Genomic DNA, 211645 nt, shown 5'->3' with positions numbered 1-211645 from the left:
GGGGTGGAGCAGCCCGGTAGCTCGTCAGGCTCATAACCTGAAGGCCGCAGGTTCAAATCCTGCCCCCGCAACCAAAATCAAAGCACGATTAGTCAAGCCCCAAGGCAATCGCCGAGGTGCTTTGTGCGTTCGACGTCTCGCGTCTCGGTCGCGTCGTCATTAAGACAAAATTAACGTTTATGAATCGCCTCTTAAAATACCCGAGGGATAGCGGGAACCGCTCCCTTCCACGGCGCGTTCCCCGGGGGTACCGAGGCAATATGATGCATGACAAATCCAACAGTGATTCGAAGCCGGCCGCCCCGACTGCGCGCCAGATCCGCAGCAGTGGATTGAGCGAGTGGGATCATGCGGCGATGACCAGGGCCGTGTGGTCGCTCGCCGATTGTCCGGTCCTGAAGCTGTTTGCCGACACCACGCCGGTTGAACTTCGCCTGATTCACTGAGTGGATAGCCAGCTGTCTATCCCGTCTGCGGCGCGGGCGCCCGATGCGAAACAGGCGCTCAGCAAATAGCCGCCGGTCGGCGCTTCCCAGTCGATCATTTCTCCCGCGACGAACAGGCCGGGCGCACTCTTCACCATGAATTTCTCGTCGAGTTCGGACCAAGCGACCCCGCCGGCCGTCGAAATCGCCTCCGCGAGCGGACGAGGCCGAAGAACCGGCAGCGGGAGACGCTTGATGAGGCGGCTGATCGCCTCCGGCGTTTCACGCGCAATGTCCGGGGCGATTTCGCGCAACAGCGCCGCCTTCACGCCGTCCAAAGCCGCGCCCTTTCGCAACCGGTTGCTGAAGCTCGCTTTCGGCGGCTGGCGTGCGAGGTCGTTCTGGAGGCGGTCGAGCGTCCGGTCCGGTTGGAGATCTATCGTCAGAGGCTCGGGGCTCCCTTTCTCCAGCGCGTCGCGGACGGCGGCGGAATGTCCGTAGACGAGGCTGCCCTCGACGCCATGGGTTGAAACAACGAATTCGCCGCGGCTTGTTCCGCCCTCCGAAGAGAGCTCGACCGATTTGAGCGGCGCCCCGGCATATCGCGCGCGAAAGGAGGCGCTCCAGTCCACATCGAATCCGCAATTGGCCGGATGGATGGGACGGATTACGACGCCGCGCATGGCCAGCCAGGGCACCCAGGCGGCGTCGGATCCGAGCCGCGGCCAGCTTGCGCCGCCGAGCGCCAGCAGGGTGGCGGCTGGCAAGAGGGATATTTCTCCCTTCGGCGACGCGATGCGCAGCCGATCTCCGTCGAAGCCTGCCCAGCGATGCCGGGTTCTTATGTCGACGCCAAGACCGGCAAGCCGCCCAAGCCAGGCGCGAAGAAGCGGGGAGGCTTTCATGGCGTTGGGGAAAACCCGGCCCGAGGTTCCCACGAAGGTTTCCGCGCCCAGAGCATCGGCCCAGCGGCGCAAGGCTTCGGGCGGAAAGGCGTCGAGCGCGGCGCGCAGGCGTTTTGCCGCGGCGCCGTAGCGGTCGACGAAACGTTCATAGGCCTCCGCATGGGTGAGATTGAGGCCCGATTTACCGGCGAGCAGGAATTTCCGGGCAACCGTGGGCATCGCCTCGTATACCGTGACGGCATGACCCAGTTCCGCCAGCTTTTCCGCCGCCATCAACCCTGCCGGCCCGCCGCCGATGATCGCAATCGTCTTGTCCATGGCCTGTCATGGCCAAGCGAAGATCGTGTGGCAAGCGCTTATTTCGACAAGCGCCGGCGATTGGCCTGGACGACGCGCAGGTAGCGCGAGACCGAGCGGGCCTGGGTCTTCTCGATGGACTGACCCTGGGCGAGCGCAAAGGCGTTCTCGATGGTCAGGAGCGATGCGAGCTTCATCTTCTCGGCGATCATCAACTGCGCCTCGGCGGCGGCCTTCTGGCCGCCGGCGCCCAGCGTCATCAGCCGGAGGCCGATCACCAGGTTCGATTCGTAAGCCAGTTGCATCATGTTGAGGCCGAGCGCGACGGGAGGAATGAACATGGTGGTCCTTTCGGCGCGGATCGCGCGTGTCGTCAACGTCTCAACATCGGTCGGGTTCCGTATCAGGCCACCGTTTCGCCGCCGTCGGCGACCAGGATCTGGCCGGTCATATAGGACGAGCGATGCGAGACCAGAAACAGGATCGGTTCGGCGATTTCCTCGACCGACGCCCAGCGTCCCATCGGCACGCGGCGGGCGATATAGGCCTCGATCGCCTCGCGGCCTCCGACCTGGCGGATGAAGGGGTCGTTGAACGGCGTGTCGACCCAACCCGGGCAGAGCGCATTCACCCGCACGCCATGTCTGGCGTAATCGCCGGCCATCTGCCGGGTCATGGCGATCACTGCATGTTTGGTGGTGCAATAGGCGATCATCTCTCGGTCGTAGAGAATGCCCGAACTCGAGGCGGTGTTGAGGATCACGCCCCGTCCCGCCGCCTTCATGAACGGCATCACGGCGCGGGCGGCGATGAAATGCGCCCGGACATTGAGATCCCAGGAGCGGTCGAATCCGTCGAGGCTCACCTGTTCGAGATCGCCCTCGACCTGTGCGCCGGCGTGATTGTGGAGGATATCGATGCGGCCGCGCCGGGCGTGGAGATCGGTGATCGCGGCGGCGAGGCCCGCATCGTCGGTGACGTCGACGGTGACCGCTTCGGCCTCGCCGCCCGCATCCTTGATCAGTCTCACTGTGTCCTCGGCGCCCGTCCTGTCGCGGTCGAAGACGGCGACATAGGCGCCTTCGCGGGCCATGATCTCGGCGCCCGCGCGGCCGATGCCGGAGCCCGCGCCGGTGACGATGGCCGTCTGGTCTCTGAGGATCATGTCAGTCTCCTTCGGCGGCCCGGGGCTTCCTGTCGCGCATCAGCGCGCGGGCCAGGCCGATCAGCATGAGCGAGGCGACCAGCACGGATGTGGCGATCGCGTTGATTTCAGGGGTGACGCCGCGACGGATCGAGGCGAAGACATAGATCGGCAGCGTCGTCTTCGAGCCCGCGACGAAAAAGGCGATGATGAAATCGTCAAAGGAAAAGGTGAAGGCCAGCAAGAAGCCCGCCACGATCGACGGCGTGATCTGCGGCAGCACGATCAGCCGGAATGTCGTGAGCGGCGTGGCGTTGAGATCGCTTGAGGCTTCGACGATGTCGCGGCCGAGAGAGGCGACGCGGGCCTTGACGATCATCGTCACCAGCGCCAGCGAAAACAGGCCATGCGCGGCGATGATCGAGCCGTAGCCGAGGCCGAGTTTCGGCGGCGTCTCGCCCGGCCAGAGGCCGGCGAGAACGGGATTGACCGCCCCGAACACCGCCACCAGCGCCACCAGCGTGGCGATGCCGATCACCACGCCGGGCACGACGATGGCGGCCGCGAACAGCGCGTCGAACACCAGCCGGCTGCGTTTGCCCAGCCGCTCCATGCCGAGCGCCGCCATCGTTCCGAACACGGCGGCGAGGCCGGCGGAGACGAAGGCGATCAGCAGCGAATTCTGCAGCGCCTCGATCAGAAAGCGGTTGGAAAAGGCCTTGCCGTACCAGGCCAGCGAAAAGCCGGTGAATTCCGAGGCGCTGCGGCCTGCATTGAAGGAAAACAGCACCACCAGCGCGATCGGCGCATAGAGAAAGAGATAGACGGCTGTCACAAGCGCCCGCATCAGATCAGGTCCACCTGTTTGGTTCCGGCGATGCGGAAAGCGAGCCGCATCGACACGGTCAGCACGATCACCACCACCGCCACCAGCGTCAGCGCGATCGCCGAGCCGAACGGCCAGTTGCGCGATTGCAGGAAGAGATCGACCAGCGCATTGCCGATGAAGAACACCTTGCCGCCGCCAAGCAACTGCGGGATCAGATATTCGCCGAGAAGAAGAATGGTGACGAGCGCGACCCCGGTCATGACTCCGGGGAGGGAAAGCGGCAGCGTCACCTGAAAGAAGGTCGCGATCGGCCTGGCGCCGAGATCGGACGAAGCCTCCAGCAGACGCCGGTCGAGCTTTTCCAGGCTGACATAAATCGGCATGATCATCAGCGGCAGATAGCCGTAGACGATGCCGACGATGACGGCGAAGGGCGTGTTGATCAGCCGGAGATCTTCGATGCCGATCATGCCGAGAAGATTGGGCATGCCGCGCGAGCCGAGAATATACATCCAGGCATAGGTGCGCACGAGCAGGCTGGTCCAGAAGGGCGCAACGATCAGCGACACCAACAGCAGCCGGTAGCGCCGGTCGGCCTTGACCGCGAGGAAATAGGCGACGGGATAGCCGACGATCAGGCAGACGAAGGCGCCGGCGGGCGCCAGCATCATCGTGTTGAAGAAAGCCGTGGCGCGGCTCGGCAGATTGGCGAATTGAGCCAAGGTGAAGGCGGCCTGATAGCCGCCTTCGGGCGCGCGTTCGCCGAAAGCGAAGACGATGATGGCGATGAAGGGCAGCACGAGAAACACCAGCATCCAGAGCGCCGCCGGGGCCATCAGCCCCGCCGTCGTCAGCGCCTGTTTTCTCTCGGCCGTCATCGCCATGGTCTCGAGATTCCCGTCAGGCCGACTTGAAGCGCGCCATGACTTCGGCGCGGCCCGGATCGGTGAGCGTCACGGCGGCGCCGAATTCGAGCGGCGTCAGCGAGGCTTCGTCGGGATAGACGATCAGGTTGGAGGTGACGTCCTTGGGCAGGAGCGCCATGACGCGGGAATCGGTGGTCGGCGCGCCGTTGAAGATGTGCTCCTTCACCGCCACGTCGGGCGTCATCAGGTAGTCGAGCAGCGCATAGGCGGCCGGCTTGTTGGGCGCATCCTTGGGGATGGCGTAGAAGTCGCACCAGATCTCGCCGCCATCCTTGCCGAGCACGAATTTGATCTCGGGCACATCGCGGTTGAGCTGGGCCCCGTCATTGGTCCAGCACATGGTCATCCAGGCGTCTGTGGCGCGCATCGAGGGCTGGTAGTCGGAATTGATCGCGAAGAGATGCGGCTTGACCTTGATCAGCAACTCTTCCGCCTTGGCGAGCTCATCGGCGGCGATCGAGTTGAAGCCGTAGCCGAGCGCCACAAGCGCGCTGCCGATCGTGGTCAGTTGATAGTCATGCACCATCACCCGGCCGTCCGCCTCGCTTTGGGCAAGATCGAAGAAGTCCTTCCACGAGGTGACAGGGCTCTTGATCTTGGCGGAGTTGAAGGCGATGCCGGTCGTGCCCCAGTTCTTCGGCACGGCGTAGGTCTTGCCGTCGATCGCGCCCTCATGGGTGAAACGCTGGTTTTCGGTCGAAGGCGAGAAATTCGGCAGCTTGGCGAGGTCGAGCTGGTCGATGAGGCCGAGCTTCTGATAGGTCGAGATGGTGTAGTTGGTCGGCACGAACAGATCCCAGCCCGAGGCGCCGGCCTGCAGCTTGGCGAGCATTTCTTCGTTCGAGCCGAAGACATTGACTTCGACGGCGACGCCGGTCTTTGCGGTGAAGGCCTCGAACGTGGCGGGGTCGTGGTAATTCGGCCAGGTCGCGATCGACATCTGCGTGCCGAGATCGCCGGCGGCGTAGGCGGGCGAGCCGAACAGTCCGGTCTGGCGACCCACCACGGCTGCGGCCAGGCCGAGGCCGGTGACCTGGAGGAAATGGCGGCGGCTCACCGAGCCGCGCTTGTAACGCATCAGTTCGTCGGCGAAACGGTCCTGCGTCAAAGGCTTGTCATTGGTCGTCATCACACTGTTCCCTTTGTTGTCGGTTATGCTGCGTCATGCGAAAAGACATGCGGGGCGGCGGGCGAGATCGTCAGCTCCACCCGCGCGCCCGGCTCGAAGAGGCTGGCCGCGCCGCTCTGCAGAGTGCGATCGGCATAAACCAGGAGATCGCCGAGGCCGGCGACGGCCACCGAATACTCCACCGACGAGCCGAGAAAGATCCGGTGCGTCACCTCGCCGATCAGCCCTGTCGACGCCGAAGTCGAAGGCTGAAGCGCGATGGCTTCGGGACGGATGGCGACGACGGCCTTGCCGGAGCCGAGGCCGGGGCGGGTGAGCGGCAGAACGAGGCCGTTGCCGAAGCGGGCGGCGGCTGCGCCGCCCCGGGTTTCGATGACGGCGTCGAGCCGGTTGGTCTTGCCGACGAAATCGGCCACGAACAGGCTGGCGGGATTGTCGTAGATGTCCTGGGGGCTCGCGAGTTGCACAATGCGGCCTGTATTCATCACGCAAACCTGGTCGCTCATCGACAGCGCCTCTTCCTGGTCATGGGTCACCAGCAGGAAGGTGATGCCGAGCTCGCGATGCAGGTTCTGGAGCTCCAGCTGCATGGCGATGCGCAGCTTCTTGTCGAGGGCGGCGAGCGGTTCGTCGAGCAGCAGCACGCGCGGACGGTTGACGATGGCGCGAGCGAGCGCGACGCGCTGCTGCTGGCCGCCCGACAATTCGTGAATGCGGCGTTTGGCGTAAGCGCCGAGATGGACCATGTCGAGCGCCTCGGCGGCGCGGCGGCGGATCTCCCGGTCGTCGAGGCGCGGGCGGATCTGCCTGAGGCCGTAGGCGACATTGGTCTCGACGTCGAAATGCGGAAACAGCGCGTAGTGCTGAAAGACCATGTTGACCGGACGGCGATAGGCCGGCACGCCGCGCATCGACTGGCCGGCGATCAGCAGATCGCCGTCGCTCGGCTGTTCGAAGCCGCCGATCATGCGCAGGCAGGTGGTCTTGCCGCAGCCGGACGGGCCGAGCAGCGCGATGAAGGCGCCGCGCTTCAGCTGGAGATTTATGCCGGAAACCGCCGTCACCTCGCCGTAACGCTTGGCGACGCCGCGGAATTCCACATCGAATTCGGCTGGTTGGTCCACTGTTCTGTTCCCCTGGGGTCGCGGCGATTGCCTCGCCATCTATTCCCCTGATGCTGAAAGACTATGCGGATACCGCTTTTGGGGTATATACCCCGAAAGAGGTATTTTTCTAAGAATTTATCAATCGGGGGAGTATGGTTACAGGGAGAGGTCAGGCATGAGCGTCAATTTCGGGTCGCTGTTTCTGGCGGCGTCGGCGCTATGGGAGGCCGGGGAGGCCGAGGACGGGGACGTCGGCCGCGGGCTCGCCGAGATGCTCGGAGCCCTCGCGCCTTACGATCACTGCGTGGTTTTCGCCTATCGCGGCGATGCCCGGCCCATCGATCTCTATTCGAGCTTCACGAAGCAGGATTACCACGTCTTCGTGACGTTGTATCAGCAAGGACCCTATCTGCTCGATCCATTCTACCGCGCCGCGACGCTGCCGCGCCCGGGCGTCTGGCGGATGCGCGAGCTCGCGCCGGACCGTTTCTTTGCCAGCGAATATTACCGCACCTATTATGTCGAGACGCGCCTCGCCGAAGAAATCGGCTTCTTCATTCCGGTGGAAGGAGGGGTCACAGTGGTGCTGTCGTTGATGCGGGCTCAGGCGACCGGACCGTTTCGCGCCGCCGACATCGATCTCCTCCGGAAGGCGGAGCCGCTGGTCGCCGCGATGATCCGCAGCGCCTTTCGCGATCTTGCCCGACGTTTCGCACAGTCGAAGGCGTCGCCGCAGCCGGCCGAGACGTCCGGGATCCGACAGCCGCTGACCGAGCGCGAAAAGGCGATCATCGAACTGGTGCTGCAGGGACATTCCTCGGAATCGATCGGCCTCACGCTCGGCATCGCGACCGGAACCGTCAAGGTTCACCGGCGCAACATCTACCGCAAGCTCGGCATCGCCTCGCAGACGCAGCTGATGTCGCACTATCTCGAAAATCTGAAAACCAAAGGGTGAAATCTGAAACGGCCTTTCGTCGATTTCTCCGTCTCGGAGAAAATCTCTGTTAAGGCCTCGGGTCTAGTCTGGCGAAAAAATAATACTTTGCAGGCAGCCGTGATGACCGCCACCAAGGCGCATTTCCTGAACAAGGAAGAGTCTTTCATGTATGATCGGGAACACCGGTTCCCGATGGAAGAAACGATGAACGCCGCCCGGCTCGAATATACCGAGAAGGGCGTCATGCACATGGCGGCGCGGCGCTGCGATCTGATCATGATCGGGCCGAGCGGCGCCGTGCTGGCGTTGAACACGCGTTTCAGCCTTCCCGACCAATTCTATCTGGATGTTCCCGACGCCAAGATCGCCCGGGTCGGCTGCCTGACGATGCGCATTTACGCCAACGACACCGTGCAGGTGCGTTTCCTGTCGATGATGCCGCCAAAGGATATCGACCGCATCTTCGTCTACAGCACGCATCCCAAACATCGCAACAAGCTGCTCGATCTCCGGGCCTGAGGATTATTCATGGCGGCTCATCCGGTCATTCTCGTCGCGCCGGTCTTTTCGACGCTCGCCAATCTGGGCTTCCAGCTGCGCCGGACCGTCTTCGTGCTCGAGCAGAAAGTGCCGGCGGAGGAAGAAGTCGACGCCGACGATCTCACCGCCATCCATATGGTGGCGCTGCTGGAGGGCGAAGTCGCCGGCGTGCTTCGGATCGTGCGTCGTCCGGAGCATCTGAAAATCGGTCGCGTGGCCGTGGACACGGCGTTCCGCGGCCGCGGCATAGCCGGGGCGATGATGAGGCGGGTGCTGGGGGATTATGCCGACGAAGCCGGCGGACGGTTCTTCCTGACCGCCCAGACCGACAAGGTCGGGCTCTACGAACGCTTCGGCTTCAAGGTGTTCGGGCAGGAATTCATCGATGCGGGCATTCCGCATCTCGCCATGAAAACCTATTGAGGAAAGCCGCCCGGCGGGCGGGCGGCTTCCGAACCATTACTTTTCGATGTCGACGTGCTGAGTCTCCTCGCCCATGAACAGGGCGATCAGCGTCAGGCCCGCCATGACGGTGAGGTAGACGCCCACCCAGAACGGGCTGCCCTGGCCGTAGCTCCAGAGCGCCACCGCAATGAAGGGGGCGACGGCCGCGCCGAGGATCGAGGAGACGTTGTAGGCGATGCCCGAACCGGTATAGCGCACATTGGCCGGGAAGAGCTCCGGCAGCAGCGCGCCCATCGGGCCGAAGGTCATGCCCATCAGGCTGAAGCCGATCACCAGCCAGGCGAGAACGCCGACATTGCCGAGCGCCAACAGCGGAACCCAGCTCAGGCCGAACACGGCGATGCCCAGCGTCACCGCGATCAGCATCTTGCGGCGTCCGAACCTTTCCGCCCAGGGACCGGACAGGAAGGTAAAGATGCCGAAGAACACCACGCCGAAGATCAGCATCATCACGAAGCTGCGATAGTCGTAGCCGAGGCCGGGCACCGCGGCGTCGACGGGCTTGCTGCCGAAGCTCAGCGAGAAGGCCGTCATCAGGTAGAACAGCACGTAGGTCGCCAGCATATAGAAGGTGCCGAGCACGATCTGCTTGCCGTGCGTCTGGAAGGCGGCGGCGAGCGGCAGCTTGCGCACCTGGCCGGTCTTGACCGTCTTGGCGAAGGCGCTGCTTTCGACGAGGTTGAGGCGTACCCAGAGACCGACGATCACCATCACCGCCGAGGCGAGGAAGGGAATGCGCCAACCCCAGCTCAAGAAGGCCTCGGACGGCATGGACGGATCGGCCGACGGCAGAAGCGCGGCAATGAGCAGGAACAGGCCGTTGGCGAGAATGAAGCCGATCGGCGCGCCCAGCTGCGGGAAGGTGCCGAAGACGGCGCGCTTGCCCTTCGGCGCATTCTCTGTCGCCACCAGGGCTGCGCCCGACCACTCGCCCCCGAGCGCGAAGCCCTGCGCCATGCGCAGCACCACGAGCAACAATGTCGCGAGCCAGCCGACCGACGGATAGGTCGGCAGCGCGCCGATCAGGAAGGTCGCGACCCCCATGGTCAGGAGCGCCCCGACCAGCGTCGCCTTGCGGCCGCGCCTGTCGCCGAGATGGCCGAAGAAGATCGCGCCGAGCGGTCGGGCCACCATGGCCGCGCCGAACACGGCGAAGGAGGCGAGAAGCGCCGTTGTCGGATCGCCCTTCGGAAAGAAAAGATGCGGAAACACCAGCACGGCGGCGGTGGCGTAGACATAGAAATCATAGAATTCGATCGTGGTGCCGATCAGGCTCGCCAGGATCACGCGCGCGCGGCTGTTGGCCGGGGCGCCCGCCGCGGCGGAGTCGAGAGAGGACATGTTTTACTACTCCGGTTCTTCTTGTTTTGCGGTTGGCCTACACGAATGAGACTGCGATAAAAAGTCGGAAATGGCTGAAAGCGTTCGGTTTGACGGGGTATTGTCGACGGTTTCGTCACAAAAGCTCGACTTGGTTCCGTTTCGCTGCCATAGAGTGTCGGGGAGGCAGGGGGCTGCCGCCAAGTAAACATTTACTAAAAATCGTTTGCCTTGGCAGGTTTCGACGCCTAGCATCGGGGGGAATATCGGACTTACGCTCATGGTGACTATCAAGGAAATCGCAAAGGCCGTCGGCGTGTCCTCGGCGACCGTGTCGAGGGTGCTCAATTACGATCCAGCCCTGTCGATCTCGGCCGCCAAGCGTCAGGCGATCATCGAAACGGCCGAGGCGCTCAACTACGCCACGCCGCGCAATCGCAACCGTCCGACGGCGCTTCCCGGCGCATTCGTCAATCACGCCGTCCCCTCGGCGGCGCTGTCGCGCCTGGCCATCGTGCATTTCCTCGAGCCGTCGGACGAGTTGGGCGATCCATATTACATCGGCGTCCGCCTCGGCATCGAGAACAAATGTCGGGAGTTCAAGACCGAGATCGTCAAGGTCTTCCATTCCGACGCGCTGCCCGATCCGGCGCTCCTGCAGAGCGTGGCGGGCGTCATCGTCATCGGCAAGCACTCCAAGAACGAGATCGACTGGCTGTCGAGCCATTGCAGGCATCTGGTCTTCGCTGATTTCGATCCGCGCAGCAGCCGCATCGACAGCGTGTTCAGCGATGTCGGACTGGCGACCGAAACGGTCCTGAACGAACTCGTGTCGATGGGTTACAAGCGGATTGCCTTCATCGGCAGCTACGAGCATCTCGACGGCCAGACCCAGCCTTTCGGCGAGCGCCGGTGTCGCGCCTATATCGACTGGCAGAAGGAGCGCGGCGGCTTCGATCCCGAACTTCTGGCGCTCGGCCAGAACTGCAATTTCGGCCAGAATCTGCGGCTCGAAACCGGCTACATGCTGGCGCAGACCATTCTGAGCCTGTCCGATAAGCCCGACGTCATCCTCGCGGCCAACGACAATATGGCGATCGGCGCCTATCGCGCCATCCAGGAGGCGGGCCTGCGCATCCCCGACGACATCGCCGTCGTCTCCTTCAACGACATCCCCGTGGCGCAATTCCTGAACCCGCCGCTGTCGACCATGAAGATTCATGGCGAGCATATCGGCGAGACCGCCGTGGACCTCCTGATCGAGCGGCTCAACGGTCGCGACTACGCCAAGACCGTCACCATCGCCACCGAAATGATCTGGCGCGACAGCTGTCGGAAGCCGGATCATTCTGCACCTGCGTAAAATCCTTTCGCAACCGCAATAAATATTTACTAAAAATTTTCTTGCGTTCCCTGTTTTTTTGACGATACTTCGCGACAGGCAGGAGGGGCCTGCCGGCGTAACGCCATTTCCAGGGAGGATTTAATGGCTATTTCACCGATTATGAAACGTATTGCGACCGCTGCATTGGCGAGCGTCAGCGTGCTGACCGCGACCGCCGCCTTCGCCGGCGAAATCACCGTCTGGTGCTGGGATCCGAATTTCAACGTGGCGATCATGAAGGAAGCCGGCGCGCGCTACACCGCCAAGCATCCGGAAACCACCTTCAACATCGTCGACTTCGCCAAGGCCGACGTCGAGCAGAAGCTGCAGACTTCGCTGTCGTCGGGCGCAACCGACACGCTGCCCGACATCGTGCTGATCGAAGATTACGGCGCGCAGAAGTATCTGCAGTCCTTCCCGGGCTCCTTCGCCGCCCTGTCCGACAAGATCGACTATTCCGGCTTCGCGCCTTACAAGGTGCAGCTGATGACCATGGACGACAAGGTCTACGGCATGCCCTTCGATTCCGGCGTGACCGGCATGTACTACCGCAAGGATTACCTCGAACAGGCTGGTTTCAAGCCCGAGGACATGCAGAACATCACATGGGACCGCTTCATCGAAATCGGCAAGGAAGTCGAGGCCAAGACCGGCCACAAGATGATGGGCTTCGATCCGAACGACGCAGGCCTGACCCGCATCATGATGCAGTCCGCCGGCGAATGGTATTTCGACAATGACGGCAACCTGAACATCGAAAACAACGCCGCGCTGAAGGCCGCCTTGGAAACCCAGGGCAAGATCATGCAGGCCGGCATCTTCAAGCCGACCGCCGGCTGGAACGAGTGGCTCGCCTCCTTCACCTCCGGCGATGTCGCCGCCGTCGTGACCGGCGTCTGGATCACCGGCACCGTCAAGGCCCAGGCCGACCAGTCCGGCAAGTGGGGCGTCGCGGCGACGCCGAAGCTGTCGGTCGAAGGCGCAACCTCCGCCTCCAACCTCGGCGGCTCCAGCTGGTACGTGTTGGAAGCTTCCAAGGAAAAGGACGAGGCCATCGACTTCCTCAACGAAGTCTACGCCAAGGACACCGAGTTCTACCAGAAGATCCTCACCGAGCGCGGCGCGGTCGGCTCGCTGATGGCGGCGCGTGAAGGCGCGGCCTATGGTGCTGAAGATCCGTTCTTCGGCGGCGAAAAGGTCTGGCAGAAGTTCTCCGATTGGCTCGCCCAGATTCCGGCCGTCAATTACGGCATCTTCACCAACGAAGTCGATACGGCCGTCACCGCCAATCTCGGCTCGATGGGCAAGGGCGCCAAGGTCGAGGATGTGCTGAAGGCCATCCAGAGCCAGGCCGAAGGCCAGATCCAGTAATCATCGAAAGCGGACGGCGGCAGCGCCGTCCGTTCCTCCCCGGGGCGGCGGCGGCGACGCCGCGGCCTTGGCGGGCATCTCGACATCTGTCGACACTTCACACCAGACAGTGATGGACGATCATGGCCACTGCAAAACCCGGCGGATTGAAGCGATATTTCGACGTGAACGGCTGGCTGTTCGTGGCCCCCGCCCTTCTGTTGATCGGGACCTTCATGATCTTCCCGATCTTCCGGTCGCTCTGGCTCTCGCTCTATGCGGGCAAGGGCATGATGATGAAGTTCGCCGGCTTCGGCAACATCATGCGGCTCGCCAACGATCCCGTCTTCTTGAAGGCGCTCACCAATACGGTGACCTATTTCGTGATCCAGGTGCCGATCATGATCACGCTGGCGCTGATCCTGGCGGCCGCGCTCAATGATCCCAAGCTGAAATTCTCCGGCTTCTTCCGCACCGCCATCTTCCTGCCTTGCGTCTCGTCGCTGATCGCTTATTCCATCCTGTTCAAGAGCATGTTCGCGCTCGACGGTGTGGTGAATTCGGCGCTGATCGCCATCGGCGTCGTCGATACGCCGATTTCCTGGTTCACCGAACCTTTCTGGGCCAAGACACTGGTCATTCTCGCCATCACCTGGCGCTGGACCGGCTACAACATGATCTTCTATCTCGCGGCGCTGCAAAATATCGACAAGTCGATCTACGAGGCCGCCCGTATCGACGGCGTGCCGGCCTGGGCCCGCTTCGTCTATCTGACCGTGCCGATGCTGAAGCCGGTGATCCTGTTCACCACCGTCACCTCCACGATCGGGACGCTGCAACTGTTCGACGAAGTCTACAGCCTGAGCGCCGAAGGCAAGGGCGGACCGGCGGATTCGACGCTGACGCTGTCGCTCTACATCTACAACCTCACCTTCCGCTACATGCCGAGCTACGGCTATGCGGCGACCGTGTCCTATGTCATCGTGATCATGGTGGCGGTCCTGTCCTTCCTGCAATTCTACGCCGCGAGGGAACGCAAATGAACGCGCAACGCCTTGTCCGCCTGCTGCCGTCGATCCTGCAATATCTGTTTTTGAGCATCGCGGCGTTCCTGTCGGTGTTCCCGTTCATCTGGATGGGGATCAGCGCCACCAACACCAATGCGCATATCCTCGAAGGCAAGATGAGTTTCGGCAGCGCCTTCTTCGACAATGTCAATGCCTTCATGGCCGCCGTCGACCTGCCGCTGGTGCTGTGGAATTCCGCCAAGATCGCCATCATCGGCACGGCGGTGACCATGCTGGTGTCTTCGCTGGCGGGCTACGGCTTCGAAATGTTCAAGTCGAAATGGCGCGAGCGCATCTATGCGCTGATGCTCCTGACGCTGATGGTGCCCTTCGCCGCGATCATGATCCCGTTGTTCATGATGATGGCCAAGGCCAAGCTGATCGACACCCATATCGCCATCATCCTGCCCACCATCGCCTCGGCCTTCATCATTTTCTACTTCCGCCAGGCGACCAAGGCCTTTCCGACCGAGTTGCGCGACGCCGCCAAGGTCGACGGCCTCAAGGAATGGCAGATCTTCCTCTATATCTACATGCCGGTGATGCGCTCCACCTACGCCGCCGCCTTCGTCATCGTCTTCATGGCCAACTGGAACAACTACCTCTGGCCGCTGATCGTGCTGCAGTCGAACGACACCAAGACCATCACGCTGGTCGTGTCCTCGCTCGCCTCCAGCTACACCCCGCAATTCGGAACGGTGATGATCGGCACGATCATCGCCACGATCCCGACCATCTTCGTGTTTTTCGCCATGCAGCGCCAGTTCGTCCAGGGCATGCTTGGCTCGGTGAAATAGGATAAAACCATGCGTAGATACGAGACTTTCAACGGCGGCTGGACCTTCACCGCCGGCTTCGAGCCGGGTTGGGTGAACACCGCGCAGGCGGGCGAGACGGTTCGTCTGCCGCACACCGCCGTCGAGCTGCCCTACAACTATTTCGACGAAACCAGCTATCAGAAGGCCTTCACATATCAGAAGGTCATCGCCTGGGAACCGTCTTTCGAGGGCCGCGAAGTCTCGCTGGTGTTCGACGCCGCCATGGCCGATTCCGTCGTCTATCTGAACGGCCAGGAAATCATCGCGCACAAGGACGGCTATACGCCGTTCGAAGCCCGGCTGACGCCCTATCTCAAGCAGGGCGACAACCTGTTGACGGTCAAGATCGACGGGTCCGAAAACCCGGAGATTCCCCCTTTCGGCGGCATGATCGATTATCTCTGCTATGCCGGCATCTATCGCGACGTCTGGCTGAAGGTGACGAGCCCGGTCGCGATCAAAAACGTCAAGATCGAGACCCCGGACGCCTTGACCGAGATCAAGACGGTGACCGCGAAAATCCAGCTCGCCAACCATCAGGGTCTCGATGCGGCAGGTTCCGCCACCGTGACGATTTCCGACAAGGCCGGCGCGACGATCGCGACCGCCAAGGCTGCGCTTGCAGGCGCTGAAACCCTGGTCGAACTCTCGGGCGTCACAGGCGCCGAGATCTGGGACCTCGACACGCCCGTCCTCTACACGCTGACGGTGGACATCGAGACCGCCTCGGGCAAGGACGCCTATTCCAGCCGCTTCGGCTTCCGCACCGCCGAATATCGCGTCGACGGCTTCTTCCTGAACGGCCGCAACGTCAAGCTTCGCGGTCTGAACCGCCACCAGGCCTGGCCGCATCTCGGCTACGCCATGGGCCGCCGCGGCCAGGAAAAAGACGCCGACATCATGAAATTCGAGCTGCGCTGCAATGTCGTGCGCACCTCGCATTATCCGCAATCCAAGTGGTTCCTCGACCGCTGCGACGAAATCGGCCTGCTGGTGTTCGAGGAAATCCCGGGCTGGCAGCATATCGGCGGCAAGGCCTGGCAGCAGGAATCGATCGAGAATGTCCGTCGCATGATCGAGCGCGACTGGAACCATCCGTCGATCATCATCTGGGGCGTACGCATCAACGAATCCCAGGACAATCACGACTTCTATCTCGAGACCAACCGCCTCGCCCATGAACTCGACACGACCCGACAGACCGGCGGCGTGCGCTTCATCACCAATTCCGAACTGCTCGAAGACGTCTATACGCTGAACGACTTCATCCTCGGCCAGGAAGAAATGCCGGGCAACAATCGCGGCCGCGTCGTGCTGCGCGATCAGTCGGAAACCACGGGCATCACCCATAAAGTGCCCTATATGATCACCGAATATAACGGTCACATGTATCCGACCAAGCGTTTCGACCAGGAGCAGCGCCAGGCCGAACATGTCACCCGCCATCTTCTGGTGCTCGACGCCGCCGCCGGCGATCCGTCCATTTCCGGCTGCACCGGCTGGTGCATGTATGACTACAACACCCACAAGGACTTCGGCGCCGGCGACCGCATCTGCTATCACGGCGTGATGGACATGTATCGCGAACCGAAATTCGCGGCCTATGCCTATGCCTCGCAGGGCGGCCCCGAAACCGGCGCGGTGCTGATGCCGGTCACCTATTGGGCGCGCGGCGAGCGCAATATCGGCGGCGTGCTGCCGCTGATCATCCTGACCAATTGCGATTATGTGGAAATCCAGTTCGGCGAATTCGCGCCCAAGCGCATCCTTCCCGATCGCGACACCTATCCGCATCTGCCGCATCCGCCCGTCGTGGTCGACCTGCGCTCGGTGACCCCTGAGGAATTCGGCACCTGGGGCCGCATCTGGCGCGAAGGCGTGATCACCGGCTATGTCGACGGCAAGGCGGTGAAGACCGTGACGCTGCCGGCCGATCCGATGCCGGCCAGGTTCGAAATCGCCCCCGACGACACCGAACTTCGCGCCGGCGAAAAGGACACCGTCCGCGTGATCCTGCGCGCGCTCGATCAGAACGGCAATATCCTGCCCTTCTTCGACGATCCGGTCGAACTGTCGGTCGAAGGCGCCGGCCGTCTCGTCGGCCCGACGCTCGCCAGTTTCAAGGGCGGCGCGACCGGCCTCTATATCGAAGCCGGAGACGATGCCGGAACCATCACCCTGACCGCCCGCTGCCGTCCGTTCGGCGAGCAGACGGTCACCTTCACCGTAAGCTGAGGCTGAAACCATGGCAGATGTGTCGCTCACCCAGATCCGCAAGACCTTCGGATCGCTTGATGTGATCAAGGGCGTGGATCTGGACATCAGGTCCGGGGAATTCGTGGTCTTCGTCGGCCCGTCGGGCTGCGGCAAGTCCACGCTTCTGCGCATGATCGCTGGCCTCGAGGACATCACCTCGGGCAGCCTGAAGATCGGCGGCGTCGAAATGAACGACGTCGATCCTTCCAAGCGCGGCATCGCCATGGTGTTTCAGACCTATGCGCTCTATCCGCATATGACGGTGCGTGAAAACATGGGTTTCGCGCTCCGTTTCGCCGGCATGGCCAAGGACGAGATCGATCGTCGGGTCGCTGCGGCCGCCAAGATCCTCGAACTCGACGCCCTGATGGACCGCAAGCCCAAGGCGCTCTCGGGCGGCCAGCGCCAGCGCGTGGCGATCGGCCGCGCCATCGTGCGCAATCCGGATGTCTTCCTGTTCGACGAGCCCCTGTCCAACCTCGATGCAGAACTCCGCGTGCATATGCGCGTCGAGATCGCCCGCCTGCACAAGGAGCTCAACGCCACCATCATCTATGTCACGCATGACCAGGTCGAGGCGATGACGCTGGCCGACAAGATCGTCGTGCTGCGCGCGGGCAAGGTGGAGCAGGTGGGAGCGCCGCTCGCGCTCTATGACGATCCCGACAATGTCTTCGTCGCCGGTTTTATCGGCTCGCCGAAGATGAACTTCCTGGCGGCCCATGTGATCTCGGCTGACGGCGGCCGGATCACGGTGGGGCTCGACGACCAGCCGGAGACGCAGGTGACCCTGCCGATCGCCGCCGCGCTCAAGCAGGGCGACAAGGTCACGCTCGGCCTGCGTCCCGAACATTTCCTGAAAGCGGGCGACGGCGACGCGCAACTGACCGTCACCGTCGACGTCACCGAACATCTCGGACACACAAGTTATATTTACGCCCATCTCAGGCCGGGCGAGCAGATCATCATTGAGCATGAAGAGAGCCGTGACAGCCGGGCGGCGGACACGATGACGGTCGGCGTATCGGCAAGGCAAGCGTTTCTATTCGACAGCGCGGGCCAACGGCTGCGTTAATCTTGCCCGGTCTCCCCGACTGGGCTGGACCTTTGACGGCGATTGCACGCCGGCGGGTCTCGATCGGGAGGAGCACGATCATGACGGAAGACAGACTGAGCTGGGGCATCATCGGCCCCGGCACGATAGCGCGCACCTTCGCCGAAGGCGTCGCCCATTCGCGCACCGGCCGCATCGCGGCCATCGGCACGCGCAATCCCGACAAACCGGGCCTCAGCGAGGGATTCCCCGGCGCGCGCATCGTCTCGGGTTATCAGGCGCTGATCGACGATCCCGAGGTCGAGGCCGTCTATATCGCCACGCCGCATCCCTCCCATCCCGAATGGGCGATCAAGGCGATCCGCGCCGGCAAGCATGTGCTGGTCGAGAAACCCTTGGCGCTGACCGCCTTCGACGCCGACGCCGTCTATCACGAGGCGCGCAAGGCCGGCGTCTTCGCCGGCGAAGCCTATATGTATCGGCTGCATCCGCAGACGGCCAAGCTGATCGACCTCATCCGCTCCGGGGTGATCGGTCAGGTCAGGCTGATCAAGTCGAGCTTCGGCTTCGACATGGGCGGCGTTCGGCCAGACCATCGGCTGTTCTCGCAGGCCTCGGCCGGCGGCGGCATTCTCGATGTCGGCGGTTATCCCGTCTCGATGGCGCGACTGATCGCCGGCGCAGTGGAGGGCAGACCCTTCCTCGATCCGGTCAAGGTCACGGGCGCCGCCCGTCTCGGCGAAACCGGCGTCGACGAATGGGCCTCGGCCGTCTTGAAATTCCCCAACGACATCGTCGCCGAAGTCTCCTGCTCGATCATGGCCACTCAGGACAATGTCCTGCGCGTGATCGGCTCGGAGGGCCGGCTGGAGGTCGCCGATTTCTGGTTCGCCGCCGGCCACAAGGGCGGCGTCGGCAAAATAGAACTCTTCCGCAAGGACGGGTCGCATGAGACCATCGAATGCGCCGAAGAACGTTGGCTCTATTCCTTCGAGGCCGATGCGGCCGCAGACGCGATCCGCGCCGGCGAACGCGAATTCCCGGCGCCGGGCATGGGCTGGGCCGATTCGCTCGGCAATCTCCGCGCCATGGACGCCTGGCGCGCCTCGGTGGGGCTCAAATACGAGCTGGAGACGCCGGCGGTCAGGACCAGGAACATCGCGGGCGATGTCGTGAAGGCGGGCCACAAGGTACCCCGGCGCGCCATTCCCGGCCTCGCCAAACAGGCGTCGACGGTGGCGCTGGGCTTCGAGTTCTTTCCGGATTTCGCTTCGGCCTCGCTGACGCTCGACGGCTTCTATGAGGCGGGCGGCAATCTTTTCGACACCGCCTATATCTACGGCAATGGCGCGACCGAAGCTGTTTTCGGCGACTGGCATACGAGCCGGGGCGTCGACCGCGAGGAGATCGTGCTGATCGGCAAGGGCGTGCATTCGCCGCTCTGCTATCCCGACCAGATCGGCAAGCAACTGACCGCGTCGCTCGATCGACTCAAGACGGACTATGTCGACGTCTATTTCATGCATCGCGACAATCCGGATGTGCCGGTGGATGAATTCGTCGACGCCATGGATGCGGAAGCCAGCGCAGGCCGGATCCGCGGCATTTTCGGCGGCTCCAACTGGACGCGCGAGCGCATGGATGCGGCGATCGCTTATGCGGAGAAGAGCGGCAAGCGCGCGCCTGCCGCACTGTCGAACAATTTTTCCCTGGCCGAAATGATCGATCCGATCTGGGCAGGCTGTGTCGCCGCCTCGAATGACGAGTGGAAAGAGTGGCTCGTGAAGACGCAGACGCCGAATTTCGCCTGGTCGAGCCAGGGGCGCGGCTTCTTCACCGATCGCGCCGGCCGCGACAGGTTCGATGACGAGGAAATTGTCCGCTGCTGGTATTCGGAGCGCAATTTCAGTCGTCGCGACCGCGCCTACGAGCTTGCCGCCAAGAAAGGCCGCAGTCCGATCCACATCGCGCTCGCCTATGTCCTGGCCCAGCCTTTCCCGGTCATTCCGCTGATCGGGCCGCGCACGCTCAGTGAGTTGGAAGACAGCCTCTCGGCGCTGGACATCGCGCTGACGCCGGACGAGGTGCGCTGGCTGGAGGCGTAAGGGCGGGCAGGATCAGGCCGGCCCCGCCGTCTCAGGCCGGCCCAGCCGGCCTGTCCAGACCCGACCATTTCACCACCAGCCGCGCCAATGCCGGTCCGGTGACCAGAATGAACAGGAAGCGGGCGAGCTGCATGGCCATGACGAAGGACACGTCGACATCGCTCGAAGCGGAGATGATCGCCACGGTGTCGGCGCCGCCGGGGCTGGTGGCGAGATAGGCCGTCAGAGGATCGACGCCGGCGACCTGCACCAGCACATAGGCGAAACCGCCGCAGATCAGGATCAGCGCCAGGATCGCGGCGATGACGCGCGGCAGCGCCTTCAGCGCATAGACGAGAATCGCGCGGGTGAACCGCCCGCCGATGCCCCAGCCGACGACCGCATAGCTTCCCGCGAGCAGCCACGGCGGCAATTCGATCCGCATCAGCCCGATATCCTGCAGAAGCGCGCCGAGGGCCATCGGAACCAGCATCATCCCGGCCGGGATCTTCGTGACGGCGACGATGACGGCGGAGACCGCGATCAGCACCGCGGTCTGGCCGAGCGGCAGCCAGTCGATCGGCGGAAACCAGACGACCGATTGCGCCGCCCCCGTTTCGCCGATGAACATCCTGGACACCAATGCCGCGGCCAGCGCCACGCAGAGAACGCGCATATATTGCATGATGGCGACGAGCCGCATGTCGGCGCCGAAGCTTTCCGACATGATGGTCATGGCCGAGGCCGCGCCTGGCACAGAACCCCAGATGGCGGTGGAGCCCGGCAGCACCTGCATGCGGGCCAGCATCCAGCCGAAGCCGACGGAAACGGCGATCACCGACACGACGCCGCACAGGAAGATCGGCCAGGCGCGACCGATCTCGATCAGCAGCTCCAGAGGGATGGCCTTGGCCATCAGGCAGCCGATCACGCCCTGTGCGAAAAACGTCGCCTGGTTCGGCACGGACACAGCGCGTCCGGCTGCGGCCAGAATGATTGCGGCGATCATCGGGCCCAACAGCAACGCCGCCGGCAGATGGAAGATTTCAAGTCCGACCACCAGCGCCGAAGAAATCAGAAGGAGAAGCAGCCAGCCCCGCATCACGTTCGGTTTGGACAAAGGCGGCATGTCGATTCCTTCTATAGGACGACGGATCACGGATAGTAATTCGTCGGCTAATTTCTGCGCTATGCGCCTGGCTCAGTCGTCCGCTTTGTCCAAAGACAGCCGTCCGCTGGTGAGATCCACGAGCATTCGGATGAGCGCGTCCGCCTGATCGGCGGGCAATAGGCACCGAACACACACGCCCTCGGCGCCGAATTCCTCCGACAGGACGGTTGCGCCCTCTATGCGCTCCAGCCGCGATTTTATCAATCCGTGATCTGAAAAGACGAGGCGCAGCCCGGTTTCCACCTGCGGCGTGAGCCGGATTTTCTCCGCCGTTCGCAGGCACTCCGCCGCCGAGCCGCCATAGGCCCGCATCAATCCGCCTGAGCCGAGCAGCACGCCGCCGAAGAAGCGCGTCACCACAACCGCCACGCCATCGATGTCCTGCCCGTCGATCGCCTGCAGGATCGGCTTCCCAGCCGTGCCCGAGGGTTCGCCGTCGTCACTGAAGCGATAGATCTGGCCGATGCGATAGGCCCAGCAATTGTGATGGGCCGCCGCGTCGCTCTCGGCTGCGATAAACGCCTTGGCCGCCGCCTCATCGGTGACGGGCGCGGCGGCGATGATGAAGCGGCTCTTCTTGATCTCGACGGCGTGGCGCGCTACGGTCGTGATGGTCTGCATGGCGGATCCCGGGGTCAGTCTCGCCCAGTCATAGAAACAACCGCCGCCGCTGCCAAAGGAAAAAGCGCATTGCGCTGCGGTCGGGTGCATGAGGGGAAGCAGAGTAGGAAATGGCGGACAGAGAGGGATTCGAACCCTCGGTACGCTTTCACGTACACACGCGTTCCAGGCGTGCGCCTTCAACCGCTCGGCCACCTGTCCTTCACCCCGGGGGGCGTCGCGAAGCGCTTGATATGGACCGGTTTTGTCCGGCGCGTCGTTCGGGCGCGATCTATACCGATGCTGTGGCGATAATCAACCCTTCATGACAGAATTTTGATGCGGAAAATGAAGGCGATGGCCCGGCGGCATTGAAAGTCGGGGGGCGCACCGCTACTTCTTGGGCTTGACGCGTACAGCGTCTCCAGAGAGATGGCCCGGGCGCGCCGCGGCCTCGTGCAGAAAGGACCGGGTGGCGGCATGCTGCTGGTGTTGCGATTCGTCAGTATGGTGTTGCTCGCCTGCGCGGTGTTCGCGGGCGTCGTCGACGCCATCCAGTCGGTCGCGGCCAATGGCGTGGTGATCACATCGCTCGGCAACGCCCTGTTCGGGCTTTATCCCGATGTGGTGCTGGAAGCCGAGCTTTATGTGCAGTCGCACATGTCCGATTTTATCTGGGACGACGTGATCGCCTGGATTTTGACCCAGCCCGCCTTCGTGGTGCTTCTCTGCCTGTCGCTGATTCTCTATCTCGCCGCCTATCGCAGCCCCGTCGCGGCGGCGAAACTGCCGGCCCGCCGCCGGTTCGGCTGATCGGCGCGCCGAGACGTGGCGACTGCCGGCGCTGGCGCCGCTTTCGATGTTTCGAACAAGGAAAGGATAGACCATGTTCCTGATCGACATGTTCAACAAGAAGACCGTGATGCCCGATGCCGCGCACGCCCTGCCGGGGCGCGAAACGGAGTTGCCGACGGCCGAGACGCATTTCGTCAATGGGCGGCCGCTCAAAGGCCCCTATCCGGAAGGGACCGAACAGATCCTGCTGGGCCTCGGCTGCTTCTGGGGCGCCGAACGCCTGTTCTGGAAGACGCCGGGCGTTCATGTGACCGCGGTCGGCTATTCCGGCGGCTTCACCCGCAATCCGACTTATCAGGAAACCACGACCGGGCTGACCGGTCATACGGAAGTGGTGCTGGTGGTCTATGATCCCAGGATCGTGACGCTCGAAAGCCTGTTGAAACTGTTCTTCGAGGAGCATGACCCGACCCAGGGCATGCGTCAGGGCAACGACATCGGCACCACCTATCGCTCGGCGATCTATGTCTATACCGACGAACAGAAGCGGGTCGCCGAGGCGATGCGCGACGCCTATCAGGCCTCGCTCGACCGCGCCGGCCGCAAGACGCGCATCACCACCGAGATCATGGACGCCGGCCCCTTCTATTTCGCCGAAGACTATCACCAGCAATATCTCGCCAAGAATCCCGGCGGTTATTGTGGATTGAAGGGCACGGGCGTCGCCTGCATCGCCTAGCATAGATCCGTTCCTAAAGGGGCCACCCCACTGTTTTCGCTTATGAAAACAGTGGGGTGGCCCGATTTTTACCAACTGAAAAATTTTTGGTGAATTTTTCCCCTAGCCATGCAAGGATGCTCCGCGCTCGTCCTCGAGAGGGAAAGAGGCAGGGCCGTTAGTTGAGAGCCGTTAGAGGGGTCTCCGGCTAATTCCGCAAAACTGTGAGGCAACAGGGAAAGAACAATGAAAAAAATCCTTTTGACACTGATGGCGACGGCGTCGATGGCCGCATCCGCTTTCGCCGCCGATGTGAAGCCGGCAATCATCTACGATCTGGGCGGCAAGTTCGACAAGTCGTTCAACGAAGCCGCCTATAACGGCGCAGAAAAGTTCAAGGCCGACACCGGCATCGCCTATCGCGAATTCGAAATCGCCAACGACGCCCAGCGCGAACAGGCGCTGCGCAAGTTCGCCGGCGACGGCAACAACCCGATCGTCGTGGCCGGCTTCTCCTGGGCCGCAGCCCTCGAAAAGGTCGCGGGCGAATATCCCGACACCAAATTCGCCATCATCGACATGGTCGTGACGGGCAAGCCGAACGTGAAGTCGATCGTCTTCAAGGAACAGGAAGGCTCCTACCTCGTCGGCGTGCTCGCAGGCATGGCGGCGAAGTCCGGCAAGGTCGGCTTCGTCGGCGGCATGGACATTCCGCTGATCCACAAATTCGCCTGCGGCTATGTCGGCGGCGTGAAGTCGGTCAACAAGGACGCCGAAGTGTTCCAGGCCTATACCGGCTCTGATCCGAGCGCCTGGAACGACCCGGTCAAGGGCGGCGAAATCGCCAAGTCGCAGATCGCCCAGGGCGCTGACGTGGTCTACCACGCCGCCGGCGGAACCGGCGTCGGCGTTCTCCAAGCCGCCGCGGAAGCCGGCAAGCTCGGCATCGGCGTCGACTCCAACCAGAACGGCATGCAGCCGGGCAAGGTTCTCACCTCGATGCTGAAGCGCGTCGACGTCGCCGTCTACAATTCGTTCAACGACGTGAAGACCGACAAGTTCGTCGCCGACATTCAGAACCTCGGCCTCAAGGAAGACGGCGTCGGCGCCGCGATGGACGACAACAACAAGCCGCTCATCACCGCCGAAATGACCGCAGCCCTCGACAAGGCCAAGGCGGACATCATCTCGGGCGCCGTTCAGGTGCACGATTACATGTCCGACGAGAAGTGCCCCTATTGATCGGCTGAACGCATGAGAGACCCGTCCTGGCGTAAGCCAGGGCGGTTCTTTTTTTGGGAAGAAAACCCTGCGGATGAACGGGGCGAACAATCAATAATGGGGTGGCTTGGCGATGCCCGGCGCTTCGAGCGCGGCGTCCTCGAGCGCGCGGAACTGCTCGGTGAGCCGTTCCACGCGGAATTGAAGCTGGTCGATGATTTTCCACTGCCCGGCGATCTGTCCGGACAGATCCTCGATCATGCGGCTCTGATGCGCGATTGTTTCCTCGAGCAGCGTCACGCGGGCCGAAAGGTCTTCGTCGCTCATGGCGTTTTCTCCGTCGCTGGCTGGCGAAAGCCGCTGGACAGGCGTCCCAAACCTCAACACTATCCGTCCAGAAAGCCGCGCCCTGTTGGCCGGCCGTTCCGATATGGGCTGTCATGAGCGAACTTGCAATTGAACTCAAGGGCATCGACAAGAGTTTCGGCCCCGTCCACGCCAACAAGAACATCGACCTCAAGGTCCGCAAGGGCGCCATCCACGGCATCATCGGGGAAAACGGCGCCGGCAAATCCACATTGATGTCGATCCTCTACGGCTTCTACCAGGCCGACAAGGGCGAAATCCACATCGACGGCCAGAAGGCCCATATCAAGGATCCGAACGCGGCGATTTCCGCCGGCATCGGCATGGTCCACCAGCATTTCATGCTGGTGGAAAATTTCACCGTGCTCGAGAACATCATGCTCGGCGCCGAGGATTCGCCTATTCTCAACAAGGGCATCGCCAAGGCGCGCGCCGAGCTGAAGCGGCTCGAGCAGGAATATGAGATGGAGGTCGACCCCGACGCCACGATCGAGGAATTGCCGGTCGGCATCCAGCAGCGCGTCGAAATCCTCAAAGCCCTGTTCCGCGGCGCCGAAATCCTCATTCTCGACGAACCGACGGGCGTGTTGACGCCGGCCGAGGCCGATCACCTGTTCCGGATCCTCGCCCAGCTCAAGGAACAGGGAAAGACGATCCTGCTGATCACCCACAAACTGCGCGAGATCATGGCGATCACCGACGAAGTGTCGGTGATGCGGCGCGGCGAGATCGTCGCGACCCGCACGACCGCAGAGACGACGGTGGAGGAACTCGCAGAACTGATGGTCGGCCGCCGGGTTCTGCTGCGCGTGGAAAAAGGCGAGGCCAATCCCTCGGGCGTCAAGCTGTCGGTGCGCAATCTCACCGTCAGGGACAGCCGCGGCGTGACCATGGTCGACGACGTCTCCTTCGATGTGCGCGCCGGCGAAATCGTCGGCATCGCCGGGGTCGCCGGCAACGGCCAGTCGGAGCTCATGGAAGCCATCGCCGGCATGCGCCGCGCGCTGACCGGCAGGGTCGAACTCAACGGCAAGCCGGTCGACGTGACGGGCCATGGCGACCCGGCCGACCTGCGTCGCCGCGGTCTCGCGCATGTGTCGGAAGACCGCCATCACACCGGTCTGGTGCTGAAGTTCGAGGAGGCGGAAAACGCCATTCTCGGCTATCACAACGCGCCGCAATACACCAAGGGCTGGCTGCTCGATGTTGATGCGATCCGCAAGGACGCCGAGGCCAAGATTGCCCAATACGACATCCGTCCGCCCAATCCACGTCTCAAGACCGCCAATTTCTCGGGCGGCAACCAGCAGAAGATCGTGCTGGCGCGCGAGATGGAGCAGAATCCCGACGTGCTGGTCATCGGCCAGCCGACGCGCGGCGTCGATGTCGGCGCGATCGAATTCATCCATCGCCGCATCATCGAAATGCGCGACGCCGGCAAGGCCATCCTGCTGGTCTCGGTCGAACTCGACGAGATCCGCTCGCTGTCGGACCGCATACTGGTGATGTTCGCCGGCCGCGTCGTGGGCGAACGCAGCCCGGATGCGCCGGAAGGGGAAATCGGCCTGCTGATGGCGGGCGTGGAAGACAAGAAGGAGGCAGCCGAATGAGCGCGCCCTTTGCCAAGCTGCCGAATTGGGCCGAATATGGCCTGATCCCGCTGCTCAATCTCATCGCGGCCTTCCTGATTTCGGGCCTCGTCGTGCTGTTCGTCGGCGAAAATCCGCTGCGCGCCGCCGAACTGATGATCACCGGGGCCTTCGGCTCCGGCGAAGGTGTCGGCTACACGCTGTTTTACGCCACCAACTTCATCTTTGCGGGTCTCGCCGTGGCGGTCGCGGCCCATGCCGGCCTGTTCAATATCGGCGTCGAGGGCCAGGCCTATATCGGCGGCATCGGCGTGGCTGCCGCCTGCCTGATGTTCGATTCCACGCTTCCCTGGTATGTGGTGTTCCCGCTCGCCATCGTCGGCAGCATCGCCACCGGCGCGCTCTGGTCGCTGGTGCCGGCCTGGCTGCAGGCCTATCGCGGCAGCCACATCGTCATCACCACGATCATGTTCAACTATATGGCCAACAGCCTGATGCTGTGGATGCTGATCAACGTCTTCAAGCCCTTCGGCTCGATGGCGATCCAGTCGCGCACCTTCGAGGCCGGCGGGCAATTGCCGAAGCTCGATTGGCTGCTGGCGATCTTCGGCCTCGACAATCGCAATTCGCCGTTCAACCTCAGCTTCCTGCTGGCGCTTCTCGCCTGTTACCTGGTCTGGTTGCTGATCTGGCGCACGCGGCTCGGCTATGAAATGCGCACGCTCGGCCACAGCGCCGGCGCGGCGCGTTACGCCGGCATCTCCGAGAAGAAGATCATCATCGTCACCATGCTGATTTCGGGCGCGCTGGCCGGATTGCTCGCGATCAATTCGATCATGGGCGACCAGTTCCGCATTCAGCAGGAATTCGTCGCCGGCGCCGGCTTCGTCGGCATCGCCGTGGCGCTGATGGGCCGGTCGCATCCGGTCGGCATCATTCTCGCCTCGATCCTGTTCGGCATGCTCTATCAGGGCGGCGCCGAGATCGCCTTCGAGATGCCCAACATCTCGCGCGACATGATCGTCATCATCCAGGGTCTGGTCATCCTGTTCGCCGGCGCGCTGGAGCATCTGTTCCGCCCCGCCGTGACGATGACCTTCGCCCGCATGCGCCGCGGCGGCGCGCCCACCACCGAAGCTGCTGGAGGCTGATCATGGAAAATATCGATTGGTGGGTCTCTGTCCTCCAGGGCACGATCCGCATGTCCGTGCCGTTGATCCTGACCGCGCTTGCCGGCCTCTATGCCGAACGCTCCGGCGTCGTCGATATCGGCCTCGAAGGTAAGCTGCTGGCGGCCGCCTTCGCCGGCGCATCCGGCGCCGCGGTCACCGGCTCGGCCGTGCTCGGCATCGCTTCGGCCATCCTCTGCGCGGTGGCGTTTTCGGCCGTGCATGGCTACGCCTCGATCTCCCAGCGCGGCAATCAGGTCGTCTCGGGAACGGCGATCAACTTCGTCGCCATGGGCGCGACGGTGATCATCGGCCAGGCCTGGTTCAACATGGCAGGCCGCACGCCCTCGCTCTCGGGCGACGCAAAACTGCAGACGGTGCAATTGCCGCTCGCCGCCGAGATCGGTCAGATTCCGGTCATCGGCGTCTTCTACGAGCGCATCCTGTCAGGCCACCACCTGCTCACTTATTTCGCCTTCGCGATGATCCCGTTGACCTGGTGGATCCTCTATCGGACCCGCTTCGGCCTGCGCCTGCGCGCCGTGGGTGAAAATCCGGGCGCGGTGGATACGGCCGGCATCTCCGTGGCGCGACTGCGCTACATGGCGGTGCTGCTGGGCGGCGTCTTCGTCGGCCTCGCCGGCGCGTTTCTGTCGATGGCCGTCAGCGGCGGTTTCACCAAAGGCATGTCGGCCGGCAAGGGCTTCATCGCGCTCGCGGCGCTGGTCTTCGCCAACTGGAAGCCGAAGAACATCCTGCTCACCTGCCTGCTGTTCGGATTCCTGGAGTCGCTGTCCATCGCCATGCAGGGCCAGCCGGTGCCGTTGATCGGAGAGATCCCCGTGCAGCTCTGGACGGCGCTGCCCTATATCCTCACCGTCGTGCTGCTCGCGGGCTTCATCGGCAAGGCCATGCCGCCCAAGGCGGCCGGCGTCCCCTATGTGAAGGAGCGCTGAGATGTCGCTGAACCAGCTTTTCGAGGCGGCGAAAGACGCCATGGGCAAATGCTATGCGCCCTATTCCAAATTCCCCGTCGGCGCGGCGATCCGCGCCGAGGACGGCGTCATCTACAAGGGCGCCAATATAGAGAACCTCGCCTTTCCGCAGGGCTGGTGCGCCGAATGCACGGCGATCGGCGCCATGGTGATGGGCGGCGCCAAGAAGATCGTCGAGATCGCCGTGATCGCCGAGAAGATGGCGCTGTGCCCGCCCTGCGGCGGCTGCCGCCAGAAAATCGCCGAATTCGCCGACCGCGACACGCGCATCTATCTCTGTGACGAGACCGGCGTGAGGAAGACGATGACGATGGACGAGCTCCTCCCGTTCAGCTTCGACACCGACGTCATCGGCTGAAGGAGAACGCCCGCATGATCCCGCAGGAAGTGATCCGCGCCAAGCGGAATGGCGAGACGTTGCCGCCCGCCGTCATCTACGATTTCGTCAGCGCGCTTTCGCGCAACGAGATCTCGGAGGGACAGGTGGCGGCCTTCGCCATGGCCGTATGGTTCTCCGGCATGAGCGCCGAGGAGACCGTGGCGCTGACGCTGGCGATGCGGGATTCCGGCGACGTCATGACCTGGCCGGATCTCGAACGGCCGATCGGCGACAAGCATTCGACCGGCGGCGTCGGCGACAATGTCTCGCTGATGCTGGCGCCGATCGTGGCTGCCTGCGGGCTCGCCGTGCCGATGATCTCCGGGCGCGGCCTCGGCCATACCGGCGGCACGCTCGACAAGCTGGAATCGATTCCGGGCTACGACATTTTTCCGGACAAGGAGCGCTTTTCCGCGATCGTGCGGAATGTGGGCTGCGCCATCGTCGGCCAGACCGGTCAGATCGCGCCCGCTGACAAACGCCTCTACGCCATCCGTGACGTCACCGCCACGGTGGATTCCGTGCCGCTGATCACCGGCTCCATCCTATCAAAGAAGCTGGCGGCCGGCCTGCAATCCCTGGTCATGGACGTGAAGACCGGCAACGGCGCCTTCATGCAGAGCATGGAAGAAGCCGAAACGTTGGCGCGCTCGATCGTCGATGTCGCCAATGGCGCGGGCGTTAAGACCTCTGCGCTGATCACCGACATGAACGAGCCGCTCGCCGATTGCGCCGGCAACGCCGTCGAAGTCGCCCATGCCATGGAGTTTCTCGAAGGCGGCAAGTCCGGAACGCGCATCCATCAGGTCGTCATGGCGTTTGCGGCGGAAATGCTGGTCAATGCCGGCCTTGCGGGAGATCTCGTCGAGGCGGAACGGACGGCGGAAGCGGCCCTGTCCTCCGGTCGGGCGATGGAGGTCTTTGGCCGCATGGCGCATGCCCAGGGCGGGCCGATCGATTTCACCACGTCCTGGCGCGCCCGTCTGCCGAAAGCGCCGGTTGTCCGCCCGATTCCAGCCCCGAAATCCGGCTTCGTCGCCTTCTATCGCACCCGAGAGGTCGGCCTGGCGGTGATCGGGCTCGGCGGCGGGCGTCTGAGGCCTGAAGACGCCGTCGACCACCGCACCGGCTTTACGGATATCGCGCCGATTGGAAGAAAGATCATCGCCGGCGAGCCGCTCGCTGTTGTTCATGCCGCGGACGACGCGGCGGCGGCGAGGGGGGCTTCCGCCTTCCTCGATTGCGTGACGATCGCCGACGAGCCGGCTCCGGCTCGGACCGTCCTGATCAAGCGGATCAGTTGACCAGCCGCATTTCGCTATTGTCGGCGGAGTAGGAATCGAGCTTGCGCATGAAGCTCATGCCGATCAGCGGCGAGGCGAGCTTGCGGCCCCTCAGCACCAGCGCATCGACATTGCGCACCTGCACCGTGCCGATTTCAACCGAGCGCAGCTGGATGCGCGCCGCCTTGGCGGGACCGTTGGCGGTGTCGACCTGATAGCGGAAATTCAGTTCGTTGCCGCCATAACCGAGATTGCGGGCGTCTGCCTCGTTGATGGTGACGAAGGTCGCGCCGGTGTCGATCATTGCGTCCAGCGGCTTGCCGTTCAGCCGAAATCGACCCTCGAAATGACCTGAGTCGTTGGATTTCAGCACATAGCTGCGCGACGGAGCGGCGGACGCGCCGATCGGCGCGGTCTCGCCGTCCGAGCTGTGTTTCTTGGCCGGATCGACCATCGCCGGCACGTTGACGGCCACCACGATCACCGAGCACCAGATGAGGAGCGCGCGCCCGATCATAGAATTCTCCCATGCATACAGGAGAATGACGCTAGTGCGGATTTGCTAAGAGATATGTAAAAACAAAGGCGCCGAACGGCGCCTTCCAGGCTTTTTCGAGAAAAGCGTTAAATCCGATTTAAGAAACCCGGTCACTTCGTTCCGTACATGCGGTCGCCGGCGTCGCCGAGACCGGGAACGATATAGCCCTTCTCGTTGAGATGACTGTCGATCGAGGCGGTGTAGACCGGCACATCCGGATGGAAGGCGTGGAAGTTCTTGATGCCTTCCGGCGCCGCCAGCAGACACAGGAAACGGATATTGGTCGCGCCGCGCTCCTTGAGCTTGTCGATCGCGGCGATCGAGGAATTGCCGGTGGCGAGCATCGGGTCGACCACGATCACTAGCCGCTCGTTGATGTCTTCCGGCGACTTGAAGTAATATTCGACCGGCTTCAGCGTTTCATGGTCGCGATAGACGCCGATATGCGACACGCGGGCCGAGGGCACGAGGTCCAGCATGCCTTCGAGCAGGCCGTTGCCGGCGCGCAGGATCGAGGCGAAAACCAACTTCTTGCCTTCGAGGATCGGCGCGGTCATCGGCACGAGCGGCGTTTCGATCTCTTCATAGGTGATCTCGAGGTCGCGGGTGACTTCATAGCAGAGCAGGGTGGAGATCTCGCGCAGCAGGCGGCGGAAGCCGGCGGTCGAGGTTTCCTTCTTGCGCATGATCGTGAGCTTGTGCTGCACGAGCGGATGATTGATGACTGTCACGCCGTCCATGTCGGGATGCCTTTTCTTGTTCTTGTCTGCTGTCGACCGAGTTTTTCCACGATGGCGGCGGCCCCGCAAGCGCCCATTTCGCCTTTGCCTTGTCATCCCCATCAAAGAGGCGGAAATCAGGCGTTTCAGCCTGCAGGGGACCAGAATCCCGTCCCATGCGGGCCGGCTTCGACGCCGAGAATCTGCGCCACCGTCTCGCCGATATCGGCGAAGCTTCTGCGCACGCCGTGCGAGACGGGCCGCACCGAGGGGCCGAACATCAGCGCCGGGACCTGCTCGCGCGTATGATCCGCGCCGCGCCAGGTCGGATCGCAGCCGTGATCGGCAGTGAGGATGGCGACGTCGCCCTGCTTCATGCGCGCGGCGAAATCCGGCAGCCTGTCGTCGAAGGCCTCGAGCGCCGCCGCATAGCCGGCGACATCGCGGCGATGGCCGTAGAGCATGTCGAAATCGACGAAATTGGTGAAGACGAGATCGCCGTCTTCGGCTTTGTCCATCACGTCCAGCGAAGCGTCGAACAGCGCCATATTGCCGTTCGCCTTGGTCAGGGTCGACACGCCCTGATGGGCGAAGATGTCGCCGATCTTGCCGACCGCGTGAACCGAGCGGCCGGCCGCAGTCAGTCGATCGAGCAACGTCGCTTCCGGCGGCAGGACGGAGAAATCGCGTCGATTGCCGGTCCGCTCGAAGGTCTCGGCGCTGTCGCCGAGGAAGGGCCGGGCGATGACGCGGCCGATATTGAGCGGATCGAGAATGCCGCGCACGATTTCCGACAACGCCAGCAGACGGTCGAGCCTGAATGTCTGTTCATGGGCGGCGATCTGAAACACCGAATCCGAAGAGGTGTAGCAGATCGGCTTTCCCGTCCGCATATGCTCCTCGCCGAGACGCGCGATGATGTCGGTGCCCGAAGCGTGGCAATTGCCGAGAATGCCGGGCAGGTCCGCCGCCTGGCAGATCTGCGCGACGAGATCGGGCGAAAAGGCGTCGCCCTGGCTCGGGAAATAACCCCAGTCGAACATGACGGGCGCGCCGGCGATCTCCCAATGGCCCGAGGGCGTATCCTTGCCCTTCGACGTTTCCTGGGCGGCGGCGAAGGCGCCGAGCAGCCGCGGCGCATGGCGCATGCCGGCCGGCAACACGCCATTGGCGGCGACATAGGCGTGCAGGAGGCCGAGGCTGGTCATATGCGGAAGCATCAACGGGCCTTCGCGAAGTCCCGCGCGATCGGCTGCCCCCGCCGCGCAGAATTCGGCGATATGGCCGAGCGTATCCGCCCCGAGATCGCCATATCGTTCTGCGTCCGGCGCGTTTCCGATGCCGAAGGAGTCGAGCACGAAGAGAAAGACGCGGGCCATGCGGATCCTGTGCGGATGAGAATAGTCACGCGACAGTTAAGCGGCGCAGCCGCCCTTGGCAAGTCGACCGCCTGTCAGGAGCAGTCGCTGCAGGGAATTTCGTCGCCCAGGCGCTGCTTGAAGTAGAATTCGCGATGCAGGGTGATGCTCCTCGTCGATCGGTCGAAGGAACCCGCGCTGGTCATGTAAAGCAGGATCTCGTGCGGGGCAGACACTTCGGCCCGGATCAAAAAGCTCGATGGCGTCTTGAGATCGTCCGGCGCATCCACCTCGCTGCCTTTCACATAAGGCGCATCGCCGTCCTGGCTCCACGACCACAGAACGCGCGCGTTGCCAGCGCTGTCGACCGAGACGCCGCTGATCTTGAGCCCTACACCCTCGGCGCTGTCCGGCGCCAGCGTCGCCCGGACGGCATCCATCATGTCTGCGAGCGAAGCTTTACTCACCGAGTTTTGCCGCGCCACCGCATCTGCCACCGTGCTTGCCGCCTTCAGCGCTTTGGTCGAGGCGGTGTAGGCCGTCGTGATTTCGTAGGAGGAGAGATAAAGGGCGATCAGCACCGGCATCAGGAAGGCGAATTCGATGGCGCTGGCGCCGGACCGGTCGCCGACCATGTGGCGAAGATTCAGCGGGCGATGACGCAGGAGGTTTCGCAAGCGCTCATTCATAATCTTCGTTCTCGAAAACCGACGTGGCGACGATGAGGAACTGGGTGGGCCTGGCCTCGCCCGATGGCTTGAGATTGGCGACATAGGGGCGGACGAGATCGGTGATCACGCTCCAGCGATAATAGGCGCGCAACATGTTCTTGCTGTCGGCCCCGCCGGGAGAGAAAGCGAATTCGGTGGTGTCGAGATCCGAATAGGCCGCGCTGGAAATCTTGGGAACATCGAGCGGCATGTCAGAGTAAGATGCGAATTGCCGAACATCGATGTAGAGCTTTGCGGGTGTGGAGGCTTCGGCGTCGTCGCACATATGAAAGACGGCGATTTCATCGCAGAACGCCTGGCGGAATTCCGCTTCGGTCATGTCGGTCGATTTGCCCTGGCCGAATGTGATCTCGCCGGTGCGGATCCTGCGCGCCATCGTGTCGACGGCGTTGTTGACGAGCGTTTCACCCGCAAAGGCGGTGAACGTCTCGAAGATCGCAAACACCAGAATGGCGAACGGCAGGATGAGAATGGCGAATTCGATCGCTGCGGCGCCGTCCGAGGCGCGTCGAAATCCGCCAAAGACGCGCCGCGCCTTCTTCAGAAACCTGTCTCCCAGCATCGGAGCCCTTTGTCGTCGTCATGAACGTCGTGTTACGATAGGCGTTCCGACTTAAATCCGGGTTTTCCGGCCTCGCCAAATTTTAGCGATCTGTTTGAGAGATCCGAAAGGATCAGTTGATCCCGGCCCCGTTCAAAGCCTGATGCTGCTCGCAGGCCGGCGTGCAGGAATAGACGGTGCGCTCGGTCTGCCGGAACAGCCTCAGCGTATTGTCTTCGTCGATCGACACCAGGATCCGTTCGTCGAGCATGGCGTCGCCGGCGGCGTCGAGGAGCACGAGGTTGGTGGTGCCGAATGCCTTTCCGGTGAGCACGATCGTCTTGGCGTCCGCGACCGTCGCATCGGCGACCGCCGCATTGCCGACGATGACCTTGGCGACCGGGCGATCCAGCTTCAGGACCTTCGCATGATTGAGGAAGACCTGCATGAAAGCGTCCTCGGCATGCGCAGCCGACGCGCCCGAAACGACGGCGAGGCAAGATCCGAGCAAAGCGAAGAAGGTCGGCAAACGCATGGGCAGATCCGATCATGGAACGATTTGCAGAAATTATGCGGCGAAAGGGTAAATGGCCGCTTAACGGACGGCGGCGGGTCTCAACAAAAGCAGCCCGGCCCATCCACACAGCGATGCGCAATTATGCCGGAAATGATCGATCCTGAAGATGATCATGCGGGCAACCGTGTCTTTATACGTAATTGCTACGATTTCCGGCGTGGTGTTAACCAAACATCTAAAGCAGAAATCAAGAATATAGGCTTATCTTGCGCCTCCGTCGCCAAAGGGGCGACGGATTTCTGGCACAGTTATGGAGGGTTACTATGTCCCGTCTGCTCAACAAGTTCATGGCGGATGATTCCGGCGCCACCGCTATTGAATATGGCCTCATCGCCGCGCTCATTTCCGTCGCACTCATCACCGGCGCCACTGCGCTCGGAAACTCGCTGAACACCCAGTTCAACACGCTGTCGACCAAGTTGAACGTGACCTAACGGCAGGTCTGCCGGCCAAGGCATGTCGCTGTCGGTTCTTTGTGTCGTCCGCGCAAACCGTGCGCGGCGGCCGGATTAAAGAAAACGTAATCAAGCTGCTCTAGGGTCGCGACAGTTCGTTGGACGTCGGAAGGGAAGCGCATGACAAAGCTGATCGAGAGTTTCCTTACCGATAGGTCCGGCGCGACCGCGGTGGAATATGGCTTGATCGCCGCCATCATCAGCGTTGCGCTTCTGGGTGGTTTCGGCGCCTTCAGCAATCGGCTGAACGGCCAGTTCTACGGCATCAGCAACACGATTGAAAATGCCTGGGCGGGTCAATAACGCTCTTCTTTCACACGGAAAAGGAAAGACGCCATGCTGACAGCTGCGGTTCTAGTGATATTTCCGCTCTGCATGGCGATGGCAGCGACGAACGACTTTTTGTCGATGACCATTCCCAACCGTCTCTCGGTTATTCTGGTCGCATCCTTTCTTCTCATCGCGCCGTTTTCAGGGCTGTCGGTCGTCGATTTCGGATGGCATCTGCTGACGGGCCTCACCGTGTTTGTGGCCGGGTTTGCGCTGTTCGCACTCCGTGTCATGGGCGGGGGCGATGCAAAAATCCTGGCCGCCAGCGCGATCTGGTATGGCTGGACTGCCGCCGCCGTAAATTATTTCGCCTATGTCGGTCTGTTTGGCGGTGTTTTATCGATCGTCGTCCTGCTGCTGCGCGCCAACTCGAATTTAATTATCGCCTCGGGTCTGCCGGTGCCTGCCACGATGATGCAGGCCAACAAGGTCCCCTACGGCATCGCGATCGGCGCTGCAGCCTTCGCGACGTTCCCGCAGTCGCCGATGTTCCAGAGCATCGTTGGCATTTTTCCGGGTTGATCGCCGGGGCTGGCCCGATCACGAGTCCCTTCCTAACTTTCAGGCTGTTCTGTCGCCGTTTCCGCTTCTGGCGTTCGGCGAGACATGTGTGGTTCCTCGTTCTTCAGGCAGGTCGCGACCGCCGTGGTTGAGCCACGGATTTCGGCGCATGACGTGGTCTCCATGACCGGCTCGATCCGCCGGCTCTCTCTCTCGTTGCAATGTGTTAAATTCGCGCGCCGAGTCCCGTTTGTAAACGTCAAGACTGTTTCGCATTCGGACACAGGGCGGTCCTCCGTCGTCCCGCTCGGCGCCGGTGGCGTCCCAGCATAGCGCTTCCCGCCAAGAGAAGCCGATTGCAAAGCCGTGAAATCCAGTGGGTCAAACTATGGTATTTGCGAAAAACAGAAAGCTCGAATTTTACCGGGGCTTTTTTCAAATGATTCACCACAAGAAATAGCATGGCTCACGAAAGTATATTTTAACCTAGTCTGTTAAGGCGGTCGCAATCAGCTGACCGCTAGGGTGTGCTCATCCGATCGACGGAAACAGTTGACGGAAGTGCTGAAGTTCACCCCACAGGAGACAATGATGTCCTCGATTTTTTCTCGCTTCATGAATGACGAGTCTGGCGCCACCGCAATCGAATACGGCCTGATCGCCGCCCTGATCTCCGTCGCCCTCATCACCGGCGCGACCACGCTCGGCAACAAGCTGAACACCCAGTTCAACACGCTGTCGACCAAGCTGAACGTGACCTGATCCTTCCGATCACGTCGATCGCGATCCGAAGAGCCCGCCCCCTCAGGCGGGCTTTTCCATGGGGATTATTCCGCCGTCTTTTTGACGGCTCCTCAGCGGAAACCTTTCGTTTACCGTCTTCGTAACCTTTTCGTTAACTATAATTACACCAATTCCTGATCATTCTGCGGTTGGAAATTCATCCATTCGCAGGGACCTCGGAATGAAACCCGCCCGTTTGATCATTCTCACTGTCGCCGTCGTCGCGGCCGGCGCGGCCGCTTTCATGGCCATGAATTTGAGGCGCGGTGAGACTGTCGTCCAGATGCAGTCCGAAACCGTGATCCAGAAGGAGCCGGTCGTCGACGTGTTGGTCGCCTCGGCCAATCTGCCGATCGGCGCGCGGCTCAACGAAGAGTCGATGAAATGGGTCGGCTGGCCGCAAAACGGCGTCGTCGAAGGCTTCATCACCGTCGAAAAGCGGCCGGATGCGCTGAAGGAGCTCAACGGCGCCATCGTCCGCATGCCGATCTTCGAGGGTGAACCGATCAGGCCGGAAAAGATCGCAGATCCCGCGGGCGCCGTCATGTCGTCGCTGCTGCCCTCGGGCAAACGCGCCGTCGGCACGGAAATCTCGGTGTCGACCAGCGCCGGCGGCTTCATTCTGCCCAACGACCGCGTCGACGTGATCATGGTCAAGAAGTCCGACGAGGGCGCCTATGACACCGAGACCATCCTCAGCAACATCCGCGTCCTGGCCATCGACCAGGAAATCCAGGAAAAGGAAGAGGGCCAAAAGACGGTGGTCGGCACCACCGCCACCCTCGAGCTGACCCCGGACCAGGCCAAGGTCATCGCCGTGGCCCAACAGATGGCCGATCGACTGACGCTCGCCCTCCGCTCTGTCGCCGATGCGCAGGAGCCCGATTCCGTCGTCGCAAAACATCTTCTTTCGGGCGAGGCGGGCGAGGGCTCCGTCCAGGTGATCAAGTCGGGTGTGATCCAGAAGCTCAGCACCAGCCAAGTCCCTGAAAACGACAGCCATTGATCGGGAGCGGAACCGTGAGCGTCACAAACAAGAAAATCCTTCTGCCGATGACCGCCATGCTGAGCTTCTCGCTCGGCTTCGCAGGCATTCCCGGCGCCCCTTACCTGTCGATGCCGGACGCGCTCGCCGCGACGCAATCGATCTACAAGATTTCCCAGGTCGGACCCGGGGTGACCAAGAGCCTGAAGCTCGGCCTCAACAAGGCGATCGTCATCGATTTGCCTGTCGACGCGCATGACATTCTCGTGGCCGATCCCTCCATCGCGGACGCCGTCACCCGGACCTCCACCCGCCTTTACATGTTCGGCAAGACGGTCGGCCAGACCAATGTGTTCATTTTCGGCGCAGGCGGCGAGGAACTGGTGACGATCGATCTCGAGATCGAACGCGACATCTCCACATTGCAGACGCAGCTCAAGCGCTTCCTGCCCGATTCCGACATCCAGGTCGAAATCATCTCCGACAACATCGTTCTCTCCGGCACCGTGCGCACGCCTCAGGACGCCGCCCAGGCGGAACGTCTCGCGCAGATCTTCGTGACGGGCGGTGAAGCGACCACGCGCAACATTTCCGCCAGTTCGACCTCGGCGACCGGCGATTCCTCCGTCGCCCTGTTCAACGAATCGCGCCAGAAATCGCAGATCGTCAACATGTTGACCATCGAGGCCGAGGACCAGGTGACGTTGAAGGTCACGGTGGCCGAAGTCAGCCGCAGCGTCGTCAAGCAGTTGGGCTTCAACACCTCGATCTCCGGCGACAATGGCGGCATCAGCTTCCAGAACCCGACCAATCTCGGCGGCTCCATCAACTGGCGCGCGGCCGCGAGCGCCACGGGCTCCATCGGCGCCCTGGATCTTTCGACCTATGTCAACGCCATGGAGCAGGCCGGCGTCATGCGCACGCTCGCCGAGCCGAGCCTGACCGCGATCTCGGGCGAAGCGGCGAGATTCTATGTCGGCGGCGACTTCCGCATCGCCTCAAGCCAGGACATCGACGAAGACGGCGGCGTGTCGCGCGAATATTCGTCCGTCGAATACGGCATCCGCCTGAACTTCAAGCCGGTCGTTCTGTCGCCCGGCCGCATTTCGCTCAAGGTCGAAACCGAAGTGTCCGAACCGACTTTCGAGGGGGCGGCCTCCATGGCGACGCGCGAGAACGTTCCCGGCTTGACCTATCTCGGCATTCGCAAGCGCGAGGCGTCGACCACCGTGGAACTTCCGTCCGGCGGCTCCATCGTCATCGGCGGCCTGGTGCGCGACGAAGTCCGCCAGGCCATGTCCGGCAACCCGGCCCTCGCGCAGATCCCGATCCTGGGCACGCTGTTCCGCTCGCGCGATTTCCAGCGCAACGCCACCGAACTGGTCATCATCGCGACGCCCTATCTCGTGCGCCCCGTCGAGCGGTCCAAGCTGGCGCGCCCCGACGACAACCTCGTGCCGGAGGGCGATGTCGCCATGTATTTCCTCAATCGCGTCAACAAGGTCTACGGCCTGCGCGAAACCACCAAGACTCCCGGCCGCTACAACGGCGCCGTCGGCTACATCTACAAGTAAGGATTGCGAGCGATGACGACTTCTTCGACCAAGCGCCAGGTCCGCACCGGTTTCCGTCTTCGTCGCGGCGGCGGCGTCGCGCTTGCGCTCATCGCGGCGCTGGCGGCCTCGTCCTGCGCCTCCAAGCGGGATCTGCAGACGACGGGATCGATCCCCGACGACTACCGCACTCGCCATCCGATCATGCTCGCCGAGGTTCGCCACGATCTGGACGTTCCGGTGGGCGCCGGCGAGACGGGCCTCACAGCCGCCACCCGCGACCTGATCCGCGGCTTCGCCCAGGATTACACCACGACCTCCAAGAGCACGATGACCGTCGCAATTCCCGTGGGCGCGCCCAATTCGGCCGCCTCCCATCGGCTGAGCGGCGAGATCCGGCAGGCGCTGGCCAGCTATGGCGTCAAGCCGCAGCGCATCGTCACCTCGACCTACGCCTCGCCGTCCCCAGAGGCGTCTGCGCCGGTTCGCCTCAGTTTCGTGGCCGTCAAGGCGGTGACCGAAGGCTGCGGACAATGGCCGACGGACATGTTCGGCCGCACTTTGCGCGACAACGAGAATTGGGAGAACTTCGGCTGCGCGAGCCAGCAGAACCTCGCTGCGCAGATCTCCAACCCCACCGATCTGGTCGGCCCGCGCGGCATGAGCCCGATCGACGCCGAACGTCGCGCCACCGTGATCAACACCTATCGCGACGGGGAGTAAGCCGCATGCGCGATCTCCTTCCCGCCTCAACCGAAAGCCATATGTCATGAACGCTGTCGAATATGGAATTCTTCGCGACGAAGGGCCCGTGGTCGAAAACGAGATCAGGCCGGGCGATCTGGATCAATTGCGGCCGCTGCCGCGCATCTCGGTTCATGCTTTCTGCGAAACGGAAAACATGTACCGGTTGATGGAGAAGCTGGCCCAGGATCGACGTATGGCCAAAGTCAGCTTCCGCATCAATCAAGGCACCACGGAAGCCGCCGTCAACATGTTCAGCGGCGCCCCGACGCCCAATCTGATCCTGCTCGAAACCAGCGCCGAGCCGGGCGCGATGATGGATGAGTTGGCGCCCCTGGCCGATGTCTGCGATCCCACCACCAAAGTGGTGATCGTCGGCCGCTACAACGATATTCCTCTCTATCGCGATCTGATCCGCAACGGCATTTCCGAATATATGGTGTCGCCGATCTCGCTGGTCGACGTGATCGCAGCGATTTCCGCCATCTTCGTCGATCCCGACGCCGAGCCGCTCGGCCGCTCCATCGCCTTCATCGGCGCCAAGGGCGGCGTCGGCTCCTCGACGATCGCTCACAACATCGCCTGGGGCGTCTCCTCGCTGTTCTCGTCCGAAGTCATTCTCGCCGATCTCGATTTTCCGTTCGGGACGGCGAATATCGATTTCGACCAGGATCCGGCACAGGGCATCGCCGAAGCCGTCTATTCGCCCGAGCGCCTCGACGAAGTGTTTCTCGACCGTCTGCTGACCAAATGTTCGGAACATCTGTCGCTGCTCGCCGCGCCGTCCGTCCTGGATCGCGCCTATGATTTCGACCGCGCCGCCTTCCAGCCCGTGCTCGAGATTCTCCAGCGCGCCGCGCCGGTCAGCGTTCTCGACGTTCCGCATGCCTGGAGCGACTGGACGCGCACTCTGCTGGCCGATGTCGACGAGGTCGTGGTCACGGCCGCGCCCGACCTCGCCAATCTGCGCAACGCCAAGAACATGTTCGACCAGCTGCGCAAGTTGCGCCCCAACGACCGTCCGCCGCATCTCGTCCTCAACCAGGTCGGTCTGCCCAAGCGGCCGGAGATCGCCGTCGCGGATTTCTGCGAGCCGCTGGAAATCGAGCCGATCGCCGTCATTCCCTTCGACGCCTCCCTGTTCGGATCGGCGGCCAATTCGGGTCGGATGATCGGCGAAATGGACGGCAAATCTCCGGTGGCGGAAGTGATGTCGCAGATCGCCCATGTCGTGACCGGCCGCGTCAGCGTCAAGAAGGCCAAGAAGAGCGCGCTCGGGTCGATCCTCGGCAAGCTGACGGCAAAGAAGTAATCGAATAAGACACGGGAGCGGATGCGCCGATGTTTGGCAAACGTGGAAATGAAGGATTCGGCAAGGCAGGCGGAGCGGCCACGACTCCGCCTCCGGTAGCGGCCGCCTCGCCCCTACCGACCCAGGTCGCGCCGCCGCCGCTCGCGCCGTCGCATGTCCCCGTCCTTCAGGAGCCGCAGCGCGACGCGCAATCTGCCACGCGGATGGCTGCGCCCGCGCCGCGCCGCAAGGCCCAGCGTTCGGAAAGCTACTACGCCACCAAGAGCCAGGTGTTCTCGGCGCTGATCGACACGATCGATCTGTCCCAGCTCGCCAAGCTCGACGCCGAAAGCGCCCGCGAAGAAATTCGCGACATCGTCAACGACATCATCACCATCAAGAACTATGCGATGTCGATTTCCGAGCAGGAAGAACTGCTTGAGGATATCTGCAACGACGTTCTCGGTTACGGTCCGCTCGAACCGCTGCTGGCGCGCGACGACATCGCCGACATCATGGTCAACGGCGCCGGACAGACCTTCATCGAAGTCAACGGCAAGATTGAGGAAAGCGAAATCCGTTTCCGCGACAACGCCCAGCTTCTGTCGATCTGCCAGCGTATCGTCAGCCAGGTCGGTCGGCGCGTCGACGAATCCTCGCCGATCTGCGACGCGCGCCTGCCCGACGGTTCGCGCGTCAACGTCATCGCTCCGCCGCTCGCCATCGATGGCGCCGCGCTCACCATTCGTAAGTTCAAGAAGGACAAGCTCACCCTCGATCAGCTGGTCAAATTCGGCTCGATCACGCCGGAAGGCGCAGCGGTGCTGCAGATCATTGGCCGTGTTCGATGCAATGTGGTTGTGTCGGGTGGCACCGGTTCGGGCAAGACGACGCTGCTCAACTGCCTCACGCGCTACATCGACACCGACGAGCGCATCATCACCTGCGAGGACTCCGCTGAACTTCAACTGCAGCAGCCGCATGTGGTGCGGCTCGAAACCCGCCCGCCCAATATCGAAGGCGAAGGCGAGATCACCATGCGCGATCTGGTCAAGAACTGCCTCCGCATGCGTCCCGAACGCATCATCGTCGGCGAAGTGCGCGGACCGGAAGTCTTCGACCTCCTGCAGGCGATGAACACCGGTCACGACGGCTCCATGGGCACGATCCACGCCAACAGCCCGCGCGAATGCCTCAACCGCGTCGAGTCCATGATCGCCATGGGCGGCTTTACGCTGCCGGCCAAGACGGTGCGCGAAATCATCACCGGTTCGATCGACGTCATCGTCCAGGCCGCGCGCCTGCGCGACGGCTCCCGCCGCATCACCCACATCACCGAGGTGATCGGCATGGAAGGCGACGTCATCATCACCCAGGATCTGATCCGCTATGAAATCGAAGGCGAGGACGCCAACGGCAAGCTGATCGGCCGGCACAGGTCCACCGGCATCGGTCGACCGCATTTCTGGGATCGCGCCCGCTATTACGGCGAAGACAAGAGGCTGGCCGCGGCGCTCGACGCCATGGAGCAGACCAAAGGGTAAGTCGGAGACTGGGGAGCCTCGCGCTGTCCGGGTCTAGGGGAAACGGGAAAAGGCCATGTTCGGATTCGACCTGACGACGATTGCGATCATCGCACTGGCCGCGATTTCCGCGGCTGCGGTCGCTTATGGCGTCTTGTTCTCCCAGATCGAGAGCGACAAGAAAGCCAAGAGCCGTTTCGAAAAAATGGGCATGTCCGATGTCGACAAGACAAAGGTCAAGGCGTCCCGCGACCGGCTGGCGGAATTGTCCAAGCGGCGTAAATCCGTGCAGGATTCGCTCAAGGAACTGGAGAAGAAGCAGCAGGAGGCCAACAAGAAAAAGGCAGCCACGCTGAAATCGCGCATCGTGCAGGCGGGTCTGTCGTTCTCCGAAACCCAGTTCTATCTCGGCAGCGCCGTCCTGGGCGCCGCCGTCGCCGTTCTGCTGCTGTTTTCCGGGGCCTCGATCCTCATCATCGCCGGCGTCAGTTTCGTCGCCGCCGTCGGCCTGCCGCGGCTCTACGTCACCTTCATGTTCAAGCGCCGCATGAAGCGCTTCATCGAAGAATTGCCGAACGCGCTGGACGTCATGGTGCGCTCGATCAAGTCGGGCCTGCCCTTGAACGATGCGATCCGGCTGATCGCCTCGGAAGCCAAGGAGCCGGTGAAAACCGAGTTCCGCCGCGTGATCGAGGCCCAACAGATGGGGCTCAGCGTGCCCGAAGCGGTCGGGCGCATGTCGCAGACCGTGCCGCTGCAGGAGGTCAATTTCTTCGGCGTCGTCATCGCCATTCAGGCGCAGGCGGGCGGCAATCTGTCCGAAGCGCTCGGCAATCTCTCGCGCGTGCTGCGCGACCGCAAGAAGATGAAGGCCAAGGTGTCGGCCCTGTCGATGGAAGCCAAGGCGTCGGCCGTCATCATCGGCGCCTTGCCCTTCATCGTCGCCTTGCTCGTCTACCTGACCTCGCCTGACTATATGTTGATCCTGTTCACCGATCCGCGCGGCCATCTGATCATGGGCGTATCTGCGGTCTGGATGGCGATCGGCATTTTCGTGATGCGCAACATGACCAATTTCGAAATCTAGGACGGACGCGCCATGGATCTCGCCAAGACACTGACAAATCCGCAGGTCGTGTTCGCCGTTCTCGTCGGCATTGCCGTATTCGCGACCCTGTACAGCCTCGTCCTGCCTTATTTCGACAGCGGCGGCCTGCAGAAGCGCATGAAGGCGGTGACCACCGAGCGCGAGCAGATCCGCAGCCGCGAGCGCGCGCGCCTCAATGCCGAAGGCGCCATGCAGCGCAGCAGCCTGCGCCATCAGAACAACACCAATGTCCGCCAGATCGTCGAGCGGCTCAATCTGCGCGAAGCGCTGGTTGACGCAGGCACGGTCGACAAATTGAAGGCCGCCGGCTACCGGTCGCAAAACGCCCTCAATATTTTCTTGTTCGCGCGCTTCCTGCTTCCGTTCATTTTCATGATCGTGGCGGCGCTCTACGTGTTCGTTCTCGGCTATCTCGCCGACCAGACATTCATGGTCAGGCTGCTCACCGTATTCGCCCTCGGCTATTTCGGCTTCTATGCGCCGAACATCTTCATCTCCAACAAGATCAACAAGCGTCAGGCCTCCATCCGCAAGGCCTGGCCGGACGCGTTGGATCTGATGCTGATCTGCGTCGAATCCGGCGTGTCGATCGAAGCCGCGATCAAGCGCGTGTCAGAGGAAATGGCGATCAACTCACCCGAGTTGGCCGAGGAAATGGTGCTGACAAACGCCGAGCTTTCATTTCTCCAGGAGCGGCGCGCCGCCTACGAAAACCTGGCCAAGCGCACCCAGCTCGATTCCGTGCAGGCAGTGAGCCAGGCCCTGATCCAGGCTGAGCGCTATGGCACGCCCATCGCCCAGGCCTTGCGCGTGCTGGCGCAGGAAAGCCGGGATCAGCGCATGAACGAGGCGGAAAAGAAGGCGGCGGCGCTGCCGCCGAAACTGACGGTGCCGATGATCCTGTTTTTCCTGCCGGTGTTGATCGCCGTCATTCTCGGCCCCGCCGGCATTCAGGTGTCGGATAAATTCTGAACCGGCTTTCATTCGGTTGCGCCTGCGGCGCGCAAGACCTTACGACAGACGAACGCCGCCTCGAGGGGCGGCGTTCGTCTGTCGGTTGGTGTTTTTGGGCGGTCAATTGGTTCCGTCGTCGGCGCTCGCGAGCTTTTTCCAGCTGTTGTCCTGCGACAGCATGCCCTTGAGATACGCGACATTCGCCTCGGCCTGTTCGGCGGTCAGCTCCTGGCGGGCGATGTTCTCGGCTTCCTGGAAGCGGCCCTGAAGCCCGACGACGAGGGCGAGGTTCTGCCTGACGCGGCTGTCGGCGCCCGGCTGGGCCACGGCCGAGCGCAGATAGGTTTCCGCCGTGCGCAGGTCGCGGCTCAGGAGATAGGACATTCCGAGATTGGACAGCACCGAAGGCTCGTTCGGATGCAGGTCCAGCGCGCTGCGATAGGCGAGGCGGGCTTCTTCCGTGCGGCCCAGCTGGTCGAGGATCGCGCCTTTGGCGCTTTCGAGCTTCCAGTCGGGCCGGTCGGGCGTCTGGGCCCGGTTGATGGTCGTCAGCGCCGGCTCGAGCTGGCCGGCGGCGGCCTGCGCCTTGCCATAGGCGGCGAGCACGGCGCGATCGGTCGGGTTCTTGATCGCCACTTGCTGCATGACGGCGAGGGCCTGGCCGTTGCGTCCGCTCATGCGCAGAAGCGTCGCATAGTTCAAGCCGGCGTTGCGGTCGTTGGGATTTTTGGCGTAGGCGTCGCCGATCTTGCGCGAGGCGGCCTGCAGTTCGGGCTGCGTCATCGCCTCGACCGGCTTGTTCAGGCTGGGGATCGATCCCGTCGTCTCCCGGCTCGTCGTGGAGCAGGAGGTCATGAGCATGGTCAGGAAAAGCGCGGCGCCGACCGACGCCATTGTCTGGGACTGCATCCTATCGCCCTCTTGCCGACATCTGCGGCTTGGCTGGGAAAAATCCAGCGCCGCAACCTTCGCTCCAGCAATAGTCTGTTAACCCTAACAGAGTGTTAATTTGGCGAATCCACACCACCCGATTCCCGCAAGGACAGTGAATGGCCCCCTTTCAATTCATCGAGCGTCCCACACCGTTCAACACGAAGCTGGGCAAGACGCTGCCGATTTTCGCGGTGACGCCGGCCCATATCGATACGGGTCTCGTCGATCCGATCGCGCTCGATTGGGCGCGGAAGTCGGGCTACAAGGCAGAAGCCGGATCACTGCTGCTGGTGCCGACCGAAGACGGGCATCTCGGCGGCGCGCTGTTCGGCCTCGGCGCCTATCCCTCGGAATCGCCCTATCTCACCGGCAAGCTCCCACGCATTCTGCCCGCCGGCGAATGGCACATCGAGACGGCGCCCCTGACGGCGAACCGTTTGGCGCTGGGCTACGGTCTCGGGAGCTATCGTTTCGAGAAGTACAAGAGCGGCTCGTCCAATCCGCCGACGCTGCTCATCCCCTCCGACGCCGACGCCGCCCGCGTCAAGCGCCTGCTCGCCGGCGTTTTCCTGGCGCGCGACCTGATCAATACGCCGGCGAACGACATGGGCCCGGATGCCCTCGAAGCCGCGTTCCGAGCCCTGGCCGCGCATTATCATGCTGAAGTCCTGGTCGTGCGGGGCGAGGCGCTGCTGCAGGAGAATTTCCCGTTGATCCATGCCGTCGGCCGCGCCTCCGAACAGGCGCCGCGCCTTCTCAAGATGCGTTGGGGCAAGAAAGGCCATAAGCGGGTGACGCTGGTGGGCAAGGGCGTCACTTTCGACACCGGCGGCCTCGACATCAAGCCGTCCTCCTCGATGGCGCTGATGAAGAAGGATATGGGCGGCGCGGCCAATGTGCTGGGTCTCGCTCTCATGATCATGGACGCCAAGCTCAAGATCGATCTCACCGTGATCGTGCCGGTGGCGGAGAATTCGATCTCCGGCAACGCCTTTCGTCCGGGCGACATCTATCGCAGCCGCGCCGGCCTCACCGTGCAGATCGACAATACCGACGCGGAAGGCCGGCTCATTCTCGCCGACGCGCTGGCGCTGGCCGACGAGGACGAGCCGGATCTGCTAATCGACATGGCGACGCTGACCGGCGCCGCCCGCGTGGCGCTCGGCCCCGACGTTCCGCCCTACTTTACCGACGACGAAGAACTCGCCCATCAACTGATGGAGTCGAGTCTCGAGGTCGACGACCCGATCTGGCGGTTGCCGCTCTACAAGGGCTATGAGAAGGACGTGACCGCCAAGATCGCCGATCTGACCAATGCGCCGGCGGGCGGCATGGCGGGAGCGATCACCGCTGCATTGTTCCTCAAGCGCTTCGTCAAGAAAACCCGCAGTTGGGCGCATTTCGACATCTATGCCTGGACGCAGACCGAGCGCCCGCATTGCCCCGGCGGCGGCGAGGCGCAGGCGATCCGCGCCATCTTCGACATGCTCGACGGCAAGGGACGCGCCGATTAACCCTCGGCAAAGCCTGCGCTTGCGGGCGCGGCATGTTTGGTCAAGAATGAAACGGTTACGAAACAATCCCGCCGGAGGGGCGCGTGACCGTCGACTTATCCGCCTCGCAGGCGCTGGGACTTTGGCATACGGTGTCGGTGGATGCGGTGCGTTCGGGCGACGGCGATCTGTCGATGCGCCAGATGGCCATTCTGCTACATGTCTATCTGACCCCGCCGCCGCATACGGTGCGCGGGCTCGCCGCCACGCTCGGCGTCACCAAGCCGGTCGTAACCCGCGCGCTCGACACGATGGGTGCGATGGGCGTGATCGACCGCATCAGGGACGACAAGGACCGCCGCAATGTGCTGATCAAGCGTACGCTGGCAGGCGCGGTCTATCTGGAAAAATTCGGCGATGTCATCATCGCCAAGGCTCGTGATCTCACCTGACGGATCGATATATGGCGCTCGACAGACGTATCCACGCTTTCCGCCCTGATCTTGCCGAGGCGTCGCTCCAGGGACGCGTCGATGCGGCGCGCTTCACCAACGGAGCGCCCGCGCAGGTCCGTGTTCCCAGGATTGCTCTCAGGGCAAAGCCGGATGTCTTCTGCGGCCTCGACACCGAGCTGATACTGGGGGAGGGAGTCCGGGTGTTCGAAGTCGCCGACGGCTGGGCCTGGGTGAAATCGGATCTCGACGACTATGTCGGCTATCTGCCGCAGGCGGCGATCATCGACACGGCGCCTACGCCCACGCATTGGGTCACCGTTCCCCGCACCTTTCTCTATCCCGAGCCGGATATGAAGCGGCCGCCGGTCGAGGCGGTGTCGATGGGCAGCCGCATGACCGTGACAAGCGAGGCGGAGACGCGCGGGACCCGCTATCTGCTAACCACCGAAGGCGCGGTGATCGCCCGGCATCTCGCTCCGGTCGGCGCGACGATCTCCGACGACTATGTCGATGTCGCCGCCCGCTTTCTCGAAACACCCTATCTCTGGGGCGGACGCACCGGCTTCGGGCTGGATTGCTCCGGCCTCGTGCAGCTTTCGATGATGATGGCCGGCCGCGCCGCGCCGCGCGATTCCGACCAGCAGGCGGCGATGCCGGGCGAGGGGCTCAGGCGCTCCGAACTCACGCGCGGCGATCTCGTGTTCTGGAAAGGCCATGTGGGGATCATGGAGGATCGCGACATACTCCTGCACGCCAACGGTCATACGATGAGCGTGGCGCGTGAAAAGCTCGATGACGCCATCGGCAGGATCGCGTCCCTTTATGGCCAGCCGACCTGCTTCAAGCGACTGGACTGTAAATAGATTGTCTCTATGCCAAATTTTTTCGTCTTTATTTTGTGAACAATCCGTGCCTGCCGGAGGGGATACCCGAAACGGGGCGCCGGGGGCATATTGGCTTTCAGAACGGATCGCCGCTTGGGCGCTCCCGAAATTCAGGCCTCAGCGCCGGAAAGGATGCCATCATGCTCGACCAGATCAAGGGCCTTCACCACGTCACCTCCATGGCCGCCAGCGCCCCGGTCAACAATCACTTCTTCACCAAGACGCTCGGCCTGCGCCGCGTCAAGAAGACGGTGAATTTCGACTCGCCCGACGTCTATCACCTCTATTACGGCGACGAAGTCGGCACGCCCGGCACGGTCATGACCTATTTCCCCTTCCCCAATATCGGCCGTGGTCGTCCCGGCACGGGCGAAGTCGGGACCACGGTGTTCTCCGTGCCGAAGGGCGCGCTGGGCTACTGGGCCGACCGGCTGACCAGCCAGGGCGTCGATGGTCTGCAGGCCGAGGAAACCTTCGGCCAGAAGCGGCTGAACTTCGCCGGTCCCGATGGCGACGGCTTCGCGCTGGTGGAAGTGGACGGCGATGATCGCGCGCCCTGGACCGAGAACGGCGTCGACGCCGATCACGCCATCCACGGCTTCCATTCGGTGGCCATGCGTCTGCGCGATGAAGGCGCCACCGCCGAACTGTTGAAATATATGGGCTATCAGGAACTCGACCGGAAGGACGGCGTCGTCAGGCTCATCGTGCCCGGCGGCAACGAAGCCTCCACCGTCGATCTCGAAACCATGCCCAATATCAACAGAAGCCTGCAGGGCGCGGGCTCGGTCCATCACGTTGCTTTCGCGGTCGAAAACCGCGCCAAGCAGCTGGAAGTGCGCAAAGCGCTGATGGACACCGGCTATCACGTCACCCCCGTGATCGACCGCGATTACTTCTGGGCGATCTATTTCCGCACGCCGGGCGGCGTGCTGTTCGAAATCGCCACCAACGAACCGGGCTTCACCCGCGACGAGGACGTCGCCACGCTCGGCGCCGATCTGAAACTGCCGCAGCAGCACAAGCATCTGCGTCCGATTCTGGCCCAGCATCTCGAAAAGCTGGAGGATTGAACCATGGACTATCAACACAGGATCCGGGCCGGCGCGCCCGGATCGCCGATTGCGTTCGCCTTTCACGGCACGGGCGGTGATGAAAACCAGTTCTTCGATTTCGCCGGCGATCTCATGCCCGGGGCGACGATCGTGTCGCCGCGCGGCGATGTCTCGGAATATGGCGCCGCGCGCTTCTTCCGCCGCACGGGCGAGGGCGTCTACGACATGGCCGACCTGGCGCGCGCCACCGACAAGATGGCGGCCTTCGTCGAACGGCTGAAGCAGGAGCATCAGGCCTCCGCCGTCTACGGTTTCGGCTATTCGAACGGCGCCAATATCCTCGCCAATCTCCTGATCGAGAAAGGCGGCCTGTTCGAACGCGCAGGCCTTCTGCATCCGCTGATCCCGTTTGCGCCGAAGCCGCAGGCCGGGCTCAAGGGTGTGAAAACGCTGATCACCGCCGGCGAGCGCGATCCGATCTGCCCGGCGCCGCTGACCCAGCGGCTGCAGGCCTATCTGGAAAGCCAGGGTGCGGAGGCTTCGATCGTCTGGCATTCGGGCGGCCATGAACTCAGGCCGCAGGAAGTCGAGGCGCTGACCCGCTTCTTCGCCTGATCGGGTAGTTTCGAAAACAGCGATGAGACGGTCTCGCCATGCGGGGCCGTCTCTTTTCTTCCTGACGATTGCGCCTTATGGTCCGGCGCAAACCAAAGACAGGGAGAGAGACATGTTGCGTTTCGGTATTGTTTCCACGGCGCGGATCGGCCGCGAGCTGGTCGTGCCCGCCATTCAGGACGCGGAAAACTGCGTCGTCACCGCCGTCGCCAGCCGCAATCTCGACAGCGCCCGCGCCATGGCAGACCGTTTCGGCGCGCCGCACGCCTTCGGCTCCTATGAAGAGATGCTGGCCTCCGACGCGATCGACGCGGTCTATATCCCGCTGCCGACCTCCCAGCATGTCGAATGGACGATCAAGGCGGCGGACGCCGGCAAGCATGTGCTCTGCGAGAAGCCGATCGCGCTCAAAGCCGACGACATCGACCAGCTGATCGCCGCCCGCGACCGCAACAAGGTGCTGGTGTCGGAAGCCTATATGGTCACCTATTCGCCGGTCTGGCGGAAGGTGCGCGAACTCCTGGCCGAAGGCGCGATCGGCAAGCTGCGCTTCGTGCAGGGCGCCTTCACCTATTTCAACCGCGATCCCGGCAATATGCGCAATATCCCGGCGCTCGGCGGCGGCGGACTTCCCGATATCGGCGTCTATCCCACCATCACCACCCGTTTCTCGACCGGCAGGGAGCCCTTGCGCATCCAGGCGACGACCGAGCGCGATCCGGAATTCGGCACCGACATCTTCTCGTCGGTCAGGGCGGATTTCGGCGATTTCGAGCTGAGCTTCTACATCTCCACCCAGCTCGCCGCCCGCCAGATCATGGTTTTCCACGGCGACAAGGGCTTCATCGAAGTGAAGTCGCCCTTCAACGCCGATCGCTACGGCGCCGAAGAGATCGAACTCACCAACCAGAACCATTCGCAATCCCAGCATTTCCGCTATCAGGATTGCCGTCAGTACCGCTTGGAGGCCGAAGCTTTCGCCCGCGCGGCCATGGGCGGCGAGGCCGAGGTGGTGACGCTGGAAAATTCCAAGCTGAACCAGAAGGTCATAGACGCGATCTATCGCGCCTCGGAAAAGGACGGCTGGGAAACCGTCTGAGACGGCGGCTCAGCGTCCGAACACCAGGCGCGAATAACCGAACCAGGACAAGCCCATCGCCGCGAACGAGGCAATCGCCGCGGCGATGACGGGGTAGAGCCCGGGAAAACCGAGTAGAATCGCTGAATAGATGGCGTAGTTGGCGAGCGCGGAGACAAGGCCTACCCCGCCGTAACGCGCGCCTTCCGAAGCCAGAGACCGACCGCTCTTGCCGAAGGTCAGGCTGCGATTGAAGATCCAGGTCACGCACATGGCGAAGGCGATGGCGACGACGCGCGCCCAGAAGGGGCCGATCGGCGTCGCCCAGATCAACAGCGCCAGCATGCCGGCGTCGGAGACGAAGCCGAGGCCGCCGGCCACAGTGAAGAGAAACAGCCGTTTCACGCCGCTCTCTTGCGGGCGGTGCGCACAGGGGAGGGGGCCGGCTCGGCGGGAGCGTGGCGGCGGCGGGTTTCCGACAGCGCCGGCAGATCCATATAATGGATGCGCAGGAGTTCGGCGCGCGATCGGGCCAGACTGTCGAGGATCAAGCCGGCCGTGAACGTCATGCCCGACATGATCAGCAGCACCATCGAAAACACCCAGGTCGGCATGCGCGGCACGAGCCCGGTCTGGGCGTATTCGATCAGCACCGGCGTCATGAAGGTCAGCGACGCCGCGAGCAATGCCGAGGAAATCGCGAAATAGAAGGCGAAGGGTCGGACTTCCTTCATCAGCATGGCGAACATGAACAGGATCTTGCCGCCATCGCCGAAAGTCGAGAGCTTCGAGAACGAACCCTCGGGGCGGCGACCGTAATCGAGTTCGAGCTCGATCACCGGCAGTCTCAGCCTGGAGGCGTGCACCGACATTTCCGTCTCGATCTCGAAGCCGTTGGAGACGGCGGGGAAGCTCTTGGCGAAGCGGCGCGAGAATGCGCGATAGCCGGAGAAGATGTCGGTGAAATCCTTGCCGAACAGCGAGCGGTAGAGCGTGTTGAAGATCTTGTTGCCGAACGCGTGGCCCTGGCGGCCGGCGTCGCGGGTCACGTCGCGGCGCGTGCCGACCACCATGTCGGCGCGCTCTGTCACCAGCGTGGTGATGAGGTTTTCGGCGTCTTCGGGCGCATAAGTGCCGTCGCCATCGGCCATCAGGTAAATGTCGGCGTCGATATCGGCGAACATGCGGCGCACGACATTGCCCTTGCCCTGGCGGCGTTCGCGAAACACGGTCGCGCCGGCGAGCGCGGCCCTGAGCGCGGTGTCGTCACGGGAATTGTTGTCATAGACATAGATGCGAGCCGAAGGCAGCGCCTGGCGGAAACCGCGGACGACGTCGCCGATCGTCAGCGATTCATTGTAGCAGGGTATCAGGACTGCGATGTCGAGATCGTCGTTCATTCGTGCTCCTCGCCGGCGACCGGCGGTCGGGCTCCTCACTGGCTTTACTCTTTCTTGAGAAGGTTAAGCTTAGGTTTCGCTCCGATGGTCTTTCGCGCTCGGGCGGCGGGCATATGTCTGAAAACGGTAAAGAAGCGATGACTTTCCCTAACCTTCTGGAGAGCTTCCGGCCGGACGGCGAGCGCGCCGGCGCCGGCTGGCTCCTGCGTATCGTCCTTCTCTTTTCGGCCCTCGCCATCGCCGCGCAGATCGGCGCGCATCTGTCGACCTACAAGGATTTTATCGGTCCCGACCCAGACGACGTCATGCGGTTGGTGGAAGTGCGCGACTGGCTCGGCGGCCAAAGCTGGTTCGACCTGCATCAATATCGCATGGGCCCGCCCGGCGGCATGCTGATGCATTGGTCGCGCTTCGTCGATGCGCCGATCGGCGGCCTGATCCTGCTGTTCGGCCTGTTTGTGGGCCCCGACACGGCGGAGGCCGCCGCCGCCTTCGTCTGGCCGCTCGCGCTGATCCTGCCCTTGATGGCGGGCATCGGCCTCGGCGCCTATCGGCTCGGCGGCAAGCCGGCGGTGGTGATCGGGCTCGCTCTCGCATTCATGTTCCTCTTCACCATGATGCGCTTCCGGCCCGGCGGCCTCGATCATCACAATGTGCAACTGGCCGTGGTTGCGCTTTTGGCCGCCTGCCTTCTCGATCCCCAGGCGCGGGCGCGGTCTTTCGCGGCCGCCGGCGGCCTATCCGCCTTCGCGCTTGCGATCGGCGCCGAAACCACGCCGCTGATTGCGGTTGCGGCCATGGGCGTCGCCCTCGTCTGGGCCGTGCGCGGGCAGGATTATCGCCGCGCCGCGATCGCCTTCGGTTTAGCTTTTGCAGGCTTTGCGGCATTGTTCTTCTTCGCGACCACGCCGCACGCCTTGTGGGGCCGCGTCACTTGCGACACGCTGTCGATCGGATTTCTGTCGATCGCCCTGATCGGCGGCGCGGGTCTCGCTGCGGCGGCCGGTTTTGCGTCGCAACGCGGCCCGCTTTGGCGCTGGGGATCGCTCGCCCTTCTCGGCGCGCTGGCCGGCCTTGTGGCGCTCTTCGTCGCTCCGGAATGCCTCGGCAATCCCTTGTCGAGCCTCGATCCCATGGTGCAGGACCTCTGGCTCGGCAGCATTTCCGAGGCGCAGCCGATCGGCAAGCAGTTCGAAGTCAGTCCCGATGCGATCGGCGGCATTTACGGCGTCGGCCTCATCGCGCTCGGGGTCGCCCTGTTCCGGATTTGGCGTGGCGAGCAGGTTCTCGCCTATAGTCTGCTTGCCGGCCTGATCGCCATCTCATGGATCGTCAGCGCCATCCAGGTGCGCGGCATGATCTTCACCAATCTCCTGTCTGTTATGCCGCTTTCGGTGATCGTCGCCGATCTCCGCGCTCATTATCTCGCCCATCGCAATGAGCCCAAAGCCGCCATCGCCTTCATTCTCGCCGCCCTGGCGAGCGTGCCCTCGGTATGGGCCTTTTCCGGCGCGGCCGTGACGATCGCGGTCAACCGTGTGTCCGGCGCTTCGTCGGAGGAAAAAGAGGATGAGGATAAGCCCGCCTGCATCCGCAAGGACAGTCTAGCGGAAGTTTCTAAGCTGCCGCCTGGCCGCATTCTCACCGCCTTCAATGCCGGCCCGGCCATCCTCCGCTTCACGCCGCATGCCGTGCTGACCGGCAATTACCATCGCAACGCCAAGGGCTTGCTCGACGGGTTGAGAATGGCGACGTCGGATCCCGCCGTCGCCGCAGCGCTGATGGAGGCGGACAAGGTCGGCTATGTCCTGCTGTGCATGGACGATCCTCAGGTGGAAACGCTCAGGGAAAAGTTCCCCAACGGCTTCTGGGCGCGGCTCGCCCGCGGCGAAATCCCCGAATTCCTCGAACCGGTGGAAGCCTCGGGCGACCCGCGCATGAAGATCTTCCGCGTGATCCGCTAGCGTCTCACACCAGACCCACGAGGCTGCTCGCCGTCGTGCCCGTTGCCAGCACGCGCACGATCCGCGCCGGCAGGATCGAGCCGGCCGCAAGCGCTGCGAATGTAGCCACCGCGCCGGATTGCAGTTCGGCGGTCACCGCCCCGCTCGAACCCACATAGAGGGCTCGGGTCGTTTCCGGAAGCGCCGCCGCATCGTCGGGCGTCACCGGAAAAGCGTGAATGGCCGGGCCGTTGAGCGAAGCGACGGTGGTTTCAAAACGGTCTGTCATGTCGATGTCTCCTTCTGGTTCTGACGGACCATCATCGCATGGCGCTCGAGACAGGGGACGAAGCGGGGGAAAACGCCAGCGCGGGGCCGAGATGGAGGCCCGGTTCTGGAGTAGATCGCGGAAGCGCTGATATAGAGAGCCATGAGCTTCTTCGACAACGATTCGCCCGGCAACCTCGCCGAATATACGGTTTCCGAAATCTCGGGCTCCATCAAGCGCACGATGGAGACCGCATTCGAGCATGTGCGGGTGCGGGGCGAGATTTCAGGTTATCGCGGCCCGCATTCCTCCGGTCACGCCTATTTCGCGCTGAAGGACGATCGGTCCCGGCTCGAAGCCGTGATCTGGAAAGGCTCCTTCAGCCGGCTCAAGGTGCGGCCCGAAGAGGGCATGGAGGTGATCGCCACCGGCAAGATCACCACTTTCCCCGGTTCGTCGAAATATCAGATCGTCATCGAAAGCCTGGAGCCGGCCGGCGTCGGCGCGCTGATGGCGCTGCTCGAAGAGCGCAAGCGCAAATTCGCCGCCGAAGGCCTGTTCGATCCCTCGCGCAAGCAGCTGCTGCCCTATATGCCCCATGTCATCGGCGTGGTGACCTCGCCGACCGGCGCGGTCATTCGCGATATCCTGCACCGCATTTCCGATCGCTTTCCGCTGCATGTGATCGTCTGGCCTGTCCGGGTGCAAGGCGATGGCGCAGGCGCGGAAATCGCCGCCGCCATCGACGGCTTCAATGCGCTCGATCCCGGCGGTCCGATCGCCCGGCCGGATGTGCTGATCGTCGCCCGCGGCGGCGGCAGTCTCGAAGATCTCTGGTGCTTCAATGACGAGGCGGTAGTGCGCGCCGCCGCCAATTCCGCCATTCCGCTGATCTCCGCCGTCGGCCACGAGACCGACTGGACGCTGATCGACTACGCTTCCGACCAGCGCGCCCCGACGCCCACGGGCGCCGCCGAAATGGCCGTGCCTGTCAAAGCCGATCTCGAGGCGCAACTGGCCGGCCTCTCGGCGCGGCTAGCCTCGGCCATCAACCGGCAGATGGACAATCGCCGCCAGGGGCTGAGGGGGCTCGCCCGGGCGATGCCGTCGATCGACCAGCTGCTGGCTTTGCCGCGCCGTCGCTTCGACGAAGCGGCCTCCCGGCTCGATCGCGGCCTGGAGCTGACTGCGCTCAACAAGCGCCGCATGCTTGAGCGGGCCGCCTCGCATCTTCGTCCCGATATGCTCGCGGCGCGTTTTGCGGAACGGCGTCAGCGGCTTAGTGATCTCGGCCTGCGCGCCGAACGGGTGGTGGAGCGGCGCATCGACCAGCTCAAGGCCCGCATCGCCCGCGCAGACGCCGTCTTCTCCGGCCTGCCCGCCCGCCTTGCCAATGAGACGGCGCGCAGCCGCGACCGGCTCAACAATCTCGCCCGGCGCAGCGATGGCGCGCTCGACGTGCGCCTGAGGCGCGAACGCCAGGCGCTCGCCGCCCATGACCGTATTCTGCAATCGCTGTCCTACAAGAATGTGCTGAAGCGCGGCTATGCCGTGATCCGTGACGAGAATGGCCAGCCTTTGACCCGAGCGGAGCAGGTGGCTGCAGGTCATGCGCTCGCGATCCAGTTCGCCGATGGCAACATTGCCGCGACGGCCGGTGAGGGGGCTGAGCCGCCGACGCCAATTACACTCACGACTGCGCCGCAGCCGCGCAGGAAATCCGCCAAAGGCTCTCCCATCGATCAGGGGAGCCTGTTCTAGCCGTGGCGCGCAGCTTCCTCGTCGTGCTCGCCCATCCCCTGCCCGAAAGCTATGCGGCGTCCGTGGCGAAAACCGTGGTCGAAACGCTGCGCGACAGGGGGCATGTGGCCGATCTGCTCGATCTCTATCAGGAGGATTTCGACCCTCGGCTTTCGGCGGCCGAGCGGGGAGCCTATTTCGATGCGCCGTGTGACACCAGCGCCGTTGATCCGATCATTGCGCGGCTCAGGGCGGCCGATGGGCTGATCCTGGTGTTTCCGCAATGGTGGTTCAATTTCCCGGCCATTCTCAAGGGCTTCTTCGATCGGGTTTTCGCGCCGGGTGTCGCCTTCACCCATGATCTGGCGGGCGGGCGCATCAAGCCCGCGCTCGGCAATATCCGCCATCTCTACGCCTTCACCACCACGGGCTCGCCCTGGTGGATGGTGAAATTCTATATGGGCGATCCTGTGTGCCGGCTGCTGAAACGCGGCATAGCCGCCTTCTGCGCCAAGGACGTCGATTTCCGCATGCTGGCGCTGCACGACATGGATCGCGTCACTGAAGCCCAATTGACCGCGCATCTCGACCGCGTGCGGGCGCTGACGGCGCGGCTTTAGTCTCTGCACGCTTTCGGAAACTCGCCTGTCGGCCCAAAGAAAAGACCCGCGCGCGAGTATGCGGCGGGTCAAAACAGCTCTCGATAGATTTGTAAAACCGGTCCTTACGCCCATTCGCCCTTGCGGAACACCGGCGTACGGGTTCCATCGGCGGCGACGCCGTCGATGTCGACCTCGCCCGAGCCGATCATCCAGTCGATATGGATGAGGCTGGAATTGCCGCCCTGGGCCTTGATCTGATCCGAGGTGAGATCGGCGCCGCCGACGAAGCATTTGGAATAGCACTGGCCGAGCGCGATGTGGCAGGCGGCGTTTTCGTCGAACAGCGTGTTGTAGAACAGAAGGCCCGAGGCCGAGATCGGCGAGGAATGCGGCACCAGCGCCACTTCGCCGAGCCGGCTTGCGCCTTCGTCGGTTTCCAGCACCTTCTTCAGCACCGCTTCGCCCTTGGACGCCTTGGCCTCGACGATGCGGCCGCCTTCGAAGCGCACCTGGATGTCGTCGATCAGCGTGCCCTGATGCGAGAGCGGCTTGGTGGAGGAGGCCACGCCCTCGACGCGCAGCGCATGCGGCGTCGTGAAGACTTCCTCGGTGGGGATGTTGGGATTGCAGGTCACGCCGTTCTTGGCCATCGACGCGCCGCCATGCCATTCATGGCCGTCGGCAAGACCCACGGTGAGATCGGTGCCCGGCCCCTTGAAGTGCAGGGCGGAGAAGCGCATCTCGTTCAGCCAGGTGGAGCGACGATGCAGCGCCGCGTTATGCTCGCGCCAGGCGGCGACAGGGTCCTCGCGATCGACGCGCGAGGCGGCGAAAATGGCGTCGGCCAGCTTGCGCACCGCATCGTCTTCGCTGAGTTCCGGAAAGATCTGCCGCGCCCATGACGGGTTTGGATAGGAGACGATGTTCCAGTTGATGTCGAAATTGGAGATCTTCTCGAGCGCTGGCTTATAGGCGGTCGACATGGCCCGATTGGCGCGGGCAACTTTTGACGGATCTTGCTGAGACAGCAGCATCGGATTGTCGCCGGATACCGCGAGGCGCGCCGCGCCATTGGCGTAGGCCTTGGCCATGCCTTCATAGAGCCAGCTTGCCGCCCGATCGAAATTGTCGTCGGCCGCATATTCATAGCGCGCCAGCGTCGCGACCTCGTCATTGTAGAAGGTGGTCACCAGCCCGCCGCCGGCCTTATAGGCGTGTTTGGTGATCTCGCGCACCAGCGGCGCCGCCGCCATCGGCGCGGTCACGACGAGGTCCTGACCCTTTTGCAGGTCGAGGCCGATCTTGACCGCCACTTCGGCGAGTTTTTCCAGCTTGACGGGATCGATAGCGGACGCGCTCATGACAACTCCATGCCTTGCTTTTCTCTGGCCCCGTTATGTGGATGATTTGGGCGGCGATGTGAAGGCGGCGCGGCGAATTAACCCTGAGCAGGGTTTGCGGGGTCCGCAACGGCCCTCGCTCGCTCTATTCCGTTGCGCCCAGGTCTTCGACCGCCTATTTTCCGACCAGAAAAGACAAGGCGGAGAAGGACACTATGGCGAAGACCGGCGCGCTCACGGGAAAACGCGTTCTCCTGATCATCGCAGGCGGCATCGCCGCCTATAAGAGCCTCGATCTCATCCGCCGCCTGCGCGAACGCGGCGCCCGCGTCATCCCGGTCATGACCCGCGCCGCGACCGAATTCATCACCCCGCTCGCCGTTGGCGCGCTGGCGGCCGAAAAGGTGCATCTGGAGTTGTTCGATCGCGACGATGAAATCGATGTCGGCCATATCCGGCTGGCGCGCGATTGCGATCTCGTCGTCGTCGCCCCCGCCACGGCCGACCTGATCGGCAAGATGGCCAATGGTCTCGCCAATGATCTCGCCTCGACCATCCTGCTCGCCACCGAGCGTCCGGTGTTGATCGCGCCGGCGATGAACCCGACCATGTGGTCCAACCCCGCCGTCAGCCGCAACGCTTCGCAGCTTCTCATCGATGGCGCCCATTTCATCGGACCTGTCAGCGGTGAGATGGCGGAAAAGGGCGAGGCGGGCGTCGGCCGCATGGCCGAGCCGCTGGAGATCGTCGCCGAAATCGAAACGCTGCTAGATGATAGACCGAAGCCGCTCGCCGGCCGGCGCGCCATCGTCACCTCCGGGCCGACGCATGAGCCGATCGATCCGGTCCGCTACATCGCCAACCGTTCTTCCGGCGCCCAGGGTCATGCGATCGCCGCAGCGCTCGCCGGCGCCGGCGCGGATGTCACGCTGATCTCGGGACCGGTGACGCTGCCCGATCCGCGCGGCGTCAAAATGGTCAAGGTCGAGCGCGCGGTGGAAATGCGCGACGCGGCGCTGAACGCCCTTCCCGCCGACATCGCGGTGATGGTGGCGGCGGTGGCCGACTGGCGCGTCGACGCCGAAGCGTCCGAGAAGATCAAGAAGTCGCCGGGCGAAGCGCCGCCCGCCCTGGCGCTCACGGAAAATCCGGACATCCTCAAGACCATCGGCCATCACGAGAAGCGGCCGAAACTGGTGATCGGCTTCGCCGCCGAGACCAATGACGTCGAAGACAATGCGCGGGCGAAACTGGCGCGCAAGGGCGCGGATCTGATTGTCGCCAACGACGTGTCGCCCGAAACCGGCGTCATGGGCGGCAGCCGCAACACCGTGTCGGTCATCGCGCCTGATGGCGTCGACCGCTGGCCCGAGATGGACAAGACGGAGGTGGCGGAACGCCTCGTCGCGCTGATCTCCGAGCGGCTCAACCCGCTCTGAAACTATTCGGCCGGGACCTTCAGATCTTCGGACGTTTCCGTGAAGACGCCCGTCGAAAACGGCGTGATCTTGATGCCGTCGTCCGACAGCACCACGGCGCTGCCGTCGGGGATCTCGCCCCAGATGCGCTCGTCCTCGTCGAGCGGTTCCGACACCAGGCAATAGCCGCCGCCCATCCGCGATGCGTAGAGCGTCGGCGCCGAGGCGCCGGTGGCGTAGCGGACGCCATAGAGCGTGTCGCCATCGGAAAAAGCGGCGGTGAAGCGCACATCCGGCGTGATGCCCATATGCAGCGCCTGCCGTTCGACCAACGCCAGCGCCTCGCGCAGCGCCGTCATCGGCATGGCGTCCAGCCCGAAATGCAAGGCCAGCATGAAGATCAGCTCGGAATCGGTGGTGCCGCGGCGGGCGGCGTAGAGCTCGTCCGGCAGCAGGCTTTCGAGCGCCCGGCGCATACGGTCATACTGGCCGATCTGGCCGTTATGCATGAAGGACCAGCGGCCGTGGGCGAAGGGATGGCAATTGTCGCGCCGGGTCGCGCCATAGGTGGCGGCGCGCACATGGGCGAGAAACAGCGTCGAGCGGATCTGGCGAGCGAGGCTCTTGAGATTGCAGTCGGCCCAGGCCGGCATCACGTCGCGATAGAGACCGGGTTCGTCACGGTCGCCGTACCAGGCGATGCCGAAGCCGTCGCCATTGGTGGGCGTCTTGGCCAGAGTGGCCGATAGTGACTGCGCGACGAGCGAATGAGCGGGCGCCGACACGATATCTTCCAGAAACAACGGCTCTCCGCGATACGCGGCCCAGCGACACATCTTTCACCCACTCGGTTTTGGCGCTTGTTGGCGCCGATATGCGATTCATCTTCCGACCAGTTCGGTTAATAAAAGATGAAGTCACAAAAGTGTCAAAGACATTTTGCGTTGCAGCATACGGAAATTGAACACTGCGTTGCATCCGCGCGGCTGTCACGGCTGCTTCGGAGGCTCTATATTCAGAAAAATCAAACGAGGAACCGCCATGTCCATCCGTCCCGTCAAGCATGAGAGCCGCGCCACGCCGACTATGGAGGGCGCGGGCGTCCACCTTCACCGCGTCTTTGGCTTCGGCGATCCTTCGCTGACCGATCCTTTCCTGATGATGGACGATTTCCGCAACGACAATCCCGCCCATTACCAGCGCGGCTTTCCCTGGCATCCGCATCGCGGCATCGAGACCATCACCTATGTGCTCGCCGGCACCGTCGAGCATGGCGACAGCCTCGGCAATCGCGGATTGCTCGGCGCGGGTGATGTGCAATGGATGACGGCGGGCCGCGGCATCATGCATCAGGAAATGCCGCAGGGCGATTTCGCCGGGCGCATGCATGGTTTCCAGCTCTGGGCCAACCTGCCGTCGTCACTGAAAATGACGGCGCCGCGCTATCAGGACGTCAAGGCCGCCGATATCCCCGTGGTCATCGATGACGACGGCACCGCCGTGCGCGTCATCACCGGCGAGTTCTGGGGCAAGAAAGGCCCGGTCGACGGCATTGCCGCCGAGCCCGTCTATCTCGACATTTCCGTGCCGCCCGGCCGCCGGAAGACGTTCGCGGTCGACACCTATCGCAAGGCCTTCGCCTATATTTTCGCCGGTTCCGGCACGTTCCGCGACGCTTCGCACCCGATGGGCGTGAAGATCGAGAAGGAGATCGCCGGCGAGGAAGTGACCATTCGCGACATGTCCGGCAACCGCACGCTCGTCGTCTTCGACAGCGGCGACGAGGTCACGGTGCAGGCCGGCGACGAAGGCATCCGCTTCCTGCTCGTTTCCGGCAAGCCGATCGAGGAACCGGTTGCATGGCATGGGCCGATCGTGATGAACAGCCGCGAAGAGATCATGCAGGCGATGCGCGAATTGCAGAACGGCACCTTCATCAAGTCGGATCATTGATGGCCCGCGTCGGCGACGAAAAGCGTGAACTTCCTGTTTCTCGGCGTCGCTTTTCGGTCGAGATGTCCTAGATTGACCCCGGATCAACAAACGGGGGACTTCAGTCCATGTACAGGCTTTATGGACGGATCGGATCCGGCAGCGCCGCCGTCGAGGCGGCGCTGGCCATTATCGGCGCGCCGCATGACATCGTTTGGGTTGACACATCCGCCGGCGAACATCTGACCGAGGATTTCGCAGCCATCAATCCGCGCCGGCAGGTGCCCGCGCTCGTGCTGCCGGATGGCGGCGTGATGACCGAAAGCGCCGCCATGCTGCTGCATTTGGCCGACGCCTTTCCGGAGGCCGGTCTCGCCCCGCGCCCCGGATCGAGCGCGCGGGCGCGACATGACCGCTGGCTGATCTTCATGGCGGTCAACATCTATGAGGGCGAGTTGCGCAAGGCCTATGCCGATCGCTACACCGTGGATCCGGACGGCGCGGACGCCGTCCGCGTCGCGGCGGAAGACTATCTCGGCGCGCAATACGCGATCATCGAGGCGGAGATGAAGGGCGATTTTCTAGTGGGGGACAGTCCTTCCATGGCCGATCTCTATCTCTGGATGGTCGCAAGCTGGCGTGATCCGCAGCAGATAAAAGCCGAGACGCCACGCGTCGAAGCGCATTCCCGCCGGCTGCGCGCCATTCCTCAGGTGCAGGCGATCGCAGAGCGTCATGGCGCCTGAAGCAAAAACGATTGGCCGTATGCGCTTTTGCCGCAGAAATGCCGCTTCCTTGGCGAAGACGTCGCTGATATAGGCGTTGGCTTATATTGGAATTGTTCTAATGAGATCGGACGGCGGCATGCAGTGGAAGCGGCTCTTCAAGCGAACGGCGCTGGGCGTCGGCCTTTTGGTCCTCGCCGGCGGCTTATTCCTCGGCCAGCAATTCCTGCGCGGGAACTTTCATGAGGTCATCCCCGGCGAGTTCTACCGCTCGGCGCAGCCTTCCGCCGCCGATATCGCCTATTACGCCAGGACTTACGGCATCAAGACGGTGATCAACCTGCGGGGCGCCAGCAAGAAGGGTTCGAGCTGGTATGTCGACGAGATCAACGAGTCCAAGGCTCTGGGTCTTCATCATGTCGATTTCGCCATGTCGGCCGCCCGAGAACTGAACGCCGTGCAGATGGCCGATCTCACCCGCATCATGCGCGATGCGCCCAAGCCGATCCTGGTGCACTGCATGTCGGGCGTCGATCGCACAGGGCTCGCCTCGGTTCTTTATCTCCAGCAGGTTGCCGGCGTGGACGAAGAGACGGCGGAATGGCAGCTGTCGCTGATCTACGGCCATTTCAGCATTCCCTTCATCAATCGCGCCTATGCGATGGATGAGAGCTGGGAAGCCTTTGAAAAGGTCATCGGCCTCGAAAGCTGAGCATTGAACATTTTTCCGCCCTGCCGCATTGTCCAGTCACAGCAAGGAGTGGACCATGCAGATCACAGGACGGTGCCATTGCGGCCGGGTGTCGTATGAGGCGGAGATCGACCCGGAGCGCGTCTCCATTTGCCATTGCACCGATTGCCAGTCGCTGACCGGCTCGCCGTTCCGCGTCACCGCGCTGACCGGGCGAGACCGGATCCGCCAGACCGGCGAGCCGCCCAAGGTCTATGAGAAACGCGGCGGCAGCGGCGCCATTCGCCTTCAATATTTCTGCGCCAATTGCGGCTCTCCCATCTTCACCACAGGCCAGGGCGCGGCCTTCGAGACCTGGGGTATCCGCTGGGGCAGCATCGACCAGCGCGCTGAACTCGAACCCGGCCGCCAGAAATGGACCCGTTCGGCCGCGCCGTGGATCGGAGAGATCGGCGATCTCCCCGGCTCCCAAGGCGACTGAACTCAGCCGAACACCAGCCCGCCATCGACGATCAGGTTCTGGCCCGTCACCGCGCGCGCCCAGGGGCTGGCGAAGAACAGCACTGCGTCGGCGGCTTCCTCCGGCGTCGTCACCCGCTGCAGCGGCGTATTGGCGGCGATGAGATCGAACACGGCTTCGGGCGTCGCCGCGCTCGCATCCGTCATCCGCAGCAAGCCGCCCGAGACCATGTTGACGGTGATGCCGTCAGGCCCCAGCTCCTTGGCCGCCGTGCGCGTGAGCGACAGGAGCGCGGCCTTGGCGGCGGTGTAGTCGTGATAGGGCACGACCGGGTTCTGAAACAGATTGGTGCCGATGAACACCAGCCGCCCGGAGCCTTGCGACGCCAAGCCGGGTCTGGCGGCCCGGATCAGGTTGAGCGCGCCCTTGAGGCCGGTCTCCAGATGCGCATTGACCGCCTCCCAGGATAGGTGGTCGAGCTTGTCTCTCGCCTCTCCGTTGAAGCTGAAATCGGCCAGCGCGTTGTGCGCCACCGTATCGACGCCGCCGAAGGCGTCCTTCGCGGCTTCGATCAACGCTTCGACGTCGTTTGCATTCCGCACATCGGCGCGGATCGCCCGCGCCTTTGGGCCCAGCGTCTCGGCCAGCGCCTCCGCTTTCTCCCGGCTGTTGCGGTAGTTGATGACGACATTGGCGCCTTCGCGCGCAAAAGCGCGGGCGATCGCCGCGCCGAGGCCGCGACCCCCTCCCGTGACGATGACGGTCTGTTCTGCAATCGGCTTGCTCATCGGGGAATGTCCTGTTCGGTCCAGAGATGATGAAAATGATGGATGGGCCCATGGCCCGCGCCGACGCTTAGCTGGCCGGAGGCTTCAATCGCGCCGCGGAGCCAGTCCTTGGCGGCGCATATGGCTTCGGAAATAGCCTGTCCCTTGGCGAGTTCAGCGGCGATGGCGCTCGACAGCGAGCAGCCGGTGCCATGGGTGTTTTTCGTCGGCGCGCGCCGGCTTTCGAACCACTGCAGCCCTCCGTATGTCGCCAGCACATCCGGGCTCTCGTCGTCATCAAGGTGCCCGCCCTTGACGAGCGCCGCCTGCGGCCCGAGCGCCAGAAGAGCGCGGGCCTGCGCCGCCATTTCTTCGCGCGACCGCGCTTCCGGCCTGCCGAGCAGCGCCGCTGCTTCCGGCAGATTGGGCGTGACGACCGTGGCGAGCGGCAGAAGCGCCCGCCGCACCGTCTCCATCGCCTCGGGGTCGAGGAGCGGCGCGCCGCCCTTGGCGATCATCACCGGATCGAGCGCCACGGGCGCGCGGCAGTAAAGGCGAAGCGCTTCCGCCACGGCTGCGGCGATCTCCGCATTGGCGATCATGCCGATCTTGACCGCATCGACGCGCACGTCTGAGAACACCATGCGGATCTGCTCGCCCACGAAATCGGCGGGCAAAGCGTGTACAGTCGAGACGCCTTGCGTGTTCTGCGCCGTCAAGGCGGTCAGCGCCGCCATGCCGAACACGCCGCGGGCGGAAAAGGCCTTGAGGTCGGCCTGGATGCCGGCGCCGCCCGAGGGGTCGGAGCCGGCGATCGACAAGACATTGGCGATCATACCAGGCTCCTGCTGATTTCCGCGCGGAGCGTGCGCGCCGCGACTTCCGGATCGGGCTGCCCGCAAATCGCCGACACGACGGCGACGCCTTTGGCGCCTCTGGCCAGGATCGCGCTGATATGGCCAATCTTCACGCCGCCGATCGCCACGGCGGGAAGATGCGTGGCGCGAATGACCGCCTGAAGCCCGTCGAGACCGATCGCCGGCGGATGGTCCGGTTTTGTCGCTGTCGGAAACACCGGACCGACGCCGACATAATCCACCAGCGTGGGATCGAGCGCTTCGGCTTCCGCCACACTGCCGATCGACAGGCCGAGAAGCATGTCGTCGCCGATGCGGTCGCGCGCCGCCCGCAGATCGAGATCGCCCTGACCGATATGAACGCCGTCGGCGGCGATCGCCATGGCCGCCTCGACGTCGTCGTTGACGATCAGCCGGGCTCCGCTGCCGGCCAGCACGGATTTGAGGAGAAGCCCGGTTTCGATCCGCTGTTCGGTCGTCGCCGTCTTGTCGCGCAGTTGAACCATGGTCGCGCCGCCGCGCACGGCGCGGCGCGCCGTTTCAATCACGCCGAGGGGCTCGGAGAGCACGGGATCCAGCACGAGATAGAGCGAGAGATCGAAGCGGTTCATGCGACCTCCATCCGGTTGGCCGCATCGAGCGCTGCGCCATCCACGAGCGCGAGCTGATCGAGGAAATGGACCGAGAAACTGCCTGGTCCCTCTGCGGCGGCTTCGGCGCGGGCTCCCGCCACGGCGAAGTAGGCGAGCGCCGCCGCTGTCGCATCGAACAGATCGGCGCCCTTCACGCCGGCATAGGCGCCGATCATGCAGGTCAGCGAGCAGCCGAGCGCCGTCACTTTCGGCATCAGGGGTGAACCGCCGGAGATCCTCAACGCGCGCACCCCGTCGGTGACGAAATCCGTCTCGCCGGTGACGGCGACGATCGTGTCCCGCTCGCCCGCCAGCCGCCGGGCTGCCTCTTCCGCCGCATGCACGGGGTCGCGGGCGTCGACGCCTTTGGCAGTGCTTTGACCACCGGCCAGCGCCAGGATCTCCGATGCATTGCCCCTGACGATATCGGGCCGAAGCGCCATCAGCGCCTCTGTCGCCTGTCGCCGATAGGCGGTGGCGAAATGCGCGACGGGATCGAATACCCAGGGAACGCCCGCTTCGCGCGCGCCGCGCGCAGCAGCCGTCATGCCCTCGACCCAGTCGGGCGACAGCGTGCCGATATTGATGGTGAGCGCTGCGGCGAAGCTCGCGAATTCGCCGGCCTCCTCCGCCGCATGCACCATGGCGGGCGATGCGCCCGCCGCAAGCAGGCTGTTGGCGGCGATGTTCATCGCCACGTAATTGGTGATGCAGTGAACGAGCGGCGCTTCAGCGCGCATCGCTTCGAGATAGGCGCCGGGAGTGGTCAAATCAGTCATCTTGCCCCTTTCCAGCGGGGCAAGCGGCAGGAACGATCCGATGGGAGTGCGCTTGTCGCGCGGGCGGATCATCCGAGCGACTCCCTCCGCCAGCATTATCTGGTTCAGGTTCGAAGGGTGCTTCTCAGCCCGTCTTGCGACGAACGCCCCTGTCTCTCAACACACCGAGATATGCCAGCTTTAAACTGGCCTGTCATCCGAAAAACTTTTCGCGACGCATGGAGGAACTTAGCGTCGTCATCGGCGTTGCGACACTGGGGAGCATTGGGCTCTGAACAGAGCGGGACGACCGAAGCGGAAATTATAGGGTTTGCTGGTATGTTCGACGTTGGCCGTGCGGTTGAAGATGTGTTTTCGGACATCGATTCCAATCCGCTGGGATATGCGCTCTTTCTGGATATCGACGGCACACTGATCGATCTGGCCGCCACTCCCGACGCGATCCGAATTCCTCCGGACTTGCCGGGGATCCTCGATCGCCTGTCGCAAAGGCTAGGCGGCGCCATGGCGCTGGTTACCGGGCGGGCCTTGCCCTATGCCGATCGCCTGTTCGAGCCGCGCCGCTTTCCGATTGCGGGTCTGCATGGCGTTGAGCGTCGCTGCGCCGACGGCCGCATCACGCGAAGCGCGCCCACGCCCGCCTTCGACGACGCCAAGCGCGAACTGGCTCGCGCCGCCAAGGCCTGGCCGGGTGTGCTGTTCGAAGACAAGACCGCCGCCGTGGCCATTCATTATCGCCAGGCTCCCTGTTATGCGATGGAAGTCGACGTCACCATGCAGGCGGCGCTCGCCGCGATCGGCCCCGGTTATGAATTGCAGCGCGGCAAGATGGTGGTCGAGATCCGGCCCGACAGCGCCGACAAGGGTCGGGCTGTGCAGGCCTTTCTGCATGAGCCGCCGTTTATGGGCCGCATTCCGGTGGCGATCGGCGACGACGTCACCGACGAGGCGATGTTCAAAGCGGTCAATGCGCATGGCGGCGCTTCGATCCGCATCGTCGAAACCCCCGCTGAAACCACGGCGCAATGGCGGCTTCCGTCACCCCGATCCCTCAGAGCGGCTCTGTCGGCTCTGGCCGCCCGCTCCTGATACATTTCCGCATGAAAGGATTTTCGCCATGAGCAGACTTGTGGTCGTCTCAAACCGCGTTCCCGTTCCCGACAAAACCGGGACGGCTCCCGCCGGCGGTCTCGCTGTCGCGCTGCAGGCCGCGCTCAAGGAGCGCGGCGGCATCTGGATGGGCTGGTCCGGGAAGTCGTCCGGCGAAGACGAGCCGGCGGAGCTGACGATCCAGAAGCAGGGCAACATCACTTATGCCTTGACCGATCTGACGGATCGCGATGTCGAGGAATATTACCACGGCTTCGCCAATCGCGTGCTCTGGCCGATCTGCCATTATCGGCTTGATCTCGCCGAATATGCCCGCAAGGAAATGAGCGGCTATTTCCGCGTCAACCGTTTCTTCGCCGCCAAGCTCGCGCCGATGCTCGAGCCCGACGACGTCATCTGGGTGCATGACTATCACCTGATCCCGCTCGCGATCGAATTGCGCGCGCTGGGCGTCAAGAATCGCATCGGCTTCTTCCTGCATATTCCGCTGCCGCCCGCCGACGTGCTGTTCACCATGCCGGTGCATGAGGAAATCATGAAGGGCTTGGCGGAATATGATCTCGTCGGATTCCAGACCGATCATGACTTCGACAATTTCGCCGGCGGGCTGGTGCGCGAAGGCATTGGTGAGCGACTGGACGATGGACGATTGTCTTCCTTCGGTCGTATCTTCAAGGGCGGGGCTTATCCGATCGGTATCGAGACGGAGGCTTTTGCCGCCTATGCGCGGCGCGCCGCCAAGCATGCGATGGTCACGAAAGCCCGCGCCAGTATCGAAGGCCGCAACCTCATCATCGGCGTCGACCGGCTCGATTACTCCAAAGGGCTGACCCAGCGCATCGACGCCTTCGAGAAATTCGTCACCGCCAATCCCGACCAGCACAACAAGGTCACCTATCTCCAGGTCACGCCGAAATCACGCTCCGAAGTCCCTGAATATGAGGCGATGCAGCGCACGGTCGCCGAACAGGCGGGCCGCGTCAACGGCGCGCTCGGCACGGTCGACTGGGTGCCGATCCGCTACATCAATCGCTCCGTCGCCCGTCCGGTGCTCGCAGGCCTCTACCGGTTGGCGCGGGTGGGGCTGGTGACGCCTCTGCGCGACGGCATGAACCTGGTGGCGAAGGAATATGTCGCGGCGCAGGACCCGGAAGATCCCGGCGTTCTCGTTCTCTCACGCTTCGCCGGCGCGGCGCGCGAGCTCAAGGGCGCGCTGCTCGTCAATCCCTATGACATCGAAGGCGCGGCCAACGCCATCGCACGGGCCATCCATATGCCGCTCGACGAGCGCAAGGAGCGCTGGAGCGGCATGATGGAGCACCTGAAAAAGCAGACGGTCCAGCGCTGGTGCGACGATTTCCTGAACGACCTGACCGCCTGACGGCTAGCCGCCGGACTTTCGGCGGCCTTCGATCATGCCGCCTTCTGAATATGATATTCCTTGATGGCGATCATCTTGATGGCGGGATGGCGCTCCGATTCATAGCGAAGCGAGAAGCCGTCCTGCGCCATGAACACCGGGTCGCCGTCGAGATCGCGGCAGATGTCGCCGCGGCGGACATCCAGGAATTTCTGCAGATCGGCCGGGTTTTCGGCCGAGATCCAGCGGCAGACCGAGAACCGCGACATTTCGAACGAAACCGGCAGCGTATATTCCGCCGACAGACGCTCCTTCAGCACGTCGAGCTGCAGCGCGCCGACCACGCCGACGATCGCCGGCGAGCCATCCTCCGGCGAAAACAGCTGCACGACGCCTTCCTCAGCCATCTGATGCAGCGCTTCCTTGAGCTTCTTGGCCTTCATGGCGTCTTCCAGCCGCACGCGGCGCAGGATCTCGGGCGCGAAATTCGGCACGCCCTGGAACACCAGTGATTCCCCTTCGGTCAGCGTGTCGCCGATGCGCAGGGTGCCGTGGTTGGGAATGCCGACCACGTCGCCGGCATAGGCGGTATCCGCGAGCTGGCGCTGCGAGGCGAAGAAGAATTGCGGCGCCGTCAGGCCCAGTTGCTTGCCGGTGCGGGCGAGCCTCGCCTTCATGCCGCGCTCGATCTTGCCCGAGCAGACGCGGGCGAATGCGATGCGGTCGCGGTGGTTGGGGTCCATATTCGCCTGGATCTTGAAGACGAAGGCGGTCATCTTGTCTTCGGCGGCATGCACCGTGCGGGTGTCGGCCACCTGGTCGCGCGGCGCGGGCGCAAATTCGCCGAGCGCATTGATGAGATCGCGGACGCCGAAATTGCGCAGCGCCGAGCCGAAAAATACGGGCGTCATGTGACCTTCGAGGAAGGCCTCGCGGTCGAACGGCCTGCAGGCCTCGATCGCCAGATTGACCTCGTCGACAAAAGCCTCGCGCTCGTTCTCAGGCAGACGGTCGGCGACGGCTTCCGGTCCGTTGACCGGCGTGCCCTCGACCTCGGTGTCGGAGCCGCGAACGGTGTTGTCGGCGAGATTGTAGGAGCCGCAGAAGGTCTTGGACCGCCCGATCGGCCAGGTGACCGGCGCGGTGTCCAATGCCAGCTTTTCCTCGACTTCATCGAGGATTTCGAAGGGATCGCGGCTTTCGCGGTCCATCTTGTTGATGAAGGTGATGATCGGGATATTGCGCAGGCGGCAGACTTCGAACAGTTTCAGCGTCCGCGGCTCGATGCCCTTGGCGGCGTCGATCACCATCACGGCGGCGTCGACGGCCGTCAGCGTGCGATAGGTGTCGTCGGCGAAGTCTTCGTGGCCGGGCGTATCGAGAATGTTGAAGACATTGTCGTTATATTCGAAGGTCATCACCGAGGTGACGACCGAGATGCCGCGCTCGCGCTCGATCTTCATCCAGTCCGACCGGGTCTGGATGCGATCCTTCTTGGCCTTGACTTCGCCGGCGAGCTGGATCGCGCCGCCGAACAGCAGCAGCTTTTCGGTCAGCGTGGTCTTGCCTGCGTCCGGATGCGCGATAATGGCGAAGGTGCGGCGGCGGGAAATCGCCTCGGCCAAAGTCTCGGTCATGTTTTCAGAAAATCCTGTTGAGCGCCGGCCTTCTACCGTTTCGAGCCGCAAATTGCAATTGACCGGCTGGCGGCTGGCGGCGACAAACGCTTATGACCCAAGCTTCCGCCACACCCGTTCTCGGCCTCGTGCGCCTGCCGCATGCCGCCGATCTACCCTTGCCGTCCTATGAAACCACCGGCGCCGCCGGCATGGATATCCGCGCGGCTTTGCAGGAAGACGAGCCGATGACGCTTGCAGCCGGCGCGCGCGCGCTTGTTCCCACCGGCTTCGTGTTCGAAATCCCCGAAGGTTTCGAGGTGCAGGTGCGGCCGCGCTCCGGTCTGGCGCTCAAGCATGGCGTGACCTGCCTTAATACCCCCGGCACGATCGACAGCGACTATCGCGGCGAGGTGAAGGTGCTCCTGGTCAATCTGGGAGCCGAGCCCTTCGTCATCGAGCGCGGCATGCGCATCGCTCAGTTGATCGTCGCGCCCGTCGTCCAGGCCGGCGTCGAAGAGCGGACGCATGTAAGCGACACTGCGCGGGGCGCGGGAGGGTTCGGCTCGACCGGCGCGTGAGGCGAAAATCTGCCTGTCGAAATAGATCCGGCTACCATCCGGCAAGCCCACCGCCTTCACGCGGCTGCGTCTTCGTGCTTTCTGAGAACTAGGCTGTCTTTTTTCGTCTTCCCGCCCAGCAGGTTGTTCGGGACGGTGGATGGCGGGGCATGACGACTACGCCTTCACCCTGCGGCCGGCGCAGCCGCGCGCTGTTTCGTATCTGCCCTGTCGCCGCGGAGCGAAGCGACCAGCCTTGCGGTGATCTGGTGGGCGGGTTCGGCTCTCGCGAATGCGAAGCCCTGGAGAATATCGGCTCCGAGATCGGTCAGCATCACCGCATGCGCCAGCGTCTCCACCCCTTCCGCCACGACTTCGATGTCCAGGGCATGCGCGATGTCGATGAGAGAACCGACAAGCTGTTTCTGCGGCGCATGATCCAGGATCGGCGCGACGAGGTGCCGGTCGATTTTCACGCGCTCCGGGCGCAGTTCCAATAGACCGAGAAGCGACGCGTGCCCTGAACCGAGATCATCGAGTTCGATGAGAATCCCGAGGTCTCTGATCATCCGAATATTCTGTTTGATCTGGTCGCTGACCTTGTCCAGGAAGATCGTTTCTATCAGTTCGAAACTGAGCGATTTCGGCGGCGCCGCCATCGCTTCCAGCCGCTTGGGCAGGCTTGCGTCACTCAGGCGAGCGGCGGAAAGATTGACCGACACCCGCGGCACGTCGATATCCAGCAGCGTCCAGCGCTTGATATCCAGCAGCACCCGCGTCAGGATGGCTTCGTCCACGGCCTCCATCAAGCCATGCGCCGAGGCGAGATCCAGAAATTCCGAAGGCGGCCTGACGCCGTCTGCGGTCTCCCATCGCGCCAAGGCTTCCAGCCCGCAGATTTCACCGGTTTTCGCATCGATCTGCACCTGATAATGAGGAACGATCTCGTTTGCGCGCAATGCGGCCTGCAGGTCCTTGAGCGTCTGTTTTTCCTTTGCCAGTCGCTGGGCAAGCTCGGGCGTAAAGAGTTGGGCGTTGTTTCGGCCGAGCTTCTTGGCTTCGTAGAGAGCCACATCCGACGCTTTCAGAAGTGCGCCGATCTCCTGGCCTTGCGCACAGGCGAAGCCGATCGAGCATTCCGCGGTGTAAGACTCCCCGTTGAGAATGACGGGCTTGTCCAATTCCCTGCGAATGGCCGACACCAGATCCTGCATTCTGCTTAGACCGAAAGGCGACAGGACAGCGAATTCGTCGCCACCCAGACGGGCCGCATGCTCACCCTCGCGCGTGGCTTTCGCAAGGATGTCGCCGACATGTTGCAGGACAGCGTCGCCGCCGGAATGTCCGAAACGATCATTGATCTCCTTGAAATGATCCAGATCCAAATGGCAAAGCGACGCCGCATCGACTGTGGACTGAAATTCGGCGAATTTTTCGTCGAACGCTCGCCGGTTCAGAAGGCCGGTGAGATAGTCGTGATCCGCAGCGAACTTGGCGACCGCTCGGCTTGCTTCCGCCGCTTCCCGCTCCCTGGCCAGCTGCTCGGAACGCAAGATATCGTCGGTGACGTCCCACTCCGCGCCGATGAAACATCCCTCGCCCTGCTCGTCCACAAAGTATTTGGCTCGCGACCGGAGATATCGAGTTTCACCGTCGGGACGAATGATCCTGAATTGCGCGGCGTAATCCGACCTGGCGTTGATCGCGCGCTGGAATACCGAACTCGCATAGTCCCGATCTTCGGGATGTACGCTTTCGAGCCAGATGACGTCGAAAAGTTCTTTCTTGATGCCATAGATGATCTGGAGTTGATGGTCCCAGCGGGTCTGATTTTTATGCAGATTATGCTGCCATATGCCGATCCCGGAGGCTTCGAGCGCGATATCCAATTGGCGCAGAAGACTTTCGAGCTCGTTGTTGGTCCATGTGAGCTTATCGCGCATCCGCTCCTCCCAGATCTCTGTGACTATGAACAGGATTGATTAGCAAAGTCTGACGATTGCAAAGTTCGGAACGACGCCTTATTCGGGGACGAGTGACGCAGAAATTGCGGCCAATCAAACCACCACTCCAACAAAATTTTTGAAAAGATCCCCGGCTCCACAGCCTCGTCCGAGCCCTATTCGAGGCCTGCTGCCGGTTCGTAACCGCGGATGCGCGACGGCAGCGACCCTCTTGGACATGTTTCTGGACGTGGTCTATTGCGGAATGAGGCATATGTGCGAATATGGCTAAAAGTTGCGATATATCGTAAAATAAGCGGAATTATGTGTTATTAAAGACGACAATTGACGGAAAAATCTACCGGTGATAGATGAGATTGTATCCCGGAGACTTTCATGACCCTGTCCGCCCTCGCCGCCTATTCTCTCACTCTGCTGATCGCCGCCGCCATCCCCGGGCCGGGAATCACGGCGCTGGTGGCCCGCGCGCTCGGCGCCGGCATGGTCGAAGGCGTCGGCATGGCGCTCGGCCTCATCCTGGGCGACATGGTGTTCCTGACCGCCGCAGTGCTGGGGCTCGCGGTTCTGGCGCATGCCTTCAGCGAAGTGTTCACCGTCATCAAGATCCTCGGCGCGATTTACCTCGCCTGGATCGCCTACAAGATCTGGACCGCAGGGATTCTCAGCGCCGAAATCGGCGCTGCGCCGAAAAGAAGCTTTACCCAGTCCTTCGCCTCCGGCCTGTTCGTGACGCTCGGCAATCCCAAGGCGATGTTGTTCTATGTCGCTCTGGTGCCGACGATCATCGATCTCGAAAGCATCGGGGTTGCGGATTACCTCCTGCTGCTGCTCGCCACATTTCTGGTGCTGGTGGCGGTGACCTTCCCTTATGTGGCGCTCGCGGGAAAAGCGCGGGAAGCCTTCAAACATCCCAAGGCGTTGGGACGGCTCAACAAGGCGGCGGCGGCCTGCCTGTTTGCGACCGCCGGCTACATCGCCAGCCGCGCCGGATAGCAGGATCGCCTGTCGCCCCTCGCGAAAAAGGGTGAAATTTTCTCCTTTTCACTCCGCCGCGCGCCGATCTTGCTGGAAAGCCGGCGAATTCCTCCCTAACTTGCTCTCACAACACAGGGAGAAGCACCATGACCGACACGCGCAAAGCCGGACGGGGAAAAATATACGGCTCGATCACCGAAACCATCGGCGACACGCCGATTGTGCGGCTCGACAAGCTGGCCAAGGAAAAGGGCGTCAAGGCGAACCTGCTCGCCAAGCTCGAATTCTTCAATCCGATCGCCTCGGTCAAAGACCGTATCGGCGTCGCCATGATCGAATCGCTGGAAGCCCAGGGCAAGATCGCGCCGGGCCGCACCACGCTGGTCGAACCGACCTCGGGCAATACGGGCATCGCGCTGGCCTTCGCCGCCGCCGCCAAGGGCTACAAGCTGATCCTCACCATGCCCGAGACCATGTCGATCGAGCGCCGCAAGATGCTGGCCCTGCTCGGCGCCGAGCTCGTGCTGACCGAAGGCCCGAAGGGCATGAAGGGTGCGATCGCCAAGGCGGAGGAACTGGCGGCCTCGCTGCCGGACGCCATCATTCCCCAGCAGTTCGAAAACCCCGCCAATCCAGACATCCATCGCAAGACGACGGCCGAGGAAATCTGGAACGACACCAATGGCGAGATCGACATTTTCGTTTCCGGCATCGGCACAGGCGGCACGATCACCGGCACGGGTCAGGTGCTGAAGGCGCGCAAGCCCTCGGTCCAGGTGATCGCGGTCGAGCCGGCCGATTCGCCGGTGCTTTCCGGCGGCAATCCGGGCCCGCACAAGATCCAGGGCATCGGCGCCGGCTTCGCGCCCGCCATCCTCGACAAGTCCGTCTATGACGAGGTCGTCACGGTCAGCAACGAGGACGCCTTCGCCCAGGCTCGCCTCGTCGCCCGTCTCGAAGGCGTGCCGGTCGGCATCTCCTCGGGCGCCGCATTGACCGCAGCCATCAAGGTCGGCCAGCGCGAAGAAAACGCCGGAAAGAACATCGTCGTGATCATTCCCTCCTTTGCCGAACGCTATCTGTCGACGGCCCTGTTCGAAGGCCTGGGCGGCTGATTTTTTGTAGACATCGGAGCCGTGCTTTTGCGGCTTCGATATTTCATGCCACTGCCGCTCTAAGAGCAAGGCCGATGCTTCATCACATTTCGCTGGGCGTCGCAGACATTCTCAAAGCAGCGCGGTTCTATGACGCCGCTCTCAGGCCGCTCGGATATATCCGCGTTTGGGAGGATATCCGTCCCGGCGAGGACGATCAGGCGGTTGGTTACGGATTGCCCGGCGGCAGCGACAAACTGGCCCTGAAACTCAGGCCGCATGACGCGAGCCCTCCAGGTCCAGGTTTCCATCTCGCTCTCGCCGCCCCGAGCCGCGTGAGCGTGGAACAGTTTCACGCCGAAGCCATCGCCCATGGCGGCATCGATAATGGCGGCCCGGGACTTCGGCCGCATTACGGTCCCCACTATTTCGCGGCCTTCGTCATCGATCCCGACGGCCACCACATCGAAGCGGTCATCAATCGACCGGAATAGATCAGGCCGCGTTCTGAAGCGCAGTCCCGGCAATCCGGTAGGAAATCGCCTCGGCGAGATGAATGCGGCCCACGCGTGGAGCCTCGTCGAGATCGGCGAGCGTGCGCGCCACTTTCAAAATGCGGTGATAGCCGCGCGCCGAAAATTTCATCTTGTCGGCGGCGTCGCGGAGAAGTTGCAGGCCGGCGGGATCAGGTTCGGCGATCGCCTCGATCAGCGCGGTGGCGCAGCGGGCGTTGCTGCCAATCTCCGGCAGGCCGGCCGCCAGGAAACGGTCGCGCTGCAGGTCGCGGGCGCGGGAGACGCGGGCAGCCACCACCGCGCTCGCCTCCGCCGGCCGGGGCCGGATGAGATCCGTGGCGCTGACAGCCGGCACGTCGATCCGGATATCGATGCGGTCGAGCAACGGGCCTGATAGCCGCGACTGATAATCGCTCATGCAGCGCGGCCCCCGCGCGCAAGTATGGCCCGGTTCGCCGGCCATGCCGCAGCGGCAGGGGTTCATCGCAGCGATCAGTTGAAACTTAGCCGGGTAACTGACGTGATGATTGGCGCGGGCGATGACGCATTCGCCGGTTTCCAGCGGTTGGCGCAGCGCGTCCAGCGTCTGTGGGTGAAACTCCGGCAGCTCATCGAGAAACAGCACGCCGTGATGGGCGAGCGACGCTTCGCCGGGCTTGGCGCGTAGCCCGCCGCCGACCAGCGCCGCCATGGTGGCCGAGTGATGCGGCGCGCGAAACGGACGCCGATCCGACAATTTTCCGCCCGCGAGCTGTCCGGCGATCGAATGGATCATCGACACTTCCAACAGTTCCGCCGAATCGAGCGGCGGCAGGATCGAGGCCAGGCGTTGGGCGAGCATCGACTTGCCCGAACCGGGAGGTCCGACGAACAAAAGATTATGGCCGCCAGCCGCCGCCACTTCGAGCGCCCGCTTGGCGCTTTCCTGTCCCTTGATGTCGGCGAGATCGGGACTGTTGGCCGGCAGCGCCCGAACCGCCGGCTGCGGCCGTGACAGCACTTGCGTGCCGCGGAAATGATTGGCGAGGCCGACCAAGCTGCGCGGCGCGAGAATGTCGATCTCGGCGCCGGCCCAGGCGGCTTCGGGGCCACTGTCCTGCGGGCATATCAGTCCCTTGCCCATGGCGTTGGCGGCGATCGCCGCCGGCAGCGCGCCCGCCACCGGCGCAATCGTGCCGTCGAGATTGAGTTCGCCGAGGATCAGGTAGTCCTGCAGGGCATCCGCCGGGATTGCGCCCAGCGCCGCCATCATCGCCAGCGCGATGGGCAGATCGAAGTGGCTGCCTTCTTTGGGAAGGTCGGCAGGCGCGAGGTTGACGGTGACTTTCTTCTGCGGAAGCGCCAGGCCCGAAGCATGCAGCGCAGCCTGCACCCGTTCCCGGCTTTCGGCCACCGCCTTGTCAGGCAGGCCGACAATCTGCATCACATGCTTGCCCGGCCCCACCATGACCTGGACATCGACCGGCACCCCTTCGATGCCCTGGAATGCGACTGTGCTGACCCTCGCCACCATATTGCCCGCGCCCCCGCTTGCTCGCCGGAAAGGCGAAGATCGCCCTTCCTCGGCATAGGGTTGCAGTCAATCACGGAAATCAGAATAAAACAAGAACAAATAGAGTCGACTTTCACCCACCGGCTGCAATCAGGTTGCAACCGGTTGAGCGACAAAACAAAATCGTGAATCAGCCGCGCTTCTTTTCCACCGCGTCCCAGAACAGCGCGGCAATATCGGCGCCGCCGAACTTCTGGACCTCGCGGATGCCGGTGGGCGAGGTGACGTTGATCTCGGTCATATAGTCGCCGATCACGTCGATGCCGACCAGCAGGAAGCCGCGTTCGCGGAGCGCAGGCCCGATGCGGGCGCAGATCTCCTGTTCGCGCGCGGTGAGTTCGGTATGCTCGGCGCGGCCGCCGACATGCATGTTGGAGCGCGAATCCGTCTCGGCCGGCACGCGGTTGATCGCGCCCACCGCCTCGCCGTCGATCAGGATGATGCGCTTGTCGCCCTTGCGCACCGCCGGCAGATATTGCTGGGCGATGAAGGGTTCGCGGAACATCTGGCCGAACATTTCCAGCAGCGACGTGAAGTTGCGGTCGTCTCGCGAGGAGTGGAATACGCCGGCGCCGCCATTGCCGTAAAGCGGCTTGAGGATGATGTCTCCCATCTCCTCGCGGAAGCGGGCGATTTCCTTGACGTCGCGGGTGATCAGCGTCTGCGGCATCAGATCGGCGAATTCGGTGACGAAAATCTTTTCCGGCGAATTGCGCACCCAGGCGGGATCATTGACCACCAGCGTCTTGGGGTGAATGCGCTCGAGCAGATGCGTCGAGGTGATATAGGCCATGTCGAAGGGCGGATCCTGGCGCAAGAGCACCACATCCATGGTCGAGAGATCGACACGTTCGGGTTCGCCGAGCGTGAAATGGTCGCCCTTGACGTCGCGCAGCTCCATCGGCTCGACGGTGGCGTAGATCTTGCCGTCGCGCATCGACAATTGGTTCGGGGTGTAGTGGAACAGCCTGTAGCCGCGCGCCTGCGCTTCCAGGCTCATGGCGAAAGTGGAGTCGCCGGCGATATTGATGGAGGACACATGGTCCATCTGCACGGCGACGTTCTTGATTTTAGCCATGAAAAGGCGCTCCCCGGATGATCAAAGCCGGCCAGATGTAGGACCCGGCCGGGCGCTTGGCAAGCCCGCCGGCAGGGAGGAAAGACGAGCCTCAGAGAAAGCCCAGAATGCGCGTGGTGATCGGATCGTGGTCCGAAAGAGGCCGTCCCTTAGGATTGAGCGACGGCGTGATGACTGTCTCCGACATCTCGAGCCCGCGCGCCAGAAACCAGTCGAGCTTCATGACCCGTTCAGGCCAGCGGGTGATCAGGCTGGGTCGCGTCGTCATCTGGTCGAGCGGGCCGCCATGGCGGCTGAAGCCGCGCGCAGCACTCATCGCAAACAGGCCTTCCGCCTCGAAATCACCGCCGGCATGGTTGCCGGTGTTGAGATCGCCGCCGATCAGGATCGGCAGGTCGGGAAAGGCTTGCTCCAGCCGGTCGATCATATCAGCCGTTTGTCGTTCGCGATAGGCGGCTGTCGTCGCGCTTTCGAGATGAACGGAGACGGCCACGAAGGGGCCGGATATGGTGTCGATCAGCCCGCCCACGGCGCAACGTTCGCCGATGCGCGGCTGGTCCCTATCGCCGCGCCAGAGACGCTCGCCCCAGAGACGGATCATAAACGGCTCGCGAATGGGCGCCGCCGAGAGGAGGCCGTTGCCGTGGAAGCCCTTGAGGTTGAAGGAATCGGAGCAGAATTCCCGCTCGGTGTCCGAGCCGAGACCCATTTCGAGGAATTCCACGCCATAGGCATAGGCCATGCCCATCTGTGCGGCGAGGTCGCGCGTCGTGTGCCGCTGGCCGGTGCGGGCCATGCCGTCATCCATTTCCGACAGCAGCACCAGAGCGGGCGCGTGTTGCTTGAGATGGATCGCGCTGTCCTCGACGAACAGGCAGCGTTCCAGATTCCAGGCCGACACGGTGACCGGAAAGGCGAGGGGGCCTGATGTGGATGGAGTTCCGGCCGCCTCAAGCGAGGTCATCGCGGCAAGCCCAGACATCACGGCGTCATGCTCGAGCACGGTTTCGATGGCGCGGGGAAGGGCGTCGCGCATCGCCTGGGAGGGGGCGGCGAGTTCGGAAACGACGGTCCGGATCATGCCAGCGCCTCGGATCGGTGCGTTGAAGACATGCCGTCGTTCTGGCCCAAGCGTTTGCCGGTGGCTGCCGAGAAGGCGTGAAGCTTGTTTTCCGCGATGGCGAGTCCCATTTCGCCCCGGAAGGCGTGAATGCTGGCGGTGACCACCGACACCGGCTGGCCGCCGACCAGTCCATGCAACAATCGCTGCGCGCCGAGTTCCTCGACATAATCCAGCTCAAAACGCAGCCCTTGTGCGGGATCCATGGAGAGCGTGGCGTCTTCGGGGCGAAAGCCGAGCGTCAGGGCGACGTCGGACGCCACCGGTTTGGACAGCGAAAGCCATTGATCGCCGATCTTGACGCCGGCGCCCTGCGCATCCGCCTTGACGAGGTTCATCGCCGGTGAGCCGATAAAGCTGGCGACGAAGATGGAGGCGGGGCGGTGATAGACGTCGAGCGGACTACCGATCTGTTCGATCTCGCCTTTGTTGAGCACCACGAGGCGGTCCGCCAGCGTCATGGCCTCCAGCTGGTCATGGGTGACATAGAGCGAGGTCGTGCCCAGCCGGCGCTGAAGGCGCTTGATTTCGCCGCGCATGCTGACGCGCAATTTGGCGTCGAGATTGGACAGGGGCTCGTCGAACAGGAAGGCGGCTGGCTGGCGAACGATCGCCCGGCCCATCGCCACGCGCTGGCGCTGGCCGCCGGACAGCGCCCGCGGCTTGCGGTCGAGATAGGGCTCGATCTCCAGCATGCGCGCCGCCTCATCGACGCGGCTTTCGATCTCGGCCTTCGGCGTCTTGCGGTTCTTGAGGCCATAGGCGAGATTGTCGCGCACGGTCATATGCGGATAGAGCGCATAGTTCTGGAACACCATGGCGATATCGCGATCGGCGGGATCGACGTCGTTGACGCGGCGGTCGCCGATGCGGACTTCGCCGGCGGAGATTTCCTCGAGCCCGGCCACCATGCGCAACAGGGTGGATTTTCCACAGCCGGAAGGCCCGACCAGCACGATGAACTCGCCGTCCTTGATGGCGATGGAGATGTCCCGCACCGCTTGCGCGCCGCCGTCGTAGATTTTTGATACGGATTTGATGTCGATGGTCGCCATGGCGGTTCTCACTTGTCGCTTTCGGTCAGGCCCTTGATGAACCAGCGCTGGAAGATCACGACGATCAGCACCGGCGGGACCATGGCGAGCACGGCCATGGCGAAGGCTTCGTTGTAATCGGGGATCTGGGCGCCCACCCAGACGACGAGGATCTGCTTGATGCCGCGCACCAGCGTGTAGAAACTCTCGTCATTGGTCATCAGCATCGGCCAGAGATACTGGTTCCAGCCATAGACGAACATGATGATGAACATCGCTGCGATCATGGTGCGCGACAGTGGCACGAGAATGTCGATGAAGAATTTGAACGGCCCGGCGCCATCGATGCGGGCTGCTTCGAGGATCTCGTCCGGCACCGACTTGAAAAATTGCCGGAAGAAGAAGGTGCCGGTGGCCGAAGCGAGCAGCGGCACGATCAGGCCGGTATAGGTGTTGATCAGGCCGAGCTTGTGCATGACCTCGTAGGAGGGAAGAATGCGCACTTCGAGCGGCAGGAGCAGCGTAGTGAAGATGATCCAGAACATCAGCGTGGCGGCGCGAAAGCGGAAATAGACGATGGCGTAGGCCGCCAGCATCGACAACACGATCTTGCCAACCGCGAAACCGATGCCGAGGATCAGCGAATTGGTCAGCATGGTCAGGCCCGTCACCTTGCCGGTGAAGCCGCCCTGATGGCTGAGCACCTTCTCATAGGTTTCGACGAAATGGCCGCCGAGCGAGAAGGTCAGTCCGTTCATGTGAATGTCCGCCGCCTCATGCGTCGAGGTGGTGAAAGCCACCACCACCGGCAGGATCATCAGCAGCGATCCGAGAATGAGGATGAGGTGATCGAAAGGCGATGTGCGGCGCATGGCGCTCTCCTCAACCGTAATGAACGCGCCGCTCGATGAAGCGGAACTGGAAGATGGTCAGCACCAGCACGATCACCATCAGGATGACCGATTGGGCCGAGGAGCCGCCGAGATCATTGCCGCGGAAGCCGTCCATATAGACCTTGTAGGTCAGGGTGATCGGGTTGTTGGCGGCCTTGTCCTTCACCATCACGTCGATGACGCCGAACGTGTCGAACAGCGAATAGGTGAAGTTGATGATCAGCAGGAAGAAGGCGGTGGGGGTCAGGAGCGGGGCGGTCACCGTCCAGAAACGCCGGAAGCCGTTGCGGCAATCGATTGCGGCGGCCTCGCGGATCGAAGCGGGAATGCCCTGAAGCCCAGAGAGGAAGAAGATGAAATTATAGGGGATCTGCTTCCACACCGCGACGAAGATCATCGCGAACGCCGTGTCGTTGTAATCGAGACCGACTTTGACATCCCAGCCGAACAGCGCTGCGAAGCGGACGAAGGGACCGATATGCTGGTCGAAGAACATCATGCCGGTGAGGCCCGCCACCGGCGGCGCGATGGCGTAGACCGAAATGAGGATGGTCTTGTAGCTCGAGGCGCCGCGAATGACCCCATCCGCCTTGACGGCGAGCAGAAGGCCGATCGACAGCGAAAAGAACGTCACGACTACGGTGAAGAAAGCCGTAAAGCTCGCAATGCCGCGATATTGGGGCGAGGTCAGCGTGTCCCAGTAGTTCTGCAGGCCGACGAAGGTCGCTCCGAAGCCGAACGGATCCTCCAGGTAGAAGGAAGACTGGATCGCCTGGACCGACGGCCAATAGAAGAAAATGAAGATCACCGCCAGTTGCGGCGCGAGAAACAGATAGGGAATGATGGGCGATGAAAATTGAACGCGCTTCATCTGAGGCCTCTTCTGGCTCAAAGGAAGAACCGCCTCCGGATGGAGGCGGTCCTCATGATCGTCAGGTCCCTTCCATGCGAGGAAGGGGCGATGGCGTCAGCCAGACGTCTTGGCGAAGCGGGCGAGCAGTTCGTCGCCTTCCTTCTTGATCGTGGCGAGACCGTCCTTCACCGAGGTCTCGTTGGCGAAGATGCGGTTATATTCGCGTTCCATGATTTCGCGGATCTGCGGGTAGAAGCCGAGGCGATAGCCCTTGGACCATTCGCCCGACGGCAGCATCAGCTGCTTGATGCCGACTTCGGCGGCCGGCTTCTTCTCGTACCAGCCTTCCTTCTTGGCCAGCTCATAGGCCGCCTTGGTCACGGTCACGTAACCGGTTTCTTCATGGTAGTATTTCTGCACTTCGGCCGAAGTCAGGAACTGGAAGAAGTCGGCCACGCACTTGTTTTCTTCATTCGTCTTGCCGGACATGGCGAACAGAGCCGCGCCGCCGATGAAGGACGAGGTGCCGGCGCCCTCGATGCCGCCCCAATAGGGCAGGAAGTCGGCCGAGAACGGCATCTGTGCGGTCTTCTGCAAGCCGCCGAAGGAGCCCGACGAGCCGATCCACAGGGCGGCCTTGTTTTCTTCGAAGACCTTCTGGTTGTCGGACCAGCCGGCGCCGTAATAGCCGAACCAGCCCTTGTCGGCCCAATCCTTGAGCTTGGTGAACATCATTTCGAGCTTCGGATCGGTGACGTTGAGCGTCGTGCCTTCGGTCGAGTCGTAGCCGTTGTTGTTGGAGGCGAACTGGACGTTGTTGCGCGAGAAGAAGTTCTCGGTGAACTGCCAGGTCAGCTGGGCCTGAACGAGCGGCACGAAGCCGGCGTCCTTGAGCTTCGGCGCGATGGTTTCGAACTCTTCCCAGGTCTTCGGCGCCTCGACGCCGGCCTTCTTCAGAGCGTCGGTGTTGATATACATGATCGGAGCCGAGGAGTTGAACGGCATGCCCACGAACTTGCCGTCGGCGTCGGCGTAGAAGTAGCGGATGCCGTCGATGAAGGCGTCGCGGTCGAACTTGTAGCCGGCCTTGTTGATCAGGTCTTCGGCCGGGATGACGGCGCCCTTGGCGTTGATGATCGTGGCGGCGCCGGCGTCGAACACCTGCAGGATGTTGGGCTGCTCGCCCGAGCGGAAGGCGGCGATGCCGGCGGCCAGCGCCTCTTCATAGGTGCCCTTGGAGACGGGGGTCAGCGCGCAGGCCGACTGGGCGGCGTTGAACTTCTTGGCGACTTCGTTGATGACGTCGCCATTCTTGCCGCTCATGCCGTGCCACCAGGTGATGTTGGTGGCGGCGAACGAGGTGGTGGCGGAGAGCGCGACGGCCATGACGGCCAGCGAAACCTTCTTCAACATGTGCGTTTTCCCTGTTGTTGACCGGGTATCGGTTCTGGGAGTGCACTAGTGGTTTCCAATGACAACGCGGTTACGCTTTTGTGACAGCTTGTTGACGTTAACTGTTAGAAATAGCTGATGAAATGCGCAGGCCAGCGCCACGGCCTGACGACCAACACGTCATAGCGCATTCCGAGATCGACCGAATGGGGTCGGCGGGAGATCCAGATGTCGCTCGCGCGACGAATGCGCTCCTGCGTCTCCGCGGTCACCGCGTTCAGTCCGTCCTCTATGGAAGCCCGCGCCTTGACCTCGATGAAAACGGCGAGATCCTTCTTGCGGGCGATGATGTCGATCTCGCCGGAGCGCGTCTTGTAGCGCATCGCCATGATCCGGTAGCCCTTGGCGATCAGATAGAAGGCGGCGATATGTTCGGCGACATGGCCGCGAAGGAAGGCGCGACGGCGATCCCTCGATGGCGCCGTCATCCCCGCTCTTCCTTGAGCTCCAGCAGGCGCTGATAGAGATCCTTGCGCGAAAGGCCCGTCTCGCGGGCGGCTTCCGCCGCAGCCTTGGCCGTGGGCATCGTCCCGGAGAGTTCGCGCAGAAAAGCGTCGAGCGCCTCTCCTTCCGGCGGCGCTTCTGCTTCCGGCGGCGCGATGGCCAGCACGATCTCGCCTTTCACATTGTCCTGCGCCGTGTAGAATTGAGCGAGTTCGCCGAGGCTGCCGCGCCGGAACTCTTCATAGGTCTTGGTCAGTTCTCGGCAGACGCAAGCCTGCCTGTTTTCGCCCAGCACCAAGGCGGCGTCCGAAAGAGAAGCCGCAATCCGGTGCGGCGATTCGAACATGATCAGCGTGCCTGGAACCGAGGCGATCTCCTTGAACCGGTCGCGCCGCGCCTTTTCCTTCTGTGGCAGAAAACCGCCGAAAAAGAAGGAATCGCTCGGAAGGCCGGCGGCCGACAAGGCGGTGATCACGGAAGAAGGTCCAGGGATGGGGATGGCTTTCCGCCCCGCTTCCACGACGCTCTGCACAAGCCGAAAGCCGGGGTCCGAGACGAGCGGCGTGCCGGCGTCCGAGATCAGCGCCACCGATTTCCCCGCTTCGATCTCGGCGATGAGGCGCGGTCCGGCCTCCGCGGCGTTGTGCTCGTGATAGGGATAGGGCCGGCGGCTGATGCCGTAGCGTTCGAGCAGCACACGGCTCACCCGCGTGTCTTCGGCGGCGATGATGTCGGCGGCGGCCAGGGTTTCGAGCGCGCGCAGCGTGATGTCGCCGAGATTTCCGATCGGGGTGGCCACCAGATAGAGGCCAGGCTCCAGCGGGCGCGCCGGGATTTCGAGCGTGCGGATGCGATATCTCCGGTCGCCTGAGGGCGCTGCGCTGTCGTCGTCGTCCAAGTCATGCTCCGGAAGTGAATGAAGTCAGGCCTTTATGGGCCGGGGGCGGATCATGTGCAAGGCGCGTTTTTCGGTTCGAAAGCACTTGCAATATCATCGCGCTTTCTGCCATTTTGCCCGTCCGCGCGGGGGCGGGCGACGCCGGAACGTCCGGCAAGAACAAAAAACGGTAGGATCATGCGTATCACACTCGAGCGTTCCAATCTCCTGAAATCCCTGGGACACGTCCATCGCGTGGTGGAGCGTCGCAATACGATCCCGATCCTGTCGAACGTGTTGCTGAAGGCCGAAGGCGCGTCGCTGACCATGAAGGCGACCGATCTCGATCTCGAAATCACCGAGGCCGCGGCTGCGCTGACCGAGCAGGCGGGCGCCACCACCGTTCCGGCTCACCTTCTCTATGAAATCGTCCGCAAGCTGCCAGACGGCTCCGAAGTGTCGCTGACCACCTCTGCCGATGGCGCGACCATGAGCGTCGCCTCGGGCCGGTCGAAATTCTCGCTGCAATGCCTGCCGGAAAACGATTTTCCGGATCTGACCGCCGGAACCTTCGCCAACGCCTTCACCATCAAGGCCGCCGATCTCAAAATGCTGATCGAGCGCACCCAGTTCGCCATCTCCACCGAGGAGACGCGCTATTACCTGAACGGCATCTTCCTGCACACGGTCGAAACCGGCGGCGCGCTGAAGCTGCGCGCGGTGGCGACTGACGGCCACCGTCTCGCCCGCGCCGAAATCGAGGCGCCCTCTGGCTCGGAAGGCATGCCGGGCATCATCGTGCCGCGCAAGACGGTCGGCGAAATCCAGAAACTCATCGAAAATCCCGAAGCCGAAATCCGTTTCGAAGTTTCCGACGCCAAGATCCGCCTGTCCTTCGGCGAGATCGTTCTAACCTCCAAGCTGATCGACGGCACTTTTCCGGATTATCAGCGCGTCATTCCCTCGGGCAACGACAAGGAGATGCGGGTGGATTGCGCCACCTTCGCCAGCGCCGTCGACCGCGTCTCGACGATTTCCTCCGAACGCGGCCGCGCCGTGAAGCTGGCGCTGTCCGAGGGGCAAATGGTGCTGACGGTCAACAACCCGGATTCCGGCAGCGCCACCGAAGAACTTGCGATTTCCTATGACGGCGATCCGCTGGAAATCGGCTTCAACGCCCGTTACCTGCTCGACATTACCGGTCAGCTGGGCGGCGATGACGCCGTGTTCAAGCTCGCCGATCCGGGTTCGCCCACGATCATTCTCGATTCCACGGGCGCGGACGCGCTTTACGTTCTGATGCCGATGCGCGTCTGACGCGACCGAAATATTTCCGGTTCGTTAACCATACGCCCCTTGCCTCGCGCCTCGCGCCGCTTCACATATCGGTCACCGACCATGAAGGGCGCAGGCGCATGCATCGATTGAAGACACGTTTCGCCGAAAAATTCGACGACGAGATTCGTTTCATCAAGGGGATGATGTCGCGTCCCAAGACGGTCGGGGCGATTGCGCCGACCTCCTCGCGCACCGCCCGCGCCATGGCCGAAGCCATCGACGTCAGTTCCCGTCTGCCCGTTCTCGAACTCGGGCCCGGCACCGGCGTCATCACCCGCGCCATTCTCCAGCATGGCGTCGAGCCCTCGCGGATCTTCTCCATCGAATATTCCGAGGAGTTTCTCAGCCATCTCCGGATGAAATATCCCGGCGTTAATTTCCTGCATGGCGACGCCTTCGACCTGTTCAACGCTTTGCCGGCCCATGCCGGCCGCCAGTTCGATTGCGTGATTTCGGGCATCCCGCTTCTCAACTTCCCGATGGAGTCGCGCATCCGGCTGATCGAGGATCTGCTCGATCTCGTGCCGCGCGGCCGCCCGGTGGTGCAATTCTCCTACGGGCCGGTTTCCCCTGTCATCGCCAAGCCCGAGAGCTATCGCATCAAGCATCACCACTTCATCGTGCGGAACCTGCCGCCGGCGCAGATCTGGCATTATTACCGCCCCGTTTCCTGATGTTCGGTGTCTATGTCACCCATCCGCAAGTTCTGATCGATCCCGCGATCCCCGTGCCGAAATGGGGCCTGTCGGAGATCGGCCGCGTCCGGGCCGAACACACGGCTTCATCGCCCTGGATCGGGCGCATCAGGCGAATCATCTCCAGCGATGAAACCAAGGCGATCGAGACCGCTGAGATCCTCGCATCCGCCATGGGCTTGGATGTCGAGATCGCCGAATATATGGGCGAGAACGACCGCAGCGCCACAGGCTTCCTGCCGCCGCTGCAGTTCGAGAAGGCGGCCGACTGGTTCTTCGCCCATCCCGACGAAAGCTTTCATGGCTGGGAGCGGGCCGTGGACGCACAGGCCCGGATCGTCTCTGCCTTCAAAAGGGCGCTCGAGGATTGGCCGACAGATCGCCCGATCGCTTTTGTCGGCCATGGCGGTGTCGGCACGCTCTTGAAATGCCGGCTTGGAAACTTGCCGATCAGTCGCTCACAGGATCAGAAGGGTGGGGGCGGCGGCAATCTCTTCGCGTTCCGGCTCGACGATCACACGCTTCTGTCCGACTGGACGCCGATGGAAGATTGGACCGGGCCTTAACGAAGCGGTTGATTTCCGCGCTGCCGCCGCGCTCGCGTCTTGCGGCTTGCGCCTGCTCGTGGCACTGCTGCCGCAACGCAAAAAGGAGAGGCTGAAATGTCGGCGAAAGACAGGCTGATCGTCGGGCTCGACGTGCCCAATGTGCAGGAAGCGGACCGCATCGTCACGAAACTCGGATCGACCGTCTCCTATTACAAAGTCGGCTATCAACTGGCTTTCGCCGGAGGGCTTGAATTCGCCCGCGACCTCGCCCGCGACGGCAAGAAGGTCTTTCTCGACATGAAGCTGCTCGACATCGACAATACGGTGGCGAGCGCGGTGGAGAACATCGCCAAGATGGGCATGAGCATGCTGACGCTGCATGCTTATCCCAAGGCGATGCGCGCCGCGGTCGAGGCGGCCAGGGGTTCGGATCTCTGCCTGCTCGGCGTCACCGTTCTCACATCCATGGACGAGGCCGACCTGATCGAGGCCGGCTATGAATATGATCCGCATACGCTGGTGCTGCGCCGAGCCGAACAGGCGCGTCGCGCCGGCATGGGCGGCATCGTCTGCTCGGCCGAAGAGGCCAAGGCGGTGCGCAAGGTGGTCGGACCCGAACTCGCCGTGGTCACGCCCGGCATCCGCCCGGCCGGCGCCGACAAGGGCGACCAGAAGCGGGTCATGACGCCCGCCGACGCCATTCGCGCCGGCGCGTCGCATCTCGTCGTCGCTCGTCCCATCGTCAAAGCGCCAGATCCGCTGGCTGCGGCAAAGGCGATCCTTGCCGAGATGGAGACTGTGCTCTAACACGGTTGCATGTCTATTTAAGCACGGTGGAGGCTGGTCATGGCAAAAGGTTATTGGATCGCTCGCGTCGATATCCGCGATCCCGAGCGCTACAAGGATTATGTCGCGACGGCGAAGCCCGCTTTTGAAGAATATGGCGCGGTGTTCCTGGCGCGCGGCGGCGACTATCACCGGCTTGAAGGCCAGGTCCGCGCCCGCAATGTGGTGATCGAGTTTCCTTCGCTGCAGGCCGCCTATGATTGCTACCATTCCGCTCAATACCAAAAGGCCGCCGCGATCCGTCAGCAGGTCGCCGACGCCGAAATGGTGATCGTGGAAGGCGTGGCTTGAACTAACAACTTCATTTCGCGCGTTGATTCGGGTATGACCGGCCAAAAGGCGCCGAATTTCAGGAGATCAAGATGACGCTGTCGAATTTGCCGAAACTCGTGACTGTGTTTGGCGGATCGGGTTTCGTGGGCCGCCATGTCGTGCGCGCGCTGGCGCGTCGCGGCTATCGCATCCGGGTGGCGGTGCGCCGTCCCGATCTGGCGCTGCATCTGCAGCCGCTCGGCAATGTCGGCCAGATCTCCTTCGTGCAGGCCAATCTACGCTATCGCAATTCCGTCGACGCCGCCGTCAAGGGCGCCGATCACGTGGTCAATTGCGTCGGCCTTCTCTTCGAACAGGGTCGCAACAGCTTTGACGCCGTGCAGGAATTCGGCGCGCGCGCCGTCGCCGAAGCCGCCCGCGCTGCGGGCGCCGGCCTGACCCACATTTCCGCCATCGGCGCAGATGTGAGCTCCGCCTCGGCCTATGCCCGCTCCAAGGGCCGCGCCGAGCAGTCGATCCTGCAGACCAAGCCGGATGCGGTGATCCTGCGTCCGTCGGTGGTCTTCGGACCGGAAGACCAGTTCTACAACAAATTCGCCGACATGGCGCGCGTCGCCCCGTTCCTGCCGCTGGTCGGCGGCGGCAAGACCAAGTTCCAGCCCGTCTTCGTCGACGATGTCGCCGAAGCCGTGGCCCGCTCGGTCGACGGCCTCGTCGACGGCGGCAAGATCTATGAACTCGGCGGCGCAGAAGTGGTGAGCTTCAAGGATATCCTCGACGATATCCTGCGCGTGACCTGTCGCGACAAGTCGCTGGTCAGCATTCCCTTCGGCGTGGCCTCGCTTCTGGGTTCGGTCGCCTCGCTCGTGCCCTTCATCACCCCGCCGATCACGGCCGATCAGGTGACGCTGCTCAAGAAGGACAATATCGTCTCCGAGGCCGCGATCGCCGAGGGCCGCACGCTGGAGGGAATGGGCATCAAGCCCACGCTCGCCGCAGCCATCCTGCCGACCTATCTGGCGCGCTATCGCCCGGAAGGCCAGTTCACGCAGCCCGGCGCAGCCGGCTGATCATAATTTTTTAAGACTTCGTGCGGCGGCTCCAGCATGGCTGGGGCCGTTTTGCTTTGTTCGAAGTATCTGCAGCGTTCTTTCCATTTGCATTGGATACGATTCATTAACCAGATGCTGACATTTTTAAATGAATTGTCGTGGTGGATCTTGCGTGAGCGCAAGAGTTGCCCAAAAGTCGCACAGGGCGGCTAGTTTTGTTAAACCCGAATAAAGCCATTCGCTCGACATTGATTGCGCCGACGCAACTGATTAGAAGCCGCTCAGATGCGTCAGAGACAAGGCGGCTCCGCCAACTCTGCAAACTTTTTTGAGGAAATTATGGGCAAATCGATCGCATTGTTCTTTGCGTCTGCCGCAGTTGTCATTCTCGCCGGCTCCTTCATGGCGCCGCATACCGATGCGGCCGACAAGAACCGTTGCGCGCCTGCCTATGGCGTGGATCCCTGCGCCGTGACCGGCGCCGTACCCGCCCATTGAACCTCAGGTCATGAAAAAGGACGCCGAGCGGCGCCCGTTTCAGATGATCTCTATTCAGCGTGAAGGCCGGCTCGTCGCCGGCCTTTTGCATGGGATTCACCCCTGGAGATAAAGACCGATCAGGCTTGCGGTCCCCACGATGATCCGCCACCAGGCGAATGGCGCATAGCCGCGGCGGGAGACGAAGGCGAGCAGCGACCGCACCACGACGAGGCCGCTGATGAAGGCGGCGACGAAGCCGACGGCGATGTTCGTGACGTCGTCGAAATTGAGGTCGTTGCGATATTTGATCAGGTCCAGCGTGAAAGCGCCGACCATGGTGGGCATGGCGAGGAAAAAGGAGAATTCCGCCGCCGACCGCTTGTCCGTACCCATCAGCAGCGCGCCGACAATGGTCGCGCCCGAGCGCGAGGTGCCGGGAATCATCGCCAGGCATTGGCAGATGCCGATCTTGAACGCCAGCGGCAGCGGATAGTTCATTGCGTCGAAATAGCGCGGCTGGAACTTCATCTTGTCGACGGCCAGCAGGATGACGCCGCCGATGATCAGCACATAGCTGATCAGCACCGGCTCCTCGAACAGCACTTTCTTGATGAAGTCATGCGCGACCGCGCCGATGACCGCCGCCGGCAAGAAGCCCACCAGGATCGACAGCACGAACCAGCGCGAGCGCTCCGAGGAATGCAGCGTCATCGCCACGTCCCACAGTTTGCGGAAATAGACGAGCAGGATCGCCAGAATCGCGCCGAGCTGGATCAGAACCGGGAAGGTGTTGCCCGTGCTCTTGAAGCCGAGAAAATGGCTGGCGAGCAGAAGATGGGCGGTGGACGACACCGGGATAAACTCGGTCGCTCCCTCGAGAAGTCCGAGAATGAACGCGCTGAAAATGGACTGACTTTCCATGAGAGCCTCGTGACATGCCTGTCTTGTTGTCGATCGGATTGACCGGGTTTTCGCACCAATTTGTTAATGTTCGCCGCAGTTTCGCCGCTGCCTTGTCGATTTATTTACCGGGTTTGAGAGAGATATCACGACTTTGCCCCAAATCGGCCATAGGTCGCTTGACGATTCCGCGCGCCATGCGCACCTGTATGATTATGGCGCAACGGGTGAAGACCGCGCGTGACATGCGCGGCGCGAGCCTGTCCTTTCTCAAAGTCGGTTAAAGATTTATGCCCGTCCTCTATCATCATCCGATGTCGACCGCCTCGCGATTCGTTCGTCTTATCTTTTCGGAATATGGCGTTCAGGCGGAATTGATCGAGGAAGCGATCTGGGAGAAGCGAAAAGATTTCCTCGCCCTCAATCCGGCCGGACAGCTGCCGGTTTTCGTCGACGACAATATGCGTGCGCTGTGCGGCGCCACGATCATCTCGGAGTTTCTCGATGAAACCAGCGGAGTGTTGAAGCGCGACCGCCGCCTGCTTGCGGAAGATCCTTTTCAGCGCGCTGAAATTCGCCGCCTCACCGAATGGTTCCTCAACAAAATGGAGCAGGACGTCACCCGTCCGCTTGCGCGCGAACGCGTGTTCAAACTGTTCATGACGCCGGATCAGGGTGGCGGCGCGCCCGATTCCAAGGTTCTGCGCACCTCGCGCAACAATATTCGCCAGCACATGCGCTATCTCGCCTGGCTCGCCGGCTCCCGCACTTGGCTCGCCGGCGAGCGTCTGAGCTATGCCGATCTCGCCGCCGCCTCGGCCATTTCCGTGCTCGATTATCTCGGCGAAATCGACTGGAACGAGTGGCCGCCGGTGAAGGACTGGTATCAGCGTATCAAGTCGCGCCCGGGTTTCCGACCCCTGCTCAACGATCGCATCCGCGGCGTGACGCCGGTGTCGCACTACGCCGATCTGGATTTCTGACATGTCGGGCGCGGCCAGCCGCGGCCACGATATCCGCGGGCGCGCGCATTGGATCAAGACGCTCGCCCGCGAGACGGGTTTCGACATCTGCCACATCACCGGGCCCGATGATCTGGACGAGGCGCGCGCCGATCTCGGCCGATATATCGAGGCCGGCTATCACGGAACCATGGCCTGGATGCCCGAAACGCAAGCGCGGCGCGGCGATCCGCGCGTGCTCTGGCCCGATGTTCGCTCCATTATCATGCTCGGCATGAATTATGGGCCGGAAGGCGATCCCCGCGACAATCTCGCTCGACCCGAGGTCGGCAATATCTCCGTCTATGCCCGTCATCGCGACTATCACGATGTCATCAAGGGCAAGCTTAAGGAGATCGCTCAGAAATTCGCCGCCCGGACCGGCGCCGAAGTCAAGGTTTTCGTCGACACCGCCCCGGTGATGGAAAAGCCGCTGGCGGCGAAAGCGGGTCTGGGATGGCAGGGCAAGCACACCAATCTCGTCAATCGCGATTTCGGATCCTGGCTGTTTCTCGGCAGCATCTTCACGGCTGCGGAACTGGAGGTCGATCCGCCGGAACGGGATCACTGCGGCTCCTGTCGCGCCTGCCTCGATGCCTGTCCGACCGGAGCCTTCCCCTCTCCCTACCGGATCGACGCGCGGCGATGCGTCTCCTACCTCACCATCGAGCACAAGGGGCCGATCGACCGGGAGATCCGGCCGCTGATCGGCAATCGTATCTATGGCTGCGACGATTGCCTCGCCGCCTGCCCCTGGAACAAATTCGCCGAGGTGGCGCGGGAACAGAAGCTGCGCGCGCGCCGGGATCTAGGGTCCCCACTGCTCGCAGATCTCCTGAAGCTCGATGACGCGGCCTTCCGGGCACTTTTTTCCGGCTCGCCGGTCAAGCGGATCGGGCGCAACAGGTTCATCCGCAACTGTCTGATCGCCGCCGGCAATTCCGGCGACCTCCAGCTCGCGGAATCCTGTCGCCGGCTTCTGTCCGATCAGGCGGCGGAGGTGCGGGGCATGGCGATCTGGGCCTTGGCGCAGCTCGGCGCGCTGACGGTGAGCGACGAGGCCGGTGCGCAACGCGAGCCGGATGACTATGTAAGAGAAGAATGGAAACAAGCGGGACTATTGCCATGACGATGACGATTTTGGGCGCGGGCTTTTCAGGCAAAGCGATCGGCGCACTCGCAAGCGAGCGCTTCCCCGTCTACGGCACCACCCGGAGCGGCGCGAAGTTCGCCGCCCTCGAACGCGCAGGTATTCGCCCGCTGCAGTTCGACGGCGAGACGATCTCGGACGAACTCGCCGCGGCGCTGTCGGAGACAACCGCGCTGGTTCAATCCATCTCTCCGGATGCGCAGGGTGACGGCTTCCTGCGATTGATCCCGTCCCTCGAGACCGCCATGCCGCGCCTGGAATGGGTCGGCTATCTCTCCACCATCGGCGTCTATGGAGACCACAAGGGGGCCTGGGTGGATGAGACCGCCGAACCGACGCCTTTGTCCAACCGCTCGCACGAGCGCGTGCTGGCCGAGAACCAATGGCTGGAGGCGGGCGCAGCCGCCGGCGTGCCCGTGGCGCTCCTGCGTCTTTCCGGCATTTATGGTCCCGGGCGCAATCCCTTCGTCAATCTCGACAATGGAACGGCCCGGCGTCTGGTCAAGAAGGATCAGGTGTTCAATCGTATCCGGGTGGAGGATATCGCCCGCGCCACGCTCTTCCTGATGGACCATAGGGAAGGCGGCGCATTCAACGTCACCGACCATATGCCCTCGCCATCGCAGGATGTGGTCGCTTATGCGGCCGAGCTGATGGGCGTTCCGACGCCCCCAGATATCGCCTTCGAGACGGCCGAACTCAGTCCCATGCAGCGGTCGTTTTATGGAGAGAACAAGCGCGTCGGCAATGCCCGGATCCGCGAGCTCGGCTTCGAATTTCTCTATCCGGACTACCTGGTTTCGATGCAGCAACTCTGGAAAGACGGCGGCTGGCGCGGGTGAATTGTGGCGTTTATGCGGCCAACACGATTATAGGAACATCAACATCGCCATAAAATTTGGTGAAGATTTGATTAAACGCGCTTTTTCCAGCCGTTTCTGTGAGCGAAGCGCGGATTTTGAGGACGTCGCGAGGTCCTGTGCTTACCATCTGAATCTTCTAGGGTCTCATTCTCAGGTTGCAGGTCGGAATCTCATTTTGATCCAATGCGTCCTCCGTTAATATTTCAAAAGTAACATTGCGTGAACGCATGAGGCACTTTTTTGCCTCTTTTACCCCAAAGAAGCTCGTTCCCAGGAATAAACGTCTTGGGAAGTCTAAATGTTCGAAAAAAAATCTCACCACGCTCTCGTGCTTGCTGTTGTGGTTTCTTCGTTTGCCGTCGGGCAGACCCCAGCTGAGGCCAAAGATGGTTGTGGTGGAGCCTCCTGGTATGCACTGCATTCCCGCACCGCATCCGGCGAACGCATGAACCCGTCCAAACTCACCGCCGCCCATCGCAACCTGCCTTTCGGCGCCAAGGTGAAGGTGACCAACCGCAACAACGGACGCGCCGTCGTCGTTCGCATCAATGATCGCGGCCCCTTCATTCGCGGACGCGTCCTCGACCTCTCCCGCGCCGCCGCCCACCAGATCGGCATGGTCAGCAGCGGCACCGCCAAGGTCTGTTTCGAGGTCATCGGCTGATCTGCCGCCTCCGGTGGTGCGGCTTCGGTCGAATCCGCTTTCCTGAAATGCTCTAACGCCGCCCCCACGCTTGCTCTTCGGGCAATTCGCGGGTACCACCCCCGGAAACAAGGAGATTGAAGCCATGCGGCTGGGCGGACGCCTTTCGGGGGCGATCGAAGTGTTGAGCGATATCGAAACGCGCCGCCGGCCGGTCGCCGATGCGCTCAAGGATTGGGGCCTGTCCCGCCGCTTCGCCGGTTCAGGCGATCGCGCCGCCGTCGGCAACATCGTCTATGACGCGCTTCGCATGAAACTGTCGCATGCCTGGCTGATGGACGACGCATCGCCCGCAGCGCTGGCTTACGCGGTGATGCTGCGGCAATGGGGATATAAGGCGGCCAATCTCGCCGGCGAATTCGACGGCGATAAATTCGCGCCCGAGCCGCTCTCCGAGGACTGTCTCGCCGCCTTCTCCTCCCGCCGGCTCGAAGACGCGCCCGATTATATCCGCGGTGATATCCCGGAATGGGTCGTCGAGCATTTCCGGGCCAATTTCGGCGACCTATGGCTCAAAGAAGCCCAGGCGCTGGCCGAACGGCCGACCCTCGATCTGCGCGCCAATACGCTGAAAGCCACCCGTGACAAGGTCGTCCGGGGTCTCGAACACGCTCAGGCGCGGCCCTCCGCCATCGCCCGATCGGGCGTGCGCATTGCGGCCGGCGAGGGGCCGTCGCGGCTGCCCAATGTCACCGCCGAGCTTTCCTTCCAGAAAGGCTGGTTCGAGGTTCAGGACGAGGGGTCCCAGATCGTCGCCGATCTCATTCTCGCCCGAGAGGGCGAGCAGATCCTCGATTATTGCGCCGGCGGCGGCGGCAAGACGCTCAGCCTTTCGGCCTCCATGGGCAATCGCGGCCAAGTTCACGCCTTCGACGCCGACCGCAAGCGGCTGGCGCCGATCATCGAGCGCCTGCGCCGCGCCGGCGCGCGCAATGTGCAGGTCCACGAGCACGAGAAATCCATGGCGTCGATCCTGGGCCGATGCGACCGCGTCCTCGTCGATGCGCCCTGCACCGGAACGGGCACATGGCGGCGGCGTCCAGACACCAAATGGCGCCTGACGCCGAAAAATCTCGAAGAGCGGCTGAGCCAGCAGCGCGAGGCGCTCACCAAGGCCAGCGCCTATGTGCGGCCGGGCGGCGTGCTCTGCTACGTCACCTGTTCGATCCTGCCCGAGGAAAACCAGCGTCAGGTCGAAGATTTCCTGGCGGCGAACCCCGCTTTTTCACTGGTCTCGGCGCTTGATGGCTGGACATCGCTGTTCGGAGCCGATGCGCCGCAGCCTTACTCGCCTGATGGTCTTTCCGTGACGTTGACGCCGGCCTCGACCGACACCGACGGCTTCTACTTCTCCATGATGCGCCGCGCCGGCTGAAATCAGCTCTCGAGCCTCAGCGGATATTGCTGGGTCGGCGGCAGCCGATGATGCAGCACCGCGATGGCGATCATCAAGGCGCTTCCGGCCGACACTACGGCGACGAGCAGCGGCAGGCTGAAATGGCTGGCGAAGGCGACGAGAGGGATCGCGCCCGCCGGCGGATGCGTGACCCTCAGGATCAGCATCACCGCGATCGTCAGGCCTACAGCGACGGCGGCGGCAAGCCAGGCGCCGGGAAACAGCCATACCGCCAGCGATCCGATCATCGCCGCGACGAAATAACCGCCGAGCACATTGGCCGGCTGAGCGAGCGGACTTTTGGGTTGACCGAACAGCAGCACCGCCGTGGCGCCGAAAGGCGCGAGCAGGAAGGGCAGGCCGGTGGCCACGGCCACGCCGCCGATGCCGGTCATCGCGAGCACCGCGCCGAAGCCGGATTTCAGATGCGCCAGAGCCTGCCCCGGCGGCTCATGGCGTTGAATGAAGTGCCTCAGATGTCTGATCATGTCGCCCGCGGAAGTGATGATGGCGTGAGCATAATGCGCAAAAATTAATCTACAAGCGGCGGATTTTCTGTTCGCTGCTCCCGGAAAGAAATAGTTGTCTGCGCCGATCTTATATCTGGATGATTTGACACCAGTTTGCAGATGAGTCAGAACAGCGCCAATCATCTGATGTCAAGGAGCGCCCATGACCCGTCTTCCCTTCGCCCGGCTCAGCCTGGGCCTCGTGTCGGCCACCGCCCTTTTCGGCATGTCCAGCGCCTTCGCCGCCACCGATCTCGGCGCCGTGGTCAAGACCTATGCCGAAATCGGCCACGCCAAATATGAAGACTCGCTGATCACCGCCAAGGCGCTGGACAAGGCGATCGACGCGCTGATCGCCAATCCCTCCGAAGACACGCTGAAGGCCGCCCGCGAGGCCTGGATCAAGGCCCGCGTTCCCTATCAGCAGACGGAAGCCTATCGCTTCGGCAATCCTGTTGTCGACGACTGGGAAGGCAAGGTCAACGCCTGGCCGCTCGACGAAGGCCTGATCGACTATGTCGACAAGGCTTATGGAACCGAAAGCGACGAGAACGAGCAGTATACGCTGAACGTCATCGCCAATCCGAAATTCACCATCGGCGGCAAGGAAATCGACGCGACCAAGATCACGCCGGAACTCCTCTCAGGCACCCTGCAGGAAGCCGGCGGCTCGGAATCCAATGTCGCCACCGGCTATCACGCCATCGAATTCCTGCTTTGGGGCCAGGATCTCAATGGCACGGGTCCGGGCGCCGGCGCGCGGCCCTATACCGATTACGACGTCAAGAATTGCACCAACGGTCACTGCGACCGCCGCGCCCAATATCTGAAGGCTGCATCCAGCCTGCTGGTGAGCGATCTCGACTACATGGTCAAGCAGTGGACGCCCGAAGGCGAGGCCTACAAGGCCGTGCTCGCCGATCCGAAAAAGGGCGTCGTCGCCATGCTTACGGGCATGGGCTCGCTGTCCTATGGCGAATTGGCCGGCGAGCGCATGAAACTCGGCGTTCTCCTGCATGATCCGGAAGAGGAGCATGATTGCTTCTCCGACAACACCTACAACTCGCATCTCAACGACGCCATCGGCATCGCCGGCGTCTATGAGAACGCCTATACCCGCGTCGACGGCTCGAAGCTCAGCGGTCCCTCGCTCTCCGACCTCGTCAAGGAAAAGGATGCCAGCCTCGACGCCGAAGTGAAAGCCAAGCTCGGCCACACGCTCGACGCCATGCACGCCATGGCCAAGCGCGGCGAGACGGTCGAGGCCTATGACCAGATGATCGGCGAAGGCAACAAGGACGGCAACGCCGTCGTCCAGGCCGCGATCGATGGTCTGGTGGACCAGACCAAGTCGATCCAGCGCGTGATTTCTGCGTTCGACCTGGGCCAGATCGAGCTCGAAGGCTCCGATAGTCTGGACAATCCCAACGCCGTGTTCCAATAAGCGGATGGGGCCGCATGGCCCCATGTCACGGTTTCATGGGTGAGATGATGCGACGCCCGGCTCTGCGGTTGAACCTTCTGGTCCTGCCTCTGCTGGGCGTTTCGGTATTCGCGTTCGCCGAAACCGCAGAACGCCCGGATCTCGATCCGCGCGAAAAAGCGCGGGTCGGCGATGTGGTCAGGCCCACCACGGATTTCTCCAAAGCCGAGCCCTATGAGGCCATGCAGGCCGGAGCCGCGACCTCGATCGAGGATCCCGACCGCAACGCGTTTTCACATTTCTCCGCCAATCTGGCGGACGAAGACGTGATGAATTTCCGTCTCGGCAATGCGCTGTTCCGCAAGATCTGGGTGCCCGCGCCCTCGTCCACCCAGGCCTCCGATGGCTTGGGGCCATTCTACAACGCCCGCTCTTGCGACGCCTGCCACATCAATGACGGTCGCGGCCACCCGCCGGAAGGCAAGGCGGACATGACCTCGATGTTCCTCCGTCTGGCGCGCGAGCCGACGACCGATGCGGAGACGGCTTCGCTCAAAGATCATCTGCTGCTCAATTTCCCCGATCCCGTTTATGGCGGTCAGCTGCAGGACAAGGCCATCGCCGGCGTCACGCCCGAGGGACGGATGCGAATCCGCTATCAGCCGCAGCCGTTCCGCTTCCCCGACGGGACCGTCATCGAACTTCGCAAGCCCTCCTACCAGGCCGTCGATCTGCGCTACGGGCCGCTCGATCCCCACACGTCGCTGTCGCCGCGCATCGCCCCTGCCATGATCGGCCTCGGCCTCATCGAGGCGATCGCCGAGGGTGACATCCTGGCCAGTGTGGATCCTGAAGACCGCGATGGCGACGGCGTCTCCGGCCGTCCGCAATGGACCCGCGCCAGCGATGGCGAGGTCCGCGTCGGCCGTTTCGGCTGGAAAGGCGAGCAGGCCAATGTGCGCGACCAATCGGCGCACGCCTTTCTCGGCGACATCGGCATTTCGACCCCGCTTCTGCCCGAGGATCATGGCGACTGCACCCCCAAGCAGGTTGACTGTTTGGCGCTTGCAGGCGGAACCCAAGTGCGTCTGGGTCCCAGCGAAGCGCCCGATCCGATTCTGCCGCTGGTGACCTTTTACTCGGAAAATCTCGCCGTTCCCGCTCGCCGAAAAGCCTCCTTTTCGGAAACTCTGGCCGGAAAGAAGCTGTTTTACGACTCAGGCTGCGCCAGCTGCCATACGCCGAAATATGTGACGCGCAAGGACTGGCCGGCCAAGCCGCAGCGCTTCCAGCTCATCTGGCCCTATTCCGATTTCCTGTTGCACGACATGGGCGAGGGCCTCGCCGATGGCCAGACGGTGGGCGAGGCTTCGGGGCGGGAGTGGCGCACGCCGCCGCTTTGGGCTATTGGCCTCACTCGCACGGTTGGCGGCCAGGAATTCTATCTGCATGACGGCCGCGCCCGGACGCTGGAGGAGGCCGTTCTCTGGCATGACGGCGAAGGCCGCGCCGCGCGCGACGCCTATGCCAAACTCGATAAACGCGACCGCGATCTCATGATCCGTTTCCTGGAGTCGCTCTGATGACGATGAAATCCGTGCTTCTGATTGCCGCCCTCATGGCTCCGCTCGCCTCTCCGGCGCTCGCCGTCGATGACGCGGTAGCCCGCAAGATCATGGTCGATGCGGTCGATGGCTATATCCGGCCGTCCTACAGCGCCTTGAAAGATGCCGCTCAGGGGCTCTCGGAAAACACCGCCGCTTTCTGCACCGCGCCCAGCGATGACGGCCTGACGAGTTTGAAGGCGCGGTTCGGCGACCTCGTCGAAGCCTGGGCGCGCATCGAGATCGTGCGCGAGGGGCCGGTGCTTGAAAACAACCGCTATGAGCGTATCCTTTTTTATCCCGACCGCAAGTCGACGGGTCAGAAACAGGTTCAGAAGATCCTCGCCGATCCAGATGCGTCCGACACGGATGCGGTGAGCCTTGCTGACAAAAGCGTCGCGGTTCAGGGCCTCGGCGCCTATGAACTGACTTTTTTCGGACGCGAGGCCGGCGTGGTGACGAGTCCTGACGATGCCGACCAGTGCCGGTTCGGCCTGGCGGTTTCCCGCAATATCGAAAGTATCGCCGGCGAGCTTTCCGCCGCCTGGGATGCGCCCGATGGCGTGGCGAAAAACTGGAAGGAGCCGGGCCCGGCCAATCCGGTCTTCCGCACCGGCGACGAAGCCTTGCAGGCGATGATCGGCATTTTCGTGCATGGGATTGAAACCGTGCGCGATCAGCGCGTCAAACCGTTCTACAAGGGCGAGGGGGAAAAGACCTCCCCGCGGTTCGCGCTGCTATGGCGCTCCGAAAACACCATGCGCGCCATCCACGGCAATATTTCCGGACTCGCCGATCTCTGGAAGACGTCGGACATGCGCAGCCTCCTGACCGGCGACGCCGAAGCCCTGGCCGACGCCGTGGAATTCGACTTCAAGACCGCAGGCGGCGCGGCGGCGAAGATGGAGCAGCCCAGCCCCGAACGTCTGGCGGACGGCAAATATCAACGCAAGATCGACTTCCTGCTCTTCAATCTGCGCGACGCCAGCGCCCGAATCGATCGCGATGTCGGCGCCGCCGTGGGCTTGAGCGCCGGTTTTTCCTTCGGCGACGGAGACTGAGCGATGCGGACCCTGCTGATCGAGCGCCGGTCCTTCCTCAAGGCGGCCGGCTTATTGTTCGCCAGCGGCTTGTCGGCGCGCGGTCATGATGTTCTCGCAGCCAGCCCGGCCGTCTTCGCCAGCGCCTTCATGGATGCGGGCGGCGCCTATGGCGTGGCGCTGCTGGCGGAAGACGGCGGCGAGATCGCCCGTGTGGCGTTGCCCGATCGCGGCCATGACGTCAGCTTCGATCCGCTCAATGGCCGTGCTGTGGCCTTCGCCCGGCGTCCGGGGACGTTTGCGCTGGTGATCGACACCGCCACGGGCGCGCCGCTGAAGCTGATCCAGGCGGCCGAGGACAGGCATTTCTTCGGTCACGGCGCCTTTTCGCCGGATGGCCGCAGGCTTTATGTCGCCGAAAACGACTTCGACAATTACGCCGGCAAGATCGGCGTTTACGACGCCAGCGCCGGCTGGACGAAGATCGGCGAATTCTCCGCCCATGGCATGGACACCCACGACCTCCAGATCCTCGAAGGCGGACGTTATCTCGCCATCGCCAATGGCGGCATCAAGCAACATCCGTCCATGGGCCGCGCCAAGCTCAATCTCGATCGCATGGAGCCGTCTCTCGTCATTATCGATCTCGGCGACGGGCGCTTGGTGGAGAAGCACGACCTGCCGGCCGAAATACGGCAGCTGTCGACCAGGCATATGGATATCGACGCCTCCGGCAGCATCTGGTTCGGATGCCAATATGAGGGCCCCAAGACAGATTATCCGCAACTTCTCGGCAGCTTCAAGCGCGGCGAAGACCTGCGTTTCCTCGACTTGCCGGAAGAGGTTCTACGCGGCTTCGACAACTACATCGGCTCGGTGATGGTCAATCGCGACGCGGGACTCGTCGCGGTCTCCTCGCCCAAAGGCGGGCAATGGGCGGCCTTCGACGTCAAGTCGGCGAACCTCGTCCGCCAGGAAGCGATCGGCGGCGTCTGTGGTCTTGCGCCGGAACAGACGAGCTTCATCCGCTCCACTGAAACCGGCTGGTTCGAGGCGCGAAAGACCGAGCTCGCCTGGGACAATCACATCACGCGACTCGGCTGATGCATCGCGGCGAGCGCCATCCGCTCGCCTTTAGTTGCTCTGGCCAAAACAGGCGCCGCGCCGTCGCAGGCGGGAGCGCGGCTTGCCCCGGAACCCGAAATCATGTTGAACCATCGGCAATGCGTCGCGATCGGTGATGGAGGACGGGACAATGAAGACCGTGATCATAGGCGGCAGCCACGCCGCGCTTTCGGCGGCGGCCGAGCTACGGAAACTGTCGGCGGAGGCGGAGATCGTCATCGTCTCCAGCGATGCCGAGCTGCCCTATCAGCGTCCGCCGCTCTCCAAGGCCTATATGTCCGGCAAATCCGGCTTCGAGCAGATCCTTCTGCGTCCGGAAGACTGGTATGCGGCCAACCGCATCACTCTCATACGCGGCGTCTTCGCCGATCGCATCGACCGCGCCCACAAGACCGTGCATCTCGCCGACGGCGAGGCGCTGTCCTATGACCGGCTGCTGATCGCCACCGGCGCGCGTCCGCGCCGGCTGCCCGAGGAAATCGGCGGCCATCTGCCGAATGTGCATGTGATGCGCGATCTCGGCGACGCGCATGCGCTGATGGAGCAGATGAGAGACGGCGCGCGGCTGGTGGTGATCGGCGGCGGCTATATCGGCCTCGAGGCCGCCTCCGAAGCTTCCAAGAAGGGCGCTACCGTCACCGTGATCGAAGCCGCCGACCGCATCTTGAAGCGCGTCGCTTGCGCCGAGACCGCAGACGATGTCCGCGCGCTCCATCATGCCCATGGCGTCAGGATCTTCGAGAACGCCGCGCTCAAGCAGATCGTCGAGGACGGCGGCCGCGCGACCGGCGTCGAGCTTTCGGACGGATCGGTGATCGCGGCTGATTTCATCGTCACCGGCATCGGCGTGACGCCGGATGTGGCGCTCGCCGACCAGGCGGGCCTCACGATCGCAAATGGCGTCGTGGTGGACCGGGAGCTGCGCAGCAGCGACCCCGAGATCTTCGCGATCGGCGATTGCGCGAGCTTCCCCTATGGCGACCACCATATCCGGCTTGAATCGGTGCAGAACGCCAACGACATGGGCCTGATCGCCGCGCGCAACATGCTGGGCGACAGCGTCGATTATAACCCGACGCCGTGGTTCTGGTCCGATCAGTTCGAACTCAAGCTGCAGATCGCCGGCCTCAACACCGGCTATGATCGGGTCGTCACCCGGCCCGGCGCGCGCGAGGGCGCGAAATCGCATTTCTATTTCAAGGGCGGCCGCTTCCTTGCCGCCGACTGCCTCAATGACGGCGCGACCTATATGGTCGCCCGGCGCATTCTCGAAGGCGGCAAGACCTTGACGCCCGAACAGGTGGAAGACGCCGGCTTCGCCCTGAAATCCCTGCTGTGATCATTGGAGACCGCCATGTCCGCGCCTGAAAACCGCTTGAAGAAACGGCTCGCCGCCGGCGATACGACCATCGGCATCTGGCTTGTTCTCGCCAACAGCTATTCGTCGGAACTCGCCGGCACGATCGGCTTCGACTGGGTGCTGATCGACGGCGAACATGCACCCAATGATTTGCGCTCGATCATGATGCAGGCGCAGGCGCTGAAAGGTTCGGCCTCGTCCGTCGTCGCCCGGCCGCCCAGCGCCGATGTCCATCTCATCAAGCAATATCTCGATATCGGCGTGCAATCGCTGCTGCTGCCGATGATCGAAAGCGGCGCCCAGGCCGAACTGATGGTCAAAGCGGTGCGCTATGCGCCCGAAGGCATTCGCGGGGTCGGCGCCAGCATCGCCCGCGCCTCGATGTTCAATTCCATCCCCGACTATATGTCGACGGCAGCCGACCAGATCTGCCTGATGCTGCAGGTCGAAAGCCGGGCCGGGCTTGCGGCGCTGGACGATATCGCCGCAACCGATGGTGTCGACTGCGTCTTCATCGGCCCTTCCGATCTCGCCGCCGATATGGGCCATCCGGGCAATTATCATGCGCCGGAGGTCAAATCGGCGATCGACGACGCCATCCGCCGGATACAGAGCCACGGCAAGGCCACGGGCATCTATATGCCCGATCCTGTCGACGCCAAACGCTATCGCGACATGGGCGTCAACTTCATCGCCGTCGGCGCCGATGCGTCTGTGCTGATCAAGGCGTTGCGCGAAATCAAGGCGCTCTACGAATAGGCGTCAACAAATGTGATATTGTTCACATTGCTGTTGACCATCCTGTGAAACATGCGCCATTTTCCTCTCAACGAGGTGCGGCATGAAAAAACAGGATAGGCTCGACCGGTTGACGGCGATGATTTCAGAGCGGGGGATCGTGCATCTCAAGGATGCCGCCCGCGCTCTCGACGTCTCCGAAATGACCATCCGGCGGGACATCGCCGCCGAAACCGGGCGCTTTGCCTTTATCGGCGGCCATATCATGCCGGCCCAGGCGGTCGAGCCGGAACAGCCTTATGAACTGGCGTCCGCAAGTGACCGCCACGCCTCGGCCAAGGAGCGCGCTTCCGCCCAGGCGCTGCCGCATATCCGCGCCGAGGACACGCTGTTCATCGATTGCGGCAGCACCATGATGCATCTCGCCGATCTCCTGCCAGTCGATATGCCGCTCACGGTGTGCTGCTACGCGCTCAACATTGCCGAACGCCTGGCGCGCAAATCCAATGTGAGGCTGATCATGCTGGGCGGCGTCTATCACCCCGCCTCGGCCTCCTTCTCCGGCGCCGCGGCGCTGCAGACGCTGGATGAACTCGGCCTCAACGTCGCCTTCCTCTCGGCCGCTGGCCTGGACGAGGGGCGAGGGGCGACCTGCGAGCACTTCCACGAAGCCGAGATCAAGAAGAAGGCGATGGCGGTTGCCGCCCGCAGCATCCTCATTCTCGACGACAGCAAGCTCGGCCGCATCCGGCCGGCCTTTTTCGCCCCGCTCGACGGCTTCGATGCGATCTATACCGAAAGCGGTCTCTACGCGCCGGATGAGAATGGCGCTTGACCAAATCGTATTTTGGTGTGAAAGTAACACAGAATGTAAAAAAGATAACATATTGCCGGGAGGCTCTGGTGGAGACTGCAACAATGGACAAGGCCGCTCAGGCCCATGCCGCCAATCATGGCTGGCCGAGAAATCCGGGCATGGAGCTCGATCTCGGCTGGGTCATGGACCAGCGGGTCAATCTGTCGGCCGGCGAACGGCGGGTGGCGAGCCTGCCGGGTCGCCGCACGGTCAAGAAGGAGGCTCAGGCCGCCTGGCTTCTGAAGGCGCTGACCTGCATCGACCTGACGACGCTGAACGGCGACGACACCGCCGGCCGCGTGCGCCGTCTCTGCGCCAAGGCCGCCAATCCGGTGCGCCAGGATCTCCTGGACGCCATCGGCATGGGCGATCGCCGCATCACCACCGGCGCGGTCTGCGTCTATCACCGCTTCGTCGCCACCGCCGTCGAGGCGCTGGAAGGCACCGGCATTCCGGTCGCCGCCGTCTCCACGGGCTTCCCCGCCGGTCTCTCGCCGCATGAGACCAAGGTCAAGGAAATCGAGGCCTCGGTCGCCGACGGCGCCAAGGAAATCGACATCGTCATCACCCGCGAACATGTGCTGACCGGCAATTGGGAAGCGCTCTATCGCGAAATGCGGGATTACCGCGCCGCCTGCGGCGACGCCCATGTCAAGGCGATCCTGGCGACCGGCGATCTGAAGACGCTGCGCAATGTCGCCCGCGCCTCGATCGTCTGCATGATGGCCGGCGCGGATTTCATCAAGACCTCGACCGGCAAAGAAGGCGTCAACGCCACGCTTCTGGTGACGCTGACCATGATCCGCACCATCCGCGATTATTATGAGCGCACCGGCTACAAGGTCGGCTACAAGCCCGCCGGCGGCATTTCCGCCGCCAAGGACGTGCTGAACTACCAGTTCCTGATGAAGGAAGAGCTGGGCCGCGAATGGCTGGAGCCGGATCTGTTTCGCATCGGCGCCTCCAGCCTGCTCGCCGATATCGAGCGCCAGCTCGAACATCACGTCACCGGCGCCTATTCCGCCTTCGTCAGACATCCGATCGGTTGATCGAGGAGCCGACTTCCATGAGCAAATCCGTTTCAGATTATTTCGACGACATGTCCTACGGTCCCGCCCCCGAAGCCGACACCGAAGCCCGCGCCTGGCTGAAGCGCCATGGCTCGACCTTCGGTCATTTCATCAATGGCGAATTCCGGGCGTCCGGCTCGGGCCGCACGTTCGACACGTTCGAGCCCGCCACCGGCGCCAAACTCGCGACGCTCGCCCATGGCGAGGCCGCCGATGTCGACGCGGCGGTCGCCGCCGCCCGCAAGGCGCAAGCCGCCTGGGCCAAACTTCCGGGCCATCAGCGCGCCCGCCATCTCTATGCGCTGGCGCGGATGATCCAGCGTCATGCCCGCCTGATCGCCGTGGTCGAGGCGATCGACAACGGCAAGCCGGTGCGCGAGACGCGCGACATCGACGTGCCGCTCGCCGCCCGCCATTTCTACCATCACGCCGGATGGGCGCAGCTGCAGGAAACGGAATTCGCCGACCAGCAGCCGGTCGGGGTGATAGGCCAGATCATTCCCTGGAATTTCCCCTTCCTGATGCTGGCCTGGAAAGTCGCGCCGGCGCTCGCGCTCGGCAACACCGTGGTGCTGAAGCCGGCTGAATTCACCTCGCTGACCGCGCTGTTGTTTGCCGAACTCGCCGCCGCCGCCGGCCTTCCCGCCGGCGTGCTCAATGTGGTGACCGGCGAGGGCGACACCGGTGCGCTGATCGTCGAACATCAGGGAGTCGACAAGATCGCCTTCACCGGCTCGACCGACGTCGGCCGCGTCATCCGCGAACGCACCGCCGGCTCCGGCAAGTCGCTGACGCTGGAGCTCGGCGGCAAGTCGCCCTTCATCGTCTTCGACGACGCCGATCTCGACGGCGCTGTGGAAGGCGTGGTCGACGCCATCTGGTTCAACCAGGGCCAGGTCTGCTGCGCCGGCTCGCGCATTCTCGTGCAGGAAGGCGTGGCGGATCGGTTCCACGCCAAGCTCGATCGCCGCCTGCAGACGCTGCGCGTGGGACAGCCGCTCGACAAATGCATCGACATGGCCGCCATCGTCGCGCCGGTGCAGCTGGCGCGCATCGAAAAGCTCGTCAAGCAGGGCGTCGAGGAGGGCGGCACGCTCTACCAGTCCGATTGCGAACTTCCCGTTGGCGGCAGCTTCTTCCGCCCGACGCTGATCGCCAATGTGCAGCCGACCTCGATCGTCGCCACCGAAGAGATCTTCGGACCGGTGGCGGTGTCTATGACCTTCCGCACCCCGGATGAGGCCCTGCAGCTCGCCAACCACTCCCGCTACGGTCTCGCCGCCAGCGTCTGGAGCGAAACGATCGGGCTGGCGCTCAATGTCGCGGCGAAACTCTCGGCCGGCGTGGTCTGGGTCAACGCCACCAATATGTTCGACGCCTCCGCCGGCTTCGGCGGCAAGAAGGAATCGGGCTTTGGCCGCGAGGGCGGTCGCGAAGGCGCCTATGAATATCTGAAGCCCAAGGCCTGGACCAACGCCAAGCTCCGAGCCGATATAACGACCCCGGCGCTCAAGACGACGCAGGGCGATTTCGCCGCACCGGTGATCGATCGCACCGCCAAATTGTTCATCGGCGGCAAGCAGGCGCGTCCCGACGGCAACTACAACCGTCCGATCCTGTCGCCCAAGGGCAAGGTCGTGGGCGAAGTCGGCGAGGGCAATCGCAAGGATATCCGCAATGCGGTCGCCGCCGCGCAGGCCGCCTCCGGCTGGTCCTCGGCCACCGCGCATAACCGCGCGCAGATCCTCTATTACATCGCCGAAAATCTCTCGGCCCGCGAGGACGAGTTCGCCGCCCGCATCGCCGCCCAGACCGGCCGCAGCGCAGCCTCCGCCAAGGCCGAAGTCGAGGCGTCGATCTCGCGCCTCTTTACCTATGGCGCCTGGGCCGACAAATATGAGGGCCTCATCCATACGCCGCCGCTGCGCGGCGTGGCGCTGGCTCTGCCGGAGCCGCAGGGCGTCGCAGGCGTGATCTGCTCGCCGGAAGCCCCGCTTCTCGGCTTCATCTCGCTCGTTGCGCCGCTGATTGCGGTCGGCAACCGGGTCGTCGCCGTCCCCAGCGAAGTTCATCCGCTGTCAGCAACCGACTTCTATTCGGTGCTGGAAACCTCGGATGTGCCTGCCGGCGCCGTCAATATCGTCACCGGCTCGGCCATGGAACTCGGCAAGGCGCTCGCGACCCACAACGACGTCGACGCGCTCTGGGCCTTCGGCTCGCCAGCGCTCGCCGCCATGAGTGAGAAGGCCTCAGCCGGCAATCTCAAGCGCGTCTTCACCGACTACGGCAAGGCGATCGACTGGATGGATCCAGCCCAGGCGGAAGGCCCGCTTTTCCTGCGCAAGGCGACAGACATCAAGAATGTCTGGATCCCCTACGGCGAATAAGTTGGGGTTCCACTCTGAGGAAGCCTCCGTTCGAAAGAGCGGGGGCTTTGTCGTTTCCGGAAGCGCAAGCGCCGGAAATGCCGCCTTTCAGCGGCAAGAACCTTTACATTTTTAGGCGTTCCATTGTATGCGCTCGCCCATGAGCACAGAAAACCGCACGCCCCTTTCCCATATCCGCAACTTCTCGATCGTGGCCCATATCGACCACGGCAAATCGACGCTGGCCGACCGTCTGATCCAGACCTGCGGCGGCCTCGCAGCGCGCGAGATGTCCGAGCAGGTGCTCGACAATATGGACATCGAAAAGGAACGCGGCATCACCATCAAGGCCCAGACGGTGCGCCTGCACTACAAGGCCAACAATGGCGAAACCTATGTGCTGAACCTCATGGACACGCCAGGCCATGTCGACTTCGCCTATGAAGTCAGCCGGTCGCTCGCCGCCTGCGAGGGCTCGCTGCTCGTGGTCGACGCCTCCCAGGGCGTCGAGGCCCAGACGCTGGCCAATGTCTATCAGGCGCTCGACGCCAATCACGAGATCGTCCCTGTGCTCAACAAGGTCGACCTGCCGGCGGCCGAGCCCGAGCGCATCAAGCAGCAGATCGAGGACGTCATCGGGCTCGACGCCTCCGACGCCGTGATGATCTCGGCCAAGACGGGCCTCGGCATTCCCGATGTGCTGGAAGCGATCGTCAACCGCCTGCCGGCGCCGAAGACCGGCGACGACAAGGCTCCGCTCAAGGCGATGCTGGTCGACAGCTGGTACGACACCTATCTCGGCGTCATGGTGCTGGTGCGCATTATCGACGGGGTGATGAAGAAGGGCCAGCTCATCCGCATGATGGGCACCGACGCCAAATACACCGTCGAACGCATCGGCGTGCTCACGCCGAAAATGCTCAATGTCGAGGAACTCGGCCCCGGCGAGGTTGGTTTCATCACCGCCTCGATCAAGGAAGTGGCCGACACCCGCGTCGGCGACACCATCACCGATGATCGCAAGCCCACCGCCGAGGCGTTGCCGGGATTCAAGCCCGCCCAGCCGGTGGTGTTCTGCGGCCTGTTCCCGGTCGACGCCGCCGATTTCGAGGATCTGCGCGCCGCCATGGGCAAGCTGCGTCTCAACGACGCTTCATTCTCGTTCGAAATGGAAAGCTCGGCTGCGCTCGGTTTCGGCTTCCGCTGCGGCTTCCTCGGCCTGCTGCATCTCGAAATCATCCAGGAGCGCCTGGAGCGCGAATTCAATCTCGACCTGATCGCCACCGCGCCGTCGGTCGTTTATCAGATGTCGATGACCGACGGCTCCGAGATCGAGCTGCACAATCCGGCCGATATGCCCGACGTCGTCAAGATCAAGGAAATCCGCGAGCCCTGGATCCGCGCCACCATCATGACGCCGGACGATTATCTCGGCTCGGTGCTGAAGCTCTGCCAGGATCGTCGCGGCATCCAGGTCGAGCTCACTTATGCCGGCGCGCGCGCCATGGTCACCTATGACCTGCCGCTCAACGAAGTCGTGTTCGATTTCTATGACCGCCTGAAGTCCATCTCCAAGGGCTACGCCTCGTTCGACTATCACCTGACCGACTACCAGCCGGGCAATCTCGTGAAGATGTCGATCCTCGTCAATGGCGAGCCGGTCGATGCTCTGTCGATGCTGGTCCACCGCTCCGCAGCCGAAAAGCGCGGTCGCGACATGTGCGAAAAGCTCAAGGAGCTGATCCCGAAGCACATGTTCAAGATCCCGATCCAGGCGGCCATCGGCGGCAACGTCATCGCCCGCGAGACGATATCAGCGCTGCGCAAGGACGTGACGGCGAAGTGCTACGGCGGCGACGCCACCCGCAAGCGCAAGCTGCTCGACAAGCAGAAGGAAGGCAAGAAGCGCATGCGCCAGTTCGGCAAGGTGGAAATTCCGCAGGAAGCCTTCATCGCAGCCCTGCGCATGAGCGACGAGTGATCTCGTCCACATGTCGCGAGTCTCTGCGGCACAACGCGGAAAACAAAGCGAAAATTCTGAGGGAACCCGAAGAAATTTAGGTTCTCTTTAACTTTTGACATTACCTTGCGTTGAGTATGCTCCACAACTTGGGGACTCGACGATGACCGTCGCGACACTGGATCAGATTGATCATGAACTGGCCGGCGGATTTCGCTGGTTGCGCTTTGCGGACGCGCTCGAGCGCGCCTATGGCCGGGAATTCGCCGAGGCGCGCATCAGACTGGCCCTGTTCTGGGCCTTTGTCGGCACATTCATCTACGATCTCGTGTATTTCGGCGACGTCACCATGATGCAGGACGTTTTTCCGCAATTGGCTTTCGTCAGGTTCTGCATTTTCACGCCCTACGCCTTCATCGCCGTCTGGCTGGTGAAACGGCGACCCACGGCGCTCAGTTACGATCTGCTCGCCATTTCCGTTTGCGTACTGGGCGGCTTCCTGCCCATGGCGGCGAGCGTCACGAGCCAGAGCCCCTATTTCTTCGTCTATCAGAACGGCAATATTGCCACGCTGCTGTTTTTCGTGATCGCGCTGCAGCCGCGGTTCCCGGCCATCGTCATCGGCCTCGCAACGCTCTGCATCGTGCATTTCACGCTGATCCAGATGAATGGCTCGCTGGATGCGGTCGCCTTTTCCGGCGTGGTCACATTCTTCGTGACGCTGGCGATCTTCCTGGCGCTCAGCGCCTATTTCATGGAGCGCAAGGACCGGCTGAATTTCCTGAACCGCTTGCGCGGCGAAATGCTGCAGGCGGAATTGTTACAGCAATCCGAGCGGGACGAGTTGACGGGTCTCTATAACCGGCGGTCGCTGAACCGGATTTCCAAATCCGTCTGGGAAGGCGCTGCGAACGCGCCGGTGGCCGTCGTCATGCTCGATATCGATCACTTCAAGCTCTACAACGATGTGCACGGCCATGTCGAAGGCGACGCCTGCATTCGCCGGGTCAGCGCCTGCGTGGCGGAGGAGATGAGCGAAATGGGCGCAGCCTTCCGATTCGGCGGCGAGGAACTTCTGGTGCTTCTGCCGGGATGCGATGCGCAGACGGCGCTGCTCGCGGCCGAAAGGCTGCGTGGGACAATCGAGGCCCTGGCGATTCCGCATCATGGACTCGTCGAGGGCGGCGTCGTGACTGCGAGTTTCGGCGTGTCGGCCGCGCCGCGAGGCATGGCCGATCTCGAAGACCTCGTCCGCGCCGCCGACGCCGCGCTTTACGACGCCAAGCGCGGCGGTCGCAACGCCGTGTCCTTCGTCACCGTGGCGCCGCCGGCGGCGGAATACGGACTGCTGGCTGGTTGATGTTCAAAGCCTGCGAGCGATTTCGGTGATCACCGCGAAGGCCATGTCGATATCCGCCTCGGTCGTGTCGAAGCTCCCGGCCTGGAAACGGATGGCGATGCGGCCATCGACGCGTGTCTGGGTGAGATAGATGCGGCCATCGGCGTTGATGGCGTTGACCAGCGTGATATTGTGCGCGTCAGAGTCCGCGCCGCCTGTGTGCCGGAAGGAAAACAGCGACAGGATCGGTTGGCTGACCAGCTCGAAATCCGCTTCCGCCGCCAGCCGCCGCGCAAGGCTTTCCGCCCAGGTCACGTGATTGGCGATGATCGCGCGCAGGCCCGTCAGGCCGTAGTGGCGCAACAGGAACCACAGCTTCAGCGCCCGGAATCGCCTCCCGAGCGGCACGGTCCATTCGGAATAATTGAGGATCCCGTCGGCGCCATGCGTCTTCAGATATTCCGGCTGGATGGCCAGCGTCCGAACCTGGTCTTCCGGTCGGCGCAGGAACTGAATCGAGCAATCGAATTGCGCGCCGAGCCATTTATGCGGGTTGAAGACGATCGAATCGGCAGCCTCGATTCCGGTCCATAGCGTGCGATAGTCCGGGCAGATCATCGCTGAACCCGCCCAGGCGGCGTCGACATGCAGATAGAGGTCATGTCGTTGCGCAATGGCGGCCACTTCGCCGATCGGATCGCAGGCGCCGATCGAGGTTCCGCCCGTGCAGGCGATGACGCCGGCGGGCAGGAAGCCTGCAGCCTTGTCCTCGACGATCCGCGCTTCGAGCACAGCGGGATCCATGCCGTAAAGCGAGCCGGTGACGGGAATGCGAACCAGGTTGGCTTCGCCGACGCCGGAGATCCAGATCGCCCGGTCGATGGAGGTGTGAACCTGGCTGGAGGCGTAGACCCGCACGGCCTTCTGACCCGCCAGTCCCTGTTTGTTGCCGGTCCAGCCGAGTGCGCGTTCCCGCATGGTCAGCACGGCTGCGAGCGTCGCCGAGGAAGCGGAATCCTGGATCACGCCGGAAAAGCCTTCGGGCAGGCCGAGCGCCTGGCGCATCCAGTCGATGACGCGGGTTTCGAGTTCGGTCGCGGCGGGCGACGTTTGCCACAGCATGCATTGCGCCGCCATGGCCGACACCAGATATTCCGCCACCACCGAGACAGGGGCCGCATTGGCCGGGAAATAGGCGAAAAAGCGCGGATGCTGCCAATGCGTCATGCCGGGGACGATAATTCGCTCGAAATCTGCGAAGATCGCCTCCATGGCCTCGCCATTCTCCGGCGGGGAAAGCGCGATTTCCGCTACGATGTCGCCGGGCCTGGTTTGCGCCCGCACCGGCCGTTCGCCCAGGCTCGCCCGGTAATCTGCGCCCCAATCGGCGGCTCTTCGCGACCAGCGCGTGAAGTCGTCTCTGTCCATGTCGTGCTCCTTCACCCTCCGCGCTCTATAGCCGCATTCGCCGACATGCGCCACGGATTGACCAGCCGTCGGCCAATCTATAGATTAGAATTATTCTAAAGAGGTCGCCATGCTCAATTCCTTCTTCCGCTCCCGCAAACGTCCCCTCGCGTCACTCTCAGAGCAGGAAGTGCTCGCCCTCGCCATCGCCAATGAAGAGGATGACGGACGCATCTACCTCGCCTACGCCGATGCGCTGCGCCACGACTATCCGCATTCGGCCAAAGTCTTCGAGGAAATGGCGGAGGAGGAGAGCCATCACCGCCAGTTGTTGATCGATCGTCACGTCGCGCGCTTCGGCCCGCGTATTCCGCTGGTGCGGCGCGAGCATGTGCGCGAATTTCCCGAGCGCAAGCCGGACTGGCTGATCGCGCAACTGCCGATCGGCGAGGCGCGCCGGCAGGCTGAAGCCATGGAAGTCTCAGCTCATCGTTTCTATCTCGAGGCGGCGGCTCGCGCGACCGACGCCGAAACCCGAAAGCTTCTGGGCGATCTGGCTCTGGCTGAAAAATCGCATGAAAGCCTCGCCCGCCGTCTCGGCGAAACTCATCTTTCCGAGGACGCCAGGGAAGAGGAGGCGGAGACGGCGCATCGGCAATTCGTGCTGACCTGGGTTCAGCCCGGCCTTGCAGGGCTCATGGACGGTTCGGTCTCGACTCTCGCCCCGATCTTCGCAGCCGCCTTTGCGACCGGCGACACGACCCAGACATTTCTCGTCGGCCTCTCCGCCTCCGTGGGCGCCGGCATCTCCATGGGCTTTACGGAAGCCGCCCATGACGACGGCGTCATATCCGGTCGCGGCTCCCCTTGGAAGCGCGGTCTGGCTTCAGGCGTCATGACCGCGCTCGGCGGCCTCGGCCACGCGCTGCCCTATCTCATTCCGCATTTCGCCACGGCGACCGCGATCGCCATCGCCGTCGTCTTCGTCGAGCTCTGGGCCATCGCCTTCATCCAGAACCGTTACATGGAAACGCCGTTCTTCCGCGCCGTTCTTCAGGTGGTTCTCGGCGGCGGCCTCGTGCTGGCGGCCGGTATTTTGATCGGAAACGCCTGACCAATGATCTTGCCGATGCAAAGTGGATGCATTATGTCCACTTCATCTGGCGTTCTTTTCGCCACGTAAGCGTTAACGTCACTCAACGCGCAAAGGACCGCGGGACACGCCTGGCGGATTTGCGCGTTCGCGCGTTTCAGATCCTTACGGCACCGAAAGGACAGATATGACATCCCAAACGATTTATCCGGACGCTCCCAAGGCGGAGCGCATGCGCCACGATCTCAAGCGTCGCTCTCTGGCCGTCTCCACGGTGGAGCGCGTCACGCCGAACATGCTGCGCATCACACTGACCGGCCCCGATCTCGCGGACTTTCCGAGCGCCGCCCCCGATGATCACGTCAAGATCTTTATCGACGGCGTGGATGGCCAGCCGCAGATGCGCGATTACACGCCGCGCCGCTTCAATCGCGACGCTTGCGAACTCGTTCTCGATTTCGCGCTCCATGAGGCCGGTCCGGCCACCGCTTGGGCTCTCTCGGCCAAGCCGGGAGATCCGCTGACAGTGGGTGGCCCGCGAGGTTCGCTGGTCCTGTCGCCCGACATCAAGCGCTTCCTGCTGATCGGCGACGAGACGGCGCTGCCGGCCATCGGACGACGCATCGAAGAAGCCGGCGCCGATGTCGAGATCACCGCCTATGTGGCGGTGACGGGGCCGGGCGAACTGCAGGTTTTCGACAGCCCGGCCGATGTGGCGCTCACCTGGGTCTATCGCCCTGCCGAAGACGCCGCCAGCGCCCAGCGGCTGCTCGGGGCGTTGGAGGGCATCGTCGTCGCGCCGGGGACCTATGTCTGGATCGCCGCCGAAGCCTCCGTCGCCCGGGCGGTCCACACGCATCTCGTCGAGAGCGCAGGCTATCCGTTGGCCTGGATCAAGGCTTCGGGCTATTGGCTTCTCGGCCAGGCGGACGCCCATGAGAAGCTTGATTGATCATTTGGAAAACACTGCCGGCGATCCATCGCCGGCAATGAAAAAGGCGCCGCCCTTTCAGGCGACGCCAAATCTGCGCGAGCAGAATAGGTGATTATTGTTCGACGGCGCCGACCAGCACTTCGTCGGAATTCTCGATCGTCACCCAGCGGCCGGTGTCGAACGACGCCTGGCGCTTGAGGAAACGATAATGCGTATCGGACCACAGCTTCACGTCGGGTTCGAGATTGTCGAGCACGAAGTCGCCTTCCGATGTCCGCAGCGTCAGGACGGCGTGTCCTTCGCCGTCGGGCTTGCGCACGACGGTCATCAGCAGATCGGCGGGGGAGAAACCCCGCTGCATCAGCATCTTGCGCTTCAACAGCGCGAAATCTTCGCAGTCGCCGGCGGTGGTCGGGTAAGCCCAGACTTCGTCGCGGCCATACAGCTCGATATCCGTCACAGGCTCGATGGAGCTGTTCACCTCGGCATTGATCTCGGAAACGACTTTCCAGCCGAATTCGGTGACCTTGGGAGCGACGGAACTCGGGGACTTCACCGCGCATTCGCTGCGGTGGGTCTGGCAGAACTCGTAATGACCGATCGGTTGCGACGTTACGGCGCCGACCTGCATGATGCGTGAGGCGGCGTTTGCCGCGCCGTGTAGGGCGGCGAACGCCAAGGCAGCCATCGCCAGCTTTGTCAGAAGTCCCGCCATCATGCGCCCCTGTCTTCGTTAACAGGGAGTAAACGGGAAATCGGCCGGGCAAGTCAATTCTTAAGGAACCATTAACCATGTTGTTTGTTCAACATGGTTAATGCGTGTGATGGATTTTAACCCTTTTGTGACATGTGCGACACAGCCGCGAGCATCCGTTCGATGTCTTCCGGCCGCGAAAGCCTGTGGTCGCCATCGTGAACGAGGGTCAGAATCGCATCGTCGGCCACGATGCGCTCCATGATTTTCAGCGCATGCTGATAAGGAACATCCGGATCCTTCATGCCCTGAAGAATATGGACGCGGCAGCCGGTTTCGATCAGCCCGCCCATGACGCGGTTCTCGCGGCCATCCTCGATGAGCGCGGCGGTAAAGCGGTTGGGTTCTTGGGAGTAGTCGGAAGGCTCTTCGAAATAGCCTTTCTCCGTCAAGGCGGCGCGTTCGGCGTCGGTGAGATTGGGCTCGATGAGTTCGCTGGTGAAATCCGGGGCGGGCGCGATCAGCACCATGCCGGCCAGCCGCTCGGCCTCGCCGCGCTGGCGCAGGATCTGCGCGAGACGGAAGGCGATCCAGCCGCCCATGGAGCTGCCGACCAGCAACAACCGGCCGTTGCCCGCCAGAGCGTCGATGACGGCGATCGCGTCTTCGAGCCAGACCGAGATGGTTCCGTCCGTGTAATGGCCGCTGGAGACGCCGTGGCCCGAATAGTCGAACCGCAAGAAGGCGGGGCCGAGCGTGTCCATATAGGCTTCGAGCGCCACCGCCTTCGTGCCCGTCATGTCCGAACGATAGCCGCCGAGCCAGACCACGGTCAGATCCTCGCCGGCTCCGCCCGGGGTCAACACTGCGGCCAGCCGGCGGCCCGCTATCGTGATTTCATGGTTCTGGCGCTGGCGTCCGTCATTCATCGCCCGTCCTCCGCTATTGATGCAAGCAGGTGCAATCGACCGTGTAGGAGGGGGTGATTTATCAGAAAAATCATGCTATGGAGCAACCCCTCAGCCGATTTGGCGATTGCTTTCAGCGACCGCTGATGGCAGATAGTGCCCCACTTGTAAATCACTCAGGAGAACACGACCATTCGCAGACCTTTTAAGGCGGAAGGCCCCACCAGAGACGGCCCGCGCGCCAACCGTGAAATCCGGGTCCCCCGTGTGCAGTTGATCGACGCCGAAGGGCAGAACCGCGGCGTGGTGCCGACCGACCAGGCGCTCGCGCTTGCGGAAGAGGCTGGACTGGACCTGGTTGAGATCTCTCCCAACAACGAGCCGCCAGTCTGCAAGATTCTCGACCTCGGCAAGCTCAAATACGCGACCCAGAAAAAGGCCGCCGAAGCCCGCAAGAAGCAGAAGATCATCGAGATCAAAGAGATCAAGATGCGTCCGAACATCGACACCCATGACTATGAGGTGAAGATGCGCGCGATCCAACGGTTCTTCGAAGAGGGCGACAAGGTCAAGGTGACGCTGAAGTTCCGCGGCCGCGAAATGGCCCATATGGAGCTCGGCATGAAGCTTCTGCACCAGGTCCGCGACGATACTCAGGCGATCGCCAAGGTCGAAGCCGAGCCGAAGCTCGAAGGACGCCAGATGATGATGGTGCTGGCGCCGAAGTAAGGACGCCGCCCGGATCAGTCTTCCAAAGCCGCTCGACTTGCGTCGGGCGGCTTTTTCGTGTCCGGATCAGACCTCTGCGGATTCGCCGAGTCGATCGGCGCGGCGTTGGGCAATGCCGGCCCGGATGAAGGCGAGGATGAACAGACCGCTCATGATCAGCACGATGGTCGGGGCCGGCGCGCTGTCGATCATGAAGGACAGGTAGACGCCCGTCAGGGTCGACATCACCGCCGCCGCGACCGCGATCATCAGCATGGCCGAAAAGCGCCGCGCAAGAAGATAGGCGATGGCGCCCGGCGCGATCAGCATGGCGATGGCGAGGATGATGCCGACCGCCTTCAAGGCGCCGACGATGGTCAGAGAGAGAATGGCGAGCAGGCCGTAATGCAACAGGCCTACCGGCAGGCCGCTCGCCTTGGCCTGGGCGGGATCGAAGGCGTGCAGCAGCAGATCCTTCCATTTCAGCCCGAGAATGAGCGTCACCACGAGCGCGATAACGCCCGTCTCCAGAATATCGGGCCAGCCGACGCCCAGCATGTCGCCGAACAGGATATGGTCCAGATGCACATCCGACTGGATCTTGGTGTAGAGCACGATGCCGCTCGCGAACATGCCGGAGAACACCACGCCCATCACCGTATCCTGCTTGATGCGGCTGTTGTCCTTGAGATAGCCGGTCAGCAGCGCCGCGCCCATGCCCGCCACGAAAGCGCCGATCGACAGCGGCAGCTTGAGGATATAGGCGAGCACCACGCCCGGCAGCACCGAATGCGAGACGGCGTCGCCCATCAGCGACCAGCCCTTCAGCACCAGGAAGCAGGAGAGCATGGCGCAGGGAATGGCGACGAGAACGCCGATGATCAGGGCTAAGCGCAGGAATTCGAACTGCAGCGGCCAGAGCGCATAGACGAGAATGTCGTTCATGCCGCGTCCTCCGCCCGCGCCGCCCGCGCCCGCATCCGCGCTGCGAGCAGCCCGTGCTTCGGCGCAAACAGGAAGGCGGCGAGAAAAATCACTGTTTGCAGCACGACGATGACGCCGCCGGTGGCGCCGTCAAGGAAATAGGAGATATAGGCGCCGATCATGCTGGTGAGAGAGCCGATCGCCACGCTGATGCCGATCAGCCGGGGAAAGCGGTCGGTGAGCAGATAAGCTGTCGCGCCCGGCGTCACCACCAGCGCGATCACCAGAAAGGCCCCAACGGTCTGCAGCGCCGCCACCGTCGAGGCCGACAGAAGGGTGAAGAAGATCAGTTTCAAACGGTTGGGATTGAGGCCGATCGAACGCGCATGGTTCTCGTCGAAGAACACCACCATCAGATCCTTCCACTTCAGGAGAAGCACGGCGAGGGAAATGAAGCCGATGATGGCGAGCTGCAGCGTGTCTTCGGGCGTGATGGCGAGGATGTTGCCGAGCACGATCGTCTGGATGTCCACCGCCGTCGGCGACAGCGACACCATGAACAGGCCGAGCCCGAAAAAGCCGGTGAAGATCAGGCCGATCACCGTATCTTCCTTCAGTCTTGTGCGCTGGTTGAGAAACAGCATCGCGCCGGCCGCAAGGCCCCCGGCGAAGAAGGCCCCGAGCGAAAAGGGCAGGCCGAGCATATAGGCGCCGGCCACGCCGGGAACGATGGAGTGGGACAGCGCATCGCCGATCAGCGACCAGCCCTTGAGCATCAGATAGGCCGAGAGGAAGGCGCAGACCGCGCCGACCATGGCGCTGACCCATATCGCGTCGATCATATAGCGATAATTGAACGGTTCCAGCAGCAGATCGGTCATATGCCGCCACCTTCATCAGGCGTCGCCGGCTTGCGGGGGTGGTACAGCACGAACGGACGCTCGTCGTCGGTGATCACGCCCACGGCATGGCCCTGTTCGCCGGTCTCAAGGCCGAGCGCCATATGCCGAAGCACGCCGCCGAAGGTCTTTTCGAGGTTTTCCCGGGTGAAGATCGTCCCCGTGGGCCCATAGGCGAGCACGGTGCGCTTGAGCAGCACCGTCTGGTCGCAGAAATCCGGCACCGATCCGAGATTGTGGGTGGAGACCAGCATCACCCTGCCTTCGTCGCGCAATTCCTTCAGCAGCGTAACGATGGCGTCCTCGGTGGTGACGTCGACGCCGGTGAAGGGTTCGTCGAGCAGGATGACGCGACCGTCCTGGGCGAGCGCGCGGGCGAGGAAGACGCGCTTCTTCTGGCCGCCCGACAACTCGCCGATCTGCCGCTTGCGATAATCGCTCATGCCGACGCGCGTCAGCGCCGCATCCACGGCGTCCCGGTCGCGCCTGGTCGCCATTCGCAGGAAATTCATATGGCCGTAGCGGCCCATCATCACCACGTCCTCGACGAGCACGGGGAAGTTCCAGTCGACCTCTTCGGCCTGCGGCACATAAGCGACGAGATTGCGCTTCAGCGCGTCGGCCACCGGCAGGCCGAGAATTCGGATCGACCCGGCGCTCGCGCGCACGAAACCCATGATCGCCTTGAAGAGCGTGGATTTGCCGCTGCCGTTGACGCCCACCAGCGCCGTGATCGTGCCGGTCCCGATCGAGAAGCTGGCGTCCCTCAATGCCGTATGGCCGTTGCGATAGGTAACGGTGACATCCGCTACGTCGATGCCGGGGACGTCGGCGTTTAGAGCCCTTGCATCCTGTCGCGCCTGCATGTTCATTCGGAAAGCCCTTTGGCGATGGTCGACGCGGTGGTCTTGATGAGGTCGATATAGGTCGGCACCGGGCCATCGGGTTCGCTGAGCGAATCGACATAGAGCACGCCGCCATAGCGAGCGTCGGTTTCGCGCGCCACCTGTTTGGCCGGCTTGTCGGAAATGGTGCTCTCGGAGAAGATCACGCCGATCTTGTTGGCGCGCATGGCGTCGATCACGGTCCTCACCTGACGCGGCGTACCCTGCTGATCGGCGTTGATCGGCCAGAGATACAGCGTTTTGAGCCCGAAATCGCGCGCCAGATAGGAGAAGGCGCCCTCGCTCGTCACCAGCCAGCGCTTGTCTTCCGGAATCGTCGCGATTTCGTTGCGGATCGGCTGGACTTCGGCCTTGATGCGGGCCTTGTAGGCCTCGGCGTTGCGTTTGTAGGTCTCGGCATTGGCGGGGTCGTATGTGACGAAAGCGTCGCGGATATTGTCGACATAGACGAGCGCGGCGTCAGGCGACATCCAGGCATGTGGGTTGGGTTTGCCTTGATAGGGGCCGTCGGTGATGCCCATCGGCTCGACGCCGTCGGAGACGACGATGCTCGGCACGCCGTTCAGCGTCTGGAAGAATTTCTCGAACCAGCGTTCGAGATTGAGCCCGTTCCACAAAATCAGATTGGCGCCCTGAGCTTTGACGATGTCGCCGGGGGTCGGTTGGTAATTATGGATTTCCGCGCCGGGCTTGGTGATGGATTCCACATCCGCCGCCTCGCCCGCGACATTGCGGGCCATGTCGGCGATGACGGTGAAACTGGTCACCGCCTTGAATTTGGCGTTTGCGGGTGCGGCGGCGAACAACATCGCCATGGAGAAAACGGCCGCGGAAAACAGCATGCGCTTGATCGTCACGAGGGACCTCCAGCCTTCCTTTGTCATCGGAGGATGACACAGATTCCTGCTATTGCAACTTATTCGCAATAAGGAAATGAGAAAAAGGCGGTTTTGCGGCGGAGCTTGGCTTGAGATCGGGCAGGTCAGGGGGTGACGGGCGTGAGCCAGGCGTAGCCGATATGGTATCGGTCTCCGGCGCGGCCGAAGATATAGGGCGTCGACGTCTGCTGCGGCAGAAAGGGCAGCGGGGCCAGCACGGGCTGGCTCGCGCGCCATGCCGCCAGCTCTCCCGGCAGCGCTGGATCGGCCTTGCCCCTGTTGCGCCACACCATCAGCACCGGTCCGGTCGGCGCGGCGACCTCGCTTGCGGCAAAGGCGGTGAAGCCGGGCATGACCACAGGCGCGCCCCTGATGTTGAAGCGCAGATTGCCGGCGAGCTGCTGGTCGTTGGTCACGATCAGCGCCTGCCGTTGAGCTGACGTTGCGAGGATCTCTGCGCTCGCCGCCTCATAGGGCACGTTGAGTTTCTCATAGTCGCCGAGAGCGCCGAGGATCGGGATGCGCAGACCAAGCGCGGTAGGGATCAGCGCCATGATGGCGAGCCCGATCACAACCATCCGGCGCGCGCCTGCCCGATCCAGGAGGGCGCTCTTGTCCAGCTTGAGCGCGAGATAGAGCGGCAGCAGGAAGAGCAGGGGCGTCAGCCAGCGATCTTTGATGTTCTCCGCGCCGGCGAACAGTACCAGCGCCGCGATCAGCAGCAGGAAGGCTGCGAACAGCTTTTCCATGAACCGCGCCCAATCCGACGATGCGTCCATCGCCCGCCACAGGCTCTTTCGGAAAGCGGCCGCATAGAGAAGCAGCGTGATGGCGCTGAAGCCGATCACCGCGCCGACGAGCGACAGCAACCCCTCGGCCACCTGGCTCAACCAGGGTTCTCCGGCCTCCGCCATCATCTTGCCCATGGTGCGCTCGGTCGCAAGGCCGAGATTGTCCTTGAGCCAGAGCGCATGCGGCGTCACGATCAGCAGCGCGATCACGATGGTGATCAGCAGTCTGATATCCAGCACCCGGCGGCGCATGTCCCGGTCCAGCAGCATGACCAGAAGCGCCGCAACGGGCATCAGCACGAAGTTATATTTGGACAAGGCGCCGCAGCCGATCGCGACGCCGGTCAGCGCATAGCCGATCCAGTCGGGCTTTTCGACTGTCCGTGTGAGCGCATAGATAAACAGGCTCGAGGAAAACAGCACCGCCACCGTATGGGTCAGGTCACGCTGCGCCTCAAACCCGATCTGGGGAATGGTCAGGAGACCAAGCGTGGCGACGACGATGAGAAGCGGGTTCGACAAAAGTCGTCGCGCAGTAAGAGCGTAGAAGAGATAAGTGAGGAACAGCAACGTGTTCTTGGTCAGCGTCAGCGCCAGCACGGACGGCCCGATCAGGGCGAAGACGCCATATTGCAGCCAGTTATAGAGCGGCGGCTGGCTGTCATAGCCCGCCGCCAGCCATTGGCTGAAGAACATCTGCTGCGCCTCGTCGAGCTCCAGCGAAGCCGGAAGCATCAGGCGCACGGCGGCATTGACGAGAAAATAACCCGCGATCAGCAGGACCAGATGGCTGAAACGGTGCTCCAGCCAGCCGAGCATCAGGCCTTGTCCGCGCCAAAAATCTCGCGAACGGCGTAATGCTGCGCCCCGGTGTTGGAGCGCGCCATGAATTCCGCCAGAATGCCGGTGGTGATCGCCTGAACCGAGCCCATGAACAGCATGACGGCGATCAGCAGCAGCGGCCGCGTGCCGATATCCTCGCCGAGCGCGAATTTCACGAAGGCGAGATAGGCGAAGATCAGGAAGCTCAACCCGCCGAAGGCGAGCCCGATCGAGCCGAAGAAATGACCGGGCCGGGCGCGGAAGCGCATGAAGAACAAGACGGCGAGCAGATCGAGGATCACGCGGAAGGTGCGGGAAATGCCGTATTTGGACTGGCCGAACTGGCGGGCGTGATGATTGACCACGACTTCGCCGATGCGCGAATGCGGCGCCACGCTCGCCACCCAGGCCGGAATGAAGCGGTGCATGCCGCCGATGATGCGGACCTGCTTGACGATCTTGGAGCGATAGATCTTCAGCGAGCAGCCATAATCATGGATTTTCACGCCGGTGATCCTGCCGATCAGATAATTGGCGCACCAGGAGGGGATCTTGCGCAGCACTAGGCCATCCTGACGGCTCTTGCGCCAGCCCGACAGCAGGTCGAGATCGCGCGCTTCCAGCATGTCGATCATCATGGGAATGTCGACGGGATCGTTCTGCAAATCGCCGTCCAGCGTGGCGATCAGCCGTCCGCGCGAAGCGTCGATGCCGGCCTGCAGCGCCGAAGCCTGGCCGAAATTGCGCTGCAATTCGACGATCTTCAGCGTCAGGCCTTCGCGTCCCAGCGCCTTGCGGGCATTGGCGAGCGTGCCGTCGGTGCTGCCGTCGTCGACCAGAATCAGCTCCCAGGCGCCGGTGAAGTCCTTGAGCCCGAACAACACGCGGTCGATCATCGGCGCGATATTGTCTTCCTCGTTATAAACGGGGATGACGACCGACAGCTCGATCTCGGACGGCGCCTCGATCGGGGTTTGAGTGGCTGCGGCATTGAGCACGATGGAACGCTCCGATTGGGTCTGGCTTTGCTGGCGCCTCTGTTATATCAGCGGCCCGGAGGGCGCAACCGCCCGAAGTCGATGGATGGCGCATGGCCGACGATGCCAGACGAGGAGCCGGTTGGTCGAGACACGGCGTGGCGCTCATCGCCGGCGCCTGCGTGCTGGCCTACGCGGTCTTTATTCAGGTCTATTTCGGCTGGCGCGCCGTGCTCGCCAACTGGGCCGACATCGGCGCGCCGACCATCATCGCCTCTATTCTCGCGCTGGTCGCCACCCAGTTCATCCGCACCCATCGGATGGCGAGCTATTTCCCCGATTTGCCCGGGGGCACTTTTCTCCAACTCTATCGCCTCACCCAGATCCACAATCTCCTCAATATCATGCTGCCTTTCCGAAGCGGGGAGGTCTCCTTTCCGGTGTTGATGCGCGCCGAGTTCGGCTTGCCGGTCATGCGCGGCGCCTCTGCGCTGGTTGTTCTCCGACTGCTCGATCTGCATGCCCTGACGCTTGCCGCGGGGCTGGCGCTGGTGGCCAAATCAGACTTCAGCGCTCTCGCCGGGGCCCTCTGGACGGTGTTTCTGCTTCTGCCGCTTCTGCTTTTCCCGGTCGGCCGCAGCCTGATCGGCTGGCTGCAGACCCGCGCGCCCTCTAGGCTCTCGGACAAACTCGCTCATGTGGCGGAAGGCTTGCCCGCGCATCTGCCCGCCTTCCTGCTCGCCTGGGCGCTGACGGTGCTCAATTGGCTGATCAAGGTCGCGGCGCTGGGCCTGTCGCTGTCGATGATGGGCGTTGGGCCGCTCGCGGCTGCATTCGGCGGCGCGGTCGGCGGCGAACTCTCGTCCGTCCTGCCGTTCCACGCCCCCGCCGGCGTCGGCACCTATCCAGCCGGCATCGCAGCCGGGGCCTTGGCCTTCGGCGCCGCCGGATCGGGTCCTGCCTTTTCCGACCTCCTGCAGGCGGCGGTCAACGGCCATCTGCTGATTGTCGTTTCGGCCTTGGCGGCGACCGCTCTGGCCCTGCCGCTCTCCTCCCGCAAAAGGCCTGTTGGGGGCTGAAAAAGATTCCCTTTCCAGCCGGTTGCGCTTTTGCGGGAGTGGCTGTATAAGCCGCCCGTCCGAACGGTCCGGCAGGGCATGCCGTGGCCGTTCTCTACGCTTTAAACGGGCCTCATCAGCCGGTTTCACAAAAACCAGAACAATGGAGTAGCAAAATGCCCAAGATGAAGACGAAGTCTGCCGCCAAGAAGCGGTTCAAGATCACCGCGACCGGCAAGGTCAAGGCCGCCGCCGCCGGCAAGCGCCACGGCATGATCAAGCGTTCCAACAAGTTCATTCGCGACGCCCGCGGCACCATGGTTCTGGCCGAACCCGATGGCCGCAAGGTGATCAAGAACTACCTGCCGAATGGTCTCTGAGACTAAGAAGCCGCGAAAAAGAACACTAAGGAGATCATGACATGGCACGTGTAAAGAGAGGCGTTACCGCCCACGCCAAGCACAAGAAGGTTCTGAAGGCCGCCAAGGGCTTTTACGGCCGTCGCAAGAACACCATCCGCGCCGCCAAGGCTGCCGTCGATCGCTCGATGCAGTATGCGACGCGCGACCGCAAGGTCAAGAAGCGCAATTTCCGCGCTCTCTGGATCCAGCGCATCAACGCCGCTGTCCGCGAGCACGGCCTGACCTATGGCCGCTTCATCGACGGTCTCAACAAGGCTGGCATCGAAGTCGACCGCAAGGTCCTGTCCAACATGGCGATCACCCAGGCTGAAGCCTTCGGCGCGCTCGTCGAAGCCTCCAAGAAGGCTCTCGGCTACCTGAAGGACGCAGGCACCACCAACGAGTTTGAAAGCGTCGTCCGTTAAGGTCAGCGCTTCCCAAGACTGTGGAATTATGGGAAACCCGCGCTGGCACGGCTGGCGCGGGTTTTTTCTTGTCCGCCTGGTATCATCCGCAAATCTTACGAGCGACACATGTCCGATCTCGATCAGTTGAAGACCACCATTCTCGAGGAAATCGCCAGCGCGGCGGACGAAGCGGCGATCGAAGCCGTTCGCGTCAATGCGCTCGGCAAGAAGGGTTCTATCTCGGAACTCCTGAAGACGCTGGGCGCCATGAGCCCGGAAGAACGCCAGACGCGCGGCGCGGCGATCAACGTCATCAAATCAGAGGTGACCAACGCGATCGCCGAACGCAAGGCGCTGTTGCGCGACCAGGCGATCAACGAACGCCTCGCCCGCGAAACGGTCGACGTGACGCTGCCGGTGCGCTCGTCTCCGGCCGAACGCGGCCGCATCCATCCGATCACCCAGATTATCGACGAGATCACCGCGATCTTCGGCGATATGGGCTTCTCGATCGCCGAAGGTCCGGATATCGAGACCGACTATTACAATTTCACCGCGCTCAATTTCCCGGTCGGCCATCCGGCCCGCGAAATGCACGACACTTTCTTCCTGCCGCCCGACGCAAACGGCGAGCGCAAGGTGCTGCGCACGCACACCTCGCCAGTGCAGGTGCGCACCATGGAAAGCCAGAAGCCGCCGATCCGCATCATCATTCCGGGCAAGACCTATCGCCAGGACTCCGACGCCACCCATTCGCCAATGTTCCACCAGGTCGAAGGCCTGGTGATCGACAAGACGGCCAATGTCGCCAATATGCGCTGGGTGCTGGAAGAGTTCTGCAAGGCCTTCTTCGAAGTGCCCTCGGTCAATATGCGCTTCCGCCCGTCCTTCTTCCCCTTCACCGAACCCTCGGTCGAGGTCGACATTCAGTGCGACCGCTCGGGTGACGTGGTGAAGTTCGGCGAAGGCAATGACTGGATGGAAATCCTCGGCTGCGGCATGGTGCATCCCAATGTCCTGCGCGCCGGCGGTCTCGATCCGGACGAATATCAGGGCTTCGCCTGGGGCATGGGGCTCGACCGCATCGCCATGCTGAAATACGGCATGCCCGACCTGCGCGACTTCTTCAACGCCGATGTCAGATGGATGAACCATTACGGCTTCCGCCCGCTCGACCTGCCGACTTTGTTCGGCGGTTTGAGCGTGTGATGCGCGGACTGTGACTTCATGCAACGCCTCGTTCCGAGTATGATCGCTGATAGCGCGAATGCTCGGAACGGGCGCCGATGAGGAGAGAGATCTTTGGATGCCGACATTGTTGGTCTGGCATGGATATAAGTTCAGGTTCTACGCTCTGGATCAGGGCGAACCTCCACATGTCCATGTCGTCAAGGATGGGCGGTCGCTCAAGGTCTGGCTCAACGACCTGACAGTCGCACGGAACATTGGATACAACGAACGGGATGTCGACAGAGTGCTAGCCATCGTCGCCGAACACAGAAGCGATTGGATCGAGGCCTGGAATGAGTTCTTTGGAATTTGAAACAGACGCGATGCGTCCGGTCAAAGCCTGGTGTGACAGCGGCGCGGTTCATGTGACCCTCGCGGATGGCCGCACCATTTCTGCGCCGCTTTGGTGGTATCCGTTCCTGACTGGCTTGGATCAGCAGGCGCTTGATGACGTCGAGCTCATGTATGAGGGCATCTGGTGGTCCAAGGTCGATGAAGGCATTTCGGTGAAGAGCATGTTTATGGGCGAGAAAGCCCGAGGCGCCAAAGCGCCCGAAAAGGCCGCCTGAGCAGAGGCTGACCACACGATTGATTTGAATGGCTGGCTCGTTGCGGGGCATGGCATAGGAAACTGAGAAAAGACCATGAAATTCACACTCTCCTGGCTCAAGGATCACCTTGACACCGACGCCTCGCTCGACGCCATCTGCGAGCGCTTGACGCTGATCGGCCTCGAAGTCGAAAGCGTCGACGACAAGGCCTCCTTCAGGCCTTTCGTGATCGCCAAGATCCTCACCGCCGAGAAGCATCCGCAGGCCGACAAGCTCAAGGTCCTCTCCGTCGACACCGGCGCGGGCAAGCCCGTGCAGGTGGTCTGCGGCGCGCCCAATGCCCGCGCCGGCCTGGTCGGCGCTTTCGCCGCGCCGGGGGTCTATGTGCCCGGCATCGACGTGACGCTGTCGGTCGGCAATATCCGCGGCGTCGAAAGCCACGGCATGATGTGCTCGGAAAAGGAGTTGGAAATTTCCGACGACCACAACGGCATTATCGACCTGCCCGAGGACGCTCCCGTCGGCGCCTCTTTCGCCACCTATTACGGCATCGACGATCCGGTCATCGAGATCAATCTGACGCCGAACCGTCCCGATTGCACCAGCGTTTACGGCATCGCCCGCGATCTCGCCGCCTCCGGCCTCGGAACGCTCAAGGCTGCGAAGACGCCGCAGCTTTCGATCTCCGGCGAGACGCCTGTCAACGTCACGCTCGCTTTCGACGGCGAAGACAAGGCGCTCTGCCCCGGCTTCGCGCTGCGACTGGTGCGCGGCGTCAAGAATGGCCCGAGCCCGGCCTGGATGCAGAAGCGCCTGCGCGCCATCGGCCTGCGCCCGATCAATGCGCTGGTCGACGTCACCAACTACCTGACCTTTGATCAGGGCCGGCCGCTGCATGTCTTCGACGCCGCCAAGGTCAAGGGCGACCTGACCGTGCGCCGCGCCACAGACGGCGAAAAGGTGCTGGCGCTCGACGGCAAGGAATACACGCTCACGCCGGCCAACGTCGTCATCGCCGACGACAACGGCGTGGAATCGATCGGCGGGATCATGGGCGGCGAACTCTCCGGCTGCGACGAGAACACCACCGATGTGCTGATCGAATCGGCGCTGTGGAGCCCGCTCAACATCGCCCGCACCGGCCGCTCGCTCGGCATCATCACCGATGCGCGCTACCGTTTCGAGCGCGGCGTCGATCCTGAATATATGATTCCGGGTCTTGATCGCGCCACCCAACTGGTGCTGGAGCTTTGCGGCGGCGAAGCCGCGGAAGCCCGCATCGTCGGCTATGAGGGCTATCATCCGCGTCGCGTTTCCTTCCCGCTCAGCGAGGTCAAGCGCCTGACCGGCATCGAGGTGAGCCGCACGGAGAGCCTCGCCATCCTCGACCGCCTCGGCTTCGGCGTCGAAGGCGATGGCGAAGCCGTGAACGTGTCCGTGCCTTCCTGGCGTCCTGACGTCGACGGCAAGGCGGATCTCGTTGAAGAGGTCATGCGCATGCATGGCATCAATGAGGTCAAGCCGCAGCCCTTGCCGCGGCTCAGCGAGGTCAACACCCGCATCCTCACCACGCTGCAGATCCGCACCCGCCTCGCCAAGCGGGCGCTGGCGACCCGCGGCATGCTGGAAGCCGTCACCTGGTCCTTCATCCCGGCTGAGCAGGCTGCCCTGTTCGGCGGCGGTTCGCCTGCGCTGAAGCTCGAAAACCCCATCGCGGCGGATATGTCGGACATGCGTCCGTCGCTGTTGCCCGGGCTCCTGACCGCAGCCCAGCGCAATGCCGATAAGGGCTATGGCGATGTGGCTGTGTTCGAAGTCTCCGGCGCCTATGAGGACGACACGCCCGCGGGCCAGCGCCGTATGGCCGCCGGCATTCGTCGCGGCACGGCGACGCTGAACGGCGCCGGTCGTCTGTGGTCCAACAAGGACAAGGGCGGCGGCAAGCCCGTCGACGTGTTCGACGCCAAGGCCGATGCGCTGGCGGTGCTCGAAGCCTGCGGCTTCCCGACCGCCAATCTGCAGATCGAGCAGGGCGGTCCCGCCTGGTTCCATCCCGGCCGTTCCGGCACGATCAAGATGGGTCCCAAACTGGTCATCGGCCATTTCGGCGAATTCCATCCCAAGACGCTCGAAGCCATGGATGTCACGGGTGCGTTGTGCGGCTTCGAACTGTCGCTCGACAAGCTGCCGGATCCGAAGAAGAAGTCCACCCGCACCAAGCCGGTGCTCGGCCTTTCGCCCTTCCAGGCGGTCAAGCGCGATTATGCCTTCGTGGTCGACAAGACGGTGGATGCCGCCTCCATTCTGAAGGCCGCCCAGAGCGCCGATCGCAAGCTGATCACCGGCGTCTCGGTGTTCGACGTCTTCGAAGGCGCGTCGCTGGGCGACGGCAAGAAGTCCATCGCCATCGAAGTGTCGATCCAGCCGGTCGACAAGACGCTGACCGATGAGGATTTCGACGCGCTGTCGCAGCGCATCGTCGCCAATGTCGAGAAGAACACCGGCGGCAGCCTGCGCGGCTGAACGTCCGCATGTCGAAATGGCGACGGGGCCGGTCCTGATCAGGACCGGCCCCGTTTGTGTCTGACCATCGACGCCGATAACGTCAACGGCCGGCCATCTTGGCCATCGCCTCGCTATAGCGCGCGCCCGCGACCTTGTCGGGCGCCACGATCGAACCGAGAGCCGCGAGATCGTCCTGCGTCAACGTGATCGCGGCGGCGGCGACATTGCTTTCGAGATTGGCGATCTTGGTGGTGCCGGGGATTGGAACGATGAAATCGCCCTGCGCCAGCACCCAGGCGAGCGCCAATTGACCTGCCGTCACGCCCTTCTCCTTAGCCATGGTTCCCAGCGCCTCCACAAGCGCGAGATTGGCGTCGAAATTCGCCTGGTCGAATCGCGGCAGGCCGCGCCGGAAATCATTGGCGCCGAGCTTGGAGAGATCCTTCAAAGCGCCGGTCAGCATGCCCCGGCCGAGCGGCGAAAAGGGCACGAAGCCGATGCCGAGCTCGCGGCAGGCGTCGAACACGCCATTGGTCTCCGGGTCTCGCGTCCACAGCGAATATTCGCTCTGGATGGCGGCGATGGGATGCACGGCATGGGCGCGCCGAAGCGTAGCAGCGCTGGCTTCCGAAAGGCCCAACGCCTTCACCTTGCCCTCCTTCACGAGGTCCGCCATGGCGCCGACGGTGTCTTCGATCGGAACATCGGGGTCGACGCGATGCTGGTAGAACAGGTCGATGACCTCGACGCCGAGCCGCTCGAGCGACGCTTCCGCCACCGCGCGCAGATGTTCCGGCCGGCTGTCGAGCCCCGAGGGTCTGTCAGCTTTGGCCTCGTCGCCGATGGTGAAGCCGAACTTCGTGGCGATCGCCACTTTGTCGCGGTGCCGGCGAAGGCCCTGTCCGACCAGGACCTCATTGGTGAAAGGGCCGTAGACTTCGGCCGTGTCGAAAAAGGTGACGCCGAGCTCGACGGCGCGGTCGAACAGAGCCTGGGCGGCCTTTTCATCGACGTTGGAGCCATAAGCGTGGCTCATGCCCATACAGCCGAGGCCGAGAGCGGAAACGGTAAGGCCTGAGCCGAGCGAACGGGTTTTCATGGATGTCTCCACAATGGAATGAAACTGACAACAGCATAGTATCCCGCCAACATGGCGGCGAAAAGCCGTGCAATTCATCGCGCCTTGTTCTATTATTTAGAACAATGAATCGGATCCAGCTGTCACAACTCGCTGTTTTCGCCGCCGTCGCCGAAGGCGGCGGCTTTCGCCGCGCCGCCCGTGAACTCGGAGTCGCCTCTTCCGCCGTCAGCCATGCGGTGTCGGCGCTGGAGGAGAGCCTCGGCGTCAGGCTTCTCGCCCGCACCACCCGCAGCGTCGCGCCGACTGAAGAGGGGCGGCGTTTGCTGGCATCGCTGAAGCCCGCGCTGGGCGAGATCGGCGCGGCGCTCGATGCGCTGGCCGAGAATCGCGATCGTCCCGCTGGTCCCCTGCGCATCACCATGCCGCGCCTTGCCTGCGAACATCTGGTCGCGCCGCGCCTCGGCGAATTTCTCGCGCTTTACCCGGAGATTGAGCTGGAAATTGTCGCGCGCGATCAGTTCGAGGACATCGTCGCCCAGGGTTTCGACGCGGGTCTCAGATTGGGAGAACATCTCGAAGCCGATATGATTGCTGTCAGGGCAAGCCCGCTCTGGCGCGCTTCGGTGGTCGCCGCGCCCTCCTATTTTGAGGATCGGCCGCTGCCCCGGCATCCCCGCGACCTGCTCGATCATCGCTGCATCCGCCGCCGCTTTTCGAGCGGCTCGATCTATCGCTGGGAGTTCGAAAAGGACGGCAAGGCGCTGGCAGCAGATATTTCAGGTCCGCTGATCCTGCCCGAGGATCGGCTCATTCTGGTCGCCTGCCTTGCCGGCGCGGGCCTCGCTCAACTGTTCGATGCGCGTGTGGACCACTATGTCACGGAGGGCCGCCTCATCCGGGTGCTGGAGGACTGGTGTCCGCCTTTCGACGGTTTCTATATCTATTATCCCAGCCGCCGGCAGATGCGTCCGGCGCTTCGGGCCTTCGTCGATTTTTTCAAGTTTCAGTAGCGAGCGACGAGAGGTTTGCGGGCGCCGCGGATCGGCGGCAGGCCCGGCTCCACCCAATTGCTCGGCGGATGCGTAAGCGCGGCTGGCGCGGTAGGGGCTTCGAGATCGTTGAGCCACAGCCAGGCCAGCATGCAGAACCAGGCGTCCTCGAGCGCGCCGTGCTGCTTGCCGCGGGCGGAGAGGCCCATATGCTCAAGAACCTTGTCGAGCCCGCCCGGGCGCTGATGTTTGCGCTTATAGGCCTTGAGCGTGCAGTCGAAGCGTGGCGCCGGCAGCTCATACCCCGCCATGCGAAATTCCGTTCTGAGGAAGCGCTCGTCGAAAGCGGCGTTGTGGGCCAATACAATATCCGCCGCGGTGAAGGCGGGAAGAATATCCTCGGCATGGAGGGCGAAATGCGGCTGGCTGGTCAGCACCCAGTCCTGATAGCCATGTACGGCGGCGGCGAAGGGATTGCTGGGCCGGCCGGGATTGAAGATCAGATGGCTGAGCTGGACCGCGTCGCGACCTTCCTTGAGCGCGTCGAGATCGAGCGTCACCATGCCGAGCGTGATCACCCGGTCGTCATAAGTGAGGCCCGTGGTTTCCGTATCGACGAACAGCAGCCGGCTCATGCGCCGATCCGCATGCGGTAGCGTACATGCCCGTCCGTCTTGACATAGGAGTCATAGAGCTTGCGTGCGGTGGCGTTGCCCTCGTCCGTATGCCAATAGAGCCGCGCCCACCCCTTCTCCTTGCAGATGGAGATCAGGTCGTCGATCAGCGCGCGTCCGACGCCGCGACCCCGAAATCTTGCGTCGAGATAGAGATCTTCGAGATAGCAGTCCTCGTCGGCCACCCAGGTCGAGGGGTGATGCAGGTGGATAGCGAAGCCGGCCGCCTCGTCTTCGACGAACGCCATGCGCATCGACACCGGCGAGGCGGGATCGAGAATGCGCCGCCAGGTGCTGTCGGTCACCTCGGGCGCGAGATCGACGTTGTAGAAAGCGAGATAACCCGCCCAGAGCTGTCTCCAGGCGGCTTCGTCCGTGGCTGTGGCGGTGCGGATCGTCGGCTCGGTCATATCAGGTCCCTTTTGGGACCGGTCTAATCCCCGCGCAAACGATCCGCAAGCGCCCGATCAGCAAAGATCGATCGAGGTTCCGACCATGCCGAGATGTAGCAGAGCGCCGCTCCAGGGATGTGCGTCGCAGACCGCTTCATCGAGTTCGACGCCGAGGCCCGGCTCGCTGGAGGGGATCACATAACCCTCTTCGACCACGATCTTCTTCTTGAGCAGCGTCTCGTGGAAGCCGTCGAAGGTCTTGATCGCCTCGAGGATGAGGAAATTCGGCAGCGTCAGCGCGAGCTGGATATTGGCGGCCGCGACGATCGGGCCGCAATAGCAATGCGGGGCGACCTGAATATGATAGGCTTCGGCCATCGCCGCGATCTTCTTGGTTTCGAGAATGCCGCCGGAGCGGCCGAGATTGGGCTGCAGGATGGAAGCGGCGCGATGCTCGATGACGCGGGCGAATTCCCATTTCGTCGTCAGCCGTTCGCCGGTCGCCACGGGAATGGAGGTGCCGCGCGCCACCTGCGCCATGACTTCGGGCATGTCAGGCGGCACCGGCTCCTCGAACCACAGCGGGTCGTATTTTTCGAGCGCCCGGGCCATGCGCAGTGCGCCCGAGGCGGTGAACTGGCCATGCGTGCCGAACAGGATATCGGCCTTCGTTCCCACCGCCTCGCGCACCGCTTTCACCATGCGTTCGGACAGATCGATGTCGATGAGCCGAGGCTGGTGACCGTCATAGATCGTATAGGGGCCGGCGGGATCGAATTTCAGCGCCGTGAAGCCTTCCTTCACATATTCCAGCGCGGTCGCGGCGGCGATATCCGGATCGTTGTAGACATTCTTGCCCTCGATCTCGGCCGGCACGACCGAGCCGGACTTCGGATAGAGATAGGTGTAGGTGCGGATCCGCTCATGCACCCGGCCGCCCAGCAGCTTGTGCACCGGCTTGTCGGCTTCCTTGCCGATAATGTCCCAGCAGGCCATTTCGAGCGCCGAGACGCAGCCCATCATGCTGAGATCGGGCCGCTGCGAGAAGCCGGAGGAATAGGCGTTGCGGAAGAAGGTCTCGATATCATGCGGATCGCGGCCGACGAGATAGCGGGCGGCGACATCCTCGATCAGCTTCGCCGTCAGATGCGGATCGAAATTGGCGTTATAGGCCTCGCCATAACCGACGACATTGCCGTCGGTGACGAGCTTGACGAAGATGAAATAGCGTCCGCCCGCGCCCGGCGGCGGATTGCCTACGACCCAGGTCTTGACGTCGGTGATTTTCATGGCGTTCCCTCACGACTGGTTTGCGCCCTTGTATACCAGTTTTGCGTCACGGGCCTGCGCAGGCGCGTCAGGATCGAGGCGGAAATGGAACCGGTCTGTGCATAAGACCGTCAGAGACTTGAACCGAAGCGCCGCTTGCGGCTTCCATCAGGGCAAAGGGAGTGGATGATGAACGACACCGGCATCAAGCTCGAAGACAGCTGGCGCGCCGCCCTGGCGGGCGAGTTTTCCAGCCCCTATATGGCGAGCCTCAAGGCCTTCCTGCAGGAGGAGAAGAGCGCGGGCAAGACCATCTTCCCCAAAGGCGCGGAGTATTTCCGCGCGCTGGATCTGACGCCGCTCGGCCAGGTGAAGGTGGTGATTCTGGGCCAGGACCCCTATCACGGCGATGGCCAGGCGCATGGCCTGTGCTTCTCCGTGCGTCCGGATGTCCGCATTCCGCCCTCGCTCGTCAATATCTACAAGGAAATGCAGAGCGATCTCGGCATTCCGCCGGCCCGCCACGGCTATCTGGAGCATTGGGCGCGCCAGGGCGTGCTGTTGCTGAATTCAGTGTTGACGGTCGAGCGCTCGCTCGCCGCTTCGCATCAGGGCAAGGGCTGGGAGAAATTCACCGACGCCGTCATCGCCCGGGTCAACGAGCAGGAGACGCCCGTGGTCTTCATGCTCTGGGGCGCCTATGCCCAGCGCAAGGCGGCCTTTGTCGATCAGTCCCGGCATCTGGTGCTGAAGGCGCCGCATCCCTCGCCGCTGTCTGCCCATAACGGCTTTTTCGGCAGCAAGCATTTCTCCCGCGCCAACGCCTTTCTCGATGAGAAGGGCCTGGGCGCGATCGACTGGCGGCTGCCGGAAAAGACGGAAATTACAGCGTGACGGAATAGCGGTAGAAACCGTCGCGCTTGTTGTAGCTGTCATAGAGTTTCTGGGCGGTGAGATTGTCCTCGGCCGTGATCCAGTAGACCGACACCCAATCCTTCTCTTTGCCGAGCGCCACGAGATCGTCGAGCAATGCCTTGCCGACGCCCAGGCCGCGCGCCTCCGGGCTCACGAACAGGTCTTCGAGATAGCAGGTCGGTCTGACATCCCAGGTGGTCAGATGCGTGTGATGATGAGCGAAACCAAGCACGACGCCGTCTTTCACCGCCAGTCGCGCGGTCAGCAGGTTCATCGGATCGAGAATCCGCGCCCATGTCGCCTGCGTCACCTCATCGGTCAGGCTGGTCTTGTAGAAGGTCAGATAGCCCTGCCAGAGCGGCATCCAGCCGTCAAAATCCTGAGGCGTCGCATTGCGGATCTCGACCGTCATGTCAGAACCGCGCCTTCAGCCGGGCGAGCAGTTCGGAGAGAAGCCGGTCCGTTGCCTCAGCCGAGCCCGTTTCGACATAGATGCGCATCTCCGGCGCATTGCCCGACTGGCGGAAATGCACCGTATCGCCATTCGCAAACGCCATGCGCACGCCGTCGAGCGTCGAAATCTCCGTGGGGGTCGCGATGCGCGCGTCGAAGCCTGCGCGGAAGTCGACGGAAGTCTCCACGGATTTCAGGAACGCCTTGCCCTTGTCGGGCGCAACCTCTTTGACGCGATCCGCCTTCATGAATCGTGGCGGCAGCGTCGCCACCAGGGCCGACAGGCTGCGACCCTCGCTCTTGGCGAGCACGAGTGCCGCCACCGCCGGCAGGATCGCGTCTCGCGTCGGCAGCTTGCCGAGCACGCCGCCTGCGAGCGTCACGTCGTCGCCCAGAAGGAAGCCGCCATTGGCCTCGAAGCCCACGACCGGATGGCTCACCGCCTTGGCCATGCCGGCCACCACGAAGGGCGAGCCGATGCGGGTGCGATCGACCGTCTCGAACCAACCCGATTGCTCGACGGCGCTGGTCGAGGACAGCGGCGTCACCACCGTCTTGGCTTTGATCAGCTTGGCCGTCAGCACGCCCAGCACATCGCCGTTGATCTGCCGTCCGGCGTCGTCGATCACCAGCGGCCGGTCGCCGTCACCATCGGTGGAAATCACGCCGTCGAGCCCATGCTCCCCGATCAGCGTCCGAGCCCGAGCTACATCCTCTGGATCGAGCGCCTCGGTGTCGACCGCGACGAAGTGATCCATCCGCCGGAATGCGTGGACCTCAGCGCCGAGTTTTTCCAGGATCGAGACCGTCAGGTCCCGACCCACGGCGGAATGCAGATCCACGCCGATCTTGAGGCCGGACAGCGCCTCGGCGCCGAAAGATTTCGCATAGCGGGCAATGTAATCTTCCGCCACCGCATCGAAGGCCTCGCCGGGCGCCTCAGGTTCGATGGAGCGGCCCTCCGCCATGATGGCTTCGGCGCGGTCGCGCACCGGCGCTTCGTCTTCCTTCAGGAATTCGCCGTCGGGCCGATAGAATTTGATGCCGTTATAGGCTTCGGGGATGTGGCTGCCGGTGATCATGATCGCCGGCGCGTTGCGCGCCATGGCGTAGGCGGCGACGGCCGGCGTCGGCACATTGCCGGCCCAGACGGCGGTCCAGCCCATGGCCTTGATGGCGGCGAGGCACTGGCCGGCGATGCGCGGGCTGGATTCGCGCAGATCGGCGGCCACATAGGCCGTCTTGTCGGACGTCGTCGCGTCCACATGTTCAAGGAAAGCCGAGATATAGGCGATGCAGAGCTCGGGAGTAAAATCGACCGCAGGGCCCCTGAGCCCCGATGTTCCAAATGCCGCCGCCACGATGCGCTCCTCTGATGAAACCTCTGGCTCCTGCTTATCGTAAATCCACGCCCAGTCAATTTGTCGCGCGTGGGGAAAGCGATTTGCGTCCAGGGCGGTTAAAAGACCGCGGAAAATCGTTGAAGTTCGCGTGACGCATTGCTATGACGTGGACGCGCCGATGCAAACCGGCGCTGTGGGGTCATAGCTCAGCTGGGAGAGCGCTACGTTCGCAATGTAGAGGTCGGGAGTTCGATCCTCCCTGGCTCCACCAAAATTCCTGGACATCTCGCCAGTTTGCAATCTAAATTAGAAAAATTGATGACAGCGCGGAACCTATGCTCGGGTGATGCGTTTCCGGTTATGGTCGCACTCTGGCGGCCCGTGTCCATGCGCAGGGAAGGGGAGACCGGATGATACGTCCGCCGCGCGCTGATGGTGTTTACAAGGATCGCGATCTCGATTGTCAGGAAGCGCTCGAGGCGCTGTTTCTCGATCTGGTGCGGGAGGCCGATACGGCCTTCCTCGATCTCCAGCCGATCAGAGCCCGCCTCATCGAAGCCGGCCTCGCGGCAGGATGGAGTCCGCAGGATCTCGATCCCGCGGTCGCGGAACTCGTGCGCTGTTATGCGATGAAAGTGCCCGCCATAAACGGATGATCAGCTCGGGCGCGCCAGGATATCCTGCTTCATCCGCTGGAGCTCGCTGACGATATTCTCCATCGGCGCAGGCTTTTCGATACGGATGATATCCTTGAACCGGTCGGGCGCTTCGAGATCGGAATAGCCCGTGACGAAGATGAAGGGCACGCCGCGATCCGCCAGCGCTTCTGCGACCTGGAAGGAGGGGCCTTGGCCGAGATTGACGTCGACCACCGCGAAGGTCGGCGACACCGTATGCAGTATCCGCATCGCGTCCTGCTCGTTGGCGGCCGGACCGAACACGACAGCGCCCGCCGTGATCAGCGCGCGCTGCGTATCCACTGCGACGAAATAATTGTCCTCGACGACGAGGACGGCGCAGCCGTCCAAGGCAAGCGGTGTGGTCATGGCGATGTTCCCGAAAAACTCCCTCTGCTAAACTGCCGGGGAGCCTTCCTGTTCCATCATCCCATGGGAATTTATGTGTGTATCAGCGCGCGCGAGAACACGTAGTCGGTCTCTTGCCGCAACACCTCGCCCGGACGCAACACCGCGTTCGGGAAGCCGCTCTGGTTGATGGCGTCGGGCCAGATCTGCGTTTCCAGACACATTCCTCCGAAAGGACCGTAGCGACGGCCTTCGAGGCCGGGGACCTGCACATCCATCTTGAAGCCGGCATAGACCTGAACGCCCGGCTCGGTGGTCAGCACATCCATGACGACGCCCGACACCTTGCTGGACAGGCGCGCCACGTGTCGCTTGTCGGTCCGCTCGGGAGACAGGCAGAAATTATGGTCCAGCAAGAGCTGGGCTCCATCCGCGTCATGCCGCACGACCGACGCCGTCTCGCGGAAATCGAACAGGGTTCCCGTCACGTCTCGCGGACCGCCGGCGGGAATCTGCTCGTCATCGGTCGGCAGATAGGCGTCGGCCTTGATCATCAACTCGTGCTCGGCGGTCGTCGGCAGGCCGTCGAGATTGAAATAGCTATGCTGGCAGACATTGGCGATGGTGGCTTTGTCCGTCCGGCTCTCATAGAGGACATTGAGAACGCCTGTGTCCGACAGTGTATAGGTGCAGGTGACGCTGCAATTGCCGGGATAGCCGGCGCGCCCGTCGGTGTCGATGATGGAAAGACGCACGAAATCGTCGCCGGCATCATCAATCGTCCAATTGCTGACGCCGAGACCATCCGATCCGCCATGCAGATGGGTGACGCCCCGCTCGTTGCATTCGAGCTGGTAATCCTGGCCATCGAGGGTGAAGCGTCCCTTGGCGATGCGGTTGGCGTTGCGGCCGGGCGTGGCGCCGAAAAACGGCGAATGCATGAGGTAGGGCTCCATCGTCTCGAAGCCGAGCGCCAGCGGCGGCGCATGCCCGTCAAGCCGGAGATCCTGGACGACCGCGCCCCAGGTCAGCACCTTGGCCGTCAGGCCGCCGCCGGTGAGCGTGATGCGCTTTACCGTCGCGCGCTGCGCGTCGACGCCGAAATCTTCCACCTTGGCCATATGTCTCCCCTGACCCATTCCCGTGGCGCCGGAAATTGTATGATTTTAAGAACCGGCGCAACAAAAAACGGCCGGCGGACGCCGACCGTTCGAAGATGCCCGAGACGCCGGCTCAGCGCGTCGGAACCGGAACCTCGCCGCGATAATCGTAGAAGCCGCGGCCGGATTTGCGGCCAAGCCAGCCGGCCTCGACATATTTCACCAGGAGCGGGCAGGGGCGGTATTTGCTGTCGGCCAGGCCGTCATGCAGAACCTGCATGATCGAGAGACATGTATCGAGGCCGATGAAATCGGCGAGCTGCAGCGGACCCATCGGATGGTTGGCGCCCAGCTTCATGGCGGTGTCGATGGCGTCCACCGAGCCGACGCCTTCATAGAGCGTGTAGATCGCCTCGTTGATCATCGGCAGCAGGATGCGATTGACGATGAAGGCCGGAAAATCCTCGGCGACGGTGATTTCCTTCTCGAGCGTGGTCACGAAGGCGCGGGCGGATTTGAACGTCGCCTCGTCCGTGGCGATGCCGCGCACCAGCTCCACCAGCTTCATCACCGGCACCGGATTCATGAAATGGATGCCCATGAATTTTTCCGGCCGGTCCGACGCCGAGGCGAGGCGGGTGATCGACAGCGACGAGGTGTTGGTGGCGAGAATGGCGTCCGGCTTCAGAACCGGACAGACCGAGGAATAGATCTTGCGCTTGACGGCTTCGTCTTCCGTCGCCGCCTCGATGACGATATCGGCCGAGGCCAGATCGTTGAGGTCGGCGGAGCCGGAAATGCGAGATAGCGCCGCCTTGCGCTGCTCCTCGCTCATCTTGCCATTGGCCACCTGGCGCGCCAGATTGCCGTTGATGGTGGCCAGGCCCGCCTCGATGCGGTCGGGCGACAGGTCGTAGATCTGCACCTGGTAGCCGGAAGCTGCCGACACCTGCGCGATGCCGCAGCCCATCTGGCCAGCCCCGATGACGCCTACAGACTTGATTTCACTGCCCATTGTCCTGTCCGTTTCCGCTTTTTATGAAGTCTTGTCTATCCCTGGGACACGCGGCCCTCAAACATCATAATGGCCGGCGCTGCTTTCGCAAGCCCGGCCATTTTGATACTTCCCTTATGCTCCCCGCGCCAGCGTTTTTTGCAGGTGCGAAGAAGCGGGTCGCGGCGATCAGAGCGCCTTTTCGAGTTCCGGCAGGATCTCGAAGATGTCGCCGACCAAGCCATAGTCGGCAACCTGGAAGATCGGCGCTTCCTCGTCCTTGTTGATCGCGACGATGATCTTGGAGTCCTTCATGCCGGCGAGATGCTGGATGGCGCCGGAAATGCCGCAGGCGATGTAGAGCTGCGGAGCCACGACCTTGCCGGTCTGGCCGACCTGCCAGTCGTTCGGCGCGTAGCCGGCGTCCACGGCGGCGCGCGACGCGCCGACGGCCGCGCCGAGCTTGTCGGCCACGGGCAGGATGACTTCCCGGAACTTCTCGGCAGAACCGACGGCGCGGCCGCCCGACACGATGATCTTGGCCGAGGTCAATTCCGGACGGTCCGACGACGACAGCGCGTCGGCGACGTGGCTGGAGATACCGGGATTGCCGGCGCCGGCCACCGCTTCGACCGCGGCGGAGCCGCCTTCGGAAGCTGCGGCGAAGCCCGCGGTGCGGACCGTGATCACCTTTTTAGCGTCGGTCGACTGCACGGTCTGGATCGCGTTGCCGGCATAGATCGGGCGCTTGAACGTGTCTGCGGAAACCACTTCGATGATTTCCGACACCTGGGCGACGTCCAGCAGCGCGGCCACGCGCGGCGAGACGTTCTTGCCGGTCGCGGTGGCGGCCGACAGGATCACGTCATAGGCAGGAGCCAGCGACACGATCAGCGCGGCCAGCGGCTCGGCCAGCTGATGGGCGTAGTCGTCGCCGTCGGCGGTCAGCACCTTGGCGACGCCGGCGAGCTTGGCGGCCTGTTCGGCCACGGAGGAAACACCCTTGCCGGCGACCAGCACATGCACGTCGCCGCCGATCTGGGCGGCCGCGGTCAGCGCCTTGGCGGTCTGATCGGAAAGGGTGGAATTGTCGTGATCGGCGAGAAGAAGGATTGCCATCTGTCTTGTCCCTTTCCTGGAATTAGAGAACGCCGGCTTCGGTCTTGAGCTTTTCGACCAGCTCGGCGACGGTCTTGACCTTGACGCCCGCCTTGCGGCCGCCCGGCTCTTCGGTCTTGACGACCTTCAGGCGCGGCGCGATGTCGACGCCGAAGTCGGCCGGGCTCTTCTTGTCGAGCGGCTTCTTCTTGGCCTTCATGATGTTGGGCAGCGAGGCGTAGCGCGGCTCGTTGAGGCGGAGATCCGAGGTCACCACGGCCGGCAGCTTGACATTGATGGTCTGCAGGCCGCCGTCGACTTCACGGGTGATGTCGGCGGAGCCGTCCTTGATCTCGACCTTGGAGGCGAAAGTCGCCTGCGGCCAGCCGAGCAGCGCCGACAGCATCTGGCCGGTCTGGTTGGAATCGTCGTCGATCGCCTGCTTGCCGACGATCACCAGACCCGGCTGTTCGGCTTCCGCCACGCCCTTGACGATCTTGGCGACGGCCAGCGGCTCGATTTCCGCGTCGGTCTCGACGAGGATTGCGCGGTCTGCGCCCATGGCCAGCGCCGTGCGCAGGGTTTCCTCGGCCTTGGCCGGACCCACGGAGACGACGACGACTTCGCTCGCCTTGCCGGCTTCCTTGAGACGCAGCGCTTCCTCGACGGAGATTTCGTCGAAGGGATTCATCGACATCTTCACATTGGCGAGTTCGACGCCCGAACCATCGGCTTTCACCCGGATCTTGACGTTGTAATCGACCACGCGCTTGACGGTCACGAGGATTTTCATGGGTTCCCTTCCTATTCAGCTCTGCTGGCGAAAATGCGCCATCTTCGCCCGGTTCATTTGTCTATCGGCGTCAGTTTCCAGCACGATTCTGCCATTCGCGAGGCGGAAGAGGCTGGCGAGCCGTCCGAAACAGATGTCGCAATGGGAATATAGGCGGCCTGCAGGAGCGTCAACAGCGCGATCTCGGGACCAAATCGATTTTATCCGCGACCCCAGCGCGGCGTGTCGTCGCCCGGCGGCGTTTTTTCGTCGTTCGCGAGTTCCACGCCGGCGGGCTTGACGATCTGCCTGTCCAAAAGCGGTGTTTCCCGCCGCTTGAGCAGCGGTGTCAGCACGATGCCGGCGATGATGCCGCCGACATGGGCCGCCCAGGACACCGATCCGTCAGCATCGACCAGGAGCATGTAGAATTGCTGGCCGATCCAGAAGATCAGCGGAATGAAGGCCGGCAGCGGCAGAGGGAAGCGCCAGAGAATCAGCACCCAGACCCGGACGCGCGGATGCAGGAAGAAGTAGGAGGCGACGACGCCCGAGATCGCCCCAGAAGCGCCGATCAGCGGCCCGTCCGATTGCGGCAGCACCATCCCGTGCAGCCAGGCGCCGGCGGCGGCGCACAGCAGATAGAAGAGGATGAAGCGCACATGCCCCATGGCGTCCTCGACATTGTCGCCGAACACCCAGAGAAACAGCATATTGCTGGCCAGATGCATGAAGGAGCCATGCAGGAAGGCGTAGGTTATGTAGGTCGCGCCCTCGGGCGCGATCTTGAGGTCTGCGTCGAGCACCGCATAGTCATGGATGAGAGCCGGGATGAAGCCGAGGCCGAGCGAAGCCTCCGCCGCAAAATCCTCGGTCGCCAGAAATCCGGTCGCGAGCCACACGATGGTGTTGAGCGCGATCAGCGCAAGCGTCACATATTGCAGGCGGATATGTTTGAGCGCATTGACGTCATAGATGGGAACGAACATGCGCCTGATCAGCCCTTACCTGTTCTTGCCGGGAACCCAGAGAATATCGTCGCGCCCGTCCTGATTGGCGTGGCGGGAGGCCACGAACAGGTAATCCGACAGCCGGTTGACATATTTCAGCGCTTCCGCATTGACGATCTCCTGCTGGCCGTCGCGCAGCGCCACCATCACCCGCTCGGCCCGGCGCGCGATGGTGCGGGCCATGTGCAGATGGGCCGACAGCGCCGATCCGCCCGGCAGGATGAAGGAGTTGAGCGGCGTCAGCCCGTCATTGAGCCGGTCGATCTCGCCCTCCAGCCAGGCGACCTGGGCGGGCAGGATGCGCAGCGGCTCCCAGGCCAGCGGTTCGCCGGTCTCGGGCGTGGCCAGATCCGCGCCGAGATCGAAGAGGTCGTTCTGGATGCGGCGGAGCGCGGCTGCCAGTTCGACGCGTTCAGCGCAATGAAGAATGGCCAGCCCAATGGCGGAATTGGTCTCGTCGATCGCGCCGAAGGCCTCGATGCGCAGGTCGGATTTCAGCCGCCGCGGGCCGATGGCCAGCCCCGTCGTGCCGTCGTCGCCGGTGCGGGTATAGATCTTGTTGAGCTTCACCATGTCAGGAGCGACCGCCACCGGTCAGCCACAGCGTCAGCATGATCAGCGCCACCGCGATCGCCTGCAGCACGATGCGCAACTGCATCAGCTTATTGGAGGTGTTGCCGTTGCCGCCCACCATCATGTTGTAGAGGCCGCGCCCGAGCACGACGACAACGAGGAACATGACGACGATGGCGGCGAAATAGGTGACTGTGCCCATCGAAAATCCAATCTTAACCCAGCCGGGCCAGCAGTTTGTAAAACAGCCCCGCCGGCAGAAGCCGTTTCAGCAGAACGCCCTGCCTGGCCGGTCGTGTGATGACATAATGCGGCTTCGGCCGCGGCGACGTCAAGGCGTGGCGCAGATCCCGATAGACGGCGTCGGGGCCGAGCTTACCCTTCATGCCGGTTCGCTCGCCTCTCAGACGGGCCAACTGCCTCTCGTATTCCTTACGATGAACGGACCCTTCGAGATCAATATTGGCCTCGACATGAGCGAGCGCATTGGCGGTGAAACGTGATTCGATCGGGCCGGGTTCCAGAAGCGAAACATGGATGCCGGAGCCGTAAAGCTCCATCGCCATGGTCAGCGACAGTGCTTCCAACGCGTGCTTGGAGGCATTGTAGGCCCCGCGCCAGGGATAGGGGACCAGACCGAGGATGGAGGAGCATTGCACGATGCGGCCGTGGCCCTGGCGGCGCATGACCGGGATCACGCGACGCGTCAGTTCGTGCCAGCCGAAGAAATTCGCGTCGAATTGTCGCCTCAGCACCTCGGTGGTCAAATCCTCGACCGCGCCCGGTTGACCATAGGCTCCGTTGTTGAACAGCGCATCCAGCGTTCCACCGGTTCGCGCCAGCACATCGCCCACCAGAGCGTCGATCGTGTCGACTTGCGTGTAATCCATCAGGAAGGTCTCGACGCCATCGGCCTCGAGACTCGTGCGATCTTCTTCTTTACGGACGGTCGCAAAGACCCGCCATCCCTCGGTTTTCAGGGCGCGGGCGCAATAGGCGCCGATGCCGCTCGAGGCGCCCGTGACGATGATGCTAGGCTTTTCAGTCATTTCGACGCTTTTCCTGTACAAAGGAGCCTCGCCTTCCCATATTCGCTTTACGCCCGGGAGAAAAGACGTGGAGATCGAATGCCGGCAGCCGTAAGACTGGCCTGGAAAGTAGGGTTCGACGCCTTCTGGCATTTCAGCGAGGATGACGGCTGGGCCATGGCCAGTCACGTGGCCCTGTCGGCGCTGCTCGCGATTTTCCCGTTTCTGATTTTCGGGGCGACGCTCGCATCTTTTCTGGGGGCGGACGAATTTTCCGAAACCGCCGTGCATCTGATCTTCGACAATCTGCCGGCTCTGATCGCCGAGCCGATTTCAAAGGAAGTCGTGCAGGTGCTGACCATCCCGCGCGGCGGGCTGTTGACCATCTCTGTTCTTGCCGCCTTCTACTTCGCCTCCAACGGCGTCGAGGCGCTGCGCATCTCCATGAACCGCGCCTATCGCGTCTATGATCCCCGTCGCTGGTACATCACCCGCATGATCAGTCTGGGTTACGTGCTGGCGGCGGTGATGGCGCTCGTTCTGCTGTCGGCCTTTCTGGTGGCGGCGCCGCTCGCCGTGCATTTCGCCGGCCGCTTCATTCCCATCGCCTCGGATCTGATGACGCTGATCGACAATTGGAGCGTCTGGGGCGCGCTCGCCACGATCCTGATCGTGCTCTTCGTCGCCCATCTCTTCCTGCCGGCCGGCAAGCGCAGTTTTCTCGACGTGCTGCCCGGCATCGTGCTAACGATCATCGCCTGGTATGCGGCGGCCCAGGTCTTCGGCTATTATCTCTCCACCTTCGCCAATTACGCCGCGACCTATGCCGGTCTGGCTTCGATCATGATCGCGCTGGTGTTTCTCTATATGCTCGGCGTGATCCTGATGCTGGGCGCGGAGATCAACGCGGCGCTGATGAAATATCGCGTCCGCCGGCTGATCAAACGCAGCATCAGCGGTTCTCCCACTTCAGAGCCCGATCCGGCGGCGGATGTCTGAGGGCGTCTCACCCGCCTGCCTGAGCGCACGTAGCCCGGTCGATCGCAGGCTCTTCGATAGTTTCTGGCCGCTCTCGTCGGTGAGCAGCCGATGATGCAGATAGGTCGGCTGGGGCAGATCGAGCAGGCGTTGCAGCAGCCTGTGAACCGGTGTCGACCAATAGAGATCGCGGCCGCGCACCACATGCGTCACGCCCTGCAGCGCGTCGTCCACCACCACTGAGAGATGATAGCTCGACGGCGCGTCCCAGCGCCACAGCGCCACGTCTCCCCAGAGAGAGGGATGGGCGGGGATGCGTTCGGGCGCAGCGTGCCCGGTCTCGAGCCAATCCAGCCTCTCCGATCCCAGATGCTCCAGAGCCCGGTCCATATTGAGCCGCCAGAGATGCCGATCGCCGGCTTTGAGGCGCGACGCGGCGAGCGCCGAATCGAGCTCTCGCTCCTCGGTCGGATAAAGCGGCGTGCCGTCAGGGTCGCGGGGCCAGTCATCGCCTCGCTCTTCCGCCTCCGCGACCCGGCGCTTGACCTCGGCGCGGGATAGGAAGGCGGGATAGACGAGTCCCATGCCGCGCAGCTTTTTCAAAGCGTCACGATAGACGTCGACATGCTCGGATTGCCGGCGAACCGGTTCTTCCCAGTTGAGCCCCAGCCAGCGCAGGTCCTCGAAGATCTGCGCTTCAAATTCCGGCCGGCAACGCTGCGGGTCGATATCCTCGATGCGGAGCAGAAACCGGCCGCTCGTCTCACGCGCCATGTCGTGATTGAGGATGGCCGACAGCGCATGGCCGAGATGCAGTTCTCCGTTCGGACTGGGCGCGAAGCGGAAGACCGGCGTCATGTCTCAGGCCGGCTGCTTCTTGCCGAGCAGCGATCCCGACACGGCGATCAGCGCCCCGCCGGTCACCAGCAGGCAGGCGATCAAAATACGCCAAGATGGTTCGGTGAAGCCAGCGACGATCAGGACGAGGGTGGAAAGCACAGGCGCCGAATAGCTTGCGACGCCGAGGATCTGGATATTGCCCTTTTTCACCCCGTAATCCCAGGTGTAGAAGGCGGCGCCCACCGGCAGCAGCCCCAGACCTGCGATCGCCAGCCATTCCGTCGCCGTGTCCGGCCAGACCGTCGTCTCGAGCGTCAGATGGCAGACGAGCGACAGAAGCGATGTCGCCAGGCAGAAGCCGGTGACGACGTCGGTCGGCGCCGAGCCGAATTTGCGGCTGATCAGCGAATAGCCCGACCAGAAAAAGGCGCAGGCGAGGGCCGCGCCATACCCGATCATCAGCTGCCCTTCGCTGAAGGCGGACGCCCCTTCCGTGGAGCGCGCCGAGACGATCAGACCCGCGCCCGCCAGCCCCGCCAGCGCGCCGAGAATGTGGGCCGCCTTCAGTTTCTCGCCCGGCAGCATAGCCGAGCCGAGCACGATGAACAGCGGCCAGAGATAGGCGATCATGCTGGCGTCGGCGGCCGGCGCGTTGCGCAGCGCGGTGAAGTAGAGAAAGTGATAGCCGAACAGCCCGACAATGCCGAGGATCCAGACAGGCGCGGGTTGGCGCAGCAGTTTCATCCGCTCCGGCTTGACCGCGAACAGCAGCAGACCGGGCAGGGCGCCGATGGCGAAGCACACGGCGCTCATCTGGAAGGGCGGCATCTTGCCGGAGGCGGCGGTCATCAGCGCCAGCAGCGACCACATCAGGATGGCGGAAAAACCGATCAGCGTGGCGCGAGTCATTCAAAGCCCCCGGAAGCGGCCGCTATCCTTCGAAACGCGTGGCGGTGATGCTGATCACCCCATATTTCGTCGGCACGGCGAGATAGACAGGCGCATATACATCGAGCTTGGCCGACTTCGCAAACCAGATTTCGATATTGGCGAGCTGCTTGATGTAATCGATGTCCTTGCTCTTGCGGCGATGGCCCGACACCGGCTCGTAGCGGATCGAGCAGACGGTGACCTCGCCGTCGTAACCGGCCGCTTTGAACCTGTCGGTCCGTTTTGGGGAAAGGCGCAAATTCATTCGCGCCTCCCCGTCGAACACACCGACCATGGCGCGGCAGGGCTCGCTCGCGGCGGGAACGATGAGCGCGGTCACGGGGTCGGTGACGTTGCGAAGATCTTCTGGCCGGGTCGGCACCCAATTCTTGCGTTTGCTGTAGTCGGGTTTGGGCGTGATCGTGGACGAGGTCACCTGATCATGCAGAAAGCGGGTCTGGAAGGATCGCGACCGGCGGCCGTAATCGTAATGGAAGGAGAAGTCGCGCGGCCGCCAGCTCTTGCGACCCGCAAGGCCGTCGACCTTGATCCTGGCTCTGGTGTTGGTGATGAAACGGGCGAGCCCGGTGGTTCTGAGCGCGGCGGAGACTTCGTAGCGCTTGTCGCGCAGCGTCGTGATGAATTCGGCCCTCGCGATCGGCAGGCCGGAGAGCGCGATGCTGAATTCGGCCGTGTTGACGGGATCTTCTGCGCGCGCGACGGATGCGCCCGCGGCGATCAAGGCGGAGACGAAAAGACGGAAAAAGCGATTCTGCATGGCGGTCACGATCATTTGCGAGACCGGTTAGGCGGTCAATGTGGTTTTTCTACGCTGTTCAGTGAGCGGGGTTTCGGGTCCCGCGAGTCGAGATTTTTGCCTCTTTCGCTTGCTTTGGCTTGACAGGCCCGCGCCATCTCTCTATGGAACCGCAACTTCCAAAACAGGCCGGCGGCGCGCGGGCCCGACTATCGGGCCGGAAAGTCATGTCGTAGGGCTCGAAAAAGAATAGGTGATATCATGTCCCGTTGTTGCGAATTGACCGGCAAGGCCGTCCAGTCGGGAAACAATGTTAGCCATGCGAACAACAAGACCAAGCGCCGGTTCCTGCCGAACCTGTGCAGCGTCACGCTGATTTCCGACGCGCTCGGCCAGCGTTTCCGTCTTCGCGTGTCCGCCGCAGCTCTCCGCTCGGTCGAACATCGCGGTGGTCTCGATGCGTTTCTCGCCAAGGCCGACGAAGGCGAACTGTCCGTTCGCGCCCGCCTGCTGAAGCGCCAGATCGCCAAGAAGGCTGCCGCCTGATTTCAGGCTGCGCATGCATGAGATGAGGGCTTGAACGGCGTCGTTTAGGCCCTTTCTTTTTGTGCTTTATCGATCCAGATCCGTCCTCCAACTGGTGGCATCACCCAGGATAAAAAAATGCAGGCTCAACGCTATACGTCTGTCTATGTCATTCTGATGACCCTCGTGGTCGTCGCCTCCAACATCCTCGTCCAGTATCCGCTGGCTGGGACGCTGTTCGGCGTAAACCTCGCCGACCTGCTGACCTGGGGCGCCTTCACCTATCCGGTGGCTTTCCTCATTACCGATCTGACCAATCGCCAGTTCGGGCCGAAATACGCCCGTGTGGTGGTCATCGCCGGTTTCGTGGTCGGCGTCACGTTGTCCTGGTGGTTCTCTGCGCCGCGCATCGCCATCGCCTCCGGCGTTGCCTTCTTCTGCGGCCAGATGCTGGATATCAGCGTGTTCAACCGGCTTCGCCGCATGTCCTGGTGGCGCGCGCCGCTGATGGCGTCGCTGTTCGGCTCGGTGCTCGACACGGCCCTGTTCTTCAGCCTGTCCTTTGCGGCCTTCTTCTCGTTCCTCGGCCCCAATGACGACTTCGCCCTCGGCGTCTCCCCGATCTTCGGCGTGATGACGATGGAGGCGCCGCGTTGGATTTCCTGGGCGCTGGGCGACCTCACGGTGAAGATGCTGGTCGCGCTTTTCATGCTCCTGCCCTATGGCGCGCTGATGAGCATCCTGAAGCCGATGTCGTCGCTCGAAAAGGCGGCCTGACAACAAAAGCACGGGACGCCCGATCGCGGCGTCCCCTGCCTGACCCATTCGGTCAAGGCTTTCGCCGATGGCTTGGCAGTCGGTGCGTCTCCCCTCCGATGCGGGGTTCGGAGGGTCGAGACGCCCACTCGGCGAAAGCCCGAACTCCCCCTTCCGGCTCTGCCGGGAGGGGGAGGTTATTTCCTAAAGAGTTTCGATAGATGACCTTTGTGGCCAGTGCTTGGCCAGCGGTCAGCCCTTGACCGGGATCTTGTTCTCGAGATAGCGGAACGTCACCACCAGCAATCCGGTCAGGCAGACATAGATCCCGGCGAGCAGCAGCAGCGGTTCATAGGTGAGGTAAGTCTCCTGCCGTACTTTCGAAATCACGCCATAGACATCGATCACCGTGATCGTCGCCACCAGCGGCGTCGATTTCAGCTGCAACACCGTTTCGCCCGAGAGCGTCGGCAGCGCTCGTTGTACGGCGCGCGGCAGCCAGATGCGGCGAAACAGCGTGAACGGACTCATCCCATAAGCCTTGGCCGCTTCGATCTCGCCTTTGGGCACGCCGGCGAAGGCCCCGCGCATCACCTCGCCTTCATAGGCGGCGAATGAAATCATCAGCGCGGTGAATCCGTAAGGCCAGCCCTGTCGGAGATAGGGCCAGAGGAAGGATTGGCGGATTTCCGGATATTGCGCGAAAAGAGAGCCGAGCCCGTAGTAGATGAGCCAGAGCTGGAGAAGCAGGGGCGTGCCGCGAATGACTCCGCAGAAGCCGGAGGCAAGCCAACGGATCGGCAGAGGGCCCGCGACCTGGGCGATCCCAAGAAAAATCGCGAAGAAGAACCCAATGATCGCCGAGGAAAACAGCATGGCGAGCGTGCGCAAAATGCCCTGGCCAAGCAGCGGAATGTAGCGCGGCAGCCAGTCCCAACGCATCAGCATCGCCGCCGATGCGATGAGCGCTATGAACAGCGCCGCCATGACGATGCGGTGCGGCATCCAGAAGCCGGGTTTTGCGAGGGGTGTGACCGTACTCATGACGGCCTCGCAATGCCGCGGCGGAAATGCGCGTCGAGCGCCCGGATGATGAGGCTGGAGACGATGCTGAGCGTGAGATAGAGCGCGCCGGCCGCAAGGAAGAAGGTCATATAGGCCTTGGTGGCGCCGGCAGCCTGCCTTGTGGCGAGCGTGAGTTCGGTGAAGCCCACCACGGCGAGGAGAGCAGTGTCCTTGGTGGCGATCATCCAGAGATTGCCGAGCCCCGGCAGCGCATAGGGCAGCATGGCCGGCAGGATGATGCGGCGGAAGATCTTCAGCGGCCCCATGCCATAGGCGCGCGCCGCTTCGATCTGTCCCGGCGGAATGGATTTGATCGCCCCGCGAATGACTTCCGTGGAATATGCGCCCTGGACGAAGCCGATCACCACGATGCCGGCGACGAGCCCGTTGATGTCGATCGGGCTGCCGCCGAATGCGGTCAGCGCCTGGTTCACGAGATCCGTGCCGGCGTAATAGAGCAGCAGGATCAGGATGAGTTCGGGAATGGCGCGCACCAGCGTGGTGTAGACTTCCAAGAAGTCCCGGGTCACGAGCCCGCCATAGAGCTTGCCGGAGGCGCCGAGCGCGCCGATCAGCACGCCGAGCCCGAATCCGCCGATGGCGATTTGGATCGAGACGAGAAAGCCGTCGAGCAGCACGCCGCCCCAGCCGGGCGGCTCCAGCGACAGCATGCCGAGATTGGAAAGGGATATCAGCGCGTCAAACATCGAAATCGCAATCGTCGCCGGGAGGAAAAGCGGCGCGACGGTCAGCCGTCGCGCCGATGACGATCAATCGCCGTAGATGTTGAAGTCGAAATACTTCTTGGAGAAGGTCTCGTATGTGCCGTCGGCGCGGATCGCCTTGATGGCGGCGTTCAGCTTGTCCTTGAGCGCCGTGTCTTCCTTGCGGACGCCCATGCCGACGCCGGGGCCGAGGATTTCGAGGTCGGCGGCAACGTCGCCCTTGTAGTCGCAGCAGGCGGCGCCGGCTTCGGATTTCAGGAAGGCGTCGAGCGCGATGGCGTCGGCCTGGACGGCGTCGACGCGGCCGGCGGCGAGATCCTGGTTGGCTTCGTCCTGGGTCTGGTATTCCTTGATTTCGGCGGCGGTCGAGGCGAAGTGCTTCTTTACATAGTCCGCATGCACGGTCGAGACCTGCACGCCGATGATCTTGCCCGAAAGGCCTTCGGCGGTCGGCTTGAAGCTGTCTTCCTTGCGACCGATGACGCCGGTGGGCGTGTTGTAATATTTGTCGGTGAAGTCGATGGTCTTCAGGCGTTCGCCGGTGATCGACATCGAGGCGATGATCACATCGATCTTCTTGGAGGTCAGCGCCGGGATGATGCCGTCCCAGGAGACCGGCGTGATGACGCAATCGAGCTTGGCTTGCTTGCAGACGGCTTCCTGAAGCTCGACTTCCCAACCGACGAACTTGCCGGAAGCGTCCATCGAGGTGAAGGGCGGATAGGGTTCGGTGATGAAGCCGATCTTGACGCTTTCCGCCGAAGCGACGGCTGCGCCGCCCAGTACCACCGCGAGCGCCAGCGCTGCGGTTTTCAATGCCTTGATCATGAGGTTCCCCTGTTTTTGGTTGATCAATGGATGGAACTGATGAATTTCCGGAGGCGGTCCGATTTCGGCGCGCCGAAGACCTGATCCGGCGGGCCCTGCTCCTCGATGAGCCCGTTGTGAAGGAAGACGACATGGTTCGCCACGTTGCGGGCGAAATTCATCTCATGCGTGACGAGCAGCATGGTGCGATTTTCCTTGGCCAGGTCGCCGATGACGCTGAGCACTTCGCCCACCAGTTCCGGATCCAGCGCCGAGGTCGGTTCGTCGAACAGGAGGGCGAGCGGATCGACGGCCAGCGCACGGGCGATCGCCGCGCGCTGCTGTTGGCCGCCCGACATGAAAGCCGGATAGATGTCGCGTTTTTCGAACAGGCCAACCCGCTTCAGAATAGCCTCGGCCTTGGCGATCGCCTCGTCGCGCTTGAGGCCGAGCACTTGCACGGGCACTTCGATGACGTTCTGCAGAACCGTCATATGCTGCCAGAGATTGAAGCTCTGGAACACCATGGCGAGCCGCGAGCGTATCCGCTGCACCTGCTTGCGATTGGCGGGCTGCAGATTTCCCTGTCCGTCGCGTTTCAGCGCGATTTCCTCGCCGTGGATACGGATCGAGCCGGCACTCGGCAATTCCAGCATGTTGATGCAGCGCAGGAAGGTCGATTTGCCGGAGCCGCTGCCGCCGATGATGGCGATCACATCGCCCTGCTGAGCGGAGATCGAAACACCCTTGAGCACTTCGAGCGGCCCGAATTTCTTGTGTAGATCGTGAACCTCGATGGCTTTCGCCGTCTCTGTCATGAATACCGCCAAACATGGGCGTGCAACCGCCCATTCGTGATGTTCTTGTTCCCCAGTCTTATCATTCGCCGGTGCGGTCACTGGCCTCCGCCCGGCCTTTCGAAAAAGTAAATCACTTGTTTTGCAATTATTCAAGTGTATAATCCATTTATCTTGCAGGGCAGCAATTCCGCTTACGTCCCCCATCTCGGAGTTTTCCATGAGCGCCTATGGTTCCCAGGCGATGTCCACCCCTCTCGCCCGCGTTCTGATGCGACGCCCGGGCAAGAGTCTTCTCGCTGCGGATCCGCAGGAATGGCATTACGGCCCCACTTTCGATGCGCCCAAGGCGATCGAGCAATATCAGGCTTTCGCGCGGCTGGTCGAACGCTCCGGCGCCGAAATCCTCTGGCTGGAAGACGAAGGCGACGGCCTCGCCGATTCGATGTTCACCCAGGACCCGTCTTTCGTCACCGAACAGGGCGCGGTGATCCTTCGCATGGGCAAGCCGCTGCGCCGCCGGGAGGCGGATCTGCATGAAGCCGCCTATCGCGCCGCCGGTATCCCCATTCTCGGCCGTCTCGAAGCGCCGGGCACGGTGGAAAGCGGCGACTGCGTCTGGCTCGACAAGAAGACGCTCTGCATCGGCCGCGGCGTGCGCTCCAATCAGGCCGGCATCGATCAGCTTCAGGCGATTCTCGCGCCGCTTGGCGTCACCGTTTTGGGCTTCGACCTGCCGCTCTGGCAGGGCGAAGAGGCCTGCCTGCATCTGATGAGCGTGATCTCGCCGCTGGCCGAAGATCTGGCGCTCGTGCATGCGCCGCTTCTGCCGGCCAGCTTTTATCTGCTGCTCAAGGAGCGCGGCATCCGGATGATCGTCGCGCCGCCGGAGGAATTCGCCGACAGCAACGGCCTCAATCTCAACGTCCTGCCGACCTCGCCCTACAAGGTGATCATGATCGACGGCTTCCCCAAGACCAAGGCGGCCATGGAAGCCGCCGGCTGCGAGGTCCAGACCTTTGAAGCCGATGCCCTCTGCATCGCCTGCGAAGGCGGCCCGACCTGCCTCACCCGGCCGATCCTGAGAAGGGACTGAGATGACGCGGCGCAGCTTTCATCATGAAAGCGAGGATGCGCGGCGGCAGGCTCTGGTCGCCGCCACGCTCGACTGTATCGTCGATTTCGGCCTGCAGGGCGCGACAGTGCGCCAGATCGCCGATCGGGCCGGGGTGACCGCCGGCCTCATCCGGCACTATTTCGCCGGCAAGGACAATCTTTTCCAGGCCGCCTATCGCGAAGTGGTCGTCACCATGTTCGACACCGCCCAGCGCTCGGCCGACGAACATCAGGGCGATCCGCTCGCGCGTCTCTCTGTCTTCGTGCTCGCCAATTTCAAGCCGCCTGTCATAGACCAGCGCATGCTGGCGCTCTGGGCCACCTTCATCGCCCAGACCGGCGTGGATCCGGCTCTGGCCGGCATCCATCGCGAGGGCTACATCTCTTATCGCGAAACGATCGAAAGCCTGGTCAAGGACGCCATGGAGGCCGCCGGCAAGGCCTCGACCCCTGAGGATCGCCGCGCCCAGGCCATCGCCATAAACGGCGTCATCGACGGGCTCTGGCTCGAAGGCTGCATGGCCGCCGACATGTTTGCCGAGGGCGAACTCGGCCGCATCGCGCTCCTCGCCGTCGAGCGCCTTACCGGGCTGACCTTGCCCATCGAAGATCCGCATTTTCTCAAAAAGGACTGACATCATGCGCTACGCCTCCATCACCGAAAGGCTCGACGGGCTCGGCTCCGGCAAATGGGCGCTACACATCGCCGCCCGGCAGATGGCGCATGACGGTGTCGACGTGATCCAACTGACCATCGGCGAGCCCGACGTCTCGACCGATCGCGCGCTGCTCGATGAATGCGCCCGCGCCATGTATGCCGGCCGGACCCGCTACTCGAACGGCCGCGGCGAACCCGCCGTGGTGGCGTCGCTGGTTGAGAAATATCGCAAGCGCCGCGACGATGTGACCTCTGCCAATGTCCTCTGCTTCCCCGGCACGCAGACGGCGCTGTTCACCGTCATGCTCGGCCTCGTCGAAAAAGGCGATGTCGTGCTGACAGGCGATCCGCTTTACGCCACCTATGAAGGCGTCGTCGCCTCCACCGGCGCGCGTCTCGCCACGGTGCCGCTCCGCGCCGAACAGCGCTTCCATCTCCAGGCCGCCGATCTCGAAAAAGCGATCACGCCCAACACCCGCGTGCTGCTGCTCAACAATCCGCACAATCCCTCGGGCGCGGTGCTCAGCCCCCGCGAAGTCGCCGAGATCGGCGAGGTCTGCCGCAAGCATGATCTCTGGATCGTCTGCGATGAAGTCTATGAAGAGCTGATCTTCGACAAGGCCTTCGCCTCGCCCTTCGATGATCCCGCGCTTGCCGACCGGGTGATCGTCGTCTCCTCGATTTCGAAGTCGCATGCCGCGCCGGGCTTCCGCTCCGGCTGGGCCATCGGTCCGGCGGAATTCTGCGAGCGGCTGCTGCCGGTGTCCGAAACCATGCTGTTCGGCGTCCAACCGTTCATTTCCGACATGACGGCCATGGCGCTCAGCCAGGATTTCGACACCGCCGCCGTGATGCGCGACAATTACTGGCGTCGCGCCAATATCGCCCGCGAGGCGCTGGAAGGCTCCAACGCCATCGCGCCGCTGATGCCCGAAGGCGGCATGTTCATCCTGCTCGACGTCTCCGCGACCGGCCTGTCGGGCGAGGATTTCGCCTGGAAGCTCTTGAAGGACAAGCATGTCGCGGTCATGCCCGGCAACTCCTTCGGCGAGCAGGCGCGCAATTTCCTGCGTCTGTCGCTGACCGTTCCGGATGAGGATCTGAAGATCGCCATGCACAGGATCGCCACGCTCGGCGAGGAACTGCTGCCGGCCGCCAAGCGCGCCTGATCCTTCTGCCAATCGCCCCATGGAAAAAAACCCTTTCCGGCGCGGCCGAAAAGGGTTTTTTCTTACTCGCGTTCCATAGGTCTTATTCGACGTCGAACTTCACGCCCTGGGCGAGCGGCAGGGTGCGGCCGTAATTGATGGTGTTGGTGGCCCGCCGCATATAGGCCTTCCACGAATCCGAACCGGATTCACGGCCGCCGCCGGTTTCCTTTTCGCCGCCGAACGCGCCGCCGATTTCCGCGCCGGAGGGGCCGATATTGACGTTTGCGATGCCGCAATCCGAGCCTCGGGCCGAGAGAAACGCTTCAGCCTCGCGCAGGTCGTTGGTGAAGATCGACGAAGACAGGCCCTGCGGTACGGCGTTGTGCAGCTCGAGCGTCGCGTCGAAATCCGAATACTTCATCACATAGAGGATCGGCGCGAAGGTCTCGTGCTCCACCGGGCCGCATTGCGACGGCATTTCCACCAATGCCGGGCGGACATAATAGGCGTTGTCGCCTTCGGCTTCGAGCACGCGGCCGCCGCCATGCACGGTTCCGCCATTGGCTTTCGCCGCGTCGAGCGAGGACTGCATGGCCTGGTAGGCGCGGGCGTCGATCAGCGGGCCGATCAGCGTGCCTGTTTCGAGCGGATTGCCGATCTGCACCGAACCATAGGCCTTGATCAGACGCGGCACCAGCGCGTCATAGACGCTGTCATGCACGAAGAGGCGGCGCAGAGTGGTGCAGCGCTGGCCGGCCGTGCCCATGGCGGCGAAGGCGATGCCGCGCAGAGCGAGATCGAGATCGGCCGAAGGGCAGATGATCGCGGCGTTGTTGCCGCCGAGCTCCAGGATCGAGCGGCCGAAGCGGGCGGCGACGCGCGGACCCACCTGACGCCCCATCGCGGTCGAGCCGGTGGCGGAGACCAGCGCCACCTTCCTGTTGTCGACCAGCGCCTCGCCGATGGCGCGGCCGCCGATCAAGAGCTGCGACAAGCCCTCGGGCGCGACATAACCGGCCTCGACATAGCGGGCGATGGCGCGATCGAGAATGGCGTGGGTGGCGATCGCCGTCAGCGGCGTCTTTTCCGACGGCTTCCACAGGATGGAATTGCCGCAGACCAGCGCCAGCGCCGCATTCCACGACCAGACGGCGACCGGGAAGTTGAAGGCCGAGATGATGCCGGTGACCCCCAGCGGATGCCAGGTTTCCATCATGCGATGGTCGCCGCGTTCGGTGGCGATGGTCAGGCCGTAGAGCTGGCGGGAGAGACCGACGGCGAAATCGCAGATGTCGATCATTTCCTGCACTTCGCCGAGGCCTTCCGAGGTGATCTTGCCGACTTCGATCGACACGAGGCGGCCGAGCGCATCCTTGTGGGCGCGCAGTTCTTCGCCGAGCAGGCGCACCAGTTCGCCGCGCTTGGGGGCAGGTATGACGCGCCAGGCGAGGAAGGCGGCATGCGCGCGATCAATGGCGGCTTCGGTCGCGGCCGCATCGTCTTCGGCGACGGCGGCGATCTGCTTGCCGGTCACCGGCGAAAAAACGTTGAGCGAGCCGCCGGTAAGCCGCGACGCGGGAACGCCGAGCGACGCCATCAGCTGGGCGGTTTCGCTGGCGAGGTCGAGAGTGGAAAGGGTCATGATCGTCTTCCGAAGGTTGGAGGGCGTTGAATGTGTATCAGAGACGGTGTTCGGCGAAATGCGCCACCTGGGCGCCCGCCTCATACCAGGCTTCCTTGATCGGGCGAAGGCTCGGCGCGCGCGGATCGGTGACCGGCAGCGGCAGATCCTGTTCCGTCATGTCGCCGAGAATCAGTTGCGAGAGCACTTTGCCGAACACCGTGCCGGGCGCAATGCCGCGGCCATTGTAACCGGAAAAACCCACGACATTGTCTGCGAACCGGTGGAAGCGGGGCAGGGCGTTGTCGGTCATGCCGATCTGGCCATACCATTCGCTTTCGAACTCCACCTCGCCCAGTTGCGGGAAGAGCTTGGCGAGCGCCCGGCGCGCCCAGTTCTTGTGCACGGTCTGGCCGCCATTGCGCAGCGCGCCGACGCTGCCGAACACCATGCGTCCCGCCCGGTCCATGCGGAAGGAGGAGAGGATTTCCTTGGTGTCCCAGCATCCCTCGCGGTTGGGTAGGATCTCTTTGAGGAGCACCGGCGAGAGCGGCGCCGTGGCGAGATTGAAATAGGGCAGATGGATCTGCTCATAGCGCACCTGCTCCCAGGGGCCGGTGCTATAGGCGTCGGTGGCGACGATGATCCAGTCGGCGGTGACCGATCCTTGCGCGGTCGAGACTTTCCAGCGCGATCCCTGGCGTTCGGTGGAAGTGACCGGGCTGTCGCCGCAAAGCCTTGCGCCAGCGGCCAGAGAGGCCCGGGCGAGGCCGCGCACATAAGCGAGCGGCTGCAGCGTGCCGGCGCGCATGTCCAGAAGCGCGCCGCGATAGGCGGATGTGCCGATGCGGCGGGCGGTTTCCTCGGCCGAGAGCAGGCTCACCGGCGCCCCGCGCCGCGCCCATTGTTCGCAGCGCGCCTCGATCTCTTTGAAACCTTCGTCGCCCACGGCGCAATGCAGCGTGCCCTGCCGCTCCAATTCGCAGGCGATGGCATGCTTGTCGATCAGTTCCATCACCAGCCGCGGGCCGTTGCCCAGCAGGTCCAGCAGTCGCTCGCCATGCAGATCGCCGAGAACGCCCGGCAGGTCGTCGGGCATCACCCACATGCCGGCATTGATCAGTCCGACATTGCGGCCCGCGCCGCCATAGCCCGGCTCGCGCGCTTCGAGCACGATCACCGACGTCCCGCGTTGGGCGAGATGCAGCGCCGCCGATAGGCCGGTGAAGCCGCCGCCGACGATGACGACATCGGCCTGGGCGTCGCCAGACAGTGCGGGCGTCGGGGCAGGCGAAGGCGCAGTCTTTTCCCATAGACCGTGTGAGCGGGGATCGTTGAGCATGGCTGCCTCTGTTCTCTAGAGAAACGCTCTAGACCTCTGGTCTTACCGCTTCGACAACATCCTGAATATCGCTGTTTCAGCATGAGTTCATTCCAAATCGGAATGAACTGATTATTCTCTACCATCGGATTTTCGACGCATTGGCGGCGTTAATGCAGGCGAAAAGAATTTCCTGTATTTCAACCGGGCGCCGCGCTATAGGCCCGCACTCGGCGCATCCGACCGCATGACCGACGAGGTTTCCCCGATGCAGCATAAGAAGGCCGTGGCCCCATCGCCCGACGCCGACTATCCCGAAATCCTGGACACGCTGGAATTTCAGCGATCCCTGGAGGCCATCGCGACAGAGCAAAGGGGTAAGCCGGAGCAGGCCCGCGCGGCGCTCCTGACATTCTTCAGGACGGTGAATGCCGAAGGCCGCGCCAAGGTGCGGGAGATCTTCAAGACGGAAGGCCTGGGCATGGCCTGCGCCCGGCGCATCTCCTGGCTCGAAGACCAGATCGTCGCCGCCGCTTTCGATTACGCCACCCGCCACGCCTATCCCGGCAGCGGCAATTTCTGCGTCACCGCCGTCGGCGGCTACGGCCGCGCCACGCTCGCGCCCGGCTCAGATATCGATCTCCTCTTCCTGCTGCCCGGAAAGCAGACCGAGACGGGCCACAAGGCGGTCGAGTTCATTCTCTATCTGCTCTGGGACATGGGCCAGAAGGTCGGCCACGCCACCCGCACTATCGAAGAATGCCTGAAATTGTCGCGCAGCGACATGACCATCCGCACCGCCATTCTTGAGACCCGCTATATCTGCGGCGCCCGCGCGCTGGCGCAGGAGCTCGAGGCGCGTTTCGACGGCGAGATCGTCAAGAACACCGGCCCGGAATTCGTCGCCGCAAAGCTCGCCGAGCGCGACGACCGCCACATCAAATCCGGCAACACCCGCTATCTGGTCGAGCCGAACGTCAAGGAAGGCAAGGGCGGCATCCGCGATCTGCACACGCTGTTCTGGATCGCCAAATATTTCTACCGGGTGCGCGACACCGCCGATCTCGTCCGCCTCGGCGTTCTGTCGAAATCCGAATACGCGCTGTTCCAGAAAGCTGAGGATTTCCTCTGGGCGGTGCGCTGCCACATGCATTTCATCACCAGTAAGGCCGAAGACCGTCTGTCCTTCGATCTCCAGCCGGAGGTGGCCGCAGCGCTCGGCTACCAGTCGCGTCCCGGCCTGTCGGCCGTCGAGCGCTTCATGAAGCACTACTTCCTGATCGCCAAGGACACCGGCGATCTGACCCGCATTCTCTGCGCGGCGCTTGAAGACCAGCAGGCCAAGGAACAGCCGGGAATCGCCAACGTGATCAGCCGCTTCGCCAATCGGCGCCGCAAGATCCCCGGCGCCGCCGATTTCGTCGAGGATCGCGGCCGGCTCGATGTCGCCGCCCCCGATGTGTTCAAGAAGGATCCGGTCAACCTGATCCGCTTCTTCCATGTCGCGGATCTGCATGGGCTGGAGCTGCATCCCAATGCGCTGAAGAGCATCACCCGTTCGCTCGGCCTGATCGACGATGATCTGCGCGGCAATGCCGAGGCCAACCGGCTGTTTCTGTCGGCCCTGACCACGCGGCGCGATCCGCAGCTCGTGCTGCAGCGGATGAACGAGGCCGGCGTTCTCGGCCGCTTCATTCCGGAATTCGGCAAGATCGTCTCGATGATGCAGTTTTCGATGTATCATCACTATACGGTCGACGAGCATCTCATCCGCACCGTCGGCGTGCTCTCGAAGATCGAGAAAGGCGAGGGCAAGGAAGAGCATCCGCTCGCCTCGCAGCTCATCAAGACGATCGAGGATCGCGAGACCCTCTATGTCGCAACCCTCCTGCACGATATCGCCAAGGGGCGTCCCGAAGACCATTCCATCGCCGGCGCCAAGGTCGCCCGCAAGCTCTGCCCGCGTCTCGGCCTGTCTCCCAAGCAGACCGAGATGGTCGCCTGGTTGATCCAGGAACATCTGACCATGTCGATGGTCGCCCAGACGCGCGATCTCAACGACTGGAAGACGATCAACGATTTTTCCATGCGCATGCAGTCGCTCGAGCGGCTGAAAATGCTGCTGATCCTCACCGTCTCCGATATCCGCGCCGTCGGCCCCGGCGTCTGGAACGGCTGGAAGGGTCAGTTGCTCCGCATCCTCTATTACGAGACCGAACTGGTCTTGGCCGGCGGTTTCTCCGAAGTCACCCGCACCGAGCGCGTTCAGAATGCGCGCGACAAGCTCGCGTATGCGCTGTCGGACTGGCCGGAAAGCGAGCGCAAGGCTTATGTCCGCATGCATTACGCGCCCTATCTCCTGTCGGTGCCGCTCGAAGACCAGGTGCGTCACACCGGCTTCATCCGTGACGTCGACAAGGACGGCCGGGCGCTGGCAACCATGGCCCGCACCGACGCCTTCCACGCCATCACCGAAATTACCGTCTTTGCGCCCGACCATCCGCGCCTGCTCGCGATCATCGCCGGCGCCTGCGCAGCGGCCGGCGCCAATATCGTCAACGCCCAGATCTTCACCACCGCCTTCGGCCGCGCGCTCGACACGATCCATGTCAGCCGTCAGTTCAAGGACGACGAGGACGAGCTGCGCCGCGCCACCACCATCACCCGGATGATCGAGGATGTGCTCTCCGGCAAGCGCCGTCTGCCGGAGGTGATCGCCGCGCGCACCAAAGGCAAGAAGCGCGACAAGACCTTCACCATCGTGCCCTCGGTGACGATCTCCAACAGCCTGTCGAACCGCTTTTCGGTCATCGAGATCGAATGCCTCGACCGGCCCGGCCTGCTCTCGGACATCACTTCGATGCTGGCCGACCTCTCGCTCGACATTGCGTCCGCCCGCATCACCACCTTCGGGGAGAAGGTCATCGACACCTTCTATGTCACCGACCTGACCGGCGAAAAGATTACCACCGAAAACCGCCAGGCGCTGATCGCCGCCCGGCTGAAATCCGTCATGCCTGAAGGGGAGGACGGCGCATCCCGCGTCGCCCCCGGCGTCGTGACGCCGCTTCAGCCCAAGGGCGTCCGCAAACCGGCCCCAAGCGCATGAGCCTCGTCAAGAAATTCATGACTGTGGGCGGGGCCACCCTCGGCAGCCGCTTCATGGGTTTCGCCCGCGAAACCATGATGGCGGCGGCGTTGGGCACGGGGCCGATGGCCGACGCTTTCTACGCCGCCTTCCGCTTTCCCAATCTCTTCCGGCGTCTGTTCGCCGAAGGCGCGTTCAACGCCGCCTTTGTGCCGCTTTTCGCCAAGGAAATCGAGGGCGGCGGCAAGGAGGCCGCCAAGCGCTTCTCCGAAGAAGTCTTCGGCGTCCTGTTCACCGTGCTGCTTCTCATCACCATCGTGATGGAGCTCGCCATGCCGCTGATCGTGCGCACCGTCATTGCGCCCGGCTTCGATCCCGGAACGGAGAAATACGACGTCACAGTCAAGCTGGCGATCGTGATGTTTCCCTATCTGATGTGCATGTCGCTGACGGCGATGCTGTCGGGCATGCTCAATTCGCTGCATCACTATTTCGCCGCCGCCATCGCGCCCGTCTTCTTGAACGTCATGATGATCGGCGCGCTCGGCTACGGGCTCTGGACCGGCGCCGATCCGCTCGCCACCGCCTGGTATCTGTCCTGGGGCGTGCTCGGCGCAGGCCTGCTGCAGATGGCGGTGCTCTATCTCGGCGTGTTGCATGCCGGCATGTCGATCACCTTCCGCTGGCCGCGCATGACGCCGAACGTCAAACGGCTGCTGGTGCTGGCCCTGCCGGCGGCGGTGACCGGCGGCATCACCCAGATCAACCAGCTCATCGGCCAGATGATCGCCTCCACCAAGGACGGCGCCATCGCGGCGCTGCAATATGCCGATCGCATCTACCAACTGCCGCTCGGCGTCGTCGGCGTCGCCGTCGGCGTGGTGCTGCTGCCGGAATTGTCGCGCGCCTTGCGCGCCGGCCATCTCCGGGAAGCGTCCACCATCCAGAACCGGTCGCTGGAATTCGTGCTCTTCCTCACCCTTCCGGCCGCCGCCGGAATCTGGGTCCTGTCCGATGAGATCATCCGCGTCGTCTATGAACACGGCGCCTTCAATCCCTCGATGACCGCCACCGTCGCGTCGATTTTGGCGATCTACGGCCTCGGCCTGCCCGGCTTCGTGATGATCAAAGGCCTCAATCCAGGCTTCTTCGCCCGCGAGGACACCAAGACGCCGATGCGCTTCACCATGATTGCCGTCGGCGTCAACTGCGCGCTCGCCGTCTCGCTCTTTCCCTTCATCGCCGAACGCGGCATCGCCACCGCCGAGGTCGCCTCGGGCTGGATCTCGACCCTGTTGCTGGGGATCACGCTGTGGCGACGCGGCCATCTCGAAATCGAGCCGGCCATGGCCTGGCGCGTCGTGAGACTCGTCATCGCCGCGCTTATCATGGCCGCAGCGGTGGAATACGCCTCGCGCTACGCAGCCCCCTATATCCGCGCCGAAAGCGGACTGTTCGAACAGGTCGGCGCCGTGCTCGCGCTGATCGGCGTCGCCATGGTCGTCTATTTCGCCGTCGCCTTCGCCATCGGCGGCGCCAGCCTCGGCATGCTCAGGCGCAACATCAAGCGCGGCGCAGCGACCCCGCCGCCCACAGCCCCGGAGGAGTGATGCGCAGCCTGTTTCTCGCCACGCTCGTCGTTCCCGATTACGACGCGGCCATCGCCTATTATCGCGACACGCTGGATTTCGAACTTTCCGAGGATCAGCCGCTCGGCGACGGCAAGCGCTGGGTCGTGGTGCGGCCCGATAAGAGCGAGGGCGCGGGCCTGCTGCTCGCCCAGGCCGATGGAGCGGATCAGCAGGCGGCCATCGGCGCCCAGACCGGCGGCCGCGTCAGCTTCTTCCTGTCGACCGACGACTTCGCGAGAGATCACGCGCTCTATCTCGGCCGCGGCGTGACGTTCCTCGAGGAGCCGCGTCACGAACCCTACGGGACCGTCGCCGTTTTCCGCGATGCCTTCGGCAATCTCTGGGACCTGATCCAGCACGCCAAATCTTCTTGATCCTGTCGCATGCGCCGTGCATAAGCGCGACCGTTAGCAACCTGGGCCTTTGGCCCTTGGGGCCCTCCACAAGCCCGGAGCGTTGAGAACAGCGTTCCCTATGAGGTCGATCATGAGCGAATTCAAGAAACTCGTCTTCTCCGGCGTGCAGCCCACCGGCAATCTGCATCTCGGCAACTATCTCGGCGCCATCCGGAAATTCGTCGCGCTGCAGGATGGCAACGACTGCGTCTATTGCGTCGTCGACATGCATGCGTTGACGGCCCAGCTCGTTCATGACGACCTGCGCGGCCAGATCCGCTCCATCGCCGCCGCCTTCATCGCCTCGGGCATCGACCCGGTGAAGAACATCGTTTTCAATCAGTCGGCCGTGCCGCAGCATGCCGAATTGGCGTGGATCTTCAACTGTGTCGCCCGCATCGGCTGGATGAACCGCATGACGCAGTTCAAGGACAAGGCCGGCAAGGATCGCGAGCAGGCCTCGCTCGGCCTCTACGCCTATCCGAGCCTGATGGCCGCCGATATTCTCGTCTATCGCGGCACGCATGTGCCTGTCGGCGACGACCAGAAGCAGCATCTGGAGCTCGCCCGCGACATCGCCATGAAGTTCAATCTCGATTACGCCGAGCATATCCGCAAGGCCGGTGTCGGGATCGACATCACCGTGGGCGACGAGCCCGTGCACGCCTATTTCCCGATGGTCGAGCCTCTGATCGACGGCCCCGCGCCGCGCGTCATGTCGCTACGGGACGGCTCGAAGAAAATGTCGAAGTCGGATCCCTCCGATCTCTCGCGCATCAACCTCATGGACGACGCCGACGCCATCTCCAAGAAAATCCGCAAGGCCAAGACCGATCCGGATGGTTTGCCGAGCGAAATCGAAGGGCTCAAGGGCCGCCCTGAAGCCGACAATCTCGTCGGCATCTATGCGGCGCTGGCCGACAAGACCAAGGCCGACGTTCTCGGAGAATTCGGCGGCCAGCAGTTTTCGGTGTTCAAACCGGCGCTGGTCGATCTCGCCGTCAACACCCTGTCGCCCATCACCGGCGAAATGCGCCGGCTGATGGACGACACCAGCCATATCGACGCCATCCTCCGGGACGGCGGCGAACGGGCGCGGGCGCGCGCCGAAGTCACCATGAACGAAGTGCGCGACATCGTCGGATTTCTGCGCTAAGTCTGGGCCCTGTTGAGGGGGGGGCGGAATATCATGGTGTCCAAGCGACAATCGAGGCTTGAGGGTCACCGCCGCAAATTCATGGCGGTGATCGACAATACTCCGGAATGCGGCCGGGCCGTGCGTTACGCCGGCATGCGCGCCAAGAATTCCGGCGGCGGCCTGGTGCTCCTCTATGTCGTCTCCGACGCCGACTTCAACCAGTGGATCGGCGTCGGCGACATCATGCGCGCTGAAGCCCGTGAAGAGGCCGAAACCGTCATGGCCACCATCGCCCAGCGGGTGCGCAACGAGATCGGCGCGGAGCCTGAACTGGTCATTCGTGAAGGCAAGGCGTCGGACCAGATTCTACAACTGATCGAAGACGACCGCGACATCGCCATTCTCGTCCTCGCCGCCGGCAGCGGCAAGGAAGGCCCGGGACCCTTGGTGCAGCAGGTGGCCGGTCGCGGCGCGGCTTTCCCCATTCCCGTCACCATCATTCCCGACAGCCTGACCGACGAAGATATCGACGCGCTGAGCTGACGCGGCGAAAGATCGCGAAAACTTGAGACGGCAAACCTTGTTTGACGCTGGTTTCAAGCGCATATCGCTTGCGATCGGCCGCCAAACAGCCTATTTGTTTAAAACCATTCTAAAGTGCCGCCGTCTTGACCGGCGAGGACCAAAGGAGCCCGACATGTTCATCCAGACCGAAGCCACGCCCAATCCGCAAACGCTGAAATTCCTTCCCGGCCGCGTCGTGCTCGAAACCGGCACCGCCGATTTCCGCGGACCCGAGGATGCGGCCCAGTCGCCGCTGGCCGAGCGGCTGTTTTCGGTGCGCGGCGTCACCGGCGTGTTCTTCGGCTATGATTTTGTGACCGTGAGCAAGGAAGACGCCGATTGGGCGCATCTCAAGCCGGCCATTCTCGGCGCCATCATGGAGCATTTCATGTCCGGCGCGCCGATCATGGGCGGCGCCCGCTCCGCCGAGGCGGAAGACAGCGAAGGCGAATTCTTCGACCCGGCCGACATCACCATCGTCGACACGATCAAGGAACTGCTCGAGAGCCGCGTGCGTCCGGCCGTCGCCCAGGACGGCGGCGACATCACCTTCAAGGGCTTCCGCGACGGCACCGTTTTCCTCAACATGAAGGGCTCCTGCGCCGGTTGCCCGTCGTCCACCGCCACCCTGAAGCACGGCGTGCAGAATCTGCTTCGCCACTTCATTCCTGAAGTGCGCGAAGTCGAGGCCGTCTGATCGTCCGCATGCGCCTGCTTCTGATCGACACCTCCGGGCCCGTCTGCGCCGCCGCCATTTATGACGCCGAGGACGGCAGTCTCATGGCCGCGCGGTCGGAAACGATCGGCAAAGGCCATGCCGAACTTCTGCCGGTGATGGTCGATGAGGTCGTCGCCGAATCGGGCGTGCCGCTCGCGAGTCTCGATCGCATCGCCGTGACCATCGGCCCCGGCTCCTTCACCGGCATCCGCGTCGGCGTCGCCATGGCGCGGGGATTCGGCGTCGCATTGGGCAAGCCCGTGGTCGGCGTCTCGACGCTGAGGATCGTCGCGGACAGCGCGTTGGAAATCGGCCCGCCCGCGCCGGTGATGGCGGTGCTCGACGCCAAGCGCGACGAAGTCTATGCGCAGATTTTCTCTCCGCTGGGAGAAGCGCTCACAGAGCCCGCTTCCTATGATTATGCGGGCGCGGCGGCAGCCGCGTCGCGTTTTGACGCGATCACCATTGGTTCCGGCGCGGGTCTGCTGACCGGTGGGGATGCAACGGGTCCCGACGCCTTTCCGCTCGTCGCGATCGGCCGCATCGCATCGCGCGCCGAACAAGATGAACAAGCGTCACCCCTTTATATCCGGGGCGCTGATGCAAAGCCGCAAATTGGTTTTGCGGTGCAGCATGCTTGAGCAAGTCGAGCGGTATGGTTTTCTAAAGAAGTTGAGCTTAAGCTCACTCTCCTGATACCCGCATGCATGGATGGGAGCCATGAAACCAGGCGCTTTTCTTGAAAATCTCTTCGCCCGGAAAATCGAATTCGATATTTTTCCTGCTGAAAGCGCTGATTGCGATGAGTTTTCTCGCCTGCATGGCGAGCGCTTCTATCGCCGCTGGGGCGATGGCGAATTTCATTCGCTGATGACCCAGGACACCGTTTTCGGCTTTTCGGCCCGCGTCACCAGCGGCCCCAGCCAGGGATTGGGCGGCTTCGTGTTGGCCCGTGAGGCGGCGGGCGAAGCGGAAATCCTCACCATTGCCGTGTCGGACAAATTCGGACGCCAGGGGCTCGGCTGGCGGTTGATGCTGGCCGCCATGCGCGAAACCCGCGCCAGGGGCGGGGAAACCATCTTCCTCGAGGTCGACGAGGGCAATGTCGCAGCCCTGGCTCTCTACCGTAAATTGGGTTTCCAGCAGATCGCCGAACGCAAGGGTTATTACGCCGACGGCAAGGGCGGCAAGTCCACCGCGCTTGTCATGCGGCTTGATCTTCGCTAGTTCCTCAGCCGAACTAGCTGAAGGATCGCGGTCATGGCGGATATCACGCGCACGCTCGAGGAACTCTGCGCCGAACGCGGCCTCAGGATGACCGATCAACGGCGAATCATCGCGCGCATCCTGCAACAGTCTTCCGATCATCCCGATGTCGAGGAATTGCATCGCCGCTCGTCGGCGGTCGATTCGCGCATCTCGATCGCCACCGTCTATCGCACGGTGAAATTGTTCGAGGACGCCGGCATCATCGAGCGACATGACTTCCGCGAGGGGCGCTCGCGCTATGAGACGGTTCCGGAAGAGCATCACGACCACCTGATCGATCTCAAGACCGGCCGCGTCATCGAATTCCACTCTCCCGAGATCGAGGCGCTGCAGGAGCGGATCGCCCGCGAGCATGGCTTCAAGCTCGTCGATCACCGCCTTGAGCTTTATGGAATTCCTCTCAATCGCGACGATCAAGGCTGAGGCGTAAATTTCATGGTCGCCTGGCTTCGGATCGCTGCTAGCCTGTTGGGCGTCTTCATCGTCACCTTGCTTCTCCTGCCGTTTCAACTTGCTTTTCTGGCCACGGGCCATCATTGGCGCAATCGCCTGCCGCGCCTCTGGCACCGCGCCGCTCTTTGGGCGGTCGGCATCCGCGTCGAGGTCAAGGGAAAGCTCGGCGGCCGCAGGCCGCTCCTGGTGGTGTCCAACCATTCCTCCTGGCTCGACATCCTCGTGATGGGCTCGGTGGCGGACGTCACCTATGTCGCCAAGGCCGAAGTCAAGGATTGGCCGATCTTCGGCCTGCTCGCCCGATTGCAGCGCTCCATCTTCGTGGAGCGTGAACAGAAGCGAAGGTCGCAGGATCAGGCCAACGACATGGCCGATCGTCTCAACGCCGGCGAGGTGGTGGTGCTGTTTCCCGAAGGCACGACATCGGACGGCAACCGCCTTCTCGTCACCAAATCCACGCTGTTCGCCGCCGCGACGTCTGCGGCGCAGACATCGCCCACCGGCATGGTCGACGTCCAGCCGGCCGCCATCGCCTATACGCGCATCCATGGCATGCCGATGGGGCACTATCACCGTCCCGTCGCCGCCTGGCCCGGCGATATCGACTTGCTGCCGCATCTGATCGGCGTCCTGAAGACCGGCGCCATCGACGCCGAGGTCAATTTCGGCCCGCCCATCGAGGTGACGACGGCCACCAACCGCAAGGCGCTGGCGATCCAGGCCGAGAGCGAGATCCGCCGGCTGATGGAAGAGTGCCTGCGCGATCGCGCCGTGCGCGACCTTTGACGCCGGCGCTTCCATTTTCGGTCGAAAGGCACTAAAGAGCCGGCATGGACCAGATCGTTGAAAGCCCTGAAAAGAAGCCGCTCGCCAACACCCGCAAGGTGTTCGTGAAGACCTATGGCTGTCAGATGAATGTCTACGACTCCCAGCGCATGACCGATGCGCTGTCGGAGAAGGGCTATGAGCCGACCGATACGGTCGAGGACGCCGATCTCGTGCTTCTCAACACGTGCCACATCCGTGAAAAAGCGTCCGAGAAGGTCTATTCCGAACTCGGTCGCCTGCAGAAGATGAAGCGCCAGCGCGCCAAAGCCGGCGCGCCGGATCTCAAGGTCGGCGTCGCAGGCTGCGTCGCCCAGGCCGAGGGCGCCGAAATCATCCGCCGCGCCCCGGTGGTCGATCTCGTCATCGGTCCCACCACCTATCACCGTCTTCCCGATGTTCTCGACAGGGTCGACAACGGCCAGCGGGTGATCGAGACGGAATACGCCGTCGAGGACAAGTTCGAGCATCTGCCCGACATCAACAAGGAAAAGACGCTCGCCCGCGGCGTCTCCGCCTTCCTCACCGTACAGGAAGGCTGCGACAAGTTCTGCACCTTCTGCGTGGTTCCCTATACCCGCGGTTCGGAAGTGTCGCGCCCGCTTTCGCAATTGCTCGTCGAAGCCAGGCGCCTGGTCGACGCCGGCGTGCGCGAAATCACGCTGCTCGGCCAGAATGTCAACGCGTGGCATGGAGAGGGTCCCGACGGCAAGGCCTGGGGCCTGGGCGATCTGCTCTATCATCTCGCCGAGATCGACGGCATCGCCCGGCTGCGCTACACCACCTCGCATCCGCGCGACATGGATATGCGCCTGATCGAGGCGCATCGCGACCTTCCCAAGTTGATGCCCTATCTGCATCTTCCGGTACAGGCGGGCTCCGACAAGATCCTGAAGGCGATGAACCGGCGCCACAAGGCGGAAGATTATATCCGTCTCGTCGACCAGATTCGCGCCGTCCGTCCCGATCTCGCGCTGTCGGGCGATTTCATCACAGGTTTTCCTGGGGAAACAGACGAGGATTTCGAGGACACGATCCGGCTCGTCGAGCGCGTCGGCTACGCCTCCGCTTTCTCGTTCAAATACTCCGCCCGCCCCGGCACGCCGGGCGCCGATCTGCCCGATCACGTGCCGGAAGAGGTGAAGGCCGAGCGTCTCGAGCGTTTGCAGAAGCTACTGCTGGCGCAGCAGACCGCCTTCCAGCAGTCCCTCGTCGGCCAGACGATGGATGTGCTGATGGAGAAGCCGGGCCGTTTTCCGGGCCAGATGGTCGGCCGGTCGCCCTGGCTGCTGCCGGTGATTGTTGATGCAAACCCGGCGAAAATCGGTGACATTATCAGCGTGCGAATCACCAAGGCCGGGACCAACAGTCTCCACGCGGATCCCGCATGACAGACCGGCGCCGGCGATGAAAAGGAGCAAGGCGGTTTGACGAGACCCGAAGCGATGTCTTCCCACGAGCGCCAGCCCAAGCGACCCCCGGCAGACGCCAATCACTTCGTCCTGACCTTCGAGAACAACCGCCTCGCAAGCGAGCTTTTCGGCCAGTTCGACCAGAACCTCAAACTCATCGAGGATCGGCTCCAGATCGACGCGCGCGCGCGCGGCAATACTGTGTCGATCACCGGCGACGTGCAGGCGACCAATATCGCCCGCCGCGCGCTGGATTATCTCTATGGCCGGCTGCAGACCGGCGGCCAGATCGAGGCCAATGACGTCGAAGGCGCGCTGCGCATGGCCCAGGCCGCCGACGACCAGCTGGTGTTTCCCGCGCTCGAGAAGAAGGCGAAGCTGACCATGAGCCAGATCTCGACCCGCAAGAAGACCATCGTCGCGCGCACACCCACTCAGGACGCCTATATGCGGGCGCTCGAGCGCTCCGAACTCGTGTTCGGCGTCGGCCCCGCCGGCACCGGCAAGACCTACCTGGCGGTGGCCCACGCCGCCCAGCTGCTGGAGCGCGGCGCGGTCGATCGCATCATCCTGTCGCGCCCGGCCGTCGAAGCCGGCGAGCGTCTGGGCTTCCTGCCCGGCGACATGAAGGAAAAGGTCGATCCCTATCTCCGGCCGCTTTACGACGCGCTCTATGACATGATGCCCGGCGATAAGGTGGAGCGGGCGATCACCGCCGGCGTCATCGAAATCGCGCCGCTCGCCTTCATGCGCGGCCGCACGCTGGCCAACGCCGCCGTCATTCTCGACGAGGCGCAGAACACCACGTCGATGCAGATGAAGATGTTCCTGACCCGTCTCGGCGACAATGCCCGGATGATCGTGACAGGCGATCCGAGCCAGATCGACCTGCCGCGCGGCATGAAATCCGGTCTCGTCGAAGCGCTGCAGATCCTCCATTCGGTCGAAGGCGTTTCCGTGGTGCGCTTCAAGGATGTCGACGTCGTGCGTCATCCGCTGGTCGCCCGCATCGTCCGCGCCTATGACGCCGAAGGCGCCGTCGACAGCGGTCGCGACAACTGATGTCCGACCGTCTCGATATCCAGCTGTCGCTCGAAGAGGGCGATTGGCAGACCGAAGAAGTTCTGGCCGCCTTTGCCCGCCGCGTGCTCGAGCATGCGGCGACGCATTTGGCTGAAAAGGAGCGCCAGCCTTTTTCGAAGCAGCCTGTCGAAGTCTCGCTCGTTTTCACCAACGATGCGGCGATCCGCGAGATCAATGCCGAATGGCGCGAACAGGACAAGCCGACCAATGTCCTGTCTTTCCCGGCTTTTCCGCTTGCGCCGGGCGGCAAGCCCGGACCGATGCTGGGGGACATCATCCTCGCCGAGGAAACTTTGCGGCGCGAAGCCCTTGACCTCGGCGTTGCATTCGAGGATCATCTGACCCATCTTCTGGTGCATGGCTTCCTGCACCTGTTTGGTTACGACCATATGACGGAAGAGGAAGCGGCGGTCATGGAAGGTCTGGAGATCCGCATACTTGCGGAGCTTGGCCTTGAAAATCCCTATGGGGATGACGACCGGAACTGACAGTTGAGGCAATGAACGAATATTCTACACGGTCCAGCGAGACCGACTCCGGCGCTTCGGCGGTCAAATCCGCCGAGGACAGTTCCAACGCGCAAAAAGGCGAGAGTACCACCGCGCCCAGACAATCGTTCTGGGCAAAGGTCGCGAGAATTCTGCGCCCGCAGAATGCGCATAGTCTTCGCGAGGATCTCGCGGATGTGCTGGCTACGGAAGAGAGCGCCAGCATTGGATTTTCCCCCATCGAACGGGCCATGCTCAAGAACACCCTGCGCTTCCGCGAAGTGAGGGTGGAGGACGTCATGGTGCCCCGCGCCGAAATAGAAGCGGTCGATCACAGCCGCTCCGTCGGCGATCTCATGCTGATGTTTCACGAGACCGGCCGCTCGCGCATGCCGGTCTATGCCGAAACGCTCGACGACCCCCGCGGCATGGTCCATATCCGCGACCTCATGGGCTATATGATCAAGGAGGCCAAGCGCCGCCGCGCCGCGCCGAAAGCCGCCGCCCAGCCGGCCGTCGAAGGCGCGCCCGCGCCGCGGACGTCTAAATCCGCCAAACCCTTCGATCTCGGCCGCATCAATACCGACGTGTCGATCGAAGACGCCGGAATCCTGCGTCCGGTCCTCTTTGTGCCGCCCTCCATGCTGGCCTCCGAACTGATGGCGAAGATGCAGGCCGAGCGCATACAGATGGCGCTGGTCATCGACGAATATGGCGGCACCGATGGTCTGGTTTCGCTGGAAGACATCGTCGAAATGCTGGTCGGCGACATCGAAGACGAGCATGATGACGAGGAAATCCTGTTCATCCGCCAGTCGGACGACGTGTTCATCGCCGACGCGCGCATCGAACTCGAAGAGATCGCCCAGGCAATCGGCTCGGATTTCGACGTGTCGGGCCAGGTCAACGAAGTCGATACGCTGGGCGGTCTGATCTTCGCCGAACTCGGCCGCATTCCGGCCCGTGGCGAGGTGGTGCAGGCGGTGCCGGGCTTCGAATTCCACGTGCTCGACGCCGATCCGCGTCGCATCAAGAAGGTGCGCATCACCCGCGCCGCAGTGCGCCGCCGTCCGACACGCGAAGAAGCGGATCAATCCGGCGCGGCGGACGCTGCTGAACAGCCCGCCGGCTGATTGTCAAAACAGCAGCTCGCCAAAACCGACGAGATCGCCTTCCTCCGCGAGCGGGGGAAGGCAGGTTCCTTCGGCAGGAGCCGAAACGGGCAGAAGCAGCGGCCCCACGCGCAGACAGGCGAGGATTTCGCCCGCCGCGACCCTACGCGGGAAGGTGGGCTCCGCGCCGCCGGGCGTCCAGAGCGTGAAGCGCCCCGCCTGCGGCGCGCTGACAGCGCCGATCAGATCCTCGGGCAAGGTGATTGTCAAATCGGTCTGTCCGTCCTGATAGGTCATGGCGCCGATGCCGCGCGCGGCCATCATCCGCATCATCAGCCGCTCCGCCTTGCGGTCGGTCATGTCTCCGACTCGATCGTGAACAGCAGCGTCCCCGGCTCGACGCCGTCGCCATCGGCGGGCAGGATCTGCGTGACGACCCCGTCGCACTCCGCTTCAACGGGATTGAGCAGCTTCATCGCCTCGATGATGGCGATCTGGTCGCCATCGCGCACGAGGTCGCCGACCTCCACGAAAGGCTTCGCGCCGGGCGCGGGCGAGCGATAGAAGGTCCCGGCCATGCCGGCCTTGATCCGTCGCGTCCCGCTCGACGCATCCGCTGTCGACGCGAGCGCTTGAGGAACGGCCGCAGGCGTCGGCGACGAAACAAGCTCGGCCTCCGACGCCTGTTTCACCAGCCTTATGCGCATGCCGCCTTCGGTCACGTCGAGCTCGTTGAGATCGGAGGCTTCGAGCATCCGCATCAGCCGGTCGATCAGGTCGAAATCCATCTGGGCCTACTCCACGAAAGACTGGATGGTGACGCCAGCGCCTTCCAGCGACTGGCGAAGCGCTCGGGCGATCTCCACCGCCGAGGGCGTGTCGGAATGCACGCAGATCGAATGGATCGCCGTCTTCAACCGTTTGCCGGTCACCGTCTCGATCGCGCCCGCCTCCAGCATCGAAAGAATTCGTCGCGCGATCTCGTCGGGCTCATGCAGCACCGCGCCGGGCAGGCGGCGATCGACCAGAAAGCCCTCATCGGTATAGGCGCGGTCGGCGAAGATCTCCGAGCGAAAAACAAGACCCATTTCGTCCGCAGCCTTCTCCATCTCCCCGAGCGCGATCGTCAGGCAGATGAGTGTGGGATCGACGGCCTTGATCGCCCTGCAGGCGGCGAGCGCGACATCGCGGTTCTGCTGGCCGAGATTGCCGAGCGCGCCATGCAGCTTCACATAGCGGATCGCATGGCCGGAATAAGCCGCCATCGCCTGGGCCGCGCCGATCTGATAGGCGATCAGCCGCTCCGTCTCGCCCATGGTGAAGGGGATGTTGCGGCGTCCGAAACCCCAGAGATCGGGATAGCCTGGATGCGCCCCCACCGCCACACCCTTGTCCTTCGCCAGACCAAACGTGTTGGCCATGACTTCCGGATCGCCGGCATGCAGGCCGCAGGCGACATTGGCGGAGCTGACGATGTCGAGCATCGCCGCGTCGTCGCCCATCTTCCAGGCGCCGAAGCCTTCGCCCATGTCGGAATTGAGGTCCACCTTCATTGCCGTCTCCCGCCTTGCGTCTCCGCCGCCTCTTAAAGCATGCCGCCGCAGCATCGTCATCGTCCCTGCGACAAAGAATCTTCTCCGCCCCAGTAGGCAAGCCTCCCCATCTGATATATCAGATGGGGAGAAACAGGAAAACCAATGCCCAAGGCAAGTTCCCCCCGCCTGTCTTTCGAAGGACCCGACGCGCTGTTGATCGACGGCGCGATGGGGGCGTTTTCCGACGCCGTGCAGGAAAAGATCTGGGCCTTGGCCGAAAGCCTGCGCGCTTTCCCCGGCATGATCGAGACGGTGCCGGGTATGAACAACCTGCTGCTGGTCTTCGATCCTTTTGTGACAGACGCCGACCAATTGCAGGCGGATATCCTCGCGGGCTGGAACGCCGCCGGCGCAGTCAGGAAGGGTGTGATTCGCGATGTGCCGGTCCGCTATGGCGGCGAGGATGGACCCGACCTCGAAGATTTCGCCCGCGCCAAGGGCCTCAGCATCGACGAGGTCATCGCGCGCCATGCGGCGCCGCTCTATTCGGTCGCCGCCGTCGGGGCCATGCCGGGCTTCGTCTATCTCTCCGGGCTCGATCCGCAACTGGCCGCGCCGCGTCTGTCCAATCCGCGTGACGGCGTGCCCGTGGGTTCCGTCATCGTCGGTGGCGCGCAGGCGGGCATCATGCCGGTCACCGCGCCATCCGGCTGGCATATTCTCGGCCACACTGATCTCGGTCTCTTCGACGCGACCCGCGACAGGCCGGCTCTATTCGCCCCCGGTGATCGCCTGCGCTTCGTGCCGGAGCGCGCGTCATGATCGAAATTCTCACCTCCGGGCTGATGAACAGCGTCCAGGATCTCGGCCGTCCGCTCTATCTCGATCAGGGCGTCGGCCGCGGCGGGGCGATGGACCGGCAGGCGCTGACGGCGGCCAATCTGCTCGTCGGCAACGAGGATGGAGCGGCGGGGCTGGAAATCGCCGTCTTCCCGTTCCGCCTACGCTTTCACGCGCCCTGTCTCGTGGCGATGACGGGCGCTTTTGCCAATGCTCGGCTCGGCGATCGCAGCTTCCCCGCCTGGTGGGCGCGTGAAGCTAAGGCCGGCGACGAACTGCGCATCGACGCTCCTGTTTCGGGCGCCCGCGTCATGCTGGCTTTCTCCGGCGGCGTCGATCTGCCGCTCGTTCTCGGCTCCCGCGCCACGGATTTGAAAAGCAGCTTCGGCGGGCTGGAGGGACGGGCGCTGAAGCGCGGCGATCGCCTCGCGCTCGACCCCAGCCGCATCCGCGCGAAACAACCCGCCGGCCACGGCCTCGACCCGGCGCTGCTCGGCCGCGACGATCCCGCGCTGTTGCGCATCATGGCCGGCGCCGAATATGCCGCATTCACCGACGAGGCCCGCCGCGCGCTTCTCGGCTCCGACTTCGTCGTCAGCCGGCAGAACAATCGCCAGGGCATGCGGCTGGAGGGCGAGCCGCTGGCCCTGACGGACAAGCTCGAACTGCATTCCCACGGCATCATGCCGGGCACGGTGCAGGTTCCGCCCTCGGGACAGGCGGTGATCCAACTCGCCGAGGCCAATACCTGTGGCGGCTATCCGAAGATCGCCCATGTCATCGGCGCCGATCACTGGAAGCTCGCCCAGGCCCGCGCCGGCGACCGGCTGCGTTTTCGCCTCGTGGACCGCGCGGAGGCGCTGGCCGCCGAGCGCGTCGCCCGAACACTCGAAACCAAAATCGCTCATCTCGCGCCGCTCGCGCTGAAGACCTGAGAGGGAAGCATGGCCAAGAAGCCGATCATCATTCTGGGCGCCGGCATTGTCGGCGCGTCGACCGCGGCGGAGCTGGCGCTGCGCGGCGAGCCCGTGCTACTTATCGATCGCCAGGAGCCGGGCCTCGGCGCCTCCTTCGGCAATATGGCCAGCATCGCCGTCAATGGCTTTGAGGCGGTGTCGCGGCCGGCGGTCTGGAAGAAGATTCCCGGCTGGCTCGCCGATCCCGTTGCGCCCGTGGCGGTCAATCCTGTCTATGCGCTCAAAATGCTGCCCTGGTTCCTGCGTTTCCTCGCGGCCGGTCGCCCCGACCGCATCAAGGAGATCGAGGAGGCCGGCGCCAATCTGGCGCTCCGCTCGCTCGCCGATCTCAAGACGCTGCTCGGCCGCATCGGCGCCATGGATATGCTCAGCGACACCGCCTGCCTGCAACTGTTCGGCACGGAAGCCGAATTCGCGGCCGGCCGCGCCAATCTCGCGCTGATGGATCATTTCGGCCTCAAATACGAAGTGCTTTCCGGTCCGCGCCTGCGCGAGGTCGAGCCGCTCCTCAACCCCGCTCTGCCCAAGGCGGTGCTGCTGCCGGACAATCATTTCGTCTCGAGCCCGCATGGTGTCGTGCTGCGTCTGGTCGAGGCCATGCGCGCCCATGGCGGCGCCTTCCTCAAGGGCGAGGTCGCGAGACTGGAGCGGGACGAGCGCGGCGTCACCGCCGTCATCCTCATCGACGGCAAGCGCATCGAGGCCGACCGGGTGCTGATCGCCATGGGCGTGCACAGCCGCGATCTCGCCAAGGCGGCGGGCGAGCCCATACCGCTGGAGACCGAACGCGGCTATCACACCCAGATCATGGCCCCAGGCGTCGATCTCAAATGGTCGCTGATCTGGCCGGAGCGCGCCTTCATGATCACCCCCACGGCGGGCGGCGTCCGCGTCGGCGGCTCGGTGGAAATGGCGGGGCTGGAGCGCGCGCCCAACTGGCGTCGCGCCCGTTTCCTGGTCGAGCATGCGCGCTATGCGCTGCCGGGTCTCAAGGTGGAGGAGGCGACCGAATGGATGGGGCATCGCCCGGCATTGCCGGATACGATCCCGGTGCTCTCGGCGTCATCGACCACGCGCGGCCTTTATTATTCCACCGGCCATGGCCATTTCGGCCTGACCTATTGCGCTACGACCGCGCTCGCCATGGCCGATCTGATGACCGGCCAGACGCCGCCGATCGATCTGACGCCTTACCGCATCAACCGCTACTGACACGCGGCCCGAACAAGAGGAAAGCCCATGCGCTGGAAACGCACGATCCAACTGGTGGATGTTCATTGCGAAGGCGAAATCGGCCGGCTGGCCACCGGCAGCGTGCCGAACATCCCCGGCAAGACCATCGCCGAGCAGCTCAATTACATCAACACGGTGGATGACAGCCTGCGCCGTTTCCTGTGTCTCGAACCCCGGCAGGGGCCGCTCGGCTCGGTCAACCTGCTCTTGCCGCCCAAGCGCGAGGGCGCCGACGCCGGCTTCATCATCCTGCAGGCCGATCAGGCGCACGCCATGTCCGGCTCCAATTCCATCTGCGTCACCACGGCTCTCTTGGAGACTGGCATCATCGAGATGAAGGAGCCGGAAACGGTGGTCATGCTCGACACTGCCGCCGGCCTCGTCAAGGCCACCGCCACCTGCCGCGACGGCCGCTGCGAGCGGGTGGAACTGACCATGACGCCCTCTTTCGTGCTCGATCTCGATGTCGAGGTCGACACCGGGACCTGGGGCAAGGTGAAGGTCGATCTCTGCTATGGCGGCGTCTTCTACGCCATCGCCGACGCGAGCGCGGTGGGCATGACCATCGACAAGGCCAATGCCCGCGAACTCGTCGCCGCCGGCATGGCGCTGAAGGATCTCATCAACCGCACGATCCCGGTCGTGCATCCGGAGATCCCCGAAATCCGCGGCGTCGCCTATGTGATGTTCCGCGGCGAGGAGCCCGATGGCGCGGTGCGCACCTGCACCACCATGTGGCCCGGCCGCGTCGACCGCTCGCCCTGCGGCACCGGCAGCTCCGCCAATCTCGCCACGCTGCACGCGCGCGGCAAGGCCAAGATCGGCGACACCTTCATCTCGCGCTCCACCATCGGCACCGAATTCCGCGTCGGCCTGAAAGACGTCACCACCATCGCCGGCCGCCCCGCCATCATACCCACCATCTCCGGCCGCGCCTGGACCTTCGGCATGACCCAGGTGGCGCTCGACCCCTTCGACCCCACGGCGGAAGGATTTGCGGTCACGGATGTCTGGGGCCCGCAGGCGGGGGAAATACGGTGAGGGGTGGGGGCGGATTGGGTTGAGTCGTAGGGATCATTTTGGCCCCTTGCCGTTATGGACGGTCAACGCAATGGTCAAAAAATCCCCGCGCTGATTTTGCAGGGAGAAATCTGCCGTGAAAGCCGGTCGCGAAAGTCAGCCTTGTGAGACGGGCTTTCGCGGCTCAGCGCCAGGCGGCAATGCCGTATAGTTTCTTGCCAAATAGACGGCATTGCCGTATACTTCCTCATGCAAAGCGTAATCCAAACGACTACGTTTCTTACGCAGGCCAAGCGGTGCGGCCTGTCCGACGATGATCTTCAAGAGATTGTCGCCGTGATCGCGGCCGACCCTGAGGCTGGGGTGCTGATGGCTGGAACGGGCGGGGCGCGCAAGTTGCGTCATGCCCGTGAAGGGCAAGGAAAAAGCGGAGGCTTCCGGACGGTTCATTACTTCGGGGGCGGAGATATTCCTGTGTTCGCCCTGGCGATCTACGGAAAGAACGAGAAGGGCAACCTCTCGAAAGCGGAACGGAACGAGCTGGCCCGCATCCTTCCCAAGCTGGCCGATGCCTACAGACAGAGAAAGAATACGGAATGACCTTCGGAAAAGAGCTTATCCAGAGCGCACATGAAGCGCTTGCGATCGCAGAGGGCCGCGCAGAACCCGCCGCTGTCTTTGTTCCAGAAACGATCGACGTTGCGGCCATTCGCAAGCGCCAGAAACTCTCGCAGGCGGAGTTTGCGAAGCGCTATGGCCTGCCCGCCGGCACGATCAAGGATTGGGAGCAGAAGCGCCGCCAACCGGATCGCGCCGCAATACTGCTGCTGAAAGTGATCGAGCAAGCCCCCGACACCGTGGCGCAGGCAATCCGCGCCTGACCATCGGCACGGAATTCCGCGTCGGCCGAAAAGACCTCACCACAAACGCCAGCCGCCCCGCCAACATCCCGACGATCCCGGGCCGCGCCTGATCCCTTCGTCCCACCGCGGGGTGGGGGTGGTCACGGTATATGGGGCCCGCAGGCGCTGGAGATAAAGTAAGGGTTGGAAGCGCCAAATACGCTGTGTTGGACGGCTGAGTTTCGCCATTGCAGTCATCGAACCCCCGTCTGTTTTCGTGAGCGCGAATGCAAAGCTATGATCTGCGAGGTTTTCCGAAGATAAAACGACTCTGATCATCCCGCTACAAAGCACCGACGCAGCCGGTAATGTGGCTCTTCCGAGCAGATAAAGCTCTAATAGACCAAGCCCCTTGCAAATTAGCTTCCCCGACACTTCTGCCTGTAGATCGGAATCGAAACATCGTGATAGACATTGGCCTCTGACAACAAACTGAGGTTGCGTGGTGGCCGACATAACAGAAGGCTTGATCAAAATTCTTCACAGCTGCGGCTCGGCACCTTTCCTTTTTGTTGGGTCGGGATTTTCGAGACGCTATATCGGGCTGGAGACTTGGTCTGACCTACTTGCGCGATTCTGCGCCAAAATCCGCGATTACGGATATTATCTTTCTACGGCAAATGGCGACTTGCCTGTGGCAGCCTCACTGATTGCGCAAGACTTCAACACTTTGTGGTGGGACGATCCCGACTATGCCGATAGCAAGAAGATATATGGTAAAGATGCCACCGAGAAGTCGTCTTCGTTAAAGTACGAGATCGCGCGCTATCTAAAAAATCTCTCACTGGAATATAAAGAATCCAAATACGCTAATGAGATCGATGCGCTGTCACGGATGAATGTCGATGGTATTATCACGACAAATTGGGACTTATTGTTGGAAGATCTATTTCCCGACTATAAGGTTTTTATCGGTCAGGAAGAGCTGATTTTTTCAAACCCTCAATCTATCGCAGAAATCTACAAAATACATGGGTGTTCTTCTCGGCCTGCTTCATTGGTGCTTACCGATGATGATTATGCTAATTTCCGTGATAAGAACCCCTATCTCGCAGCGAAGCTCATAACTATCTTCGTCGAGCATCCTGTAATTTTTCTCGGCTATTCCATCAATGATCCCCACATCCAGGCGATCATCGGATCGATCGCCGAGTGTGTGGGCGGCGAAAAGCTGAAGCAATTCGAAGAGAACCTTATATTCGTCGAGAGGGCTGGCGATGGGCAGAGTGATGCGTTGGAAGGGGCGACCATCACGATTGGGAAGAGCAAGATAAGGGTTACGCTTGTACGGACGAGCGATTTCACAAAAGTCTATTCGGCCGTCGAAGCGACCAAAAGAAAGATTCCCGCTCGGGTTCTTCGTTACTGCAAGGAGCAAATGTACGAGCTCGTTAAGTCAGCGAATCCGGAAACCAAGCTTGCGGTCCGAGATATCGACGACATTGGGGAGAAGGACGACATAGAGTTTGTTGTGGGCGTCGGCGTTGCGACTGAGTTTAAAGAAAGGGCCGAGAAAGTCGCGGAAAAGCAAAAGGAGGTTCTCACAGCTAGGGGTTACACTGGCGTCACCGTTGACGACGTAATGCTGGATGTGCTCCAGCCAAAGTCCGCCTACAATGCGGATGAGATTTTGAAATCGACCTATCCGATGTTCCGTCGCGTCTCCAACAGATACATCCCAGCATTTCGATATCTACGGGAGGCGGGGATAACTGACAGGAAGATGCTCGCCGAATGCCCGTACAGTGACGCCAGAACGGTTGCCCTTCGCGCCACTCAAGGGAGGTTCACGGTTGATGGATATCGCACACAGTACGAACGCGACTTTAAGGGGCTCACCACACAGGAGATTATAGAAAAGACAACGCCGGAAAAGGCAGCTTTGATGATCCCGTTTCAGGCAAAAAGCGAAATCGACTTGGACGCAGTCTCCAAATTCCTTATTCAGAACGCTGACAAGCTTACGGAAGGATCGTACAAATCCTATTTTCGCAAGCTTGCCTGCATGTTTGATTTCTATGCATTTGGATACTAGGATCCGACAGCGCCTAGATGGGCGACTTTGCAACCCAGATACCTTCTAGCGACGCATAATCGGAGCGCGACGTCCGCTTGTGGCGCAAAGCACACAATGAACATCACCCCCGTGATGCCCCCCCAAACAGAAAGACCGTCATGGCCGGAGGGCGGCGCCATGACGGTCTCTGTGATGCGGACAAGAAGTTAGGGGCGTCTTTGTCCGCGTGCCCGGCCTGGCGGGGGACTTGCCTTTAGCCGGGCTTTTGCAGCCTTAGGGGCGTGGCTGCTATGACCAAGAGATGGCCCCGACTTTGTGGCATTTCAATGGATCGGCCAGGCAAAGAAATGTTAATTCTTGTTAATGTAAAGACATACTGAGCGCGCTGTCACGCTATGGGACGGACCTGCGGCTCGAGCCTCGCCTGGTTCACATGGAAATACTGCGCCCTGTCGCCCAGCGCTTCGAAGAGATGCGCATCTGTCCCCGTCATGAAGGCCTGGGCGCCGATTCTATCCATGAGATCGAAGAGAGCGGCGCGGCGATGCCTGTCGAAATGCGCGCCGACCTCGTCGAGCAGCAGGATGGGCGCGGCGCCCGTCATCGTCGCCGTCAGTTCGGCATGCGAGAGAACCAGCCCCGCCAGCAGCGCCTTCTGCTCCCCGGTCGAGCAGAGCGCGGCCTCGATCGATTTCTCCTTGTGGAGCACGAGAAGGTCGGTGCGGTGCGGTCCATCCAGCGTCCGTCCCGCCGCCTGGTCGCGCCGGCGGCCCTGTTCGAGAAGATCGGCGTAATGGTCTTCGAGGTCGATCGCCGGCCGGTCCAGCCCGCCGTCGAGAAACCCTGCGAGCGTCAGTAGCGATTGCGGAAATCGGCTCGCCTCCTCGGTCCGCTCTGCGAGCCGCGCGATCAGCGCCACGACTTCCGTGCGGGCGAGCGCGATGGCGACGCCGAGGCCGGCCATCTGCCGCTCGATGGAACTCATCCAGTCGGCGTCGTAACGGCCCTCTTCGAGCAGTTTGTTGCGCATCTTCATGCTGCGCTCGAAATCGGCGGCGCGGCGACCATGGGCGGGATCGAGCGACAGCACCAGCCGGTCGAGAAAGCGCCGGCGCTCGCTGGCCGGCCCGGTGAACAGCCCGTCCATGGCCGGCGTCAGCCAGAGCACGCGCAAATGATCGAGCAATTCGTCACTGGATTTGGCGTCGGTGCCGTTGATGCGCACCCGCCGCGCCGCCGCATCAGGCTGCACGCCGGTGCCGATCTCGACATCGCCCTCCATGCCCTCGACCTCGGCAAACACCGAAAAGCCCGTCTCTTCGCCCTTCAGCGCCACGTCGGCGTAAACGGCCCGCCGCAGCCCTCGACCGGGCGACAGCAGCGACACCGCTTCGAGAAGATTGGTCTTGCCGGAACCGTTTTCGCCCGTCAGCACAACATGCCGCTCGTCGAACGTCAGCGCGGCGGAGCGGTAGTTGCGATAGGCGGTCAGCGCGAGACGCCGGATGAACACTTTCTGAGGCATGCCCTGCCTTTAGAGCAATTCGCAGCCAGCAGAAAGCCGCAACAATGCATGGCGCGTGATCAGGCCCCGATCAGCCGCACCCAGGCGCGGGCGATCGCCAGCCCCGCCGCATCCGCAGTCTTGCCCTCGGTCTCGGCGCGCTGAGGATAGGTCGGCAGCCAGTCGGGGTCCATGCGGTCGACAGTGTCGGGAAAGCCTTTCACCCAGGTCTCGACCACATCGCGATTGGCTTCGAAATGAAACTGCATGCCGTAGCTCGCCCGTCCCACACGGAAACACTGGTTTTCCGCCGTCTCGTTGGTCGCGAGCCGCACCGCGTTTTCAGGCAGGGTGAAGGTGTCGGAATGCCATTGAAAGATTGGAAAGGCCTCCGCCGCGGCCGACAGCACGGGATCATCCGCCGCCGCCTCGGTCCGCCGAACCTCGCGCCAGCCGAATTCCCGGGCGGCGTTGAGACGATTGGTCCCGCCATGGGCGCGGGCCAGCAACTGGCTGCCGAGGCAGATGCCCAGCGCCGGCTTGTCGGCCGCGCCGAATGTCCGCATCAGCGCGACGAGTTCAGGCAGATAGGGGTATTTCTCGTCGTCGAGGGCGCTCTGTTCGCCGCCCAGCACCACGATCGCGTCGAAACCATCGTGATCCGGCAGCGCATCGCCCTGCCAGGGGCGGCGGAGCGTAATCTCCGCCTGCGCCTCTTCGAGCGCGATGCCGACATTGCCCAAGGGGGAGGCATGAAAATTCTCGATGATCAGGACGCGCATGCACCATTCCGCAACTGTTTCGCCGAGGCTAGCGGATTCGCCTGAGAATTCCAGCGACAATCCTGCTCAGGGATTGGGTTTGCCCACCGATCGGATCGAGGCGACCAGAGCGCCTGCATGGGTAAGCGCCGTCGCCGTCGCATTCAGCATCGGCGGCAGGACCATCCATTCGAGCGTCCAGGCGGCGCCGGAGCGCTCCTGCTCATGCACCAGCGAGTGATGCAGGCCGGAGATCTGCACGGCGTTGAAGCGGGCGAGCGCGACCAGAGTTTCGGCCAGCACCGGATTCTGCTTGTGCGCCATGGCGGAAGAGGCGCCGCCGCCCGACATCACGATCTCGGCCATTTCGTTTTGCACCATCAGGGCTGCGTCCTGACCCATCTTGCCGAGCGCGCCCGTGACCTGCGACAGCCAGCCTCCGAGCGCGACGATGCGGTCGCGCTGGGCATGCGGCGTATAGTCGGGTGCTGAAAGTCCCAGCCGCGCCGCCAGCGCCCGCCGCAACGCCTCGGCCTTGTCGCCATATTTGTCGGATGTTCCCGCCGCGCCCGCCAGCGTCAGGATCAGATTTCTGGCGCTGACGTCGGCAAGATCCTGTCGCGCCCGGGCGAGCGGCGCCCGCCAGGCCTCGATGCGGTCGCGCGCGGTGATCGGGATCGCCGCCTGCATCCGCGTCCGGCCCATCAGCGCATGGTCGCCCTGGCTGGCGACGAGAGCGGACAACGCTTCTGCGACGGCGCCCAGCCGGCCTTCAAGCAGTTCGAGCGCCGGCTTCAGCTTCAGCGCCAGCGCCGTGTCGATGACATCCTGGCTGGTGGCCCCGACATGCAGGCTCTTGGCGGCCTCGCCGCCGATATGGGCGCGCAATTGCCGGATAAGATCGGGCGGCACGACGCCGTCCTTCAGAACCGCGCGGGTCAGCGCGGCGACATCGGGCGAAAACGTCGCAATACCGCTGCGGATCGCCTCTGCGTGATCAGCCGGGATCATGCCGAGTTCAGCCTGCGCCGCCGCGAGTTCTGTTTCGAACCGCAGCATGGCGGCGAGATCGGCCTCCGTGCCCATCAGCTCCGCCATCTCCTGATCCGTCAGGAGGACGTCGAGAAAGGCGAGGGCGATCTGGCTCATGAGGATGGTCCGATTTGAAAATGCGAAAGGCGGGCTGTGACGCCCGCCCCTGGAGTTTAAACGCGTTCGAGCGCGATAGCGATGCCCTGGCCGACGCCGATGCACATCGTCGCCACCGCATAGCGCCCACCGGTCAGCGTGAGTTCCAGCGCCGCCGTGCCGGCGATGCGCGCGCCCGACATGCCGAGCGGATGGCCGAGCGCGATCGCGCCGCCATTGCGGTTGACGCGGTCGTCATCGTCGGCGACGCCGAGTTGGCGCAGCGTGGCGAGGCCCTGGCTGGCGAAGGCTTCGTTGAGTTCGATCACGTCGAGCTGGTCCTGGGTCAGGCCCAGCCGGTCGAGAAGCTTCTGGGTCGCGGGCGCGGGGCCGATGCCCATGATGCGCGGCGGCACGCCGGCGGTCGCCCCGCCGAGAATGCGGGCGATCGGCGTCAGGCCATGCTTCTTGGCGGCGGCTTCCGAGGCGATGATCAGGGCTGCGGCGCCGTCATTGACGCCCGAGGCGTTGCCGGCAGTGATCGTGCCGTCGGCGCGCACGATCGGACGGAGCTTGGCGAGCGCCTCCATCGTCGTGGCGCGGGGATGCTCGTCCCGGTCGACGATGATGGCGTCGCCCTTCTTCTGGGGTATGGTCACCGGCGTGATCTCGCGGGCGAGACGGCCATTGGCCTGCGCCGCCGCCGCCTTGGCCTGGGAGCGAACGGCGAAGGCGTCCTGGTCCTCGCGGCTGACCCGATAGTCGTCAGCGACGTTTTCCGCCGTCTCCGGCATGGAATCGACGCCATACTGCTTCTTCATCAGCGGATTGACGAAGCGCCAGCCGATGGTCGTGTCATGGATTTCCGCCGCGCGCGAAAAGGCGCTCTCGGCCTTCGGCATCACGAAGGGCGCGCGGCTCATGCTTTCCACGCCGCCGGCGATGATCATTTCGGCTTCGCCGGCCTTGATGGCGCGGGCGGCGGTGATCACGGCGTCCATGCCCGAGCCGCAGAGCCGGTTCATCGTCGTGCCCGGCACCGAGACGGGCAGGCCCGCGAGCAGCGACGACATGCGCGCGACATTGCGATTGTCTTCGCCGGCCTGGTTGGCGCAACCAAAGATCACCTCGTCCACGGCGGCGAAATCCACCGAGGAATGCGCCGCCATCAGCGCCTTCAGCGGCGTGGCGCCGAGATCGTCGGAGCGGACGGAAGACAGCGAGCCGCCGAAGCGGCCGATGGGCGTGCGGATATAAGCGCAGATAAAGGCGTCGGTCATGGTCATTTTCCTCAATTCAAAGCGTCGGCACGGTGAGCGCGGCGACGTCGCCCTCGACATGGAGGGGAGCGCCGGTCATGGCCTGCAATTCATCCATGGTCATTCCCGCGAGCTTTTCGCGGACGACGAAACGGCCGTTCCTGATGTCGACAACCGCATGGCTGGTATAGACGCGGGTGATGCAGCCGACGCCGGTCAGCGGGAAGGTGCAGCGCTCCACGAGTTTAGGCTCGCCGGTCTTGGTCACATGTTCGGTGATGACGAAGACCTGCTTGGCGCCATGCACCAGATCCATCGCGCCGCCCACGGCGGGCACGCCCTTGGATCCCACCCGCCAATTGGCGAGGTCACCGTTTTCGGCCACCTGATAGGCGCCGAGGATCGCCACATCGAGATGGCCGCCGCGCACCATAGCGAAACTGTCGGCATGGTGGAAGAAGGCGGCGCCCGGCTTCAGCGTCACCGCCTTCTTGCCGGCGTTGATCAGATCCCAGTCTTCCTCGCCCGCCTTCGGAGCCTCGCCGAAATTCAAAATGCCGTTTTCGGTGTGGAAGATCGCCTCGCGGCCCGGCGGCTGGAACTTGGCGACCATTTCGGGAAAGCCTATGCCGAGATTGACATAGGCGCCGTCCTCGATGTCCTGGGCGGCGCGCCAGGCGATCTGGGCGTTGGAAAGCTTGATGTCTTCGCGTGTGTCGATGCTCATATATAGGCCACTCCGGCTCGGATGAGCTCTTCTTCCTGTTGCGGGTTGGGGATCTCGACGACCTGATTGACGAAGATGCCGGGGGTCACGACCTGTTCGGGATCGATCTCGCCCGCCTCGACGATTTTCGAGACCTGCACGATCGTGGTCTTGGCCGCCATGCACATCAGCGGATTAAAATTCCGGCCAGCCTTGTTGTAGGTCAGGTTGCCGTGGCGGTCGCCGATATGGCCCTTGACGATGGCGAAGTCCGCTTTCAGCCAGCGCTCCTGCACGTAAGGGCGGCCGTCGAATTCGGCGATCACCTTGCCATTGGCGAGCTCGGTGCCATAGGCGGTCGGCGTGTAGAAGGCGGGAATGCCAGCGCCGCCGGCGCGGATGCGCTCGGCGAGCGTGCCCTGTGGCACGAGCTCCAGTTCGATCTGGCCGGCCAGATAGCGGTCGGTGAAGGCGCGCGGGTCCGATGAGCGCGGGAATGAGCAGATCATCTTTTTGACCATGCCCGCGTCGATCATCGCGGCGATGCCGATGCGGCCGTTGCCGGCATTGTTGTTGATCACCGTCAGGCCGGTGGGCCGTTTGTCGATCAGCGCGTGAATGAGCTCGATCGGCGCGCCAGAGCCGCCGAAGCCGCCGATCATCACGGTCGCGCCATCGCCGATCGCGGCGACGGCGTCCGCCGCGCTGGAAACTGTCTTGTCCATTCGGAACCTCCATCCCGACCGCACGGAGAACCGGTCGGCGTCAGCAAAGAAATAATCTCGTCCCGGATCGACGTCCATCAAATTGTGCGATATAAGATATTTGTACGAATATCGCACAAATGGAGTTTGAGGTGGCGGAACCGCGCGACATCATGGGTGGCTTGATGAAAGGGCTGAAAGTCATCGAAGCCTTCAGCGCCGATCGTCCCCGCCTGTCAATCACTGAAGCGGCGACGCTTGCAGGGCTGGACCGCGCCACCACCCGCCGCTGCCTGCTAACTTTGGCAGAAGGCGGTTACGCCGATTACGACGGCAAGTTCTTCACGCTGACGCCGCGCGTGCTGCGTCTGGGCGTCGGCAGCCTCGCGGCCATGCCGCTTCCCCGGATCGTCCAGCCTGTGCTCGACCGGCTCAGCCAGGACATCGGCGAAAGCAGTTCCGTCTGCATTCTCGATGAAACCGAGATCGTCTATGTGGCGCGCGCGGCGCAGCGTCGGGTCATGTCGATCGCGCTGATGCCGGGTTCGCGGCTGCCGGCCTATTGCACGTCGATGGGTCGCATTCTGCTTGCAGCGTTGGACCCTGCTGAAGCCCGACGCATTCTGGAGGCGTCTATTCGCACCCAGCGGACCGAGAGAACGGTGACGAATATCGAGCCGTTGATGGCGCTCCTCGACGGCGTTAGGCGCGACGGTTTCGCGCTCAATGATCAGGAGGTCGAGATCGGCTTGCGCTCGATCGCCGTCCCCTTGCGCAATATGCGCGGCCATGTCGTCGCTGCGATCAATGTCGGGCTGGCTGCGGCTTCGGAAGCGCCGGACGCGCTTCAGGCGCGCTATCTCCGGCCGCTTCTCGCCGTGCAGGTCGAGCTTGCCCGCGTGCTGACCTGAGAAAGCGCCCCCGAGGCGCGCTTCCCAATGTAAGTCGGCTAAATATCGAAGAAGATCGTTTCCTTCTCGCCCTGTAGATGGATGTCGAAACTCACGACATCACCATCGCGCTGACCGATCAGGGTCGGCACGCGCACGCGATGCTCGATCGTCTTGAGGATCGGGTCCTCGGCATTGGCCTCGGCCTCGTCGGAGAAATACATCCGTGTGTTGAGCCCGATATTGATGCCGCGCGCCACGATCCAGAGCGTCACATGCGGCGCCATCAGCCGCGGGTCCTTTTCGCGGAAGGGAACGCGGCCCGGCTTGATAGTCTCAAAGGTGAATTCGCCACTGTCCATATTCGCCGGGCAACGGCCCCAGCCGAGGAAGTTCGGATCGGCCTTGCCGCGTGTTTCAGAAGGACTGTTGTAGAAGCCGTCGGTGTCGGCCTGCCAGATCTCCACCAGCGCATCGCGGAGCGGCGTGCCCGTGCCGTCGATTACGCGGCCCTTGATGGTGATGCGCTCGCCGCGGGTCTTGTCGTTGTAGAGCGGGCCGGAGCCGAGATCGCGGTCATAGACGCCGTGAATGCCGGTGAAATTCGGCGTCAGGCCAATATGCACATAGGGGCCGGCGGTCTGGGAGGCGGTTTCCTTGAGGTAGTCGAGCGTCTGCACCATGTCAGTTGCCCTCCTTGCGATTCTCGAAGAATGTCGAGCGGCGGCCGCGCAGCACGATGTCGAATTTATATGCGCGCATGTCCATCGGTATGGTGGAATTCATGTCGAGCGGCGCGATCAACTGCCTGATGGCTTCCTCATCCGGGATCGTCTTGACGATCGGACATTTCCAGATCAGCGGATCGCCCTCGAAATACATCTGCGTGATCAGCCGCTGGGCAAAACCATGGCCGAACACCGAGAAGTGGATATGGGCCGGACGCCAGTCATTGACCCAGTTCATCCAGGGGTAAGGGCCCGGCTTGATGGTCTTGAACCAGTAGTAACCGTCTTCATCGGTGATCGAACGGCCGAAGCCGCCGAAATTGGGATCGAGGGGGGCGAGATAGGTTTCCTTCTTGTGGCGGTAGCGGCCGCCGGCATTGGCCTGCCAGAATTCCACCAACGCGCCGGCCACCCCGCGCCCGCGTTCGTCCAGCACCCGGCCATGCACGAGAATGCGTTCGCCGATCGCCATTTCGCCCGGCTTGGCGTAGTTGACGATCAGATCGTTATCCAGCTCGTTGAGCATATTGTGGCCGAAGACCGGGCCGGTGATCTCGCTCTTGGTGCCGTCCAGCGACAGAAGCGCCTTCTGCGGCGAGCGCAGCACGGATGTCTTGTAAAGCGGCGTCAGCGCCGGCGGCTGCCAGGCGCGGTCGCGGGCGTAGAAGGCGCCGGTTTCGGGCCTTTCATTGCGGCTCATGCTTTTCCTCCATGAGATTGGGTGGCGTTCATCTCATCCAGCACTTTTTTTATGATCTTGATGGCGTGATTGGCGGCCGGCACGCCGGCATAGATCGCCACATGCAGCATGGCCTCGCGCAGATCCTCGGGCGTCGCGCCGGTATTGGCGGTGGCGCGCACATGCATCGCCACCTCCTCATCATGGCCAAGCGCCGCCAGAAGCGCGATCGTCACCATCGAACGCTCGCGCTTGGTCCATTCCGGCCGCGACCAGACATGCCCCCAGGCGGCCTCGGTGATCAGCGATTGAAAGGGCTCGTCGAAGGCGGTCTTGGCCGCCTCGGCCCTGTCCACATGCGCGTCGCCGAGCACCGAGCGCCGGGTCGCCAGGCCTTGCCGATGCCGTTCCGTCTGGGAAGCGTCCGTCACGTGTCAGTCCTCGTTGATGAAATCGACGATCAGTTCGGCGAGCTGCGCCGGCTGTTCGACGCAGGGAATATGGCCGCAGCCCTCGATGATCTCGAACTGGGCGTCGGGAATGAGCGCAACGGTCGAGCGCACCAGATCCGGCGGCGTCGAGCCGTCCTGGTCACCCACCACCGCCAACACAGGGACCGAAATGGTCGGCGCCACCGTGGTGAAGTCGGCGTCGCGGATGGCGGCGCAGGTCGCCGCATAGCCTTCGACCGATTGCCGAGTCAGCATGGTCTTGTAACCTGCGAGGTCATCAGCGCGCTTGGCGTGGAAGTCAGGCGTGAACCAAAGCTTCATCACGCCATCGGCGAGCGAGGCGATGCCCTTTTCGGTGACGCCCGCAATGCGCTGGTTCCAGCCGTCGGCCGTGCCGATCTTGTGAGCCGTGTCGCAAAGCACGATCTTCTCGATCAACGCAGGGCGCTGCCGCCAGACTTCCTGAGCGACCAGGCCGCCGACCGACAGGCCGACAAGCGTCGCCTTCTTGATCTTCAGGTGGTCGAGAAGGCCGATCAGATCCTTGGCGTGATCGCTGATCGAATAGGGTGTCGCGCCGGTCTCCGACAGGCCATGGCCGCGCTTGTCATAGAGCAGGAAGGACCATTCCTCGGCAATCTCATCGATGAACGGCAGCCAGATGCGGAAATCCGTGCCCAGCGAATTGATGAGCACGACGACGGGATCGTCCTTCGATTCCGTCAGGAATTCGTAATGCAGAACCTGTCCGTTGATTTTGGCGAAAGCCATGATGCGCTCCTCACTGGGACAAAAGATACCGAATGGTTTTTGGCGGGAAAAATGATATTTACGCAGCCATTCATAACCGTGGAGCTATGAATGGACAGCCGAATCAAGTTTCGCCATCTGCAGACCTTTATAGAGGTCGCGCGACAGAAAAGCGTTGGCCGCGCCGCCGATGTGCTGGCGATCACCCAGCCCGCCGTCACCCGCACCATCCGCGAATTGGAAGACGCGCTCGGCGCCGACCTGTTCGAAAAGGATGGCCGCGGCATCCGCATCAGCCGCTTCGGCGAGGTCTTTCTCCGCCATGCCGGCGAAAGTGTCGCCGCCGTTCAGCGGGGCGTCGATTCCATCTCGCTCGCCCGCAAGTCGCTCGGGCCGCCGCTGCGCATTGGCGCTCTGCCCACCGCTTCCGCCACCTTCCTGCCGGACGCCGTCCATGCCTTTCTGGAGGCCGGCACCGGCAGTCCCGTGACCATCGTGTCGGGCGAAAATCGCGTGCTTCTCGATGCGCTCAGGCTCGGCGATCTCGATCTCGTCGTGGGCCGTCTCGCAGCGCCGGAGCGCATGACCGGCCTGCATTTCGAGCCGCTGTATTCGGAAGAGGTCTGTTTCGTTGTCCGCGTCGACCATCCGCTGACGACGCGTCCCCATTTCTCGCTTGCCGAACTCGCTCAATACACGGTGTTGATCCCCCCTTCGGGCGCCGTCATCCGTCCCCTGGTCGATCGCTTCCTGCTGACCAACGGAATCGCCGACCTACCGCAGACGATAGAGACCGTGTCGGACAGTTTCGCCCGCGCCTTTCTCGACCGTTTCAATGCCGTCTGGATCATCTCGCGCGGCGTCGCCTCGCCCGATATCGCGGCGGGGCGTCTCGTACGGCTCGATATCGACACGTCCGAGACCCGCGGCGCGGTCGGCCTGACCACACGCGCCGACCGTGACACGAGCCTGGCGCTGTCGATCATGATCACGACCATCCGCGAGCATGTGCGATCGGCTGTGGATCGCTTTTGAGCGCTGCAAAATGGTCTGATTTCTGTCATTCTTCTGTTAACCGTGAAGGGCATGGATCGGGCGCGATTTGGAGATCGGACCATGACCGTAGCCCTGATGATCATCGACATGCAGATCGACGCGCTGGCCGCGCTGCCGCCTGAATGCGTGGAACCCCTGATCGACCGCCAGAACCGGCTTGCTCGCGCCTTTCGGGCGCGGAGCCTGCCGGTGATCATGGTCCGCGGCGAGTTCAAGGCCGATCTCAGCGACGCGTTCCTGGAAATGCGGCGCAAGCAGGTCGCGGTGTCGATCGAGGGAACGCCCGGCGCCGCCCTTCATCCGGGCCTCGAGCGCGAGGCTGACGACATCGAGATCGTCAAGAAGCGCTACAGCACCTTCTTCCGAACCAATCTCGACGAAATCCTCGCGAACCGCGGCGTCACCAGGCTGGTGCTGACTGGCGTCAACACCCATGCCTGCATCCGCATGGCCGCAATTGACGCCTATCAGCGCGATCTCGATGTGGTCATCGTCGAGGACGCTGTGGCGTCTTATGACGACGAGCACGCCTCGGTGTCGCTGCGCTATATGACCGACAAGATTGCCGCCGTCATGAGCGCCGAAAGCGCGATCGCCGCGCTGCCGGCTTGGATGACCACTCAGAACGCTGAGATACGCCAGGCAATGTAAAGAAGAGCGCCGGCGATCACCCAGAGAGCGACGCGGCCGGAGCGCGAGTGTCGCGCTTCGGACCTGCCGATCTTCTCGGCGGTCTCGGCGTCGAATTTCAGTCCATGCTCGGTCATGTCGGTGATGTTGACCGCGAGTTTCTCAACGCGCGCGGCGATCTCCGGCACGGCTTCGGCGATGCGCATCGCCGCCTTCAAACCGTCCTTCAGGTCGCCGACAATGCGCTTGGGTCCGAGATTGTCGCGGATCCAGGATCCGACCACGGGTTCGGACGCCTTCCACATGTTGAAATGGGGATCGAGCGAGCGGGCCACGCCTTCGACCACGACCATGGTCTTCTGCAGCATGATCAGTTCCGAGCGTGTTTGCATATCGAACAGCTCGGTGACTTCGAACAGCAGCGTCAGCAGTTTCGCCATGGAAATCGTGTCGGCCGGCTGGCCGTGGATCGGCTCGCCGATGGCGCGGATGGCCTGAGCGAAGGAGGCGTGATTGTGATGGGCGGGCACATAGCCGGCCTCGAAATGCACGTCGGCCACGCGTTGGTAATCGCGGGTGATGAAGCCGAACAGGATTTCCGCCAGGAAACGCCGCTCCTTCTTGCCCAAACGTCCGACAATGCCCATGTCGACGGCGACGATCTCGCCGGTGGGATCGACGAACAGATTGCCCTGATGCATGTCGGCATGGAAAAAGCCGTCGCGCAGCGTGTGGCGCAGGAAGCTCTGCATCAGTGTCTGCGCCAGCATGGAAAGATCATGGCCGGCCGCCTTGAGCCCGGCGATGTCGGACATCTTGACGCCGTCGATCCATTCCATGGTGACGACGTCGCGGCCGGTGCGCTCCCAGTCGACCTTTGGCACGCGGAAGCCGGGATCGTCGACCGTGTTCTCGTCGAGCTCGGACAGCGCCGCGGCTTCGAGCCGCAGATCCATTTCGATCTTGGTGGTCTGCTCCAGCGTCTTGGCGACCTCGACCGGCCGCAGGCGACGGGCGGGCGGATAGAACCGCTCCTGCAGATGCGCCACCACGAAATTGGTTTCGAGATCGCGGGCGAAGCGCTCGCGCACGCCCGGCCGGATCACCTTGACGGCGACCTTGCGGCGGCTCCCTTCCTTGTCGATCACGATGGCGGGATGCACCTGCGCCATCGAGGCGGCGGCGACAGGCGGCAGGAATTCCTCGAACAGATCCTCGATGCTGCGGCCGAGCGAATCCTCGATCTGGCGCCGGGCGGCCTCCATCGGAAAGGTCGACATCCGGTCCTGCAGCAGCGCCAGATCGGCGGCGAAATCCTTGCCCACCACGTCGGGGCGCGTGGCGAGAAACTGGCCGATCTTCACATAGGAGGGTCCGAGACGATCGACGGCGCGAGCGAGATTGTCCGATTGCGCCGACGTCTTCGCCCGCTTCTTGGCGAGCAGTCCGGCCAGCGAATGGCCGAAGCGCAGAATGGCGGGCAGATGATCGGCGGGCAGGGCGGAGATCACGCCCTCGCGCGTCAGCACCCAACCGAGATTGATCAGGCGCAGATAGGCTCCGGCAGTGCTCATCGGGTCAAAGCTTCCAGCCGGAATGCAGGCAGGCGATGCCGCCCGAATAATTGGTGTAGGTCGCCCGCGAGAAGCCTGCCTTGGCGATCATCTGGGCGAAATCCCGCTGATTGGGAAATTTGCGGATCGATTCCACCAGATATTGGTAGGGTTCGGCCTCGCCCGTCACCGCCTTGCCGATCCTGGGGATGGCGTTGAACGACCAGGCGTCATAGACGCGGTCGAGCAGCGGCAGCTCCACGTCCGAAAATTCCAGCACCAGCAGACGGCCGCCGCGCTTGAGCACGCGATGGGCTTCCGACAGCGCGACATCGATGCGCGGCACATTGCGGATGCCGAAGGCGATCGTATAGGCGTCGAACGTGTTGGCTTCGAAGGGCAGTTCCTCGGCGTTCGCTTCCACGAAAGTCAGATTGCCGGCCAGCCCCTTCTTCTCGGCGCGCTCGGCGCCGACGCCCAGCATCGAGCCGTTGATGTCGAGCACGGTCGCCTGCGCCAGCCGTCCGGAGGCTTCGACGATGCGGAAGGCGATGTCGCCGGTGCCGCCCGCCACGTCCAGCACCTTGTAATCGGCGCTCTTGCGTGGATTGAGGGCTGCGATCATCGCGTCCTTCCAGACGCGGTGCAGGCCGGCCGACATCAGGTCGTTCATGATGTCATAGCGTTTGGCGACTTTGTGGAACACGTCGTTGACCAGGCCCTGCTTTTCGCCGGGATTGACCTGGCGAAAACCATAGGATGTTTCCATGCCGCCATCGGCGCTTGCGCGTTCCGTCGTCATGAGGCGCTCCATTTCTGTCTTTTTTGTCTTCTTGTTTTAGAATGCCGCGGACCATACCGGATCGGTCCGGCCGACGCCATAGGCGCGAGACGCAAAATGGTCGCGGGGCCGGGCGCTCAGTCGATGCGATAAAGGCTTCGCACAGGCTTTGCCGGGCATAATACGGTCACGTTCTCGTGTTGAGGCTGATCAAGCTTCCCGATCGAGACATGTGATTAACGAACCGGAAAGATCGTCCCCGGATAAGGGAGATCAGAAGTCCCGAGTATGTATCCGATGGCCAAGACTCAGTCGTTCCCATTCCTCTCCGTTTGCGCCGCGATCAGCCTTCTCGCGCTCGGCGCGCTTGCCGGCTGCACGACATCGGCGCTCGACATCGAGCCGGATACCTCCATCTCCCCGAAACTCGCCCGCGAGATCCGCGCCAAGGGTTTCCGCGAGGAGGACCCGGTGCTGATCCGCATCTTCAAGGCCGAAAGCGAATTCGAGGTCTGGAAGAAGAAACCGTCGGGGCAGTATGCGCTGTTCAAGACCTATCCGATCTGCCGCTGGTCCGGCAAACTCGGTCCGAAGAAGAAGATCGGCGACCGCCAGGCGCCGGAGGGCTTTTATCAGGTTTCGCTCGGCCAGCTGAATCCCAAGTCGCAATTCTATCTGTCTTTCAATCTCGGCTATCCCAACCGGCTCGAAAGCGCGCTGGGCTATACCGGCGAGGCGCTGATGGTGCATGGCGCCTGCTCGTCCTCGGGCTGCTTCGCGCTCACGGACCAGCAGATGGCCGAAATTTATCCGCTGGTGAAGGCGGCGTTGAAATCGGGCCAGCCGTCCTTCCAGGTCCAGTCCTATCCGTTCCGCATGACCGCCGACAACATGGCCCGACATGCCGGCGACCCCAATATGGAGTTCTGGCGGGCGATGAAGGTGGGCTACGATTCGTTCGAGGCCACCCGGCGCGAACCCGCCGTCGCCGCCTGTTCGGGTCGTTACGTGTTCAACCAGCCGGCCGAGAGCCTGCCGGCCAATCCGCTGGCGCCGTGCCTTACCGAGCCGGCGCTGGCGTCTGCGCCGCTCTCCATGCCCTCGGCGTCGACCGCTTACGCCTATCAGGACGGCGGCATGCACAAGAGCTTCCGGGAGCTTCTCACGCGCTACGGCGAAAAGCGCCTGGCGGCCAGGATCTCGCTGCGCAAATATCCGATCAGCCGTCCCGGCGCGGCGCTCGCCGATCCCTACCGACCCCCGGCTGATTGATACGGCGGACTGGCGAGCGGCGTTCGGCTTGTCTATATAGGCGGCGACAGCCACGCCCGAGAAAGTCCGCCGCCCATGCCCGAATTGCCTGAAGTGGAGACCGTGCGACGCGGCCTCGCGCCCTTCATGGAAAAAGCGCGCATTGGCCGCGTGACGCTCAACCGGCCCGATCTCCGCTTTCCCTTTCCCGAAGGCTTCGCCGAGGCGCTGCAGGGCCGCCGCATCGCGGCGCTCGGACGTCGCGCGAAATATCTGCTCATCCATGTCGAGGGCGGCTCCACGGTGATCGCCCATCTCGGCATGTCCGGCTCCTTCCGGATCGAAGCGGAGGTAAGTGGGACGCCGGGCGAGTTCCATCATCCGCGTTCCAAGGATGCGACCCATGACCACGTGATCTTCGATCTCACGGGCGAGGCGGGCCCGGCCCGCATCATCTACAATGACCCTCGCCGCTTCGGCTTCATGCATCTGTGGAGCGATCATCTCCTCGACGATTACCCGGCCTTTCAGGGACTGGGGCCTGAGCCGACGGGCAATCTTCTGTCGCCCGACTATCTCGCCACCCGTTTCAGGGGCCGCAAGCAGCCGCTCAAGAGCGCGCTTCTCGACCAGAAGATCATCGCCGGGCTCGGCAATATCTATGTCTGCGAAGCCATGCATCGCGCGGGTCTGTCGCCCGAAACCCCTGTCGGCGCGCTGGTCGAGGCCGCGGGCGGGCCGACAGCCGGCTTGTCGAGACTGTCGGACGATATCCGCGCGGTGATCGCCGAGGCGATCGAGGCGGGCGGCTCGTCGCTGCGCGATCACATTCAGACCGACGGCTCGCTCGGCTATTTCCAGCACCGCTTCCGCGTCTATGACCGCGAAGGGCAATCCTGTCCGACGCCGGGCTGCGCGGGAACCGTCGGCCGCATCGTCCAGGCGGGCCGCTCGACATTCTTTTGTTCGCAATGCCAGATATGACATGGGGGATAGAACATGGCCTATGAAACGCTGATCGTCGAAACGCGCGGAGCCGTGGGGCTCGTGACGCTCAATCGCCCGCAGGCGCTGAACGCGCTCAATGCGAAGCTGCTGGAGGAATTGGTCGAGGCGCTCTCGGCCTTCGCCGCAGACGACGGCGTGCGCGCCGTGGTGATGACCGGCTCGGAAAAGGCCTTTGCCGCCGGCGCCGACATCAAGGAGATGAAGGATCTCACTTATGCGCAAGCCTATGGCGCCGACTACGCCGGCGGCTGGGATCGCGTCACCGCGTTCCGCAAGCCGCTGATCGCGGCGGTGGCGGGCTTCGCGCTCGGCGGCGGCTGCGAGGTGGCGATGATGGCCGATTTCATCATCGCCGCCGACACGGCCAAATTCGGCCAGCCAGAAATCACTCTTGGGATTTTGCCCGGCATGGGCGGCACGCAGCGGCTCGCCCGCGCCGTCGGCAAGGCCAAGGCCATGGACATGGTGCTGACCGGCCGCATGATCGACGCCGCCGAGGCCGAGCGCATCGGGCTGGTCGCCCGCGTCGTGCCTGCAGAGCGTCTGATGGAGGAAGCGCTTGCCGCGGCCGAAAAGATCGCCTCCTTCTCGACCCCTTCGGTGATGATGGCCAAGGAAAGCGTCAACCGCGCCTTCGAGACCACGCTCGCCGAAGGTTTGCGCTTCGAGCGACGGCTTTTCCATTCGCTCTTTGCCACCGAAGACCAGAAAGAAGGCATGACGGCCTTCGTGGAGAAGCGGAAGCCCGCCTTCGGCCATCGCTGAGACGGGACTCGCCATGCGCGCAGCCGCCGCAGATTCTTTTGACGGGATCATTGACGCACGACCGGTTTGGCGCTATACGCCGCCCACAGTTTGAAAAGCCGTCTATCCGGCTTTTCTGGATGCTCCCTCATTGCCCGGCATTGAGGCCGTACCCCGGAAGGGTCCGCGGCAAAGGGGCATGTCGGACAGGATCGAATCTAGAGAGGCATACATGGCCAATACCACTTCGGCGAAAAAAGCGACCCGCAAGATCGCCCGCCGCACCGACGTCAACAAGGCGCGTCGTTCGCGCATGCGCAGCTTCATTCGCAAGGTCGAGGAAGCCATCGCATCCGGCGACAAGACCGCAGCCGAAGCCGCTCTGAAGGCTGCTCAGCCCGAGTTGCAGCGCGCCGCCACCAAGGGCGTCGTCCATCGCAACACGGCCTCCCGCAAGGTGTCTCGCCTCGCCAGCCGCGTGAACGCGATCGGCGCCTGATCTAGGCAGTCATCGTTACTGAAAAGGGCCTGGCGTTCGCGCCGGGCCTTTTGTCGTTTCCGGGATTCGCGAACGGAATTTCGTCAAAATGTCATGAGATCTGACAATTGCAACAATTTGGAGCGATCGTAAGAGGCGTAAATAATCTATGAATTTCAATGAGTTGCGCGAGGTGTGTTTTGTTGCTCGCGCCTTTCCTTGCGGCAGTGGTCCGCTAAGTCGAGTCAAGTGAATTTTTTATTTTTTTGATTGTGACGCCCCGAAAATGCGCCTGTCAGGGAATCCCTTTGATTTGTCTGCGATTCTCTATTGGGGGTCCGGAGTGCGGACTGCGCTTCGGGAAAGTCAACGGTTTTCTCTTAAGATTGGGTAAAAAAGGCGATTGATCTTGCCCGTCGATCTTGCCTAAATGACTTCCACGGAGACAGGGAAAACCGATGAAGACAACCAGGACACATCGGTAAACCAAGCTCCGGTCTCGGGCGGAAGCATCGCTCAATCCTCGACCGACAGGCATGCCAAGGGTCGACTCGTCAGAGTCTCCCGCGCTATTCTGTCGACCTATCGCGGGGAGCGTTTCGTCGAGGCGAGTGCGTAAATTCCGGCATTTTCCAGGGACAGGAAATGCAGGGAACAGTGTGAGTAGATGAGCGTTAGATCCTGATCGTCAAGCCCAACGAGGCCCGTCAAACCTTTCGCATCCGGGAACGGCTGCGGATTGGCGGATGAGCCTGACCTTCAGGAGGACGGATGATCGGTCGCGATGAAGTTCGCGGCTGGCGTTCATGACGTGGAAAAAGGCGGCGACATGCACATGACAATGACAGAAAAGGGCGCGTTCTCTTCCGGGGACGCGCTGATAACGGCAGCCAATGCTGAAGCGGATGCGGGGGAAAGAGGGATGAAGACCGACGCCTTGTTCGAGCGTTTCAGCGCACGACTCAAGGCCAAAGTGGGCCCCGAGGTCTATGCGAGCTGGTTCGGCCGGCTGAAGATCCAGTCCGTTTCCAAGAGCGTCGTTCGCCTCTCGGTGCCGACGACCTTTCTCAAGTCCTGGATCAACAATCGATATCTCGACATGATGACGTCGCTTCTCCAGGAAGAAGACGCCAACATCCTCAAGGTCGAGATCGTCGTCAGGTCCGCCGCACGTCCCTCTCGTCCGGGTATGGCAGACGAAGCTGGCGCGAACCTTGCGGATCCGGCGCCCGCCGCCCAACCGCAGCGCCGCGGTGCTTCTTTCGCCACGTCCCAGCCGCAGCACATGTCTCAGCCGCAAGCGCAGCAGCCTGCCGCCCGGCCGGCTCCGACCCAGCAGAGCACGCTGTTCGGCTCGCCGCTCGATAGCCGCTACACCTTCCAGAGCTTCGTCGAAGGCTCGTCCAACCGGGTGGCGCTCGCCGCCGCCAAGACCATCGCCGAATCGGGCGCCGGCGCGGTCCGTTTCAATCCGCTGTTCATCCATTCGAGCGTCGGTCTCGGCAAGACTCACATGCTGCAGGCGATCGCCGCGGCAGCCCTATCGAACCCGCGCAACCCGCGCGTCGTTTATCTGACGGCCGAATATTTCATGTGGCGCTTCGCCACCGCCATCCGCGACAACGACGCGCTGACGCTGAAGGAATCGCTGCGCAACATCGATATCCTGATCATCGATGACATGCAGTTCCTGCAGGGCAAGCTGATCCAGAACGAATTCTGCCATCTGCTCAACATGCTGCTCGACAGCGCCAAACAGGTGGTCGTGGCCGCCGATCGCGCGCCTTGGGAACTCGAATCGCTCGATCCGCGCGTGCGCTCCCGCCTGCAGGGCGGCGTCGCGATCGAGATCGAAGGCCCCGATTTCGAAATGCGGCTCGAAATGATGAAGATCCGCCTGGCCCAGGCTCGCGCCGAGGATCCCGGTATCGATATTCCGGAAACCATCCTCCGCCATGTCGCTGAAAACGTCACGGCGTCCGGCCGGGAGTTGGAAGGCGCTTTCAACCAGCTGATTTTCCGCCGCTCCTTCGAGCCGGATCTGTCGCTCGAGCGGGTCGACGAGCTCTTGTCGCATCTGGTCGGCGCCGGTGAGCCGAAGCGCGTGCGAATCGAAGACATCCAGCGCATCGTCGCCCGGCACTACAATGTCTCGCGACAGGAACTGGTGTCCAACCGCCGCACCCGCGTCATCGTCAAGCCGCGCCAGGTGGCGATGTATCTCTCCAAGACGCTGACGCCCCGCTCCTTCCCGGAAATCGGTCGTCGTTTCGGCGGACGCGACCACACCACCGTTCTGCACGCCGTGCGCAAGATCGAAGAGCTGTTGTCTTCCGATCAGAAGCTGTCGCAGGAGGTCGAACTGCTCCGCCGCCTCATCAATGAGTGATCCGTCCTTGGCCTCGCCGCTCCGCGCCACACTGTCGATGTATGACATGGATGGACCCGTGCGGCGGGCCAACGATCTTTTCTGGACCGCGCTCGCGCGAAAACTGCGCCAGCGCGGTCTTTCCGTGTCCGACGGCCTCGACCGGCAGTCGCACTACCACGCGGTCTGGAGCGAGCCGGATCTGATCTTCTCCCAGACCTGCGGCTATCCCTATGTCATGGAGCTCAGGGGCAAGGTGCGGCTGGTGGCCACGCCGATCTACGCGTTTGCCGGCGGCGAGGGGACGGATCGCGCGAGCTTCGTGATCGCCCATGAGAATCATCCCGGCCTGACGCTTTCGGATTTCCGGGGTGCCCGCGTGGCCATCAATGACTGGATGTCCAATTCCGGCATGAACCTGTTTCGCGCGGCGATCGCGCCGCTCGCCGGGGGCAAGCCGTTCTTCGGCTCGATCATGGTCAGCGGCGGCCATGTCGCCTCCATCGATGCCGTTCGCGAGGGGCTGGCGGACATCGCTTCGGTGGACACCGTCACTTGGGGGCTGCTCGAAATGCATGCGCCGGAACGCCTTGCGGGCGTTCGGATCGTATCGGCGACGCCGCGCGGACCTGGGCTGCCCTTCATCACGCGCGGGACCACCAGCGATGCGGAGCTTGCAGCGATCCGTTCGGCGCTCATGGATGTGTTGGCCGATCCGGATTGTAAATCAGTCCTCGATACGCTGGGGCTGAAAGGCGTCGCCATCCTTTCGGACGGCGACTACCAGAGGCTCGACGATCTTCGTCGCCAGGCGGATGCGCAGGGCTATACGGCCCTCGCCTGATCGCCGACCATCACCCGGTCCTGATAGTGTGGATGCACGGGCTGGTGATGGGTTCGGAAGAAGTAGCGCCGCGCCACTTCCCAATAGCCGTTGTAGACCAGGCCGCCGTTCAGCCGGATGAAGGCGTCGCGTTCGGCCTTGTAGAGCCGGGGGATCTTGTACCAGGCCAGTTGCGGCCGGCTGTGATGCACGATGTGAAGATTGTTGTGCAGGAACAGCAGCCCGAACGCCGGCGTGTTCTCGACGATCGCCGTGCGCTCTTCCTTTTCCCCCGCATAGCGATGTTCGGCGAAGGAGCGGAGCCGCGAGAAGGCCAGACCCGCATAGACGAAGGCGGTCAGGTAGATCCAGACCGGCATGTCGCAGACGAGCGTAACCCAGGCGAGCACGACGCCCGCCCCGAGACCATGCCGAAGCCAGAGGCCGAGATGGCGGAAATCGCCCTTGGCCATCAGCGCGGCCTCCGAGCCGAACAGGGCAGCCACCGCGATCAGCGGGCCGACGACGAGCCGTCCCGGCAGCGTGTTGTTGACGGTCGCGAGCAGGCGACCCGCGGCGCCGGTTCGCGTCCAATGCTCGCCGGTGAAGTAGTAGGATTCCGGATCCTCGATCGGATCGGTCAACCAGTCGTCATTGTGGTGCTTGAGATGCGAGCGCTTGTAGAGCCGGTAGGGCAGCCAGATCGAGATCGGCGGCCATCCGATGGCGTCGTTGATCACCCTGAAGCGGGTGGGGTGCCCATGCAGCACCTCATGTTGAAGGGAGCCGTGCCAGGCGACGATCCAGCCGCCGAGCACAAAGAGCAGGGGATAAGGCAGAGTGGCCCAGAAGAGGGTAAGAAGCCCCCAGCCGCCATATATGACGACAGCGAGGAGGACGGTGGGCCATTCGATGGATTTGCGGATTCGTTTCGCGCCGCCCGCAGAGGCGCCTTCGATCGTGTGGGATGACATGAAAAGCGATATGCTAGAAATCAGGTTCCGAACGCGGAGAGCAAATCATCCTGGCGCTACCTAGGCCCCTATTAAAAAAGCCAAAATCCGATTTCGTCAAGACCATGCAAGCGACTGAAGACGTCGCCTTCAAGCTCCGCGCAAGCGAGCATGATCAGGCGGCGAGATCGGCGACCACGGCGTCCAGAACCAGCATGCCCGATTGCGTGCAGCGCAGCCGCGAATTGCCCAGTCGCTCGAGAAGCCCGTGCTGGATCAGGAAGGCTTCCCGATCCGGGTCGAGACCGCGGCCGGCCAATTCGCTCCAGCGGGCGAGGTCGAGACCTTCGCGCAGCCTGAGCCCCATCAGCAGCATCTCGTCGGCCTGCTCGTCGCGCTCCAGGCTTTCCTGTTCCACCATGCCGTGGCCCTTGGCGGCGACGCTCGCGAGCCAAGTTTCCGGATGCCGCTCTGTGGCGGTCGCATATTTGTGGCCCTGGCGGCTCAGGCGCCCATGCGCGCCGGGCCCGATGCCGGCATAGTCGCCATAGCGCCAATAAGTCAGGTTGTGACGGCTTTCCGCGCCCGGCTTGGCGTGGTTGGAGACTTCATAGGCCGGCATGCCATGAGCCTCCGTCACCTCCTGGGTGATCTCGTAGAGGCGCGCGGCGGCGTCCGCGTCGGGCAGCACGATCTTGCCGTTCTGATGCAGGCCGAAGAAGGGCGTGCCCTCCTCGATCGTCAGCTGATAGAGCGACAGGTGATCCACCGCATAGCCGATCGCCTCATTGAGCTCGCGGATCCACTCCTCTTCGCTCTGACCGGGCCGGGCGTAGATCAGGTCGAAGCTCATGCGCGGAAAGATCTCGCGCGCCAGCCGCACCGCTTTCAGCGCATCCTCGACATTGTGCAGACGTCCGAGGAATTTGAGGTCGCGATCGTTCAGCGCCTGCACGCCGAGCGACACCCGGTTGACGCCGGCGGCGCGATAGCCGCGAAAACGCTCGGCCTCGACGCTGGAGGGATTGGCCTCCATGGTGATCTCGATGCCGTCGGGCATGTGCCAGAGCCGGGAAATCCCGGTCAACAGCGCGTCGATCGTCTCGGGCTCCATCAGCGAGGGCGTGCCGCCGCCGACAAACACGGAGGTCACCGTCTTCGGCCCGCTCAACTCGCGCATTACAGACATTTCCTTGAGAAAGGCCACGACGAAAGCGTCCTGGTCGACCTGCTGGTGGCGGACATGGCTGTTGAAATCGCAATAGGGACACTTGGCCGCGCAGAAGGGCCAGTGGAGGTAAACGCCGAAACCCGGTTCGCCCGTATCCGGTAGCAGGGCGGCGTTCACGTCCATCTCAGAGCGTCAGTCCCGTTTCGACCAGAAGCTTGAAGGCGCGGGCGCGATGCGACAGCGCCTCGGCGTCGCCCGGCCGCCAGCCATGCTTTTCCTCGGCCGTCATTTCCCCGAACGTCGTTTCATAGCCCTCGGGCTTGAAGATCGGGTCATAGCCGAAGCCGGCGGTTCCGCGCGGCGGCCAGACGATCTCGCCCTCGACCTCGCCGCGGAAGGTTTCGGTATGGCCGTCCGGCCAGGCGAGGCACAGAACGCTGACGAAACGGCCCTTGCGCTGGTCTGGCGCAAGCGCTCCCTTTTCTTCCAGCGCGCGCTCGACTTTCTCCATCGCCCAGGCGAAATCGCGGCCGCCGTCCTCGCGTTCGGCCCAATTGGCGGTGTAGACGCCCGGCGCGCCGTCGAGCGCGTCGATGGCGAGGCCGGAATCGTCAGACAGCGCCGGCAGCCCCGACGCCATCGCCGAGGCCAGCGCCTTGATGCGGGCGTTTTCTTCATAGGTCGTGCCCGTCTCGTCGGGCTCGGCGAGGTTCAGTTCCTTGGCGGATTTGGCGGTGAAGCCCATCGGGCCGATGAGATCGTTGATCTCGGCGATCTTGCCGGCATTGTGGCTGGCGACGATGATGGTCTTGCTGTCGAGCTTGCGCATGATTGCCTCTGGTTCAGACGCCCCAGATGCGGGGCTCGGCGAATTCCAGCGAATTGCCCGCCGGATCGCGAAAATAGATGGAGCGGCCGCCATTCGGCCAGTCGACGCGCGATTCGATCGCCACGCCCGCGTCCGTCAGCCGGCGCTCCCAAGCGTCGATCTCGTTTCCGCTCGCGGCGAAACAGAGATGCCCCGGCCCCCGCGCGCCATGCGGCGGCACGGGCAGCTGGTCGGGCGCCGGCGGAATGACGGTTTCCTCGGGATTGAACACCAGGAGCACACCGTCTCCCGCCCGAAAGAACACATGTCGGTTGGCGCCGCGCGAAATCAGCTCCAGCCCGAGCACATCGCGATAAAAGGCTTCGGCCGCATCGAGATCGGCGGCGTAGACGGCGGTTTCGAGCACGCGGCCGGCCTTCATCGCAGGTCTCCTCAGGCGATCGCCTGCTTCTGCAGGCCCACCAGTTCGGCAATGCCGTTCTTGGCGAGGCCCATCAGCGTCAACAGTTCTTCTTCGCTGAACGGCGCGCCTTCGGCCGTGCCCTGGATCTCGACGATGCCGCCCTTTCCGGTCATGACGAAATTGGCGTCGGTCTCAGCCGAGGAGTCTTCGAGATAATCGAGGTCGATGACAGGCTGGTTGGCGAAGATGCCGCAGGAGATGGCCGCGACATGATCCTTCAGGACCTTGTCGACCTTCAGCATGTTGCGGGCTTCCATCCACTTCAGGCAATCATGCAGTGCGATCCAGCCGCCGGTGATCGAAGCGGTGCGGGTGCCGCCATCGGCCTGGATCACGTCGCAGTCGACGGTGATCTGGCGTTCGCCGAGCGCCTGCAGGTCCACGACCGCGCGGAGCGAGCGGCCGATCAGCCTCTGGATTTCCTGGGTGCGGCCGCCCTGCTTGCCGGAGGTCGCCTCGCGGCGCATGCGGTCGCCGGTCGAACGCGGCAGCATGCCGTATTCGGCGGTCACCCAACCCTTGCCGGTGTTGCGCAGCCATGCCGGCGGCTTTTCCTCGACGCTCGCGGTGCAGAGCACATGCGTGTCGCCGAACTTCACCAGGCAGGAGCCTTCGGCGTGCTTGGAAAAGCCGCGCTCGAACGTCACCTTGCGCATTTGATCGGTTTTCCGTCCGGATGGCCGCATTGTCGCTACTCCTGCTTTCTTGTCTGCAAGCCTAATAAGGGCGCGAGGGGGGATTTGCAAAGGAAAAGGCGTGATTTTGTTTTGCGCAGCGCCTTCAAATCCTTATATTTCCAGTGGGTCCGGCCTTCGCCGGCCATGGTGGAATGCGTCATCGACAGGGAATGCTAGATGAAAATGCTCGACGATCGGTCTGGCGAAATCTTCCGGCGCATTGTCGAAAGCTATCTCGGCACGGGCGAACCGCTGGGTTCGCGCTCTCTCTCGCGTCTCCTGCCGATGTCGCTGTCGCCGGCCTCGATCCGCAATGTGATGAGCGATCTCGAAGAACTGGGCCTGATCTATTCGCCGCATGTCTCGGCGGGGCGTTTGCCGACGCAGCAAGGCCTGCGCTTCTTCGTCGACGCCTTCATGCAGATCGGCGCGCTGTCGGAGGATGAACGCCGGCAGATCGACCGGCAGATCAGCCCCGACAATCGCGATACGCCGGTCGAGAATGCGCTGAACGGCGCAAGCCAGCTTCTGTCCTCGGCCTCGCGCGGCGCGGGCCTCGTCATCACCGCCAAGAACGACAGCCAGGTCAAGCATGTCGAATTCATCCGGCTGTCGCCCGAAAAGGCGCTCGCGGTTCTGGTCGGCGATCGCGACGAGGTGGAAAACCGGATCATCTCGCTGCCGGCCGGCATCACCTCGTCCCAACTGGTCGCCGCCGCCAATTTCCTCAATGCCCATATGTCCGGGTTGACGCTGACCGAGGCCGGAGAGCGCATCGCCCGCTTGAAGGAAACCATCCGCACGGAACTCGACCAATTGTCGCGGGATCTCGTGGAGCGCGGGCTCGCCACCTGGTCGGGCGCCGCCGACGAGGATGGCCCCACTCGGCTCATCGTGCGCGGCCGCGCCAATCTCCTGGAAGGCGTCGACGGGGCCGAGGATCTCGACCGCTTGCGCATGCTGTTTGACGATCTCGAAAAAAAGGAATCGCTGAGCGACATTCTCAATCTGGCCGAAACGGGCCAAGGCGTCCGCATCTATATCGGTTCGGAAAACCGGCTGTTTTCGCTGTCGGGCTCCTCGCTGGTCGTCGCGCCTTATCGCAACAGCGAGGATCGCATCATCGGCGCGGTCGGCGTGATCGGACCCACGCGGCTCAATTATTCAAAGATTGTGCCCATGGTCGATTACACCGCGCAATTGATGTCAAAACTCGCCGGCAAGGGCTAGAGGCTCCGTCCGAAAACCCGCGAATCTTGACGCGAAGCCTTGATTTTTTCGCCTCGAACCTCGATATCCCCGATCAAATCAGCTCACCTCAGATGCATTCACCTATGCGGAGACCGTAATGACCGACGAGACCAAGAACGCGCCGCAGCCGGACGCCGAAACCGCCGCCGCCGCTCATGAAAACGCCGAAACGGCCCAGCCCGCCGCCGAACCCGATCCGATCGAGCTTCTGAGGGCGGAGAACGCCGATCTGAAGGACCGATATCTGCGCCTCGCCGCTGAGATGGACAATCTGCGCCGCCGCACCGAGCGTGACGTCAAGGACGCCAAGACCTATTCGGCGGCGTCCTTCGCCCGCGATATGCTCGGCGTGTCCGACAATCTGCGCCGCGCGCTCGACGCCATTCCGGCCGAGGCGCGCGCCGGCGGCGACGCCGGCTTCATGGCGCTGGTCGAGGGGGTGGAAATGACCGAGCGCTCCATGCTGTCGGCGCTCGAACGCCATGGCGTCAAGAAGATCGAACCGACCGGCCAGAAATTCGACCCGAATTTCCACCAGGCGATGTTCGAAGTCCCCAATCCGGAAATCCCGGCCAACACCGTCATCCAGGTGGTGCAGGACGGCTATGTGATCGGCGACCGCGTGCTGCGCCCCGCCATGGTCGGCGTTTCCAAGGGCGGCCCCAAGGCGGACGCCGCGCCGTCCTCCGAACAGACGGCCTGATCGAACAGAAAATTCAAGCGATGACCGAGGCGGCGAAGCCATTCGCCGCCTCGATTGCGTCCTGAGGGGCCAGCTTCACCTGCAGGCCGCGCTGGCCGCCATTCATATAGACGAGGGTGTGGACGAGCGCCTGCTCCTCGAACACCGTCGGAACCTGCTTTTTCTGTCCGAAGGGCGAGATGCCGCCGACCACGAAGCCGGTGGTCTTCTCCGCCTGCGCCGGTTTCATCATATTGGCGGATTTGCCTTTGAAGGCGCTGGCGAGCTTCTTCATGCTCACTTCTTCATCGGATGGCAGCACGACGCAGACGGGCTTGCCGTCCACCTCCGCCATCAGCGTCTTGAGGACGATGGACGCCGGTGCGCCGATCGCCTCGGCCGCCTGCAGCCCGATCCGGTCCGCGTCGGGATCGTAGTCATAGGTCACCGTCTCGAAGGCGACGCCGGCTTTGGCGAGAGCCAGCGTGGCGCGGGTGGATTTCGACATGCTCAGCCTCCGAAGATCGCCGCATAGAGCTCCGGCTTGAAGCCGGCCGTCAGCGCTCCGTCCCTGTCGAGGATCGGCCGCTTGATCATCGAGGGCTGCGCCGCCATCAGCCGGATCGCCTTGTCGCGGTCGAGACCGGCCCGGTCTTCCTCGGGCAGTTTCTTGAAGGTCGTGCCGGCCCGGTTCAGCACCGTCTCCCAGCCGAGCGCATCCACCCAGGCGGCGATCGTCTCGGGCGACGGCGCCGCCTTCTTGTAGTCGTGGAACTGGTAGGCCACGCCCTGGCCGTCCAGCCAAGTGAAAGCCGTCTTCATCGTGTCGCAGTTCTTGATTCCGTAAATCGTCACGCTCATGCGGCCCTCACAGGTTTTCCTCGGTTCTATCCAGCCGCAGCTTTGCCCGCAACCGGGCGAAAACCGACAAAACGTTCCGATTTAAAACGAATTTTAAGGCCGGCCCTGTAGCTCTGGTGAAAAGAGTGAGTTCGTCGCCGGGAATGTCATGGAAGCCTTCGATAGTTTTGCCCTGACCCTGCCGATCATGGCGCTGACCGTGTCCGCGGTCTTTCTGGCGCTGTGGCGGTTCGGGTTGAAGGCCGCCTTGTTCTGGGGCCTGGGCTTCGGCTGCTCCGGGCTCGGCTTCCTGATGAGCCTTCCGCTCGGCCCCGCCGAAGCCATTGCGATGTCGGGCGATGCGCTGTTCGTGTTCGGCTTCTTCTTTTATGGTCAGGCGCTGCTGACGCATTTCGGCGTCGATTATCCGCTGCGTCATCGGCTGCTGCTGATCGGCGGCTATCTCGGCGTCGACGCTTATCTGGTCTTCGGCCTCGGCGATCTCCGCTCGGAACTCCTGCTCAACGATCTCGTCGCCGCCCTCCTCATAGGCTTGCCGCTTTCCGGCGTGGTGCAAAAGGCGCATGCGACGGCCGACCGGCTGCTCGTCGCCGCCGCCTCGATGGTGGTCATCGAAACGCTGACGCGTGTGGCGGCCATCAACTATCTCGTCGGCGGCACTGACGATCTCGCCGCCTTCGCCGAGTCGGTCTATGCCGTGGCCATCCAGCTCACCGCCGGCTGCTTCGGCGTATTGCTGGCCGCAGCCGCCTTCGGCTCCATGGTCATGCGGGTGATGTTGAACTATCGCCGCGCCGCCGAGATCGACCCGTTGACCGGTCTCTACAACAGGCGCGGTCTCGATCAGGCGTTGAAGCCCGCGCAGGGCGGAGCGGCCTGGTCCGGCGTCATCGTCGTCACTGACATCGATCATTTCAAGCAGGTCAACGATCGCTACGGCCATGCCGCCGGCGACATGGTGATTGCGGCTTTCGCTCTGGAAATCCGCACGTCGATCCCCGCCGGCGCGGTTGCCGCGCGGCTGGGCGGCGAGGAATTCGTCATCTGCCTCCCCGCGGCCAACCTTGCGGAGGCTGGCGTGCTGGCCCATGGCATCCGGCTGCGTTTCGCCGGCCGCGACTGGCGCCAGTTCGGCATCGACAGGCAGATCACCGCGAGCTTCGGCGTCGCCAAGATGCAGGCGGAAAACGACAATCTCCAGGCCGCCATCGACCGCGCCGATCAATGCCTCTATGAAGCCAAGGGCGCGGGCCGCAACATGGTGGTGGTGGAAGGCGGCGTCTTCGAGACCGGCGAAGCTCTGGTCGCCGATCTCCAGGCGGCGCTGACGGCGCTCAAATCGGCCCAAGGCTGAGGCGGCCGTCCACGCGATTTCACGCCGCGGAGACGGCGTCCGATGTCTCGCGCCGCACGCCGAAGCGTTGACGGTATTGCGTGGGGGTGAGGCTCGTCAGGCGTTGAAACACCCGGCGGAAAGCCGTGACATCCGAATAGCCGACCGTCCAGGAAATCTGTTCGACGGAGATATTGGTCGTTTCCAGCGCGTCGCGCGCCTTCATGATGCGTATCTGCTGGAGATATTCGGTGGGGCGCAGACCCGTCGCCTTGGTGAAGCGCCGTAGGAAGGTTCGTTCCGCCAGACCGGCCCGCCGCGCGAGCTCCGGAATGTCATGCGCCCCGGCCGCCTGCGCGTGGATATGGTGCTGTACGCCGAGAATGGCGGCGTCGCCATGGTCGAACTTGGGAATGAAGGCTCTGTAGACATCCTGATCGCGACGCGGCGGATCCACCAGAAGGAAGCGCGCCGTCGCCAGCATCGTGCCGACGCCCATCAGCTTTTCGACCAGAGTCAGCCCGAGATCCGTCCAGGCCAGAATGCCGCCGGCCGTCATCACATCGCCATCGTCGATCACCATCTGCTCGGCCGCCAACTCCAATTGCGGATAGCGCGCCGCCAGTTCCTCGCTGAACGCCCAATGCGTCGTCACCCTCCGGCCGTTGACCAGACCGGTTTCGGCCAGAACGAAGGCGCCGGCGCAGATGGAGCACACGGTCGCGCCCTCGGCATGCCGGCTCGCCATCCAGTTCGCCGCCACGGGCATCGGTTGCATCAGCACGGGCATGACGATGCTCGGCGGCGCGATGGCGTAGCCGAGACGATGCGGCCGCCCCGGATGACTGTCCCAGACGCAGGTGACGTCCTCCCCGACCACCTGCCAGTGCGAGACCCGGATGGCGCGTGGATGCTCGGTCTGCTGCGGTGCCCATTGGCTCGCGATGCGGAAGAGATCGGTCAGACCATAAACGGCCGAAAGCTGGCAATCCGGATAGATCAACAGACCTACTTCGGTCATCATCGTCAGCCGCTCCGCCATATTGTCACTTTCTGCATGATCAAAGTCAGTTTCGCCGCCTGTGGTGAAAGCATGAATGGCCTACATCTGTCCATGTCGAAACGACGACGAAGTAGCGCCATCCGAGAAAGGAACGACCATGGCATCGAAAGAAAAGGGCTTCGGCCCGATGGCCACACGCCGCGGCTTGCTGATCACGGGCGGCGCGGCCGTGTCGCTCGCAGCCTTCAACATCCCCGTATTCGCCCAGACCAAAACCGCTTCCACCCATCAAGGAGACACCGACATGACCAGCAGTTTCGTCACCACCAAGGACGGCGTTGACATTTTCTACAAGGATTGGGGTCCGAAGGACGCGCAGCCGATCGTCTTCCATCACGG

General features: G+C 63.0%; 222 protein-coding genes, 2 tRNA genes and 1 riboswitch. Of the genes, 127 read left to right on the top strand and 97 right to left on the bottom strand.

The genetic code is table 11. From position 1 onward, the window contains the following. The first annotated feature begins 263 nt into the window (after positions 1 to 263). Complete coding sequence (locus OCK01_RS23085) at positions 264 to 446, top strand: hypothetical protein (protein ID WP_263826002.1); 183 nt, start codon at positions 264 to 266, stop codon at positions 444 to 446. Here the strand turns inward: OCK01_RS23085 and OCK01_RS23080 are convergent. The 7 genes from OCK01_RS23080 to OCK01_RS23050 all read right to left on the bottom strand — a co-directional run bounded on the left by OCK01_RS23080 (position 440) and on the right by OCK01_RS23050 (position 6818). Next, complete coding sequence (locus OCK01_RS23080) at positions 440 to 1648, bottom strand: TIGR03862 family flavoprotein (RefSeq protein ID WP_263826001.1); 1209 nt, start codon at positions 1646 to 1648, stop codon at positions 440 to 442. The genes OCK01_RS23085 and OCK01_RS23080 overlap by 7 nt on opposite strands. A 38-nt stretch (positions 1649 to 1686) precedes the next feature. After that, positions 1687 to 1968, bottom strand: a complete 282-nt coding sequence (locus OCK01_RS23075; RefSeq protein WP_182827885.1) for a hypothetical protein — start codon at positions 1966 to 1968, stop codon at positions 1687 to 1689. A gap of 62 nt (positions 1969 to 2030) precedes the next feature. Then, positions 2031 to 2792, bottom strand: coding sequence for an SDR family NAD(P)-dependent oxidoreductase (locus OCK01_RS23070; RefSeq protein WP_263826000.1), 762 nt, complete (start codon positions 2790 to 2792; stop codon positions 2031 to 2033). Between the two features lies 1 nt (position 2793). After that, a complete protein-coding gene (locus OCK01_RS23065; protein WP_263825999.1) occupies positions 2794 to 3618 on the bottom strand; it encodes an ABC transporter permease in 825 nt (274 codons plus the stop codon). Then, positions 3618 to 4484 (bottom strand): ABC transporter permease, encoded by an 867-nt coding sequence (locus OCK01_RS23060; RefSeq protein WP_263825998.1) that lies wholly within the window; start codon positions 4482 to 4484, stop codon positions 3618 to 3620. Before OCK01_RS23060 ends, OCK01_RS23065 begins: the two co-directional genes overlap by 1 nt. A 16-nt stretch (positions 4485 to 4500) precedes the next feature. Next, entirely contained in the window at positions 4501 to 5655 is a 1155-nt protein-coding gene (locus OCK01_RS23055; protein WP_263825997.1) for an ABC transporter substrate-binding protein, read from the bottom strand. A 23-nt stretch (positions 5656 to 5678) separates the two neighbouring features. Next, positions 5679 to 6818, bottom strand: coding sequence for an ABC transporter ATP-binding protein (locus OCK01_RS23050; RefSeq protein ID WP_263825996.1), 1140 nt, complete (start codon positions 6816 to 6818; stop codon positions 5679 to 5681). Between the two features lie 118 nt (positions 6819 to 6936). Between OCK01_RS23050 and OCK01_RS23045 the strand changes: the two genes are divergently transcribed. The 3 genes from OCK01_RS23045 to OCK01_RS23035 all read left to right on the top strand — a co-directional run bounded on the left by OCK01_RS23045 (position 6937) and on the right by OCK01_RS23035 (position 8664). Beyond that, positions 6937 to 7719, top strand: a complete 783-nt coding sequence (locus tag OCK01_RS23045) for a helix-turn-helix transcriptional regulator (protein WP_263825995.1) — start codon at positions 6937 to 6939, stop codon at positions 7717 to 7719. Positions 7720 to 7866: 147 nt separating this feature from the next. Beyond that, the gene (locus OCK01_RS23040; RefSeq protein ID WP_263826012.1) at positions 7867 to 8220 is read left to right on the top strand and encodes a hypothetical protein; all 354 of its coding nucleotides are present in this window, start codon (positions 7867 to 7869) and stop codon (positions 8218 to 8220) included. Between the two features lie 9 nt (positions 8221 to 8229). Then, positions 8230 to 8664: a GNAT family N-acetyltransferase gene (locus OCK01_RS23035; RefSeq protein ID WP_263825994.1), complete on the top strand. Its 435-nt coding sequence runs from the start codon at positions 8230 to 8232 to the stop codon at positions 8662 to 8664. Positions 8665 to 8700: 36 nt separating this feature from the next. Here OCK01_RS23035 and OCK01_RS23030 read toward each other — a convergent pair whose 3' ends face one another. After that, a complete protein-coding gene (locus OCK01_RS23030; protein WP_263825993.1) occupies positions 8701 to 10047 on the bottom strand; it encodes an MFS transporter in 1347 nt (448 codons plus the stop codon). A gap of 259 nt (positions 10048 to 10306) precedes the next feature. On the opposite strand from OCK01_RS23030, the gene OCK01_RS23025 reads away from it, so the two are divergent. The 7 genes from OCK01_RS23025 to OCK01_RS22995 all read left to right on the top strand — a co-directional run bounded on the left by OCK01_RS23025 (position 10307) and on the right by OCK01_RS22995 (position 20060). After that, complete coding sequence (locus tag OCK01_RS23025) at positions 10307 to 11389, top strand: LacI family DNA-binding transcriptional regulator (RefSeq protein ID WP_182827877.1); 1083 nt, start codon at positions 10307 to 10309, stop codon at positions 11387 to 11389. A gap of 123 nt (positions 11390 to 11512) precedes the next feature. Next, on the top strand, positions 11513 to 12781 hold the full coding sequence (locus OCK01_RS23020; protein ID WP_263825992.1) for an ABC transporter substrate-binding protein: 1269 nt from the start codon (positions 11513 to 11515) through the stop codon (positions 12779 to 12781). A gap of 122 nt (positions 12782 to 12903) precedes the next feature. Then, positions 12904 to 13803 (top strand): carbohydrate ABC transporter permease, encoded by a 900-nt coding sequence (locus tag OCK01_RS23015; RefSeq protein ID WP_182827876.1) that lies wholly within the window; start codon positions 12904 to 12906, stop codon positions 13801 to 13803. Then, positions 13800 to 14624 carry a carbohydrate ABC transporter permease gene (locus tag OCK01_RS23010; RefSeq protein ID WP_263825991.1) on the top strand — a complete coding sequence of 275 codons (825 nt, stop codon included), beginning with the start codon at positions 13800 to 13802 and terminating at the stop codon, positions 14622 to 14624. Before OCK01_RS23015 ends, OCK01_RS23010 begins: the two co-directional genes overlap by 4 nt. Positions 14625 to 14633: 9 nt before the next feature. Further along, complete coding sequence (locus OCK01_RS23005; protein WP_263825990.1) at positions 14634 to 16880, top strand: glycoside hydrolase family 2 TIM barrel-domain containing protein; 2247 nt, start codon at positions 14634 to 14636, stop codon at positions 16878 to 16880. A gap of 10 nt (positions 16881 to 16890) precedes the next feature. After that, positions 16891 to 17976, top strand: coding sequence for an ABC transporter ATP-binding protein (locus tag OCK01_RS23000; protein ID WP_263825989.1), 1086 nt, complete (start codon positions 16891 to 16893; stop codon positions 17974 to 17976). Positions 17977 to 18056: 80 nt separating this feature from the next. Then, positions 18057 to 20060: an aldo/keto reductase gene (locus OCK01_RS22995; protein WP_263825988.1), complete on the top strand. Its 2004-nt coding sequence runs from the start codon at positions 18057 to 18059 to the stop codon at positions 20058 to 20060. A 31-nt stretch (positions 20061 to 20091) separates the two neighbouring features. Here the strand turns inward: OCK01_RS22995 and OCK01_RS22990 are convergent, their stop codons facing one another. The 3 genes from OCK01_RS22990 to OCK01_RS22980 form a co-directional block, all read right to left on the bottom strand. After that, positions 20092 to 21168 (bottom strand): AbrB family transcriptional regulator, encoded by a 1077-nt coding sequence (locus OCK01_RS22990; protein WP_263825987.1) that lies wholly within the window; start codon positions 21166 to 21168, stop codon positions 20092 to 20094. A 72-nt stretch (positions 21169 to 21240) separates the two neighbouring features. Then, complete coding sequence (locus OCK01_RS22985) at positions 21241 to 21831, bottom strand: IMPACT family protein (RefSeq protein WP_263825986.1); 591 nt, start codon at positions 21829 to 21831, stop codon at positions 21241 to 21243. 111 nt (positions 21832 to 21942) lie between these two features. Next, positions 21943 to 22032, bottom strand: a tRNA-Ser gene (locus OCK01_RS22980). Positions 22033 to 22242: 210 nt separating this feature from the next. On the opposite strand from OCK01_RS22980, the gene OCK01_RS22975 reads away from it, so the two are divergent. The 3 genes from OCK01_RS22975 to OCK01_RS22965 all read left to right on the top strand — a co-directional run bounded on the left by OCK01_RS22975 (position 22243) and on the right by OCK01_RS22965 (position 24565). Beyond that, positions 22243 to 22623 (top strand): hypothetical protein, encoded by a 381-nt coding sequence (locus OCK01_RS22975; RefSeq protein WP_263825985.1) that lies wholly within the window; start codon positions 22243 to 22245, stop codon positions 22621 to 22623. Between the two features lie 73 nt (positions 22624 to 22696). Next, positions 22697 to 23344 (top strand): peptide-methionine (S)-S-oxide reductase MsrA, encoded by a 648-nt coding sequence (gene msrA / locus OCK01_RS22970; RefSeq protein WP_263825984.1) that lies wholly within the window; start codon positions 22697 to 22699, stop codon positions 23342 to 23344. A gap of 225 nt (positions 23345 to 23569) precedes the next feature. Then, positions 23570 to 24565, top strand: a complete 996-nt coding sequence (locus OCK01_RS22965; protein WP_263825983.1) for a BMP family lipoprotein — start codon at positions 23570 to 23572, stop codon at positions 24563 to 24565. Between the two features lie 90 nt (positions 24566 to 24655). On the opposite strand, the gene OCK01_RS22960 is transcribed toward OCK01_RS22965, so the two are convergent. Next, a complete protein-coding gene (locus OCK01_RS22960) occupies positions 24656 to 24871 on the bottom strand; it encodes a SlyX family protein (protein WP_182827867.1) in 216 nt (71 codons plus the stop codon). 113 nt (positions 24872 to 24984) lie between these two features. On the opposite strand from OCK01_RS22960, the gene OCK01_RS22955 reads away from it, so the two are divergent. The 5 genes from OCK01_RS22955 to deoA are packed head-to-tail and all read left to right on the top strand — an operon-like array spanning position 24985 to position 30346. Next, positions 24985 to 26520, top strand: coding sequence for an ABC transporter ATP-binding protein (locus tag OCK01_RS22955; protein ID WP_263825982.1), 1536 nt, complete (start codon positions 24985 to 24987; stop codon positions 26518 to 26520). Next, positions 26517 to 27650 (top strand): ABC transporter permease, encoded by a 1134-nt coding sequence (locus OCK01_RS22950; protein ID WP_263825981.1) that lies wholly within the window; start codon positions 26517 to 26519, stop codon positions 27648 to 27650. Before OCK01_RS22955 ends, OCK01_RS22950 begins: the two co-directional genes overlap by 4 nt. Positions 27651 to 27652: 2 nt before the next feature. Then, entirely contained in the window at positions 27653 to 28624 is a 972-nt protein-coding gene (locus OCK01_RS22945; protein WP_263825980.1) for an ABC transporter permease, read from the top strand. Position 28625: 1 nt separating this feature from the next. Then, positions 28626 to 29021, top strand: coding sequence for a cytidine deaminase (locus OCK01_RS22940; protein ID WP_263825979.1), 396 nt, complete (start codon positions 28626 to 28628; stop codon positions 29019 to 29021). Positions 29022 to 29035: 14 nt separating this feature from the next. Beyond that, complete coding sequence (deoA, locus tag OCK01_RS22935) at positions 29036 to 30346, top strand: thymidine phosphorylase (RefSeq protein WP_263825978.1); 1311 nt, start codon at positions 29036 to 29038, stop codon at positions 30344 to 30346. Here the strand turns inward: deoA and OCK01_RS22930 are convergent. The 6 genes from OCK01_RS22930 to OCK01_RS22905 all read right to left on the bottom strand — a co-directional run bounded on the left by OCK01_RS22930 (position 30339) and on the right by OCK01_RS22905 (position 34747). Next, positions 30339 to 30842, bottom strand: coding sequence for a TIGR02281 family clan AA aspartic protease (locus tag OCK01_RS22930; protein ID WP_263825977.1), 504 nt, complete (start codon positions 30840 to 30842; stop codon positions 30339 to 30341). The two genes, deoA and OCK01_RS22930, sit on opposite strands and share 8 nt — an antisense overlap. 131 nt (positions 30843 to 30973) lie before the next feature. Continuing rightward, entirely contained in the window at positions 30974 to 31603 is a 630-nt protein-coding gene (gene upp / locus OCK01_RS22925; protein WP_263825976.1) for a uracil phosphoribosyltransferase, read from the bottom strand. Positions 31604 to 31728: 125 nt separating this feature from the next. Beyond that, the gene (locus tag OCK01_RS22920) at positions 31729 to 32961 is read right to left on the bottom strand and encodes a phosphopentomutase (RefSeq protein WP_263825975.1); all 1233 of its coding nucleotides are present in this window, start codon (positions 32959 to 32961) and stop codon (positions 31729 to 31731) included. 74 nt (positions 32962 to 33035) lie between these two features. Beyond that, positions 33036 to 33617, bottom strand: coding sequence for a TadE/TadG family type IV pilus assembly protein (locus tag OCK01_RS22915; RefSeq protein ID WP_263825974.1), 582 nt, complete (start codon positions 33615 to 33617; stop codon positions 33036 to 33038). A gap of 4 nt (positions 33618 to 33621) precedes the next feature. Beyond that, positions 33622 to 34233, bottom strand: coding sequence for a TadE/TadG family type IV pilus assembly protein (locus tag OCK01_RS22910; protein WP_263825973.1), 612 nt, complete (start codon positions 34231 to 34233; stop codon positions 33622 to 33624). A 112-nt stretch (positions 34234 to 34345) separates the two neighbouring features. Continuing rightward, positions 34346 to 34747, bottom strand: a complete 402-nt coding sequence (locus OCK01_RS22905) for a pilus assembly protein N-terminal domain-containing protein (RefSeq protein ID WP_263825972.1) — start codon at positions 34745 to 34747, stop codon at positions 34346 to 34348. A gap of 305 nt (positions 34748 to 35052) precedes the next feature. Here OCK01_RS22905 and OCK01_RS22900 point away from each other — a divergent pair, with 305 nt between their 5' ends. From OCK01_RS22900 to OCK01_RS22850, 11 genes are all read left to right on the top strand, one after another. Continuing rightward, positions 35053 to 35223 carry a Flp family type IVb pilin gene (locus tag OCK01_RS22900; protein WP_182827860.1) on the top strand — a complete coding sequence of 57 codons (171 nt, stop codon included), beginning with the start codon at positions 35053 to 35055 and terminating at the stop codon, positions 35221 to 35223. A gap of 141 nt (positions 35224 to 35364) precedes the next feature. Beyond that, the gene (locus tag OCK01_RS22895) at positions 35365 to 35547 is read left to right on the top strand and encodes a Flp family type IVb pilin (protein WP_182827859.1); all 183 of its coding nucleotides are present in this window, start codon (positions 35365 to 35367) and stop codon (positions 35545 to 35547) included. A 33-nt stretch (positions 35548 to 35580) separates the two neighbouring features. After that, the gene (locus OCK01_RS22890) at positions 35581 to 36096 is read left to right on the top strand and encodes a prepilin peptidase (RefSeq protein ID WP_263825971.1); all 516 of its coding nucleotides are present in this window, start codon (positions 35581 to 35583) and stop codon (positions 36094 to 36096) included. Between the two features lie 570 nt (positions 36097 to 36666). After that, positions 36667 to 36837 carry a Flp family type IVb pilin gene (locus OCK01_RS22885; RefSeq protein ID WP_182827857.1) on the top strand — a complete coding sequence of 57 codons (171 nt, stop codon included), beginning with the start codon at positions 36667 to 36669 and terminating at the stop codon, positions 36835 to 36837. A gap of 202 nt (positions 36838 to 37039) precedes the next feature. Next, the gene (gene cpaB / locus OCK01_RS22880) at positions 37040 to 37864 is read left to right on the top strand and encodes a Flp pilus assembly protein CpaB (RefSeq protein ID WP_182827856.1); all 825 of its coding nucleotides are present in this window, start codon (positions 37040 to 37042) and stop codon (positions 37862 to 37864) included. A 47-nt stretch (positions 37865 to 37911) separates the two neighbouring features. Next, positions 37912 to 39417, top strand: a complete 1506-nt coding sequence (locus OCK01_RS22875) for a type II and III secretion system protein family protein (protein WP_182829354.1) — start codon at positions 37912 to 37914, stop codon at positions 39415 to 39417. 12 nt (positions 39418 to 39429) lie between these two features. Continuing rightward, entirely contained in the window at positions 39430 to 40119 is a 690-nt protein-coding gene (locus OCK01_RS22870; RefSeq protein ID WP_263825970.1) for a CpaD family pilus assembly protein, read from the top strand. Positions 40120 to 40165: 46 nt separating this feature from the next. Next, positions 40166 to 41452: an AAA family ATPase gene (locus OCK01_RS22865; protein ID WP_182827854.1), complete on the top strand. Its 1287-nt coding sequence runs from the start codon at positions 40166 to 40168 to the stop codon at positions 41450 to 41452. A 29-nt stretch (positions 41453 to 41481) separates the two neighbouring features. Beyond that, a complete protein-coding gene (locus tag OCK01_RS22860; RefSeq protein ID WP_182827853.1) occupies positions 41482 to 42975 on the top strand; it encodes a CpaF family protein in 1494 nt (497 codons plus the stop codon). 55 nt (positions 42976 to 43030) lie between these two features. Further along, positions 43031 to 44041: a type II secretion system F family protein gene (locus OCK01_RS22855; protein WP_263825969.1), complete on the top strand. Its 1011-nt coding sequence runs from the start codon at positions 43031 to 43033 to the stop codon at positions 44039 to 44041. Between the two features lie 12 nt (positions 44042 to 44053). Further along, entirely contained in the window at positions 44054 to 45034 is a 981-nt protein-coding gene (locus OCK01_RS22850) for a type II secretion system F family protein (RefSeq protein WP_263825968.1), read from the top strand. A gap of 102 nt (positions 45035 to 45136) precedes the next feature. On the opposite strand, the gene OCK01_RS22845 is transcribed toward OCK01_RS22850, so the two are convergent. Next, the gene (locus tag OCK01_RS22845; RefSeq protein WP_263826011.1) at positions 45137 to 45877 is read right to left on the bottom strand and encodes a tetratricopeptide repeat protein; all 741 of its coding nucleotides are present in this window, start codon (positions 45875 to 45877) and stop codon (positions 45137 to 45139) included. Between the two features lie 188 nt (positions 45878 to 46065). Between OCK01_RS22845 and OCK01_RS22840 the strand changes: the two genes are divergently transcribed. The 6 genes from OCK01_RS22840 (at position 46066) to OCK01_RS22815 (ending at position 51550) form a co-directional block, all read left to right on the top strand. Beyond that, positions 46066 to 47463 (top strand): leucyl aminopeptidase family protein, encoded by a 1398-nt coding sequence (locus OCK01_RS22840; protein ID WP_263825967.1) that lies wholly within the window; start codon positions 46066 to 46068, stop codon positions 47461 to 47463. Between the two features lie 83 nt (positions 47464 to 47546). After that, a complete protein-coding gene (locus tag OCK01_RS22835) occupies positions 47547 to 47894 on the top strand; it encodes a MarR family transcriptional regulator (RefSeq protein ID WP_182827848.1) in 348 nt (115 codons plus the stop codon). An 11-nt stretch (positions 47895 to 47905) separates the two neighbouring features. Then, a complete protein-coding gene (locus tag OCK01_RS22830) occupies positions 47906 to 48760 on the top strand; it encodes an NlpC/P60 family protein (RefSeq protein ID WP_263825966.1) in 855 nt (284 codons plus the stop codon). 161 nt (positions 48761 to 48921) lie between these two features. Then, entirely contained in the window at positions 48922 to 49854 is a 933-nt protein-coding gene (locus OCK01_RS22825) for a VOC family protein (RefSeq protein WP_263825965.1), read from the top strand. A gap of 3 nt (positions 49855 to 49857) precedes the next feature. Next, positions 49858 to 50451 (top strand): alpha/beta hydrolase, encoded by a 594-nt coding sequence (locus OCK01_RS22820; protein WP_263825964.1) that lies wholly within the window; start codon positions 49858 to 49860, stop codon positions 50449 to 50451. Positions 50452 to 50563: 112 nt separating this feature from the next. After that, complete coding sequence (locus OCK01_RS22815) at positions 50564 to 51550, top strand: Gfo/Idh/MocA family protein (protein WP_263825963.1); 987 nt, start codon at positions 50564 to 50566, stop codon at positions 51548 to 51550. Between the two features lie 9 nt (positions 51551 to 51559). On the opposite strand, the gene OCK01_RS22810 is transcribed toward OCK01_RS22815, so the two are convergent. Together OCK01_RS22810 and OCK01_RS22805 are read right to left on the bottom strand one after the other, a co-directional pair. Continuing rightward, the gene (locus OCK01_RS22810) at positions 51560 to 51934 is read right to left on the bottom strand and encodes a GtrA family protein (RefSeq protein ID WP_263825962.1); all 375 of its coding nucleotides are present in this window, start codon (positions 51932 to 51934) and stop codon (positions 51560 to 51562) included. Further along, the gene (locus OCK01_RS22805) at positions 51931 to 52929 is read right to left on the bottom strand and encodes a glycosyltransferase (protein WP_263825961.1); all 999 of its coding nucleotides are present in this window, start codon (positions 52927 to 52929) and stop codon (positions 51931 to 51933) included. The genes OCK01_RS22810 and OCK01_RS22805 overlap by 4 nt, the downstream gene beginning before the upstream one ends. Positions 52930 to 53066: 137 nt before the next feature. On the opposite strand from OCK01_RS22805, the gene OCK01_RS22800 reads away from it, so the two are divergent. Next, positions 53067 to 54893 (top strand): hypothetical protein, encoded by a 1827-nt coding sequence (locus tag OCK01_RS22800; protein ID WP_263825960.1) that lies wholly within the window; start codon positions 53067 to 53069, stop codon positions 54891 to 54893. Between the two features lie 4 nt (positions 54894 to 54897). On the opposite strand, the gene OCK01_RS22795 is transcribed toward OCK01_RS22800, so the two are convergent. Next, positions 54898 to 55161, bottom strand: coding sequence for a hypothetical protein (locus OCK01_RS22795; RefSeq protein ID WP_182827843.1), 264 nt, complete (start codon positions 55159 to 55161; stop codon positions 54898 to 54900). 141 nt (positions 55162 to 55302) lie between these two features. On the opposite strand from OCK01_RS22795, the gene xseA reads away from it, so the two are divergent. Both xseA and OCK01_RS22785 read left to right on the top strand, forming a co-directional pair. Continuing rightward, on the top strand, positions 55303 to 56901 hold the full coding sequence (xseA, locus tag OCK01_RS22790) for an exodeoxyribonuclease VII large subunit (protein WP_263825959.1): 1599 nt from the start codon (positions 55303 to 55305) through the stop codon (positions 56899 to 56901). 2 nt (positions 56902 to 56903) lie between these two features. After that, complete coding sequence (locus tag OCK01_RS22785) at positions 56904 to 57500, top strand: NAD(P)H-dependent oxidoreductase (RefSeq protein WP_263825958.1); 597 nt, start codon at positions 56904 to 56906, stop codon at positions 57498 to 57500. Positions 57501 to 57604: 104 nt separating this feature from the next. On the opposite strand, the gene OCK01_RS22780 is transcribed toward OCK01_RS22785, so the two are convergent. Then, on the bottom strand, positions 57605 to 58843 hold the full coding sequence (locus tag OCK01_RS22780; RefSeq protein WP_263825957.1) for an aminopeptidase: 1239 nt from the start codon (positions 58841 to 58843) through the stop codon (positions 57605 to 57607). A gap of 194 nt (positions 58844 to 59037) precedes the next feature. On the opposite strand from OCK01_RS22780, the gene coaBC reads away from it, so the two are divergent. After that, positions 59038 to 60261, top strand: coding sequence for a bifunctional phosphopantothenoylcysteine decarboxylase/phosphopantothenate--cysteine ligase CoaBC (gene coaBC, locus OCK01_RS22775; protein ID WP_263825956.1), 1224 nt, complete (start codon positions 59038 to 59040; stop codon positions 60259 to 60261). A 2-nt stretch (positions 60262 to 60263) separates the two neighbouring features. Here coaBC and OCK01_RS22770 read toward each other — a convergent pair whose 3' ends face one another. Continuing rightward, the gene (locus OCK01_RS22770; protein ID WP_263825955.1) at positions 60264 to 61076 is read right to left on the bottom strand and encodes a class II glutamine amidotransferase; all 813 of its coding nucleotides are present in this window, start codon (positions 61074 to 61076) and stop codon (positions 60264 to 60266) included. Between the two features lie 205 nt (positions 61077 to 61281). Between OCK01_RS22770 and OCK01_RS22765 the strand changes: the two genes are divergently transcribed. The 4 genes from OCK01_RS22765 (at position 61282) to OCK01_RS22750 (ending at position 64069) form a co-directional block, all read left to right on the top strand. Then, positions 61282 to 62193: a pirin family protein gene (locus OCK01_RS22765; protein ID WP_182827838.1), complete on the top strand. Its 912-nt coding sequence runs from the start codon at positions 61282 to 61284 to the stop codon at positions 62191 to 62193. A 107-nt stretch (positions 62194 to 62300) separates the two neighbouring features. Beyond that, positions 62301 to 62918 carry a glutathione S-transferase family protein gene (locus OCK01_RS22760; protein ID WP_263825954.1) on the top strand — a complete coding sequence of 206 codons (618 nt, stop codon included), beginning with the start codon at positions 62301 to 62303 and terminating at the stop codon, positions 62916 to 62918. Positions 62919 to 63018: 100 nt separating this feature from the next. After that, positions 63019 to 63609 (top strand): dual specificity protein phosphatase family protein, encoded by a 591-nt coding sequence (locus OCK01_RS22755; RefSeq protein ID WP_263825953.1) that lies wholly within the window; start codon positions 63019 to 63021, stop codon positions 63607 to 63609. A gap of 55 nt (positions 63610 to 63664) precedes the next feature. Next, complete coding sequence (locus OCK01_RS22750) at positions 63665 to 64069, top strand: GFA family protein (RefSeq protein ID WP_182827835.1); 405 nt, start codon at positions 63665 to 63667, stop codon at positions 64067 to 64069. A gap of 2 nt (positions 64070 to 64071) precedes the next feature. Here OCK01_RS22750 and OCK01_RS22745 read toward each other — a convergent pair whose 3' ends face one another. From OCK01_RS22745 to thiM, 4 genes are read right to left on the bottom strand one after another with little or no spacing between them, the layout of a single operon-like run. Further along, entirely contained in the window at positions 64072 to 64836 is a 765-nt protein-coding gene (locus OCK01_RS22745; RefSeq protein ID WP_263825952.1) for a 3-oxoacyl-ACP reductase, read from the bottom strand. Next, the gene (gene thiD, locus OCK01_RS22740; RefSeq protein ID WP_263825951.1) at positions 64833 to 65651 is read right to left on the bottom strand and encodes a bifunctional hydroxymethylpyrimidine kinase/phosphomethylpyrimidine kinase; all 819 of its coding nucleotides are present in this window, start codon (positions 65649 to 65651) and stop codon (positions 64833 to 64835) included. Before thiD ends, OCK01_RS22745 begins: the two co-directional genes overlap by 4 nt. Further along, complete coding sequence (gene thiE / locus OCK01_RS22735; RefSeq protein WP_263825950.1) at positions 65648 to 66283, bottom strand: thiamine phosphate synthase; 636 nt, start codon at positions 66281 to 66283, stop codon at positions 65648 to 65650. The genes thiD and thiE overlap by 4 nt, the downstream gene beginning before the upstream one ends. Then, the gene (thiM, locus tag OCK01_RS22730) at positions 66280 to 67083 is read right to left on the bottom strand and encodes a hydroxyethylthiazole kinase (protein WP_263825949.1); all 804 of its coding nucleotides are present in this window, start codon (positions 67081 to 67083) and stop codon (positions 66280 to 66282) included. Before thiM ends, thiE begins: the two co-directional genes overlap by 4 nt. 64 nt (positions 67084 to 67147) lie before the next feature. After that, a riboswitch (TPP riboswitch) is annotated at positions 67148 to 67244 on the bottom strand. Positions 67245 to 67401: 157 nt separating this feature from the next. Here thiM and otsB point away from each other — a divergent pair. Then, on the top strand, positions 67402 to 68172 hold the full coding sequence (gene otsB, locus OCK01_RS22725) for a trehalose-phosphatase (RefSeq protein WP_263825948.1): 771 nt from the start codon (positions 67402 to 67404) through the stop codon (positions 68170 to 68172). Positions 68173 to 68200: 28 nt separating this feature from the next. Continuing rightward, a complete protein-coding gene (otsA, locus tag OCK01_RS22720; protein ID WP_263825947.1) occupies positions 68201 to 69574 on the top strand; it encodes an alpha,alpha-trehalose-phosphate synthase (UDP-forming) in 1374 nt (457 codons plus the stop codon). A 32-nt stretch (positions 69575 to 69606) separates the two neighbouring features. Here the strand turns inward: otsA and OCK01_RS22715 are convergent, their stop codons facing one another. Then, positions 69607 to 71190, bottom strand: coding sequence for a peptide chain release factor 3 (locus OCK01_RS22715; RefSeq protein ID WP_263825946.1), 1584 nt, complete (start codon positions 71188 to 71190; stop codon positions 69607 to 69609). Positions 71191 to 71282: 92 nt separating this feature from the next. Between OCK01_RS22715 and dut the strand changes: the two genes are divergently transcribed. Beyond that, positions 71283 to 71750 carry a dUTP diphosphatase gene (gene dut, locus OCK01_RS22710; protein WP_182827829.1) on the top strand — a complete coding sequence of 156 codons (468 nt, stop codon included), beginning with the start codon at positions 71283 to 71285 and terminating at the stop codon, positions 71748 to 71750. Between the two features lie 164 nt (positions 71751 to 71914). Here dut and OCK01_RS22705 read toward each other — a convergent pair whose 3' ends face one another. Next, complete coding sequence (locus OCK01_RS22705; protein WP_263825945.1) at positions 71915 to 73672, bottom strand: putative bifunctional diguanylate cyclase/phosphodiesterase; 1758 nt, start codon at positions 73670 to 73672, stop codon at positions 71915 to 71917. A 396-nt stretch (positions 73673 to 74068) separates the two neighbouring features. On the opposite strand from OCK01_RS22705, the gene OCK01_RS22700 reads away from it, so the two are divergent. The 3 genes from OCK01_RS22700 to OCK01_RS22690 all read left to right on the top strand — a co-directional run bounded on the left by OCK01_RS22700 (position 74069) and on the right by OCK01_RS22690 (position 76256). Continuing rightward, a complete protein-coding gene (locus OCK01_RS22700; RefSeq protein ID WP_263825944.1) occupies positions 74069 to 74686 on the top strand; it encodes a LysE family translocator in 618 nt (205 codons plus the stop codon). A gap of 128 nt (positions 74687 to 74814) precedes the next feature. Next, positions 74815 to 75783 (top strand): cysteine synthase A, encoded by a 969-nt coding sequence (gene cysK / locus OCK01_RS22695; protein WP_182827826.1) that lies wholly within the window; start codon positions 74815 to 74817, stop codon positions 75781 to 75783. A gap of 74 nt (positions 75784 to 75857) precedes the next feature. Continuing rightward, positions 75858 to 76256: a VOC family protein gene (locus tag OCK01_RS22690; RefSeq protein ID WP_263825943.1), complete on the top strand. Its 399-nt coding sequence runs from the start codon at positions 75858 to 75860 to the stop codon at positions 76254 to 76256. A gap of 1 nt (position 76257) precedes the next feature. Here OCK01_RS22690 and OCK01_RS22685 read toward each other — a convergent pair whose 3' ends face one another. The 9 genes from OCK01_RS22685 to rsmI form a co-directional block, all read right to left on the bottom strand. Continuing rightward, the gene (locus OCK01_RS22685) at positions 76258 to 77790 is read right to left on the bottom strand and encodes a YifB family Mg chelatase-like AAA ATPase (protein ID WP_263825942.1); all 1533 of its coding nucleotides are present in this window, start codon (positions 77788 to 77790) and stop codon (positions 76258 to 76260) included. 169 nt (positions 77791 to 77959) lie between these two features. After that, positions 77960 to 78907, bottom strand: a complete 948-nt coding sequence (gene gshB / locus OCK01_RS22680; protein WP_263825941.1) for a glutathione synthase — start codon at positions 78905 to 78907, stop codon at positions 77960 to 77962. 91 nt (positions 78908 to 78998) lie between these two features. Further along, the gene (locus OCK01_RS22675; protein ID WP_263825940.1) at positions 78999 to 79988 is read right to left on the bottom strand and encodes an endonuclease/exonuclease/phosphatase family protein; all 990 of its coding nucleotides are present in this window, start codon (positions 79986 to 79988) and stop codon (positions 78999 to 79001) included. Continuing rightward, positions 79985 to 81082: a sn-glycerol-3-phosphate import ATP-binding protein UgpC gene (locus tag OCK01_RS22670; protein WP_263825939.1), complete on the bottom strand. Its 1098-nt coding sequence runs from the start codon at positions 81080 to 81082 to the stop codon at positions 79985 to 79987. Before OCK01_RS22670 ends, OCK01_RS22675 begins: the two co-directional genes overlap by 4 nt. Before the next feature lie 8 nt (positions 81083 to 81090). Further along, positions 81091 to 81933: a sn-glycerol-3-phosphate ABC transporter permease UgpE gene (ugpE, locus tag OCK01_RS22665; RefSeq protein ID WP_263825938.1), complete on the bottom strand. Its 843-nt coding sequence runs from the start codon at positions 81931 to 81933 to the stop codon at positions 81091 to 81093. Positions 81934 to 81943: 10 nt separating this feature from the next. Next, positions 81944 to 82825, bottom strand: coding sequence for an ABC transporter permease subunit (locus tag OCK01_RS22660; RefSeq protein WP_263825937.1), 882 nt, complete (start codon positions 82823 to 82825; stop codon positions 81944 to 81946). A 96-nt stretch (positions 82826 to 82921) separates the two neighbouring features. Next, entirely contained in the window at positions 82922 to 84220 is a 1299-nt protein-coding gene (locus OCK01_RS22655) for an extracellular solute-binding protein (protein ID WP_263825936.1), read from the bottom strand. Positions 84221 to 84324: 104 nt separating this feature from the next. Continuing rightward, a complete protein-coding gene (locus OCK01_RS22650) occupies positions 84325 to 84687 on the bottom strand; it encodes a YraN family protein (RefSeq protein WP_263825935.1) in 363 nt (120 codons plus the stop codon). Beyond that, positions 84684 to 85601 carry a 16S rRNA (cytidine(1402)-2'-O)-methyltransferase gene (rsmI, locus tag OCK01_RS22645; protein WP_412179060.1) on the bottom strand — a complete coding sequence of 306 codons (918 nt, stop codon included), beginning with the start codon at positions 85599 to 85601 and terminating at the stop codon, positions 84684 to 84686. The genes OCK01_RS22650 and rsmI overlap by 4 nt, the downstream gene beginning before the upstream one ends. A gap of 177 nt (positions 85602 to 85778) precedes the next feature. On the opposite strand from rsmI, the gene dnaN reads away from it, so the two are divergent. From dnaN to OCK01_RS22610, 7 genes are all read left to right on the top strand, one after another. Then, the gene (gene dnaN, locus OCK01_RS22640; protein ID WP_263825934.1) at positions 85779 to 86897 is read left to right on the top strand and encodes a DNA polymerase III subunit beta; all 1119 of its coding nucleotides are present in this window, start codon (positions 85779 to 85781) and stop codon (positions 86895 to 86897) included. A 98-nt stretch (positions 86898 to 86995) separates the two neighbouring features. Next, positions 86996 to 87592, top strand: a complete 597-nt coding sequence (pmtA, locus tag OCK01_RS22635) for a phospholipid N-methyltransferase PmtA (protein ID WP_182827816.1) — start codon at positions 86996 to 86998, stop codon at positions 87590 to 87592. Then, complete coding sequence (locus OCK01_RS22630) at positions 87592 to 88179, top strand: histidine phosphatase family protein (protein ID WP_263825933.1); 588 nt, start codon at positions 87592 to 87594, stop codon at positions 88177 to 88179. Before pmtA ends, OCK01_RS22630 begins: the two co-directional genes overlap by 1 nt. 96 nt (positions 88180 to 88275) lie before the next feature. Then, positions 88276 to 88968: an orotidine-5'-phosphate decarboxylase gene (gene pyrF / locus OCK01_RS22625; RefSeq protein WP_182827814.1), complete on the top strand. Its 693-nt coding sequence runs from the start codon at positions 88276 to 88278 to the stop codon at positions 88966 to 88968. Positions 88969 to 89007: 39 nt separating this feature from the next. Then, a complete protein-coding gene (locus OCK01_RS22620) occupies positions 89008 to 89298 on the top strand; it encodes a DUF1330 domain-containing protein (protein ID WP_263825932.1) in 291 nt (96 codons plus the stop codon). Between the two features lie 71 nt (positions 89299 to 89369). Then, on the top strand, positions 89370 to 90350 hold the full coding sequence (locus tag OCK01_RS22615; RefSeq protein ID WP_263825931.1) for a complex I NDUFA9 subunit family protein: 981 nt from the start codon (positions 89370 to 89372) through the stop codon (positions 90348 to 90350). Between the two features lie 321 nt (positions 90351 to 90671). Beyond that, positions 90672 to 90830 (top strand): hypothetical protein, encoded by a 159-nt coding sequence (locus OCK01_RS22610; RefSeq protein ID WP_182827812.1) that lies wholly within the window; start codon positions 90672 to 90674, stop codon positions 90828 to 90830. 96 nt (positions 90831 to 90926) lie between these two features. Here the strand turns inward: OCK01_RS22610 and OCK01_RS22605 are convergent, their stop codons facing one another. Beyond that, on the bottom strand, positions 90927 to 91733 hold the full coding sequence (locus tag OCK01_RS22605; RefSeq protein ID WP_263825930.1) for an undecaprenyl-diphosphate phosphatase: 807 nt from the start codon (positions 91731 to 91733) through the stop codon (positions 90927 to 90929). A gap of 269 nt (positions 91734 to 92002) precedes the next feature. On the opposite strand from OCK01_RS22605, the gene OCK01_RS22600 reads away from it, so the two are divergent. The 5 genes from OCK01_RS22600 to OCK01_RS22580 all read left to right on the top strand — a co-directional run bounded on the left by OCK01_RS22600 (position 92003) and on the right by OCK01_RS22580 (position 96804). Further along, the gene (locus OCK01_RS22600; protein WP_263825929.1) at positions 92003 to 92695 is read left to right on the top strand and encodes a glutathione S-transferase family protein; all 693 of its coding nucleotides are present in this window, start codon (positions 92003 to 92005) and stop codon (positions 92693 to 92695) included. A gap of 1 nt (position 92696) precedes the next feature. Beyond that, complete coding sequence (gene queG / locus OCK01_RS22595; protein WP_263825928.1) at positions 92697 to 93842, top strand: tRNA epoxyqueuosine(34) reductase QueG; 1146 nt, start codon at positions 92697 to 92699, stop codon at positions 93840 to 93842. Then, positions 93839 to 94705 (top strand): SDR family oxidoreductase, encoded by an 867-nt coding sequence (locus tag OCK01_RS22590; RefSeq protein ID WP_263825927.1) that lies wholly within the window; start codon positions 93839 to 93841, stop codon positions 94703 to 94705. Before queG ends, OCK01_RS22590 begins: the two co-directional genes overlap by 4 nt. 319 nt (positions 94706 to 95024) lie before the next feature. Continuing rightward, positions 95025 to 95390, top strand: a complete 366-nt coding sequence (locus tag OCK01_RS22585) for a septal ring lytic transglycosylase RlpA family protein (protein WP_263825926.1) — start codon at positions 95025 to 95027, stop codon at positions 95388 to 95390. Between the two features lie 124 nt (positions 95391 to 95514). Beyond that, positions 95515 to 96804 carry an RsmB/NOP family class I SAM-dependent RNA methyltransferase gene (locus OCK01_RS22580; protein WP_263825925.1) on the top strand — a complete coding sequence of 430 codons (1290 nt, stop codon included), beginning with the start codon at positions 95515 to 95517 and terminating at the stop codon, positions 96802 to 96804. 2 nt (positions 96805 to 96806) lie between these two features. Here OCK01_RS22580 and OCK01_RS22575 read toward each other — a convergent pair whose 3' ends face one another. Continuing rightward, positions 96807 to 97313, bottom strand: a complete 507-nt coding sequence (locus OCK01_RS22575) for an HPP family protein (protein ID WP_263825924.1) — start codon at positions 97311 to 97313, stop codon at positions 96807 to 96809. 247 nt (positions 97314 to 97560) lie between these two features. Here OCK01_RS22575 and OCK01_RS22570 point away from each other — a divergent pair, with 247 nt between their 5' ends. From OCK01_RS22570 to OCK01_RS22520, 11 genes are all read left to right on the top strand, one after another. Continuing rightward, complete coding sequence (locus OCK01_RS22570) at positions 97561 to 98778, top strand: imelysin family protein (protein WP_263826009.1); 1218 nt, start codon at positions 97561 to 97563, stop codon at positions 98776 to 98778. 14 nt (positions 98779 to 98792) lie between these two features. Beyond that, positions 98793 to 100340, top strand: a complete 1548-nt coding sequence (locus OCK01_RS22565) for a di-heme oxidoredictase family protein (RefSeq protein WP_263825923.1) — start codon at positions 98793 to 98795, stop codon at positions 100338 to 100340. Next, on the top strand, positions 100340 to 101422 hold the full coding sequence (locus tag OCK01_RS22560; protein ID WP_263825922.1) for an imelysin family protein: 1083 nt from the start codon (positions 100340 to 100342) through the stop codon (positions 101420 to 101422). Before OCK01_RS22565 ends, OCK01_RS22560 begins: the two co-directional genes overlap by 1 nt. A gap of 3 nt (positions 101423 to 101425) precedes the next feature. Continuing rightward, positions 101426 to 102505 carry a DUF1513 domain-containing protein gene (locus tag OCK01_RS22555; protein ID WP_263825921.1) on the top strand — a complete coding sequence of 360 codons (1080 nt, stop codon included), beginning with the start codon at positions 101426 to 101428 and terminating at the stop codon, positions 102503 to 102505. Positions 102506 to 102656: 151 nt separating this feature from the next. Beyond that, positions 102657 to 103865: an NAD(P)/FAD-dependent oxidoreductase gene (locus tag OCK01_RS22550; protein ID WP_263825920.1), complete on the top strand. Its 1209-nt coding sequence runs from the start codon at positions 102657 to 102659 to the stop codon at positions 103863 to 103865. A gap of 15 nt (positions 103866 to 103880) precedes the next feature. After that, positions 103881 to 104645: an aldolase/citrate lyase family protein gene (locus OCK01_RS22545; RefSeq protein WP_263825919.1), complete on the top strand. Its 765-nt coding sequence runs from the start codon at positions 103881 to 103883 to the stop codon at positions 104643 to 104645. Between the two features lie 82 nt (positions 104646 to 104727). Next, the gene (locus OCK01_RS22540) at positions 104728 to 105459 is read left to right on the top strand and encodes a DeoR/GlpR family DNA-binding transcription regulator (RefSeq protein WP_263825918.1); all 732 of its coding nucleotides are present in this window, start codon (positions 104728 to 104730) and stop codon (positions 105457 to 105459) included. Positions 105460 to 105542: 83 nt separating this feature from the next. Then, the gene (gene deoC, locus OCK01_RS22535; protein ID WP_263826008.1) at positions 105543 to 106529 is read left to right on the top strand and encodes a deoxyribose-phosphate aldolase; all 987 of its coding nucleotides are present in this window, start codon (positions 105543 to 105545) and stop codon (positions 106527 to 106529) included. A gap of 17 nt (positions 106530 to 106546) precedes the next feature. Continuing rightward, positions 106547 to 108937 (top strand): aldehyde dehydrogenase family protein, encoded by a 2391-nt coding sequence (locus OCK01_RS22530; protein WP_263825917.1) that lies wholly within the window; start codon positions 106547 to 106549, stop codon positions 108935 to 108937. Between the two features lie 139 nt (positions 108938 to 109076). Continuing rightward, positions 109077 to 110897 carry a translation elongation factor 4 gene (gene lepA, locus OCK01_RS22525; protein WP_412179059.1) on the top strand — a complete coding sequence of 607 codons (1821 nt, stop codon included), beginning with the start codon at positions 109077 to 109079 and terminating at the stop codon, positions 110895 to 110897. A gap of 142 nt (positions 110898 to 111039) precedes the next feature. After that, complete coding sequence (locus OCK01_RS22520; protein ID WP_263825915.1) at positions 111040 to 112236, top strand: GGDEF domain-containing protein; 1197 nt, start codon at positions 111040 to 111042, stop codon at positions 112234 to 112236. Between the two features lie 3 nt (positions 112237 to 112239). On the opposite strand, the gene OCK01_RS22515 is transcribed toward OCK01_RS22520, so the two are convergent. Continuing rightward, positions 112240 to 113643 carry a pyridoxal phosphate-dependent decarboxylase family protein gene (locus tag OCK01_RS22515; protein ID WP_263825914.1) on the bottom strand — a complete coding sequence of 468 codons (1404 nt, stop codon included), beginning with the start codon at positions 113641 to 113643 and terminating at the stop codon, positions 112240 to 112242. Positions 113644 to 113752: 109 nt separating this feature from the next. On the opposite strand from OCK01_RS22515, the gene mbfA reads away from it, so the two are divergent. Continuing rightward, positions 113753 to 114736 (top strand): iron exporter MbfA, encoded by a 984-nt coding sequence (mbfA, locus tag OCK01_RS22510; RefSeq protein WP_182827798.1) that lies wholly within the window; start codon positions 113753 to 113755, stop codon positions 114734 to 114736. A gap of 166 nt (positions 114737 to 114902) precedes the next feature. Next, entirely contained in the window at positions 114903 to 115667 is a 765-nt protein-coding gene (locus tag OCK01_RS22505; protein ID WP_263825913.1) for a siderophore-interacting protein, read from the top strand. A 94-nt stretch (positions 115668 to 115761) separates the two neighbouring features. Here the strand turns inward: OCK01_RS22505 and OCK01_RS22500 are convergent, their stop codons facing one another. Together OCK01_RS22500 and OCK01_RS22495 are read right to left on the bottom strand one after the other, a co-directional pair. After that, positions 115762 to 116337, bottom strand: a complete 576-nt coding sequence (locus OCK01_RS22500; RefSeq protein WP_412179063.1) for a transglutaminase-like cysteine peptidase — start codon at positions 116335 to 116337, stop codon at positions 115762 to 115764. Between the two features lie 143 nt (positions 116338 to 116480). Next, positions 116481 to 117272: an alpha/beta hydrolase gene (locus OCK01_RS22495; protein ID WP_263825912.1), complete on the bottom strand. Its 792-nt coding sequence runs from the start codon at positions 117270 to 117272 to the stop codon at positions 116481 to 116483. A gap of 171 nt (positions 117273 to 117443) precedes the next feature. On the opposite strand from OCK01_RS22495, the gene infC reads away from it, so the two are divergent. Continuing rightward, positions 117444 to 117980 (top strand): translation initiation factor IF-3, encoded by a 537-nt coding sequence (gene infC, locus OCK01_RS22490; RefSeq protein WP_137155298.1) that lies wholly within the window; start codon positions 117444 to 117446, stop codon positions 117978 to 117980. A 66-nt stretch (positions 117981 to 118046) separates the two neighbouring features. Here infC and OCK01_RS22485 read toward each other — a convergent pair whose 3' ends face one another. The 6 genes from OCK01_RS22485 to OCK01_RS22460 form a co-directional block, all read right to left on the bottom strand. Then, the gene (locus tag OCK01_RS22485) at positions 118047 to 118904 is read right to left on the bottom strand and encodes a metal ABC transporter permease (RefSeq protein WP_263825911.1); all 858 of its coding nucleotides are present in this window, start codon (positions 118902 to 118904) and stop codon (positions 118047 to 118049) included. Beyond that, entirely contained in the window at positions 118901 to 119764 is an 864-nt protein-coding gene (locus OCK01_RS22480) for a metal ABC transporter permease (protein ID WP_263825910.1), read from the bottom strand. Before OCK01_RS22480 ends, OCK01_RS22485 begins: the two co-directional genes overlap by 4 nt. Continuing rightward, entirely contained in the window at positions 119761 to 120654 is an 894-nt protein-coding gene (locus tag OCK01_RS22475; protein ID WP_412179058.1) for a manganese/iron ABC transporter ATP-binding protein, read from the bottom strand. Before OCK01_RS22475 ends, OCK01_RS22480 begins: the two co-directional genes overlap by 4 nt. Beyond that, positions 120651 to 121529 (bottom strand): metal ABC transporter substrate-binding protein, encoded by an 879-nt coding sequence (locus tag OCK01_RS22470; RefSeq protein WP_412179062.1) that lies wholly within the window; start codon positions 121527 to 121529, stop codon positions 120651 to 120653. Before OCK01_RS22470 ends, OCK01_RS22475 begins: the two co-directional genes overlap by 4 nt. Before the next feature lie 140 nt (positions 121530 to 121669). Next, positions 121670 to 123175 (bottom strand): glycosyltransferase family 39 protein, encoded by a 1506-nt coding sequence (locus tag OCK01_RS22465; RefSeq protein WP_263825909.1) that lies wholly within the window; start codon positions 123173 to 123175, stop codon positions 121670 to 121672. Beyond that, a complete protein-coding gene (locus OCK01_RS22460) occupies positions 123175 to 124176 on the bottom strand; it encodes a glycosyltransferase family 2 protein (RefSeq protein WP_263825908.1) in 1002 nt (333 codons plus the stop codon). The genes OCK01_RS22465 and OCK01_RS22460 overlap by 1 nt, the downstream gene beginning before the upstream one ends. 92 nt (positions 124177 to 124268) lie before the next feature. On the opposite strand from OCK01_RS22460, the gene OCK01_RS22455 reads away from it, so the two are divergent. From OCK01_RS22455 to pheT, 7 genes are all read left to right on the top strand, one after another. Continuing rightward, on the top strand, positions 124269 to 125234 hold the full coding sequence (locus OCK01_RS22455; RefSeq protein ID WP_263825907.1) for a flippase-like domain-containing protein: 966 nt from the start codon (positions 124269 to 124271) through the stop codon (positions 125232 to 125234). Positions 125235 to 125389: 155 nt separating this feature from the next. Continuing rightward, positions 125390 to 125593, top strand: coding sequence for a 50S ribosomal protein L35 (rpmI, locus tag OCK01_RS22450; RefSeq protein WP_137155306.1), 204 nt, complete (start codon positions 125390 to 125392; stop codon positions 125591 to 125593). 41 nt (positions 125594 to 125634) lie between these two features. Beyond that, entirely contained in the window at positions 125635 to 126039 is a 405-nt protein-coding gene (rplT, locus tag OCK01_RS22445; protein ID WP_263825906.1) for a 50S ribosomal protein L20, read from the top strand. A gap of 108 nt (positions 126040 to 126147) precedes the next feature. After that, a complete protein-coding gene (gene pheS / locus OCK01_RS22440) occupies positions 126148 to 127230 on the top strand; it encodes a phenylalanine--tRNA ligase subunit alpha (RefSeq protein ID WP_263825905.1) in 1083 nt (360 codons plus the stop codon). Positions 127231 to 127327: 97 nt separating this feature from the next. Beyond that, positions 127328 to 127564, top strand: a complete 237-nt coding sequence (locus OCK01_RS22435) for a DUF4160 domain-containing protein (protein WP_263825904.1) — start codon at positions 127328 to 127330, stop codon at positions 127562 to 127564. After that, positions 127545 to 127820 carry a DUF2442 domain-containing protein gene (locus OCK01_RS22430; protein ID WP_263825903.1) on the top strand — a complete coding sequence of 92 codons (276 nt, stop codon included), beginning with the start codon at positions 127545 to 127547 and terminating at the stop codon, positions 127818 to 127820. The genes OCK01_RS22435 and OCK01_RS22430 overlap by 20 nt, the downstream gene beginning before the upstream one ends. 75 nt (positions 127821 to 127895) lie before the next feature. Next, entirely contained in the window at positions 127896 to 130325 is a 2430-nt protein-coding gene (gene pheT, locus OCK01_RS22425) for a phenylalanine--tRNA ligase subunit beta (RefSeq protein WP_263825902.1), read from the top strand. An 82-nt stretch (positions 130326 to 130407) separates the two neighbouring features. On the opposite strand, the gene OCK01_RS22420 is transcribed toward pheT, so the two are convergent. After that, positions 130408 to 131406 carry an aldo/keto reductase gene (locus OCK01_RS22420; protein ID WP_263825901.1) on the bottom strand — a complete coding sequence of 333 codons (999 nt, stop codon included), beginning with the start codon at positions 131404 to 131406 and terminating at the stop codon, positions 130408 to 130410. A gap of 104 nt (positions 131407 to 131510) precedes the next feature. Between OCK01_RS22420 and OCK01_RS22415 the strand changes: the two genes are divergently transcribed. Continuing rightward, positions 131511 to 132398 (top strand): LysR family transcriptional regulator, encoded by an 888-nt coding sequence (locus OCK01_RS22415; protein WP_263825900.1) that lies wholly within the window; start codon positions 131511 to 131513, stop codon positions 132396 to 132398. Here the strand turns inward: OCK01_RS22415 and OCK01_RS22410 are convergent. From OCK01_RS22410 to OCK01_RS22400, 3 genes are read right to left on the bottom strand one after another with little or no spacing between them, the layout of a single operon-like run. After that, positions 132392 to 133012, bottom strand: coding sequence for a 3'-5' exonuclease (locus OCK01_RS22410; RefSeq protein WP_263825899.1), 621 nt, complete (start codon positions 133010 to 133012; stop codon positions 132392 to 132394). The genes OCK01_RS22415 and OCK01_RS22410 overlap by 7 nt on opposite strands. Further along, positions 133009 to 133461: a GNAT family N-acetyltransferase gene (locus OCK01_RS22405; protein WP_263825898.1), complete on the bottom strand. Its 453-nt coding sequence runs from the start codon at positions 133459 to 133461 to the stop codon at positions 133009 to 133011. Before OCK01_RS22405 ends, OCK01_RS22410 begins: the two co-directional genes overlap by 4 nt. Positions 133462 to 133518: 57 nt before the next feature. Next, positions 133519 to 134733, bottom strand: a complete 1215-nt coding sequence (locus OCK01_RS22400; RefSeq protein ID WP_263825897.1) for a mandelate racemase/muconate lactonizing enzyme family protein — start codon at positions 134731 to 134733, stop codon at positions 133519 to 133521. Between the two features lie 168 nt (positions 134734 to 134901). Here OCK01_RS22400 and ung point away from each other — a divergent pair, with 168 nt between their 5' ends. Beyond that, positions 134902 to 135606, top strand: a complete 705-nt coding sequence (gene ung, locus OCK01_RS22395) for a uracil-DNA glycosylase (RefSeq protein WP_263825896.1) — start codon at positions 134902 to 134904, stop codon at positions 135604 to 135606. Here the strand turns inward: ung and OCK01_RS22390 are convergent. Then, positions 135596 to 136039 carry a GNAT family N-acetyltransferase gene (locus OCK01_RS22390; RefSeq protein ID WP_263825895.1) on the bottom strand — a complete coding sequence of 148 codons (444 nt, stop codon included), beginning with the start codon at positions 136037 to 136039 and terminating at the stop codon, positions 135596 to 135598. The two genes, ung and OCK01_RS22390, sit on opposite strands and share 11 nt — an antisense overlap. Before the next feature lies 1 nt (position 136040). Then, entirely contained in the window at positions 136041 to 137441 is a 1401-nt protein-coding gene (locus OCK01_RS22385; protein WP_263825894.1) for a phosphomannomutase, read from the bottom strand. 177 nt (positions 137442 to 137618) lie between these two features. Here OCK01_RS22385 and OCK01_RS22380 point away from each other — a divergent pair. Next, a tRNA-Ala gene (locus OCK01_RS22380) sits at positions 137619 to 137694 on the top strand. 139 nt (positions 137695 to 137833) lie between these two features. Further along, entirely contained in the window at positions 137834 to 138079 is a 246-nt protein-coding gene (locus OCK01_RS22375; protein WP_263825893.1) for a hypothetical protein, read from the top strand. Here the strand turns inward: OCK01_RS22375 and OCK01_RS22370 are convergent, their stop codons facing one another. From OCK01_RS22370 to OCK01_RS22330, 9 genes are all read right to left on the bottom strand, one after another. Then, positions 138080 to 138469, bottom strand: coding sequence for a hypothetical protein (locus tag OCK01_RS22370; protein ID WP_182827781.1), 390 nt, complete (start codon positions 138467 to 138469; stop codon positions 138080 to 138082). It abuts the gene before it with no gap. 71 nt (positions 138470 to 138540) lie between these two features. After that, positions 138541 to 139569 carry an aldose epimerase family protein gene (locus OCK01_RS22365; protein WP_263825892.1) on the bottom strand — a complete coding sequence of 343 codons (1029 nt, stop codon included), beginning with the start codon at positions 139567 to 139569 and terminating at the stop codon, positions 138541 to 138543. Between the two features lie 112 nt (positions 139570 to 139681). Then, entirely contained in the window at positions 139682 to 140563 is an 882-nt protein-coding gene (locus OCK01_RS22360) for a 3-hydroxybutyryl-CoA dehydrogenase (protein WP_182827779.1), read from the bottom strand. A gap of 168 nt (positions 140564 to 140731) precedes the next feature. Next, positions 140732 to 141661 carry an electron transfer flavoprotein subunit alpha/FixB family protein gene (locus tag OCK01_RS22355; protein ID WP_263825891.1) on the bottom strand — a complete coding sequence of 310 codons (930 nt, stop codon included), beginning with the start codon at positions 141659 to 141661 and terminating at the stop codon, positions 140732 to 140734. 22 nt (positions 141662 to 141683) lie between these two features. Then, positions 141684 to 142433 (bottom strand): electron transfer flavoprotein subunit beta/FixA family protein, encoded by a 750-nt coding sequence (locus OCK01_RS22350; RefSeq protein WP_263825890.1) that lies wholly within the window; start codon positions 142431 to 142433, stop codon positions 141684 to 141686. Between the two features lie 200 nt (positions 142434 to 142633). Then, positions 142634 to 143401, bottom strand: a complete 768-nt coding sequence (locus tag OCK01_RS22345; protein ID WP_263825889.1) for a rhomboid family intramembrane serine protease — start codon at positions 143399 to 143401, stop codon at positions 142634 to 142636. A gap of 15 nt (positions 143402 to 143416) precedes the next feature. Beyond that, entirely contained in the window at positions 143417 to 143995 is a 579-nt protein-coding gene (locus OCK01_RS22340; RefSeq protein WP_263826004.1) for a cob(I)yrinic acid a,c-diamide adenosyltransferase, read from the bottom strand. Position 143996: 1 nt separating this feature from the next. After that, entirely contained in the window at positions 143997 to 144197 is a 201-nt protein-coding gene (locus OCK01_RS22335) for a twin transmembrane helix small protein (RefSeq protein ID WP_263825888.1), read from the bottom strand. 13 nt (positions 144198 to 144210) lie between these two features. Beyond that, a complete protein-coding gene (locus OCK01_RS22330) occupies positions 144211 to 145044 on the bottom strand; it encodes an SDR family oxidoreductase (protein WP_263825887.1) in 834 nt (277 codons plus the stop codon). A 78-nt stretch (positions 145045 to 145122) separates the two neighbouring features. Here OCK01_RS22330 and OCK01_RS22325 point away from each other — a divergent pair, with 78 nt between their 5' ends. After that, a complete protein-coding gene (locus tag OCK01_RS22325) occupies positions 145123 to 146022 on the top strand; it encodes a YihY/virulence factor BrkB family protein (protein ID WP_182827774.1) in 900 nt (299 codons plus the stop codon). Here OCK01_RS22325 and gluQRS read toward each other — a convergent pair. The 3 genes from gluQRS to OCK01_RS22310 are packed head-to-tail and all read right to left on the bottom strand — an operon-like array spanning position 145993 to position 148549. Beyond that, positions 145993 to 146859 carry a tRNA glutamyl-Q(34) synthetase GluQRS gene (gene gluQRS, locus OCK01_RS22320; protein ID WP_263825886.1) on the bottom strand — a complete coding sequence of 289 codons (867 nt, stop codon included), beginning with the start codon at positions 146857 to 146859 and terminating at the stop codon, positions 145993 to 145995. The genes OCK01_RS22325 and gluQRS overlap by 30 nt on opposite strands. Before the next feature lie 3 nt (positions 146860 to 146862). Then, complete coding sequence (locus OCK01_RS22315; RefSeq protein WP_263825885.1) at positions 146863 to 147750, bottom strand: DMT family transporter; 888 nt, start codon at positions 147748 to 147750, stop codon at positions 146863 to 146865. 22 nt (positions 147751 to 147772) lie between these two features. Next, positions 147773 to 148549, bottom strand: coding sequence for a DUF3108 domain-containing protein (locus tag OCK01_RS22310; protein WP_263825884.1), 777 nt, complete (start codon positions 148547 to 148549; stop codon positions 147773 to 147775). Positions 148550 to 148789: 240 nt separating this feature from the next. Here OCK01_RS22310 and rpmB point away from each other — a divergent pair, with 240 nt between their 5' ends. Continuing rightward, positions 148790 to 149074: a 50S ribosomal protein L28 gene (gene rpmB, locus OCK01_RS22305; RefSeq protein WP_137153917.1), complete on the top strand. Its 285-nt coding sequence runs from the start codon at positions 148790 to 148792 to the stop codon at positions 149072 to 149074. 117 nt (positions 149075 to 149191) lie between these two features. After that, positions 149192 to 149830, top strand: coding sequence for a VUT family protein (locus OCK01_RS22300; RefSeq protein ID WP_263825883.1), 639 nt, complete (start codon positions 149192 to 149194; stop codon positions 149828 to 149830). A 231-nt stretch (positions 149831 to 150061) separates the two neighbouring features. Here OCK01_RS22300 and OCK01_RS22295 read toward each other — a convergent pair whose 3' ends face one another. The 4 genes from OCK01_RS22295 to OCK01_RS22280 form a co-directional block, all read right to left on the bottom strand. After that, positions 150062 to 150853 carry an ABC transporter permease gene (locus tag OCK01_RS22295; RefSeq protein WP_263825882.1) on the bottom strand — a complete coding sequence of 264 codons (792 nt, stop codon included), beginning with the start codon at positions 150851 to 150853 and terminating at the stop codon, positions 150062 to 150064. Next, on the bottom strand, positions 150850 to 151581 hold the full coding sequence (locus tag OCK01_RS22290; RefSeq protein WP_182827768.1) for an ABC transporter permease: 732 nt from the start codon (positions 151579 to 151581) through the stop codon (positions 150850 to 150852). The genes OCK01_RS22295 and OCK01_RS22290 overlap by 4 nt, the downstream gene beginning before the upstream one ends. Positions 151582 to 151644: 63 nt before the next feature. Continuing rightward, complete coding sequence (locus OCK01_RS22285; protein WP_263825881.1) at positions 151645 to 152427, bottom strand: transporter substrate-binding domain-containing protein; 783 nt, start codon at positions 152425 to 152427, stop codon at positions 151645 to 151647. A 23-nt stretch (positions 152428 to 152450) separates the two neighbouring features. Beyond that, positions 152451 to 153224 (bottom strand): ABC transporter ATP-binding protein, encoded by a 774-nt coding sequence (locus OCK01_RS22280; protein ID WP_182829346.1) that lies wholly within the window; start codon positions 153222 to 153224, stop codon positions 152451 to 152453. 199 nt (positions 153225 to 153423) lie between these two features. Between OCK01_RS22280 and OCK01_RS22275 the strand changes: the two genes are divergently transcribed. Genes OCK01_RS22275 through OCK01_RS22265 form a run of 3 tightly spaced genes read left to right on the top strand, consistent with a single transcriptional unit; the run spans position 153424 to position 156146 of the window. After that, complete coding sequence (locus OCK01_RS22275; RefSeq protein WP_263825880.1) at positions 153424 to 154299, top strand: dimethylarginine dimethylaminohydrolase family protein; 876 nt, start codon at positions 153424 to 153426, stop codon at positions 154297 to 154299. Between the two features lies 1 nt (position 154300). Continuing rightward, positions 154301 to 154954 carry a TetR family transcriptional regulator C-terminal domain-containing protein gene (locus tag OCK01_RS22270; RefSeq protein ID WP_263825879.1) on the top strand — a complete coding sequence of 218 codons (654 nt, stop codon included), beginning with the start codon at positions 154301 to 154303 and terminating at the stop codon, positions 154952 to 154954. A gap of 4 nt (positions 154955 to 154958) precedes the next feature. After that, positions 154959 to 156146, top strand: a complete 1188-nt coding sequence (locus OCK01_RS22265) for a pyridoxal phosphate-dependent aminotransferase (RefSeq protein ID WP_263825878.1) — start codon at positions 154959 to 154961, stop codon at positions 156144 to 156146. 82 nt (positions 156147 to 156228) lie between these two features. Here the strand turns inward: OCK01_RS22265 and OCK01_RS22260 are convergent, their stop codons facing one another. Further along, positions 156229 to 157770, bottom strand: coding sequence for an aldehyde dehydrogenase family protein (locus OCK01_RS22260; protein WP_263825877.1), 1542 nt, complete (start codon positions 157768 to 157770; stop codon positions 156229 to 156231). 37 nt (positions 157771 to 157807) lie between these two features. After that, positions 157808 to 159091 (bottom strand): NAD(P)/FAD-dependent oxidoreductase, encoded by a 1284-nt coding sequence (locus OCK01_RS22255; RefSeq protein WP_263825876.1) that lies wholly within the window; start codon positions 159089 to 159091, stop codon positions 157808 to 157810. 247 nt (positions 159092 to 159338) lie between these two features. Between OCK01_RS22255 and OCK01_RS22250 the strand changes: the two genes are divergently transcribed. The 14 genes from OCK01_RS22250 (at position 159339) to OCK01_RS22185 (ending at position 173267) form a co-directional block, all read left to right on the top strand. After that, positions 159339 to 162179 carry a [protein-PII] uridylyltransferase gene (locus tag OCK01_RS22250; protein WP_412179057.1) on the top strand — a complete coding sequence of 947 codons (2841 nt, stop codon included), beginning with the start codon at positions 159339 to 159341 and terminating at the stop codon, positions 162177 to 162179. Then, positions 162176 to 163768: a murein biosynthesis integral membrane protein MurJ gene (murJ, locus tag OCK01_RS22245; RefSeq protein ID WP_263825874.1), complete on the top strand. Its 1593-nt coding sequence runs from the start codon at positions 162176 to 162178 to the stop codon at positions 163766 to 163768. The genes OCK01_RS22250 and murJ overlap by 4 nt, the downstream gene beginning before the upstream one ends. Beyond that, a complete protein-coding gene (locus tag OCK01_RS22240; protein ID WP_263825873.1) occupies positions 163765 to 164163 on the top strand; it encodes a VOC family protein in 399 nt (132 codons plus the stop codon). Before murJ ends, OCK01_RS22240 begins: the two co-directional genes overlap by 4 nt. Before the next feature lie 112 nt (positions 164164 to 164275). Further along, a complete protein-coding gene (trpS, locus tag OCK01_RS22235) occupies positions 164276 to 165340 on the top strand; it encodes a tryptophan--tRNA ligase (RefSeq protein WP_263825872.1) in 1065 nt (354 codons plus the stop codon). 33 nt (positions 165341 to 165373) lie between these two features. After that, positions 165374 to 165865, top strand: coding sequence for a universal stress protein (locus OCK01_RS22230; protein ID WP_182827759.1), 492 nt, complete (start codon positions 165374 to 165376; stop codon positions 165863 to 165865). Between the two features lie 154 nt (positions 165866 to 166019). After that, entirely contained in the window at positions 166020 to 166583 is a 564-nt protein-coding gene (locus OCK01_RS22225) for a NifU family protein (protein ID WP_182827758.1), read from the top strand. A gap of 8 nt (positions 166584 to 166591) precedes the next feature. Beyond that, entirely contained in the window at positions 166592 to 167245 is a 654-nt protein-coding gene (tsaB, locus tag OCK01_RS22220; protein WP_263825871.1) for a tRNA (adenosine(37)-N6)-threonylcarbamoyltransferase complex dimerization subunit type 1 TsaB, read from the top strand. Between the two features lie 79 nt (positions 167246 to 167324). After that, on the top strand, positions 167325 to 167831 hold the full coding sequence (locus OCK01_RS22215) for a GNAT family N-acetyltransferase (RefSeq protein WP_263825870.1): 507 nt from the start codon (positions 167325 to 167327) through the stop codon (positions 167829 to 167831). A 33-nt stretch (positions 167832 to 167864) separates the two neighbouring features. Then, on the top strand, positions 167865 to 168296 hold the full coding sequence (locus tag OCK01_RS22210) for a Fur family transcriptional regulator (RefSeq protein ID WP_182827756.1): 432 nt from the start codon (positions 167865 to 167867) through the stop codon (positions 168294 to 168296). Positions 168297 to 168308: 12 nt separating this feature from the next. Beyond that, positions 168309 to 169112: a lysophospholipid acyltransferase family protein gene (locus tag OCK01_RS22205; protein ID WP_263825869.1), complete on the top strand. Its 804-nt coding sequence runs from the start codon at positions 168309 to 168311 to the stop codon at positions 169110 to 169112. A gap of 44 nt (positions 169113 to 169156) precedes the next feature. Continuing rightward, a complete protein-coding gene (gene miaB / locus OCK01_RS22200; RefSeq protein ID WP_182827754.1) occupies positions 169157 to 170542 on the top strand; it encodes a tRNA (N6-isopentenyl adenosine(37)-C2)-methylthiotransferase MiaB in 1386 nt (461 codons plus the stop codon). A gap of 54 nt (positions 170543 to 170596) precedes the next feature. Then, the gene (locus tag OCK01_RS22195) at positions 170597 to 171625 is read left to right on the top strand and encodes a PhoH family protein (protein WP_263826003.1); all 1029 of its coding nucleotides are present in this window, start codon (positions 170597 to 170599) and stop codon (positions 171623 to 171625) included. Next, complete coding sequence (gene ybeY, locus OCK01_RS22190; protein ID WP_263825868.1) at positions 171625 to 172134, top strand: rRNA maturation RNase YbeY; 510 nt, start codon at positions 171625 to 171627, stop codon at positions 172132 to 172134. Before OCK01_RS22195 ends, ybeY begins: the two co-directional genes overlap by 1 nt. Before the next feature lie 11 nt (positions 172135 to 172145). Continuing rightward, complete coding sequence (locus OCK01_RS22185) at positions 172146 to 173267, top strand: hemolysin family protein (protein WP_263825867.1); 1122 nt, start codon at positions 172146 to 172148, stop codon at positions 173265 to 173267. A 3-nt stretch (positions 173268 to 173270) separates the two neighbouring features. Here the strand turns inward: OCK01_RS22185 and OCK01_RS22180 are convergent, their stop codons facing one another. From OCK01_RS22180 to OCK01_RS22170, 3 genes are read right to left on the bottom strand one after another with little or no spacing between them, the layout of a single operon-like run. Beyond that, complete coding sequence (locus OCK01_RS22180; protein ID WP_263825866.1) at positions 173271 to 173606, bottom strand: hypothetical protein; 336 nt, start codon at positions 173604 to 173606, stop codon at positions 173271 to 173273. Next, positions 173603 to 174034 (bottom strand): acetyl-CoA carboxylase biotin carboxyl carrier protein, encoded by a 432-nt coding sequence (locus OCK01_RS22175; protein WP_263825865.1) that lies wholly within the window; start codon positions 174032 to 174034, stop codon positions 173603 to 173605. Before OCK01_RS22175 ends, OCK01_RS22180 begins: the two co-directional genes overlap by 4 nt. 6 nt (positions 174035 to 174040) lie before the next feature. Beyond that, positions 174041 to 174799 carry a LamB/YcsF family protein gene (locus OCK01_RS22170; RefSeq protein ID WP_263825864.1) on the bottom strand — a complete coding sequence of 253 codons (759 nt, stop codon included), beginning with the start codon at positions 174797 to 174799 and terminating at the stop codon, positions 174041 to 174043. Positions 174800 to 174943: 144 nt separating this feature from the next. On the opposite strand from OCK01_RS22170, the gene pxpB reads away from it, so the two are divergent. The 7 genes from pxpB (at position 174944) to OCK01_RS22135 (ending at position 181788) form a co-directional block, all read left to right on the top strand. Then, complete coding sequence (gene pxpB / locus OCK01_RS22165) at positions 174944 to 175603, top strand: 5-oxoprolinase subunit PxpB (protein ID WP_263825863.1); 660 nt, start codon at positions 174944 to 174946, stop codon at positions 175601 to 175603. Further along, entirely contained in the window at positions 175600 to 176556 is a 957-nt protein-coding gene (locus OCK01_RS22160; protein ID WP_263825862.1) for a biotin-dependent carboxyltransferase family protein, read from the top strand. Before pxpB ends, OCK01_RS22160 begins: the two co-directional genes overlap by 4 nt. 9 nt (positions 176557 to 176565) lie before the next feature. Continuing rightward, the gene (locus OCK01_RS22155) at positions 176566 to 177810 is read left to right on the top strand and encodes an NAD(P)/FAD-dependent oxidoreductase (RefSeq protein WP_263825861.1); all 1245 of its coding nucleotides are present in this window, start codon (positions 176566 to 176568) and stop codon (positions 177808 to 177810) included. A 27-nt stretch (positions 177811 to 177837) separates the two neighbouring features. Further along, complete coding sequence (locus OCK01_RS22150; RefSeq protein WP_263825860.1) at positions 177838 to 178872, top strand: proline racemase family protein; 1035 nt, start codon at positions 177838 to 177840, stop codon at positions 178870 to 178872. A gap of 228 nt (positions 178873 to 179100) precedes the next feature. Further along, complete coding sequence (locus OCK01_RS22145; protein ID WP_263825859.1) at positions 179101 to 179451, top strand: type II toxin-antitoxin system RelE/ParE family toxin; 351 nt, start codon at positions 179101 to 179103, stop codon at positions 179449 to 179451. Continuing rightward, positions 179448 to 179732 (top strand): NadS family protein, encoded by a 285-nt coding sequence (nadS, locus tag OCK01_RS22140; RefSeq protein ID WP_263825858.1) that lies wholly within the window; start codon positions 179448 to 179450, stop codon positions 179730 to 179732. The genes OCK01_RS22145 and nadS overlap by 4 nt, the downstream gene beginning before the upstream one ends. Positions 179733 to 180198: 466 nt before the next feature. Then, positions 180199 to 181788 (top strand): SIR2 family protein, encoded by a 1590-nt coding sequence (locus OCK01_RS22135; RefSeq protein WP_263825857.1) that lies wholly within the window; start codon positions 180199 to 180201, stop codon positions 181786 to 181788. A 370-nt stretch (positions 181789 to 182158) separates the two neighbouring features. On the opposite strand, the gene recF is transcribed toward OCK01_RS22135, so the two are convergent. The 6 genes from recF to OCK01_RS22105 all read right to left on the bottom strand — a co-directional run bounded on the left by recF (position 182159) and on the right by OCK01_RS22105 (position 187853). Next, the gene (recF, locus tag OCK01_RS22130; RefSeq protein ID WP_263825856.1) at positions 182159 to 183295 is read right to left on the bottom strand and encodes a DNA replication/repair protein RecF; all 1137 of its coding nucleotides are present in this window, start codon (positions 183293 to 183295) and stop codon (positions 182159 to 182161) included. Between the two features lie 59 nt (positions 183296 to 183354). Continuing rightward, a complete protein-coding gene (locus tag OCK01_RS22125) occupies positions 183355 to 184056 on the bottom strand; it encodes a type 1 glutamine amidotransferase (RefSeq protein WP_263825855.1) in 702 nt (233 codons plus the stop codon). A gap of 66 nt (positions 184057 to 184122) precedes the next feature. Next, positions 184123 to 185184, bottom strand: coding sequence for a 3-carboxy-cis,cis-muconate cycloisomerase (locus tag OCK01_RS22120; protein WP_263825854.1), 1062 nt, complete (start codon positions 185182 to 185184; stop codon positions 184123 to 184125). A 56-nt stretch (positions 185185 to 185240) separates the two neighbouring features. Continuing rightward, the gene (gene pcaF / locus OCK01_RS22115) at positions 185241 to 186443 is read right to left on the bottom strand and encodes a 3-oxoadipyl-CoA thiolase (RefSeq protein WP_263825853.1); all 1203 of its coding nucleotides are present in this window, start codon (positions 186441 to 186443) and stop codon (positions 185241 to 185243) included. Between the two features lie 16 nt (positions 186444 to 186459). Continuing rightward, positions 186460 to 187149 carry a 3-oxoacid CoA-transferase subunit B gene (locus OCK01_RS22110; RefSeq protein ID WP_263825852.1) on the bottom strand — a complete coding sequence of 230 codons (690 nt, stop codon included), beginning with the start codon at positions 187147 to 187149 and terminating at the stop codon, positions 186460 to 186462. Next, positions 187146 to 187853, bottom strand: coding sequence for a 3-oxoacid CoA-transferase subunit A (locus tag OCK01_RS22105; protein WP_263825851.1), 708 nt, complete (start codon positions 187851 to 187853; stop codon positions 187146 to 187148). Before OCK01_RS22105 ends, OCK01_RS22110 begins: the two co-directional genes overlap by 4 nt. A gap of 152 nt (positions 187854 to 188005) precedes the next feature. Here OCK01_RS22105 and OCK01_RS22100 point away from each other — a divergent pair, with 152 nt between their 5' ends. Beyond that, positions 188006 to 188743: an IclR family transcriptional regulator C-terminal domain-containing protein gene (locus OCK01_RS22100; RefSeq protein ID WP_412179061.1), complete on the top strand. Its 738-nt coding sequence runs from the start codon at positions 188006 to 188008 to the stop codon at positions 188741 to 188743. A gap of 38 nt (positions 188744 to 188781) precedes the next feature. On the opposite strand, the gene pcaG is transcribed toward OCK01_RS22100, so the two are convergent. Genes pcaG through pcaD form a run of 4 tightly spaced genes read right to left on the bottom strand, consistent with a single transcriptional unit; the run spans position 188782 to position 191352 of the window. After that, positions 188782 to 189405, bottom strand: a complete 624-nt coding sequence (pcaG, locus tag OCK01_RS22095; RefSeq protein WP_263825849.1) for a protocatechuate 3,4-dioxygenase subunit alpha — start codon at positions 189403 to 189405, stop codon at positions 188782 to 188784. Position 189406: 1 nt separating this feature from the next. Further along, on the bottom strand, positions 189407 to 190150 hold the full coding sequence (gene pcaH / locus OCK01_RS22090) for a protocatechuate 3,4-dioxygenase subunit beta (RefSeq protein ID WP_263825848.1): 744 nt from the start codon (positions 190148 to 190150) through the stop codon (positions 189407 to 189409). Further along, positions 190147 to 190560, bottom strand: coding sequence for a 4-carboxymuconolactone decarboxylase (pcaC, locus tag OCK01_RS22085; RefSeq protein WP_263825847.1), 414 nt, complete (start codon positions 190558 to 190560; stop codon positions 190147 to 190149). Before pcaC ends, pcaH begins: the two co-directional genes overlap by 4 nt. 3 nt (positions 190561 to 190563) lie before the next feature. Beyond that, positions 190564 to 191352 carry a 3-oxoadipate enol-lactonase gene (pcaD, locus tag OCK01_RS22080; RefSeq protein WP_263825846.1) on the bottom strand — a complete coding sequence of 263 codons (789 nt, stop codon included), beginning with the start codon at positions 191350 to 191352 and terminating at the stop codon, positions 190564 to 190566. A 90-nt stretch (positions 191353 to 191442) separates the two neighbouring features. On the opposite strand from pcaD, the gene pcaQ reads away from it, so the two are divergent. Continuing rightward, entirely contained in the window at positions 191443 to 192366 is a 924-nt protein-coding gene (gene pcaQ / locus OCK01_RS22075; protein WP_263825845.1) for a pca operon transcription factor PcaQ, read from the top strand. An 81-nt stretch (positions 192367 to 192447) separates the two neighbouring features. Next, complete coding sequence (locus OCK01_RS22070) at positions 192448 to 193038, top strand: cysteine hydrolase family protein (protein ID WP_263825844.1); 591 nt, start codon at positions 192448 to 192450, stop codon at positions 193036 to 193038. Here OCK01_RS22070 and ubiB read toward each other — a convergent pair. Together ubiB and ubiE are read right to left on the bottom strand one after the other, a co-directional pair. Beyond that, positions 193008 to 194591, bottom strand: coding sequence for a 2-polyprenylphenol 6-hydroxylase (gene ubiB, locus OCK01_RS22065; protein WP_263825843.1), 1584 nt, complete (start codon positions 194589 to 194591; stop codon positions 193008 to 193010). The genes OCK01_RS22070 and ubiB overlap by 31 nt on opposite strands. 4 nt (positions 194592 to 194595) lie before the next feature. Then, the gene (gene ubiE / locus OCK01_RS22060) at positions 194596 to 195372 is read right to left on the bottom strand and encodes a bifunctional demethylmenaquinone methyltransferase/2-methoxy-6-polyprenyl-1,4-benzoquinol methylase UbiE (RefSeq protein ID WP_263825842.1); all 777 of its coding nucleotides are present in this window, start codon (positions 195370 to 195372) and stop codon (positions 194596 to 194598) included. A 276-nt stretch (positions 195373 to 195648) separates the two neighbouring features. Between ubiE and OCK01_RS22055 the strand changes: the two genes are divergently transcribed. The 6 genes from OCK01_RS22055 to OCK01_RS22030 all read left to right on the top strand — a co-directional run bounded on the left by OCK01_RS22055 (position 195649) and on the right by OCK01_RS22030 (position 202044). Beyond that, entirely contained in the window at positions 195649 to 196623 is a 975-nt protein-coding gene (locus OCK01_RS22055; RefSeq protein WP_263825841.1) for a L,D-transpeptidase family protein, read from the top strand. A 75-nt stretch (positions 196624 to 196698) separates the two neighbouring features. Further along, positions 196699 to 197586, top strand: a complete 888-nt coding sequence (gene mutM / locus OCK01_RS22050) for a bifunctional DNA-formamidopyrimidine glycosylase/DNA-(apurinic or apyrimidinic site) lyase (protein WP_263825840.1) — start codon at positions 196699 to 196701, stop codon at positions 197584 to 197586. A 15-nt stretch (positions 197587 to 197601) separates the two neighbouring features. Continuing rightward, positions 197602 to 198375 (top strand): enoyl-CoA hydratase, encoded by a 774-nt coding sequence (locus OCK01_RS22045; protein ID WP_263825839.1) that lies wholly within the window; start codon positions 197602 to 197604, stop codon positions 198373 to 198375. Between the two features lie 211 nt (positions 198376 to 198586). Next, positions 198587 to 198853, top strand: a complete 267-nt coding sequence (gene rpsT / locus OCK01_RS22040; RefSeq protein WP_263825838.1) for a 30S ribosomal protein S20 — start codon at positions 198587 to 198589, stop codon at positions 198851 to 198853. Positions 198854 to 199661: 808 nt separating this feature from the next. Next, on the top strand, positions 199662 to 201221 hold the full coding sequence (dnaA, locus tag OCK01_RS22035; RefSeq protein WP_182827722.1) for a chromosomal replication initiator protein DnaA: 1560 nt from the start codon (positions 199662 to 199664) through the stop codon (positions 201219 to 201221). Between the two features lie 7 nt (positions 201222 to 201228). Further along, positions 201229 to 202044 (top strand): phosphate/phosphite/phosphonate ABC transporter substrate-binding protein, encoded by an 816-nt coding sequence (locus OCK01_RS22030; protein ID WP_263825837.1) that lies wholly within the window; start codon positions 201229 to 201231, stop codon positions 202042 to 202044. Here OCK01_RS22030 and OCK01_RS22025 read toward each other — a convergent pair. The 5 genes from OCK01_RS22025 to rph all read right to left on the bottom strand — a co-directional run bounded on the left by OCK01_RS22025 (position 202026) and on the right by rph (position 206125). Then, entirely contained in the window at positions 202026 to 202997 is a 972-nt protein-coding gene (locus tag OCK01_RS22025; protein ID WP_263825836.1) for a fatty acid desaturase, read from the bottom strand. The two genes, OCK01_RS22030 and OCK01_RS22025, sit on opposite strands and share 19 nt — an antisense overlap. Before the next feature lie 154 nt (positions 202998 to 203151). Beyond that, positions 203152 to 204324 carry a radical SAM family heme chaperone HemW gene (gene hemW / locus OCK01_RS22020; RefSeq protein WP_263825835.1) on the bottom strand — a complete coding sequence of 391 codons (1173 nt, stop codon included), beginning with the start codon at positions 204322 to 204324 and terminating at the stop codon, positions 203152 to 203154. 7 nt (positions 204325 to 204331) lie between these two features. After that, on the bottom strand, positions 204332 to 204976 hold the full coding sequence (gene rdgB, locus OCK01_RS22015) for an RdgB/HAM1 family non-canonical purine NTP pyrophosphatase (RefSeq protein ID WP_263825834.1): 645 nt from the start codon (positions 204974 to 204976) through the stop codon (positions 204332 to 204334). A 13-nt stretch (positions 204977 to 204989) separates the two neighbouring features. Further along, positions 204990 to 205397, bottom strand: coding sequence for a VOC family protein (locus OCK01_RS22010; protein WP_263825833.1), 408 nt, complete (start codon positions 205395 to 205397; stop codon positions 204990 to 204992). A gap of 11 nt (positions 205398 to 205408) precedes the next feature. Beyond that, a complete protein-coding gene (gene rph / locus OCK01_RS22005; RefSeq protein ID WP_263825832.1) occupies positions 205409 to 206125 on the bottom strand; it encodes a ribonuclease PH in 717 nt (238 codons plus the stop codon). Positions 206126 to 206293: 168 nt separating this feature from the next. Between rph and hrcA the strand changes: the two genes are divergently transcribed. Continuing rightward, positions 206294 to 207346, top strand: a complete 1053-nt coding sequence (gene hrcA / locus OCK01_RS22000; RefSeq protein WP_263825831.1) for a heat-inducible transcriptional repressor HrcA — start codon at positions 206294 to 206296, stop codon at positions 207344 to 207346. A 118-nt stretch (positions 207347 to 207464) separates the two neighbouring features. Beyond that, a complete protein-coding gene (gene grpE / locus OCK01_RS21995) occupies positions 207465 to 208070 on the top strand; it encodes a nucleotide exchange factor GrpE (RefSeq protein WP_263825830.1) in 606 nt (201 codons plus the stop codon). A gap of 13 nt (positions 208071 to 208083) precedes the next feature. Here grpE and ybaK read toward each other — a convergent pair whose 3' ends face one another. Then, on the bottom strand, positions 208084 to 208557 hold the full coding sequence (gene ybaK, locus OCK01_RS21990) for a Cys-tRNA(Pro) deacylase (protein ID WP_263825829.1): 474 nt from the start codon (positions 208555 to 208557) through the stop codon (positions 208084 to 208086). Positions 208558 to 208559: 2 nt separating this feature from the next. Continuing rightward, complete coding sequence (locus OCK01_RS21985; protein WP_263825828.1) at positions 208560 to 208910, bottom strand: arsenate reductase; 351 nt, start codon at positions 208908 to 208910, stop codon at positions 208560 to 208562. A gap of 148 nt (positions 208911 to 209058) precedes the next feature. On the opposite strand from OCK01_RS21985, the gene OCK01_RS21980 reads away from it, so the two are divergent. Beyond that, positions 209059 to 210264 (top strand): GGDEF domain-containing protein, encoded by a 1206-nt coding sequence (locus OCK01_RS21980; protein WP_263825827.1) that lies wholly within the window; start codon positions 209059 to 209061, stop codon positions 210262 to 210264. A 19-nt stretch (positions 210265 to 210283) separates the two neighbouring features. Here OCK01_RS21980 and OCK01_RS21975 read toward each other — a convergent pair whose 3' ends face one another. Then, the gene (locus OCK01_RS21975; RefSeq protein ID WP_263825826.1) at positions 210284 to 211267 is read right to left on the bottom strand and encodes a GlxA family transcriptional regulator; all 984 of its coding nucleotides are present in this window, start codon (positions 211265 to 211267) and stop codon (positions 210284 to 210286) included. A gap of 136 nt (positions 211268 to 211403) precedes the next feature. On the opposite strand from OCK01_RS21975, the gene OCK01_RS21970 reads away from it, so the two are divergent. Next, positions 211404 to 211645 (top strand): alpha/beta fold hydrolase (locus tag OCK01_RS21970; protein WP_412179056.1); only part of this gene is annotated, 242 nt, incomplete at its 3' end.

The sequence above is a fragment of the Rhizobium sp. TRM95796 genome (genome assembly GCF_025779995.1).
Taxonomy (GTDB): Bacteria; Pseudomonadota; Alphaproteobacteria; order Rhizobiales; family Rhizobiaceae; genus Rhizobium_E.
Note: the sequence above shows the minus strand (reverse complement) of the source record. Positions and strands in the feature narration are given on the sequence as shown.

Bases quoted from the DNA above. Each gene is read 5' to 3' on its own strand.
- OCK01_RS23085 (WP_263826002.1), top strand. From the start codon at position 264: ATGCATGACAAATCCAACAGTGATTCGAAGCCGGCCGCCCCGACTGCG.
- OCK01_RS23080 (WP_263826001.1), bottom strand. From the start codon at position 1,648: ATGGACAAGACGATTGCGATCATCGGCGGCGGGCCGGCAGGGTTGATG.
- OCK01_RS23075 (WP_182827885.1), bottom strand. From the start codon at position 1,968: ATGTTCATTCCTCCCGTCGCGCTCGGCCTCAACATGATGCAACTGGCT.
- OCK01_RS23070 (WP_263826000.1), bottom strand. From the start codon at position 2,792: ATGATCCTCAGAGACCAGACGGCCATCGTCACCGGCGCGGGCTCCGGC.
- OCK01_RS23065 (WP_263825999.1), bottom strand. From the start codon at position 3,618: ATGCGGGCGCTTGTGACAGCCGTCTATCTCTTTCTCTATGCGCCGATC.
- OCK01_RS23060 (WP_263825998.1), bottom strand. From the start codon at position 4,484: ATGGCGATGACGGCCGAGAGAAAACAGGCGCTGACGACGGCGGGGCTG.
- OCK01_RS23055 (WP_263825997.1), bottom strand. From the start codon at position 5,655: ATGACGACCAATGACAAGCCTTTGACGCAGGACCGTTTCGCCGACGAA.
- OCK01_RS23050 (WP_263825996.1), bottom strand. From the start codon at position 6,818: ATGGCGAGGCAATCGCCGCGACCCCAGGGGAACAGAACAGTGGACCAA.
- OCK01_RS23045 (WP_263825995.1), top strand. From the start codon at position 6,937: ATGAGCGTCAATTTCGGGTCGCTGTTTCTGGCGGCGTCGGCGCTATGG.
- OCK01_RS23040 (WP_263826012.1), top strand. From the start codon at position 7,867: ATGTATGATCGGGAACACCGGTTCCCGATGGAAGAAACGATGAACGCC.
- OCK01_RS23035 (WP_263825994.1), top strand. From the start codon at position 8,230: ATGGCGGCTCATCCGGTCATTCTCGTCGCGCCGGTCTTTTCGACGCTC.
- OCK01_RS23030 (WP_263825993.1), bottom strand. From the start codon at position 10,047: ATGTCCTCTCTCGACTCCGCCGCGGCGGGCGCCCCGGCCAACAGCCGC.
- OCK01_RS23025 (WP_182827877.1), top strand. From the start codon at position 10,307: ATGGTGACTATCAAGGAAATCGCAAAGGCCGTCGGCGTGTCCTCGGCG.
- OCK01_RS23020 (WP_263825992.1), top strand. From the start codon at position 11,513: ATGGCTATTTCACCGATTATGAAACGTATTGCGACCGCTGCATTGGCG.
- OCK01_RS23015 (WP_182827876.1), top strand. From the start codon at position 12,904: ATGGCCACTGCAAAACCCGGCGGATTGAAGCGATATTTCGACGTGAAC.
- OCK01_RS23010 (WP_263825991.1), top strand. From the start codon at position 13,800: ATGAACGCGCAACGCCTTGTCCGCCTGCTGCCGTCGATCCTGCAATAT.
- OCK01_RS23005 (WP_263825990.1), top strand. From the start codon at position 14,634: ATGCGTAGATACGAGACTTTCAACGGCGGCTGGACCTTCACCGCCGGC.
- OCK01_RS23000 (WP_263825989.1), top strand. From the start codon at position 16,891: ATGGCAGATGTGTCGCTCACCCAGATCCGCAAGACCTTCGGATCGCTT.
- OCK01_RS22995 (WP_263825988.1), top strand. From the start codon at position 18,057: ATGACGGAAGACAGACTGAGCTGGGGCATCATCGGCCCCGGCACGATA.
- OCK01_RS22990 (WP_263825987.1), bottom strand. From the start codon at position 21,168: ATGCCGCCTTTGTCCAAACCGAACGTGATGCGGGGCTGGCTGCTTCTC.
- OCK01_RS22985 (WP_263825986.1), bottom strand. From the start codon at position 21,831: ATGCAGACCATCACGACCGTAGCGCGCCACGCCGTCGAGATCAAGAAG.
- OCK01_RS22975 (WP_263825985.1), top strand. From the start codon at position 22,243: ATGGCCCGGGCGCGCCGCGGCCTCGTGCAGAAAGGACCGGGTGGCGGC.
- msrA (WP_263825984.1), top strand. From the start codon at position 22,697: ATGTTCCTGATCGACATGTTCAACAAGAAGACCGTGATGCCCGATGCC.
- OCK01_RS22965 (WP_263825983.1), top strand. From the start codon at position 23,570: ATGAAAAAAATCCTTTTGACACTGATGGCGACGGCGTCGATGGCCGCA.
- OCK01_RS22960 (WP_182827867.1), bottom strand. From the start codon at position 24,871: ATGAGCGACGAAGACCTTTCGGCCCGCGTGACGCTGCTCGAGGAAACA.
- OCK01_RS22955 (WP_263825982.1), top strand. From the start codon at position 24,985: ATGAGCGAACTTGCAATTGAACTCAAGGGCATCGACAAGAGTTTCGGC.
- OCK01_RS22950 (WP_263825981.1), top strand. From the start codon at position 26,517: ATGAGCGCGCCCTTTGCCAAGCTGCCGAATTGGGCCGAATATGGCCTG.
- OCK01_RS22945 (WP_263825980.1), top strand. From the start codon at position 27,653: ATGGAAAATATCGATTGGTGGGTCTCTGTCCTCCAGGGCACGATCCGC.
- OCK01_RS22940 (WP_263825979.1), top strand. From the start codon at position 28,626: ATGTCGCTGAACCAGCTTTTCGAGGCGGCGAAAGACGCCATGGGCAAA.
- deoA (WP_263825978.1), top strand. From the start codon at position 29,036: ATGATCCCGCAGGAAGTGATCCGCGCCAAGCGGAATGGCGAGACGTTG.
- OCK01_RS22930 (WP_263825977.1), bottom strand. From the start codon at position 30,842: ATGATCGGGCGCGCGCTCCTCATCTGGTGCTCGGTGATCGTGGTGGCC.
- upp (WP_263825976.1), bottom strand. From the start codon at position 31,603: ATGGACGGCGTGACAGTCATCAATCATCCGCTCGTGCAGCACAAGCTC.
- OCK01_RS22920 (WP_263825975.1), bottom strand. From the start codon at position 32,961: ATGGCCCGCGTCTTTCTCTTCGTGCTCGACTCCTTCGGCATCGGAAAC.
- OCK01_RS22910 (WP_263825973.1), bottom strand. From the start codon at position 34,233: ATGCTGGGAGACAGGTTTCTGAAGAAGGCGCGGCGCGTCTTTGGCGGA.
- OCK01_RS22905 (WP_263825972.1), bottom strand. From the start codon at position 34,747: ATGCGTTTGCCGACCTTCTTCGCTTTGCTCGGATCTTGCCTCGCCGTC.
- OCK01_RS22900 (WP_182827860.1), top strand. From the start codon at position 35,053: ATGTCCCGTCTGCTCAACAAGTTCATGGCGGATGATTCCGGCGCCACC.
- OCK01_RS22895 (WP_182827859.1), top strand. From the start codon at position 35,365: ATGACAAAGCTGATCGAGAGTTTCCTTACCGATAGGTCCGGCGCGACC.
- OCK01_RS22890 (WP_263825971.1), top strand. From the start codon at position 35,581: ATGCTGACAGCTGCGGTTCTAGTGATATTTCCGCTCTGCATGGCGATG.
- OCK01_RS22885 (WP_182827857.1), top strand. From the start codon at position 36,667: ATGTCCTCGATTTTTTCTCGCTTCATGAATGACGAGTCTGGCGCCACC.
- cpaB (WP_182827856.1), top strand. From the start codon at position 37,040: ATGAAACCCGCCCGTTTGATCATTCTCACTGTCGCCGTCGTCGCGGCC.
- OCK01_RS22875 (WP_182829354.1), top strand. From the start codon at position 37,912: ATGACCGCCATGCTGAGCTTCTCGCTCGGCTTCGCAGGCATTCCCGGC.
- OCK01_RS22870 (WP_263825970.1), top strand. From the start codon at position 39,430: ATGACGACTTCTTCGACCAAGCGCCAGGTCCGCACCGGTTTCCGTCTT.
- OCK01_RS22865 (WP_182827854.1), top strand. From the start codon at position 40,166: ATGAACGCTGTCGAATATGGAATTCTTCGCGACGAAGGGCCCGTGGTC.
- OCK01_RS22860 (WP_182827853.1), top strand. From the start codon at position 41,482: ATGTTTGGCAAACGTGGAAATGAAGGATTCGGCAAGGCAGGCGGAGCG.
- OCK01_RS22855 (WP_263825969.1), top strand. From the start codon at position 43,031: ATGTTCGGATTCGACCTGACGACGATTGCGATCATCGCACTGGCCGCG.
- OCK01_RS22850 (WP_263825968.1), top strand. From the start codon at position 44,054: ATGGATCTCGCCAAGACACTGACAAATCCGCAGGTCGTGTTCGCCGTT.
- OCK01_RS22845 (WP_263826011.1), bottom strand. From the start codon at position 45,877: ATGCTCATGACCTCCTGCTCCACGACGAGCCGGGAGACGACGGGATCG.
- OCK01_RS22840 (WP_263825967.1), top strand. From the start codon at position 46,066: ATGGCCCCCTTTCAATTCATCGAGCGTCCCACACCGTTCAACACGAAG.
- OCK01_RS22830 (WP_263825966.1), top strand. From the start codon at position 47,906: ATGGCGCTCGACAGACGTATCCACGCTTTCCGCCCTGATCTTGCCGAG.
- OCK01_RS22825 (WP_263825965.1), top strand. From the start codon at position 48,922: ATGCTCGACCAGATCAAGGGCCTTCACCACGTCACCTCCATGGCCGCC.
- OCK01_RS22820 (WP_263825964.1), top strand. From the start codon at position 49,858: ATGGACTATCAACACAGGATCCGGGCCGGCGCGCCCGGATCGCCGATT.
- OCK01_RS22815 (WP_263825963.1), top strand. From the start codon at position 50,564: ATGTTGCGTTTCGGTATTGTTTCCACGGCGCGGATCGGCCGCGAGCTG.
- OCK01_RS22805 (WP_263825961.1), bottom strand. From the start codon at position 52,929: ATGAACGACGATCTCGACATCGCAGTCCTGATACCCTGCTACAATGAA.
- OCK01_RS22800 (WP_263825960.1), top strand. From the start codon at position 53,067: ATGACTTTCCCTAACCTTCTGGAGAGCTTCCGGCCGGACGGCGAGCGC.
- OCK01_RS22795 (WP_182827843.1), bottom strand. From the start codon at position 55,161: ATGACAGACCGTTTTGAAACCACCGTCGCTTCGCTCAACGGCCCGGCC.
- xseA (WP_263825959.1), top strand. From the start codon at position 55,303: ATGAGCTTCTTCGACAACGATTCGCCCGGCAACCTCGCCGAATATACG.
- OCK01_RS22780 (WP_263825957.1), bottom strand. From the start codon at position 58,843: ATGAGCGCGTCCGCTATCGATCCCGTCAAGCTGGAAAAACTCGCCGAA.
- coaBC (WP_263825956.1), top strand. From the start codon at position 59,038: ATGGCGAAGACCGGCGCGCTCACGGGAAAACGCGTTCTCCTGATCATC.
- OCK01_RS22770 (WP_263825955.1), bottom strand. From the start codon at position 61,076: ATGTGTCGCTGGGCCGCGTATCGCGGAGAGCCGTTGTTTCTGGAAGAT.
- OCK01_RS22765 (WP_182827838.1), top strand. From the start codon at position 61,282: ATGTCCATCCGTCCCGTCAAGCATGAGAGCCGCGCCACGCCGACTATG.
- OCK01_RS22760 (WP_263825954.1), top strand. From the start codon at position 62,301: ATGTACAGGCTTTATGGACGGATCGGATCCGGCAGCGCCGCCGTCGAG.
- OCK01_RS22755 (WP_263825953.1), top strand. From the start codon at position 63,019: ATGAGATCGGACGGCGGCATGCAGTGGAAGCGGCTCTTCAAGCGAACG.
- OCK01_RS22750 (WP_182827835.1), top strand. From the start codon at position 63,665: ATGCAGATCACAGGACGGTGCCATTGCGGCCGGGTGTCGTATGAGGCG.
- OCK01_RS22745 (WP_263825952.1), bottom strand. From the start codon at position 64,836: ATGAGCAAGCCGATTGCAGAACAGACCGTCATCGTCACGGGAGGGGGT.
- thiD (WP_263825951.1), bottom strand. From the start codon at position 65,651: ATGATCGCCAATGTCTTGTCGATCGCCGGCTCCGACCCCTCGGGCGGC.
- thiE (WP_263825950.1), bottom strand. From the start codon at position 66,283: ATGAACCGCTTCGATCTCTCGCTCTATCTCGTGCTGGATCCCGTGCTC.
- thiM (WP_263825949.1), bottom strand. From the start codon at position 67,083: ATGACTGATTTGACCACTCCCGGCGCCTATCTCGAAGCGATGCGCGCT.
- otsB (WP_263825948.1), top strand. From the start codon at position 67,402: ATGTTCGACGTTGGCCGTGCGGTTGAAGATGTGTTTTCGGACATCGAT.
- otsA (WP_263825947.1), top strand. From the start codon at position 68,201: ATGAGCAGACTTGTGGTCGTCTCAAACCGCGTTCCCGTTCCCGACAAA.
- OCK01_RS22715 (WP_263825946.1), bottom strand. From the start codon at position 71,190: ATGACCGAGACTTTGGCCGAGGCGATTTCCCGCCGCCGCACCTTCGCC.
- dut (WP_182827829.1), top strand. From the start codon at position 71,283: ATGACCCAAGCTTCCGCCACACCCGTTCTCGGCCTCGTGCGCCTGCCG.
- OCK01_RS22705 (WP_263825945.1), bottom strand. From the start codon at position 73,672: ATGCGCGATAAGCTCACATGGACCAACAACGAGCTCGAAAGTCTTCTG.
- OCK01_RS22700 (WP_263825944.1), top strand. From the start codon at position 74,069: ATGACCCTGTCCGCCCTCGCCGCCTATTCTCTCACTCTGCTGATCGCC.
- cysK (WP_182827826.1), top strand. From the start codon at position 74,815: ATGACCGACACGCGCAAAGCCGGACGGGGAAAAATATACGGCTCGATC.
- OCK01_RS22690 (WP_263825943.1), top strand. From the start codon at position 75,858: ATGCTTCATCACATTTCGCTGGGCGTCGCAGACATTCTCAAAGCAGCG.
- OCK01_RS22685 (WP_263825942.1), bottom strand. From the start codon at position 77,790: ATGGTGGCGAGGGTCAGCACAGTCGCATTCCAGGGCATCGAAGGGGTG.
- gshB (WP_263825941.1), bottom strand. From the start codon at position 78,907: ATGGCTAAAATCAAGAACGTCGCCGTGCAGATGGACCATGTGTCCTCC.
- OCK01_RS22675 (WP_263825940.1), bottom strand. From the start codon at position 79,988: ATGATCCGGACCGTCGTTTCCGAACTCGCCGCCCCCTCCCAGGCGATG.
- OCK01_RS22670 (WP_263825939.1), bottom strand. From the start codon at position 81,082: ATGGCGACCATCGACATCAAATCCGTATCAAAAATCTACGACGGCGGC.
- ugpE (WP_263825938.1), bottom strand. From the start codon at position 81,933: ATGCGCCGCACATCGCCTTTCGATCACCTCATCCTCATTCTCGGATCG.
- OCK01_RS22660 (WP_263825937.1), bottom strand. From the start codon at position 82,825: ATGAAGCGCGTTCAATTTTCATCGCCCATCATTCCCTATCTGTTTCTC.
- OCK01_RS22655 (WP_263825936.1), bottom strand. From the start codon at position 84,220: ATGTTGAAGAAGGTTTCGCTGGCCGTCATGGCCGTCGCGCTCTCCGCC.
- OCK01_RS22650 (WP_263825935.1), bottom strand. From the start codon at position 84,687: ATGACGGCGCCATCGAGGGATCGCCGTCGCGCCTTCCTTCGCGGCCAT.
- dnaN (WP_263825934.1), top strand. From the start codon at position 85,779: ATGCGTATCACACTCGAGCGTTCCAATCTCCTGAAATCCCTGGGACAC.
- pmtA (WP_182827816.1), top strand. From the start codon at position 86,996: ATGCATCGATTGAAGACACGTTTCGCCGAAAAATTCGACGACGAGATT.
- OCK01_RS22630 (WP_263825933.1), top strand. From the start codon at position 87,592: ATGTTCGGTGTCTATGTCACCCATCCGCAAGTTCTGATCGATCCCGCG.
- pyrF (WP_182827814.1), top strand. From the start codon at position 88,276: ATGTCGGCGAAAGACAGGCTGATCGTCGGGCTCGACGTGCCCAATGTG.
- OCK01_RS22620 (WP_263825932.1), top strand. From the start codon at position 89,008: ATGGCAAAAGGTTATTGGATCGCTCGCGTCGATATCCGCGATCCCGAG.
- OCK01_RS22615 (WP_263825931.1), top strand. From the start codon at position 89,370: ATGACGCTGTCGAATTTGCCGAAACTCGTGACTGTGTTTGGCGGATCG.
- OCK01_RS22610 (WP_182827812.1), top strand. From the start codon at position 90,672: ATGGGCAAATCGATCGCATTGTTCTTTGCGTCTGCCGCAGTTGTCATT.
- OCK01_RS22605 (WP_263825930.1), bottom strand. From the start codon at position 91,733: ATGGAAAGTCAGTCCATTTTCAGCGCGTTCATTCTCGGACTTCTCGAG.
- OCK01_RS22600 (WP_263825929.1), top strand. From the start codon at position 92,003: ATGCCCGTCCTCTATCATCATCCGATGTCGACCGCCTCGCGATTCGTT.
- queG (WP_263825928.1), top strand. From the start codon at position 92,697: ATGTCGGGCGCGGCCAGCCGCGGCCACGATATCCGCGGGCGCGCGCAT.
- OCK01_RS22590 (WP_263825927.1), top strand. From the start codon at position 93,839: ATGACGATGACGATTTTGGGCGCGGGCTTTTCAGGCAAAGCGATCGGC.
- OCK01_RS22585 (WP_263825926.1), top strand. From the start codon at position 95,025: ATGTTCGAAAAAAAATCTCACCACGCTCTCGTGCTTGCTGTTGTGGTT.
- OCK01_RS22580 (WP_263825925.1), top strand. From the start codon at position 95,515: ATGCGGCTGGGCGGACGCCTTTCGGGGGCGATCGAAGTGTTGAGCGAT.
- OCK01_RS22575 (WP_263825924.1), bottom strand. From the start codon at position 97,313: ATGATCAGACATCTGAGGCACTTCATTCAACGCCATGAGCCGCCGGGG.
- OCK01_RS22570 (WP_263826009.1), top strand. From the start codon at position 97,561: ATGTCCAGCGCCTTCGCCGCCACCGATCTCGGCGCCGTGGTCAAGACC.
- OCK01_RS22565 (WP_263825923.1), top strand. From the start codon at position 98,793: ATGGCCCCATGTCACGGTTTCATGGGTGAGATGATGCGACGCCCGGCT.
- OCK01_RS22560 (WP_263825922.1), top strand. From the start codon at position 100,340: ATGACGATGAAATCCGTGCTTCTGATTGCCGCCCTCATGGCTCCGCTC.
- OCK01_RS22555 (WP_263825921.1), top strand. From the start codon at position 101,426: ATGCGGACCCTGCTGATCGAGCGCCGGTCCTTCCTCAAGGCGGCCGGC.
- OCK01_RS22550 (WP_263825920.1), top strand. From the start codon at position 102,657: ATGAAGACCGTGATCATAGGCGGCAGCCACGCCGCGCTTTCGGCGGCG.
- OCK01_RS22545 (WP_263825919.1), top strand. From the start codon at position 103,881: ATGTCCGCGCCTGAAAACCGCTTGAAGAAACGGCTCGCCGCCGGCGAT.
- OCK01_RS22540 (WP_263825918.1), top strand. From the start codon at position 104,728: ATGAAAAAACAGGATAGGCTCGACCGGTTGACGGCGATGATTTCAGAG.
- deoC (WP_263826008.1), top strand. From the start codon at position 105,543: ATGGACAAGGCCGCTCAGGCCCATGCCGCCAATCATGGCTGGCCGAGA.
- OCK01_RS22530 (WP_263825917.1), top strand. From the start codon at position 106,547: ATGAGCAAATCCGTTTCAGATTATTTCGACGACATGTCCTACGGTCCC.
- lepA (WP_412179059.1), top strand. From the start codon at position 109,077: ATGAGCACAGAAAACCGCACGCCCCTTTCCCATATCCGCAACTTCTCG.
- OCK01_RS22520 (WP_263825915.1), top strand. From the start codon at position 111,040: ATGACCGTCGCGACACTGGATCAGATTGATCATGAACTGGCCGGCGGA.
- OCK01_RS22515 (WP_263825914.1), bottom strand. From the start codon at position 113,643: ATGGACAGAGACGACTTCACGCGCTGGTCGCGAAGAGCCGCCGATTGG.
- mbfA (WP_182827798.1), top strand. From the start codon at position 113,753: ATGCTCAATTCCTTCTTCCGCTCCCGCAAACGTCCCCTCGCGTCACTC.
- OCK01_RS22505 (WP_263825913.1), top strand. From the start codon at position 114,903: ATGACATCCCAAACGATTTATCCGGACGCTCCCAAGGCGGAGCGCATG.
- OCK01_RS22500 (WP_412179063.1), bottom strand. From the start codon at position 116,337: ATGGCTGCCTTGGCGTTCGCCGCCCTACACGGCGCGGCAAACGCCGCC.
- OCK01_RS22495 (WP_263825912.1), bottom strand. From the start codon at position 117,272: ATGAATGACGGACGCCAGCGCCAGAACCATGAAATCACGATAGCGGGC.
- OCK01_RS22485 (WP_263825911.1), bottom strand. From the start codon at position 118,904: ATGAACGACATTCTCGTCTATGCGCTCTGGCCGCTGCAGTTCGAATTC.
- OCK01_RS22480 (WP_263825910.1), bottom strand. From the start codon at position 119,764: ATGACCGATCTGCTGCTGGAACCGTTCAATTATCGCTATATGATCGAC.
- OCK01_RS22475 (WP_412179058.1), bottom strand. From the start codon at position 120,654: ATGAACATGCAGGCGCGACAGGATGCAAGGGCTCTAAACGCCGACGTC.
- OCK01_RS22470 (WP_412179062.1), bottom strand. From the start codon at position 121,529: ATGCTGTTTTCCGCGGCCGTTTTCTCCATGGCGATGTTGTTCGCCGCC.
- OCK01_RS22465 (WP_263825909.1), bottom strand. From the start codon at position 123,175: ATGCTCGGCTGGCTGGAGCACCGTTTCAGCCATCTGGTCCTGCTGATC.
- OCK01_RS22455 (WP_263825907.1), top strand. From the start codon at position 124,269: ATGGCCGACGATGCCAGACGAGGAGCCGGTTGGTCGAGACACGGCGTG.
- rpmI (WP_137155306.1), top strand. From the start codon at position 125,390: ATGCCCAAGATGAAGACGAAGTCTGCCGCCAAGAAGCGGTTCAAGATC.
- rplT (WP_263825906.1), top strand. From the start codon at position 125,635: ATGGCACGTGTAAAGAGAGGCGTTACCGCCCACGCCAAGCACAAGAAG.
- pheS (WP_263825905.1), top strand. From the start codon at position 126,148: ATGTCCGATCTCGATCAGTTGAAGACCACCATTCTCGAGGAAATCGCC.
- OCK01_RS22435 (WP_263825904.1), top strand. From the start codon at position 127,328: ATGCCGACATTGTTGGTCTGGCATGGATATAAGTTCAGGTTCTACGCT.
- OCK01_RS22430 (WP_263825903.1), top strand. From the start codon at position 127,545: ATGAGTTCTTTGGAATTTGAAACAGACGCGATGCGTCCGGTCAAAGCC.
- pheT (WP_263825902.1), top strand. From the start codon at position 127,896: ATGAAATTCACACTCTCCTGGCTCAAGGATCACCTTGACACCGACGCC.
- OCK01_RS22420 (WP_263825901.1), bottom strand. From the start codon at position 131,406: ATGAAAACCCGTTCGCTCGGCTCAGGCCTTACCGTTTCCGCTCTCGGC.
- OCK01_RS22415 (WP_263825900.1), top strand. From the start codon at position 131,511: ATGAATCGGATCCAGCTGTCACAACTCGCTGTTTTCGCCGCCGTCGCC.
- OCK01_RS22410 (WP_263825899.1), bottom strand. From the start codon at position 133,012: ATGAGCCGGCTGCTGTTCGTCGATACGGAAACCACGGGCCTCACTTAT.
- OCK01_RS22405 (WP_263825898.1), bottom strand. From the start codon at position 133,461: ATGACCGAGCCGACGATCCGCACCGCCACAGCCACGGACGAAGCCGCC.
- OCK01_RS22400 (WP_263825897.1), bottom strand. From the start codon at position 134,733: ATGAAAATCACCGACGTCAAGACCTGGGTCGTAGGCAATCCGCCGCCG.
- ung (WP_263825896.1), top strand. From the start codon at position 134,902: ATGAACGACACCGGCATCAAGCTCGAAGACAGCTGGCGCGCCGCCCTG.
- OCK01_RS22390 (WP_263825895.1), bottom strand. From the start codon at position 136,039: ATGACGGTCGAGATCCGCAATGCGACGCCTCAGGATTTTGACGGCTGG.
- OCK01_RS22375 (WP_263825893.1), top strand. From the start codon at position 137,834: ATGATACGTCCGCCGCGCGCTGATGGTGTTTACAAGGATCGCGATCTC.
- OCK01_RS22370 (WP_182827781.1), bottom strand. From the start codon at position 138,469: ATGACCACACCGCTTGCCTTGGACGGCTGCGCCGTCCTCGTCGTCGAG.
- OCK01_RS22365 (WP_263825892.1), bottom strand. From the start codon at position 139,569: ATGGCCAAGGTGGAAGATTTCGGCGTCGACGCGCAGCGCGCGACGGTA.
- OCK01_RS22360 (WP_182827779.1), bottom strand. From the start codon at position 140,563: ATGGGCAGTGAAATCAAGTCTGTAGGCGTCATCGGGGCTGGCCAGATG.
- OCK01_RS22355 (WP_263825891.1), bottom strand. From the start codon at position 141,661: ATGGCAATCCTTCTTCTCGCCGATCACGACAATTCCACCCTTTCCGAT.
- OCK01_RS22350 (WP_263825890.1), bottom strand. From the start codon at position 142,433: ATGAAAATCCTCGTGACCGTCAAGCGCGTGGTCGATTACAACGTCAAG.
- OCK01_RS22345 (WP_263825889.1), bottom strand. From the start codon at position 143,401: ATGTTCGTTCCCATCTATGACGTCAATGCGCTCAAACATATCCGCCTG.
- OCK01_RS22340 (WP_263826004.1), bottom strand. From the start codon at position 143,995: ATGGTGAAGCTCAACAAGATCTATACCCGCACCGGCGACGACGGCACG.
- OCK01_RS22335 (WP_263825888.1), bottom strand. From the start codon at position 144,197: ATGGGCACAGTCACCTATTTCGCCGCCATCGTCGTCATGTTCCTCGTT.
- OCK01_RS22330 (WP_263825887.1), bottom strand. From the start codon at position 145,044: ATGACTGAAAAGCCTAGCATCATCGTCACGGGCGCCTCGAGCGGCATC.
- OCK01_RS22325 (WP_182827774.1), top strand. From the start codon at position 145,123: ATGCCGGCAGCCGTAAGACTGGCCTGGAAAGTAGGGTTCGACGCCTTC.
- gluQRS (WP_263825886.1), bottom strand. From the start codon at position 146,859: ATGACGCCGGTCTTCCGCTTCGCGCCCAGTCCGAACGGAGAACTGCAT.
- OCK01_RS22315 (WP_263825885.1), bottom strand. From the start codon at position 147,750: ATGACTCGCGCCACGCTGATCGGTTTTTCCGCCATCCTGATGTGGTCG.
- OCK01_RS22310 (WP_263825884.1), bottom strand. From the start codon at position 148,549: ATGCAGAATCGCTTTTTCCGTCTTTTCGTCTCCGCCTTGATCGCCGCG.
- rpmB (WP_137153917.1), top strand. From the start codon at position 148,790: ATGTCCCGTTGTTGCGAATTGACCGGCAAGGCCGTCCAGTCGGGAAAC.
- OCK01_RS22300 (WP_263825883.1), top strand. From the start codon at position 149,192: ATGCAGGCTCAACGCTATACGTCTGTCTATGTCATTCTGATGACCCTC.
- OCK01_RS22295 (WP_263825882.1), bottom strand. From the start codon at position 150,853: ATGAGTACGGTCACACCCCTCGCAAAACCCGGCTTCTGGATGCCGCAC.
- OCK01_RS22290 (WP_182827768.1), bottom strand. From the start codon at position 151,581: ATGTTTGACGCGCTGATATCCCTTTCCAATCTCGGCATGCTGTCGCTG.
- OCK01_RS22285 (WP_263825881.1), bottom strand. From the start codon at position 152,427: ATGATCAAGGCATTGAAAACCGCAGCGCTGGCGCTCGCGGTGGTACTG.
- OCK01_RS22280 (WP_182829346.1), bottom strand. From the start codon at position 153,224: ATGACAGAGACGGCGAAAGCCATCGAGGTTCACGATCTACACAAGAAA.
- OCK01_RS22275 (WP_263825880.1), top strand. From the start codon at position 153,424: ATGAGCGCCTATGGTTCCCAGGCGATGTCCACCCCTCTCGCCCGCGTT.
- OCK01_RS22270 (WP_263825879.1), top strand. From the start codon at position 154,301: ATGACGCGGCGCAGCTTTCATCATGAAAGCGAGGATGCGCGGCGGCAG.
- OCK01_RS22265 (WP_263825878.1), top strand. From the start codon at position 154,959: ATGCGCTACGCCTCCATCACCGAAAGGCTCGACGGGCTCGGCTCCGGC.
- OCK01_RS22260 (WP_263825877.1), bottom strand. From the start codon at position 157,770: ATGACCCTTTCCACTCTCGACCTCGCCAGCGAAACCGCCCAGCTGATG.
- OCK01_RS22255 (WP_263825876.1), bottom strand. From the start codon at position 159,091: ATGCTCAACGATCCCCGCTCACACGGTCTATGGGAAAAGACTGCGCCT.
- OCK01_RS22250 (WP_412179057.1), top strand. From the start codon at position 159,339: ATGCAGCATAAGAAGGCCGTGGCCCCATCGCCCGACGCCGACTATCCC.
- murJ (WP_263825874.1), top strand. From the start codon at position 162,176: ATGAGCCTCGTCAAGAAATTCATGACTGTGGGCGGGGCCACCCTCGGC.
- trpS (WP_263825872.1), top strand. From the start codon at position 164,276: ATGAGCGAATTCAAGAAACTCGTCTTCTCCGGCGTGCAGCCCACCGGC.
- OCK01_RS22230 (WP_182827759.1), top strand. From the start codon at position 165,374: ATGGTGTCCAAGCGACAATCGAGGCTTGAGGGTCACCGCCGCAAATTC.
- OCK01_RS22225 (WP_182827758.1), top strand. From the start codon at position 166,020: ATGTTCATCCAGACCGAAGCCACGCCCAATCCGCAAACGCTGAAATTC.
- tsaB (WP_263825871.1), top strand. From the start codon at position 166,592: ATGCGCCTGCTTCTGATCGACACCTCCGGGCCCGTCTGCGCCGCCGCC.
- OCK01_RS22215 (WP_263825870.1), top strand. From the start codon at position 167,325: ATGAAACCAGGCGCTTTTCTTGAAAATCTCTTCGCCCGGAAAATCGAA.
- OCK01_RS22210 (WP_182827756.1), top strand. From the start codon at position 167,865: ATGGCGGATATCACGCGCACGCTCGAGGAACTCTGCGCCGAACGCGGC.
- OCK01_RS22205 (WP_263825869.1), top strand. From the start codon at position 168,309: ATGGTCGCCTGGCTTCGGATCGCTGCTAGCCTGTTGGGCGTCTTCATC.
- miaB (WP_182827754.1), top strand. From the start codon at position 169,157: ATGGACCAGATCGTTGAAAGCCCTGAAAAGAAGCCGCTCGCCAACACC.
- OCK01_RS22195 (WP_263826003.1), top strand. From the start codon at position 170,597: ATGTCTTCCCACGAGCGCCAGCCCAAGCGACCCCCGGCAGACGCCAAT.
- ybeY (WP_263825868.1), top strand. From the start codon at position 171,625: ATGTCCGACCGTCTCGATATCCAGCTGTCGCTCGAAGAGGGCGATTGG.
- OCK01_RS22185 (WP_263825867.1), top strand. From the start codon at position 172,146: ATGAACGAATATTCTACACGGTCCAGCGAGACCGACTCCGGCGCTTCG.
- OCK01_RS22180 (WP_263825866.1), bottom strand. From the start codon at position 173,606: ATGACCGACCGCAAGGCGGAGCGGCTGATGATGCGGATGATGGCCGCG.
- OCK01_RS22175 (WP_263825865.1), bottom strand. From the start codon at position 174,034: ATGGATTTCGACCTGATCGACCGGCTGATGCGGATGCTCGAAGCCTCC.
- OCK01_RS22170 (WP_263825864.1), bottom strand. From the start codon at position 174,799: ATGAAGGTGGACCTCAATTCCGACATGGGCGAAGGCTTCGGCGCCTGG.
- pxpB (WP_263825863.1), top strand. From the start codon at position 174,944: ATGCCCAAGGCAAGTTCCCCCCGCCTGTCTTTCGAAGGACCCGACGCG.
- OCK01_RS22160 (WP_263825862.1), top strand. From the start codon at position 175,600: ATGATCGAAATTCTCACCTCCGGGCTGATGAACAGCGTCCAGGATCTC.
- OCK01_RS22155 (WP_263825861.1), top strand. From the start codon at position 176,566: ATGGCCAAGAAGCCGATCATCATTCTGGGCGCCGGCATTGTCGGCGCG.
- OCK01_RS22150 (WP_263825860.1), top strand. From the start codon at position 177,838: ATGCGCTGGAAACGCACGATCCAACTGGTGGATGTTCATTGCGAAGGC.
- OCK01_RS22145 (WP_263825859.1), top strand. From the start codon at position 179,101: ATGCAAAGCGTAATCCAAACGACTACGTTTCTTACGCAGGCCAAGCGG.
- nadS (WP_263825858.1), top strand. From the start codon at position 179,448: ATGACCTTCGGAAAAGAGCTTATCCAGAGCGCACATGAAGCGCTTGCG.
- recF (WP_263825856.1), bottom strand. From the start codon at position 183,295: ATGCCTCAGAAAGTGTTCATCCGGCGTCTCGCGCTGACCGCCTATCGC.
- OCK01_RS22125 (WP_263825855.1), bottom strand. From the start codon at position 184,056: ATGCGCGTCCTGATCATCGAGAATTTTCATGCCTCCCCCTTGGGCAAT.
- OCK01_RS22120 (WP_263825854.1), bottom strand. From the start codon at position 185,184: ATGAGCCAGATCGCCCTCGCCTTTCTCGACGTCCTCCTGACGGATCAG.
- pcaF (WP_263825853.1), bottom strand. From the start codon at position 186,443: ATGACCGACGCCTTTATCTGCGCTTATATCCGCACGCCCATCGGCCGC.
- OCK01_RS22110 (WP_263825852.1), bottom strand. From the start codon at position 187,149: ATGAGCATCGACACACGCGAAGACATCAAGCTTTCCAACGCCCAGATC.
- OCK01_RS22105 (WP_263825851.1), bottom strand. From the start codon at position 187,853: ATGGACAAGACAGTTTCCAGCGCGGCGGACGCCGTCGCCGCGATCGGC.
- OCK01_RS22100 (WP_412179061.1), top strand. From the start codon at position 188,006: ATGGGTGGCTTGATGAAAGGGCTGAAAGTCATCGAAGCCTTCAGCGCC.
- pcaG (WP_263825849.1), bottom strand. From the start codon at position 189,405: ATGGTGCAGACGCTCGACTACCTCAAGGAAACCGCCTCCCAGACCGCC.
- pcaH (WP_263825848.1), bottom strand. From the start codon at position 190,150: ATGAGCCGCAATGAAAGGCCCGAAACCGGCGCCTTCTACGCCCGCGAC.
- pcaD (WP_263825846.1), bottom strand. From the start codon at position 191,352: ATGGCTTTCGCCAAAATCAACGGACAGGTTCTGCATTACGAATTCCTG.
- pcaQ (WP_263825845.1), top strand. From the start codon at position 191,443: ATGGACAGCCGAATCAAGTTTCGCCATCTGCAGACCTTTATAGAGGTC.
- OCK01_RS22070 (WP_263825844.1), top strand. From the start codon at position 192,448: ATGACCGTAGCCCTGATGATCATCGACATGCAGATCGACGCGCTGGCC.
- ubiB (WP_263825843.1), bottom strand. From the start codon at position 194,591: ATGAGCACTGCCGGAGCCTATCTGCGCCTGATCAATCTCGGTTGGGTG.
- ubiE (WP_263825842.1), bottom strand. From the start codon at position 195,372: ATGACGACGGAACGCGCAAGCGCCGATGGCGGCATGGAAACATCCTAT.
- OCK01_RS22055 (WP_263825841.1), top strand. From the start codon at position 195,649: ATGGCCAAGACTCAGTCGTTCCCATTCCTCTCCGTTTGCGCCGCGATC.
- mutM (WP_263825840.1), top strand. From the start codon at position 196,699: ATGCCCGAATTGCCTGAAGTGGAGACCGTGCGACGCGGCCTCGCGCCC.
- OCK01_RS22045 (WP_263825839.1), top strand. From the start codon at position 197,602: ATGGCCTATGAAACGCTGATCGTCGAAACGCGCGGAGCCGTGGGGCTC.
- rpsT (WP_263825838.1), top strand. From the start codon at position 198,587: ATGGCCAATACCACTTCGGCGAAAAAAGCGACCCGCAAGATCGCCCGC.
- dnaA (WP_182827722.1), top strand. From the start codon at position 199,662: ATGCACATGACAATGACAGAAAAGGGCGCGTTCTCTTCCGGGGACGCG.
- OCK01_RS22025 (WP_263825836.1), bottom strand. From the start codon at position 202,997: ATGTCATCCCACACGATCGAAGGCGCCTCTGCGGGCGGCGCGAAACGA.
- rdgB (WP_263825834.1), bottom strand. From the start codon at position 204,976: ATGCGCAAGCTCGACAGCAAGACCATCATCGTCGCCAGCCACAATGCC.
- OCK01_RS22010 (WP_263825833.1), bottom strand. From the start codon at position 205,397: ATGAAGGCCGGCCGCGTGCTCGAAACCGCCGTCTACGCCGCCGATCTC.
- rph (WP_263825832.1), bottom strand. From the start codon at position 206,125: ATGCGGCCATCCGGACGGAAAACCGATCAAATGCGCAAGGTGACGTTC.
- hrcA (WP_263825831.1), top strand. From the start codon at position 206,294: ATGAAAATGCTCGACGATCGGTCTGGCGAAATCTTCCGGCGCATTGTC.
- grpE (WP_263825830.1), top strand. From the start codon at position 207,465: ATGACCGACGAGACCAAGAACGCGCCGCAGCCGGACGCCGAAACCGCC.
- ybaK (WP_263825829.1), bottom strand. From the start codon at position 208,557: ATGTCGAAATCCACCCGCGCCACGCTGGCTCTCGCCAAAGCCGGCGTC.
- OCK01_RS21985 (WP_263825828.1), bottom strand. From the start codon at position 208,910: ATGAGCGTGACGATTTACGGAATCAAGAACTGCGACACGATGAAGACG.
- OCK01_RS21980 (WP_263825827.1), top strand. From the start codon at position 209,059: ATGGAAGCCTTCGATAGTTTTGCCCTGACCCTGCCGATCATGGCGCTG.
- OCK01_RS21975 (WP_263825826.1), bottom strand. From the start codon at position 211,267: ATGATGACCGAAGTAGGTCTGTTGATCTATCCGGATTGCCAGCTTTCG.